The following is a 227,749-nucleotide window of genomic DNA, read 5'->3' as shown; positions in this document are numbered from 1 at the left end:
GGAGGTCAGCGAGCCCGAGAGCGCCAACTGCTTGGCACGCCGGTCATAACGGGACCGCTTCGCCGTCTCCTCGCCCGCCGAGGCGGCGATGGTCAGCGAGGTGGCCGCGGCGGGGCGGGAGTCCTTCTCGCCGTCATTCCGCTTGGGGTCCTGCTTCGGGTCCTGCTTGGGGGTCTGCTTCGGGTCCTGCTTGGGGGTCGTGGTGGCCACGGGTCGCGGGGCGCCCGGCTCACCGGTCGCCGCGAAGGCCGACGCCGTCGGGACGAGCACGCAGGCGCCGACGGTGGCGGTCAGCAGTCCGGCGGTCACTTTTGCACGCATTGCTTCCTCCTCGGGGAAAACCACCGGCGCGGAATTCAATGGACAGAGAGGGTGTCCGCACCGGATTTCGCCTTCACCGAAGAACGTATCGGCCTTTTCCGCGGCCGGGACGATCCTTAAATGTTCGCACGTCCACGGCGGCCCGCTTACGCGATTCTTATGACGCCAGCTCAGAGCGGGCGCGTGGACGATTATCACCCAATGCGGCAGAAGCGGCCCGGCCGATGAAGTCTCATCCAATGTTCAGCCCGCATGAGAATACGATGAGACGATTCCCCGGCCCGTTCATCGTCTTCTCAGACGCAGCGAGACGACCTCGGCATGGCCTCGCGAGCCCGCCGCCCCTCGCGCTGTTCGCCACACGAGGTTCAGCGGCCCCGCGCTGGTCGGCTCGGAGGCCGGTCGTCGTCCATCACGCCGTAGCCCGACGCGCGGAACAGGAAGGAGGCCCAGGATCGGTAGGGCCGCCACGCCTCGGCCACCTTCCGGTACGCGGCAGGCGGAGCGTCATCCGGCAGGCCGTACGCCTCACGCAGGATCGCGAACAGGCGTGGTTCGTCGCCCGGGAACGCGTCCGGCGCCCCCGCGCCGCGGATCAGGATCAGGCCGGCGGAGAACGGCCCCACACCGGGCAGGGCGCGGAGTTCGGCCAGCGCCTCCTGGGGGTCGATCGCGCGCAGATGCTCGGCGGTGAGCACGCCGTCGAGCGCCGCGCGGGCCAGCCCGCGCAGCCACTCCTCCTTCTGCGCGGGCAGGCCGAGGCCACCGGCCTGCAGCAGCGTCATGGGCGGAGGAAAGGCGGCGTACGTCTCTCCGTCCACGACGACCTTCGCTCCGTATCGCTCCGCGATGCGCTGTTTGAGCCGGGCGGCGATGAGCATCGACGAACGCTGCACGATCACCGCCCAGCAGGCCGCCTCCCAGGGGCTCCAGAAGCACAGCGGGCGCAGGCCGGGACTCTTCCGCTGCAGGTCGCCGAGAACCGGGTCGGCCTCGCCGGCCTCGGCGAAGCCGGAGCCGTCCACGTCGAGGGACAGGATGCGCGCCACCTCGCCCCGGATCCGCGGCCCGGCTGCCCGCGTCGTGGCGACGGCGACGCCGTCCGGCGCGGGGGTCACGGTCACGCCGATCGGCAGCCAGTCGGACTCCGCGCAGTAGGCGAAGCGCAGCGCCCGCCCGTCGGAGGGCAGCCCGCCGGTGGCCGGCCAGTCCTCGACGAAGCGCAACGTGGCGCCGAAGTCGAACGGGCCTTCTGCCGTGAGCGTGAAACCGTGGCTGGTCATGGGGGACATCGTACGAGGCCGGACAGACAAACGATCTTGCCGGGCGGCATGCCGTCGCCTCCGTCGGCCATACCGGATCCTCGGGAACGAGGACGCCCGGGAAGGACGGGAGGTACGGTCAGGATCATGGAGATGGTGGCGTGCGCGCTGATTCTTCTGGCCCTACTCGAACGCCTGTGGCGGTGGGCGGCCAAGGTTCGCAAGTCCGGCCGGTCCATCTCGGCCACCGGATTCGACGAGTTCACGGCGGCCTTCCTCTCCACCAAGCGGGTGCAGCTGGAGCAGCGGCAGAGCGAGATGATGCTCCGCGACGACGAGACCGACGGCGCGCCACCCGCCAACCGCATCGACACCGTCCGCAACAAGATCACGATCGTCGCGCCGGACAAGAGGTAACTCCGAGCCTCGACGTCCCCCTTTCGAAAGTTTCGGAGATAGACTTTCGATTTTTCACTGTTGCCCTTCCGTACCTGTTGCCTATTCTTCCCTTGCACGGGGACTTCCGGGGGGACCAAAACCGGACCGAGTGGCATTTCTATGCCGATCATGGAGTGGGCATCGTGTCGAAACTTTTCGGTTACGGCGTGGAGATCGGCCTCGGCGACGAGCCGGCCTCCCGAGGGACGACGGGCTCATGGTGACGGTGGCGTTCAGCGGCACGCGGGACGGCGAGGCGCCGCTGACCTGGGGACAGCGACTGATATGGCGGGCGGTCCACCTGATGGGCGACAGCCAGACGTTCCTGAGCTGCCCGTGGGTGCTCCCGGTGTACGGCAGACGTGACCTCGGCAGCGTCCTGGACGCACTGCGCGTGCTGCTCGAACGCCACGAGAGCCTGCGTACGACCTTCGCCCTCACGCCGGAAGGCCCGGTGCAGCGGGTCGGGCGCGGCGGCGAGCTGGCCGTGGACCTGGTGGAGGCGGGACAGGAACGGGCGCTGCGGGTCGCCGAGCGGCTCGCGGGCGAACTGGGCCGTACGGCCTTCGCCCACGACCGAGACCTGCCGCTGCGCTGCGCCGTCGTCGTCAAGAACGGCCGCCCGATGGCGCTGGCGTTGGCCTTCTCCCATCTGGCGGTGGACTTCCAGGCGCTGAACACGCTGTCGGAGGAGTGGAAGGCCCTGCTGCGCGGCGAGGAACTGCCGCCCGCCGAGTGGCAGCCGATGGACCAGGCGGCCGCGGAGCGCGAGGAGCCGTACCCCGCCCGCTCGGCCAAGTCCGTCCGATACTGGCACTCCGTGCTGGCGGAGGGACCGCTGGACGTGTTCGACCATCCGCCGCGCGAGGCGGAGGACCCGCGGTTCATCGAGGTCGGCATGGAGTCGGTGGCGCTCGCCACCGCGGCACAGCGGCTGGCGGAGCGCTGGAAGATGAGCACGACCAGTGTGCTGCTCGCCGCCTGCGCCACCGTGCTGGCCACCGTGAGCGGCCGTCCACGCGCGGTCATGCAGCTCGTGCACAGCAACCGCCGCGACGCGCGCACCCGCACGATGGTCGGCACCGTGGAACAGGACGGCCTGTTCGTGCTCGACCTGCCCGCCACGGACTTCGCCGCCGCCTGCCGGGCCGCGCACCGCGGGGCGCTCAGGGCGTACCGCAACGCGCACTACGACCCGTTCGAGATGCAGGCCATGCGCGAGGAGATCGGCCGCCGCCGCGGCCGGGAGCCGGACCTCGACGCGTTCTTCAATGACAGGCGGACCGTCGGCACCTGGCCGGGCCTGCCTCCCGCCGGCCCCGACGAGGACGTGGCCCGCCTCACCGAGAAGACCCGGACGTACGTCACGAACGCCTGGCCGGGTGTCCGTTTCAAGGCGTTCTTCACGGTCGTCTCGGCCCCCGACACCGGACGGCTCAGCCTCATCGTGGACACCGCCTACCTGCCCCCGGACATCGCCGAGGCGATGCTGCGCGGCGTCGAGGCCCTGCTGGTCCGCGCCCTCACCGAGGAGGTCCCGATCGCCGCAGTCCCCGAGGTGTGCGGAGTCGGCCCGTACGACGGGCGGCTCAGGACTGCTGGACCGCCAGGCGCAGACCGAAGCCGATGACGATGAGGCCGGTGAGCCGGTCCAGGGCGCGCTTGACCGACGGCCTGCGCAGCCAGCCGCGCACCATCCCGGTGAACCCGATGAGCACGGCGCTCCACACCAGCGCCTCGCAGACGTGAACGCCCGCCAGCAGTACGCCCATCACCGCGTGCGGCACGCCCTGGGGCATGAACTGCGGCAGCACCGCGACGTAGAAGGCGCCCACCTTCGGGTTGAGCAGGTTGGTCAGCAGGCCCCGCCGGAACGCCCGTCCCCATCCGGCCTCCGGCGGGTCCGGCGGCGCCGGGTCGTCCGCCTGGCTCGTGCGGCTGTGCCAGAGCATCCTGCCGCCCATCCAGATCAGGTACGCGACGCCCGCCCAGCGCAGCACCTCGTACGCCACGTGGGAGGCGGTGAGGAGAGCGGACAGTCCGGCGGCCGTGAGCAGACCCCACAGCAGGGTGCCCACCTGGATGCCGAGCACCACGGCCCAGGCCGACCTCCTGCCGGCGAGCAGCGACGTGCGCAGGATCAGAGCCGTGTCCAGGCCGGGGGTGAGCGTGAGCAGCGCCACGATGACGGCGAACGAGGCGATCGCACCATAGACGTCCACAGACGGCCACCGTAGCCCATACCCGGATACCCGGCTTGACCTTTCCCGCGTCCCCGCGCAACCTCAGGTGGTGATCACCGTCCGGATGAACGACGCCGCGGCCGAGGCCCTGGGGTTTCCGCAGCACGACCTCGGACTGGCGGGAGTCGACGCCGCCGATCTCCAGCGGCTCCTGCTCGGCGGCGGCCTCGTACGCGACGGCAGCGGCGCCTTGTTCGCACCGGGATACTCGCACGAGCTCTCGCCTCACGATCACATGGACCTGACGGGCGTCGAGTGCGACTCCAACAGCCGGCACCTCGACGACCATCCGGACGTCGTCGTGTCGATCGACGACCTCGGGCGCCCGCGTGTCGGCCGTGATCACCAAATCCACATGCTCAGGCAGGGCATCGTCCTGTCGGGCACCGTCCACGCCCTCGCGCGTCGCCTGCCCGATCGGCCCCCCGTCCGGTGCATCACCGCCGCCAATGAGACGAATGGCACTTTCCGCTTTCACCAGATTCGTGCCGGGGAGGAGTGGATACGGCTGGACGACCTCGACGGCTATGTGGACGAAATGATCGTCGTCATCGACGCGACCCCGCCCGCGCTCGAGCTGGGCCGCAGGAACAACGCCCTTTGAGCCGTTCGGCGCGTTTCCGGTCACGGCAGGTTTTCGCGGCCAGACCAAGAAGACGATTCACGACCTAGCATCGAAAGATGGACGAACCACAGCCGGTCACGCTCCCCAACGGCCGCAATCTGAAATGCGACACGTGCGAGAACGAATTGTTCGAGCACCGCCGGTGGAAACTCCAAACCACGGGCATGACGTTCATGAATCTCGACTGGGCCAACCGCGACGCCACCTGCTTCGTGTGCAGCAGTTGCCGTCGCATTCACTGGTTCCACTGGTGATCCGGGATCAGACGTAGCGCCAGGCGGCTGCGAACTCTCGCAGAGCTTCGGGCACCTCCTCGCGCGGGCGCGGCTCGTCTCGCGGCTGCGGATCAGGTACGGCCCGTGGCCTGGCTCGTGTGATGACGTACCCGGTCATCCCTTCGACGGCGGCGTCGACCCAGATCTTCCATCGCAGAAGCGCCGGTCACGCCGGGGACAGGACCAACACCGCGTGGTCGGGTGCCACGCTCGCGAGCCGGAAGCGGATGTCGCCGATCTTGCCGGGCCGTCCCACGGCCAGCGTCAGTCCGCCCTCCGTCCGGCAGCGGCCGTTGACGCAGTCCTGACTGACGTCGGTGTTCGTGCCCTCGACCTGGAAGGCGCCCGCGCCCGCTTGGAACCGCAGCCGCAACTCGCCCTGGTCGAGTGAGGCGATCGTGATCGCGTCGAGGCCGGTCTTCCGGTCGAGCCGCAGCCGGTCCCCCGAGCGGACCGCCACCTCGCAGTCGCCGTCCCGGCACGCCTCGGGATGGTCCGCGGCCGAGACGACCGACGGGCTGGGCGAAGGCGATGCGGGGACCGTGGCTGCGGGGATCGTGGTGGACGCCGGGCCGCCCGTGGCCACGGGCCGCGGCCGCACCTGAGGCTCCGTGGTCCCGCAGGCCGTGAGCAGCACGGTCACCGGTACGGCGACGAGGCCGGCCCGGCCGATCAAGCGGGACGCGTAGGGTCCTCGACGCATGACTCTCCTTGAGACCACCGACGGTCACGCCGGTCCGTGGCGCCGGCGGCCGGAGCGGCCCAGGCCCCGCCGCTCGACTCGGTCGAGCCTTCCCCGAACCCGGCGGCCCCAGCCCGCGAACAGGGGATCACAGGAGGAGAGCGCCGGTGATCTGGTGGGCGGTCCTGCGCACGGCCGCGCCCATTCGCGGCAGCGCCGCCGCCCCCACCGGCGCGGCGACCGCGACGGCCATGCACACCCCGCCGTCCGGGCCGAAGACCGGCGCGGCGGCGCAGCACACCCCCTCGGCGAACTCCTCCCGCGCGTATCCCACGCCCTCGCCGCGGATGGCCGCGAGTTCGCGTTCCAGCACGGCCGGCGCGGTCACCGTACGGCCGGTCATCCGCCGCATGGGCGGGGCGGCGAGGAACGTTGCGCGCAGACCGGCGTTGTAGGCGAGCAGCACCTTGCCCGTGGCCGTGCAGTGCAGCGGCGCCCGGTCGACGCCGTCCGACGGCGACTTGATCCGGTTGTGCCCGTACAACCGCTCGACGTACGCGACCTCGAACCCGTCCGCCACGGCCAGGTTGACCGTCTGCCGGGTGGCCTCGTACAGCTGGAGCAGGTGTGGCAGGACCGCCCTGCGGGAGCCGGGCAGGCGACGGCCCTGGACCGCCCAGCCGCGCGGCGCCACGAGGTCGGCGAGGCGTCCGCCCACCGTGTAGTCGCCGCCCGTGCGCGTGACCAGGCCCCGCCGCTGCAGGGTCCCGAGCAGGCGATGGGTGGTGGTCTTGGAGAACCCGGTGGACCGGTGCACCTGGGTCAGGTTCATCGGCCTCATGCCGGCGGCCAGGCACAGGAGGATTTCTATCCCGCGTTCCAGGCTGCCCAGGGCGGAGGCCGCCTCCGCCCGGCGGGCGCGATCCAACGGTACGAACAACCCCACCCCGCGACGCTCGTGAACCACATCCTCATCGGCCAGCGGTCACCTTAGCCGCGCCGCAGCGCGTATGAGGGGCGAACGCGGGGGCGAATGCGCGGCTCCTCTGCGGTTCTCCGGCTCCGCGGTTCCAAGGCTCCGCGGTTTCCCCCGGCCCTGCGGTTCCTGATCCCCGCGGACTCTCCCCTGCGACTCTTCAGCAGCCCTGCGGCGCGTGGCCCGAGGACGCCAGCGCGACCTGCCGGCCCACTCCGTCGCACTCCGCCGCGGCCAGCACGGGAGCGAGCAGGCCGGGGAACCGGGTCTCCAGATCGTCCCGGCGCAGCACGACGAAGCAGCGGGTGCCTTCCTGACGCGTGCGGGTGATCCCGGCGTCGCGCAGAACCCTGAGGTGATGGCTGAGCGTCGACTTGGCGACCGGGGCCCGCAGCTCCCCCCATCCGCGCTCCCGCCCGTCGGCCAGCAACCGGACCAGACCCACCCGGATCGGGTCACTGAGCGCCGCCATGACCGCGGTGAGGGAAATCTCGTCCAGTTCGGGGTGGTGCGCCTGCTTCATGGACCGATGGTAGCTTGTTCGATGTTTCGCGAACATCGAACAACGGGAGTCCTGTTGACCGGACAGTCAACCGGCCGCTTCGCCGGCCGGGTCGTCATCGTCACCGGTGCGGGCTCGGGCATCGGCCGCGCCGCCGCCCTCGCCTTTGCGCACGCCGGCGCCCAGGTCCTCGGGATCGGCCGCCGCGCACAGGCCCTCGAGGAGACCGCCCAGCTGCACCCGCGCATCACCGCACTCGCCGCCGATGTTCGCGTCGCGGGCGGGCCCGAGACGATCGTGCGTACGGCCGTCGACCGCTGGGGGCGGTTGGACGTGCTGGTCAACAACGCCGGCGCGACCACGGTCATGCCGCTGGCCGAGACGACGGCGGCGCGCGTCACCGACCTGTTCGACCTCAACGTCACAGCGCCCAGCCTGCTCGCCCGGGCGGCGCTGCCCCACGTGCGCGGAACACGCGGATCGATCGTCAACATCTCGAGCACCTACGGCCACCGGCCGCTGCCCGGCGGGGCGCACTACGCCGCTTCGAAAGCCGCGATCGAGCAGCTCACCCGTAGTTGGGCGCTGGAACTCGCCGGGGACGGGATCCGGGTCAACGCCCTGGCCCCCGGGCCGACCGAGAGTGAGGCACTCACCGCCGCCGGCCTTCCCGAGGCCGTCGTCGAGCAGATCAAGCAGGACGAGGCCCGCCGCATCCCCCTCGGCAGGCGTGGCGAGCCCGGCGAGGTGGCCGAGTGGATCCTCCACCTCGCCGACCCAGCCGCGACCTGGCTCACCGGCCAGGTCCTCACCCTCGACGGCGGTCTTGAGCTGACCTGACCCGAGGAACCGCCCCCGGCCGGGATGCTTCCCGAAGGCCCCGGCCGGAGGCGCGCCTCAGTTCACCTCGACGCTCTCCAGCACGCCGAGGGCGTCGGGCACCAGGACGGCCGCCGAGTAGTAGGTGGTCACCAGGTAGGAGATGATCGCCTTGTCGTCGACGCCCATGAAGCGCACCGACAGGCCGGGCTCGTACTCGTCCGTCAACCCGGTGCGGCGCAGGCCGACGACGCCCTGTTTCTCGGCCCCGGTGCGCATCACCACGATCGAGCTGAGCCCGCCCTCGGTGATCGGGATCTTGTCGCAGGGCAGGATCGGCACCCCCCGCCACGCCATGACCGTCGCCCCGTTCACCTCCGTGACGTCCGGATACACCCCGCGCCGGGTGCACTGCCGTCCGAAGGCGGCGATGGCCCGGGGATGGGCGAGGAAGTAGTGCGAGCTGCGCCGGCGGGCGAGCAGCTCGTCGAGGTCGTCGGGGGTGGGCGGGCCGGAACGGGTGTGGAGGCGCTGCTTGAGGTCGGCGTTGTGCAGCAGACCGAAGTCGCGATTGTTGACCAGCTCGTGCTCCTGACGCTCCCGCAACGCCTCGATCGTCAGCCGCAACTGCTGCTCGGTCTGGTTCATCGGCTCGTTGTACAGATCCGCCACCCGCGAGTGCACCCGCAAAATCGTCTGCGCCACACTCAGCTCGTACTCACGCGGCCCCAGCTCGTAGTCCACGAACGTCCCCGGCAGCGTCGCCTCACCCTCATGCCCCGCCGCCAGCGCGATCTCCGCCTCGCCATACCGGTTCACCGGCCGCGCCGCGGGAGGACGGCCGAGATGCTCGCGCAGGCCGCCGGCGAGCACGGTCAGGTTGTCCAGCGCCGACCGGTCGAGGACGAGGACGATGCAGGAGGTGAGGGCCTTGGCGGAAGCGGCGCCCGGACCGGTGAGGTCCCCCAGGTGGTCTCCGTCGGCCAGGACCTGGAGCAGGGCCTCGCCGCCGTACGCGCCGGCGCCGACGCGTGCGATCTTGCCGTGGGCGACGAGCACCACCTGTCCCGGCGGCACCTGGTCGCCCGGGCGCAGGTCGTGCTGGACGAACCGGTCCGCGAGCGCCCCGAGGGTGTCCAGGTCGCCGTAGCCGTGCAGGGACGGCAGTTCGCACAGCTCGGCCGGGATGACGCGGACCCGCGCCCCGGTGGAGGCGAAGCTCACCCGCCCGTCCCCCACCGTGCAGGTGAGCCGGCGGTTGACCCGGTAGACGCCGCCCTGGACCTCCGTCCACGGGAGCACGCGCAGGAGGTGCCGGGGAGTGATCTCCCGCATCTGCGGCGGCGTCTTGGTGGTGGTCGCCAGGTTCCGCGCGGCGGCCGTGCTCAGGGTCAGGCGCGACGCGGTCATGGCGCCCCCACCGGCAGCGAGTGAGCCGGCACTGCGAGATCGGACGCCGTGAGATCGGACGCCGTGAGATCAGACGGCGCGAGAGCGGGCGCCGTCACGGACGACGTCGTGAGCGCCGGCGACCGGTGAACCTGCGGCGCCAGGGAGAGGATGCGTGCGGTGGCCGTGCCGAGGCCCGTCGGGCCCTGCGACCACCTGGCCGCCTGACCCCTGCGCAGCTCCTCCTCGAAGTAGCGCCGGGACCGCTGGTGCCAGCGCAGGATCGCCGCCATCCAGTTGCGCAGGTCGGACACATATCCCTCGACCGACTCCCGTACGGTCTCCCCCGCCTCGATGCGGTCGAGCAGGGCGGGCAGGTCGACGGTGGTGATGTGCTCGAACTGCCTCATCCGGCTGGTCATGAGCGCGTCCACCACGGCCACTCCCTCGTCGGGCACGCAGTCGAGGAAGGTGCCCAGCACCACGACGGCGTTGTGCAGCTCACCCTCGAACTGGATCTCCTTCTGGTAGGAGAACAGGTCGTTCATCAGGCACGCGTAGTCCTGCGCGGCGTCGGTCATGCCGAGGAACTCGCGGGTGCGGTGGATCTCGGTGGGGATGACCCGGCCCGGCGCCAGCCTGGCCAGGCTCATCGTCATCTGCGAGCCGAACGTCCTGCGCCGCATCTCGATGTAATCGACCGGGTCGGGCACGCGGTGCTGGGCCTGGTTGGCCAGCTCCCACACCCAGCTGTCGATCATCTCCTCGACAGCGGTGCGGAAGGCCCGGCGGGAGCCCTCCGGCAGCGGCCCGGCGGTGCGCGGCCACAGGTCGGCCAGCCCGCGTTCCAACCCCGTCACCGGGGTCAGGCGCGGGACGAGGTCCAGTGGCATGAACTCCTTGAGCCGCCGGTTGCCGAGCTTCGCGCCGACCAGGTCGCGCGCCGCCCCGTAGACCCGGGGATAGTAGTCGTCGCCGTATGTTCCCCAGGCCAGCCAGTTGGTGGCCAGGATCAGCTCGTCGGCCGTGGCGTCCGGGTTGATGCCGGACGCGCACAGGGCGAGGTCGAAGCCGACGAGTTGCGGCTCGTTCCAGACGGCGGTCGCCGGGATGCCGGGAACCCCGTCGAAGAAGCCCATGGCGGCGCACCATTCGACGTCCGCCGCTCGCGCCGCGTCCAGGTGCGGGTTGTCGCGCACCTCGAACGGCATGTACGGCTGCGGCAGCCGCACCGAGGCCTCCGAGAAGGGCCGGTGGGTGTGGTTGCGCAGGCCGCCCGCGCCCGTGAGGTGGGCGCGGGCCACGTTCATGCCGAGGAAGCCGGTCTCTCCCGCCGTCTTGGTGTAGCGGCTGGAGGCGGTGTGCCAGGCGTGTCCGCCCGCCTGCCAGTCCTGCAGTCCCTTGACGTAGCTCAGGACCAGCGCCTGCTCGGGCGGCAGGACCCCCTCGTCGGCGAACAGCGCCGGAAGCTCGGTCAGCGCGGTGTGCTCGAACTGGTGCAACCGGGAGGTGAGCAGGTCGTTGGTGATTTCCACGGCCCGCTCGGTGTCGCAGCCGAAGAAGCGCTCGCAGACCAGGACGCAGTTGGACAGCTCGCCCTCCTTCAGCACCTCCCGCTCATAGGAGAACAGGTCGTTGCGCAGGTGCACGGCGTCGGCGAACGACTCGGTCAGCACCCGGATCGGCCGGCGATCCGCCAGCCGGGCCGGCAGCTCCGCGCCGGCCGCGTGCTCCACCAGCGCGGCCGACCACGGGGCGCCGCCGACCTTCCTGCGTTCCTCGATGTACTCGATGGGGTTGGAGACGGCCTCGCGCTCGATGTGGAACAGCTCCCACATCGACTCCTGCAGGAGGTCCCGGGTGACCCGGACGAACCGGCGCCGCCACGCCTCGGACATGGCGGGCACGGTGCGGGGCCACAGGTCGGCCAGGCCCCGCTCCACGGGGTTGGACGGCTCGGGCGGGTCGTCCGTCATGAACGCGTCGAGCCGGTCCAGGTAGTCCTGGGCGCCGTCCAGGTCCCTGCTGCGTTTGAACGTCTCCAGGAAGTGGTCGTCGAAGTAGAAGACCCACACGTACCAGTCCGTGACCAGGTCGAGTTCGGTGGCGGAGCAGTCGGGATGGGTGTAGGCGCACATCAGGCCGTAGTCCATCGCGTCGAGCGACTCCTCGGTCCAGATGTCCGGATCGTCGAGCATGCCCATCTCCGCCGCCCACCCCCGCGTGTGCGCCCGGGCGGTCTCCACATGAGGGTTCAGCCGGGGCGGATAAGGGAGGTAGAAGTCCGGCAGCCGGTAGGAGGACATCAGAGGACCTCGACGCTCTCCAGGATTCCGAGGGCGTCGGGGACCAGGACGGCCGCCGAGTAGTAGGTGGTCACCAGGTAGGAGATGATCGCCTTGTCGTCGATGCTCATGAAGCGCACCGACAGGCCGGGCTCGTACTCGTCCACCAGTCCCGTACGGCGCAGGCCGACGACGCCCTGGTCCTTCTCCCCCAGGCGCATGACCATGATCGAGCTGATGCCCTTGTCGTTCACCGGGATCTTGTTGCACGGCAGCAGCGGCACCCCGCGCCAGGCCGGCGCCTTCTGGCCGTTGAACTCCACGGTCTGCGGGTAGATGCCCCGGGCGTTGCACTGCCGGGCGAAGGCCGCGATCGCCTTGGGGTGGGCGAACATGACGCTCGGGTTCTTCCAGACCGTGGCGAGCAGCTCGTCGAGGTCGTCCGGGGTGGGCGGGCCGGAACGGGTGTGGAGGCGCTGCTTGAGGTCGGCGTTGTGCAGCAGACCGAAGTCGCGGTTGTTGACCAGCTCGTGCTCCTGACGCTCCCGCAACGCCTCGATCGTCAGCCGCAACTGCTGCTCGGTCTGGTTCATCGGCTCGTTGTACAGATCCGCCACCCGCGAGTGCACCCGCAAAATCGTCTGCGCCACACTCAGCTCGTACTCACGCGGCCCCAGCTCGTAGTCCACGAACGTCCCCGGCAGCGTCGCCTCACCCTCATGCCCCGCCGCCAGCGCGATCTCCGCCTCGCCATACCGGTTCACCGGCCGGTCCGGGTTCTCCCGGTAGGCCTGCACGTGCTCACGCAGGCTGTCCGACAGGGTGAGCAGCCGTTCGAACTCCTCCCTGCCGAGGGCGAGCACGGTGCACGACGTCACGGCCTTGACCGTCCACTCCCACCGCGCGTCCGCGTTCACCAGCATCTGCTCGCCGACGTACTCGCCGTCGGCCAGCACCCCGAGCCGCGTCTCGTTGCCGTACGCCCCCTCGCCGAGCCTGTCGACCTTGCCGTGGGCCAGGAGCAGGACCTCGTCCATCGGGGTGCCGGCCCGCGCGATGACCTGGCCGGCCTCGTACTCCCGCTGGGTGAACAGGTCGGCCATGGCGGCGAGCACGTCGGCGTCGCCGAAGCCGCGCAGGGCGGGAAGCTCGCACAACTCGGCGGAGATGACCCGCACGTCCGCCCCGGTCGAGACGAATGTCACCCGCCCGTCGGCCATCTGGTAGGTCAGCCGCCGGTTGACCCGGTAGACGCCGCCCACCGCCTCGATCCACGGCAGCACGCGCAGCAGATGACGGGAGGTGATCTCCTGCATCTGCGGCGGGGTCTTGGTCGTCGTCGCCAGGTTGCGCGCGGCCCTGGTGCTGAGGCTCAACCGGTTGTCGGTCGGCATGGTGTTTTCGGTCACGGCACATCACCCCATCTGTGATCGGCACGGCGGCCGGTTGTTCGGTGACTGGTCACGCTCGTCGCCGAGCGGCGGAGGGGGAAGGAAAGATCAGGGTCCTACCGGCCCGGACAGGGCCGCACCGGGTGCGCCGGGTGCCCGTGCGGCCGCACGCGGAGGCGGCCGGAGTATCCCGGCGGCGGGAGTCGTGAGAGAGGCGGGCGTACCGAACGCGCGCCTCACCGGACGCGGCGGGTGAGCCGCTCGGTGAGCACCGTGAGCGCCCGCGCCGCATCCGGGGCGATCGCGCAGCCACGCAGCGCGTCGAGCGCCTGCCCGGCCCGCAGGGCGATGAGGTCCTCGACCTCGCCGAGGGCGCCGGTGTCCACGATGATCTGCCGGAGCTCGGCCGCCCGCCGTTCGTCCAGGTCGGGGGCGCCGTGCCAGGTCCGCAGCCGGTCCCGTTCCGGCCCTCGCGCCCGCGCGTACGCGTACGCCATGAGCACGGTGCGCTTTCCCTCACGCAGGTCGTCGAGGACCGGCTTGCCGGTGACGGCGGGGTCGCCGAAGACGCCGAGGACGTCGTCGCGCAGCTGGAACGCCTCTCCGAGCGGCAGGCCGAACCGGGAGTACGCCTCGAGCAGGGCGGGCGGGGCCCCGGCGAGCGCCCCGCCGATCTGCAGCGGGCGCTCCACGGTGTATCGGGCCGTCTTGTAGCGGATCACCGTCAGGGCCTGTTCGACGTCCGCGTCCGCGCGGGCGTGCGCCAGGATGTCGAGGTACTGCCCGGTGACGACCTCCGTGCGCATCCGGTTGAACAGCTCGCGCGCCGCGCGCCCCCGCACGTCGCCGGCGGAGGCGTCCGCGAGCAGTTCGTCCGCCCACGCCTGCGCGAGCACTCCGAGCAGGATGGCGGCGGACCGGCCGAAGGTCTCCGCACCCGTCCACCGCGGGGTTCCGGCGAGCCCCCTGTGGATGGTCGGGCGTCCACGGCGCAGCTCGCTGCCGTCCATGACGTCGTCGTGGATCAGCAGACCGGCGTGATAGAGCTCAAGCGCCGCGCCGGTGAGGACGGCCCGGTCCTCGTGCGCCTCCTCGCCGCCGGCGCCCCGCCAGCCCCAGTAGCACAGCAGCGGCCGGATGCGCTTGCCGCCCTCGACCACGAACTCGCGCAGCAGCCGGTAGCCCTCGGCGACGTCCGGATCGCCGACCGGGGGACGCCGGGCGTCGAGGAAACCGGCCAGCAGCTCGTCGACCCGTCCCCGGACGGCGCTCGTGACGGCGGCGACGCCGCCGGTGTCACCGACGCCGGTGATCTCCTTGATGGACGTGTCCACGGTGTCCGCGGTCATGCACGGCCTCCTCGCTCGGCGAGCCGGTATCCCTTGCGGAAAGTTACTTAATGAACACGCAAAGTAGAACCGCTCGTTCCGATAGTCGGAACTTCTCGCCGAGCCGCACCCGGACCGCCCAGCTCAGTCCGCTCTGCCGAATTGTGCGATCGCGGTCGCGAGCAGGGCGAGCCCGAGGATCGCGAGGACGGCCACCTCGACGGAGATGGGCACGTGCCACCCGCCCCACGTCAGCCCCGGCGCGAGCCGGGCGCGTACGGCCGGCGCCAGGTTCAGATGCGCGAAGACCAGCCGCCTGATGGGATCCACGGCGTACGAGAGGGGGTCGATCCGGTTGAGCGCGGTCAGCCACGCGGGCAGGTTCGACGCGGGGAACATCGCGCCCGACATGAAGTACAGCGGCATGATCAGCAGCTGGTTGAGCGCCATGAACGACTGCATCTGCCTGACGCGCACGGACATCGCGACCCCGAAGGCCGTGATGGTGAAGGCCAGCAGCACCTGGATGCCGAACACGCCGAGCATCAGGCCCGGCGCGTACGGGACGCCCACAGGACCGGCGATGCAGATGACGACGAGGCCCTGGAAGGCCGCGACGGTGGCCCCGCCCAGGCACTTGCCGAGGACGACGGCCCCGCGGGACACCGGCGCGACCAGCATCTCCCGCAGGAAGCCGAACTCCCGGTCCCAGACGATCGAGGCGGCCGAGGACATGGCGGTGAACAGGACGGCCATGGCGAGGATGCCCGGGTAGAGGAAGGTCCGCAGACCGAGCCCCCCGGTGCCGCCCGAGGTGAGCTGCGACAGACCGGTGCCGAGGACGAACAGGAACAGGAACGGCTGCACGAGAGAGGTGAGGATGCGCAGCGGGCCGTTGAAGAACCGGATGATCTCGCGCTGCCAGACCACCTTGACGGCGCGCAGCTCACTCATCGCACTGCGCCCCGGCACCCGGACCGCCGTGACGGGCAACGTCATCGCCGGCCTCCTCGCGCCGCCGCGAGCGCGCCCGGGCCGCGTGCGCCGCCGGTCGCCTCCGCGTCGCGGATCGACCGGCCCGTGTACGACATGAACACGTCGTCGAGGCTGGGCCGGGCCACGCTGACGGACCGGATCGGCAGCCCCGACCGGGAGAACAGCTCCGGCACGAACCGCTCCCCCTCGTCCACGTGGAAGACGACCACGTCCCCGGACGCGACGGCCCGGATGCCGAACCGCTCGTCCAGTGCGGCGACGGCCGCCGCGCCGTCGTCGGTCTGGATCTGGACGCGGTCCTTGCCGACGCCGGCCTTCAGCGCGGCGGGGGTGTCGAGCGCGATGATCCGGCCGCCGTCCATGATGGCGATGCGGTCGCAGTGCTCGGCCTCGTCCATGTAGTGGGTGGTCAGGAAGACCGTGATGTCCTCGGCCTCCTTGAGCTCGCGGATGTAGGACCAGATGGAGCTCCTGGTTTGCGGGTCCAGGCCCACCGTGGGCTCGTCGAGGAACAGCACCCGCGGCGAGTGCAGCAGGCCGCGGGCGATCTCCAGTCTTCGTCTCATGCCACCCGAGAACGTCGCGACCTTGGCCGCGCGCCTGTCCCACAGCCCCACCATCTCGAGCACTCCCCGCAGCCGTGGACCGACGTCCGCGCGGGGCACGCCGTACAGCTCGGCGTGGAAGCGCAGGTTGCGCTCGGCCGTCAGATAGCCGTCCAGCGTCGGGTCCTGGAACACCAGCCCGATCGAGCGCCGCACGCTGTCGCGTTCGCGCACCACGTCGTAGCCGGCCACGCGCGCGTCGCCGGACGTGGGCGTGGTCAGGGTGCAGAGCATGCTGATCGTCGTGGACTTCCCGGCGCCGTTCGGGCCGAGGAAGCCGAAGATCTCTCCTTTGCGCACGGTCAGGTCGATGCCGCGCACGGCCTCGACGTCGCCGTAATGCTTGGCCAGGCCGATGGTTTCCACCGCCGGATGCGTCATCCCGCCTCCCAACTCATTACACTTGGTGTAACAGTACACCAGGTGTAACCAAGGAGGCCGATACGCTGTGCCCATGAGTGCGGGGGGACTGCGGGAGCTGAAGAAGAGCCGGACTCGGCAGCTCATCGCCGACACCGCGAACGCGCTCTTCCGGGCCCGGGGATTCGACGAGGTCACCGTGGACGAGATCGCGGCGGCCGCACAGGTATCGAAGAAGACGGTGTTCAACCACTTCCCGACCAAGGAGGACCTGGTCTTCTACCGGGCCGAGGACCGGGAGGCCATGTCGCTGGCGGCGGTCACCGACCGCCCGGCCGGGGTCTCCATCCTCGACTCCTTCCGCGCGCTGTGCCTGGCGCAGACCCGGTTCGTCGCGGGTATGCGACGCGACCTCGTCCACCCGCGCAGCTTCTTCGACCTCGTCAGCGGCAACCCGTCGCTGGAGCGGAAGATGCACGAGGTCAACGAGCGCATCACCCGGGTCCTCGCCGACGCGCTGGCGGCCGAGGCGGGCGCGGAGCCCGGCGACCCGCTGCCCCGCATCGTGGCCTCGACGCTGGTCGGCGCGCAGCGGGCGCTCTACCGGCGGTTGCGCCAGCGGGTCCGGGAGGGCGGGCCCGACGAGGAGATCGAGCGCGCCCACCGCGCGGACGTCGAACGGGTCTTCGACCTGCTCGGCAGGGGCCTGGGCGGCTACCCGCCGGCGTGATTCGTGAAGGCGGGCCTTATTCGGCCACCGCGACCCTGGCCTCCGGGCCGTCCACGGTCTCGGCGCGCTCACGCCGCCAGGGGCCGTGGAACAGGAAGACGGCGGGCGCGAACAGCGCCAGGCACACCAGGGAGACCACCAGCCAGGTCTGCCAGCTCGTGGCCTCGACCACGTGCGGGATGACGAGCAGGCCGACCACGGCGATCGCCTTGGTGAGGAAGCCGAACAGCCCCCAGGCCGTGCCCTGCAGCCGCGGGTCGACATCCTCGGCGTCCTCGGAGTAGTTGGCCATCCACGGTCCGTACGCCACGCCGAGCGAGCCGCCGAGCAGCGCGCCGACGATCATGAGCATGCCGCTGGAGACGCCCTGGCCGCCGAGGAGCGAGGCCAGGTAGGCGGTGACGAGCACGGCCGCCACGGTGCCGCCAAGCGTGAACGGCTTGCGCAGCTGGGTGCGGTCGGAGAGGCGGCCGGCGACGATCAGGGTGATCAGGTTGAGGCTCCAGAAGCACGCCATGATCGTGGACGCCTCGGCGGCCGTGATGCCCAGCGCGCCGACCAGCATGGTCTGGCCGAAGAGCGTGAGCGTGATGTAGAGCACCAGCCACAGCGAGATGCCGATCACGTGGGCCCAGATGTTGCGCCGGACGAACAGCGAGGTGGCCCTGGCCGGCCTGGTCAGGTCGACGACGTCGGCGGCCTGGCGCTCGGTGTGCTGGATCTGCGCGCGCAGCTCGGGCGACAGGTCGGCGATGTTGAACGCGATGACGATCGAGATGACCAGCGAGAAGCAGCCCATGATGACGAACTGCGACCGCCAGGAGTCGTCGAAGATCGGCAGCGTCCAGCCCGCGACGGCGGCGGCGAGGAAGTTGGCCCCCACCGGACCCCAGGTCCAGAAGCCGAACGCCTGGGCCCGGCCGAGGCGCGGTGAGAAATCGCGGACCAGCGGCGCCGTGCTCGCCATCGCCACCCCGTCGACGAAGGCCAGCACGATCCTGGCGATCAACAGGTCCCTCGAGCTGTGGACGAGCGTCATGGCGAAGCAGCACACGGCGGTCAGCAGCATCAGCGGGACCAGCAGGCGCACCCTGCCGAGCCGGTCGGTGAGCCTGCCGCCGACCGCCGACGCGACGGCCCCCGCGACCGCCGCGGCCCCGGACACCGCGCCGTACGTCGCGAGGGACATGTCGAGGTCCTTGAGGAGCAACGGGACCACGGGGGCGATCTGCGCCTCATAGGAGCCGATGAGGACGGCCAGCACGGCCATCGTGAGGATCTTCATGCGACGAGCCCCGGTGGGGTACTCGTCGAGCTCGCGTACGTAGGACAGGCCCATTGACACGCCTTTCTCGTCAGCCCCCGTCCCGGCAATGAGTTCTAGAAGTCAGCTCTAGAATTCATTTCCACGAATGCTCCGCCTCCTCACGGCTGGAGTCAAGGGTTGTGAGCATGGTGTTTCTTGGGAATCGGATGACTAGAATGAGATTCTAGGATTTCGATCGAAGGAGGACGGGTGGACATCGCCGAGGAACTGGCCGGGCTGGACGCGGCCTTCGACCACACGGCCGTCGCCGCGCCGCGCATCAGGGACCTGCTGCCGATCTACCGCGACCTGCTGGGAGGCGTCTATCTCGGCGGGGGCGACAACGTGGTGAACGGCTACCGGACGCTCCAGCTCAGGTACGCCAACGGGAGCAAGATCGAGCTGATGGAGCCGCTGGCCGGATCCTCGTTCTTCGACAGCTTCTTCGACCTCACCCGCGGCAGAGGCGGGGTGCACCACCTCAACTTCCACGTCACCGACATCGAGGCAGCCGTGGCCGCTCTGCGCGAGCGGGGCTACCGGCTGTTCGGCCTCAACCTCGCCGAGCCCCGCTGGCGCGAGGTCTTCCTCCACCCCAAGGAGGCCCACGGGGTCCTGGTGCAACTCGCCCAGCCGGGGCCGCGCAATCCCGAGCCGGCGCCGTCCCTCGACGACCTGCTGGCCGGTCGCGGCCGGCGCGGCAACGGCGTCCCGAGCCCCTGACAACGGACCCTCGCCAACTCTAGATTGGAGTTCTAGAATTCGGCTCTAATACTTCCTCCGCCTCGTAGGAGAACGATGACCGCATCGCACAAGCCCGTCCCGAAGCCGACGCCGGAGACCCAGCCGTTCTGGGACGGCACGGCGGAGGGACGGCTGCGGATCCAGCGCTGCCGCGCCTGCTCACGGCACTACTTCTATCCACGGCCCGCCTGCCCGCACTGCGGCTCGGACGACGTCACGTGGGTGACGGCCAGTGGCAGGGCCACCCTCTACTCGTACGTGATCAGCCATCGCCCGGCGCCCGGCTTCGAGCAGGACGGGCCGTACGCCATCGCGGTCGTGGAACTGGAGGAGGGCGTGCGGATGATGACGAACATCGTCGGCGTCGAGATCACGCCCGAGAACCTGCCCCTGGACATGGAGCTGCGCGTGGTGTTCGAACGGCGCGGCGACGTGCACGTCCCCCTGTTCACCCCCGCCTCGATTGGGGCCGCCGCATGAACATCGTGATCGCCGGCGCGGCCGAGACCGACGAGCTCGGCAAGCTGCCCCACATGTCCACCGCGCAGCTCCACCTCCAGGCCGCGCGCAACGCCCTCGCCGACGCCGGGATGACCAAGGACGACATCGACGGCGTCGCCACCGTCGGCATGCCCGGCCCGATCCAGATCGCCCACGCGCTCGGGATCACGCCGGCCTGGCTCGACGGCACCGGGGTGGGCGGCTCGTCTTTCCTCTTCCACGTACGGCACGCCGCGGCGGCCATCCGGGCCGGGCTGTGCACGACCGTGCTCATCACGCACGGCGAGTCCGGGCGGTCGCGGGTCGGCGCGCCCCGGCCGGCCCTCGGCCCCGACTCGTTGATCGGCCAGTTCGAGCTGCCGTACGGCGTGCTCGGCCCGCCCACCATGTTCACGCTGACGGCGCTGCGCTACATGAAGGAGACCGGGCTGACGCACGAGCAACTCGCGGAGGTCGCCGTCGCACAGCGCCGGTGGGCGCACCTCAACCCCCGGGCCATGTACCAGGACCTGATCAGTGTCCAGGACGTGCTCGCCTCCCGGATGGTCGCCTACCCCTTCCACCTGCTGGAGTGCTGCCTGGTCACCGACGGCGGCGGCGCGCTGATCGTGACGACCGAGGAGCGCGCCCGCAGGTCGCCGGTGCACCTGCTCGGCTCCGGCGAGTCCGCCGAGTCGCCGATCATCTCCCAGATGGAGGACTTCACCACCTCCGCCGCCTTCCGCCGCTCCGGCGAGGCCGCCTTCGCCGAGGCGGGCATCTCCCACGACGACGTGGACCACCTCATGATCTACGACGCCTTCGCGCACGTGCCGATCTACGGGCTGGAGGACCTCGGCTTCGTCAAGCGCGGCGAGGCGGGGCCGTTCATCGCCGAGGGCCACACCTCCCCCGGCGGCCGCCTGCCGCTCAACACCAACGGCGGCGGCCTCTCCTACACCCACACCGGCATGTACGGGATGTTCGCCATCCAGGAGTCCGTACGGCAACTGCGCGGTGAGGCGGCGGCCCAGGTGCCCGGCGTCGAAGTCAGCGTGGTCCTCGGCAACGGCGGCATGTTCGCCTCCGCCGCCACGCTCGTCCTGTCCAACCACCGCCCCTGACCCGGCACGGCCACCCTCCGGCGCCCCCGCAGGAGGGTGGCCGGCGACTCGTACAACCAGGCTCACCAGACTGGGATCATCAGCGGAAGCGGCACCGGGTGGGAGCAAGTTGTTCGGTTCGCTAATTTCGGCTCCGGCGAACAACCGCGGCGGAATTTGTTCGGTACAGTTAAATACGTCCAGCCGAACAAATCCGGGGAGCGTCGGTGCCAGGACCGGGCAGGCCCTCCAGGGCGACTGTGTACCAGCGCCTGGATGAGGCCGTTCAGGAACTCCGTGACCGCTTGGGCGGATTGCCTTCACCTGCGGAGGCGGAGGACATCTGGTCCGACATCTGGCATCAGGAGGCCCACAACAGCACTGCCATCGAGGGCAACACGCTCGTGCTGCAAGAGGTGGAGAAGCTTCTTGACGAGGGCCGCGCGGTCGGCGCGAAGCCGCTCAAGGACTACATGGAGGTGAGGGGGTACGGAGACGCGGCCAAGTGGGTGTACGGGCAGGCGCTGGAGCCGGGGGACTGGCAGAACGGCGAGCTCATCACGCTTCAGGAGGTCCGTCAGATACACCACACCGCGATGTCGCTCGTGTGGGCTGTGGACCCTCACCCGCATGCCACCCCAGCGGAGGGCCCGGGTGACTTTCGACAGCACGAGATCGCCAAATTCCCCGGCGGCATGAAACCGCCGCTGTGGCCGGAGGTCGATCACTACATGCGGGACTGGGTGAAGTCGGTCGAAGACCTTCGCGGCGAGTCCGGAGAACCCCTCCCGGAACGTTTGGCCCGTGTTCACAACCGATTCGAACAGATCCACCCGTTTCTCGACGGCAACGGACGGACGGGGCGTTTGGTCCTGAACTTGGTCCTGTGCCGACTCGGATATCCACCAGCGATCATTTACAAGCGCGATCGCGACAAGTACCTCCAGGCGTTGCGTCGAGCCGACAATGACGAGTTCGGCCCGTTGGGCGAGCTGATCGCACGCAGCGTGACGGCAAATCTGTACCGATTCGTCATGCCGGCGGTGGCCGGTCCGGTCAAGCTCGTCCCCCTACCCGCTCTCGCGACACGCGACGTGAGCGAGGATGCCCTCCGGGTCGCTGCCGCACGGGGACGGCTGCGTGCGATCAAGGGAGACGACGGCATGTGGCGCAGCAGCAAGAAGTGGGTGAGCGACTACCTCAAGTCGAGACATCGCCGGCCCTGACGCATTTGCACGCTTCTGCGCGTGGCCGCTGCGGCGGGGTCCGCCGAATCTCGAGGGCCACACCTCTCCCTGTTCAGTGAGAGGCAAGGGCAGCTCCCTCGTCGATTATGGTTGCGTACTTCATCGATTCCGGGGGACATTTCAGCGCCCCGCCCTGATTATTGGGCGATACGACCGGAAATCACCGCGATCGCACGGCTCGTCAATATCGGTGCGCTGAGCGCAGCCGCGATCGGATGCTCGGGCGGCGGCGTGGACGCACGCGGCCTCCCCGCCGGGTCGGTCCCGGTGGGATCTCCCGGACGATCGGGAGCGGCGCCCGATGCCCTCCGGGAAGGCCGCGGAACAGCATCGGAGCCAACCGAACCAGGGAGGCAAACGATGCGAAAGCTCATCGATCGGCTGGCCCATGTGCCGCTCCAGGTCGTCGGCGCCGCGCTCACGCTCGGCGCGGTGCTGCTCGCGGCTCATTACGCGCTCATCGACCACGTCCGGGCCACCGGCCAGGAGGAGCCGGCGCAGTGGGTCGGCGGTCTCACCGTCAAGTGGTACTGGGTCCTCATCCCCGTGTCGCTCATCGCCCTGTGGGCCCGCCGGAGGGACCGGCAGGGGCCGGTCGGCCGCGCCGGGGCGATCATGCTGACGTCCGGACCGCTCATGCACGTCGCGGTGACCGTCGGCGCGATAGTGTGGGGCGCCCTCATGGGCAGAGGCGACCTGCCGAGCGGGTTCATGATGGTCGAGATGCTGATGTACGTCTTCTACCTGGGGGTCCTGGTCGTCGGCCTGACCTTCCTGCTCGACGGCGGCGTGCGCTGGTGGGGGGCCGCCATCGTCGCGGGGCTGGTGCTCGAATTCCTCGTGCCGTACGGAGGGGCGGCCGCGTTCGCGGCGTTCGGGCTCTGCCTGGTGGCGTACGGCCTGCGCCGCCCGGTCCCCGCTGGACAGGTCTGAGGCCGGCGGCGGACGCTGATCTCGTGGAACGGGCGGCACAGACACTGGCGGCCGTGGTGCTCGCGAGCACCGTCGCCGGCTGCGCCTTCGTGATCCGCGCGACGGGGATGGAGTGGGCGCTCGCGCAGAACGCCTCGCAGGCCGTCGTGCACACGGTCGCGGGAGTGGCGCTGATCCGGTCGCGCGAGGGCAGCCGCATCGGCCTCGTGCTGCTGTCCATGGGCACGGCCGCGGCCCTGGGGGTGCTGCTGTGGGGCTACGCCGCCGGCCACTGGCCCGGCTGGAGCGCCGCCGAGTGGGTGACCGGCTGGATCTGGGCCTTCTTCTTCGTGCCGTTCTTCACCGTGCTGCCCGCGCTGTTCCCGGACGGACGCCCGGTCACGCCCCGATGGCGGCCGGTGGTCTGGGCCGGACTGCTGGTCACGGCCCTGGCCGCCGTCGGGCAACCCTGGGACCTCATCGCCGTCGCCATAATCGTCGTGGCGCTGGTCAGCATCGCGTCCCTGGTCGTCCGGTGGATCAGATCGGGGCCGGTCGCCCGGCGGCAGATCACCTACCTGCTGTACGCCGCCGGCTACGTGCTGCTGATCGAGATCGCCGGCGGCCTGCTGCCCCACCACGCGCGTCAGGCGGCGATCCTGCTCATTCCGATCGCGCCGACGGTCGCGATCGCGCTCGCCGTCCTGAGACACCGCCTGTACGGGATCGACCTCGTCATCCGGCGGACGTTCGTCTACCTGGCCGTCACCGGCCTCATGTTCTCCGGCTACCTCGCCGCGGTGGCGCTGGTCGGGACGGCCCTCAGCCGGGCCGTCTCTCCTCAGGTCGCGCTGGTCGCCGCGGCCGCCGTCGCGGCCCTGATCGAGTCCGGACGCAGAGTGCTCCAGCACAGGATGAGCCGCCTCCTGTACGGCTACCGCGACCGCCCGCTGGACGCGCTGGCGGAGCTGCGGCGCCAGCTCGGCGGAGCGGCGACCGCCGTGGACATCGCGCGCCGGGCGGCGCCTCTGGTCGCGGACGCTCTGCGCAGTCCGGGCGTGGCGGTCGCGCTGCTGACCGACGGCCTGTCGGAGGAGATCGCCAGGTCCGGTGAGCCGGGACCCGAACCCATCGAGGTGCCTCTGGTCGCCCAGGGGGAGCGCCTCGGCACACTGGTGGTCGGCCGGCGGGCCAGGCGGGAGCCGTACGGCGAGAAGGACCTGCGGCTCATCGCCGAGCTCGGCCACCACGTCGCGGCGGCCCTCGCGGCGGCGCGCCTGACGGCCGAGCTGGACCGGGCGCGGCAGCAGGCGATTCATTCCGCCGCCCAGGAGCGGCTACGGCTGCGGCAGGACCTGCACGACGGGCTCGGCCCCCTGCTGTCGGGAGCCGGGCTCGGTCTCGACGGGGTACGCCGCGGGCTGGGACCGGGGAGCCGGGAGGAGAGGGATCTGCGGCTCATCGGCGACCAGGTGCGGATGGCGGCGCGCGAGGTGCGCCGGATCATCGACGCCATGCAACCCGGTCCCGTCGCCGACCTCGGCCTGGTGGCCGCCGTCCGCGAGCACGTGGAACGGTGCGCCGCGCTCGACGTGGAGTGCACGCTGACGGTCTCCGGGGTCGTCGAGCCGCCGCCCGCCGTGGCGGAGGCCGCCTACCTGGTCGTCCTGGAGGCGGTGGCCAACGTGCTCCGTCACGCCGGGGCACGTGGCTGCGCCGTGAGCCTGCGCCAGGAGAAGGGATCGCTGCGGGTGGAGGTCCGTGACGACGGCCGGGGCATCGGTCCGGGCTATGTGGCCGGCGTGGGCATCTCGTCCATGCGGCGGCGCGTAACCTCGATCGGCGGCCGGTTCGCGATCAGGGCGGACCGCGGGACCACCGTCACGGCCGTCTTCCCGTTGGAGTTGCCATGAGAGTCGTGGTCGCCGACGACCATCCCGTGTTCCGCATGGGTCTGTGCCGGCTGCTCGAAAGCGTGCCCGACGTGGAGGTCGTGGGAGAGGCCTGGGACACGGCCTCCGCCGAGGAGACGACCGTGGACACGCGGCCCGACATCGTCGTGATGGACCTGCACATGCCGGGCGGCGGCGGGGTCGAGGCCATCGAGCGGATCCGCAGGCGGGCGCCGGACGTCCGCGTGCTCGTCCTCACCATGCACTCCGACGACGCGCTGGTAAGGAAGGCCCTGCGGGCCGGGGCCCGGGGATACGTCCTGAAGGACGCGTCCTCGGAGGAGATCCTGCGCGCTCTCGCGGCGGTCCACGCCAACCAGGCGATCCTCGACGCCGCCGTCGCCGAACGCGTCTTCGCCGCGACCCCGCGATCCGGGCCGTTCCCACAGCTCACCGAGCGGGAGACGGAGATCCTCGAGCGGATGGCCGCGGGTCTGACCAACGAGGCGATCGCGGTGCGGCTGGGGCTCAGCGTGAAGACCGTGCAGAACTACGTGTCGAACGTGCTGCTCAAGCTGGGCGCGCGGCACAGAGGTGAGGCGATCGCCCGCGCTCGCGACGCCGGCCTGGGCGGCTGACCCCCGCGGGCCGACCGCCACACCCGGCACGGCGCGCCCGGGGCCCGACTGGGTTTCCCGACGATGCCTGACTTCATCGATTTCGGAGGACATTTCACCGCCCCGCCTCCATCACTGGGGCCCCCGGCAACGTACGGATCTTCGACAAGGACGCGAACGCCTGGCAGTGGAACGGCCGGCGCCGTTCCGGTCAAGTGGCCGACGTATAGGTGACGAAGGTGCGCTGCTTCGTGAACGCGGTGCCGTTGAAACAGGCCACCTTGTTGACGTCCACGATCGCTCCGCTGACCGACCAGAGCCCGCCGAGCTGGCAGTATTCGGGGCCGGGACCGAAAGCCGTGACCTGGACGTCGTCCGGCAGGACCCCGACGCCCGGGAACCTCACCCAGCGGAACGGAAGAGCGTCCTGCACCGTGTTCGGCCCGCTACTGGAGTTGTAGCTCCACGCGGACGACGGCGGGTACGGCCCGGGTGTGGTCGGGGACTCGTCCATCGTGTACGCGAAGTACTTCGGCGGCTTCGCTCCCCCGGTGATGGCTCGCTGCCGGGTGTAGCTCAGGGTCCAGCCGGTCTTGAGAGGCTTGCTGGTGGCGTCGAAGCACCGCACCTCGACCACCTGCCCGGCCGCGCTCGGAGTCCAGTTGCCGACCTTGCACCGCGCGGGCTGCGCCGGGTCGACCGCCGTCACCTGGAGATTCCCGGTTGGCGTCGTGGGCAGCCCGGGCAGGGTGACCGTCCAGACCCCCACGGGCCCCGCCGCGACGCTGTTCACTCCCGCGGTCGAGTTGTACGAGGAGGCCACCGACGCGCCGTCGTAGTAGAGGTAGGCGACGGCCTCCGGCGGGGAGAGAGTGCCGCTGCTCTGCTCGTACACGATGGTGAACGGCACGAACACCGGGGCGCCGCCGTACTTGTAACACCGCACCTGCACCGACAGCCCCGGAGCGCCGGGACCCCATTTGGCGACCTGGCACCACTCGGGCTTGGGCGAGACGGCCGTGACGTGCACCACTCCGTCCGTGAGCGGGATCGTGGGGAACGTGACCTCGACCAGGTTCGGCAGCGTCCATGCGCTCGTGATGACGCCCGCGGGCGAGAGGCCCTGATGCGCGGCCGGTGGAGGCCCCGCGAGCGCGTCGACGTAGGCGAACCCCCACACGTTCGGGACGGCCGCCCGAGCGCCCGTGGCCGCCGGGACGAGCCCGGCCACCATCATGAGCGCCGCACAGTACCGGTGAATCGTCTTTCTGATCCGATGCATCTCGTCACCCGTTCGCCGTGGACGCCGAACCGCGCTGCCATCAGTAAGGCCCGTAGGTCACCGCGCAGGGGACGCCGTTGAGCGTGAAGCCGGTGGGGTGGTCGTCGGCCCCGTTGGCGTTGAAGCCGATATTGAAGCTCGTGCCAGGAGAGATGCTCGTGTACCAGCTACTGGCGGCCTGGACGCTCGGCGGGGTCTCGGAGAAGGTCGCGTTCCATCCTTGCATGATCGTCTGGCTTCCGGGGAAGACGAACTGCAGGATCCAGGGGCTGAACACCCGGGTCCCGGTGTTGGCGATCGTCACTCTGGCGGTGAAACCGGTGGTCCACCCGACGCTGGCGTAGGTCACCGCGCAGGCGTACCCGGCCGGCACGTCCGCGGGCGCCGCCTGGGCGGGAGTCGCGAACAGCGCGGCCAGGAGAATCCCGGCCATACCGATTCCCGATGAAGCCAGCGGAAGACGCATGGATCCCCCTTCGGAGTGGCGTTCGATGAAACCGATTTCAACGTGATCGTGAGCCACCCGGCATGCGCTGTCAAACAATTCCTCGGAGCATATTTCGCGATTACCCGGCCCTGTCGCGTGTCCATGCGCCACTTCAGGCAATCCGAGCTGGGAGTTTCACCGTCGGCCACATACCGGTCACTCAATAGAGGCCGGCGAAGCGACCCTGCCCGGCGTCGCGAATTGCGCTTTTCAGACGCGCCAGAATATGCCCGGATATGTTTGTCATCCGTCCGCGCGCGACGGCGGCGGGCGCCGGGCACGGACGGACGACCGGGCTTCACCCCCGCCAGGTGACGAGGGCGTCGAGCGCCTCCACGTGGGAGCCGCGGACGAGCAGGGGGTTGATCTCCAGCGACTCCAGGTCGTCGCCGAGGCTCTCGGCGAAGGCGGCGACGCGGGCCACGACCTCGGCGACCGCGTCGAGGTCGGCGGGCTCGGTGCCGCGTGCGCCCCGCAGCAGCGCGGTGCCGCGCAGCTCGTCCAGCGCCCGCCGCACCTCGGCCGCGTCCACCGGCAGGACGCGCAGCGCCGTGTCGCGCAGCGCCTCCACCCAGATCCCGCCCAGGCCGACGGCCAGGGTGAGCCCCCACGCCGGATCCCGTACGACGCCCACCAGCAGCTCCACGCCGCCGCCGCGCTGCGGCTGGACGAGCGCACCCACCCGGCCTGTGCCCGGGACCGCCGCGGCGGCGGCCACGACCTCGCGGTAGGCCCGCTCGACGTCCCGCGCGTCGGACAGCCCCAGCCGGACCCCGCCGACGTCGCTCTTGTGGCCGAGCCCCTCGGCGGCGACCTTGAGGACGACCGGGTAGCCGAACCCGACGGCCGCCGCGACCGCCGACTCCTCGTCGTACACCAGCTCGCCGGGCACGACCGGGATCCCGGCGGACGACAGCAGGGCGGCGGCCCGGTGCTCGGCCCACACGCCGGTCCCCGCCTCGATCGCCGGGGCGCTCGCCACGGCCTTCGCCGGGACGGCTGCGTCCGCCGCCTCGACGGCCGCTCGGTACGCCCGGGACCACCGGACCGCGGCGCCGATGGCGTGCATGCCGTGCTCGATGCCACCCGCGACGTACGGGAAACCCGCCTCCCGCTGGACGTCGCGGCCGAACTCGGTGACGTCGGTCAGCACGTTGCTCACGACGACGACCGGCATCGGGGCCTCGGCGATGCGCTTGGCGCTCGCGGAGAACATGGCGTACACGGGCGCGGGGTCGGGCGGCGCGACGCGCGGGAGGTCCGACAGCAGCATGACCGCGTCCACACCGGGGTCGGCGGTGACGGCCTCCAGCGCGCGGCCGAGCAGCGTACGGTCGATGAGCACATAGCCGGTGACGTCGAGGGGGTTCTGCACGGTCCCGAAGACGGGCACGATCTCCCGCAGCCGGGCGACGGTGTCCGGGGCGAACGCCGGCAGCTCCAGCCCCTCGTCCTCGGCCCGGTCGGCGATGATCTCCGACGCGCCGCCCGAGGGCGTGACGACGCCGATCCGCGGGCCCGGCAGCGGGCCCACCTCGGCCAGCAGGCCCGCGGTGATGATGAGGTCCTCAAGTGACCGCACCCGCACCACCCCGAGCTGCCGGAACGCCGCGTCGATCACGTTGTCGTCGCCGACGAGCGCGCCGGTGTGGGCCTGGGCGGTGCGGGAGGCGAGCCGGCTGCGCCCGATCTTCAGCGCGACGATCGGCTTGCCCGCGAGCAGCGCCCGCCGCGCCGCCCGGGAGAACGCGGCCGGGTCGCGGACCGACTCGAGGAACAGCGCGATGGCCTTGGTCGCCGGGTCGTCCACCAGGTAGTCGATGACGTCGGTGACGGTGACGAGCGACTCGTTGCCCATCGAGGTGAGCAGGCTGATCCCGACGTTGCGAGCCTGGGCGAAGCCGAGCACCGAGCTGGCCAGCGCGCCGCTCTGCAGCACCACGCCGACCGACCCGCGCAGCAGCGGGGACGGGATCGGCAGGCCGTACGGCGTGACGTCCGCGGCGGCGTTGATGAAGCCGTTGCCGTTGGGGCCGAGCACGGTGAGGTCGTTCTCGCGGGCGAAGTCGACGATCTCCGTCTCCAGGGCGGCGCCCTCCGGGCCGGTCTCGCCGAAGCCCGCGGTGAGGATCACGTAGTGACGGATGCCGAGCTTGGCTCCCTCGCGCAGCACGGGCAGCACGGCCGTGGTCGGCACCATCACGTACGCGAGGTCGACCTGGCCGGGGATGTCGGACAGGCTGCGGTGGGCCTGCTCGCCGTGCACCACGCCGCCGCGCGGGTTGACCAGGTGGACGGGCCCTCGGAAGCCGTGCGTACGGAGGTTGGTCAGCGTGCTGATCGACCAGCCGGACTTGTCCGTCGCCCCGACCAGGGCGATCGACCGGGGGTTGAACAGCTCTCCTACCGCCATCCTCATTCCCCGATCGTGCCGAGGCGGGCGTGGCCCTTGAGCAGGTTGCGGGCGATCGTCCGGCGCTGGATCTCGTCGGTGCCCTCGAAGATCCGCAACAGGCGCAGCTCGCGATACCACCGCTCGATGGGCAGTTCCTTGGTGTAGCCCATGCCTCCGTGGATCTGCAGCACGCGGTCGACGACCTGGTTGGCCATGACCGCGCCGTTCAGCTTGGCGATCGAGGAGGCGTGGCGGGCGTCCATGCCCTGCTGCACGCGCCAGGCGGCGTGCAGCGTGAGCCACTTCGCCGCCTCGATCTCCACCTGCGAGTCGGCGATCATCCACTGGATCGCCTGGTATTCGGCGATCGGCTTGCCCATCGACACGCGGATCTTGGCGTAGTCGATCGCCATCTGCAGCATGCGCTCGGCCGAGCCGACCGCCCGTGCGGGGATCATGTAGCGGCCCTGGCCGATCCACTGCATCGCCAGCTCGAAGCCCCTGCCGAGCTCGCCGAGGATGTTCTCCTCCGGCACCCTGACGTCCTCGAACACCAGCGAGGCCGGGCCCCACTGCCCCATCGTCGGGATCGGCTCGGACTTCCAGCCCATGTCGCGGTCGGCCAGGAAGCAGGTGACGCCGCCGTTCGCGCCCTTGTCGGGGTCGGTCACGGCGAACACCATCACGAAGTCGGCCTCGTTGCCGCCGGTGATGAAGGTCTTCTCGCCGTTGATGACCCAGTCTCCGCCGTCCTTGACGGCACGCGTACGGATGTTGCGGGCGTCGGAGCCCGCGCCCGGCTCGGTGATGGCGAAGCAGGAGCGGCGTTCGCCCTCGATGGTGGGGATGAGGTAGCGCCGCTTCTGCTCCTCGGTGCCGGCGTAGAGGATGTTGTCGGCCGACCCGCCGAAGCTGAACGGGACGAACGTCCGGCCCATCTCCATGGCGATGATCGCGGACATGACCGGGCCCAGGGCGGCCCCGCCGTACTCCTCGGGGGTGTTGATGCCCCAGAAGCCCATCTTCTTCGCCTTGAGCCGCAGGTCGCTCAGGACCTCGGGATCGAGCCCGGGGCCGCCGGCGCGCTCGCTGCGCAGCACCTCGGGTTCGAGCGGCATGATCTCCCGCTCCACGAACGCGCGGATGGTGTCACGGATCTGCAGTTCCTCTGGGCTCAGGGAGAAGTCCATCGACGCGACTCTTTTCTAGAATTGCTCTCTAGGAATCGGCTCCAGCCTGGTTCCCCGCCGAAGAGGTGTCAAGAGGTCTGGAATCACTTTCTAGAATTTGACCGGCTACGATGGCGTCGTACCTGGAAACGCGCCGTCCCTGGAAACAAGGAGCCCAGATGGCACGCAAGCCTGGCGGCAGGAGCGGCTCGTGGGAGTGGAGCCGCACCGCCCAGACGCGTAAGAGCATGCTTCAGGCCGCGCGCGAGGTCTTCTCCGAGCACGGCTTCGCCGACGCCAACGTCGCGGACGTCGTCGAGCGCGCGGGCTCCAGCGTCGGCAGCCTCTACCACCACTTCGGCGGCAAGACCGAGCTGTTCCTCGCACTGTGGGAGGAGCACCAGGCCGCCCACGAGGAGGCCGCCGCGTCCAGCGTCGCCGCGGCGAAGCAGGCGGGTGTGAAGGACCCCGTCGAGCTGTTCATCGCGGGGGCCAGGGCGTTCCTCGAAGGGTCCTGGCAGCGGCGCGACCTGGCGCGGCTGTTCATGGACGGCGACGGCCCGCCGGGGTTCGAGCTGATGCGGCGCACCCGCGGCCGGGAGTGGGTGCGGCAGAACGCCGTCCTGCTCGGCGCGGCGAACACGCCGACCGACCGCCTCACGGTCTCGGTCCTCACCAGCGTGATCGGCGAGGCCGGCCGCGAGGTCGCGACGAGCGAGACCGAGGAGGAGGCCAAGGAGGTCGTCGATGCGGCGATCGCGCTCATCCGCCGCTTCGGCGACCCCCTGGCCACCCACGACGACGCCGCCGCCACCACTGAAGCCACAGGTGCGGTGGACGACGCCGGGGCCGCGCTGAGCTGACTCCCGCGCTGACCCCGGCGACTCCCCGCGCGCCGCGTCTCCAGGTCAGGCGGGACGGAAGGCGGCCCTGCCCCGGTCGATCACCACGGTGCCGTCCTCCTTCGCCGTACGGAACAGGGCCGTCGCGCCGTCGCCGGACGTCCAGATCGACACGGTCAGCGTCTCGCCCGGGAAGACCGGCTTGCTGAACCGTCCCGACATGGCCGCGAAGCGGGCCGGGTCGGACCCCGCCACCGCGTGCAGCAGCGCCCGCCCGGTGATCCCGTACGTGCACAGCCCATGCAGGATCGGCCGGGGGAAGCCGGCGCGGGCGGCGAAGGCGGGGTCGGAGTGCAGCGGGTTGCGGTCGCCGGACAGGCGATACAGCAGCGCCTGGTCCGGGCGGGTCTCGTAGGTCACCGTGTGGTCCGGCGGTCTGCTCGGCTCGGCCCACTCGTCGCGGGGGCCGCGCTCGCCGCCGAAGCCGCCCTCGCCCCGGATGAACACCGAACTGCGGCTCGTGATCAGCAACTCGCCGCTCTCGGCGTCGGCCGCCCTGGCCTCGCTCGTCACCAGCGCTCCCGAACCCTTGTCGTAGACGCCGGTCACCGTCGAGGTCGTCCGTACGCGTCCGGCGGGCGGCAGCTCGCGGTGCAGTTCGAAGGCCTGCTCGGCGTGCACGAGCATGGCCGGGTCGAAGTCGCCGAGCCGCCGTCCTGTCGGGGCCTGGGCGGCCAGGACCGCGAACGTCGGCAGCACCCGCTGGGGGATCCCCGCCGAGTTCTCGGTGGTGAAGGCGAGCTCCTCGGTGCCCGCTCCGACGCCCAGCGCGTACAGCAGGGTGTCGGCGGACGTCCACGACCGCTCGTACGGCGCGCTCTCCACCCCGATCAGACCGTGGTCGAGCGGCATGTCACTCCTCTCCGTTCGGGATGCGCCCGCTGGTGAGGGCGTTCGGCGCGGCCTTGTCCACCAGGGCGGGGATCACCTCGCCCAGCTCGGCCGGATCCCACCGGGCGTCCTTGTCCACGCCCGGCCCGGCGTGCCAGCCCTCCGCGACGCTGATGTGCCCGCCGCGCACGTTGAAGACGCGGCCCGTGATCCCCCGTGACTGGGCGCTCGCCAGCCAGACCACCAGCGGCGCGATGTTGTCCGGCGCCGCCGGATCGAAGCCGCCCTCGACGGGCCGCCTCCCGCCCGGGATGAGGTTCTCGGTCATCCGGGTGAGCGCGGCGGGCGCGACGGCGTTGACCGTCACGCCGTACCGCGCCAGCTCCTTGGCCGCGATGATCGTCAGCGACGCGATCCCGGCCTTTGCCGCGCCGTAGTTGCCCTGGCCGGCGTTGCCGTAGATGCCGGACGACGACGTCGTGTTGATCACCCGGGCGTCCGGCGCCTCGCCCGCCTTCGCCTTGGACCGCCAGTAGGCGGCGGCGTGCCGCAGCGGGGCGAAGGTGCCGCGCAGGTGCACCCGGATGACCGCGTCCCACTCGTCGGCGGTCATGTTGACGAGCATCCGGTCGCGCAGGATGCCCGCGTTGTTGACCAGGACGTGCAGGTCGCCGAAGGTCTCCACGGCCCGCTCGACCATGCGCCGCGCGCCGTCGAAGTCGGAGACGTCCTCGCCGTCGACCACGGCCTCGCCGCCCATGGCCCTGATCTCCTCGACCACCTCGCCCGCGGCGCCGGTGGACGACCCGGTGCCGTCGACCTCGGCGCCCAGGTCGTTGACGACGACCTTGGCGCCCTGACGCGCGAACTCCAGCGCGTGTCCCCGTCCGATGCCCCGCGCGGCACCGGTGACGATCACGACACGGCCTTCCACGATTCCGCCCATGCGCAGCTCCCTTGACTCGACCTTGACCCAGCCTCGCTTGAACGGGATTCTAGTAATGGAATCTAGAATTCGGTAGGGAGGAGCCGGTCATGATCCAGCTCGCCGTACGATGACGGCCGTGCCGCAGACCATTGCGGCGGACCCCGGCGAGCGGGAGCGGCTGCGCCGCGCCTGGCGGACGCTGTCGGTCGTGAGCATGGCCAGCGTCCTGACCGCGCTCGGCGGCAGCGCGCTCAACGTGGCGCTCCCCCAGGTGGTACGGCAGACGCACGCGAGCGCGGACGCCGCGAGCTGGATCCTGCTCGCCTTCCAGCTCACCACGACCGTGCTCATGGTCGTGTTTGGCCGGCTCGCCGACCTGTTCGGGCGGCGGGCGATGTACCTCGGCGGCCTGGCCACCTACACCGTCGCCAGCCTGCTGGCCGGGCTCGCCCCGGACGCGTGGGTCATCGTGGCGCTGCGGGTGGTGCAGGCGGCGGGCGGGGCCATGCTGCTGACCAACAGCGCCGCCCTGGTGACCGACGCCTTCCCCAAGTCGCGGCTCGGCGAGGGGATGGGCGTCTACACCGCGTCGTTCTCCATCGCCCAGCTCGCCGGTCCTGCGCTCGGCGGCCTGTTCACCGAGCACCTGGGCTGGCGCTGGGTGTTCTGGTACAACGTGCCCCTCGGCATCGCGTGCCTGGTCTGGGGCGCGGTGGCCCTCCGTCCCGGACCGCCGCAGGGCCGCGACCGCGGGCTCGACCTGCCCGGCAACGCGCTCGTGCTCGCCTGCCTCGGCGGCCTGCTGCTCGCGCTGTCGGAGGTGACCAGGCTCGGCTGGGGGCATCCGATGGTGGTGTCCGGGCTCGTCGTGTTCGCGGTGACGCTGCCGCTGTTCGTCGTGCGGGAGCTGCGGGCCCGTCATCCGGTGGTGGACATCCGGATGTTCCGCGATCTCACGTTCGCCCTCGGGACGCTGGCGTCGTTCCTCAACTCGACCGCCCGGGTCGGGGTGGTGCTCCTCGTGTCGCTGTTCTTCCAGGCCGTACGCGGGGAGGACCCGGTGCGCGCGGCGGTGAAGGTGCTGCCGCTCTCGATCGCGGCGATGGCGGCGTCGGTCGCCTCGGGCTTCCTGCTGCGCCGCCTCGGCCCGCGCACGGTGGCGGTCGCCGCGACCTCGCTGACGACGGCGGGCCTGGCCGTCCTGCTGTGGCTGATCTCCCCGGACGTCTCGCTCGAGGCGCTCACGGCCGCCCTCGTGCTGATCGGCGTCGGCTCGGGCATGTTCCTGCCCTCCAACACCACCGCGATCCTGGACGGGGTGCCGTCGCAGCGGCTGGGGATCGTCAACGCCATGCGCCTGATGCTGCAGAACACCGGGGTGGTGGTCGGCACCGCGCTGGTCCTGTCGATCATCACGGTGCCGTTGCCTGCCGGGCTGCACGACGCCGTCTTCGCCGGGACGCTGTCCCACGTCTCACCCGCGGCGGTCGAGCGGCTCGTGACCGGCTACCGCTGGGCGCTGGCCTGCATGACCGCCGTCTCCGCGCTCGCCGTGTTCACCTGCTTCACCCGGAGACGCGCGGGCTCGCCCGTCAGCTGAGGACGCGGCCGTGCCGGTCGCGGGCCTTCAGCCGCACGGTGGGCATCTCGGGGGCCGGGAGCGGCCGCTCCCCACCCGGGACGACGCCGAAGCGGTCACCCCGCATCCACTCGTCGCGTGCCCGCGCGATCTCCTCGTGCGAACGGCCGACGAAGTTCCACCACATCACCAGGGGCTCCTCGAACGGCGTGCCGCCCAGCACGAACAGCCGGGCCGGACCGGCCGCCTCCATCGGCACCTCCGTACGGCCCTGGCCGAGATAGAGCAGCGAGCCCGGCGCCAGCGCGACCCCGGCCACGTCGGCCGCGCCCGACATGACCAGCACCGCCGTCTCGTACGCGGGATCGACCGGCAGCCGGTGCCGCCGGTGCTGTCCAAGTGGACCGGCGAAGAGCACCTCGGCCCCGAGCAGCGGGGTGTGCGCGCGGGCGGGCGAGCGCAGCGGCCCGGCCTCGCCCACCACGACGGTCACCGTGACGTCCCCGTCGCGCAGCACGGGCAGCGCGGCGTGGTGCTCGAACCGCGCCTCGCCGTGCCGGGCCTCCTCCGGCAGCGCGACCCACAACTGCAGCCCGTGCATGCCCGGCGGGTGCTCCGGAGGCGACTGCTCCGAGTGGGCGATGCCGTGGGCGGCGGTCATCAGGTTGAGCTGCCCGGGCACGATCGACTGGACGTTGCCGAGGCTGTCGCGGTGCGCGATCTCGCCCTCGGCCAGCCACGTGACCGTCTGCAGGCCGGTGTGCGGATGCGGCGGCACCTGCATGCCCGGCCGGCCGCTCACGTCGTCGGGCCCGAAGTGGTCGACGAAGCACCACGCTCCGACCATCCGGCGGGGGCGCTGCGGGAGCAGCCGGCGCACGGTCGTGTAGCGGCCGAGCGGCACGTCGTGGCCGGGCAGCAGCACGCTCTCCGCGGTCGTGCCGTCGGCGCCCGTGTAGCCGGACAGACTCGTGCAGCCGTACACCGCCGGCTCTCCCTGGTTGAGGGGCCCGCCGGTCACTCGGCCGTCTTTCCGCCGTCGAGGGAGAACCTGGCCCGCTGATCGGTGGGCACCAGGTCGAGGTAGTCGGGGTGCCGCTCGATGTACCGCTTCACGAACGGGCAGAACGGCAGGACCGACAGCCCGGCGTCCCGGGCGGCGTCGAGGGCCGCCCGGACAAGCGTCGAGCCGAGGCCCCGGCCTTCGAAGGCCGGGTCGATCTCGGTGTGGGTGAAGGAGATCCTCGGCCCGTTGAGCCGATAGTCGGCGAAGCCGGCGAGGGCGCCGTCCACGGTGATCTCGAAGCGGCTCGCCTCCGGGTTGTCGGCGACCTGCGGTTCTGTCTTGTCCATCGGGATTCCTTCCAGGATCGTCGTCAGGCGGCGATCGTCGCGTGCATCTCCCACACGAGGACCTCGGCGGCCTCCGTCGCGGTGACCTTCTGCCCGCCGGTGGCGGTGAAGCGTACGGCGTCGCCGGTCTCCAGAGTGCCCGCACCTTCCAGGGTGACGGTCCCCCGGGGTACGAACAGGTGCAGGAACGGCGCCTCGGGCAGCTCCACACTCTGGCCCGGCTGAAGCCGGGCGGCGTACAACGCGGCGTACCGGTTCTTGATGCGGATGGCGGCCTCGCCGGCGTGCTTGTCCATGCCGCTGGCGACCGGCACCAGACCGCCGGCCAGCAGGTCGTTCTCGATCTCCAGCTGCTCGTAGCCGGGGGTGATGCCCGGCTCGTCGGGGACCACCCACATCTGGACGAAGTGCACGGGCTTGTCGTGCGTGTCGCCGCCGGTGAGCCGCCAGGAGTCGTTCTTCTCCGAGTGCAGGATGCCGGTGCCGGCGCTCATGCGCTGGGCCAGGCCCGGGTAGATGACGCCGGAGTGGCCCTCGGAGTCCTGGTGGACCAGGGAGCCCTGGAGCACCCAGGTGACGATTTCCATGTCGCGGTGCGGGTGGGTCTCGAAGCCGGTGCCCGGGTGGACGACGTCGTCGTTGTTGACCAGCAGCAGCCCGTGGTGGGTGTTGTCGGGGTCGTAGTGGCCGCCGAACGAGAACGAGTGCTTGGAATCCAGCCAGGAGATGCGGGTGGCGAAACGCTCGGCCGCCCGGCGGACGTCCACACGAGGGGTCAGCCTGGTCGTGGTCATGAGTGCCCTTTCCTCGTCGCCATGTAGATGATGCGTCATCTACTGGTGCCCCTCAACATACATGACGAGTCATTCATTCCGGCTAGCCTGGGGACCATGAACAGCCCTCGGTGGCTCGACGCGGACGAGCAGCGCGCCTGGCGAGCGTACCTGCGCATGCAGGGCCGCCTGACGGCCCGGCTCAACCGGCAACTGCAGGCGGACTCGGGTCTGTCCCTGGCGGACTACGAGGTCCTCGTGCAGCTCACCGACAGGGAGGAAGGGCGGCTGCGGCCGTACGAGCTGCAGCGCGACCTCCAGTGGGAGCAGAGCCGGCTGTCCCACCACCTGACCCGGATGCAGCGCCGGGGGCTCGTCACGCGGGAGGAGTGCGCGGACGACGGCCGCGGCGCGTACGTCGTGATCAGCGAGGAGGGCCGCCGGGCCATCACCGCCGCGGCCCCCGGGCACGTGGAGACCGTGCGCCGCCTGTTCTTCGACGGTCTCACCCGCGAACAGGTCACCGCGCTCGAACGGCTCGCCGCGGACGTGCTCGAACGGCTCGATTAGGGAGCGTCCCGTGATCTTTTGCCGTAGCGAGGATCGGCCAGATGGATGCATCGCAAGGCCGAGGAGGAGCCCATAGCGGAGCTATGGGCGACGACGAGAACGCAGCGAGGCGCCATCTGGACGACCGCGGTAGGCGAGAAAGATCACGGGACGCGACCTAGCTCACGAGTCCCTCGGGGAAGACGACGTCGGACACTCCGGGGACGGTCCTGGCGACAAGCTCTGCGATGCGGGCCGACCGCTCGTCGCCGGTGCCGTACAGTTCGACGACGCCGTCCCGCACGGCCGCGCCGAACGACGCCGTGTCGGCGCAGTCGCGCAGCGCCGCGAGCACGTCCTCGCGGATCCGCTCGTCCCCCTGGGCCAGCAGGCCCATCAGGTCGCGGCGGCTGACGATCCCCACGAGTTCGTCGTCGTGCAGGACCGGGACGCTCTTCACCCCCGTCGTGATCATCAGTTCGACCAGGTCCATGGTGTCGGCACCGTCCCCGACGGTGGCGACGCGCGGCGTCATGACCTCCTCGACGAGCGCGGGCGGCCTGCCGGTCGGCAGGGCCTCGGGCCGCAGGAAGGCCCGGGGGTTGGCCCCGAACTCGCCGCGCAGCAGGTCCATCTCGCTGACGATGCCGATCATCCGCCCGGCCGCGTCGACCACCGGCGCGGCCGTGATGTCCTGCTCGTACAGCAGGCGGACGGCCTGCTTGATCGTCGCCGTGCGCCGGACCGTCACCACGGGCGTCGTCATGATCTCACGGACCAGCATCGTGACCACCTCCTACGCGGCCGGTGCGAGGGCGAGCGTGCCGCCTGGCGCCGGTGCGACCCGTGCGCCGAACTCCCGGCTGATGCGGTCGAGCGTCGCCCGCAGCCACTCGCGGTCCTCGCCGCAGGCGTGCCGCAGCCGCATGCGTACGGCCCGCATCGGCGCCATCCGCAGCTCCAGCAGCCGCCCCGACGCCGCCTCGGCCGTCGCGAAGAACAGCAGCCGCAGGTCGTCGCGGTACTCCTCGTAACCGGCGATTCCCTCGTAGTCGTCGATGAAGTCCCCGCAGCCGTAGAGGATCAGCCGGTCCCGGTACACCTCGACCGGACGGGGATGGTGGGAGGAGTGGCCGTGGACGAGATCGACACCGCCCTCGACCAGCGCGTGTGCGAACTCGACCTGGTCGTCCTCGACCTCGTAGCCCCAGTTGGACCCCCAATGGATGGAGACGACCGCGAGGTCCCCCGGCCGCTTGGCCTGCCGCACGCGGTGCACCGTCTCCGCCGCGGCGTCGCGGGACGGCTCGGGCAGGAAGGCCACCCCGGGCCGGTCGCGGACCGCCGCCCACTCGCCGGGGACGCCGCTGGACGGCATCGCGACCGCGAACACCAGGACCCGCCCGCCGCCCGGAAGAGCCACCACCGCGGGCCGCCGCGACTCGGCCTCGTCCCATCCCGCGCCCGCCTGGTCGAGTCCCGTCCCCGCCAGCGCGTCCAGCGTCTCCGTGAGCCCGCGTACGCCGAAGTCGAGCACGTGGTTGTTGGCCAGCACGCACACGTCGGGCCGGGCCACGGCCAGGGCGGGGAGGTTGGCCGGGTTCATCCGGTAGTGCACTTGCTTGCCCGGCGCGAAGTCGCGGCTGCGGGTGACGCTCGTCTCCAGGTTCAGCACGCGTACGTCGGGGGCGGCCTCGTCCAGCACCTCCAGGGCGTCGCCCCAGGGCCAGGAGTAGCCGACCGGCCGCGGGATCGGGCCGTTCGCCTCCTCCGCCAGCTCGACGTACGCGCGGGCGTCCCGGACGCACGACTCCTCAAGCGCCGGATCGCCGGGATGCGGAAGGATCTGGTCGACCCCACGGCCCAGCATGACGTCGCCGCACAGGAACAGCGTCACCGGATCCCCCGCCGCCGACCGCATCTCACCCCTCCTCGGTCAGCACCGCACAACGGGCGCCGCCCCGGCAGTGGGGGAAGTCCTTGTGGTGGGCCAGCCACAGGCGGACGAGGGCGGTTTCGAGGTCGCGCACGTCCAGCCCCGCCTCGCCGGCGATCTCCCGCAGCCGATCGAGAGGGTGGTGTCCCGCGCCGAGCAGCCCGGCGTGCCGTCCGGCCTCCACCGCCCGGTCGTCCGGCGGCGGGTCCACCCCGGGCCAGACGCCGCGCAGCTCGCGCAGGAACAGCGCGACCGTCACCGGGCCCCAGCCGGGCAGCGCGTCGAGCGCGGCGCGGGTCTCGTCCAGGCCACCCCGGCGCAGGCCGCCCACCTCACCGCCCACCGCCTCGGCCAGGCGGAGCAGCCGCGTCGCCGTCCGATAGTCGTAACGGGCATAGCCGCCGCGGTCGAGGATCTCGACCAGTTCCTCCCAGGTGCGGCCCTCGACGTCGGAGAGGCCTCGCACCCCCGCCTCGGCCATCGCCCGGTAGGTCCGTACGGCGATCGCGGCGGAGATCCGGGCGCCGAACAGCGTCGCCGCGAGCAGCCACCGCTCGATCTCGCGGTCCCCCCGGTCGACGTCGATGCCCATCTCACGGGAGAACCGGCCGCCCAGGGCCTCGACGAGACGGCACGCGCGGTCCGGCAGGCGGGTCAGGTCCCTGTCCGCCGCCGTACGGCTCCGCGTCCTGGGCGTCACACCTCCATCCTTCCCCCTGGGCGGCTCCGCCACCTGTCTCAGGTGCCGGCCAGCAGGTCGTCCATGCCCTCGTCCCGGTGGAGGCGGCCGATCGCGTCGGCCAGCAGCGGGGCGACCGGGCACACCTCCAGCGACGGCAGGGCCGCCTCGTCCTGCGGCAGGGTGTCGGTGACGACCAGGCTCCCGATCAGGCCCCGGATCTCCGTACGGCGCAGCCGCTCCCGAGCGTCCCCGGCGAACAGGCCGTGTGTCGCGGCGACGGCGAACGGCGGCGCCGCCCCCTGGGCGAGCAGGGCCTCGACGGCCGCCTCGATCGTCGCGCCCGTGCTGATCATGTCGTCCACGACCAGCGCGGCTCGGCCGGCCACGTCGCCGAAGACCTGCTCGGCCCGCACATCCGCCCCGGTCAGCCGCGTCTTGCGGACCAGCGCGACGGGCCGTTCCAGCAGGCGGGCGTAGTGCCGGGCGAGCGTGACCGCGCCGAGGTCGGGCGCGACCACCACCGCCTCCTCCGGCACGGCGCGCCCGGCGGCGCGGGCGAGGGCGGGCACGGCCGTCAGCGTCTCCACGGGCATCGGGCACACCGCCTCCAGCGCGGCCGTGTGCGGATCGACCGCGATCAGGCGCTCGACCCCGGCCGAGGCGAGCGCGGCCACCACCACCCGCAGCCCGATCGCCTCCCCCTCGCGGCGGCGCCGGTCCTGCCGGGCGTACCCCACGTACGGCACGACCGCCGTGAGCCGGGCGGCGCCGCCCCGCCGGCAGGCGTCGGCGAGCAGCAGCGCCTCCATGACGTGCTCGTTGACGGGCGGCCCGGTGGGCTGGATCAGGTAGACGTCCGCACCCCGGACACCGGTGACAACCGGTCGCGACTCGCCGTCCGGGAACCGCTCGACCACCGGAACGGACGGCTCCTGGTCCAGCGCGGCCACGACGGCGGCGGCGAGCGGGCGGTTGGCCGTCCCGGCCACGATCCGCAGCGTCATCGCCGTTCCCCCCTCGAATGCCCCACTGGCACCGTCCCCCGTAGGCACCGAAAGCAAGCGTGGCGGGGGTCCGGGGGTCGTCCCCCGGTGTACACAGGTCAGGTCACGCGGCAGAGGATCTCGCCGTGCAGGACGCTGAACCAGGCGTCCTCGCTCGCGGCCCACTCCCGCCAGCCGTCGGCGATCCGCCGCAGGTCGTCCCGCGTGGCGTGACCGGCCTCGACCACGCGGTCCGCGTAGGAGGACTGGACCGTACGGTCGGCCCACAGTCCGCCCCACCAATCCCGCTCCTCCGGGGTGGCGTAGCACCAGGTGGACGACGACGAGGTGACGTCGGTGAACCCGGCCTCCCGCGCCCAGGCGCGCAGGCAGCGCCCGGCGTCGGGCTCGCCGCCGTTGGCGCGGGCCACCCGCCGGTAGAGGTCCAGCCAGTCGTCCAGGGCGGGGACCTGCGGATACCACACGAAGCCGGCGTAGTCGGAGTCGCGCACCGCGACGATCCCGCCCGGCTTGGTCACGCGCCGCATCTCGCGCAACGCGCCCACCGGGTCGCCGACGTGCTGGAGCACCTGGTGGGCGTGCACCACGCAGAAGGAGGCGTCGGGGTAGTCGAGCGCGTGCACGTCACCGGTCGCGAAGCTCACGTTGCCCAGGCCGCGCCCCTCCGCCTCGCGGCGCGCCTGCTCCAGGATGCCGGGCCCGGTGTCGAGGCCGATCACCTCGCCCTGCGGCACCAGTTCGGCCAGGTCGGCGGTGATCGTGCCCGGACCGCAGCCGACGTCCAGGATCCGCATGTGCGGCTTCAGCGCGCCCAGCAGGTACGCCGCGGAGTTGGCGGCCGTACGCCAGCGGTGGGAGCGCAGGACGGACTCGTGAAAGCCGTGGGTGTACACGGCCGTTTCTTGTGCCATGTGGACACTCTTCCAATCGTCTCGTCATTTGAGCAATTGCGTTTCACTATTTGAGATATACGGACTCGACGCAAGCGGCGCAGCGGGCCAGGGGCGACTTCGACAATGGGCACGCGATCGCACACTCGGCGATCGACGAATGGTGGCCGCCGTCCAGGGCCGCGAACAGGACTGCCGCGAGCTCGCCGAGCGAACGATCACGCACGCCACGGCCCATCCGGTGGCGACGGTCGCCGGCTGGGCCGAATGGGCGCTCGGCCCGCTTGAACTCGGCCAAGGCCGCTTCGAGGCCGCGCTGGACCGCTTCGACACCGCCGCCCCGCACGATGCTCGTCGGGCAGACCCACACCGGCCGGGCCGGGTCGCCGCAGGACATCGCCGAGAGCGTGCACTGGCTCGCCTCGCCCGGCGGCGGGCACGTCACCGCGCAGATCATCCAGGTGAACGGCGGGGCCGAGCGTGGCCGTCTCCTCGCGACCCTGGGCGTGGACGTCGCGACCCTGGATCTGCTGTCCACGCTGCGGCGCTCCGGCCCGCCCTACCGGATGAGCCCGGGCGAGCCGGCCGAGGCGTGCATGGTGACGCGCGGCGCGATCACCCAGCGCGTGGAGCGGGCGGCCAGGGCCGGGCTGGTCGAACGGACCACCGCCGGGTCGGGCTACCACGCGCGCGCGGTCGCCCTCACCGACGCGGGCAACGCCCTGCTCGACCATGTCGTCGCCGACCTGCTCGTGGCCGAGGACCGCCTCGTCGGCCATCTCTCGCCCGAACGCCGCGAGCAGCTCGCCGGCCTGCTGCGCGGACTGCTCGCCGGACTCGGCGGCCCGAGCCTGACCGGGCAGGTCGGCGACTGAACCCCTCAAGGTCCGCGACTGGTGGAGCGGAGTCTGTTCCGATTTCCAGCTCAGTCGGCTGAGCTGTGCGTGGCCCAGAAGCGGCAGTGATGTCGTACTGCGACATTTCCGTTGCTTCCGATCGGGGCCAGGATGTGGACGTGGTTCGCGCTCTTGCTGGTCAGCGGTTTCCAGCGAGGCAGGCCCCCGCCGTTCGGGTTGCCCGTGGCGGCGAAGCGGGTCCAGTAGCCGATCTGTCGGCCAGCCGGCGCTGCCCGGATGAGGCTGGGGTTTCTGTGGCGGCGCCCGGTCCGTCGAAAAGGTAGGGCAGTTCCCCGCCATGGTAGGCGCCCAGGGGGAAGGCGCGGGGTACGGGGAAACCGGCTGGTCTGGGGGCGTCGCTGTCGGCGAACTCGTACTGATAGACGGGAGTCTTGCGGGCGAGCAGGCGGTTGCCCGCGAGGGGTCGGGCATGTCCAGGCGCGGTCGGTGGCGATGGCCGCCCATGCCAGGGATGGCAAGCCGTAGGAGCTGACCGGGTACCTTGCCGACACCCGCTCCGCGTCTCGGCCGAAGGCTTTGCGCAGGAACCGCGATAGGTCTCCTGGTTCAGCGGCCGGCCCGCACCGTCGAAGTACATGGCCACGAAATACCTGGCCTCGTGTGCGGTGCCGCCGACCATGAGCGGCACCGGATGGAAGCGTCCCTCAGCCACCGCCCGGCCCGGCTCCCATGGCAGTGTGTCCGTTCCATAGGATGGCGCCCAGATGGCGGGAACCTTCTGCTGTACGGCGAGCAGATCTGAGGTGGACACCCCGCAGCGCATACAGGTACTCGATGCGGGCCTTCTTGGCCGCGTAGTCCGGATCGCGGGAGCCCTTCCAGGTCTTCACGGCTTGATGTGGGCGGTGCTCATGCCCTGGGCCGACAGCGGCACCATCTGCGCCCGTCGCCAGGTCACCACCGATCCCGTGCCGCGCCGTACGATGCGCAGCAGCCGGTTCCCCTCGTCGTCATCGACCTCGCGTACGCGAACCCGCTCGGCTACGAGCCGAGTGTGAGACGATCACGCCGATCGTGGTGGGGCCTTGATCGTGTCATCAAAAAAGCGGGGCAAACCAAGCTGATGCGGCACGTAGGACAGGTTCTGGCCTGTGGCACTGCACCTTGGGGCCTGGACGGTTGGGGGCGGAGTCGTTCAGGTCTTCCTGCCGGCGAGAGGAAGACAACGTCCGGAATTTCTTGCGGTCGCGGCTCCGTCGTTGATGGCCTCTGGGGGCATCGAAAGGGTCGCGGTCGCCAGAGTTGCTGGTTGGACAGGCTCAGGAGGAAGGAGGAATCCGTGACGCAATCTGGTCGCGAGCATGCCGGCACTCGGCGAAGCTATGCGGGCAGGCAAGCGCATGCTCGATCAGCTCCTTGGCCGCCTGTGCCTGTGAGATGCGCTGCTCAAGCTCTTCGATGTGGCTGCGCAGTAGGTCCCGGTGGTCCATCGGGCTGGGAGTGGACAACAGTGCACGCAGCTCTCCTAGCGTGAAACCGGCCTCCTTGCCCATCAGGATCAACGCCACACGCTCCAGATCCGCCGACCCGTATGTGCGCTGACCATCAGCACGCCGCGCGGGCTCCAGCAGACCCATGCTCTCCCAGTGCCGCAGCACGTGCGTGGCCAAGCCGAACCGTCGTGCCAGCTCGCCGATGGCCAGCCCCTCGCTTGACTTCATGTGTACATTAACCGGCACGCTGACGGCATGATCAAGTCATCGATCGCGGTCACCCGCGTGGTCAACTCCTGCGTGCTGCTGGAGCTGGACGGCCGCGCTGTCCTCACCGATCCGTGGTTCACCGAACGCTGGTGGCTGCGCCGGGGAGAGCCTCTGGGCCTGGGGATCTGCGACCTGCCCCCGCTCGCTGCCATCGTTGTCACCAACCTGGCCACCAACCACTGGGACCTACGCGGGTTGCGCGCCCTGCCGGCCAAGGACACCACGCCCTTGTACGTGCCAACCGCCGGCATGGCGCGCCGCGCCCAGGCACTCGGCTTCCTGCGGGCAGAGCGCCTGAGCTGGGGACAGACCCGTGACGTCGTGGCCGGTGTCTCCATGCAGGTGGTGCCCGCGGGACGGACCTTGGTGTGGCCCAACAACGCCTATGCGTTCGACACCGCAGGTGGCCGGGTGTTCTTCGGCGGTGAGATCGCCGAGGTCGCGCTCCTGGAGCGGTACCGAGCCGAGCAGCCACCGGTAGACCTCGTTCTGCTGCCGGTCAACGGGTTGCGCCCGCTGTTCGGCCCGCGCCTGGTGATGGGTCCGGCGCAGGCGGTTGCCGGGTCGTCCATACTCGGCGCGCGGGTGCTGGTCCCGGTGCACGACGCCCACGGGCACGACCCGCTCTCGCGGCTGTTCGCACCGACGGCACCGCCTCGGACGCGGTGCGGCTGGCCGGCCCGGACCTGCTCGTGACGGACTTGCCGACCGGCGAACGATGGGAGTTGCCGTGCTGAACGTGTTCCGCCGCGGGACTGTGACGCAGATCGAACCGATCGCCGAGCGCATGCGTCGCATCCGCATCTCAGGGCCGCAACTGCGGGAGCTTGGCTGGGTGCCCGGCACGCACATCCGTCTGCGCGTCGGCGATCCTCGGCAGCCTCGCTCGTGGCTGCGGGGATTCCTGCGCACCTACTCAATCTGGGATTACTCGCCACACGGCCGTCTCGACGTGTGCGTGCTCGACCACCCCGCCGCCGGGCCGGGAGCGTTGTGGTCACGCCGGGTGCGTATCGGCGACACCGCCGCCTTCTTGGGCCCCGAGGGCAGGCTCCTGCTGCGCGGAGACGCCCCTTACCACCTGTTCGCCGGTGACGAGACCGCGGCCGTCGCGTTCGGCGCGATGCTGCGCGCGCTGCCGGCATCGGCCGCGGTCCATGGCGTGATCTTGGCCAGCGGGCCGGGCGATCGACTCCCTCTTGCTCAAAATGATCGGCTGACCTGGATCTACCGGCCGGACGAACTGCTGGCCGCGGTTCGGTCGCTGGATCTGCCCGGCCAGCCGGGCGTTGCCTACCTCGCCGGCGAGGCACGCACTTGCCAGGCTGTGCGGGCTCACCTGGTGGGCGAGCGTGGATGGTCGCGCAGGGACGTGGTGGTGAAGCCGTTCTGGGCGCCTGGACGGCGAGGCATGGACTAACGCCCACCCCGCGCTATCGAACCGAACCGACGGAGGCTCAACCCCCACTTTCTCGGCCTTGGCGTGGCCGCTATAGCCGTGAGCCTAACGTGCCGCTGAGTCTGCCGGGCGCGGGCAGCGCCTCTGCCAGGATGAGACCTTCAAGGGCATCCTCGTACCCTTCCTCGGCAAGATGATCGCTGGCATCGAGAGGAACTTTGCTCGTCTGAATGAGGCATTGAAGAGACACGTGGAATCGCTCCGGAATTGATGAGGGCCTTGTTTGCCCCGGGCCGGCGAGGAACTGGCGAGAAACCGACTGCGCGCGGGAAGTCATGCAATCATCCTCGTCTCAGTTTCATTCTTCGTATCGCTCCCAGGGTGTATGTGAGCGCCCGCAAACGAGATCAGCGGCGAGCGACACACAACCGGCACAAAGTGCCCATATACATAGACGCAGTCCAAATGTGGCGTTATTGTGCATCCATCGCAAACAATGGAGACGTTTGCCCCGCGGTGAGTCTCGCCGGAGCCGACATCCGGCCGGACAACCACGCAGGGCCGTACCGTAGCCGCCCGCGCGGCTACGGGCGTACTCGCGCTGAAGAGGAGCGGAAGTGCCGGCCAAGGACAGAAATCGTCAACGGCCGTTCTGCCAGGACCAGGTCGCACGGTTCGGACGGGGGCCCGGGGCCCACCAGTTGGCCGGACCGGCCAGCCTCATCAGCGCCGGCACGAGCACGCCGCGGATCAGCGTCGCGTCGACGGCGACCGTGAGCGCCATGCCGACGCCGAGCTGCTGCAGGAACACCACCCGTCCCGTGGCGTACGCCGCGAACGAGACGGCCAGGATGGCGGCGGCCGCGGTGACCAGCGGCGCGCTGCGGGCGATGCCCGCGGGCACGGACGCAAGGGCGTCGCCCGTCCGGTCGTACTCCTCCTTGATGCGCGCGAGCAGGAAGACCTCGTAGTCCATCGACAGCCCGTAGGCCACGCAGAACATCAGGATGGGGATGCTCGGCTCGATGGACCCGGTCGGCGTGAAGCCGAGCAGCCCGGACAGATGGCCGTCCTGGAAGACGAACACCAGTGCGCCCAACATCACCGACAGGCTCAGCAGGTTGAGCGCCGACGCCTTCAACGGCGCCACGACGCTGCCGGTCATGACGAAGAGCACCGCGAACGTCACCAGCACGATCAGCAGGCCGATCAGCGGCAGGCGCGCGGTCACGCCGTCCCGGTAGTCGGTCAGCTCGGCGGGGTAGCCGCCCACCTCCACCGCGAAGGGCGCCGGGACGGCCCGCACCTGGCGCACCAGCCCGGACGCGTCGGCGTCGAGACGATCGCTCGTCGCCACCACCGACAGCCACGTGCCGCGCCCGGCGGCGAAACGCGCATTCGCAGGCCCCGGAACCGGCCGGCCGTCCGCGTAGGACCCGGCGGCCGAGTCCACCCGCACCACGCCGTCGATCCGCGACAGCGCGGCGGCGTACGGCCCCGCCTGGGCGGCGCTCCCCTCCGGCGCGACCACGTGGACCGCGTCGGCCTCCTCCTGGGAGAAACCCGCCCTGATCTGGTCGTACATCTGCCGCACGGGCGCCGAGGACGGCAGCACCCGGTCGTCGGGCAGCCCGAAGCGGATGCCGAGGAAGGGCGACCCGAGCAGCAGCACGACCGCCAGCGCGGCCCCGCCGAACGCCAGCGGACGGTGCACCACGCGCAGGGCGAGACCGTGCCAGAACCCGGGGCGCTCGACCCGGGCGGAACCGGCACGCGCGACTCTGTGGCCCAGAAGGGCGAGCGCGGCCGGGAGCGCGACGGTCGCACCGGCCACCGCGGCGACCACGACCGCGACCCCCGCGTACGCGAAGGAGCGCAGGAACGGGAAGGGGAAGGCGAACAGCACCGACAGCGAGGCGGCGACGGTGACCCCGCTGAACAGCACTGTGCGCCCGGCGGTGCGGACGGTCCGCGTCACCGCCTCGGGCACCGGCAGGCCGCGCCGCAGCTCCTCACGGAACCGGAAGATCATGAACAGCCCGTAGTCGACCCCGAGCCCGACGCCCATGACCAGGGCGATGTTCGAGGCGAACGTCGAGACCTCGGTGAGAAGCACGACGCCGCGCAGCAGCGCCAGCGACCCGGCCACGGCGAAGATCCCGACACCGAGGGTGACCAGGGCCGCCGCGAGCCGCCGGTACACCAGCCACAGCAGCAGGAGGACCATCGGCAGCACGACCAGCTCGGCCCGGACGAAGTCCTGCCGGGCCTGTTCCATGACCGTGCGGAAGACCTCGTCGGAGCCTCCGGCCCGGACGTCGATCACGGCGTCGCTCCGGGTGAAGCGCGGGGTCAGGGCCGGCAGCACCTCACGGCGCACCCTGTCGGCGTCCCCGGGCACCCAGGCGAGCACCATCGCCTGCCGTCCGTCCCCGGAGCGCAGCGTGGCCACGCCTTGACGCGTCCAGTACGACCAGGCGTCGCCGACGCCGGGATAGGCCGCGAGCTCCCGGGTCAGCGCCTGTCCGGCCGCCTCGACGGGGCCGCTGTCGACCGTCCCTTGGCGGGCGGTGACCAGCAGCGCGACGTTGGGGCTGCCGGTGCGGAACAGCCGGGCGAGGTCGTCGCGCGCCCGCGCCGACTCGGAGCCCGGCGCCTCGAATCTGTTGAGGGACAGCGCGCCGATGGTCCCGGCGCCGACGACCCCGGCGATGAGCGCGATCAACACGCTCACCACGACGACCCATCCCGCTCTGCGTATGACGATTCCGTCCGGCACGAGCCCCCCTGCTAGTTTTACGAGCGATCATTCGTGTTTGAGACGAGAGAATACGAGCAATCACTCGTATTTTCAATGAGGGGTGCCATGGAAACCGAGGAGGCGCGGCCCCGGCGGCGGCAGGCGCGCGGCGAGCGGCGGATGAGCGAGATCCTCGACGCCGCGGCGGCGGTGTTCGCCGAGCAGGGTTACGAGAAGACCACGACGAACGCCATCGCGGCGGCGGCCGGGATCTCCCCCGGGTCGCTCTACCAGTTCTTCCGCAGCAAGGAGGCCGTCGCGCAGGCGCTCGCCGACCGGTTCACCGCCCAGATGCGCGACGCGCACGGGGAGGCGTTCGCCCCGGCCGACCTCGCCGCCATGGACCTGGACGACCTGATCGACCGGGTCGTCGATCCTTTGGTGGCGTTCAACGTCGCCAACCCGGGGTTCAAGGCGCTGTTCGCCCGCCCGGACATGCCGCCGGGCCTCGCGACGGCGGCCGGGCCGATCCAGTCGGCGCTGCTCGGCCGGGTCGAGGCCATCCTCGCCGTACGCGCTCCCCGCCTGTCCGCGTCGGAGCGGACCCGCAGCGCGCGCGTGCTCGTGCAGATCTTCCAGGCGATGACGCCGGTCGTGGTCGCGGCCTCCGAGGAGGAGCGGGAGGCCGAGGTGCGCGAACTGAAGAAGGTCCTGCGCGGCTATCTGGCCCCGCTGGGCGGTTGATTCCCGGGCCCGAGCGGGGGCATGTTGATCGGATGACCAGCGATGAGGTGCGCGACGGAGTCACGCTGACCAATCTCGACCAGCCCCTGTTCGACGGCGCGGGCGCGACCAAGCGCGACCTGGTCGACTACCTGGACGCGGTCCGCGACCGCGTCATCCCGGTATTGCGTGACCGGCCGCTGTCCGTCGTGCGGGTGCGGCAGGGCCAGGCGCCGTTCATGCAGAAGAACGTGCCCTCCTACGCCCCGGACTTCGTGCGGACGGTCACCCTATGGGCCGAGTCGTCCCAGCGGCGGGTGTCGTACGCGCTGTGCGACGACCGGCGCACGCTGCTGTGGCTCGCCAACCAGAGGGCGGTGGAGTATCACCCCGCCCTCGTCCACGCCGGCCACTGGGACCGTCCCACCCATCTCGTGCTCGACATCGACCCGCCGTCGGCCGAGGCGTTCCCCCAGGCCGTCGCCGCCGCCCGCCTGGTCGGCCGGGCGCTGGCCGACGCCGGCCTGGCGGGGGCGGTGAAGACCAGCGGCGCCAAGGGCCTGCACGTGTTCGTGCCGCTGGAGGCGCACACGACGGAGGACGTCGCCGCGGCGACCCGCGCGCTCGGCGTACGCGCCGAACGCCTCGACCCCGCCCTCGCCACGACGGCGTTCATCCGGGAGGACCGCGGGGACAGGGTGTTCATCGACTCGACCCGGTCCGGCGGGGCGACCGTGGTCGCGGCCTACAGCCCGCGCGTACGGCCCGGCGTCCCCGTGTCGTTCCCGGTGGCCTGGGAAGACCTGGACCGGATCGCCCCAGGCGACTTCACCGTGCACACGGCGGCGGGACTGCTGCGGGACGGTGACCCCTGGGCCGCGCTCATGCCGGAGCCCCAGGGGCTGCCCCGCGACCTGATCGAGGAAGGCCACACGATCCCGGTCGCCCGCGTCCAGGCCATGCACGAGGGCAAGCGCCGCGCCCGCGCCCGCCGCGCGACCTCGTGAGCAGGTTGGCGACAGCGTGTTGCTATAGTTCGCGACATGACGTCGCCAACATCGCGTCAAAGCTGGCTCCCCCTCGTCGTGCTCGCCACGGGCGTGTCGATGGTCGTCATCGACGCCACGATCGTGAACGTGGCGGTGCCCGCGATCATCGCCGACCTGGGCCTCGGCGCCACCGACGTGGAGTGGGTCAACTCGATCTACTCGCTGATGTTCGCGGCGCTGCTCATCCCGTTCGGCCGGGCCGGCGACCGGTACGGCAGGCGCCGCCTGTTCGCCCTGGGTGTCGCGGTCTTCCTGCTGGCGAGCGTGCTGGCGGCGATGTCGGTGAACGGGCCCATGCTCATCGGCGTCCGAGCCGTGCAGGGCGTGGGGGCGGCGATGGCCGTCCCGATGACCCTCGCGATCATCAACCGCGTCTATCTCGGCCGTCAGCGGGTGATCGCCTTCGCGGTGTGGGGCTCCATCATCGGCGGCATGGCCGCCGTCGGCCCGCTGGCGGGGGGCTGGCTCGTCACCGAGCACGGCTGGCGGGCCGCGTTCTGGGTCAACCTGCCCATCGGCGCGCTGCTCCTGCTCGGCTCGCTGCGGGTGCCCGAGTCGCGGGACGGCCACGCGGCGGGCGGCGACCTGGCCGGACTCGTCCTCGCCGTGCTCGGCACGACCGGCGTCGTCTTCGTGCTGATCGAGGGCCAGAAGTACGGCTGGTTGGAGCCGCGGCGGACCGCGGACCTGTTCGGCCTGCGGTTCGAGAGCGTCTCCCCCGTGCCGTTCGCCTTCGGCATCGGCATCCTCGCGCTGGTCGCCCTCGTCGTGCGCGAACGACGGCGCGAGCGCGCCGGCCGGCCCGTGCTCGTCGACCTGACGCTGTTCGAGCTGCCGAGCTTCCGCTACGGCGCGATGGCGGCGGTGATCGTGGCGCTCGGCGAGTTCGGCATGATCCTCGTGCTGCCGCTCTTCCTGCAGTCCGCGCTCGGCTACACCGCCTTCCGGGCCGGCCTCGTCATCGCCGCGCTGGCCCTCGGCACCTTCATCGCGGGCGGGCTGGTCCCCCCGCTGTCGAAGACGTTGTCCCCGCGGACCATCGTGCGGATCGGCCTGGGCATGGAGGCCGCCGGCGCGGCCGGCATCGGCCTGTCCCTCGCGCCGGACATGGGCCCCTGGCGGCCCGTCCCGTGGCTGCTCCTCTACGGCGCGGGCATCGGCTTCGCCACCGCGCAGCTCACCGGCGTCCTCATGGCCGACGTGCCGGAGCGTCTGTCCGGCGGCGCCTCCGCGCTCCAGAGCACGGTCCGCCAGCTCGGCGCGGCGCTGGGAGTCGCCATCCTGGGCGGGGTGCTGGTGGCCGGGCTCGGCTCGGCCGTCGAGCGCGGGCTCGCCGACCGGCCCGAACAGGTCCGCACGAGTGCGGCGCGCGCGGTCGAGGAGAGCGCCGGCGCCGCCATCCCCGCGCTCCGCGACCCGGTGGTCCACGCGGCGGCGGTCGAGGCCGCCGCCGAGGCGACCCGCAGGGTCACGTTCATCACGGCGCTGGCGCTGCTGGCCGGGGTCGGCGTCACCCTCCTGCTCCCCCGCACACCGGTCGTGAGGGACGAGTCGCCGGAGCCGGTCGCGGCGGGCGGGCCGGATACTGGAGGTCGCGACCCGGACATGTAGGAACCCTGGAGGGGAGATGCCGAGGATCAGCGCGGCGACCGTCGCGGATCACCGGGCCAACCAGCACGCCGCCCTGCTGGAGGCGGCGCGGGAGATCCTGGCCGCCGAGGGCGTGCACGCGCTCACCCCGGCGGCCGTCGGCGCCCGGATCGGCCTGGCCCGCTCCAGCGTCTACCGCTACTTCGCCTCCACCGCCGACATCCTGGCCCAGCTCGTGGAGGACGCCTTTCCCCGCTGGTCGGCCCGGCTGCGCACCGCCATCGCCCCCGCCGCCGGGCCGGACGGCTCGCTGCCCGTCAGGATCCGCGCGTACGGCAGGGCCGCGCTCGACTTCGTCGGCAGCCCCGACTACGCGCTGATCCCGGCGCTGCAGGCGATCGGGCTGCCGGGCGAGTGCCGGGTCCGGGTGGACGAGCTGCACGGCGACCTGATCGCACCGCTCGCCGACGCGCTGCGCGAGGCCGGGGCCGACCATCCGGCGCTGCGGGCCGAGCTGGCGTGGGGCGTGCTCCGGGCGGGGGCCCGCCGCCTCATGCCCGACGCGCCGGCGCATGACGCGGAGCCCGTGGGCGCGGACGAGATCATCGAGATCACCCTCGACGTGCTCACCCGCGCCCTGCGCTGATCCCTGCTGAGGCTGTTCGGGACGATGACCTCGGTGGGGCCGCTCACGGCTTGCGGCCGACGGCTCCCAGAATGCCGGAGTCGCCCGGGTCCGTCGGCACCTCCCAGGGGACGTCGGGCCGCCACGCCTGCACGGGGACCAGGCCGGGCTCCAGGACCTCCAGCCCGTCGAAGTACGACATGATCCGCGCCAGCGACCGGCCCGCCAGCCCGCCGGAGGAGGTGGCCGAGTAGACCTGCTTGCTCGCCTCGACGACCTCCTCCTGGATGTCCCCCTTGTAGATGTGCGACAGCACCAGGTGGCCGCCCGGGACCAGCCGTTCCCGTATCTCCGCCACGATGCGGGCGGCGGTCTCGTCCTCGGTCACGAAGTGCAGCACCGAGACCAGGAGCACGGCGAACGGCCGGGTGAAGTCGATGTGGGCCCGCACCGCCGGATCGTCGAAGATGGCGCCGGGGTCGCGCAGGTCACCGCTCATCACCATCGTGTCCGGGTTGTCGGCCAGCAGCGCCCGCGCGTGGACGAGGACGACCGGGTCGTTGTCCACGTACACGACCCGCGAGCCCGGGGCGTGCCGATGCGCGACCTGGTGGACGTTCTCCTGCGTCGGCAGCCCCGCGCCGATGTCGATGAACTGGGTGACGCCCGACTCGGCCAGGTGCCGTACGGCGCGGCCGAGGAAACCGCGGTTCTCCCGGGCGATCTCCCGCCCGTCGTTGCCCATCTGCCGGCCAATTGCGAGCATCTTCTCGGCGGCCTCCCGGTCGGCCGGGAAGTTGTCCTTGCCGCCCAGGTAGTAGTCGTACATCCGGGCGACGCTGGGGACGGTGGGATCGATGCCCGCCGGTGCCTGTTCGAGATCGTCCATGCGTCCGCTCCTCGCCGATGGGATCGCTCCCACGGATTCTATGGCCTTGATGATCTTCCCCTGAGATTCATCCGCGGGCAATGGGGCAGCGGCACGCCGACGATCTCAGGAGGACGCATGACGCCACACATGACCCTGACGGCGGCGGTGCTCAACGCACCCGACGCACGCGAACTGGCGGCCTTCTACCAGCGGCTGCTGGGCTGGCCGATCGACGACGACGAACCCGGATGGGTGACGGTGCGCCCGCCTGGCGGCGGGACGGGCCTGTCGTTCCAGACCGAGAAGCTGTACGAGCGGCCCGTATGGCCAGCGGAGCCCGGGGAGCAGCAGATGATGCTCCACCTGGACATCGAGGTGGACGACCTCGACACGGCCGGGGCCCACGCCGTCGAGGCGGGCGCGACCCTCGCCGACCACCAGCCGCAGGACGACGTGCGGGTCTACCTCGATCCGGCGGGGCACCCGTTCTGCCTCTGGGTCAAGACGGACCGACCGGCCCCCTGATGATCTGGCGGCGAGGACGACGGGCATGTGAAAGCGGATTAATGCGGGCGACACTCCACGGACCGTGACCGCGTAACAACGTCTGGTCAGACTTCCGGGGTATGAGCGAACCGAGAAATGCCGCCGACGGGGGCGGACACGCGTCTCCCGGACCGCATCCCCGGCACCCGCATCCCCGTAGTCATCACGGCGTCCGGTCCTGGCGGCGGGAGATCGCGGAGCTGGCCGCGCTCTTCCTCGCCGTCGGCCTCGCCCACGTGCTCACCACCCTGCTCGGCCACCGGGACCCCGGCCCGGTGGTCCTCGTCGGTCTCGGCCTGGCGCTGATCCTCGGCTCGGCCGCACACAAGCGACTGTCGGCCTCGGGCGGCGTACGGCTGCGCGCCCGGGTCAGGGCCGAGCAGCCCACGAGCCTGTGGCGGGTGCGGGCCAGGGTCGCCGAGCGCCCCGGCCGCCTCGCCGCGCTCGCCGGAGCGTTCGCCCGGCTGCGCTGCAACGTCCTCGCCCTGCAGATCGCGCCCGCCGGAAGCGCGTCGATGATGCCCGGAGGCTGCGACGCCCTGGACGAGTTCATCGTCGAGGCCCCGGCCTCGCTGACGCCCCTCGATCTGTGGCGCGCGGTCGACCGGGCCGGCGGGGCGGACGCCGTCATCGTCCCCGCCCAGGTCAGAGACCTCATCGACCCCGGCATCCAGGCGCTGCTGCTGGGCCGGCGCGTACGCGACGACCCGGGCGAGCTGGTCGCGGCCATGACCGAGCTGCTGCGCACGGCGGACATCCGGCCGCACGATCCCGGCGAGGCGGCTCCCGAGGGAGAACCGACCGTGATGGCCATTCCGGTGCCCGACGGCGGCGTGCTGGTGGCGCGGCGGCCGGACCTGCCGTTCACACCGACCGAGACGGCGCGGGCCGCCGCGCTGGCCGCGGCGGCCCGGCACCGTCAGTGGGCGGACGAGTGAGCCCGTCCCGGACGAGTGAGTCGGTCCTCAGCCCGCCGCGTCGAGCCGGCCGAGCTCCTCGGGCGACAGCTCCAGGTCCACCGCCTTCACCGAGTCGAGGATCGTCTCCGGCCGTGACGAGCCGGGGATCGGAATGACCACGGGCGCCTTGGCCAGCATCCAGGCCAGGCACACCTGCTGCGGGCTCACGTTGTGGGCCCGCGCCACCTCCGCGAACGGCGCGAAGCGCGAGCCCAGCTCGCCCGCCCTGGAGATGCCGCCGAGCGGGCTCCAGGGCAGGAACGCGATGCCCAGCTCCGCGCACAGCTCCAGCTCAGGCTCGCTGGAGCGGAAGGCCGGGGAGAACTGGTTCTGCACGCTGACCAGACGGCCGCCGAGGATGTCGTTGGACTGGCGGATCTGCTCGGGGTTCGCGTTCGAGATGCCCGCGTAGCGGATCTTGCCCGCGTCCAGCAGGTCGCGGATCGCCCCGACCGAGTCCTCGTACGGCACCCGCGGGTCGGGCCGATGGAACTGGTAGAGGCCGATCGCGTCGACGCCCAGCCTCTTGAGCGAGGCGTCGCAGGCCTGCTTCAGGTAGTCGGGCGAGCCGTTGAGCGTCCACGAGCCGTCACCCGGACGCAGGTGCCCGCCCTTGGTGGCGACCAGCACGTCCGAGGTGTCCCCGTCGTAGCTCGCCAGAGCCTTGGCGATCAACAGCTCGTTGTGGCCCACCTCGTCCGCGTGCAGGTGATAGGCGTCGGCCGTGTCGATCAGCGTCACCCCGGCGTCCAGTGCCGCATGGATGGTCGCGATGGAGCGCTGCTCGTCGGGCCGCCCCTCGATGGACATCGGCATGGCCCCGAGACCGATCGCGCCGACCTGCACGTCGCCGATACGGCGAGTCCGCATGGAAGATCCCCCTTCGAAGGACACAGATCTGAGTTCTGTGTCCTATCCTGCGAATCCGGCATTAAGCCGTCCAACAGAAGATTCCGATCGCATTGAGCAGCGTGGGTGATGAGCGGTGGAGCTGCGGCAGCTCAGATACTTCGTGGCGGTCGCCGAGGAGAGCCACTTCACCCGGGCGGCCGAGCGCCTGCACATCGCGCAGTCCGGGCTTTCGGCGTCCATCCGCGCGCTCGAACGGGAGCTTGGCGCCGACCTGTTCCGGCGCAACACCCGGCAGGTGCGGCTCACGCCCGAGGGCCGGGCACTGCTGGTGGAGGCCCGGCGGGCGCTCGCGGCGAGCGACGCGGCCCGTGACGCCGTGGCCGCCGTGCGCGGCCTGCTGCGCGGATCGCTGTCCATCGGCTCCCTGCAGTGCCTGCACGCGGTGGACCTGCCGGCGGTGCTCGCCGGGTTCGTGGCGGCCCATCCCGGCCTCGACATCCGGCTGCGCCACGGCGGCTCGGGCGAGCTGGTCGAGCAGGTGCGCGAGGGCCGCCTCGACCTCGCCCTGGTGTCGCGCCCGGCCCGCGAGCCCGACGACGTCGTGATGACCCCTCTCGCGGCCGAGCCGCTCGTGCTGGCCTGCGCGCCGGGACACCCGCTGGCCGTGCTCGGGAGGGTGGGACTGGAGGCGCTGCGGGGCGAGCGGTTCGTGGACTTCCCGCCCGACTGGGGCACCCGGACGCGGGCCGACGAGGCGCTCGCCGCCTCCGGGGTCGACCGGCACGTGGCGCTGGAGGTCACCGACGTCCACTCTCTGCTCGACCTCGTGGGGAACGGCCTCGGCGTCGCCCTGGTCCCGCGGTCGTTCTCGGCGAAGACCCGCCGCGTGCGCTTCCTGGAGCTCGCCGACCCGGCTCCGATGTGGGAGACCGTGGCGGTGAGCGGAGCCCCCGGCGGCGCCGCGGCGACGGCGCTGCTGGACGAGATCCATCGCGCCACTCGATAGCTTTCTAGTCAAAAATCGCCCAAGTTGGTATATAACACCTCATAAGGCTTTGGGGTTCGGCCCTGGGCCACCCGAACAGCCGACGACCACGAAGGCGGCTCTCATGAGCGTGCACGTCCACGTCCGCCTCAACGACGGTTACGCCGTCACCGAGGACGGACAACTGCTGGAGCTGAGCAGTTGCCACTGCGGCGCCTCGTGGGAGACGACCTACCGGGTGGACGAGGGCGAGCCCGAGAGCATCTGAGCCACCGGGATCCCGGCGTTGGTGAGGTCTTCACGAAACTTGGCCGAGCCGGTCACCACCACGAACCTCGGCCGGGCCGGTCACTGCGCCGGAAGGAACCTCCGGTCCTCGCGAAGCCCGCTCCGCTGGGCCTTCGCTGCGGTCCTCGCTCCCTTCCGCTCCGCTCCCTCGATCCCCGTGACGTCTGCAGAAAGCGGCACCGGCGGCCCCCGGGGCCATGGGCGCGGGCGGCTTCCTTCATCGGATCCTCATGCAGATCTCAGCGCAGGACGAGACGCGCTTCCTAGCGTCGTGAGACGACGACACGACGCGAAGGACGATCCCGGTGACCGTTGACACACTCCGCCCGCCCCGGCCGGCCGTGGGAGCCATATCCCGCCGGGCTCCCGCCCGGCTCGCCCCGGCCGTACTGCTCGCCGCCACGGCGGTGCTGTACGTCTGGGGGCTGAGCGCCTCCGGCTGGGCCAACTCCTTCTACTCGGCGGCCGTCCAGGCGGGCAGCGCGAGCTGGTCGGCCTTCTTCTTCGGCGCCTCCGACGCGGCGGGCGCCATCACCGTGGACAAGACGCCCGCCGCGCTGTGGCCGATGGCCCTCAGCGTGCGGCTGTTCGGGCTCAACTCCTGGAGCATCCTGGTCCCCCAGGCGCTGATGGGCACGGCCGCCGTGGGCGTGCTGTACGCCACCGTCCGCCGCCGCTTCCCCGTCTGGGCGGCGCTGCTGGCGGGCGCGGTCATGGCGCTGACCCCGGTGGCCGTGTTGATGTTCCGCTTCAACAACCCCGACGCGCTGCTGGTGCTGCTGCTCACGCTGGCGGCGTACTGCCTGGTGCGGGCGCAGGAGAAGGCGGACACCCGCTGGCTGGTCCTCGCCGGGCTCTGCGTCGGCAGCGGCTTCCTCGCCAAGATGCTCCAGGCGTTCCTCGTGCTGCCGGGCTTCGCGCTCGTCTACCTGGTCACGGCACCGGCGAGCCTGCGCCGGCGGCTCGGCCAGCTCGCCCTCGCGGGCCTGGCCGTCCTCGTGTCGGCCGGATGGTGGCCGGCGATCGTCGCGGCGATCCCCGCGGACTCCCGGCCGTACATCGGAGGGTCGCAGGACAACAGCGTGCTGGAGCTCGCGCTCGGCTACAACGGCCTGGGCCGGCTCAACGGCGACGAGGCCGGCGGGCTCGGCAACACCAACCAGCAGGCCGGGCTGCTGCGCCTGTTCGACACCGAGGTCGGCGGGCAGATCTCCTGGCTGCTGCCCGCCGCGCTCACCCTGCTGGTGGCCGGACTGTGGCTGCTGCGCCGAGCGCCGCGTACCGACCCGGCCCGCGCCGCGCTCGGCGTGTGGGGCGGCTGGCTGCTGGTGACCGGCCTGGTCTTCAGCCTGATGCAGGGGATCTTCCACGCGTACTACACGGTCGCGCTGGCCCCGCCCGTCGCCGCGCTCGTGGGCACGGGCGCGGCCCTGCTCTGGGAGCGCAGGCGCCGCCCCGCCGCCGTCGTCACGCTCGCGGCGACCGTGGTCGTGACCGCCTGGTGGGCTTCGGTGCTGCTGTCGCGCACGTCCGGCCGGCTTCCCTGGCTGGCGCTTGCGGTCCCGGCCGCCGGCGCGGTGGCCGCCGTGGCGATCCTCACCCTGCGGCGGGCGCGCGTGCGGCTGTTCGCCACGGCCGCCGTCGTGGGGCTCGTGGCCTGCCTGGCCGGCCCCGCGGCGTACGCGGTGGAGACGGCGGCCACCCCGCACACGGGCGCGATCCCGTCGGCGGGACCGAGCGGCTTCGGCGGACCCGGCGGCTTCGGCGCGCGCGGAGCCTTCGGACGGGGCGGCTTCAACGGCGGTCCGCGTGGCGCGTTCCCCGGCCGGCCCGGTCAGGGCGGACTCTCCGGCGGGCTCGGCGGCGGGCGCGGCATGGGCGGCCCGGGAGGTGGCCCAGCAGGTGGTGCTGGTGGCGGGCTGCTGAACGCGGCGACGCCCGGCGCCGCGCTCACCGCACTGCTGTCCGCCGGCGCGGGGCGCTACACCTGGGTCGCGGCGACCGTCGGCTCCAACAACGCCGCCGGATATCAACTGGCCACCGAGGAACCCGTCATGGCCGTCGGCGGCTTCAACGGCACCGACCCCGCGCCCACGCTGGCGCGGTTCCAGCAGTACGTCACGGAGGGACGGATCCACTACTTCATCGGCATGGGCATGGGCCGCGGCGGGACGAGCGGCAGCGAGGAGGCCAGCCGGATCGCCGCCTGGGTGCAGGAGACCTTCGAGCCGCGGACTGTGGACGGCGTCACGGTCTTCGACCTCACCACCGCGGCCACTCCGGCGACGGCCGCCTGACCGTGCTCACCGATCGGCGCGGGCGATGATCTCCACCAACGCGGTGTGCGTCTCCCGGTCGGCAGCCACGACGAGCCCGCCGGCGCCAGTGTGTAGCGGCTCGCCGTGGATGCCGGTCACCACGCATCCCGCGGCCTGACACACCGCGATTCCGCTCGCGAAGTGCACGCTGTCGCGCAGATGGCCGTCGGTGACGTACCCGGCGCGCCGGCCGGTGGCGACCCACGCCACCGCCAGGGTGGTGGAGACGACCCGCGGGTGGAAACGCTCGGCGAAGCCCGGATCGGCGAGGAGCCCGGCGGCCCGGAAGGCCGGTGCGTTCGGGAACGGCGGATCGAGGTTGACGTCCACCAGTCGCGACTCCGCCGACGGCGTGAGCGGCTCGTCCACGGCGTCGCGGCGGACGTAGGCGTGCACGCCGTCCGTCCAGAACACCTCGTCCGCGAACGGGTCGGCACAGGCCGCAGCCGTGATGGCCGAGCCCACGCGCAGGGCGACGTTCACCGCGACGAGCATGGTGCGCGCGGCGTAGTTCCGCGTGCCGCACAGGGGATCGACCAGCCACATGCGCTCCGCGCCGTCCCGCCCGGTGCGTCCGCTCTCCTCGCCCGTCACGGCGTCGTCCGGACGAGCCGTGCGGATGACGTCGAGTATGGCCTTCTCCGCTTCGATGTCCGCGACCGTGGCGAAGTCGTCCGCGGATTTCGCGAAGCGCGTCAGCGATGTCCCCCACATGGTGCGCACGACGGCGGCTCCGGCCTGCGCCGCCGTCAGGGCCAGTTCCTCGTCCGTGATCGACACGAAGAACAGGACTATCACGATGGTCGGCGCCGTCATGCTGCGCGGGTGCGGGGCTCTCCCCAAGGCGATCGGTTCTCACTAGGCTGATCCAGAAGTTTCCTCTGTTCAGGTGTTGGAGCCGCTCATGTCCCCCGCCTCGCCGGATGTCGCCCTCGCCCGCCGTCAGTCGCTCGCGGACCTGCTCCGGCGCTCCGCCCGGCGGCACCCCGGCCGCCTGGCCGTGGCGGACGCCGCACAGGTTCGTACGTACGCGGAGCTCGACGAGGACGTGACGCGGGTGGCGGGCGCGCTGGCCGCCCGGGGCGTGCGTCCCGGGGACCGGGTGGCGGTGCTGTCGCGCAACAGCGTGGACTACGTGCGGACGATCTTCGGCGTGGCCCGCGCCGGGGCCGTCCTCGTGCCGGTCAACTTCATGCTCGGCGCCGACGAGATCGCCTACGTCCTGTCCCACTCCGGCGCGGTCGCGCTGATCGCGCAGGACGCCCTGCTACCGGTGGCGCGCGACGCGGCCAAGCAGGCCGACGGGCTGCGGCTGCGCATGGTGTACGGCCCGGCGCCGGAGGAGGGCTGGGAGCCGTTCGACTCGCTGCTTCGGGAGGACGTGGCCGAGCCGGTCGTGCCGATCGGCCCCGACGACCCCGCGCAGATCCTCTACACCTCGGGCACGGAGTCACGCCCGAAGGGCGCCGTGCTGTCCCACGCCGCGCTGATCGCCCAGTACGCGAGCTGTGTCATCGACGGCGGCATGACCCGCGACGACGTCGAACTGCACGCGATGCCGCTGTTCCACTGCGCCCAGCAGCACTGCTTCCTGGTGCCGGACATCCAGCTCGGCGCCTCCAGCCACATCCTCCCCGGAGCCGACCCCGCCGCCGTGCTGGAGGCGATCGAGCGCCACGGGGTGACCAAGTTCTTCGCGCCGCCCACGGTGTGGATCTCGCTGCTGCGCCACCCGGACTTCGACCGGCGCGACCTGTCCTCGCTGCGCAAGGGCTACTACGGCGCCGCGATCATGCCGGTCGAGGTGCTGCGGGAGATCGCCGAGCGACTGCCGGACGTGCGCCTGTGGAACTTCTACGGCCAGACCGAGATGGCCCCGGTGGCGGTGATGCTCCAGCCGGAGGACCAGATCCGCAAGGCGGGCTCGGCCGGCCAGGCCGCCCTGAACGTCGAGACCCGGGTCGTGGACGCCGACGGGAACGACGTCCCTCCCGGGGAGATCGGCGAGATCGTGCACCGCAGCCCGCACGCGATCCTCGGCTACCTGGACGACCCCGAGAAGACCGCCGAGGCGTTCCGGGGCGGCTGGTTCCACTCGGGCGACCTCGGCGTGATGGACGAGGAGGGCTACCTCACGGTTGTCGACCGGATCAAAGACATGATCAAGACCGGCGGGGAGAACGTCGCCAGCCGCGAGGTCGAGGAGGTCGTCTACGAACACCCGGCGGTCGCGGAGGTGGCCGTCGTCGGGGTCCGCCACCCGAGCTGGATCGAGGCGGTCGTGGCGATCGTGGTGACCAAGCCCGGCGTGACCGTCACCGAGGAGGAGCTGCGGGCCCATGTCCGGGCCCGGCTCGCCGCGTTCAAGGTGCCCAAGGCCGTCGCGTTCGTCGACGCACTACCGAAGAACCCGAGCGGAAAGATCCTCAAGCGCGAACTCCGGGACCGCCACGCCGCCCTCGCCGACCGCATCCCCGGCACCCGCTGAGCTGGTCACGGCCGGTGGCCGGGGTGCGGCGACGGGCGTTCCCACGCCTCGTCATCGTCCCCGGCCCCGGGCGTACACTGTCGGCCCGTGCCGCCTAGTTGTAGACGCGCGGGCTGGTGTACGTCCCGTGCTGGACGTAGCCGCTGGTATAGACGTGGACGATGGTGACTGCGGACCCACTGGTCGGCGGGATCGTGTAGATGGGCTGGTAGATCGGCCCGAACCGGCCCATGCGGTCGAGCCGCAGATAGTCGGTCCACTTCGAGCCGTTGTTGGTGGTCTTGACCTCCAGCCTGTACCAGTACCGCGAGATGTCCGGAGCGGCGTTCATGTAGAAGTCGCCGACCGCGTTACTGCCGCTGATCGAGATGCAGGAGCTGATGGGATACGCGCCGGTACAACCGCCTCCGCTCGCGGCGTTAGCGGGCTGCACGCCCAGGAGAGCCGCGAACGCCAACGGGACGACGGCCGCGCGTCGCGCGATTTTCCTCAGCATGTTGCCTTCCTTCCTCCGCGCCGGCGCCTGCGGGACACCGGCGGAGAACTGCTCCAGGAAGCCGGGATCGGCTCGGCTCCTACCGTCGCGCAGGTCGGTATAGGCGAGGTATAGGCCCAGGCAGGCCCCGATTGGTCCATCTGGCGAGGCGGCCACGGGCATGGCCCTGGCAGGGGTGGCCCGTACGGTCAGGAGGGGTAGCCGTAGCGGCCGTGGAGACGGACGAAGCGGGCCAGAGTGAGGACCTGGCGCGGTTCGAGACCGATGACGGTGCGCTCGAACAGCACGACCTCCTCCCGGCCGCCCGTGCCGATGGGCTGCACCAGGCGTCCGCCGAGCCGCAACTGCTCGACCAGCGGCGCGGGAACCGTGGGAAAGGCGGCCGAGACGATGACGGCGTCGTAAGGGGCGTGCTCGGGCACCCCCTGGCCGCCGTCGCCGACGAGCACCTCCGCGTTGCGGATGCCCTGCCGGGCCAGGTTGCGGCGCGCCCCGCGTACGAGGTCGGGCCACAACTCGACGCTGACCACGTCGGCGGCCATGCGGGCGAGCAGCGCGGTCTGGTAGCCGAGGCCGCTGCCGACCTCCAGCACGTGCTCCCGGCCGGTGAGGCCCAGCCCCTCGATCATCGTCGCCGACAGCGACGGCTGGGTCGTCACCTGCCCGTGCGCGATGGGGATCGGGACGTCCTCGTACGCGTGGCCGATGTGCTCGGTGGGGACGAAACCGGCTCTCGGGGTCGAGCGCACGGCCTGGAGCAGGCGCTCGTCACGCACGCCCACCGCCCGGACGGCCCGGACGAGGTCTTCGGGACAGGCGGCTGCGGTCACGTCCACCACGCTCACGTTCAGACGGCGAGCGGCGCCGTCCCCCACCGCGGCCCGCTCCCCCTCGGTGATGCCCCCTCAGCCGCGCCGGAACCTCAGCCCGCCTCGGCGGCGAAGGTCACCTCCGCCGTGCCGACGGTCCCCGCGCGGCGGCCGGGGGCGCTCTGCCACTGCCAGTAGAGGTTCGTGTGCGCGATCACCTGCTCCGGAGCCGGCGCACCGTAGGCGGTGAGGTCCTCGGTGGTGTGCGCGTCGCCGACCAGCGTCACGTCGTAGCCGCGGACGAAGGCCCCGTGGAGGGTCGAGCGGATGCACGCGTCGGTCTGGGCTCCCGTGACGACGAGCCGCCCCACCCCGCGCTCGGCGAGCAGCGCCTCCAGGTCGGTGTCCTCGAACGAGTCGCCGTACCTCTTGTGGACGAGCGGCTCCGATTCCCGGCGGACCAGCTCGGGCACGTACCGCCAGTTCTCGCTGTCCCGCTGGAGACCGTGGTCGTCGGAGTGCTGCACCCAGATCACCGGCACGTCCTCCGCGCGGGCCTTGCCGACCAGGGTGTCGACGTTCGCGATCACGGCGTCACGGTTGGGGGCGCCTTCCATTACCCCGATCTGGACGTCGATGACCAGCAGCGCGGTGTTCGGGCGATCAGCCAGGGTCGTCATGGGTTTCCCGTTCTCGTCGCGGATCCTGTGCCGCCCCACCCTAGAACCGGCCACCGACAACTTCGGCCCCCGTACGAAGCACCCCAAATTGGAGTGCTACATACCGATTTGCTAGCGTCGAAGTGTGCGGTTGACGAAGTTCACGGACCTGGCCCTGCGCGTCACCATGCGCCTGGCGGTCCTGGAACCGGGGGCGTCGCTCACCACCCGCCAGGTGGCCGACGCGATGGTGATCCCCTACAACCACACCGCCAAGGCCATCGCCCGCCTGCAGCACCTCGGCGTCGTGGAGGCCCGCCGGGGACGCGGGGGCGGCCTGGAGCTGACCGAGTTCGGCCGTACGGCCTCGATCGGCTGGCTGGTCCGCGAACTGGAGGGAGAAGAGGAGGTCGTCACCTGCGAAGGGGAGATCCCTTGCCCGCTGCGAGCCGTCTGCAGCCTGCGCGGCGCGCTGCGCGCGGCACAGCAGGCCTTCTACGCCTCCCTCGATCCGATCACCGTGGATCAGCTGGCCTCCTCGTCGTCGAGGCCGGTGCTGCTCAGCCTCTCCTGACGTGCGCAAATGGGAAGAACCAGCAGGATCTTGGCGTTTAATTTGCGTATCAGATACCAATTTGGAGGATGCCCATGCTCTCCCCGGAGTCGGCCGCGACCGTCCGCGCCACCCTGCCCGTGATCGCGGGCGCGATCCAGGGCATCACCGCCCGCTTCTACGACACGTTGTTCGCCGACAACCCGGAGCTGCTGCGCGACCTGTTCAACCGCGGCAACCAGGCCAACGGTGAGCAGCGCGTCGCGCTGGCGGGCTCGATCGCGGCGTTCGCGACCGCGCTGGTGGAGCGCCCAGGCGAGCTTCCCGGCACGATGCTCTCCAGGATCGCCAACAAGCACGCCTCCCTCGGCGTCGCCGAGGAGCAGTACGCCGTGGTGCACAAGTACCTGTTCGGCGCGATCGCCGAGGTGCTGGGCGACGCCGTGACGCCCGAGGTCGCCCAGGCGTGGGACGAGGTCTACTGGCTCATGGCCGAGACGCTGATCGGCCTGGAGCGCGGCCTCTACCGCGAGGCGGGCCGGGGCTGGACGCGGGCCGCCGTGGTCGAGCGGCGCGACGAGACGGCGGACGTGGTCTCCTTCCTCCTGCGCCCGGACCTGCCGATGTCCTTCCTGCCGGGTCAGTACGTCAGCGTCCAGGTCACGCTGCCCGACGGGGCGCGGCAGATCCGGCAGTACAGCCTGTCGAACGCCCCGGAGCGCGGCGACTGGCGGATCACGGTCAAGCGGGTGCGCGGCGAGGGCGCCCCCGAGGGCGAGGTCTCCGCCTGGCTGCACGAACATGTCCGGGCCGGTGACGTGCTCGCGGTCTCCGCACCCTTCGGCGACCTGACCCTGCCCGAGGGCGACGGCCCGCTGCTGCTCGCCTCGGCGGGGATCGGGGTCACCCCCATCCTGTCGATGCTCGACCACCTGGTCGCCACCGGATCGGACCGGCGGGTGGTGGTCGTGCACGCCGACCGCTCCCCGGACGCCCACGTCCACCGCGAGGAGCTCGCGGACCTGGTCGCGGACCTGCCCGGCGCCACCCTGCACCGGTGGTACGAGGACCTGCCAGAAGAGCATGCCGCCGACCATGTCGCCGCCGTGGGCCGGGCCGACCTGTCGGCGCTCGACCTGCCCGGGGACGTCGTGGCCTGCCTGTGCGGGCCGCTGCCGTTCATGCGGACCGTGCGGGCGCAGCTGGTCGAGCTGGGCGTGCCCGCCTCCGGCATCCACTACGAGGTGTTCGGCCCCGACCTGTGGATCGCGGCCGCGTGATCCGGTGACCGGCCCGCCGCTCGCCCGCGGCGGGCCCTATCACCGGGCCCTCTCAGCAGGGTCCGATCAGCGCAGCAGGCCGACGCCGGCGTAGCCGTCCACGCCGGGGATCCTCGGCAGCTTCGGCTCGTCGGGCTCGGGCCGCCATTGCTCGGTCACGACCAGACCCGGCTCCACCAGGTCGAACCCGTCGAAGAACCGCAGCAGTTCGGCGTGGGTCCGCGGGGTGACCGCCCCGGCGGAGGTGTTCTTGTACAGCTCGCGTCCCTCGCGGATCTTCTCCTCGTCGAGATCGCCGTACGACAGGTGGCTGATGGCCATCGCACTGCCGGGGGCGAGCCTGTCGCGCAAGGTGGCGACGATGCGCTCGGCGTCCTCGGTGCCGGGGATGAAGTGCAGCACGGCCACCATGAGCAGGCCCACCGGCTTGCCGAAGTCGATGTGCTCGTTGATCCGGGGGTCGTCGAGGATGGCCTCGGGCTCGCGCAGGTCGCCGTCCACGACGATCGTCTGGCTGTTGTCGGCCAGCAGGGCCCGGCCGTGGGCGAGCACGATCGGGTCGTTGTCGACGTAGACCACCCGCGAGTCGGGGGCTTCGCCGAGCGCGACCTGGTGGACGTTCTCCTGCGTCGGCAGCCCGGCGCCGATGTCGAGGAACTGGCGGACGCCCTCCCGGGCCATGAGGGTCACGGCCCGGCGGATGAAGCGCCTGTTGGTCTGCACGCCCTCACGCGCGTTCGGGGTCAGCTCGATGAGCTTCTCGGCCGCCGCCCGGTCGACGGCGAAGTTGTCCTTGCCGCCGAGGAGGTAGTCGTAGATCCGGGCCACGCTGGGGACCGTCACGTCGATTCCCGGCGGGCCCTGCTCCTTGTTCATTGGTCCTGCCCTGATGCGCTGGTACGTTGATCAAAACGTAGCTGATTAATCAGGACTAGGCGCATCGAAGAGGGAATTGACCGGCACGCGCCAGGGGCGCGGCCGGCCAACCCGGAGCCCGGTGGGCTCCTCAGTCCCCCGCCGGGCGCTCACCCCCAGGTGTGCCGGCGACCAGGATGTCGACCGGACCCGTGGTCGCGGGTCCCACGACGACCGGGTCGGCGATGAAGTCGCGCATCCAGTGGAAGCTGGCCTTCGGCGTGCGCGCCTGGGTGTCGTAGTCCACGTGCACCAGGCCGAACCTGGCGGAGTAGCCCCGGGCCCACTCGAAGTTGTCCATCAGCGACCAGCAGAAGTAGCCCCGCACGTCCGCGCCCGCCGTCATCGCGTCGTGGGTCGCGGCCAGGTGGTCGCGCAGGTAGTCGATGCGGCCGCTGTCCTCCAGCACGCCGTCGTCGCCGTACCCGTTCTCCGTGATGTAGACGGGCGGCAGGTCCGGATAGCGGGAGGTCAGCCCGACGAGGGTCTCGTACAGCCCTTCGGGCTCCACCACCCAGCCCAGTCCGCTGGTGCGCGCGTCCTCCGGCGTGACGGTGCGCACGCCCAGGTCGAACGCCGAGCGCCGGGCGGGGTCGGCCTCCTCGTACGGCGCGGCCTCCACGTGCAGCCGGTAGTAGTAGTTCACCCCGAGGAAGTCCACCGGCGTGCCGATGACGTCCAGGTCGCCGTCACGGCGGAAGGAGAAGTCGGTGATCCGGCCGAACGTCTCGGCCATGTCGGAGGCGTAGGCCCCGCCGAAGAGCGGTTCGGTGAACTGCCGGTTGACCAGCAGGTCCATCCGCCGCGCGGCCTGGACGTCCCGCGGCGCGGAGGTCACCGGGACCGTCGGCGACATGTTGAGCGTCACCCCGACCTGCTGACCGGGTTTGGCCATCTCCCGCAGGCGCGCGACGGCCAGGCCGTGGCCGAGCAGCAGGTGGTGGGCCGCGGCCAGCGCGCCGTGCCCCTCCTTGGCGCCCGGCGCGTGCCGGCCCTCGCCGTAGCCGACGACGGCCGAGCAGTACGGCTCGTTCAGCGTGATCCAGTTCGAGACCGAGTCGCCGAGCGCGTCGTACATCACCTCGGCGTAATCGGCGAAACGCTCGGCCGTGTCGCGGACCCGCCAGCCCCCGCGGTCCTCCAGCGCCTGCGGCAGGTCCCAGTGGTAGAGGGTCGCGTACGGCTCGATGCCGCCCTCGCGCAGGGCGTCCACGAGCCGCCGGTAGAAGTCGAGCCCGCGCCGGTTCACCGGTCCTCGGCCGTCGGGCAGCACCCGCGGCCAGGCAACGGAGAATCGGTAGGCCCCCGCCCCCAGGTCTTTCATGAGATCGACATCCTCTTGCCAGCGGTGATAGTGGTCGCAGGCGAACTCACCCGACTCGCCCCGTGCCACCGCGCCGGGCATCCGGCAGAAGGTGTCCCATATCGAGGGCCCCCGGCCGTCGGCGCTAACGGCCCCCTCGATCTGGTAGGCCGCGGTGGCCGTGCCCCACACGAAGCCGGCGGGGAAGGTCCGCAGCATGGTGAGGCGTTCGTCGGTCGCCGTCATTCCCTGTTCGCTCCAGGTTCCGTGCCCGCTCGGGTGAACAGCCCGGACACGGCTGCCGGCCGTGCGGGCGATGAGACCGTTCCCCCGAAGGCCGCGGGACCCGCCGAGCCGTACGGCGGGCACACACGCGGGCAGACGGAGTTCCGCAGCGGACACCTGAACTCCCTCGCAGGAGAAAGGGAAGCGGCTGCGAGACACGACGGCGGCCGAGCCCGTGGCAACGAGAAAGCGCCGGCCGATGCCCGCCATCACACATAAGGGAACGGGAAGTTGTCAAGTCACAAAAACGTGACGAAAGGAAATTCCGATTACTGGTTGACGGGCTTCCCGGCGGTTGCCTATTTTGGGGAAACCGGTTGCATGAAACCGGTTACAGCGAGATGCGATAGCGTTTGGTCCGTGGCAACGATCAGAGAGCTGGCGCGCCTGTGCGGTGTGTCTCCCGCGACCGTCTCCCGCGTGTTCAACAACCCCGAGGTGGTGAACGCGAAGACCAGGGAGCAGGTGCTGCGGACGGCCCGCCAAGTCGGCTACCTGCCCAACGAGTCCGCCCGCACGCTGGCCACCAAGAAATCCTTCATGGTCGGCCTGGTGTGGGACACCGACCACCGCCGCCCCGGCTGGCGGCACCCGTTCTTCCAGGAAATCCTCATCGGCCTGAAGACGGCGCTCAGCGGGCGCGGATATCACCTCCTCATGCTCGCCACGAGCGGGGACACGAGCGGGGAGAGGACCGAGGACGCCTACGTACGCGCCGTGCGCAGGCACAACCTCGACGGCGTCGTGATGATCGACAGCGGCACCTGGGATCCCTCACTGCGGCGGCTGGCCGAATCGGGCGTGCCCTGTGTCAGCCTCGACCGTCCGGTCGAGGGTCCCCACGCCACGTACGTGACCTCGGACAACGCCGGCGGCGCCCGCCTGGCCGTACGGCATCTGCACGAGCGGGGACGGCGGGCCATCGCCACGATCACCGGCCCGGCGCACACGCGGCCCGGCGCCGAACGCCTGCGGGGCTACCAGGACGAACTGTCCCGGCTGGGGCTGCCGCGCCGGCCCGAGTTCGTGGTCGAGGGCGACTTCTACCTGTCGGGCGGCCACGCGGCGATGCGCCGACTGCTGGAGGCCGACGAGCGGCCCGACGCCGTGTTCGTCGCGGGCGACGAGATGGCCGTCGGCGCGCTGCGCGCGATCGGCGAGGCCGGGCTGAAGGTGCCCGAGGACATCGCCCTGGTCGGGTTCGACGACATCGAGGTGGCCGCGCTCGTGCCACCGGGTCTGACGACCGTCGCCCAGGACAAGGCCGGGTTCGGCACCGCCGCCGCGGAGGCGGTGGTCTCCATGATCAACGGTGCGGACGCCCCGCCGCCCCGGATCCTGCCGACGACACTCGTCGTGCGCGGCTCCAGCACGCACCCGCTCTGACCCTCCGCCCGCCTGTGGGCCGGAACACGCGCGCTGTCACGGCTCAGGACCCCACTCCACCCGTCCGCGCCGGCCTGGACGATCGGCACAGCCCGCGCGCCGGACGCGGACGGGCGCTCCCGCTTGGGGTTTCGCCCTCTCTGAGCGTTCTGGATCGTTGTGCTCCCGGAGGCGCTTATCGTGATGAGGCACCCATCACCCTTGACCCTCCGGGGGACTTCCGTGTCCGAGCAGTCGTGGCCTGTCCGCATCCGTGCCGAGTTCGCGCAGCGTGTGCTGGACCTGCGGCATCAGCATCCGGGGGTCCTCGCCTCGCTGGACCAGCACACGACCGCCGTCAAGCACGCCATCGCGGAGCTGGGCGAACGGGTCGGGCCGGCCTCCCTGCTCGCCTACCTGATCGGCTACTGGGACGGCGCGCGGGAGAAGGGCTGGCGGGCACCGGGGCCGGACCAGCCGCTCGACTTCGCCACCCTCCGCATGACCGCGGTCTGCCTGATGCTCGACGCCGCGGCCGAACCGGCCTGACTCCACACCGCTTCCGGAACAGCGGCGGGGCGTCCCTCCCGGTGAGGCCGGTGAGGGACGCCCCGCGCGGCTGAAGGGCTCACCGGCGCGGCGACGGCGGCCCCTCCGGGAGATTCGGCCGCGAGGAGGTGGGCCGCGCCACCTCACCCGGCGCATCCTGTGGCATCGGGGCGCCCGAGGTGCCCGCAGCCGGGGGGATGGGGGTCGTCGGAGCGCCCGGAGCGGCCGGCGGGGTGCTCTCGGGGTACGCGGGCCGGCTCGCCCGCACGTCCCCGGCGCCCTGCACGCCCGTCGTGGTCTCGTCGACGTTCTGCGGCTGCGCGGCGTTCTGCGGCTGCGCGGCGGTGTTCTGGGAGTACGCGGTGCCCTGCGGCTGCGCGGCGTTCTGCGGCTGCGCGGCGGTGTTCTGGGAGTACGCGGTGCCCTGCGGCTGCGCGGTGTTCTGCGGATAGGCGGCGGAGGCCGGCTGGGCGAAGGCCCCCACTCGCTGCCGCGGCTGCTCCGCGCGCGGCATGGCAGCGGTCTCCATCGCGTCGGCGCGGCCCCGGCTGTAGGCCGCGGCCTGGGCCCGGATGGTGTCGGTCTCGGCTTCCGCCCGGCTCAGCCAGTGCTCCCAGCGCTGCTGCATGGGCCGGACCAGCCCGCCGCCGACGCCGACGATGAGGATGCCGGCCATGGTGGCCAGGATGGCGATCAGCACGGGCGTCGTGACGGTGGTCGCGACCTCGATCTGGTTGAGCGCGGCGATGACGCCGAGGCCGATGATGAACACCGACGCGATCGTGGCCAGCGCCCGGCCGTACGACAGGGAGCCCAGAGCGGCGGTGACGATGTCCTTGACGGCCCTGGCGATGGCGGTGGCGACCACGATGATGACGATCGCCACGGCGGCCTTGGGCAGCCATGCCACCACTCCGGAGAGCAGATCGCTGACGGGGTTGGGCCCGAAGACGGAGAAGGCGACCTGCAGCGTGATCAGCAGGATCGCGTAGTAGACGAGTTTCGCGAGCAGGCCGGACGCGTCGTACTTGCTGCGCGCCAGCGCCCGCCCCACGGCCCCGCGCTCGATCCACCGGTCGAACCCGACGCGTTCGAGTACGGCGTCCACGGCCTTCCCCAGTGCCTTGGCGACCAGCCAACCCACCACGAGGACGACGACGAATGCGAGGAACTTGGGGACGAACGCGGCGATCGACGACCAGGCGTCGGCCACCCCTCTTCCCCAGTCGACCGGTGCGGCCATGGGTCCTCCTGTTGAGAGCCTTCACGACGTACGGGGCCCACGGCTACCCGGTGATCCGCGTCTCATACCCGCCCCGTGCCCGGCCCGGCACGCAAGGCGACGCCCGAATCGGCAGCAGTGCACGTCAGCCGCCGGTGACGCCGTATGAGACGCCATGAGGAATTTCACGACCGCTCCGTCACAGCGCATCGAAAGGCGACGCCCGGAGCTGCTCGACTAACCCGGCGGGTTGCGCCCCGCACCCCTCGGAGTCAGCAGGGAGCGCAGTGCTCTTCGCGTCGCTTCACCGAGAGTGGCTCCCCTCCGGCGCTTGACGTGAGAGAGTTCCAGCTCCTCTTTCGAGAAGTCCTGATAGAGGCGGATATCACGAGCGCGCGGGGTGCGGATCCACAAAGGAGCGCCGATCAGAATCCGGCTCGGGGGGGCCAGGTCCTTGTATCTGGTTTCGGACAGATCCACGTCATAGAATATCTCGGCCACCCATTCGGCATTGCTCTCTATATCCCCGTAAGTGAAGGCGCGCCGCCACGCCTGGAACGTGTCACGACCCCCCTGGTGTCGCGCCACCTGGCAGGCATGGAAGGCGAGTTCCTCCCGCGTGAGCCCCTCGAATCCCCGCGCGCACTTCTCTTCAAGGAATCGGCGAACCTCCGGCGCCGACGACGATGTCCATCCCCACCCAGAGGTCCACTCCGCACCTTGGACATGATCTGCGAAGTTCGTCATGCTGCCGAACAAGCAGACACCTATAGAACCGTCACCGTCCGCCTCCGTATAGATCATCGCTCGATTCTGGCTTCCCCCGTCGGATCCGACGAATTCGCCGAACACGACCGAGCCTTCTCCCCGTGCGTAGCGGACACCGGGCGGAGTGCTCTTGATGTCCGTGACGATCGTCTCGCCGAGCGCATTCTCGATCTGATCGGACAACCTCGCGCGGTCATGAACCGCTTCGGCGGCGGTTATCTCGACCTGCGGGAGCATTCCGCCGAAGTTGGGGGTAGTGGTCTTGGTCGTCCACTTACGCAGGTCGATGCCATTGTCCTCGAGCGTTTTCCGCACGCGGCGCTCCGACCAGTACAGGTATGTCACCGAACCGCCGAGCACTCCCATACCGACCCTCCAGGTCCACGGCCCGGCACCCCTAGCTCGCCAGGAGCAGCCCGTCGCCCTTGCGCCACCATTCGATCAACGTCTTCGGATTCGGGGCTTTGAAGTGGAACGCCTCGATGTTCAGTCGCTCGTCGGTCCAGACGAGGTAATACCAGGGGCCGTTCCTGTTGCACGTGAGCCGACCGGCGGGCTTGCCCTTGATGCTGTACGCGCCCTCTCCGACGAAGCCCCCCGGCGGCGTGCCGCAGGTCGTGTCGCTGTGCACGGCATTGAGCGCGTAGTTCCGCCGCATCGACGCTCTGTCGGGAAACTGGTAGTAGAAGACGAAGCCGACGCCCCGGAACGGGCCGCACACCACGCCGACGATCGACGTGTCGTGCACGTTGGTCGCTATCTGTTCCTTCGACGGGCGTACGCAGTCGACTCGTGACGCGGCCGGGATGTGCCGTAGCAGGGCCTGCTCGGCGGCCGTGGGGAACGCGGGCCGCGCCCGCGCGTTGATGGCCTGCGCGAGCTTCTCCAAGGAGGGAGTGCTGGACGCGTCCCACCAGCCGGCCAGCTTGCCGGGGTCCGCGCCGAACGCCCGCGCCAGAACGAGGAACGGCTCGATGCTCCACTCGACGGCGAACGCGCCATCCGCCTCCGGATGGCACAGCACGGCGCCGACCTCAGCGCTCTTGTGGTTGTACCGGTCGCTGCCGAGAAACCCCGCCGGATTGTCACGGCAGGAGATTCCGTACGGCGCCCGGATCCTGCGCGCACGCTCGTTGTAGGCGCGCTGCAGCGCGGGCAGGTCGGTGAAGCGATAGTAGGAGACCGTGGTGGCGCCCGCGCCCGGATCGCACTCGACTCCCGCCACCGCCTCCGGATATCTGTCCAGGTCGCCGGGCTCGACGCGCTTGCAGCCCTTCGCCTCCATGTCGTCGATCAACGACCTCTCGTCCGCGGTCGGGAACGGCGGCTCGCCGAGGAAGGCGGCCCATGCACGGGGCAGACCCGGCTCGGCGCCCTTCGGCATGCCGGCGCGCGCCACCGTCCTCGCCGAGGTGTCGGTCCAGACCAATGACCTGGTGTCGCCCGCCGTCCGGCACAGGACGCGCCCCTTCGGCGGTCCGACCCCGGGGTAGCGGTGCTCACCCGTGTCAGCCGCGGCGCAGTCCCCGCTTCCCCGTGCGATGCCGGCCTCGCGTACGGCGGCCTCGTACGCCTCGTCCATGTCCACGGTCGTGTCGAACAGGCCGAACACCACCTCGTCGCCGGAGGTGTCACGGCAGCGCAGCGAGACGTCCGCCCCGGGGAATCCGCCACCTGTGGCGGCGCGGGCGCAGGTCGTCTGCAGCGACTCCGGGACGCGTGCCAGCGCGGCCGAAGCGAGGTCGTCGCTGCTCACCACATACACGATCACACCGATGGCGATCACCAGCACCGTCGCCACCAGCATCGCCAGAATGCGCCGCCCGCGGCTCGCCGTCAGGCGCACGGACGGCTGGGGTGGCGCGGAGAGATCCGGCGCCGGCGGGACACCGCCGCCATCGGCACCGACGACCTCGGCGAGCCGGGCGGCCAGCTCGGCGCACCCTGGGTAGCGGTCGTCCGGCTCCTTCGCCAGGGCGGTGGCCACGATGTCGTCGATCCGGCCGTCCACATCGGGACACACATCCGTCACCCGCGGCGGCGGCGCGTGGAGGTGGGCCCACATCACCGAGACGGGGACGGGCTCAGGGTATGGCCTGCATCCGGTCAGGCACTGGTAGAGGACACAGCCGAGGGAGTAGACGTCGGTCCGCTTATCGACCTTGCCGCCTTTGATCTGCTCGGGCGAGGCGTAGTCGATCGTGCCGATGAACTGCCCGGCCGACGACGTCTCGTCCGCCACGTGCTTGGCGATGCCGAAGTCGCAGAGGTACACATGCCCGGAGTCGCGGTCGATCAATATGTTGTGCGGTTTGACGTCCCGGTGCACCAGGTCCTTGCCGTGCGCGGCGTCAAGAGCGGCGGCGACCTGGCGAATGATCCGCGCGGTCCTGGCCAGGCCGAGGCGGCCCTCGGCACGCAGGAGCCCGGCCAGGTCGGTGCCCTCGACGTACGGCATGACCAGGTAGAGCAGTGGACCCGCCTCACCCGCCTGATGGATCGGGATGACGTTGGGGTGGCCGAGCTGCGCCGCGCTGGTCACCTCACGGTGGAATCGCTCCCGGAAGCTCGGCTCGTCGCACACGCTCGGGTTGAGGACTTTCAGGGCGACCTTGCGGTTGGCGAGGCCCACCTCCTCCGCCAGGTGCACCTCGCTCATGGGCGTCTGGGAGAGCCGGCGGATCAGGCGATACCCGGGCAGTAGCCGCTGCAGCTCGGGCTGCGTGGGAAACGTGTCGGCCGTCGAGCCGTCCAACCCCACCTCCATGGCCATCTCCAGGAAAGCGCTCGGCTGACGGAGTTCCGAACCCCCAGGCCAGACCGAAACAACGGCGACGACCAAAGTTTTACCACGGATAGGAGTCATCTCGTTACCGTCCGCCACGACGTGCCGGATATCTCCCGCCCCAGTGCCGCGCGGGCCGCGCCGACGCGCCCGCCGCGTTTGTTCGCGCCCTGTCTCCGTATGGTGTACGGTACGGTGTACGAAAGAAAGGGGCGTATGTCGTGTACAAGCCGAGCGACGAGGAACTGAAGAGCGTCGAGGACTGGTTCGCGCAGTACGACGCGCTCGCCGAGCAGGGCGCGATCGAGCGGCTCGCCGACCTCGCGGTCTTCCCGATGAACCTCGCCACCGACGTGCCGGGCGGCTTCGCCGCGGTACGGCAGTGGACGCGAGCGGAGTACGTCGAGGCGATGCGGGAGGCCATGGGCGGCGGAACGGCGGGACTCGACATGGAGTCGGTGCGGACGCCGCACTTCCTCAGCCCCAACCTCGTGTTCGTGGAGACCACGGCGACGATGACGATCGAGGGCCGGCGGGAGAGCCTGCACTACGGCGACCTGCTGGTGCGCACCGAGGACGGGTGGGCGTTCCAGACGATGGCACAGGGCGGCTGGGGCCACGGCTGGCCGCCCGCCCGGCGCGGCTGACCGGGCAGACGGCCCGGAAAAACAAACTGCGAACGCGGCCGCGGCACGGTTAGCCTTTCACGTGGCGCGAAGGTCCCGGCGATTCGACGAGAAAAGCCGGTCTCCGAAGCGTGCGAAGCACTACGCACCTCCCGGTGCGAAGGCGACGGTTACTTCCTCTACCAAGGAAAACGCGGGTTCGAATCCCGCCGCCGGCCTGGTCCGGCGTCGTCCAGCGGCCCAGGACACACGTACACCGTCGCCGTTTCGACCTCGGGAGGACACAACTCGATATGCACCTCCCGGTGCGCCGACAGCGGTTACTTCGAGGTTCGAATCCTTACAGCTCCCCATTGGGGCTGCCGCCCATCAGGTGGGCGAACCGCCGTCATTCCGATCTCGGGAGGAGAACGACTTCGGGCGCCGCGCCCGGTGCGAAGGCGACGGTTACTTCGGTTTGGGATCGAGTGGTCGCGGGTTCGAGTCCCGCCCGGCCGGTGAATCCGGCCGGTAGCTCAGCCGGCAGAGCACTGTACCGTCACCGATTCCGATCTCGGGCGCGGCCCGAAGACGTGCTCCTCCCCTGACGCGTGAGGAGTCCGTTCCCATGGCGAAGTTCAACACCGGCGCGGCCGGGGTCGCGGCGGTCAGCCCGGTCACCGCCGAGGCCGTTCCGGGCGGGCGCACGCACGAGGGCGCGCCCGGCTACCTCCGCGACGCCAGGTCGGAGCTGTTCGTCCTCGCGGTGTCGAACATGGTCGGCGAGGACACCTTCTACGAGAGGGCCGGCGACCGCGACGACAGGTTCCGGGCCCTCGTCCACCGGGTCGCGGTGGAGGACGGCGACTGGATGGCCCGATTCCTGCCGTGGCTTCGCGGCGAGGCGAACATGCGCTCCGCCTCCCTGGTCGCCGCCCTGGAGGCCGTGCGCGCCCGCCTGTCCGCCGGGCTGCACGGGGGCAACCGCGAGCTCGTGGCCTCCGTGCTCCAGCGGGCGGACGAGCCGGGGGAGGCACTCGGCTACTGGACGTCCCGCTACGGCCGCGCCGTCCCCAAGCCGGTGAAGCGCGGCATCGCCGACGCCGTGCGGCGGCTCTACACCGAGCGCGCCCTGGTCAAGTACGACAGCGGCGCGCGCGGCTTCCGCTTCGGCGACGTCATCGAGCTCGTCCATCCCACCCCGGCGGACGACAGGCGTGCCTGGCAGGGCGACCTGTTCGCCCACGCGCTCGACCGGCGCCACAACCGCGACAAGCCGATCCCGGCGTCGCTGCGGACGCTGCGCGACCGGGCCGCGCTGCTCGCTCTCCCGGAGGGCGAGCGCCGGGCGGTGCTGGCCACGCCGCAGCGCCTCACCGCTGCCGGCATGACGTGGGAGGCCCTGGCGGGCTGGCTGCAGGGGCCCATGGACGCGCAGGCCTGGTCGGCGGTCATCCCATCGATGGGATACATGGCGCTTTTGCGAAACTTACGGAACTTCGACGAGGCGGGCGTCGGCGACGACGTGGCCGGGTGGATCACCGCCAAGCTGACCGATCCGGAGGAGGTGGCGCGGTCCCGGCAGCTGCCGTTCCGCTTCTACTCGGCGTACCGGAACGCGCCGTCGCTCCGGTGGGGCCACGCCCTGGAGACGGCGCTGGCGCTCGCCACCCGCAACGTGCCGTCGTTCCCAGGGCGGACGCTCGTGCTCGTGGACACGTCGGCGTCCATGACGTCCGGAGCGGTCTCCGCACGGTCGGCGGTCGCCCCCGTCCAAGCGGCGGCGCTGTTCGGCGTGACCCTCGCCGCGCGCGGCGACCGCGCCGACCTCGTCGGCTTCGCCGACGGCGTCTTCGGGCACGAGATCCGCCCGGGAGCGTCCGTGCTGCGCGAGGTCGAGCGGTTCTGCGCGCGGATCGGCGAGGTCGGCCACGGCACCCGGATCGCCGACGCGCTGGCCCGTTCCTGGCGCGGCCACGACCGGGTGGTGATCCTCTCGGACATGCAGACCATGACCGGCCACCACGCGACGGGGGTCACGACCGCGGTCCCGGCGAGCGTGCCCGTGTACGGCTTCAACCTCGTGGGCTACCGGGCCGCGGCGATGCCGACCGGCTCGGCGAACCGGCACGAGTTCGGCGGCTTCTCCGACGCCTGCTTCCGGCTGATCCCGTTGCTGGAGGCGGGCACCTCGGCCGGCTGGCCGTTCTGACCTCGGCGGGAATGGCTCCGCCCCGACAAGACCGTTGACGTTTGTTGGGGCGGTAGCCAAACTAAGGGCCGGAGATCGCGCTGCCGACGACCGGAAGGCCGCCCATGGTGCGCAAGGTCCTGACCGTGCTCGCCGCACTGCTCGTGCTCCTTCCCCTGCCGCTCCGCGATCCCGCCGTGGCCGCCGCGGCGCCCCGGGTGACGTACGACCACCACTCCCTGACGATCGACGGCCGGAGGGGTCGTGGTGCAGGCCGCCGAGGTCCACTACTTCCGGCTGCCGAGCCCCGGCCTGTGGCGGGACGTGCTGGAGAAGATCAGGGCCGGCGGGTTCAACGCGATCTCCGTGTACTTCGACTGGGCCTACCACTCCCCCAAGCCGGGCGTGTACGACTTCACCGGCGTGCGCGACGTCGACCGCTTCCTGCGCACGGCCGAGCGGGCCGGGGCACCGACGCGACCGCCGCGACGTTCTGGCGGGCGGGCACGGACGCGAGCCGGTCCTGGTGCGCGGCACGTCCCTCGTCCGGTCCGCCACCGAGGCGGGCGGCACCGTACGGCTCGCCGCCGACACCGCCGAAGCCGGGGAGGTGGAGGTGTTCGCCGACGCGTCCCGGCTGCGGATGGGCGACGCCGGCGTGGGCGATGTCGAGGTGCGCGTGACCCGCACGCCGAGCGGGTCGCTGCTCGGCCGCGTGCCCGGTCCCCACGAGGTGCGCCTGCCCGTGCTCGACGGCTGGCGGGTCCACGACGAGACGCCGGAGGCCGCGCCCGGCTTCGACGACTCGTCCTGGCGTGCCGCAGACAAGACGACGACCGAGAGCCCGATGAAGCCGAATTCGGGCCCGGTGCTGTACGCCGACGACTACGGCTTCCACTACGGCGACGTCTGGTATCGGGGCCGCTTCACCGCCACCGGCGCGGAGACGGCCGTCGCGCTCAACGCGATCACCGGCAGGCGCGGGCGCTACCTCGTCTGGCTCGACGGGCGCTACCTCGGCTCGGCCGCGGGCGGCACCGGGGCCGACGCGGACGCGGGCACCCCCGACCCCGGGCCGGGCCGCTTCGCGATCCCGGCGGGCCTGCTGAAGCCGGGACGGCAGGCCACGCTGGCCGTGCTCGTGCAGAACATGGGACACAACGACGACTGGACGGCCGACGACAACCGGTTCAAGCAGCCGCGCGGCCTGGTGGCGGCGGCCGTCGAGGGGTCCGCGGCGGCGATCGCCTGGAAGATCCAGGGCGCCCGCGGCGGCGAGGACCTCCCCGATCCCGTGCGGGGGCCGCTGAACACCGGCGGTCTGTACGGCGAGCGCTCCGGCCGGCACCTGCCCGGATACCCCGACCGCGCCTGGGACGAGGTCGGCTCCCCCGCCGACCGGCCGCTCACGCCCGGCGTGACCTGGTGTCGTACCGGCTTCCGGCTCGACCTGCCCGAGGGCCAGGACGTGTCCGTCGGCCTGCGCTTCGGCGGCGACATCCCGGCCGCCGCCCGGGTGGTGGTCTACCTCAACGGCTGGAACGTCGGCCAGTACGGCGGCGGCATCGGGCCGCAGAAGGAGTTCGTGCTGCCCGCAGGACTGCTGCGCGAGCACGGCCGCAACACCCTGGCCCTGGCCGTGACCGCCACCGAGCACGCCTCCGGCGGTCCCGGCCCGATCGGCCTGTTCGCGTACCGGAACGTCCGCGGCGGGGTGCCCGTCTCGGACGTCCCGGCGCCGTCCTATCCGCTCGCCCGCTAACCCTGGACGGGGGGCGATGTGGTGCACTCCGGAGAGTTGCATAAGCTTCCTATGTAAATTCGGTTCCCGTCCGGAGGAACACCTGTGTCCGTCACCCCGAGCGCCGATCCCCCTGAGGAGTCCCAGGCGGTCGCGGCCGTCCTGGACGACCTCGCGGTGCTCGCCGTACGGCGGCTGTCCGCGCAGAGCGACCTCAGCCTCACGGCCGCGACGACCCTGTCCTACCTGGACCGCAACGGCCCGGAGCGGCTGAGCGTCCTGGCCGCGAAGCAGTCCGTCACCCAGCCGTCGATGACCCAGCTCGTGCAGCGCCTGGAGCGCGAAGGCCTGGTATGCCGGGCGGTCGACGACCTCGACGGCCGCGCGGTGCGGGTCAGCGTCACCGACGCCGGCCGGGCGCTGCTGGCCGAGCGGCGCCGGCGGCGCAGAGAGCGGCTCACCGAGATGCTCGGCACGCTGTCCCCCGGCGAGTTGCGTGAGCTGACGCGGGTCGCCGGCGAGTTCCTCCCCCTGCTCCGGCGCCTGCTCGAGGGCACGGCGGACGAGTAGGGATCAGGGCGCTCCCCCTCGCTACTCCCAGGAGGTCCGGTGAGCTCTGCTCATGCCCCCGTCTCCAACCCGTTCAAGCAGCCGAAGGCGGTCTGGGCCGTCGCCTTCGCCTGCGTGATCTCGTTCATGGGGATCGGGCTGGTGGACCCGATCCTGCCCGCCCTCAGCGCGAAGCTGCACGCCACGCCCAGCCAGGTGTCGCTGCTGTTCACGAGCTACCTGGTCGTCACCGCCGTGGCGATGCTGGTCACCGGGTGGGTCTCCAGCCGGATCGGCGCCAAGCGCACCCTCATCGTGGGCCTCGCCCTGATCGTGGTGTTCGCCGCCCTCGCCGGGACGTCCGGCAGCATCGGCGGCATCGTCGGCTTCCGCGCCGGCTGGGGCCTCGGCAACGCCCTGTTCATCGCCACCTCGCTCGCCGTCATCGTCGCGTCGAGCAGCGGCGGCTTCGCCGGGGCGATCATCCTGTACGAGACCGCGCTCGGCGTCGGCATCGCGGTCGGGCCCCTGCTGGGCGGCGTGCTCGGCGGCATCAGCTGGCGCGGCCCGTTCTACGGCGTCGCGGTCCTGATGGCGATCGCGCTGATCGCCACCGTCACCCTGGTGCGGCCCACGCCCACACCGGCGGAGAAGACCGGCATCGCGGCTCCGATCAAGGCCCTGCGCCACCGCGGCCTGCTCATCCTGGGCCTCACCGCGCTCTGCTACAACTGGGGCTTCTTCACGGTGCTGGGCTACGCGCCGTACCCGATGGAGCTCGACGAGCACCGGCTCGGCCTCGTCTTCACCGGCTGGGGAATCCTCGTCGCGATCTTCTCGGTCTTCGGCGCCCCGCGGCTGCAGGCCCGCTTCGGCATCGCCCGCACGCTGTACGCCAACCTCGTGCTGTTCAGCCTCGACATCCTGGTGATCGCGCTGTTCACCGACAACCGGATCGTCGTGATCTGCGGCGTGATCGTGGCCGGCGTCTTCATCGGCGTCAACAACACGGTCACCACCCAGGCGGTCATGACCATCTCGCCGGTGGAGCGGCCCATCGCCTCCGCGTCGTACGGTTTCATCCGCTTCATCGGCGGCGGCCTCGCGCCCTTCGTCGCGGGCAAGCTCGCCGAGCACTTCGACAGCCGGCACGCGCCGTTCTACATGGGGGCCGCGGCCGTGCTGCTCGGCGCGGTCGTCCTCACCACCGCGCACCGGCAGCTCGGCGAGGCCGAGCGCGCCCAGGCGGCCGAGATGGCCGCCGCCGGCCCGGCCGCCGCGCGGCGGGAGGAACTGGAAGAGGAGGCCCTGGCCGAGGACCTCGGCTCGGCCACCTGATCGACGCGCCATCGGGGCCGCGGCACGGCGGCCCCGGCGCTGCCCACGCGGTTTTCCCATTGTTTTGCCGCCGGTCCGGGAATGGTTTGGCCTGCCCGGGTGTGGTTACTCATGTGTGGGCTGGTCGTGGCCTTCAGAAGTGAGGGGATGCGGCCGGCCGCGTCCACGGGAGTACCGAATGGGTCCCGAAGTCCCCTCCGCTCTTCCTCCCGCCCAGGAACCACCCGCCGCGCGCGTGTGGGCGGCGATGACGCGGATCGTCGCGTGCGGCGAGATCGACATGAGCACGTCCGGTCGGCTGTTCAGCGGCGTCCTCGAGGTCCTGCGGCGGCAGCGGCCGAGCCGCATAGAGGTCGACCTCGCGGGGGTCACCTTCCTCGACGCGTCCGGCGTACGCGCGTTGCTCATGAGCCAGACCGCCGCGGCCGAGGCCGGATGCCGCCTCACGCTGATCAAGCCGAGCCGCATGGCCTACAGGGTCCTGGAGATCGTCGGCCTGCTCGAGACCTTCGGTCTGGCCGCGCTCCCGCCGCCCTTGCCGCGTCCGCGGCGGCCGCACGACTGATCCCGCACCGCCGGCCCGGTCAACGGTCTCCACGGGTGCGCAGCTCCCCGGTGTCCACCAGATACCCGGCGACGTCGACCAGCTTGGTGTTGGTCTGCTGGCTGGCGCGTACGAGCAGCGAGAACGCCTGGTCCGCGGTCAGCTTGTGGCGCTCCATGAGGACGCCCTTCGCCTGACCGATGAGATCGCGGACGGCGATCGCGCGCCTCAGTTGCTCCTGTTGCCGCGCTCCCGACATCGCCACCGCCGCGTGGGCCGCGAACAGCAGGCCGACATGCTCGGACTCGTCGTCGAAGGCGTTTTTCTCTCGCGAGTACAGGTTCAGGGCGCCCAGGTTGCCCTTGTGGACGTACAGCTGGAAGGAGAGCATGCTCTTCACACCGAGATCGACGGCGCGCCGGGTGAACTCCGGCCATCTCTCCTCCCGGGTCATGTCCGACAGCCGTACCGTCCTGTGCTTGTAGGTGGCGTCGAGGCACGGCCCCTCGCCCGTCTCGTACTGTGCCCTGTCCACCTGGCGCACCAGGTCGCGGGTCGCAGCCGGGGTCTCGACCTCGCGGCGGCGGATGACGACCGTCAGGCCCGCGTCCTGCGCGCCGGGGACCGTGCCGACGGCCGCGCCGACGATGGCGTCCAGCGTCTCCTGGGCGGTGTCCTCGTCCTGCAGTGTCCGCGCGAGATCGCTCAGCTTTACCGCGAGCTCGTCGTCGGCGGCGTGTCCGGTGAAGGCCGACGACGGCCGGCCTCGCCCGTTGCCTCCACTCGCACCCTTGCCGGCCACACCGGTCACCACCTCTCGGCATCGAACGGCTCCGAGTGGCCACTCGGAGTCATGCCCGCACCATGACGCCGTCATGCTGGGCGGAGGCCACCGGGGCAGCGGATTTTCCGAGCAACCCGGGGATCGACCACGCGAGGGCCGGGTCAGATCCGGGTGAGCAGGTCCGGGGTGAGCGCGGCGACCCCGGCGCAGCCGGACAGGGCCAGGGTGAGATCGGTCTCCGCCAGCACGCAGCGGATCACGTGCTCCACCCCCGCCTGGCCGTCCAGGCCCAGTCCGTACGCGTACGGGCGGCCGAGCAGCACGGTCCTGGCGCCGAGCGCGAGCGCCTTGACCACGTCGTCCCCGGTGCGGATGCCGCCGTCGAACAGCACGGTGAGCCGGTCGGCCACGGCGTCGGCGACGGCCGGCAGGGCGTCGGCCGCCCCGATCGAGCCGTTGACCTGGCGTCCCCCGTGGTTGGAGACGACGACGCCGTCCATCCCGGCGTCGGCGGCCAGGCGGGCGTCGTCGGGGTGCAGGACGCCCTTCAGCACGATCGGGCCGTCCCAGTGCTCGCGCAGCAGCGCGAGGTCGGGCCACGTCTTGCCCGGGTCGCCGAACATCCCCACGAAGTGCAGGACGGCGGCGTTCGGGTCCTCGTGCACGGGCCGGGCGAGCCCGGCCTGGAACGCCGGGTCGGTGAAGTAGTTGGCGGTGCCGACGCCGCGCAGGAACGGCAGGTAGGCCTGGTCGAGGTCGCGGGGCCGCCAGGCCAGCAGCGGCGTGTCGAGAGTGACGACCAGCACGGTGAACCCCGCCGCCTTGGCCCGGGCGAGGAAGCTGAGGGTGACCTCGCGGTCCTTGCCCCAGTAGAGCTGAAACCACCGCTCGCCGTCGCCCATGGCCGCCGCGACGTCCTCCATCGGCGTGCTGGAGGCCGACGACAGGATGAAGGGCACGTCGGTCGCGGCGGCCGCGCGGGCGGCGGCACGCTCGGCCTCCGGATGCATGATCGACAGCACGCCGATCGGCGCCAGTGCCAGCGGCGCGGGCAGCCGCCTGCCCAGCACGGTCACCGACAGGTCGCGTTCACGCACGTCGCGGAGCATCCGCGGCACGATCCGCCAGCGGTCGAGCGCCTCGCGGTTGGCGCGCTCGGTGCGCCCGCTGCCCGCGTTGCCCGCGACGTAGCCGACCGGGCCCGGTCCCAGCCGCCGCTCGGCCATCTCCTCCAGCCGGGTCAGGTCGGTCGGCAGCCGGGGTACGGCCCCGGTCATGCCGTTGAGATAGATCTCGTACTGGAAGTCCGCCCAGCTCATCGCGCTCGTCCTCGCTCCGCTTCCACCCGGCCGTCGCCCCGGCGGCTCCTGCCGAACACATTATCGGGAACCGATCACCGGGCCCCGCGCGCCAGGTGGGGGTTCGGGGCGCGAAACGTGAGGCGTTCCCAGTTTCGGTGGGCGATGTCGGCCTTCTGCTCGTCGGTGAAGGGGGCGTTCTCCAGGAAGGAACGGGCGACGCCGGCGCTGGTGTCCACGAAGGGGAAGCCGCCGGGGCGGAACCCGTAGGTGAAGGGGTAGTCGGTGGAGTACAGCATCCGTTCCGTCCCCACGACTTCGGCTGTCCAGCGGAGGTAGCGGGGGCTGACGGTGCCGCTGCCGGCGACCCAGAAGTTGTGCGTGAAGTAGTCGGCGAGAGGGCGGGCCAGGCCACCGGCGTCGGCGAAGAATCCGGTGTGGTCGAGATAGAAGAGCACGACCTCTCCCCAGTGGCCGGCGATCACCTGGAGATCGGGGTACCGGTCGAAGACGCCGGAGAAGATCATCCGTAGGTACTGCACGCCCAGGTCGTAGTACCAGCCGATCGCAGGCCCCGCCAGCGCGGTCCCGATGGGACCGATGTTCGAGTAGTAGGCGTCCATCACCGCCTGCACAGGCATCTGCGGGTGGAAGTGGAGGGGAACTCGCAACCGCTCCGCGGCGGCGTACAACTCGTCGTACTCGGGGTCGTCCGCGAGCTTGGATCCCGTGCGCCCGTAGAGCATGGCGCCCGGGAAGCCCAGCTCGGTGACCGCCCGCTCCAGCTCCGCGGCCGCGGCCGACGGCGACTGGGTCGGGATCGCCGCGAACGCCTGGAACCGGTCGGGGTTGCCGGCCACGATCTCCGCAAGCTGGTCGTTGGTGTCGCGGGCCACGGCGACCGCATCCGTGTCAGGCAGGTTCTGCGCGCCCGGTGACGAGATCGACAGCACGGCCACGTCGATCCCCTGGTCGTCCATGTGCGCAAGCCTCGTCTCCGTGGTGTCGCGCAGTCGCCGGGCGACGGGACTGTCCCCGAACCCCAGGTTCGGCAGCTCCGGCACCCCGGACCGCGACCACGCCTCCATGATCGCGGGCAGGACGACGTGCTCTTCCACCGCGACGATCCGCAGTCGGTCGGACATGCGATGCTCCTCAGCGTTCTGTTTCCAATGGAATCAGAATAAGCGTATCAATGTTAATAACGGCGGAACTACATGCCCGTTATCACCGATACACTTCAACACGTCCGCTGAGTGGGAGAGCGCTGCCTACGCCGCGGCCATCGGCCGATCAGCGGGGGCCGGGGGCGCGGCGGAAGGCGAAGGGCTGGCTCTCACGGCCCGGCACGACGAACCAGCACTCCCCGGTGCCCTCGCTCGCCAGCAGCGAGAAGAACGCGTCGACGACCGTCTCGACGTCGAGGATCGGGAACTTCAGCTCGTCCAGCAGCGCCTTGGCCTCGGCGTCGAGGATCGCCGTGTCCGCGAACGACGGGCACAGCCCCTGCACCCGGATGCCGAGGGGCTCCAGTTGCGGGCCGAGCGAGCGGACGAGCCCGACGACCGCGTGCTTGTTGGCCGCGTAGACGGGATCGGAGGGGATGCCCACGATCCCCGCCATGCTCGCGGTGGCCACGATCACGCCCCCGGCCCGCATCGCCGGCAGCGCGGCGTGCACGCCGAAGACGACGCCGTCGAGGTTGACCCCCATCGCGCGGCGGTAGCGGGCCAGGTCGAAGTCCTCGCCGAGTCCGAACCCCGAGGCGACGCCCGCGTTGAGGAAGGCGAGGTCGAGCCGCCCGTACCGCTCGACGGCGAGCGCGACCGCGGCCTGGTTGTCCTCCAGTCGCGACACGTCGGTCCGCACGAACGCGGCGCCGATCTCCTCGGCGGCGCGCGCGCCGGCCTCCGCGTCGACGTCGGCGAGCACGACATGCGCGCCGTACGCGGCCAGGCGGCGGGCGACCCCCGCGCCGATGCCGCCCGCGCCCCCGGTGACGAGCGCGACCTTGCCGGAGATGTCGTCGGTGTTCACAGCGGGAGTCCTCCCGTCGCGGCCCTGGTCGAGCCGGTGGCCCGGTACGCCTCGATGGTGCGCTCGGCGATGCGCATCTGGTGGATCTCGTCGGCGCCGTCCGCGAAGCGCGCCCATCGCGCGTGCTGGAACATGCGCGCCAGCGGGGTGTCGGTCGAGTAGCCGAGCGCCCCGTGGATCTGGATGGCCCGGTCGACGATCCGGTTCAGGCTGTTCGCCACGAAGTGCTTGGCCATCGAGACCTCGGTGCGGAAGTCCTCACCCTTGTCGATCTTCGAGGCGGCGTGCAGGACCATGAGCTTGCACTGGTAGAGCTCCATGGCCGAGTCGGCGATCATCCACTGCACGCCCTGCTTGTCGGCGAGCAGCGATCCGTGGCTGAACCTGTCCAGCGCCCTGCCCACCATCATGTCAAGGGCCGTCTCCGCCTGCGATATCCACCGCATGCAGTGCGCCAGCCGGGCCGGGCCGAGGCGGTACTGGCCCAGCCGGTGGCCGTTGCCCCGCCCGCCGAGCACGGCGGAGTCCGGCAGGCGCAGGTCGGTGATGACGATCTCGCTGTGACCGGTCGAGCCGTGCATGGTCTCGATCTCGCGTACGTCGTTCCAGCCGTCCGCGGGCAGGTCCACGAGGAAGGCGGTGTTGGCGCCCCGTGCGCCCTCCGGCAGGTCGAACTCGGTCTTGGCGATCAGGATGGCGAAGCTCGCCCTGCGGGCGTTGGAGATGAACCACTTGTGCCCGTTGATCACCCACTCGTCGCCGTCCTTCACGGCGCTCGTACGGATGAGTGTGGGATCGGAGCCGGCCACCTCCGGCTCGGTCATCGCGAAGCACGACATCTTGACGCCGTCGAGCAGCGGGCGCAGGTAGCGCTCCTTCTGCTCGTCGGTGCCCCAGTGCAGCAGCGTGTGCATGTTGCCCTCGTCGGGGGCCGCGCAGTTGAGCACCCATGGGCCGAGCCTGGTCTTGGCCGCCTCGGCCTGCACCATGGCCAGTTCGACGTGGCCGAGGCCCATGCCTCCCCACTCCTTGGGCATGTGCGGCAGCCAGAGCCCCTCCTGCCTGGCCCTGCGGCGCAGGTCGAAGATCGTGCGCAGGTACTCCTCTCGGGTGAGGACCTTCTCCTCGGAGTCCTCGAACGGCTTGACCGCCGGGATCACCGTCTCCTGGACGAACGTCCGCACCCGCGCGCGTATCTCCTCGTGCTCGGGGGCGAGCGTGAAGTCGATGGCCATGATCCTCCCTCGGGCACGATAATGCGACTGACGTGTCGAATAATGCGATCGCCTGAAATACCGTATCCTTCGGCCCTACGAGCGACAAGGGAGGCGCGATGCCGGCGGAGACCACGGTCCGCAGGCTCGTGGACGCCGCGGAACGCCTGTTCGCCGAGCGCGGCATCGACGCGGTGTCGCTGCGCGAGATCAACGCCGCCGCCGGGCAGCGCAACTCCACCGCGCTGCAGTACCACTTCGGCGACCGCGCCGGGCTGCTGAAGGCGGTGCTCGCCAAGCACCGGCCGGAGATCGAGGCGCGACGCCACCAGCTTCTGGACGAGTACGAGGCACGGGGCCCGCTGCCTCAGGGCGACGCCCTGCGTTCGCTCGCCGCCGCGCTCGTCCGCCCGGCCGCCGCCAAGCTGGCCGACCCCGACGGCGGGCGGGACTACCTGCGCGTCATGGAGCAACTGGTCCACCGCATGCCGCCCAGCCTCCCCGAAGACGGCGGCGGCAGCATCGACCGCTGGCGCGAACTGGTCGCCCCCCTGCTCCCCGAGGCCGCCGTACGCCTGCACCAGCGCTTCATGGCGATCCGCATGACGTACGTCGAGCTGGCCCGCCGGGCGAGCGGCCCCCCGGCCCGGGACGACCGCCTGTTCACCAGCCACCTGATCGACGTGGTCTCGGCGGTCCTCGCCAGCGAGGTCTCCGATGAGACCGCCCGCCTCCTCGCCGAACGCGAGCAGCGCCCCTGAGACCGCCGCAAGAACCCGAGATCGGACGCCTCTCGGCAGCCCCCCGAAACCGCTTGACGGTGCATCACGTGGTGGCTTGTAACAGTCACCTGCCGGCGTTCATGACCCCGTCGGTTCGTGGAGACCCCTGGGCAGTCGGACGCCGCGCCTCTCCAAATTGCAACGCAACCGCAAGCCCTCCCAGACCTGAAATATTTCCCTATCACATGGAGTGCGATTGACCCGTGCAATAGGAAGCAGGCCGGCACCCGCCTTTCATTTTCGAGCCAGGGTGGCTTGCACGCCGGGGATCACGGTGGCGCGGAAGGCGGCGTCGAGTTCTGCGGGGGTGGCGGAGATGTCGCCGTCCACCCAGGCGCGCAGCAGTGTCAGGAAGGCACCGACCACGCAGATCACCAGGCGGTCGAGCTCGGGCGACGGCCGGGCGCCCGCGGCGACGAGTTCCTCGGCGACCATGCGGCCGAGCATCTGCTCGCCACGTGCCATCGGCAGGCCGCCGCCGCGCCGCCCGAGCAACGCCCTCACCAGGCGGTGCCGCTCCCCCACGTGCTCGAACATCGGCAGGCTGAAGGCGAAGAACTCCCCCGTACACGCGGGCGCCGCCGGACGCAGGAAGGCGAGTTGCTCGATGGTGCTGAAAAGGACGTCCTGCTTGTCGGAGAAGTGCGCGTAGAAGGTGGACCTTCCGACGTCGGCACGGTTGATGACGTCGGTCACGGTGACGGCGTCGTAGCCCTTCTCCAGAATCAGCGCCACGAGCGCCTCCTGGATGGCCTTCCTGGTGCGTCGCACCCGCCTGTCGTCGGACAATTCACGGCCCCTGTTCGGTTACGCACACCACGGCGCATCTGATCGTTGACGCGACCACCATAGTGAACAGAGCATTCGTTACCGAACACAATGTTCGCTAGCGAAAGGATCATCATGGGCCTGGGCAGGCTGCTGCACGACCACGCCGAGCACGCGGACGCGGGTGGCACCATCGACCACCCTCGCGCGTACGAGATCTTCGCCGCCATCGGCTACGCGGGCGGACGCCGTGCGGCCTTCACTCGCGTCGCCGCGCTCGCGAAGCCTCGCGCCGGCGACCGCATCCTCGACGTCGGGTGCGGCACCGGCTACCTCAGCCGGATCATCGCGCCGGTCGTCACCCCCAGCGGCCACGTCACCGGAATCGACCCCTCCTCCGCGATGGTCGAGTACGCCCGCCGCCGGGCGCCAGGCAACTGCACCTACGTCATAGGGGAGGGCCAGAGCCTGCCGTTTCCTGACGGCTCGTTCGACGCGGTGGTCTCCAGCCTCGCCGTCCACCACATTCCCGGCGACGCCCGGCCGCGGGCACTGCACGAGATGTTCCGGGTGTTGCGCCCGGGCGGCCGTCTGGTCATCGCCGAATTCCGGCCGCCGGCGAATCCCCTGGCCGCCCGCGTCGCCGCGATGCTCACCGGCCCGGCCATGCAGCACGACCCGCGCGACCTGCTCGGCTCGCTGGTCCCCGACGCCGGTTTCCGGGTCGAGGCGGAAGGCGACCTGCCCGCTCTGCTCTACTACGTCCGCGCGACCCGCCCCGGCTGCTAGCGTGATCATGCCCATATCTACACATAGGGGTGATCGATGATCCGGACAAAACCCACGAAGATCACTCGCTGGGTCGCGGGCGGCGTGACCGTCGCCACCGCCGCCGCCCTCACTCTGGTGTCCGCCGGACCGGCGCAGGCCTACCCCAAGGGCTCGTGCGGGCAGTCGTACCGCAAGGTGGCCAGCTATCAGCTGACGCAAGGGGCGAAGGACGGGAAGTCGTACGGCACCGTCACGCTTTACCAGAGCCCCACCGCGCACGCGAAATGCGCCATCGCCCGGGTGGCGCCCTCCTACATCGGCAAGACGAGCTACATGTACGTCGAGCTCTTCGTCGACAAGAACCGGAACAAGAAGTACGACGGCCCTGACAAGGGGGCCGCCAGCGGCAGCGAGAAGTACAAGTGGTTCGCGGGCCCGGTGCACATCTACGGCGTCGACCACCGGTGCGTCCAGTTCGCCGGGGCGGTCAGGATCGGTTCCAAGCCCCTCGTCCGCGGCGGCACCCCGGACGGCAAGTGGATGTACTGCGGCTGAACCCGCAGAGCACGGGTGAGGGCGGCGAAGGTGTCCGGCACGGGCACGACGGTGTCGAAGCCGTGGGAAGATCCCGGCCGCCCTCGGCTCCGGGTCGAGGTCGGGGTGCGTCGTCAGCCTTTCGGCTCGGCGTGGGCGTACTCCTCGATCCCGACGAGGAACGGGTGGTAGAAGTCGGCGCTCGCCGTCGGGAAAATCTCGCTGGGTGAGGCGGCGGCACGGCCGGACCATCGGAGCGGGTATCACGGTGCGTGATGCCTGCCCTCGCGCTCACAGCACGGGGGTTTGCCCTGTTGGCGGATGGGGAGGGGAGGACAGCACCGCCGACGGACTGGTTTCGGAGCGCCCGTTTCCGGCGCAGCCGTTGTCCGGTACGGCCCGCGGAGAGGAGAAACGATGACCGAGCCTCAGCAACCAGAGCTCCGCCGGTCAGGCGGGGGCGGCGCCAACGACGAGAACGTCGACGTCATCCCGGAGTCGGCGAGCGCCGCGAAGTCCGGCGGGCACCCGCACGGCACCGACAAGGGGAACAAGGGCGGCGGCGAGGGTGGCGGCGTTCCGCCGGACCAGCGTCCTCCGCACCCCGCGTGACCATCGGGAAGAGACGCGACGGGTGACCGTGGAGGGGTGAGGTGAGCGGGATACCGACGATCAAGAGCCTGGACGAGCTGACCGAGCTCGTCGAGCACCGGCCCGGGCTGTACCTGCGGTATTCGAAGGGCCCGGACGCCGACGCCGGCAAGCCGAGCGTCGACTACGAGAGCCGTCTGGAGCTGCCCGGCCTGTCGGTGACCGTGCTCGACGCCGAACGCTGGTGGACTCTCCCGCTGCGTGACTGGCTGGCCCGTCAGATCTGCAAGTACACACACCTGGCCGAGAAGGACGAGGAGCGGCACGCGTGGGTGCTCACCGGTCGTGTGGTGGCGCGCGGCCCCGACCACGAGCCGCTCATCGACCAGGTCGAGCCGGTCGCGTGGCTCGACGACTCCCTGGTCGAGCAGGCGCGCGAGCACTACGAGAAGGTGTTCGACGCCGGCCGCGACTCCACCGGATGAGACTCAGGCCCGGGCGTCGATCCGCGTCCGGGCCCGCAGCACCTCGCCGTAGACCGCGTGCACCCGGTGCACGAGTTTGTCCCAGTGCAGCTCGGCGACCCTGCGCCGGGCGTTGGCGGCCAGCTCCTTGGCCTCCGCCGGGTCGTCGAGCAGCCGGCGGATGGCGGCGGCCAGCGGCTCGGGCCGCTCGGGCGGGACGAGCAGCCCGGTGACGCCGTCCTCGACCAGGTCGGGGATGCCGCCGACCCGGGTGGCGACGATCGGGTTGCCCGCATGCATGGCCTCGATCAGCACCGTGCCGAGTTCCTCATACCGGGAGGGGAGCACGAGTGGGTCTCCTCCGCCGAGCACGCCGGGGATCTCCTCCTGCGGGACGAACCCGCGCAGGTGGACCCGGGCGGCAACGCCCAGCCGCTCCGCGAGCTCCCGCAGCCGCCTGGCGCGCGGCCCGTCCCCCACCACCAGAAGGTCGACCGGTGGGTTGCCGAGCAGCGCGAGCGCCCGCAGCAGGACGTCCACGCCCTTCTGCTCGTGCAGGCGGCCCACGTACAGCACGCGCGGCACGGGCACGCCGTCGAGCAGCGGGCCCGGACCGGCGGGCCGGGTGAACACCGGGGCTATCCCGGAGGGGATCACGTGGACGCGGCCCGCCGGGACGCCGCGGCCGACCAGCACGTCCCGCATCCGCGGGGTGAGCACGATCACCGCGTCGGCGCGGGCCGTGCCCCGCCGTTCGAGCGCGCCGCCGAGGTGCCGCAGCAACAGCGCCCGCGGCGTACGGCCGCTCAGCGTGTGGCCCGGGCTGCAGTGGACGGTGAGAACGAACGGCACGCGGGCGTGGCCTGCCGCCCGCAGGGCCAGCGGCACGACGGCCAGGTCCTCCCCCAGGTGGGCGTGGACCAGGTCGGCTCCCTCCGCGAGCCGGGACAGCAGCGGCCAGGCCGCCACCGCGTACATCTGCCGGCCCGCCGGGATCGGCAGCCCCAGCCGCACCAGGCGCCCGTGCCGTCCGAAGTCCTCCCTGGGCGGGGCGGTGGGCGGTCGGGTGGTGACGATCGTCTGCCGCACGCCGAGCCGGTCGAGCGCCTCGCTGAGCCGCGCGCAGTGGTTCTGCATGCCCCCGACGGGATCGAACCGCACGCCCCTGCCCCGCAGCGCGGTGACGGGCGCGGCGAAGACGGAGCACAGGCGCAGTACGTGCACGGTGCGGATGTACCCCGAAGTCCTGATCGACACTGACACGTCGCCAATGAGGGCGGTCCGCGGAGATCGTCGGCCCGGTAGCCTTGCAGGCCGGTGTGCCCGCTCCGTTCGCGGTCGCGGTCACAGGGGACAATGCGTTCCCGCAGCGCTTTATATGCTTTCTTTTTCCTGTTCAGACGGCGATCGCGAGGGTGGACATGGTCGAGAGGGCAGGCACCGCGAAGCGTGCACGATCCGCGCGCGCCGCCGGCGGCGACCCCGAACTGGATCTGCGGCAGCTCCTGGCCGGCCTCACCGCCGTACGGGACGGCGACTTCGGCACCCGGCTCCCGGAGGACGGCGACGGCCTGCTGACGGAGATCGCGACAGTCTTCAACGGGATGGTCGACCAGCTCTCCCTGTTCACCTCCGAGGTGACGCGCGTGGCGCGGGAGGTGGGCACCGAGGGCCAGCTCGGCGGCCAGGCCGAGGTGCCGGGGGTCTCGGGCACCTGGAAGGACCTCACCGACTCGGTGAACGCGATGGCGGGCAACCTCACCAGCCAGGTCCGCTCCATCGCCGAGGTCACCACCGCCGTCGCCAAGGGCGACCTCTCCCAGAAAATCACCGTCGACGCCCAGGGCGAGATCCTCGAACTCAAGAACACCGTCAACACCATGGTCGACCAGCTCTCGTCCTTCGCCGACGAGGTCACCCGCGTCGCCCGCGAGGTCGGCACCGAGGGCCAGCTCGGCGGGCAGGCACAGGTGCCCGGCGTCGCCGGAACCTGGCGCGACCTCACCGACTCCGTCAACTTCATGGCCGGCAACCTCACCAGCCAGGTCCGCTCCATCGCCGAGGTCACCACCGCCGTCGCCAAGGGCGACCTCTCCCAGAAGATCACCGTCGACGCCCGGGGCGAGATCCTCGAACTCAAGAACACCGTCAACACCATGGTCGACCAGCTGTCCTCCTTCGCCGACGAGGTCACCCGCGTCGCCCGCGAAGTGGGCACGGAGGGACGGCTGGGCGGGCAGGCACAGGTGCCGGGCGTCGCCGGAACCTGGCGCGACCTCACCGACTCCGTCAACTTCATGGCCGGCAACCTCACCAGCCAGGTCCGCTCCATCGCCCAGGTGACCACGGCCGTGGCCCGCGGCGACCTCTCCCAGAAGATCACCGTCGACGCCCGGGGCGAGATCCTCGAACTCAAGAACACCGTCAACACCATGGTCGACCAGCTCTCGTCCTTCGCCGACGAGGTCACCCGCGTCGCCCGCGAGGTCGGCACCGAGGGCCAGCTGGGCGGCCAGGCCGACGTCAAGGGCGTGTCGGGCACCTGGCGCGACCTCACCGACTCGGTGAACTTCATGGCGGGCAACCTCACCAGCCAGGTCCGCAACATCTCCCAGGTCGCCACGGCGGTCGCCAAGGGCGACCTGTCGCAGAAGATCACCGTCGAGGCCAAGGGCGAGGTCGCCGCCCTCGCCCAGACCATCAACACCATGGTCGACACGCTGAGCGCGTTCGCCGACGAGGTCACCCGCGTCGCCCGCGAGGTCGGCACCGAGGGGCGCCTGGGCGGCCAGGCCGACGTCAAGGGCGTCTCCGGCACCTGGAAGGCGCTGACCGAGTCCGTGAACGTCATGGCCGACAACCTCACCGACCAGGTCCGCAGCATCGCCGAGGTGACCACGGCGGTCGCCAAGGGCGACCTGTCGCAGAAGATCCGCGTCGACGCCCGCGGCGAGATCCTGGAGCTGAAGGAGACCATCAACACGATGGTCGACCAGCTCTCGTCGTTCGCCGACGAGGTCACCCGCGTCGCCCGCGAGGTCGGCACCGAGGGACGGCTGGGCGGCCAGGCCACCGTACGCGGCGTGTCGGGCACCTGGAAGGACCTGACCGACTCCGTCAACGTGATGGCGTCCAACCTCACCAGCCAGGTCCGTTCGATCGCCCAGGTCGCCACGGCGGTCGCCAAGGGCGACCTGTCGCAGAAGATCACCGTCGAGGCCAAGGGCGAGGTCGCCGCCCTCGCCCAGACCATCAACACCATGGTCGACACGCTGAGCGCGTTCGCCGACGAGGTCACCCGCGTCGCCCGCGAGGTGGGTACGGAGGGCCAGCTCGGCGGCCAGGCCCGGGTGCCCAACGTGGCGGGCACCTGGAAGGACCTCACCGACAACGTCAACTCGATGGCCGACAACCTGACCAATCAGGTGCGCTCCATCGCCCAGGTCACCACGGCCGTCGCGCGGGGCGACCTGACCAGGAAGATCGACGTCGTCGCCCGCGGCGAGATCCTGGAGCTGAAGACGACCATCAACACGATGGTCGAACAGCTGTCCTCCTTCGCCGCCGAGGTCACCCGCGTCGCGCGCGAGGTCAGCACCGAGGGACGGCTGGGCGGCCAGGCCGAGGTCGAGGGCGTGTCCGGCACCTGGAAGCGGCTGACCGAGAGCGTCAACGAGCTGGCCAGCAATCTCACCCGGCAGGTCCGCGCGATCGCCGAGGTGACCAGCGCGGTCACCTCCGGCGACCTCACCCGGTCGATCACGGTGGACGCCGAGGGCGAGCTGGCCGACCTCAAGGACAACGTCAACTCCATGGTGGAGTCCCTGCGCGAGTCGACCAGGGCCAACCAGGAGCAGGACTGGCTCAAGACCAACCTCGCCCGCATCTCCGGGCTCATGCAGGGCCACCGCGACCTGTCCGCGGTCGCCGAGCTGGTCATGAACGAGCTGGCCCCGCTGGTCAACGCGCAGCACGGCACGTTCCTGCTGGCCGAGGAGACCCCGGCGGGCGCGGAGCTGCGGGTGGTCGGCTGCTACGGCCACCGCGACACCTCGCGCCGCTACGCGTTCGGCGAATCGCTGGTCGGCCAGGCCGCGCAGGCCAGGCGGACGATCCTGGTGGAGGACATCCCGCCGGGCTACCTGACCGTGTCGTCCAGTCTCGGCGAGGCCGGGCCCGTCAACCTCATCGTGCTGCCGATCGTGGTCGAGGACCAGGTGCTCGGCGTGATCGAGCTGGCGAGCCTCGGGCGCTTCGCCGGCATCCACCGGAACTTCCTGGAGCAGCTCGTCGAGACGATCGGCGTCAACGTCAACACGATCGTGGCCAACGCCCGCACCGACGCGCTGCTGGCCGAGTCGCAGCGGCTCGCCACCGAGCTCCAGGTGCGGCAGGAGGAGCTGCAGCGGTCGAACGCCGAGCTGGAGGAGAAGGCGGAGCTGCTGGCCCAGCAGAACCGCGACATCGAGACCAAGAACAGCGAGATCGAGCAGGCCCGCCAGGAGCTGGAGGACCGGGCCCAGCAGCTCGCGCTGGCCTCCAAGTACAAGAGCGAGTTCCTCGCCAACATGAGCCACGAGCTGCGCACCCCGCTCAACTCGCTGCTCATCCTGGCGCAGCTCCTCGCCCAGAATCCCACCCGCAACCTCACGCCCAAGCAGGTGGAGTACGCCAACGTCATCCACTCGGCCGGCACCGACCTGCTCCAGCTCATCAACGACATCCTCGACCTGTCCAAGATCGAGGCCGGCAAGATGGACATCACGCCGGAGCCGGTCAGCCTGCGTCAGCTGCTCGACTACGTGGACGCCAACTTCCGCCCGCTGACCACCCAGAAGGGATTGCGGTTCGGGGTGACGGTGGCCTCCGACGTGCCGGCCCAGCTGCTGACCGACGAGCAGCGGCTGCGGCAGGTGCTGCGCAACCTGCTGTCGAACGCGGTCAAGTTCACCGAGGCGGGCTCGGTCGAGCTGCGCATCGAACGGGCGGCCGACGTGGACCTGCCGGACGCCGCCGGGCAGGAGATCCTGGCCTTCCACGTGATGGACACCGGCATCGGCATCGCCGCGGAGAACCTCTCGCAGATCTTCGACGCCTTCCAGCAGGCCGACGGCACGACCAGCCGCAAGTACGGCGGCACCGGCCTCGGCCTGTCGATCAGCCGGGAGATCGCGACCCTGCTCGGCGGCGAGATCCGCGCGACCAGCACGCTGGGCGAGGGCAGCACGTTCACGCTCTACCTCCCGCTGACCCACTTCGACGGCGTGGAGAGGGACGAACCCGAGACGCGGGCGGAGGAACCGCCGCTGATCTCCCCGCACCCGGCGCCCGCGGCGGCGCAGACCTCGGGCGGCAGGGACGACGGCAGGGCGGAGCGCCGCCTGCTGGTCGTCGAGGCCAGGCCCGGCGGCCTGCTGTCCATGCTGGCCCAGAGCGTCGCGGCCGACCTGCACGACACCCACGGGCCGGTCCGGGTGTCGACCGCGAGCGACGCCCACTCCGCGCTGTCGATGCTGCGGCAGGAGAGCGTCCACTGCGTCGTGCTCGACCTCGGCATGCCGCACGACGCCGCGGCGGACTTCCTCAAGGGGCTCGACTCCGATCCGGCGCTGCGGGCGCTGCCGGTGCTCGCGCACCACTCGCGCAAGCTGTCGCGCCCGCAGGAGGACCTGCTGCAGGTGCGCTCCCGCAACCAGCCGCTGGAGCGCCTGCCCAGCCTCGACGAGCTGCGCGAGCGGATCACCCTGCACCTGTCCGCCGAGGAGCCCGGCAACGTCCTGCCGCTCGTGCAGCCGGCGTCGGAGGAGGGGGCGCAGGAGCTCGGGAAGGTCGACAGCGCGCTCGTGGGCCGCAAGGTGCTGGTCGTGGACGACGACGTGCGCAACGTCTTCGCGCTCACCACGATCCTCGAACTGCACGGCATGCAGGTGCTGTACGCGGAGGACGGCCGCAAGGGCATCGACGTGCTGATGCGCAACGACGACGTGGACCTGGTGCTGATGGACATCATGATGCCGGAGATGGACGGCTACGCCGCCACCGCCGCCATCCGGTCCATGCCGCGCTTCGCCCGGCTGCCGATCATCGCGGTCACCGCCAAGGCCATGCACGGCGACCGGGAGAAGACACTGTCGTCGGGCGCGAGCGACTACGTCACCAAGCCGGTGGACGCCGAGGAGCTCATCGTCTGCATGCAGCGCTGGCTGGACCTGCCCGGCAACGGCGACAGGTAGACAGGGCCTACCTAGCTAGGGCTGACGGGTCGGGGCCGGGGCGGTGCGACGGCCCCGGACCCGTGCCGCCCGGCGCAGGTCTTCGAGCACCGCCCGGGCCGCCCGCCGTCCGGAGACCAGCGCGCCCTGGTGGGAGCCGGTGTCCCGGTGGTCGCCGCACACGTAGCGCCGGGCGCCCAGCCCCACCGCCTCGAGACGCACTGCTTCCAGACGCACAGGGCGGCGCAGCGGCATCGGCGGCGGCATGGCGGGCAGGGCCGCCTCGATCGCGTAGGTGGCGACGTGCTCCCACGACGAGGTGTCGCCGTAGATCTCAAGGAGCCGGGCCCGCACCCGGGGCTCGTCCCGGTCCGTGTGCACGCCGAGCACCGAGGTGGCGATCAGGGCGCGGCCGTCGGCGGAGTACTCGGGGGCCGCGTCGCTGATCACGATCGTGTCGGTGATCACCCCCTTCACGTCCACGACCAGCGTGGGCTCGCCGAGAGGCGAGGCCGGGGCGGCGTGGTAGAAGGTCGTGACCGGCCGCATCGCGGGCACCGGCAGGCCGGGCACCAGCCGCCCGGCCGTGGGCGGATCCACCGCCACCACCACGGCCGCGCCCGCGACCTCGCCCCCCTCCGCGAGGGCGACGCCTTCGGGGGTCAGCGCGCTCACCGGCGTCTCCAGCGAGATCGCGCCGTTCGGGAGGCGGGCGGCGAGCTGCGCGGGGATCCGCTCCATGCCGAGGGCCGGCACGCCGATCCTGCCGCGGGAGAACGACCGCCACAGGAGGTGGAAGATCCGGCCGGAGGTCTCCAGCTCCCGTTCGAGCACGACTCCCGCGAGAAGGGGGCGGAACAGGTTCTCGACGATCTCGGGGGACGCGCCCCAGCGCCGCAGTTCGGCCAGGGTGGTGCGCTCGGCGCCGCCGCGCCGCCGTACGAGGGAGTCGGGGAGCAGCAGGTCGCGGGCGGTCACCGCGGCGAGCACCGCCTTGTCGAACGGCGTGCCCACGTGGGCGAGCAGACCGCTGAGCGCGTGCCGAGGGTGCCGCCAGGGCAGCTCGACCCGCTCGCGCCGGCCGTCCCGGAAGATCATCGCTCCGTTGGTGAACCGCCGTAGGTCCAGCGCGCCGATGTCGAGGACCCGGGCGGCTTCCGGGTAGCTGGTGTTGAAGATCTGGTAGCCCCGGTCGAGCCGGAAGCCGTTCACCCGGTCGGTGCGGATCCGGCCGCCCACGCCGTCGGACGCCTCCAGGACGCGGACCGGCACCCCCTCCTGACGCAGGTGCCAGGCGCAGGCCAGACCGGCGAGCCCCGCGCCGACGACGATCACCGTGGCAGGCTGTGGCATGAGCGGATCTCCTCCCTGACCGGCCGCGCGCGGGACGGCTCCCTCCAGGGACTTCGAACCGCACCGGCGGGTCGGATGCAGCGGCGCGGTGAGCTCTGGAAGCCGAGGGTGACAGATCAGATCTGTGATCGTTCACAGGTCGGCGCGGCATGCGGGACTGAAAGTTTCAATGATCGACATTCGGCGTCGATATGCAGGTGACACGCCCGCAGCGGCTCCTACCAGCCGCAGATCGGCGGGCCGGACGCGTCGGATGATTGCGTTCACATTGGTGAACCGAGGCTGATTGACCACACCACCGGTTTCGCGTTGTGATGACGCACCCCGGCGCATCCCGTCGCACCGTACCCGCCGGGGCCCGGTCCGAACCCGGAGGTCCCGTCTCGGAGAACCACGATCGCGCCCGTGCTTCCGGCGCCCGCACGCCGGCTGATTACTGCGCCCCCATCGGCACCCCCTCATGGAGTTCCAGATGACCACACGACGAAGATCCGCTCTGGTCGCCGCCGTGGCCTCGGCCGCGCTCGCGGGGGCCGGGGTCCTGCCCGCCCTGCCCGCCTCGGCGGCGGCGGGCTGCCGGGTGGACTACCAGGTGACCAACCAGTGGCAGGGCGGATTCGGAGCCTCCGTCACGATCACCAATCTCGGCGACGCAGTCAACGGCTGGACGCTCACCTGGTCGTACACCGCCGGCCAGACCGTCACGCAGGCGTGGAACGCCACGGTCACCCAGAGCGGCGCACAGGTCAGCGCCAAGGACGCCGGTTACAACGCCTCGATCCCCACCGGCGGCACGGCGTCGTTCGGCTTCAACGGCTCGTGGAACGACTCGTCCAACCCCGTGCCCGCGAGCTTCGCGCTCAACGGCACCGCCTGCACCGGCGGGGTCACGAGCAGCCCCACCGCGAGTCCCACGGCGAGCCCGACCCGGTCGCCCTCCGCAAGCCCCACGCCGAGCCCCACGCCCAGCCCGACGCCCAGCCCCTCCGCGAGCCCCACGAGCATCCCCGCAGGCGCGCGGCAGATGGAGGACCTCGACCGCGGCCTGATCAGCGTGCGGTCCGGCAGCGGCAACCTGGTCTCCTGGCGCCTGCTCGGCACCGAGAGCATCGGCATCGGATTCAACGTCTACCGGGGCTCGACGAGGCTGAACTCCTCACCGATCACCAACTCCACGAACTACTTCGACTCGGGGGCCGCAGCCGACGCCACGTACACCGTGCGGGCCGTGGTGAACGGCGCCGAGCAGGCGGCGTCGGAGACGTCGCTGCGATTCACCGGCGGCGACCACCTCGACGTGCCCATCCAGCCGCCGTCCGGCGGCACCACGCCCGACGGGGTGTCCTACACCTACAGCGCCAACGACGCGAGCGTGGGCGACCTCGACGGCGACGGGCAGTACGAGTTCGTGCTGAAGTGGGACCCGTCCAACGCCAAGGACAACTCCCAGTCCGGCTACACCGGCGATGTCTTCGTCGACGCGTACAAGCTGAACGGCACCCGCATGTGGCGGATCGACCTCGGCCGCAACATCCGCGCCGGCGCGCACTACACGCAGTTCCAGGTGTACGACTACGACGGCGACGGCAGGGCCGAGGTGGCGATGAAGACCACCGACGGCACCAAGGACGGCACCGGGAAGGTCATCGGCAGTTCCTCGGCCGACTACCGCAACTCCTCCGGCTACGTCCTGTCCGGCCCGGAGTACCTGACCATGTTCAACGGCCAGACCGGCGCGGCCGTGTCCACGGTCAACTACGACCCGCCGCGCGGGACGGTCTCCTCGTGGGGCGACAGCTACGGCAACCGCGTGGACCGCTTCCTCGCCGCGACGGCCTACCTGGACGGCACCCGGCCGTCGCTGATCATGTCGCGTGGCTACTACACCCGTACGGTCATCGCGGCCTGGGACTTCCGCAACGGCTCGCTGGTCGAGCGGTGGAAGTTCGACTCCAACTCCGCCGGGAGCCAGTACGCCGGCCAGGGCAACCACAACCTTGCCGTCGCCGACGTGGACGCCGACGGCAAGGACGAGATCGTCTTCGGCGCGATGGCGATCAACGACAACGGCTCCGCGCTGTGGAACACCGGCAACGGGCACGGCGACGCGCTGCACGTCGGCGACCTCGACCCGTCGCGCGCCGGGCTCGAGGTGTTCAAGGTGGACGAGGACACCAGCAAACCCGCGGCGTGGATGGCCGACGCCCGCACCGGCTCGATCATCTGGAGCAACGCCTCCTGCGGCTGCGACAACGGGCGCGGCGTCTCCGACGACGTCTGGGCCGGCAGCCCGGGCGCCGAGTCGTGGTCGTCCGCCGTCAGCGGCATCTTCAACACGAAGGGGCAGAACGTCGGACGTAAGCCGGGCTCGGCGAACTTCCTCGCGTGGTGGGACGCCGACCCGGTCCGCGAACTGCTCGACGGCACCCACATCGACAAGTACGGCACCAGCGGCGACACGAGGCTGCTGACGGCGAGCGGGGTGCACTCCAACAACGGCACCAAGTCCACCCCGTCCCTTTCGGCCGACCTGTTCGGCGACTGGCGCGAGGAGGTCGTCTGGCCGACGAGTGACAACACCGCCCTGCGGATCTACAGCACGACCACGGCGGCGAGCCGGCAGATCTACACGCTGATGCACGACCCGACATACCGGGTGGCGGTCGCCTGGCAGAACACCGCCTACAACCAGCCGCCCCACACGGGCTTCTTCCTCGGGGACGGCATGGCGACGCCCGCCAGGCCGAACATCTATCTGAGGTGATCCCCCCGGCGGGGGGGGGGGGGGGGGGGGGGCCCCGGGCGCCCCGCGGCCCGCCCCCCGCCCCCCCCCCCTGCCCCAACACCCAGCTTGGGTGCCCCCCCCGGCGGCGGCCGCGGACATACCTGGCGAGGTCCGCGGCCGCCGCCACGCTGCCGGACTGGCCGATGCCCCCGCCGCGCCGAGCACGCCCGGAGCGCTCAGCCCGGGGCCTCGGTGAGGCACAGACCGAGCTGGGTGTACAGCTCCAACTGGTCGAAGTACTCCCGGTGGGTCTTGATCTTGGCGTCCTCGACGAAGGACGCGCAGGTGCCGCGGAAATTGACCGGGCGACCGGTCCCCTCCAGTTCGCGCCCGTTCGGCAGCAGGAGAGGCCCGAGGTGCGTTCCCGTGGCCGTCCACTCCACCATCAAGGGCGCGTCACAGGTGACGGCCTCATACCACACGATCAGCTGGAAGTCGGGAAAGCTCTTGAAGACCTGCTCGTACATCCACGCGATCTGCTCATGTCCCTCCGCCACGCCGAAGGGCGAGACGAGGACGGCGTCCGGACTGAAGGTCTCGAGCACGCCCTCCAGATCGTGTTCGTTGAGCGCGTCGGCCAGCTGGCGTTTCACAGCCCATGAATCGGACATGACGACAGTCCTTCGACGGTCGGTATGTAACGCAGGCCAACAACTTTAGCCAGAGGCCGGTCAGGCGCTGCCCACGACTACGCCGCCGGAGCACCACGGGCGGGTTCCGGTTCTCACACGGTCACGCGTTTTCCGCACGGCGGTTCCGGCGGCGTCCCGATGACTGCGCGTCGGGGTGTCCAGGTCCCCGGCCGCCGCGTGACCTGCGCCTTTGTGGGTAGGCCAGTCACAGCGGAGGGCCGAGGGGGTGGCAGGATGCGATCGTCGATCAGTCTCGGCCGCGTGGGCGGGGTCCCGGTCGGGCTCAACATCAGCGTCCTTGTGATCGTCGTGATCCTGGTGATCGGGCTGGCCTTCGGGCGCTTCCCCATCGCCTTTCCCGGCCTGCCGACGGCGGCGTACGTGCTGGCCGCGGTGGTGTCGGCCCTGCTTTTCCTCGCCTCGCTGCTCGCGCACGAACTGGCCCACGCGATCGTCGCCAGGCGGCACGGGCTGGAGGTCAACGGCATCACGCTCTGGCTGCTCGGCGGGGTGGCCGAACTGCGCGGGGAGCCCCGCTCCCCCGGCGCCGACCTCAAGATCGCCGGGGTGGGGCCGCTGACCAGCGTCGTGCTCGGCGGCGTCTTCGCCCTCGCGTCCTGGGGCGTTGCGGTCATCGGCGCGCCGCCGCTGGTCAGCGGGATGTTCGGCTACCTGGCCGCGGTGAACGTGCTGCTGGCCGTGTTCAACCTGGTGCCCGCCGCGCCGCTGGACGGCGGCCGGGTGCTGCGCGCCTTCCTGTGGGCCCGCTGGCACGACCGCCTCCGGGCCGCCGTGGCCGCCGCCCGGGCCGGCCGGGTCTTCGGCTACGTCCTGATCGCGATCGGCTTCCTCAACCTCGTGTCCGGCCTCGGGCTCCAGGGGTTCTGGCTGGCCCTGATCGGCCTGTTCCTGGTGAACGCGGCCACCGCGGAGGAGCAGCAGACGCAGATCGACGCCGCCCTGCACGGGATCACGGTGGGTGAGGTGATGTCGCGCGACCCGGTCGTCGCCCATCCCGACGAGACCGTGGCCGGACTGGTCGACCGGCTCGTGCTGCGCCACCACCTGTCCACCTATCCGCTGCTGGACGACGACGGCCGGTTCACGGGACTGGTGACGTTGGGCCGCGTCCGGCGCGTGCCATCCGAGGACCGCGCGATCACCAGGCTGCGGGACATCGCCTGCCCGCCGTCGGACGTGCCCGCCGCGCGCCCCGGCGACCAGCTCACGGAGTTGCTCCAGCGGATGAGCGGCGGCGCGGACGGCCGGGCGGTGGTGCTCGACGACGACGGCCGCCTCGTCGGCCTGGTCACCCCCACCGACATCAGCCGGACCATCCAGACGGTGGACCTGCGGGCGCGCGAGCCGTACCGGACGCCACGCGGCGCCGACCTCGCCCCGCCTCCTCCCGGAGACCGCACCCCCGGAGACCACACCCCCCGAGGTCCCGCCCCCGGCGGACCCTCTTCGGGCGGCCCTGCTCCCGGCGGACCCTCTTCGGGCGGCCCTGCTCCCGGCGGTACGGTCCCGCCGACGGGTCGCCGCGACGCCGCCTGAACGCCGCCGAGCCCTGCGTCATCCGGCCTGTGTCATGCCTGTGTCATTCGGCCCAGGTCATTCGTCGGCGGATCATTCGTCGGCGGGTTCCTCGACGTCGTCGGGCGAGTCGGCGCCGGGGGCATGCCAGTCGCCCGACGCGCCGCCGTCCAGGTCCGCACAGGGCTCCACGTCGGGTGACTGCGCCAGCGGCGGCAGCCGGTCAGGGATGACGTCCTCCGGCCCCGCGTTGTCCTTGGACATGGCCTCCTCCTCGGGCTGCTGGCTCTCCGTCTTCGCGTACCCTCGGGTGGCTCGGACATTCGGCCAGGTCGCGGGAACGGGCACGGTAGCCGAAAACAGACGCGCGAGCCGTGTTGAAAGGGAGACCAGGGGTAGGCGGACCCGTGCGACCGGGCCGGACAAAGCGGTCGTAACTGATAGAGGCAGGCTCTCAAGGAGGTGGGGATATGACGATCATCGACGACACGGCGGTCGAACGACGGCGGCTGCGGTTCGAGCGGGACGCGCTGCCGTACATCGACCAGATCTACGCCGGCGCCTTACGGCTCGCCCGCAACCCCACTGACGCCGAAGACCTGGTGCAGGACGTCTACATGCGGGCCTTCAGCAACTTCCACCAGTTCCGCGAGGGCACGAACCTGCGGGCCTGGCTGTACCGCATCCTGACCAACACCTACATCAACACCTACCGGAGGCAGCAGCGGCAGCCGCAGCGGTCCGCGACCGAGGACGTGGAGGACTGGCAGCTCGCCGAGGCGGCCTCGCACACCTCGTCCGGGCTCAAGTCGGCCGAGGTGGAGGCCCTGGAGGGGCTGCCCGACTCGCGGGTGAAGCAGGCGCTGCAGGAGCTGCCCGAGGACTTCCGGCTGGCGGTCTACCTCGCCGACGTGGAGGGCTTCGCCTACAAGGAGATCGCGCAGATCATGGACGTCCCCATCGGCACGGTCATGTCGCGGCTGCACCGGGGACGCCGGCAGTTGCGAGGCAAGCTGGAGGACTACGCCGCCGAACTCGGCCTGCTCCGGTCGGCGAGCGCCGCCGCACGGGACGGCGAGAGAACCCAGGACGGCGAGAAAGCCTAGGCGAAAGGGCTCAGGCGTCCTCGCGCTCGGGGTTCTCCAGCCGGAAGAAGTTGCTCGGGCTGCCGTCCTTGCGGTGCTCCTGGTAAATGAAGTTGAGCTTGCGTTCCTCGAACGTCGTGAACCACTCGTCCCAGGAGATCTCCTGCAGGTCGCCGCCGCCGTAGCCCGGGAAGTCGAACCGGAGGACCCCAGGACGGCCCTCGTGCTCGGTGCCGGGGACGGTGGCGGGCCTGGCGTCCCGCTCCTCGGCCCACCGCCTGATCACCTCGTGGTCGGTCGTGATCAGGCTGCGTCCCGGGCGCTCCTCGTGCTCCTCCGCGGAGGCGATCTCCTGCTCGTACTTGTGCTCGCCGGTGACCGGGTGGTGCTGCTCGGACATCTCGACACCTCCCCCTCGTCCTCCCTACCCCCCGCCACCGGCCTTACCCTGCGGCCTTCCCGGGCAGCCGTACCCAGGCGGGGGACTCCTCCCCCGGCGCGTACGCGGAGTCGAGGCGCTTGCCCACCACGCCGGGCAGGCCCTGCTCGGCCGCCGTTCGCCTCACCGCGTCGACCTCGCCGGGCCAGGACGGCGCCGTCTGCCAGCGCGGCCCGTTCACCGCCAGGTCCTCCAGGCCCGTACGGCGGCGCTCGAACGGCTCGTCCAGCAACGACCTGCCGTCGTCGTACAGCAGGTCGTAGGCGACGTAGACGGAGGTGCCCGCGAACGTGACGACCTCGCCGTCGAGCACGACCGCCCTGCTGCCGAACGACTCGGCCAGCGGGCGCAGCCAGCGGTGCTGCCCGGTGACGTCCGCGCCGCCCACGTCGCGCAGGGTGAGCCTGCCCCCCTCCACGTACGCGAACGCCCGCGTCCCGCTCCACCAGAACTCCCAGGCGTACGCCTCGGGGTCGCGCGGCACGCGGGCGCGGGTCACCGGTGTCATCGGCGCGAGCGAGGCGGGCGGAGGCTCCCACTGCCCGCTGGGCGGGTCCATCCGGTGGATCATCCAGTTGCGGCCGCGGGTCTGGAACAGCACGTAGCGGCCCGCGACCCGGGAGCCGCTCAGCACGATCTTGACCTCGCGGTCGCTCCACTTCTCGGTCGCGTAGTGGCCGCGGTCCCAGATCGTCATCGTGCCGCCGCCGTACTCGCCCTTGGGGATCTCGCCCTCGAACCGGGCGTACTCCATGGGGTGGTCCTCGGTGTGGACGGCGAGGTGGTTGGTCGCGGGGTCGGGCGGCAGGCCTTTGGGGATCGCCCAGGAGACCAGCACCCCGCCCCGCTCCAGGCGCAGGTCCCAGTGGAGGGACCTGGCGTGGTGCTCCTGGATGACGAACGTGTCGTCCTCGCCCCGCGGCAGCGGCTCTTCGTCGGGGATCGGCTCGCTGGTGCGCGTCGCGTCGCGCTTGGCCCGGTAGGTCTCGAGTTTGTCCGCCATCTGGATGGTCCTACCCACGGCGTGACTCCCCGTGGGTGACAAGCGTGTCACCTTGTAGCGACATGTCCGGTTAAGGACTTCGTGACCACTTGGTAATTGGGCATCACTATCGTCACGCAGCATGAGTTCAGCGATCAGGTTGACCGCGGGCGCCGGCGTCGTGGCCCTCGGTCTTCTCCTGCCCGGCACCCCCGCCACAGCGGCCCCGAGCCAAACGGTCAAGATCACCGTCATGGCCAGCTCCGACATCCACGGAAACGCGCTCAACTGGGACTACTACAAGAACGCGGAGTACGACGACAGCGCGCACAACGACGTGGGCCTGGCGAAGATCTCGACGATGGTGTCGAAGATCAGGGCCGACCGCGGCGCCGACCACACCCTGCTTTTCGACTCCGGTGACACCCTCCAGGGCACGCCGCTGGACTACTACTACGCCAAGGTCGAACCGATCACCTCGACCGGCGAGGTCCACCCCATGGCGAAGGCCATGAACGCCATCGGGTACGACGCCGTGACGCTGGGCAACCACGAGTTCAACTACGGCCTGCCGCTGCTCGGCGCGTGGGTCAAGCAGATGAAGGCGCCGGTCCTCGGCGCGAACGCCGTCTCGGCCAAGACCGGCCTGCCGGCCTACCGGCCGTTCGTCATCAAGACCATGAAGGTCAAGGGCGAAAAGCCGATCAAGGTGGGCGTGCTCGGCCTCACCAACCCCGGCGTCGCGATCTGGGACAAGGCGAACGTCGACGGCAAGCTGAAGTTCCTCGACCTCGTCGAGACCACCAAGAAGTGGGTGCCGGTCATCCGCGGCCTCGGCGCCGACGTGGTCCTGGTGACCGCCCACGCGGGTGACAACGGGCTGTCGTCCTATGGCTCCGACCTGCCGGTGGAGAACGCCGCCGCCATGGTCGCCGAGCAGGTGCCCGGCGTCGACGCCGTCCTGTTCGGCCACGCGCACAACGACGTGCCGCAGCGCTTCGTCACCAACAAGGTCACCGGGCAGCAGGTGCTGCTGACCGAGCCCAGCAAGTGGGGCCAGCGTCTCAGCGTCGTCGACTTCACGCTCGCCAAGGAGCGCGGGAAGTGGACGGTGACCGGCAAGTCGTCCACCACGCTCAACACCAACACGGTGGCGGAGGACCCGAAGATCGTCGCGCTCATGAAGGAGCAGCACGACAAGACCGTCGCCTACGTCAACAAGGTCATCGCGCAGTCCACCCAGGAGCTGTCGGCGGCCGAGTCGCCGTACAAGGACACGCCGATCCTCGACTACATCCAGAAGGTCCAGACCGACCTCGTCAGCAAGGCCATCGCCGGCACCGCCGACGCCTCGCTGCCCGTGCTGTCGATCGCCGCGCCGTTCAGCCGCACCGCCGTGTTCCCGGCCGGGCCGGTCAGCGTCCGCGACATGGCCGGGCTGTACGTCTACGACAACACGCTGCTCGGCATCAAGCTGAACGGCGCCCAGATCAAGGACTTCCTGGAGTATTCGGCGAAGTACTTCGCCCAGGTCGCCCCGGGCGCGCCGATCGACCTCGCCACGCTCACCAACGCCGGCGGCACGCCCGACTACAACTACGACCAGCTCTCCGGCGTGACGTACGACATCGACATCTCCAAGCCCGTAGGCCAGCGCATCGTCGGCCTGTCCTACCAGGGCAAGCCCGTCACCGCCGACCAGCAGTTCGTCGTGGCCATCAACAACTACCGTCAGTCGGGCGGCGGGGGCTTCCCGCACGTCTCGACCGCCCCGGTGGTCTACAACGCCCAGGTGGAGATCCGCCAGGCGCTGATCGAGTACGCCGCCGCGACCGGCACCATCGACCCGGCGACGTTCGCCGAGGCGAACTGGAAGCTCGTCCGCGACGGGGTTCCCGTCTTCAAGTAGTGAGCGGGGGGTGGTCCGCGTCCCGGGCCACCCCCTTCTTTCTGAGCGGTAGTACTCAGTCGATCCGGGTGATCCCGCTCATGCCCGCGCGCCGGTCCGGCGGCGACACTGACGTGTCCGAACAGCCGGCGGAAAGGATGGCCGTGAGCAGAAGCGGGATCGTCTTTCTCGCGATCGTGTCCACGATCGCGGGGATCGTCCTGGTCTACGTGGTGGACGTACCGCTGCCGGTGGTCGTCTCGCTGGGCTTCGGAGCGCTGTGCCTGCTCTGGCTGATCGTGCTCCTGACGGTGCCGTGGAACCTGTACTTCCAGGCTCACGCCCTGATCCACGAGATACGGATCAGTCGCGAGCGCGGGGTGGAGGTCTCGCCGGAGCGTGAGGCGGAGGCCCGCCGCATCGCGGTGCGCATGCGCAGGGCGGCCGTCGCCGCCCACCTGCTGTCGGCCGCCCTGCTCGCGGTCGTCACCGACTTCTCCGGCGAGACCGTCGGCTACTACTTCGCCGTCTTCTACCTGATCGCCACGTTCTTCAGGCCGGCCGGAGCCTGGTTCTCCCACCTGCGCAACCGCATGACCACCATGCTGGAGGAGGTCCGGTATCCGCGCGAGGACGTCGTCACGCTCATCGAGCGGGTCAAAGCCCTGGAGGGGCGGGCCGAGGAGTCCGAGGCCAAAGCCGCCGAACTGGCCGAGCGTCTCGACGCCCTCACCTCGGAGACGCGCGCCGGGTTCCACGCGGCCACGGCGCGTGCGGACGACCTCGACCGCCGGCTCGACGCGATGGGCAGGAAATTCGAGGACTCCCTCAGCCGTCTCACCGACAACCAGGAAGTCCTGTCGGGCATCAAGGCGTTCCTCCGGCTGATCAGATCCGAGACGGCGTAGTCCGCGAGATGCGGCTGCCCCGGGAGGTCGAGGGCCTGCGCCGCTGGCTCGAGGCCCACCGGCGCGACGAGCCGTACGCGGACTTCACGTTCCGGATGACACGATTGGTGCTCTCCTCCCCGACAACTCCGGCCACCCGGGCCGCGATGCTGCGGATCCTCGCCGACCAGCCGCGCCGGCGCCGCGGTCGTCTCCGCTGACGGCGCGAACCGGCTGATCGTCGACGAGTCGGGGGCGCGCCTGCTCGCGGAGGAGTACGACGACCCGGACAGAAAGGAAAAGCGCGCCGGGCGCACCGTCTACCCAGGCGCGCGCAAGGGCGAGAAGACCGTGTACGAAACCTCGGGCTGGACCGACGAGATCGGCGACCGGCCGTAGGCTACGAACCGGAAATTCCGGATTTCGTGCACGGTCCTGCCACTGCCCGATACCCTCTGCCGGGTCGAGATTGTTGGATCTTCAACGACAGGCGGGGACGGCGTGGCACGCTCGTGGCGGGAGCTTCCCACGGGCCGGGTCGTGCACCTGCACGCAAGTCTGGACGTGCACCTGGACGGCGACCCGGACGCCGTCGCGCTGGCGGTCGAGCCGCTGCCCGAGGACGCGCCCGCGCTGGTCACCTACGTCCCCCGCCCGGCCGGGACCCCCGCGGACGTGGTCGCCGACGTGCTGGGGGAACTGGAGTCCGCCGCGCTGGCGATGTTCCCCGCCTGGCTGCCCGGGGCGGAGGGCATCACCGGATCCGGCGGGGCGGCCGTCCCCGCCGTTCGCGCCCTCGCCCTGCGTGCGGGCTCCGCGACCAGGCACTTCGCGCCCTTCCTCGCGCATCTGGCGGAACGCGCCCTGCGGGGTGAGGCCCCGGGAAGCTTCCCGCCCGAGATCCGTGCCGCCGGGCTGGCCCGGGTGCTGCGCTCGGGCTACCGGCGGCCGGAGGCCGCGATCCTCGTGCGGATGCCGTACGAGCTCGGCCCGTCCGCGGAGGAGGTGCTGGTCGCGGCGTGCGAATGGCTGGCCCACCACGGCGGGTTCGGCGTCTGGCTCACCGGGCCGCCGCCGCGCTTCGTCGACCGGATCGAGACCGTGACCGCCCCGATCCCCGAGGAGGTCGCGGCGCTCGCCCGCGAGATCGAGCCCGGTGGCGCCGAGGAATCCCCGCTGCCGGCGCTCACCTTTCCGCCGCTCGCCGGGGTGCCGCACCCGGCCAGCGCCGCCGAGCGGCGGTTGGAGGCGGCACTGTCGCCGTGCGCCTGGGCGGCGGGCCGCGAGTGGAACCAGCTCCACGCCTCAGGACCGCTCAACAATCCGATCCGCGTCGACCTGCTCTGGCGTGCCGAGCGATGCGTGGTCGAGATCGACGGCCCCGAACATCTCAGGCCGCTCCGCCTCGCCGCGGACACACAGCGCGACCTGCGCCTCCGCCGGGACGGCTACGCCGTACGCCGCTTCACGAACGAGCAGGTGCTGGAACGGCTCGGCACCGTGCTCGCCGAGTTGGAGCGCTTCCTCCACCAGTGCCGCCATGGAACGCTCGAAGGGTCACTCCATGCCTGACAAACCCTTGTCCTTCTCCGCGACCTGCGCCCTCCTGATCCTGATGGCGGAGGACCGGGAGATGTCCAATCCCGAGCTCAAGGAAAAGTACGGCGTCACCATCACGGGCAAGGAGCGGACCACCCTCAACGAGGGCAGATTCGTCACCAGCCGGAGAACGGGGCGCTCCTTCAGCCACGTGCTGACCGACAAGGGCTGGCACCACGCGTCGGAGCTCGTCCGCGAGGGCATCAGCGCGCCGGGCACCGGTTTCGCCGCGGCGGCGGTCAAGGCCCTCGTCGGCAACCTCCAGCGGCACATCGCCCGGAGCGAGAACAGCCTCGCCGAGATCTTCGGGCGGGAGGAGGACCTTCCCCCGGCGACCACCGAGGCACCGGTTGACCGACCGTCCGTCTCCGAGACGGCGGCAGCACCGATCGCGATCGCGGAGACGCCGGCCGCGAAAGAGCCCGCGTCCGCGTCCGGGTCGGACGACATCGAGACGATGATCCGCAAGGCGTACGCGCAGCTCGCCGACAAGCCGAACGCCTGGGTCAGCCTGACCCTGCTGCGTCCACTGCTCGGCGACGCCCCCAGGGCCGAGGTCGACGCCACCCTCCGCCGGATGATCGCCCTGCCCGACGTCCGTCTCGTCCCCTGGGAGAACCAGAAGACCCTCACGCAAGCGGACCGTGACGCGGCGGTCGTCATCGGTGACCAGCCCAAGCACCGCATTTTGATCGGAGCATGATGAGCGGCAAGGAACTCGACGCTCTGGCGGCGCTGCGGTTCAACTACGCCAAAGTTCCCGACGATGTGTGGCGACCGCTGCCGTTCCACGTCGGGACTCTGCACCGTCAAACCGCGCAAGCTGTCCTCGACGGCTTTATCGAGGCCGAGGAGAGCGCCGACGCGAGCCCCATCGGCCTTGTGATCCAGGGGCAGCGAGGCGCGGGTAAGACGCACCTGCTCGGTTGGGTCCGTCAGAAGGTGCACGAGGAGGACGGCTACTTCTTCCTGGTCAGTCTGCTCGACGCCCGGAGCTTCTGGGAGAGTGTGCTGCTCTCCATGCTGGACAGCCTTTCCCGGCCGATCCCGGGATCGGGGACCCAGCTCAAGGAGCTTCTCTGGCGGCTCTGCCTGCTGGCCGAGGTCCCGGAGGACGCGCGCCGGTCGCTGACCGGTGAGGCGCCGATCTCCCGGCAGGACCTGGATGTCTTTGTGCACGCCCTCCGTCGATACGACCGGCACGTCGGTCGCGATGCCCAGGACGTCGCGAGGGCGCTCGTTCTGCGCGCGTCCAGCGACCTGTCCGCGCAGGACATCGGAGACGCCTACCTCGCGTGCGCGGCGGAAGGAGAACGGGGAGAGCGGGCCGACTGGGGTTTCACCACGATCGCGAAGACCCCGCAGGAGATCGTCAGGGATGTGTCCCGCCTTGTGGCGCTGACCGGGCCTTCCGTCATCGCCGTGGACCAGATCGACGTTTTGATCGCACAGTCGTCCATCTCCATGACGGACAACGCCAAGGATTCCTGGCAGCAGAGCTCGGTCGTTGAGCAGATCGCGGGGGGCCTGATGAACCTCCGTGAGGTGACCCGCCGTACCGTGACAGTGCTCTCATGCCTCCCCGCGACGTGGACCCTCATCGAGACGAAGGCCATCGACACAGTTCAGGACCGGTTCCGCGAGATCACGCCACTCGACACCATCCCGGATGCGGGAACCGCCATGGCTTTGATCGAGAAGCGGTTCAGTGCGCAGTACGGGACGGTTGGATTCACTCCGCCGTATCCGACGTGGCCGGTGAAGCCGGAGGCGTTCGAGGAGGCGTACCAGTACACCCCTCGCCAGTTGCTCATCCGGATCGACACGCACGTGCGGTCGTGCCTGGCGAGCGGGCAGGTCACGGAGCTGGAACGGCTGACCGGCTCCGAATCACGCAAGGTCGATCCCATCCGCCTGCCATCGAAGAAGGAACCCGACTTCGGCAAGCTCGACAGGCGGTTCGCGGAGTTGCGGCAGCGGGCGGACGTGGTGGAGGCGCTGGACCCGATCACGGAGGACGCCGTGATGCCGGGACTGCTGTCGGCCGGGCTGTCCGCCTGGATCGCCGAGCAGGGCGAGGACGGGCGCCTGTTCACCCAGGACCCGCCTCCGAGCACGAAGCCTCCCCTCCACGCCCGCCTGCGGCGGACCCTGGACGAGGCGACGGAGAACGAGGCCCACTGGTGCTTCCGGGCCATCTCCGCGTCCCATCACATCGCCGCGCTCAACCGGCTGAAGGCGGCATCCACGGCGGCCGGGCTCGACGAGCGGATACCCGCGCGCAAGCTGTTCGTGCTCAGGAACCAGAGCTGGGCCAAGGGACCGGTCACCCAAGAGACCCTGACCGCCTTCGAGCAGGCGGGGGGCCGCGTCCTCCAGGTCGAGGAGGACGACCTGCGGATCTTCTCGGCGCTTCGCACCCTGCTGACGGAAAATCCGGCGGATCTCCAGGCATGGCTCGTCTCCCGCAAGCCGACGAGCGGGGTGAAGCTGTTCGCCGAGGCGCTGAGCGACGCGGCCGTTCCACGCGTGTCCGATGCCGCAAGCGGGAGGTCCTCCCGGGCGACCCGGTCGCCGGACCGCCCCCGGCGCACCGCCAATCCTGACCGGCATCTGCTCCAGCGGGAGTCCGTGCCACGGCTCGCACCGCTGCCGGTGGCCGACTCGCCGTCCCCGGCCCCCGCCGATACGCCGTCACCGGCCTCCGACACTGCGCCGTCACCAGCCTTCGAGACGGCGCCTTCACCGGCCTCCGGCGGTGTGCCGGAACCGGCCGGTGCGAGCGTCGCGCTTCCCGGCGGCCTGGGTCTCGGTCCGGCCGTTCCCGATCTGCAGGTCTGGCCACCGCTGCCCTCCCCCGAGGCATCGCCCGTCGAGGCGCCGGCCGTGGAGATGCCGGTCGAGGCGCCGTTCGCGGAGGGGTCGACGACGGAGACGCCGGCCGTTCCTCAGCCGCGCAGGCCGCACCCGTCGGACGAGGCCCCTTCGGACGAGGCCCCGGCGGCTCCGTACCTGACGATCGGGGCGGCGACCTCGGACGACCGGCCGGTACGGATTCCACTGGAGACCCTGCGCAAGCACACCGCGATCTTCGCCGGCTCCGGCTCCGGCAAGACGGTGCTGATCCGCCGTCTCGTGGAGGAGTGCGCCCTTCAGGGGGTCTCGGCGATCGTCCTCGACGCGAACAACGACCTCGCGCGGCTCGGCGACCGGTGGCCGGAGCCACCCGCGGAGTGGGGCGAGGGCGACGCGGCCAGGGCCGACGACTACCTGGCGAACACCGACGTGGTCATCTGGACGCCGCGCAAGGAGTCGGGACGCCCGCTGAGCTTCCAGCCGCTGCCCGACTTCGCCGGTGTCGCCGACGACCCGGACGAGTTCGGCGAGGCGGTGGACGCCGCCCTCGCCGCGCTCGTACCCCGGGCGAAGCTGGAGGCCAAAACGGCCAGGGCCCACCTTGGCCAGGCGGTGCTCCGCGAGGCCGTCGCCCACTACGGACGGCGCGGCGGCACGGGCTTGGGCGGCCTGATCGCCATGCTCGACGACCTGCCGGACGGCGTGAGCAGTCTGGAAGGCGCGGCCAGGCTCGCGACCGAGATGGCCCAGCACCTGCGGGCGGAGACGATCAGCGATCCCCTGTTCGCGGGGACCGGGACGCCCGTCGATCCGGGCGTCCTGCTGACGCCGCCGGAAGGGAAGCGGGCCCGTGTGTCGGTGATCAGCCTGACCGGCATGGCCTCCGACGCTCAGCGGCAGGGCTTCGTCAACCAACTGCAGATGGCGCTGTTCTCCTGGATCAAGCGGCATCCCGCCGGAGACCGGCCGCTCGGCGGGCTGTTCGTGATGGACGAGGCCCAGACGTTCGCGCCGTCGGGGACGGCGACCGTGTGCACCCAGAGCACGCTCGCCCTCGCCGCCCAGGCCCGCAAGTACGGCCTTGGGCTGGTGTTCGCCACCCAGGCGCCGAAGGGCCTGCACAACCGGATCACGGGCAACGCCGCCACCCAGTTCTTCGGCCTGCTCAACGCGCCGGCTCAGATCACGGCGGCACGGGAGCTGGCCAGGGCCAAGGGCGGCGACGTCCCCGACGTGTCGCGGCTGCGGTCCGGCCAGTTCTACGCGGCGTTCGAGGGCGGGTCGTTCACGAAGGTCCGTACGCCGCTGTGCCTGAGCCACCACCCGAGCAGCCCCCTGACGAGCGAGGAGGTCGTGGCCCGGGCGAACGGGTCCTGAATTGAAGCGCGGAGCCGGTGCCGCCTTCGGGCGCCGCGCCGGCTCCGCCTCCCGCGTCAGCGCTTGCGGCGCTACCGGCGGAAGGCGGCGGCACCGGCGGCGGCGATCGCCACCGACAGGACCACGACGACCGTGAGCGTCCCCAGAGGGTTGCGGTGCCGTACGGGCGCGATCGCGCGCATGGCCGGCACGCGGGCAACTGGCGACCTCGAGGGCGACGGGGTTGGTCGTGGCGTCGCGCGAGGGCGGGGGGACGGCGCCGCCGCGGGCGGCCGGGGTGCGGCCACCACCCGATGCGGGGAGTGCCGGGGCGCCGGTGCGGGCTTCTCGGGAGCCGGTGCCGGAGGCTCCGGGGAGGGCGGGGGCGGCGGCACGAGTGTCGGCGCAGTGCAGCCGGGCCCTCCGATGCCGACCTCGGCGTGCAGATCGACGATCACGTCCACGTCGAGGCAGACGCCGACCCGCAGGCCCGGTCCATCCGGATCGTCGGCCGTGCGAGACGCGCCGGCGGCTGCCCGCACCGGCGCGGGAACCGCGGCGGCCGACGTGGCCCAGGTCGGCGCGGCCCAAGTCAGCGCGGCACAGCTCAGCGCGGCACACGCGCAGACGAGCGCGACGGCCACGCGCGGGCCCGCGGTCCTGCCCATGTCAGCGGCCCTCGGGGATCCGCTGGAACTCGTGCAGGGCGCTCACGAACGCGTCGGGCTTGACCGCCAGGCCGCCGCTGAAGGGGCGGGAGATGTTCCAGGCGAGATAGACGCCGACGCCGAGCAGGACCGCCATCGCCATCACCGGCACGAGCGTGAGCCCCCGGGGCCGCGCCCCGGCCAGGAACGGGAAGACGACGACGAGGACGCCCGTGAGGACCGTCAGCAGCATGACGCCGGGCGGCGGCACGGTGCCCGCGTCGGCGGCGCGCTGCCGGCGGGCGGCGAACAGGTCCGCCATCCGTTCGAGCACGGCGTCCCTGGCGTCGCGCGCCTCGTCGGTCGTGACCGGCAGTTCGGTCACGCGGGCGCGCAGCGCCTCCAGCCGCGCCGTCCCCTCGGTGCCGAGATGTCCGGCCGCCATCTGCGGCCACTCGTCCTCGACGACGTAATTCGCGTACTCGCGGAGTCCCTCGCGCACCTGGGCGGCGTCGGGTGCGGGCAGCGGCGCGGCGGCCCAGTAGGCCTCCACGAGAGCCTGGGTCTCCGAGTAGGTGTTCTGCCGCGCCGAGTCGGCCGAGGTCCACGGCACGACGATCGCGATGGCGAACACGAGCAGGAACAGCGAGGAGAGCATCGACCCGGCGTGGCCGGCGGACGCGCCGCCGGGATCGCGATCGTCGGCGCCCCGGCCCAGCGCGCGGAACAGAAGGGCCGCCACGGCCACCAGCCCGACGGCCGCCGCGACCGCGAGTACGCCCATGAGCATGACATCTCCACAGACACTTTGCCGATTACTTGTAGTGACATGACTATCACAAGAGGTAACCATTGACCAGCGAAGACGGGCAAGTGACGGCGCGGCCTGTCCCGGCCGCCGGGGTGGGTCGTGGCAGGATCGGCGCGGAGGTGGGCGCATGCGCGTGGTGATCGCGGGCGGACACGGGAAGGTCGCCCTTCGGCTGGCACGCCTGCTGAGCGGGCGGGGTGACGCGCCGGTGGGACTGATCCGCAACCCCGATCAGGTCGCGGACGTGGAGGCGGCCGGCGCCCAGGCGGTGCTGTGCGACCTGGAGCGGACCACGGCGGCGGAGGTGGCCGAGATCCTGCTGGGAGCAGGCGCCGTCGTCTTCGCGGCCGGGGCGGGACCCGGCAGCGGCGCCGCGCGCAAGTTCACGGTGGACCAGGGGGCGGCGGTGCTGCTCGCCGACGCGGCCGAACGGGCCGGCGTGTCCCGCTTCATCCAGATCTCCTCGATGGGCGCGGGATCGCCGCCCGCGCCGGGGCGCGACGAGGTCTGGGCGGCCTACATCACCGCGAAGACGGCGGCCGAGGAGGACCTGCGCGCCCGCCCGCTCGACTGGACGATCCTGCGGCCGGGGCGGCTCACCGACGGGCCGGGGACCGGCCTGGTGACGCTGGCCGACCCGCCGCTTCCCCCCGAGGCGGTGCCGCGCGACGACGTCGCCGCCATGATCGCACTGATCGACGCTCCGGACACGCGGCATCGCGTCCTCGAACTCATCGGCGGAGGCGTGCCCGTCGCCGAGGCCGTACGCCTCGTGCTGATGCGGTGACGAAGAAGGGCTCCCCGGGACCGCTACTCATATCGGTCCCACATGACAAGAGGCGCTAAATACCCAATTGAGCACCAAGTCATCTCATTGCGGAAAAATCCCATATTTGGGGGGTTCGTGCGCCTTGACGACTTTTTCGGGGTGGCAAAGACTTCCCTCGACCTCGCGTGATCCGCTCCGGGCTGACCCCCCTCCCCGGGCGGCACGCCAGATGGAGGAAACTCGATGAGGAGCTCTCCCCGCAGGGCGCGACGCTACGCCGCCGCACTCGCACTCCCCCTGGCGATCGCCCTGAACGCCCTCCCGGCGCTCGCCGATCCCTCCCCCGATCCGGTCCCGCCCGACCGGGCGTCCAGTACCGCCCAGAACGGCGTCGCGCTGATGCGCGTCGTCGTCGCCGACCAGGCGGCTGTGGACAGGCTGGCCGCCCTGGGCGTCGACCTGGCCGAGTACAGCAAGCCCGTCGACGGCGGCGTCGAGGTGCACGCCGTGCTCAGCCCCGACGAGGCGCAGAACCTGCGCGACCAGGGCTTCGACGTCCGCGACGCCATCTCCGACCAGAGCGACTACGCCGCGAACGTGGCCGAGCGGCGCCAGGCCCTGGCCGCCGCGTCCGCCGACGCGGCGGCGACCGACACGCTGACCCCGCTGCGCGCCGAGTGGTTCACCAGCCTCGACAACCAGCGTTTCCTGTCGGTGGAGGTGAAGACGAGCGCGACGGACGCCCAGACCGTCCTCACCGCCACCTGGGACAGCGGCCCCGGCACCGCCCCCGACTCCGGCGGCACGGCGACGATGTCCCGCTTCACCGACGCCGGGCAGTACATGTACCACCGGTTCAACTCGCCGCTGCCGATCACGGCGGCCCCCACCAAGGTCACCATCACCAGCAACCGGGGCGGCTCGATCACCGTGCCGGTGACGAAGTGGCTGGGCGAGCCGCGCAAGGCGCCGAGCAAGCACTACGTGCAGGACTTCGTCGACCACTACATGGACCCCACCGAGGTCACCAACCGGGTCGTGTCGCTGGCCAAGGAGTTCCCGAAGATCTCGGAGATCATCGACCTCCCGTACAAGACGAACGGCTACCGCCGCCAGGCGCAGGCGCAGTTCGGCACGGGCTCGGGGAGCGCGCTGGCGAGCACGTTCTACGTGACTTCCAAGGCGTACGGCAGCGAGGGCGGCAACGACGTCAGTGTCGCGCTGGTGAGCCCCGGGACCGCTTCCGCCCCGCTTTCCGTCGCCGTCAACGGCAAGGATGTCGTGGTCAACCTGGCCACGAACGCCTCCGGCGCGATCACCAGCACGGCCTCCCAGGTGGTCGCCGCGCTGAACGGCGACTCCGCCGCTTCGGCGCTGCTGACCGCCGCCCTGTACCGGACCAGCACGGGCACCGGTGTGGTGGCGGCGGCCGCGGCGACCAAGCTGACCGACAACCTGAAGGCGCCGGCGAGCGTCTCGCGGCAGCCGTTCCAGATGAAGGCGCTGCGCATCGGCAAGAGCCGGAACGGCTCGAAGACCGGCGTGTTCCTCTACTGCCAGGAGCACGCCCGCGAGTGGGTGACCCCGATCACCTGTGTGGAGACCGCCGAGCGGCTGCTGCGCAACTACGCGCAGGACCCGGACACCAAGAAGCTGGTGGACGATCTCGACATCTTCATCGTGCCGACGATCAACCCCGACGGCGCCCACTACTCGATGTACGACTACAACATGCAGCGCAGGAACATGGTCAACTACTGCGCCGCCGACGCCGCGGACCCGGGGCGGCGCAACTCCTGGGGCGTCGACCTCAACCGCAACTTCTCGGTGGGCAGCGTCTACGACGGATACAACGGCGGCTCGACCAGCTGCACCAGCGACACCTTCGCCGGGCCGTCGGAGCTGTCGGAGTCGGAGACGCGCAACGAGGTGTGGCTCGCGGAGAAGTTCCCGAACATCAAGTTCGCGATGAACACCCATTCCTACGGCGGCTACTTCATGTGGCCTCCGGGGGCGTACAAGACCGCCGGACGGGAGACGCTGCCGCGGACGGACCTCGGCACGGAGGAATACTTCTGGAACGCCTCCAACCACATCCTGTCCGCCGTCCAGGGCTGGCGCGGCACCGCCATCTGGCCGGGACGCACCGGCCCGGTGATCGACGTGCTGTACTCGGCGGCCGGTAACAGCGCCGACGAGTTCTGGTACAACAAGGGCATCATCGGCTGGGACTTCGAGGTCGGCGCGGACGTCTACGACCCGGCGACCAAGCAGTACCGCGCGGTCGGCTTCCAGCCTCCGTTCGAGGAGGGCCACGAGGAGGCGATGGAGTTCTCCAACGGCCAGATCGGCATCCTCGAGATCGCCCGCGCCTACGACAAGGACAAGCAGCGGCCCGACTCGACGCTCGTGGTGACCGACGCGACCGACACCTCGACCACGTTCACCTTCAAGGTGGACGAGCCGGCGAACGTCTACTACACCCTCGACGGCAGCCGGCCGACGCTGAGCTCGCCCAAGCTGACCTCTTCGGGCATGCGCGAGGGCGCCGCGAAGATCTCGATCGACAAGACCACCGAGGTGCACTGGTTCGCCATGGACCTCGCGGGCAACGTCGAGAAGAACTACAAGCCGGACGGCAACGGCAAGAACTACAACACGGAGACCGTCAAGGTCGGCGGCAAGCGCTGACCATCCGCTTCACGGTGGCCGCCGGTGCCGGGACTACCCCGGCGCCGGCGGCCACCGCCGTTCAGGGCCCGGGATATTCGCGCCATGTTCCGGACAAGGTGACTCAGGGTTAGGAAATCCTGACGTAGCGGATTGTTGACCGGCCGGTCAATCAGGCAGACCGTCAGGTAATAGGTCACCTCTCCCGTACGGAGGCACGGATGGATCTCACGAGATCGTTGTCCGACATCGTCGCCCTCGTCGCAGGGCTGGTCGCGGTGCTCGCGCCGTTCTTCTGGGCCGACGCCCAGGCGGCCACGCAGCCGCTGCTCGTTCTCGGCGCACTGCTCGTCGTCTCCGCCCTGTGGTCCATCCTGGGCGCGGGCGGCGCCAGTTCCTGGGTGACCGCGGCGTTCGGCGCCCTGCTGTTCGTCTCCCCCTGGGCGTTCGGCTTCGACGGCGACTCCGCCTCGGCGTGGACCGCCTGGATCACCGGCGCCGTCACCGTCGTCGTCGGTCTGCTGACCGTCCTGCAGGTGCGCGGCCGCACGACCGTCGCCGCCTGACCCCTCTCCCGCCCCACCTTCGCGTACGGCCCCGCCGCCCGTCGCCCCTCACGGCGACCGGCGGCGGGGCCGTACGCCTTTGCGGCCTTTCCGGTTCTCGCCGTGAACAGCAGCGAACAGCGGTGAACAGGGCGAATAGGAGCCTCACCTGCGCCGGGACCAAAGTCGCGCTTATCACCCTCTAAGCGACATGTCGCCCCTTGACTTTGGCGCGATCTCCACTCACCCTGTTGCGCATAGCGCTTCCTGTTCCACCTTACGAAACTGGGAACTTTCGCATGATTCCTGCGTGCCCCCTCGCCGCCCTGCCCAGAGGCGAGGCCCTCCGAATCGAGACAGATCCCCCGATCGCCGTCTTTCACACCGAGGACGGTGAACTGTACGCGGTGGACGACACCTGTACGCACCAGGACGCGTCGCTGGCGGACGGGTGGCTGGAAGGGTGCGAGGTGGAGTGCCCTCTGCACGCGTCGCGCTTCGACCTGCGCACGGGCCGGGTGGACGCTCCTCCCGCGAAGCTGCCGGTGCGCACCCACCAGGTGGTGGTCCAGGACGAGACCGTCTACGTCGTGCCGTCGGACCTGCCGCCGAACCTCCCGCCCGGCGTCCGCACCGGGTCGGCCTGAGACGCGGTGAGGGTGCCGTGAAATCCGTCGCCATCGTCGGCGCGTCGCTCGCCGGGCTGTCGGCGGCCCGCGCGCTGCGGGCCCAGGGCTTCGGCGGGCGCCTGACGATCGTCGGGGCCGAACCGCACCGCCCCTACGACCGGCCCCCGCTGTCCAAGGAGTTCCTCGCCGGCCGGATGACGACGGCGGACCTCGCTCTGGAAGGCGACGGCGAGGACCTCGACGCCGAGTGGCGCCTGGGCGTCGCGGCCACCGGGCTGGAACAGGGCCGGCCGCTGCGGATCACGCTCGCCGACGGCTCCGCGGTGGAGGCCGACGGCGTGGTGATCGCCACCGGCTCGGTCGCCCGCCCCCTCGGTGGCGATCTCGCCGGGGTGCACACGCTGCGCACGATCGAGCACGCGGCGGCCCTGCGGGCCGACCTCGACGCCGCCCGGCGGCTCGTGGTGATCGGGGCGGGCTTCATCGGCGCCGAGGTCGCCTGCGTCGCCCGCACGCTCGGGCTCGACGTGACGATCGTCGAGGCGGCGCCCGCGCCGTTCGCCCGCGCGCTCGGGCCCGAGATGGGCGCCGCGCTCGCCGGGCTGCACGAGGACCACGGGGTGCGCCTGATCTGCGGCGCCGCCGTACGGACCCTGACGGGCGAGGGACGCGTCGACGGGGTGCTGCTCGAGGACGGGCGCCGCCTGGACGCCGACGTGGTGCTCGTCGGCATCGGCGCGCGGCCGGCGGTGGACTGGCTCGACGGCAGCGGGGTCCAGGTGGGCGACGGCGTTGTCTGCGACACCGGCGGTGCGACGAGCGTGCCGGGAGTCGTCGCGGTCGGCGACTGCGCCGCCTGGTTCGACCCCGCTCTCGGCGCCCACCTGCGCGTGGAGCACTGGACCGGCGCGGCGCGGCGTCCCGCGACGGCCGCGCAGACGCTGCTGTCCGGCGGCGCCGCCGTGCCGGACGCCCTCGCGCCGCCCTACCTGTGGTCGGACCAGTACGGCATGCGCGTGCAGTTCGCCGGGCACACGCTGCCGGGAGACGAGGTGAGCGTCGAGGAGGGCGACCTCGCGTCCCGCCGCTTCCTGGCCGTCTACCGGCGGGAGGGCCGCACGGTCGCGGTGCTCGGCGTCGACCAGCCGCGCTCGTTCACCCGGTGGCGGCGCCGGCTGAACGAGCCCGCCGGAGCGCGATGAACGCCGTCGTGTCCCGCCGGGGACGTCCCTCCGGCGCCTGCCGGCGTGCGGCGACCCCGGTCACCCGGCGTGGCCGAGACGGTGGCTGATGTCGGCGGCGCCCGCGACGAGCACGGGCGCGAGCTCGCGCATGCGTTCCTCGCTGAACCGGTAGGCCGGGCCGGAGGCGCTGACCGCCGCCACCACCTCGCCCTCGTGGGAGCGGATGGGCGCGGCGATGGCGTTCAGCCCGATCTCGTACTCCTCCACGGTGACCGCGTAGCCCCGCCGCAGCGCCTCGTCGAGCTGCCGCCGCAGCTCGGCGGCGTCGGTCACCGTGGCCGGTGTGAAGCGCTCCAGCCCGGCGGCGGCGATGAGCCGCTCGCGGCGCCGTTCGTCGAGGTGGGCGAGCAGGATCTTGCCACTCGACGTGGCGTGCAGGGGGGTGGGCTGACCGACCCAGTTGTGCGCGGTCACGGCCGCCTGGCCGCGCACCTGGTCCAGGTTGATGGCGTAGTGGGACCGCGCGACGGCGATGTTGACGGTCTCGCCGATCTCCTCGGCGAGCCGCCGGCACACGGGGCGGCTCTGCTGGACGAGGTCGAGCCGCGCGGCCACTCCGGCGGCGAGCCGGACGATGCCGAAGCCGAGACGATACTTTCCGCGGTCCTCGGCCTGCTCCGCCAGGCCGCGCGCCTCGAGGGCGCCGAGGAGCCGGAACGCGGTGGACTTGTGGACGCCGATCTCCGCGGCGACCTCGCTCACGCCGGCCTCGCCGCGCCGGGAGAGGATCTCCAGGATCGTCACGGCCCGGTCCACCGACTGGACGCCGCCGCTGCCCTCGGACCGCGCGGCGGCCTCGTCGCGCCCCACGAGGCCGGGGTCCGACGCGTGACGTTGCGGACGCTGCACTCTATTGCGCATATCAATATCATCCTGCCCGGGAGGCGGACATGTATGACTTCGTCATCGTCGGTGGTGGATCAGCGGGGAGCGCTCTCGCGAACCGGCTGTCGGCCGACCCCTCCAACCGCGTCCTCGTGCTGGAGGCGGGCCGTCCCGACTATCTGTGGGACGTGTTCATCCACATGCCGGCCGCGCTGATGTTCCCCATCGGCAGCCGGTTCTACGACTGGAAGTACGAGTCCGAGCCCGAACCGCACATGCACGGCCGGCGGATCTACCACGCCCGGGGGAAGGTGCTCGGCGGGTCGAGCAGCATCAACGGCATGATCTTCCAGCGCGGCAACCCCATGGACTACGAGCGCTGGGGCGCCGACCCGGGCATGGAGACCTGGGACTTCGCGCACTGCCTGCCGTACTTCAAGCGCATGGAGAACTGCCTGGCCGCCGACGCGGCCGACCCGATGCGCGGGCACGAAGGGCCGCTGGCGCTGGAGCGCGGCCCAGCCAGGAATCCGCTGTTCAAGGCCTTCTTCGAGGCCGTGCAGCAGGCGGGTTACCCGCTGACCGACGACGTGAACGGCTACCGCCAGGAGGGCTTCGCGCCGTTCGACCGCAACGTACGGCGCGGGCGCCGCCTGTCGGCCGCCCGGGCGTACCTCCACCCGGTGATGAACCGCCCGAACCTGACGGTCAAGACCCGCGCGTTCGTCACGAAGATCCTGTTCGAGGGCAAGCGCGCGGTCGGCGTCGAGTTCGACGGCAAGCGGGTGCGGGCCGGCGAGGTCATCCTCTGCGGCGGCGCGATCAACTCCCCGCAGCTCCTGCAGCTGTCCGGCGTGGGCGACGCCGACCACCTGAAGGCGCACGGCGTCGACGTGGTCCACGACCTGCCCGGCGTCGGCGCGAACCTCCAGGACCACCTGGAGGTCTACATCCAGTACGCCTGCAAGCAGCCGGTGTCGATGCAGCCCGCGATGAAGTGGCGCAACCGGCCGTTGGTCGGCGCGCAGTGGCTGTTCCTGCGCTCGGGGCCGGGCGCGACGAACCACTTCGAGGCCGGCGGCTTCGTGCGCGGCAACGACGACGTCGACTACCCCAACCTGATGTTCCACTTCCTGCCCGTCGCCGTGCGGTACGACGGCTCGGCCCCGGCCGGCGGGCATGGCTACCAGGTGCACATCGGTCCGATGTACTCCGACGCCCGCGGCTCGGTGAAGATCAAGAGCGCCGACCCACGGGTGAAGCCCGCCCTGCGGTTCAACTACCTGTCCACCGACCAGGACCGCCGCGAGTGGGTCGAGGCCATCCGGGTGGCCCGCGGCATCCTCAACCAGCCCGCGATGGACGCGTTCAACGGCGGCGAGCTGTCCCCCGGCCGGCAGGTCGAGACCGACGAGCAGATCCTCGACTGGGTGGCCAAGGACGGCGAGACCGCCCTGCATCCCTCCTGCACCGCGAAGATGGGCGTGGACGAGATGTCCGTGGTCGACCCGCTGACCATGGGGGTGCACGGCCTGGAGGGCCTGCGGGTCGTGGACGCCTCGGTCATGCCGTACGTCACGAACGGCAACATCTACGCGCCGGTGATGATGGTCGCGGAGAAGGCGGCCGACCTGATCCTCGGTAACACTCCCCTGGCCCCCGAGCCGGTGGAGTTCTACCGGCACAGGAAGGACGCCTGACATGAAGGACCTGCACATCGGCGGGCAGTGGTGCGACGCCGCCGAGGGCGGCCGGCGCGAGATCCACTGCCCGGCCGACGGACAGCACGTGGCCACCGTGGCGGAGGCCACCCGCGCCGACACGGAGGCCGCGATCGCGGCGGCCCGGCAGGCGTTCGACGAGGGGCCGTGGCCGCGTACGCCGGAGCGGGAGCGCGGGGCGCTGCTGCTGCGGGTGGCCGGTCTGCTGGAGCGCGACAAGGCCGAGATCGCGCGGGCGGAGTCGCTGGACACCGGCAAACGCCTGGTGGAAAGCGAGTACGACGTCGACGACGTGGTCGCGTGTTTCCGCTACTTCGGCGGGATCGCCGGCACCGACGCCGGGCGGGTGGTCGACACCGGCCGCGCCGATGCGATCAGCCGGGTGGTGTACGAGCCGGTCGGGGTCTGCGGCCTGATCACGCCGTGGAACTACCCGTTGCTGCAGACCTCCTGGAAGGTGGCGCCCGCGCTGGCGGCCGGGAACACCTTCGTGCTCAAGCCGAGCGAGCTGACCCCGTCCACGGCGATCCTCCTGATGCGGCTGCTGGAGGAGGCGGGGCTGCCGCCGGGGGCGGGCAACCTGGTGCTCGGGGCCGGCGCTGAGGTGGGCGCGCCGCTGGCCGGGCACCCGGACGTCGACATGGTGTCGTTCACCGGCGGGCTGGCGACCGGGCGGCGCATCATGGCCTCGGCCGCGCAGACGGTCAAGCGCGTCGCGCTGGAGCTGGGCGGCAAGAACCCCAACATCGTGTTCGCCGACGCGGACTTCGACACGGCGGTCGATCTCGCCGTGACCGCGGTGTTCCTGCACTCGGGGCAGGTCTGCTCGGCCGGCGCCCGGCTGCTGGTGGAGGACTCGATCCACGAGGAGTTCGTGGAGGCGGTGGTGCGCCGGGCCGAGCGGATCAGGCTGGGCGGGCCGTTCGATCCCGAGGCCGAGACCGGACCGCTGATCTCCGCCGAGCATCTGGCCAAGGTCGAGGCGTACGTCGAGGCGGGGATCGCCGAGGGCGCGAAACTGCGCTGCGGCGGGCGGCGCCTTGAGGGGAACGGGTATTTCTTCCCCCCGACCGTGCTGGACGGCTGCCACCGTGAGATGCGGGTGGTCCGGGAGGAGTCGTTCGGGCCGGTGCTGACGGTGGAGCGATTCTCGGGTGAGGACGAGGCCGTCGCGTTGGGCAACGACACCGACTACGGGCTGGCCGGAGCCGTGTGGACGACGGACGCGGGCAAGGCGCAGCGGGTGGCCGGGCGGCTGCGGCACGGCACGGTGTGGATCAACGACTACCACCCGTACATGCCACAGGCGGAGTGGGGCGGGTTCAAGCAGTCCGGCATCGGCCGCGAGCTGGGCCCGACCGGCCTCAACGAATACCGCGAGATCAAGCACATCTGGCAGAACACCGATCCCCGCCCCCAGCACTGGTTCCGTCCCTGATCTCAGGCGTCCCGCCCGTGCGCGGCGAGGAACTTCTCGATGCGCGCGTCCATCTCGGGTGGCGGCGCGAGGGGAAGGGTGTGGTGGGTGGCTCCGGGCAGTACGGCCGTCTCCACGCGGGGCAGGAGCGCCGCTGCGGAGGCGGCCACCCGGCCGATGTCATGCGCCCTGCTGCGCTCGGCCAGGAGAAGCAGCACCGGGGACCGCAGCCCCCGCAACTCCTCCGGTCCGGGACGCGGACCGGTCAGGGGCCGGGCGGCGGGGAAGGCGGCGGCGCGGTCGTAGAGGCGGAGCCACGTCTCGTCCAGCGCCGCACGCCGGGTCTCCCATTCGAGGAACGCGCGACGTCGCCGTACGGTCGGGCGGAGCAGCATCGGCAGGGCGCGCAGCAGGTAGCGGCGGGAGAAGCCGGTGAAGCAGTTGGTCGGGTCGACCAGGACCAGCGCCCTCACCCTGCCGGGAGCGTGCGCCGCGTAGTGCAGGGCGCTCCACGCCCCGTAGGAGTGGCCGCACAGGGACACGCGTGAGGCGCCGAGCCCGTCGAGCACGGCGTCGAGCCAGACCATCTGATCGCCCAGCGTCCGGATCGCCCGCTCACCGGCGACGCTGCGCCCCGCCTCGCCGACGGTGTCGACCGCGTGCACCCGGTAGGCCGTGCCGAGCGCCCTCGCCGTACCGGACCAGACGGTCGAGGTGGTCCCGCCGCCGTGCAGCAGGACCACCGGCGGCGCGTCCGCCGGGCCGACGGAGTTGACGTGGGTCGTGCCGTAGGGCGTGCGGATCTCGACCGGCTCGGTGGAGGCGGGCCAGCGTGCCGCCAGGACGGCGTCGTAGGCCGCGAGAAACGCGTCGTCGATGCTCTTCAAGACGGCTCCAGAATGACTCGCTGAGCGATAATCTCGTTGAGCGAGATAATAGACCGAGGAGGGCTGCCATGACGCCAGGGGCGGCGCGCGAGCACGAGGGCCCGGAGATGGAGATCTTCCATCTGCTGCGGGCGGTGACGGTGGAGTACGGCCTGCGTCAGGCGGAGTTCGCGGCCGAGCACGGCATGCACGTCACCGACGTGCGGGCGCTCATCTGCCTACTGGACGCGGAGCGGGCCGGGATCGACGCCACCGCCGGCTTCCTCGGCGCCGGGCTGGGCCTGAACTCGGCGGGCACCACCGGGGTCGTCGACCGGCTCGAACGGCTCGGCCTGGTCAGCCGGGTCCGCGACGTCAAGGACCGGCGCCGGGTCCTGCTGAGAGTCGAGGACCGCGCCAAGGAACTGGGGTGGAGCTACTTCGGCCCGCTCATCGACAGGACGGTCGGGGTGCTGTCCGGATTCGACGAGCGGCACCTGGCCGCGGTGCGGCTCTTCCTCCGGACGGCACTGGACGCGTTGACGACGGAAGGCCCATGACCGGCGGCCGTGCCCGCGCCCCCCTGTGTCCGGCGGCGGGAGGCATGCTGGGGACATGGAGGTGTCCGTACGCTTCGCGCCCGAGCTGTGGATCTTCCTCGCGCCGCGCAACCGGCGGCCCGAGGTGCTCCTGCCGTACGACGGGGCGTCCTCGCTCGGCCACCTGATCGAGTCGGCAGGCGTTCCGCTGACCGAGATCGGCGAGCCGGTCGCCGGAGGCCGCCCGGTCGCTCGGTCGCACCGGCCGGGCCCGGACGAGGTGGTGGAGGTGCCGGCCGCGCCCAGGCCACAGGCCGTGCCGGGCTGCCGGTTCGTCCTCGACGTCCACCTGGGGACGCTGGCGCGGCGGCTGCGCCTGGTCGGCCTGGACACCGCCTACCGCAACGACATGGACGACGACGACCTGATCGAACAGGCCAACGCCGAGGACCGGGTGCTGCTCACGCAGGACCGAGGCATCCTGCGGCGCCGGTCGCTGCGGCTCGGCGCGTACGTGCGCGGCGCCCGGCCGGACGACCAGTTCCTCGACGTGCTCGACCGCTTCCGCCCGCCGCTGACCCCGTGGACCCGCTGCACGGCCTGCAACGGGCGGCTCGCCCCGGTCGGCAAGGCCGAGGTGGAGGAGTCGCTGGAGCCCGGAACCCGGCGCAACTACGACGAGTTCGCCCGCTGCCTCGCCTGCGGCCGGACTTACTGGCACGGCGCCCACGGCGGCGACCTGTCCGCCGTCGTCGACCGCGCCCTCCACGCGGTCAGTCCCGCGCGTCGTGAGCGAGCAGGGCGAGCTGGATCCGGTTGAGCAGGCCGAGCTTGGCCAGCGTGCTGGAGATGTGGGCCTTGACCGCTCCCACCGACATGTACAGCCGCTGGGCTATCTCCGCGTTGGACAACCCGTCCGCGACGGCGTACGCCACCTCGCGCTCTCGGTCCGACAGCGTGGAAAGCCGGTCGCGCGCCTGCTGCGCGCGGGTGGCCCCGCCCCCGGCCACTCGGGCGATGAGGTTGCGCGTCACCTCGGGAGACAGCACCGGCTCCCCCGCGGCGGCCCTGCGCACCGCCTCGACGATCCGCTCCGGCGGCGTGTGCTTGACCAGGAATCCGGCCGCGCCGGCGCGCAGCGCCTCGATCACCGTGGTGTCGCCGCCGAAGGTCGTCAGGACGATCACCTCCGGCCTGCGTCCCGACCGTGCCGTCAGCGAGCGGGTCGCCGCGATGCCGTCGAGATACGGCATGCGGACATCCATCAGGATCACGTCCGGGGCGAGGCGGGCCACGGCGCCGGGCACCTCCGCACCGTCGGCGGCCTCACCGACGATCTCCAGCTCAGGCGCGCCGCGCAGCATCAGCCGCAGGCCCGCGCGGACCAGCGGATCGTCGTCGACGAGCAGCACCCGGATCGGGCCGGTCATGTCTGCCACGGTAATCGGGCGATCAGCCGAAACGAACGGTCCAGCCGCCCGTGCTCCAGGGTGCCGCCGGTGAGGGCGACCCGCTCGGCCAGCCCGGCCAGGCCGTTCCCCCCGGTCCCGGCGGAGTCGCGGCCGCCCCGCAGCGGGTTCTCCACGCTCACCGTAAGCACGCCGCCCGGCTCCCCCTCGATCCGTACGGTCACCGGGACGCCCGGCGCGTGCTTGCGGGCGTTGGTCAGGCCCTCCTGCACCACCCGGTAGGCGACCTGCTCCACGTGCCGCGGAGGGGATGCGTCCGCCTCGACGCCCGCGCGCAGCAGGACCCGCTGTCCCGCCGCCTCGGCTTCGGCGAGCAGTGCGGGAATGTCGGCCAGCCGGTGGTGCGGCCCGCTCCCGGCGGTCGTCGCCTCGTCGGAGCGCAGCACCGCCAGCACCTCGGCGAGCTCGTCGACCGCCCGCCTGGCGTTGTCCTGGATGACCTCCGCGGCCTGGCCGACCTCGGCCGGGCCGAGCGGCGGCCCAGCGCCGGAGGCGGCCCGCGCCGTGCGGTAGGCGAGCGCCCCGGCGTGCACGCTGAGCAGCGAGATCCGGTGGGCCAGCACGTCGTGCATCTCCCGGGCCAGGCGCTCGCGCTCGGCTCTGCGTGCCTCCTTCACCCCGAGCAGGTGTTCGCGCCGCTGCACCTCGGCGTCGTGCCACAGGCTCACGACGAGCAGGCGGCGCGCCCGCACGGCCGTCCCGAGGCAGAACGGGACGACGAACAGCAGCAGCGTCGTCGCGACGATCACCGGCCGCTCCACGCCGGGAGGCCGGCCCAGCAACGCGTAGTGGCCGACGACCACCAGGTAGGCCGCGGTGACCGTCGCCGCGCGCGGCCACGGACGGTGGACGGCCACCGTGAGCGTGATCACCATGGCCGCGCCCAGCGCCGATCCCGAGACCAGCAGCGCGGGCACCATGGCGACGGCCAGGAGCACCGGCAGGCGGCGCCGCCACCACAACGCCAGGCAGGCGAGGGCGCCGACCCAAGGGTTGACCGTGACCATCCAGCCGGGCACGAAGGCCACGCCTTCCGGGGGGAAGTCCCGGTTCTCCACCCACAGGACCGCCGAGAACCCGAACAGCACGGCGTCCGCCGTCCAGTCGCGTACTGTGCGGCGAGCCGCGGGCCATCCGTCGAACGCGGCGAGCTCGGCCGGCACCAGGAGCCGGCGTGGCCTGGCGGTCATGGCCCGAGCCTACGTGCGCCTTCCCGCGCGCGGCTCTGGCCGGACGGCCACACGGTATGGCCGTCCGGCCACTGCGCCCGACCGGGCGCCAGGCGTGGGATGTCGGCATGGATGCCATCGCAGAGCCTCGCAGAGCACGGCCCGCGACATTGGTGTGCGGCGCCGTCAGCGGCCCGCTCTTCCTGGGCGTGATCCTCGTGGAGGGCGCGCTCCGCTCGGGCTACGACCCGTTCCGTCATCCCGGCAGCGCGCTGAGCCTCGGCGACCGGGGCTGGATCCAGATCGCCAATTTCCTGCTCACGGGGTTGTCGCTGCTCGGCTTCGCCGCCGCGGTGCGCACCGTGCTGCGATCAACGGCCGGTGCCCTGCTCGTCGGCGTGGCCGGGCTGGCCATGGTCGTCTCCGGCCTGTTCACGATGGATCCGATGCACGGCTATCCGCCGGGCAGCTCAGACCCGATCACGACGAGCTGGCACCATCAGGTGCACGACGTGGCCGGTGTGGTGTTATTCCTCGCCCTGCCGGCCGCCTGCCTCCCCATCTCCCGCCGTCTCGGAGGCGGCTGGCGCGCGTACCTGCTGCTGACGGCCGCGGCCGGGCTGGTCCTGATGGTCTGGTTCGGCACCGTCTGGGAGGCCGGCGCCGCGAACGCGGGCCTGATCCAGCGCGTTCTGATCGCGGTGGATCTCGGCTGGGTGAGCCTCCTCGCCGTCCATCTGCTTGCCTTCAGAGTTTCTCGGAAAGCAGGAGAGCGGGGTTGAGTCTCCGGTAGGGGGAGGCGCGAGGGTGGGGGCATGGACGGCGACACGCTCTACTCGATCGGTGAGCTGGCACGGCGGACCGGATTGACGGTCAAGGCCATCCGGTTCTACTCCGACCGCGGGATCGTGCCGCCCACCGGCCGCAGCCCGGCCGGCTACCGCCTGTACGACACCGACGCCGTCGCCCGGCTGCACCTCGTACGGACGCTGCGCGACCTGGGGATCGACCTTCCCACGATCCGCAAAGTCCTGGACCGGGAGACCACGCTGGCCCAGGTCGCGGCGGCGCACGCCGAGGCGCTGGCGACGCAGATCCGGGTGCTGCGCCTGCGGCGCGCGGTGGCGACGGCGGTGGCACGGCGCGGCTCCACCCCCGAGGAGATGGATCTCATGCACAGACTCGCCAGGCTTTCCGAGGACGAGCGCCGGCGGCTGGTCGACGGTTTCCTCGACACCGCCTTCGGCGGCCTGGACGCCGACCTGACGGGAATCAGGCGCACGATGACTCCCGAGCTTCCCGACGACCCCGAAGACGAGCAGGTCGAGGCGTGGATCGAGCTGGCCGAGCTGGCCGCCGACCCGGAGTTCGGGGCGCTCATGCGGCGCGTCGCCGAGCAGCACCTGGCCGACCGCGTCCGGACAGGTGGCCCGCACCCGGACGCGGTGGCGATGGTCCGCGACCACGTCGCCCCCGCGCTCGCCGCGGGCGTCGACAGCGCCTCACCCCAGGCCGACGCGATCGTCGCCGCCGTGACCGCACAGTATGCCGGCCTCGTCGGCCACCCGGACGACACCGCGCTTCGACACCGGCTGCTCACCCTGCTGGAGACCGCGAACGACCCGCGCAGGGAGTCCTACTTCCGGTTGCTCGCCGTGGTCAACGGCTGGCCGCCCCCGGACCCGCTGACCCCGGCCCTCACCTGGTTCGTCCACGCGCTGAGAGCCCGTTCTGACCAGTGAGGGAGCATTCTGTCGGCGTCCTCTGGCAAGATCACGCCAACAGATCTTCCGCCTGCTCCGGAGCGTCCCTTGAACGACGACCGCCCTGCCTTTGCTGAGATCTTTTCTCACTACCGGAAGCTGCTGCGAGAGGAACCGTGGCTGGAGGTGGCGATGTGCTGGACGGTCGTCGTCCCGCACGACCACCGGCCGTTCTCCGTCGCCGGCATCGGATCTCGGGTGAGCGGCGGGACCCGGCACGAAGTGCACGAGGCCACGCCGTTGGACGCGTTTCCCCCCGACGGGGTCCTGCCGATGGCGGTGGAACCGGCAGGATCGGCCGTGATGCTGTTCGAGAACAACGGATTCCTGGGCAGCCTGCCCGAAGTCCTGCGGCGGCTCAGCCGCGACGGCCGGGTGTGCGGCGTCTACTGGAACGTCGAGGGCGACAACAGGCTGAGCTACGCTGCCGACGGCAGGGTGCTTGTCGGCCTCGACGCGATGTTCTGGGACGAATGGGCCGGCGACGACTTCGCGGTGCTGGAGCCCGAGCTGCGTGCCATGACCGAACTGCTCGCCGGGGACGAGGACGACTGGCAGGCCGCCGCGATGACCGTGGTGGAGCTGGTGACCGGGATGCGACTCACCGGCGAATGGCTGTCCGCCGCGCATCCCAACCTCACCTTCCAGTGGCCCGTCGCGGCGGAGCCGCCCTCAGCGGAGGAACTCGCCGAATACCGGAACGACCCGGAGGTGAAGCTGAGGGTCACGGTGGAGGCGGCGTCCCAGTCGCGGCAGTTCGCCGCTCTCGCGCACGTGGCGGAACTGCTCGCCACGCGGTTCCGGCTCGGCGAGTTTCCCGTCGTACGGGACGTCCGGGCCGACCTCGCGGCCGGACGGCGGGCCGGGGAGCAGCGAATCGTGGAGTTGCGGGAACAGCTCGTGACGCCTTTGGCTCAGCGGTTCCACGAAACCGATGACGATGACGACGTGGACGGCGTGTCGTTCGAGGAGAACCCGGCGTGGCAGCGGATGCAGGCGGGGATCGCTCTGGACATCGCCGCCCGCGGTCCGGGAAGCGCTCCGATGGGGTTCGACGCCTACCATCACGCCGGTCTGGCCCTGGGCGACGACTGGCCCGCCCTCCGCGAGACCCTCCGCGAGAGCCTGTCGGGCACGGGTGCCTGAATCAGGGTGCATTGAGCTCTCTCACGGCGCGGTGGCACCGCCGTCCACTCGGCGCAGCGCCTCGGGCGTGAGGTCCTTCAGGGTGGGATACCCGTCGACGGCCATGATGAGGTCCGCTTCCGCCAGCATGGAGCGCAGCACGTGCACGACGGCGTCCACACCGCCGACCGCGAGCGCGTACGCGTACGGACGGCCGATTCCCACGGCGGTCGCGCCCAGGGCCAGCGCCTTGATGACGTCGGCGCCGCTGCGCACGCCCGAGTCGAACAGGACCGGCAGCCCGTCGGCGGCCTCGATCACGCCGGGCAGGCACTCCAGGGCGGGCAGTCCTCCGTTGGCCTGCCGTCCCCCGTGGTTGGAACAGTAGACGGCGTCCGCGCCATGGTCCCTGGCCCGGCGGACGTCCTCGGGATGACAGATCCCTTTGAGCATCAGCGGCAGCCTGGTCTGCGACCGCAACCAGTCCAGGTCGTCCCACCTGAACGGCCCACCGAAGATCGGCAACCTGCGCATGAAGGCCTCGGTGGCGTCCTCGCCGGGCCGCAGTCCCTCCCGGAACACGGGGTCGCTGGTGTAGTTGCTCAGGCATCCGCTGGGCACCTGGGGATAGTTCGAGCCGCGCAGGTCCCGGGGACGCCAGCCGGTGACCCAGGTGTCCAGGGTGACGGCGATGCCCTTGAAACCCACCGCTTCGGCGCGGTGCACCAGGCTCGCGGCCAGATCCCGGTCCGGCGGTGTGTAGAGCTGGAAGAAGCCGGGCGTGTCGCCGAGCGCCGCGGCCACGTCCTCCATCGGATCCGCGGACAGGGTCGCCGCGAAGAACGGAACGTGCGTACGCGCGGAGGCTCGCGCGCAGGCGAGGTCGCCGTGATCATCCTGGGCGCACACCCCGATCACCCCGATGGGCGCCATGAACACCGGCGAGGGCAGCCTCGTCCCGAACAACTCGATCGACATGTCGCGCTCAGCGGGGGCGACCAGCATGCGCGGATACAGGCCCCAGCGCTTGAACGCCTCGCAGTTGGCCCGCTGGGTGTGCTCGTCACCGGCGCCGCCGGCCACGTACCCCCAGACCTTCGGCCGCATCGCGGCCGAAGCCCGCTCTTCGAGCTCCGCGAAGGTCATGGGGTATGGCGGCTGATGGCCGCTCCGTCCCTGGGCGTACAGCTCGTCCTGGTACTTCGCGAAACTCATACGTGCGCGTTACCCGGGGCAGAGGGCACTACCCGAGTCGAGCGGCCAAGCGACGTCCAAGTATGCGGAAAAGAGCGAGGCCGCCGTGACCGAACATCGGCGGCCGGGCTTCAGGCGACGCGGACGACGCTCTTGCCGCGGGTCACTCCGCCGGCCAGGTCCGCTATCGCCCGCCCCACGTCGGCGAGGGGGTATTCGGCGGTGACGTCGAGACGGACCGACCCGTCGGCGATCAGGGCCATGGCGCGAGCGGCGCTGTCGGCCAGCTTCCGCGGGCTGGTCTGACTCGCCAGGTTGCTGTTGTAAGTCATCAGCGACTGGCCGTGCGTCAGCAGATCGTTGGCCGACACGGTGACCGGCTCGAATGAGGCGATGTTGCCGTAGACCACGATCCGGCCGTGCGGCGCCAGACGTGCCAGGTTCGCGACCCGCGTGACGCCGCCGATCGGATCGAGGATCACGTCGAACGTCCCGTCACCGAGGGCATCGGGAAACTGATCGCGTACCAGCACCTCGTGATAGCCGAACCGGCGTGCGTAATCGACCTGACCGGCGTTGCCGACCACCCCGACGATTCGGTCCGCGCCTGCGGCGGCGGCGAACTGCCCGGCCAGGGAGCCCACACCGCCGGCGGCGGCGTGGATCAGAACGCTGTCGCCGCGCGATACCCCGGCGACAGTGCTGATCAGGTCGTAGGCGGTCGGCGCGACCCATCCGAAAGCGGCGGCATCACGGGTCGCGATCCCGGCCGCGTTGATCGCGAGCACCGCAGGCGCGGTCACGACCTCGGCGTAACCGCCCCCGCCGATCAGCGCGGTCACCTGCTCGCCGATGCGGGCCTCGTCGACACCCTCCCCGACGGCGATGATCTCTCCCGCCGCCTCGAAGCCGGGCACGAACGGGCGCGGAATCGGGAAGTGCCCTGCACGCACCAGCACATCACCGTACTGCACCCCCGCGTAGGCGACCCTGATCGCGACCTCGCCCGGCCCGGCCACGGGCTCGGCCATCTCCGAGATCCGGAGCTGGTCGTCGGCGCCCAGAACAACAGCCTTCATGGAATACAACCTTCTGTGTCGACTCAGTATCCTGATACTGAACCGACCGTAGGGAGTATCAGTATCCTGTGTCAACCCAGGGAGTTGTGACATGCCTGAAGTGCCCATCGAGGAGTACGTGTGCACCCGCATCCGCCGTGCCGAGCAGGCGCTCATGGCCCACCACGAGGGGGTGCTGCGCGATTATGGGCTGACCATGACCCAGTACACGGTGCTGCTGACCCTGTCTCGCGACGACGGCATGTCAGGTGCTCAACTGGCCCGCGCGTGCGGGGTCACCCAGCAGAGCATGGCCACAGTCCTGACAGGGATGCAGAACAAAGGGCTCATCGACCGGCAGCCGTCCCCTGTGCACGCCAAAGTCCTGATCGCCACCCTCACCCCGGAAGGCCGTGACCTGCTCGACCGCGCCTACCAGGAGGTCATCGTGCTCGAACGCGCCCTGACCGGCCGATTCACCCCCGACGAGCACCGGCTGTTCTGTGAGTTCCTCGACCGCGCAACCGCCACCCTCGTCGAGCAGACATCCGCCCACACCGACTGAGAGCGGACGACGGGCCCGCTCACGGCGTGGGGGAAGCCGCGGGCGGGCCCGATGGACCGCGAGGGTCAGGAGGCGACCGAGTAGGAGGTGAGCTCCTTCTCGAACCAGTCCATGGTGCGGCGCAGGCCGGTGACGGGGTCGACGCGCGGACGCCAGCCGAGCCGCTCCTCGGCGAGCGAGGTGTCGGGACGGCGGACGGCGGGGTCGTCCACCGGCCGCTCGACGAACCGGATCGGGGAGGACGAGGCCGCCAGGTCGCGGATCGTCTCCGCCAGCTCCGCCATCGACATCTCTGCCGGGTTGCCGATGTTCACCGGCCCGGCGAAGTCGCTCTCGGCCAGCGCGAGCACGCCGTCGATCGTGTCGTCCACGTAGCAGATCGACCGCGTCTGGCTGCCGTCGCCGGTCACGGTGATCGGCTCGCCGAGCAGCGCCTGACGGATGAACGTGGGGATCGCCCGGTCATCGTGGAGCGACGGCGCCACCGCCACCCTCGTCGCCCAGAAACCCGCCGCCCACACCGGCTGGCAGTCCAGGCCCCTGCCCATCCGAGAGCTCGCAGCAGCGTCAGCACTCCAGGCCGCACCGCACACGCCGGCCACGTGCGGGGAGACAGCCCGCGCCCGGACGCGCGCCCACCGCGTCGACGTCCGGCTCCGCGTTCCCCCGTCCCCCTCCGGTCGCGGGCCCCGAAAGCCGCAGCGTCAGGAATGTCACCCTGCCCTCGTGACACTCGCGACCGTCATCATGTCCCTCATGACCCGTCGGGTATGCGGTAGAAGGTGCGGGTCGCCGTCCACCAACCCCGGTCGGTGAAGCGGCCCGTGATGCGACCCACCATGCTCGCCATGAAATGCATGTCCCGCTTGAGGTTCCTTGTCTCGCCAAGCTCCAGTCCAGGCGTGTACGGCAGGTACTCAGGGAGATCCATGTCGCCACCCTGGCTGTACGGCGGGGTGACGTCTCCGAGCTGTTCTCCGTCGTAGTAGAGGTTCAGGGGTTCGAGCTCGCCCAGTTCTCCCCGGCAGAAGATCTCAAAGACACGTCGCTTCCCAAGGTTCCGGATGGCGGGGTGGTACGGATGCAGGCCGAAGGCGAGGACGTGTGTCCAGCCGGGGGCGTGCGGGCCGATCCACACAGCGGCCCGCTCCCGTATGCGTCCGTACACTTCTATCGCGGTTTCGAGGTCGCACTCCAGGCAGGAGTCCGGATCCACCCGGAGCAGCCGGGACAGCTCTTCGGGATCATCGCCCTCGACCCAGAGGCCGTGAAATCCGTTCTGGAGACCGTGCCCGTGCTCGACCATCAGATCCCATTGGTTCTCCGCGGGGAGCGCCTGCTCGGGTTGCGTCATTCCATGTCCTCATATCCCGCGGCGGCCGGCGCGAGCGCACAGCAGAGCGGGACGAGGCAGAGTCCGCCGAGGTGGATCAAGTGACTCCCTCCGGGGCGCCAGGCCCGTGGGCACGGATGACTCGTGCTCGGTCGACGTCACGCGTGACACCCGGGAGCGTCATCATCTCTCCCACGACCTGTCGGGTATGCGATAGAAGGTGCGGGTCGCCGTCCACCAGTCCCGGTCGGCGAAGCGTCCTGTGATACGGCCCATCATGCAGAACATGAGGTGGATATCCCGCTCGTGGTCCCGTTTCGTGCCGAGCTCCAGCCCTGCCGCGTAGGGAAGATATTCTGGAATGTCCATCTCTCCACCCGCTTCGTCCGGCGGGGTGACGTCGCCGAGCTGTTCTCCGTCTAGTTGAGGTACAGCGGCTCAAGCCCTTCGCCCACTTCTCCCGCGAAGTACATCTCGAAAACCCGCCGCTTGCCCAGATTGCGAATCACCGGGTGGAAAGAGTACATGCCGAAGGCGAACATATGTGTCCAGCCGGGCGCGTGCGGGCCCATCCAGACAGCCTTGTCCGGCAAGCCCGCATAAATCGTGAACACGGTCTGCAGGTCGCACTCCAGGCGTGAGCCGGGATCCACCCCGAGCAGTTGCGCCAGTTCCTCCTGATCGTCGCTCTCCACCCAAAGGGAATGAAATTCGAACTCGAGCCAGTGCCCGTACTCCGCCAGCAGGCCCCACTGGTCCTCAGCGGGAAGCGCCTGCTCCCTGTTCATCATGCTCAGCGTCCTTACATCGGATGAGATGATGCGGGGCCGCCGTCGAGCGGCCCCGCGGCATGTCGTCGTCAGTCCACGATCTTCACCCAGAACGGGCTGTCACTGACCGTGGTGATTGTATTGACAGGGTCATAGGTGAGGAGCCGGTGATGGCCGTAGAACGCTTTGAGAAGCTTCCCGTGCAGCAGGTTATGGCTCTTCCGGACCCCCTGCAGGAATAGTTGATCTTGTCTTTCGCGGCCCCTTCTTGGGTGGAGGCGAATGGGTACTCGTCACACTGCACCTCTGTGTATCCGTACTGCACGTAGACATCCGAGGTGTAGTACTTGCAGTAATTCACGCCATAGTTGGCGGCGCCGGGCTTCCCCATCCCGCAAGGGCAGCCGGCCCTTGTTCTCCTTGTATTGGGTGATGGCGGGCATGATGGAACAGACTTCTCTGTCGTGTGCCGCCGGCTAGGGCGTGTTGACCAGGTGCTCGAGATACGGCGTCGAGCGCCAGCCCTCGATCGTCTTGAGCTGGGTCGGATCCCCCTGCTGGATCTGGCACCCTTGCGTGGCGAGGTCGAACACCAGCTCCTTTGTCGCCGCCCATTCGTCCTTCGGCAGCCTGGGCTTCGACGACTTGGCCGGCTCGCGGGCCACCTCCACCTCACGACCTTCGCCGGACGGCCCCGCGAATCCGACACCTACACGGTGAGCTCCGTGGCGCCGACAGCTCCCTCACCGCCGGACACCGCCAGTTTCGCGCGCCGATCCGCTGATCCACTCCGACCCCGGGGTCCAATACACCTCCTGGGCGTTCACGGAGCGGGCCAAGGCCTCGGGGCTGGCGCCGTCGAAGGGGTCGATCGGCGAGCTGGCATGACGGCCAACCCAGCCGACTCCACGGAACCCGAGGCACATCAGGGCCTCCGCGAAAGCCGGAGCGGTTCAACCCCCGTGGCAGAACCACGGGTCTCAGGCCGATATCACCGGCGTCCTGGCCGCACACCTCAGGCAACTGGCCGACAACGCCGAGGCCCTGACCCGGCAGAACGCGGAGGCGCCGGCCGTCGTCACCCTCGGCCTGATCGCGGCCGCCTGCGCTCATCAGTCCGAGGCCACCGCCAAAGACGCCTGTCGCCGCCCCCGGGTCCCGAGGCGGCGGGTCAGGAGGCGGCGGGTCAGGAGGCGACCGAGTAGGAGGTGAGCTCCTTCTCGAACCAGTCGATGGTGCGGCGCAGGCCGGTGACGGGGTCGACGCGCGGACGCCAGCCGAGCCGCTCCTCGGCGAGCGAGGTGTCGGGACGGCGGACGGCGGGGTCGTCCACCGGCCGCTCGACGAACCGGATCGGGGAGGACGAGGCCGCCAGGTCGCGGATCGTCTCCGCCAGCTCCGCCATCGACATCTCTGCCGGGTTGCCGATGTTCACCGGCCCGGCGAAGTCGCTCTCGGCCAGCGCGAGCACGCCGTCGATCGTGTCGTCCACGTAGCAGATCGACCGCGTCTGGCTGCCGTCGCCGGTCACGGTGATCGGCTCGCCGAGCAGCGCCTGACGGATGAACGTGGGGATCGCCCGGCCGTCGTGGGGCCGCATCCGCGGGCCGTACGTGTTGAAGATCCGCACGATCGCGGTGTCGGCCCCCCGCGAGTTGCGGTAGGCCGTGGTCAGCGACTCGGCGAATCGCTTGGCCTCGTCGTACACACTGCGTGGTCCGACCGGGTTGACGTTGCCCCAGTACGTCTCCTTCTGCGGATGTTCCAGCGGGTCGCCGTACACCTCACTAGTGGAGGCGAGGACGAACCGCGCGCCCTTCTCGGTGGCGAGCCCGAGGGCGTGCAGCGTCCCCATGCTGCCGACCTTCAGTGTCTCGATCGGATGACGCAGGTAGTCGGCGGGGGACGCGGCCGAGGCGAAGTGCAGCACCAGGTCGACCTGGCCCGGCACGTGGACGAACCCGGTGAGGTCGCATTCCACGAGCCGGAACGCCGGCCGCCCGATCAGGTGCTCCACGTTGCGCGGCGACCCGGTGAGGAAGTTGTCCAGGCAGACGACCGCCGCACCGCGCTCCACCAACCGCTCGCACAGGTAGGAGCCGAGGAACCCGGCTCCCCCGGTGACCACGACACGGGACCCCTTCACCGCACTCCCACTCCTCGCAACCTCCTGACCGCGTCGAGCACCTCGGGCACTCCGATCTCCAGCAGTCCCTCCGACGGCCGGTCGCCGTGCGGATCGCCTGTGCGCCCGGCCCACAGCGCGATGTGCGGGCGGCCCGGCGGCGGCCCCCACAGCGCGGGCGGCACCGGGCCGTACAGGATGACCGAGGGCGTGCCGACGGCGGTGGCCAGGTGCGACATGCCCGTGTCGCCGCAGACGACGAGCGCCGCGTGCGCCGTCAGCGCGGCGAGCTCGGGCAGGTTCGTACGGCCGGCCAGCACGGACTCCTCCGGCAGGCCGGCGAGCGCGGCGACGTGCCGGGCGAGCGCGATCTCGGTCACGCCGCCGGTGACGACGACCCGGTGGCCCTGCCCGGCCAGTTCGGCCGCCACCTGGGCGAAGCGGTCCGGCGGCCATTGCCGCGCCCGGAACGCCGCCCCCGGATGAATGATCACCTCGCCGCCGGCGAGCGGGCTCGGCCCCGGGTCGCCCAGCGCGAGGTCCTCCGGGTCGGCCGGGATGCCGTACCACTCCAGCAGCGAGCACCATCGCCGCCTCTCGTGCGTCTCCGGCTCCCAGGCCGGCCCGTCCGGGCCCGGCACCAGGTGATGGGCGTGCGTGAGCAGGCGGCCCGGCCGGGTGCGGCGCAGCGCCTGGATGCTCTCCGGGCCGCTGCCGTGCAGGTTGACCGCGACGTCCGGCGACTCCTCGTACGGCACCGGCCCCGGGCCTGACACGTCGAGCAGCTCGTCGACGCCGCCGATCAGCGGCAGCAGCCCGCCGAGGTAGGCCGGGGTGGCCAGCACGAAATGGTGCTCCGGGTGCGCCCGCCGCAGCGCCCGCAACGCGGGCACCGACGTCAGCAGGTCGCCGAGCCCGAGCCCGCGCAGGGCGAGCAGCACCGGTCTTTGCGGATCTTCTACGGCCATGACGTCTCCGTGGAGGCGCACACGACCAGTTCCCTGACCTCGCAGCCCTGCGGCTGGCCGAGCGCGAACAGGATCGCCGAGGCGACGTCCTCCGGCTGGTTCAGCCGGGCGTCGGGGCCGGGCTTGTACTGGTCGGGACGGTCGTTGAAGAAGTTCGTCTGCATGCCACCGGGGATCAGCAGGGTCACCCCCACCTGCCCCGCCAGTTCGGCCGCCAGGGCCCGGGTGAAGCCCACGACGCCGAACTTCGAGGCGCAGTAGGCCGTCGCGTCGCTGAGCGCCCGCACCCCGAGCGTGGAGGCGACGGTGACGACCTTGCCTCCCGACTGGCGCAGGTAGGGCAGGGCCGCCCGGACCACCGCGGCGGTCCCGAGCAGGTTGACCCCGATCACCCGTTCCCACTGCTCGGCGGCCACGTCCTCCATCCGGCCGCAGGCGTCGACGCCCGCCGCCGTCACGACGCCGTCGAGCCCGCCCGCCCGGTCGGCGAGCTCGCGCACGGCCCGCTCGGCCTGCTCACGGTCGGCCAGGTCTGCCCGCACGTGGTCGAACCCGCCGTCCGGCTCGTTGACGTCGACGACCAGCGGCCGTCCACCGGCCTTGGCGACCGCCATGGCGGTGGCCCGGCCCAGGCCGGACGCGCCACCGGTGATCAATACGTTTCCCACCATTGAGGTCAATCCCTTTCAGTAGGCGGCCGAAGTCACGAAGCGGCTCGGGCGGCGGCGATCAGGCCGGTGGTGGAGTAGCCGGGCACCGTCGGCAGGATGACGACCTCCCCGCCGGCCCGGCGTACGGCCTCGGCCTCCGGCATCGACCGCTCGTCGTAGTCGCCGCCCTTCACCCACACGTCCGGGCACAGGCGCTCGATGACCTGCGACGGCGTGTCCTCGTCGAACACCGTCACCGCGTCCACGCAACCGAGCGCGCGCAGCACCTCGACCCGGTCGCGCTCGCTCACCAGCGGTCTGCTCGGTCCCTTGAGGCGGCGGATCGAGTCGTCGGAGTTCACGCAGACCACCAGGGCGTCGCCTAACGCCCGGGCCCGCCGCAGCAGGCTCACATGCCCGGCGTGTAGCAGGTCGAAACACCCGCCGGTCGCGATCAGGCGACCTCCTGCGGCGCGTACGGCGGCGGCCACCTCGAAGGCGGACGCGCCGGGCGCGAACGGCACCGGCGACTCGGCGGCGGGGCGCGGCAGGCGCAGCGCGGCGGCCCCGCCCTCCTCCACGAACCTGGTGGCCTCGCCGACCGCGCGGGCGACGGCGTCCTCGGTGGACGCGCCGTCCGCCAGGGCGAGCGCCGCCGCCGCGGCGAACCGGTCACCCGCGCCGCAGGCGTCCGTTCCCGCCGCCACGTGCGGGACGGGGACCGGCCCGAACCTGCCGCCACGGCGGGCCAGCATCGCGCCGCGCTCGCCCAGCGTGATCGCGACGGCCTCGGCGTCGAGGTCGCGCACCAGCCTGCGGGCGGTGCGCTCCGGCGAGACGTACGGCTCCTCGCACATGCCACGGGCCTCGGCCTCGCTGGGCGTGACCAGCGCGCATCCCGGCACGGGCAGCGACCCCCGGGGATGGGGGTCCCAGACCAGCGGCACGTCGAGCCCGCGCAGCGGCTCACGCAGCAGGTCGGCCACGCCGCGCCCATAGTCGGCGACCAGGACCGCGCTCGCCGCGGCGAGGGCGTCGGCCGCGCGGGCGAACGCCGAGGCGGAGGCGACCTGGCCGGGCCGACCCATGGCCCGCCCGTCGCCGGTGTCGATCCTGACCAGCGTCTGCCCGCGGGCGCGGACCCGCGTCTTGCGCACGGTCGTGCCGCGCAGCGGCAGCCGCACGATCTCGACAGAAGGCGACAGCAGGCCCTCCAGACAGCGGCCGGAGGGGTCGTCGCCCATGGCGGTGATCAGGACGACCCGCGTGCCGTCGCGGGCGGCCAGCAGCGCCGCGAGCCCCGCGCCGCCCGGCCGGTGGTGCTCCGCCTGCCCCTCCACGACGGGAACGGGGGCGTCGGGGGCCAGCCGGTCGGCGGTGCCCTCGACGTCGACGTCGAGCAGGGAGTCTCCGACGATGACAAGCGGTCCGCTCACGCGACCGCCTTCTCGATCACGTCACAGAGCATGTGGATCACCGTGAGATGCACCTCCTGGATGGTCGCGGTGTCGTCCGCGGGCACGGTCAGGGCCTCGTCGCACAGCTCGGCGAGTGGGTTCGGCCCCGGGCCGGTCAGTGCCCAGGTCGTCAGGCCGCACTCGCGGCCGGCCTCGGCCGCCTCGGTCACGTTGCGGCTCGTCCCGCTGGTCGACAGGCACATCAGCACGTCGCCGGGGCGGCCGTGCGCCCGCACCTGCCGCGCGTACAGCTCGGCCATGCCGAAGTCGTTGCCGATGGCGGTCAGGGACGAGGTGTCGCCGTGCAGCGGGATCGCGGCGTACGGCCGCCGGTCGGCGCGGTAGCGCCCGACCAGTTCGGCGGTGAGGTGCTGCGCCTCGGCGGCGGAACCGCCGTTGCCGCAGGCGAGCAGCCGCCCGCCGCCGCTCAGCACGGCCGCGAGCTTGTAGCCCCAGGCGTGGATCTTGGGCGTCTCCGGGTCCACCGCCGTCAGCGCGGTGCTCAGCCGGGCCAGATGAGGATGCATCGCTCAGCCTCCCGCGGCGGCGAGGGTGCCCAGGCACCCGCCGGCCAGGTTTCGGTACACGGACTCGGTCTGCTCGGCGATCCTGGGCCAGCCGTAGCGGGCACGGGCCCGCCGGGCCCCGGCGGCCGACAGCGCCGCCCGCAGGCCGGGCCGGGCCAGCAGGTCGCCGAGCTCGCGGGACAGCGCACGCGGCCGCCGGGGCGGCACGAGCACGCCGCATCCCGCGACGGTGTCGAGGTGGCCGCCGACCGCCGAGGCGACCACCGGCACCCCGCAGGCCAGGGCCTCCAGGGGCACCATTCCGAACGGCTCATACCACGGCACGGTCACCAGGACGTCCGCGGAGCGCATGAGGGCCGGCACCTCGGCCCGGCTCACGCTGCCGATCAGCCGGACCCGGTCGCCGAGGCCGAGGCCGTCGGCGAGCGTGCGCAGCCGCGTGCTCTCCTCGTCGCCCGGGTCGCCGCCCGCGATGACGAGTTCGGCGCCGGGCACCTGCCGCATGGCGCGGACGACGGTGTCCACTCCCTTGCGCGGCACCATGCGCCCGATGCTCAGCACCCGGGGCCGGTCGCCGCGCGGGGCGGACGGGCCGTCCGGGCGGAACAGGCCGAGGTCGACGCCGCACGGCACGACCGTGATCCGGTCGCGCGGCACGCCCATCGCGACGAGTTCCCCCACCTCGTCGGAGCAGGTCGCGATGACCGCGACCGCCCGGCGGCCGATGTCGCGCTCGATCGCGATCCGGCCCGGCGGGCTGGTGTCGGCCTCGCCCTGCCAGCGCCGCTTCACGGTGCCGAGCGCGTGGTAGGTCTGCACGACCGGGATGTGAAGAGGCTCCGCGGCCGTCAGCGTGGCCAGCCCGCTCATCCAGAAGTGCGCGTGCGCCACGTCGGGCGGCTCGGCCTTCCATCCGCGGGCCAGGTGTGCCCCGAACTCCGGCATGTGCGGCAGCAGTTCGTCCTTGGGCAGCGGCTCCGCAGGCCCGGCCGGCACGTGCTCGACGGTGACGCCGGGCGCCATGGGCACGACGTCCGGCTGGTCGGGGGAGGTTCGCCGCGTGTGGACGACGACCTCGTTGCCCCGTTCCGCCAGGGCCAGGGCCAGCGCCGCGACGTGCACGTTCTGCCCGCCGGCGTCCACACCGCCGAGGGTCGCCAGCGGGCTGGCGTGCTCCGACACCAGGGCGATCCTCATGGCACCCTCTCCTTCACGGCCTCGTCGACCGCGGCGAGGCGGCGCACCGCGTCGACCACCTGCTCCCCGCCGACCGAGGTCAGGCACGGATGGCCGGGCACGGGGCAGATCCGCGCCCTGCTCCCCCGGCAGGGGGCGCCCTGGTCGCCGAGGACCACCGTGGGCACGCCGTACGGCGCCCAGCGAGCGGCGGGCACGACCGGCGCGAACAGGCTGACCACGGGCGTGCCGACGGCCGCCGCGAGGTGGGCGGGGCCGGTGTTGGCGGCGACCACCGCCGACGCCCCGGCCAGCACGGCGGCCAGCTCGGCGAACGTGGTCGCCCCGCCCAGATCGAGCGCGGGACCGGAGACGATCGCCGTCAGCGCCCGCTCGCCCGGGCTGCCGGTGACGACGACCCGCTCGCCCGCGGCCAGCAGCGCCTCGACCGCCTCCGCCCAGCGCTCCGCGGGCCAGGCCCTGGCCGGCGCGGTCGTGCCGGGGTGCACCACCACGTAGCCGGGCGGACCGGTGAGGTGCTCCACGTCCGGCAGCGGACCGCGCACGGCGAGCCGCCCGTCGTCGCCCGGCGGGAGGTCGAAGCCGGCGGCGCGGGCGAGGCCGAGCATCCGCTCCGGTTCGGGGACGTCCACGCTCTCGTCCACGACGTGACGCACGTCGAGCAGGGAGCCGGGGTAGTCCTCGCTGATCGCGGCGATCCTCGGCACTCCTGCCAGCCGCAGCAGCAGGGCCGTCGGCAGCGCCGACTGGTGGAAGGATGTGAAGACGACGGCCACGTCCGGGCCGACGGCGCGGACCTGCTCCACCAGGCGGGCCGCGTGCTCGGAGGTCATCGGCATCCGGTCGGGGTCGATCCACGGGGCGCGCCACTCCAGGACGCGGTCGACGCCGGGCAGGAGTTCGGCCGCGGCCCTGCCGTACGGGCCGGCGAGCATCACGACCTCCCGCGCCCCGGCGGCGACGGCGCGCACGGCGGGCCCCGCGAGCAGCACGTCGCCCGCGTTGTCGGGCCGCACCACCAGAGCGGTCCCGATCACGAGCGCCTCCCCGCCTTGCCCGTCCTTACCTTCACCTCGCCTCTGATCCGGTGCGCGCAGGCCACCGGAGGGATGACCACGCTGGTCACTGCCATGCGCGCCATCTCCTCCGGCGTACGCGGGCCAGGGGCGATGCGCGCCCAGGCGAACTCGGCGGTGAGGCCGAGCCAGGCCAGTCCCGCGGCGGCGGCCAGTCGCCTCCGGCGACCCTCGGTGGCGGCGAGCGTGAGCGCGAGCAGGCCCATGCCGGTGGTGAGTGCGTGCCGCTTGAGCCTGCCCGGATGACCGCCGATGGCCGCCCGCCAGTCGCGGCCGTGCAGGTGACGCATGAGCGCGTCGGACGCGTTGCCGCGCTGGAAGCGCACGCTGGACCAGAAGCCGTCGTCGCGCACCGGGTGGCGGGTCAGGCGCTCGCCCTTCACCAGGGCGAACCCGGCCCGCTCGACCCGCAGCGCGAGGTCGGCGTCCTCGCGGTAGGCACCGGGAAAGCGCTCGTCGAACCCGCCGGCCGCCTCCAGGGCGGTCCTGCGGTAGGCCATGTCGGCGGTGATCCAGTCGGCGCCGGCCAGCCCGGCGGTGTTGCGCTCGGCGTCGGTCGGGCGGCGGCCCGCCGGCAGCGGCACCTGCAGCCGTCCCTGGCTCCCGCCGACGTCCTCGGGCAGGTGGACGAGGTCCTCCGTCAGCACGCGGACCCAGTCCGGGCCCGGCACCACATCGTCGTCGAGGAACACCACCCACGGCGTCGTCGCGGCCCGCCATCCGGCGTTGCGCGCGGCGGCCGGGCCACGCCCGCCCGACCTGAGCACGCGTACGTGACCGGGCACCGGCAGCGGCTCCGGGCTCTCCCCCGGCCGGTCGTCCACCACGAGGATCTCGGGACCTGAGCCGACCGCGGCGAGCGTGGCGGCCAGGCTCGGCCGCCCGATCGTCGGGATCACCACCGTGACCGCCGGCCCCGTTTCTTGGTGCGGCTCCCCGGTGGGAGCCGGGTTCGTCTCCCGGATCATTTCAGTCGTCATCCGGCGAACACCGCCCCCCTGCGCACGACGTACGGACCGAGGACGAGCACGTCCACCGGGGCCGAGCCGAAGCACTCCAGCGCGTCGCGGGGGTCGTCCACCATCGGGCGGCCGGCCGTGTTGAGGCTCGTGTTGACCACCACCGGCAGCCCGGTGCGCGCCTCGAACTCCTCGAGCAGCCGGGCCAGCAGCGGGTCGCGTCCGCGCTCGACGGTCTGGATCCGGGCGGTGCCGTCGACGTGCACCACCGCGGGGATGCGGTCGCGCCACTCCGGCCGCACGTCGTGGACGAACAGCATGTACGGGCTCGACATCGGGCCCCTGCCGAAGATCACGGGGGCGCGTTCCGCCAGCACCATCGGGGCGATGGGGCGGAACTGCTCGCGGCCCTTCACGTCGTTGAGCCGCTCGGTGTTGCGGGGGTTGCCGGGGTGGGCGAGCAGAGAGCGGCGGCCGAGCGCCCGGGGGCCGTACTCGGCGCGTCCCTGGAACCAGGCGATCACGCGGTCGGCCGCGAGTTCGGCGGCGACGGTCGCGACGAGGTCGGCAGGGCGCTCGTACGGCACGCGCGCCACGTCGAGCCACGCGCCCAGCTCCTCGTCGGTCCAGCCCCGCCCGAGGTCGGCGCCGGGCATCGGCGTGACGGGGTCGCCGTTGGCCTGGGCGAGGTGCAGCGCTCCCCCGAGCGCGGTGCCGGAGTCGCCCGCCGCGGGCTGCACCCACACCTCCTCGAACGGGCCCTCGGCGAACAGGCGGGTGTTGGCCACGCAGTTGAGCGCCACTCCTCCGGCCATCGTGAGGTAGCGGGCCCCGGTGCGCTCGTGCAGCCACGTGGCGAGGTCGAGCAGCACCTCCTCCAGGCGGGCCTGCACGCTCGCGGCGAGGTCGGCGTGGTCGGCCGTCCACTTCTCGCCCTTGCCGAGCGCCTTGGCGTAGACGCTCCAGTCGATCGGCTCGACGCGGAAACCGCCGTCGCCCGTGGCGTAGATGAGCTCGCGCATCTCGCACAGGAAGCGCGGCTCGCCGTAGGAGGCGAGGGCCATCACCTTGTACTCGTCGCTCGACCGGAGGAAGCCGAGGTGCTGGGTGAGGTCCTCGTACATCAGCCCGAGGGAGTGCGGCAGCGCCTGGCTCGCCAGGACGGCCAGCTCGCCGTCACGGTAGTGCCCGGCGAGGTGCGAGACTGCCTCGCCGCGGCCGTCGCAGACCAGGACCGCCGACTCTCGGTAGGGCGCGGCCAGCCCGGCCGACGCGGCGTGCGCGATGTGGTGGGGGACGAACCGCACCTGGGCGGCGTCGAGCCCGGGCAGCGCGGTGGCCAGGAAGTTGGGGGCGCGGCGCGCGTAGGTGGTGCGCAGGTCCTCCCAGCGCTCGTCCTGCCCTGGCCCTCCGGGCACCACGAGCTCGGGGTCGTAGGAGTAGGCGACGCCGTCGAGGTCCTCGGGCCGCAGCCCGGCCTGTTCGAGGCACCACGCGGCGGCCAGTTCGGGCAGCTCCCAGGCGGAGAACGGCACCGGGCGCTTGCCGTGCTTGCGACGGCTGAAGCGCTCTTCTTCTGCTGCGGCGACCACCTCACCATCCACGACCAGCGCGGCGGCTGGATCATGAAAAATCGCGTTTATCCCCAAGAACCGCATCGGTTTCCCTCCGTTGCGCAGTGGAGGTCTGGTTACCGAGAGAAGCGCTTCTAAACACTCCTTTGTAGAGAAGTCGACGTGAGTGGGGGATGCACTCAATAACTGCTACTCTGCGTAACTACGGGCAGGTGTTTGCCGATCTGTCCCCCGGGTAGCCGGGCGGGCGATTCGTGCAGGAGGTCGCTCGTGCCACAGTCCGTCCGTCCACCCGCCGCGGTGCTTTTCGACCGTGACGGAACGCTCATTCACGACGTCCCCTACAACAGTGAGCCTGAGCGGGTGGAGCCCGTCGCCGGGGCCCGGGAGGCGCTCGACCGGCTGCGCGCGCAGGGCATCCCGGTCGGGATCGTGACCAACCAGTCCGGGGTCGCCAGGGGCCTGATCGCCCCGGAGGCCCTGCGCGCCGTGAACGACCGGGTGGACGCCCTGCTCGGCCCGTTCGACGTGTGGGAGATCTGCCCGCACGACGACGGCGACCGCTGCGACTGCCGCAAGCCCGCGCCCGGCCTCGTGCTGCGCGCGGCCCGGCGGCTCGGCGTGCGTGCGGAGGACTGCGTGGTGATCGGCGACATCGGCCGGGACGTGGAGGCGGCCCGCGCCGCCGGCGCCCGAGGCATCCTCGTGCCGACCCCGGTGACGCTGCCGGAGGAGGTGGCGGCCGCCCCCGAGGTGGCGCCCGACCTCGCCGCGGCGCTCGATCTGATGCTCGGGGGAATTCAGCTCACAGCTGAGGATGAAGAGGGCATGACCAGGGCAGGGGGGTGAGGCGCCCGCGGGCGGAGGGCACGGTGTTCCGAGGTCGGCAGAACGACGGACGGGGAGCGATGCGATGAAGATCATGGTCTGGCACGTCCACGGTTCGTGGACCACCTCTTTCGTGCACGGGCGACACGACTATCTCGTGCCGCTCACCCCCGACCGCGGTCCCGACGGGCGGGGCCGTGCCGACACCTATCCCTGGCCCGACGCCGTGCGCGAGGTCCCGTACGACCGGCTGGCCGGGGAGGACGTCGACCTGGTCGTCTACCAGAGGCCGCACGAGCTCGACCTGGCCCGCGAATGGCTGGGGCGCGACGTGCCGGGCGTCTATGTCGAGCACAACACGCCCGCGGGGGACGTGCCCAAGACCCGTCATCCGCTGGCCGACCGCGACGACATCCCGATCGTCCACGTCACCCACTTCAACGACCTGTTCTGGGACTCCGGCCGCGCCCCCACCCACGTGATCGAGCACGGCGTCGTCGACCCCGGCTACCTCTACACAGGCGAGCTCGCCCGGGCCGGCGTGGTCGTCAACGAGCCGATCAGGCGCTGGCGGGTGGCGGGCACCGATCTGCTGCCCACGTTCGCCGCGACGGCCCCGCTCGACGTGTTCGGCATGAAGGTGACGAACCTGCCGTCCAAGCTCGGCCTGGCCGGGGAGATGGAGGTGTTCGAGGATCTGCCGCAGGCCGCCATGCACGCCGAGCTGGCCCGGCGCCGGGTCTACCTGCACCCCTACCGCTGGACTTCGCTCGGCCTGTCGCTGATCGAGGCCATGATGATCGGCATGCCGGTCGTCGCGCTCGCCACCACCGAGGCCGTGGAGGCGGTGCCGCCGGAGGCCGGGGTCGTCTCCACCAAGCTGCCCACGCTGCTGCGCGCGCTCGACCGGTACGCCAACGAGCCCGAACTCGCCGTACAGGCGGGCAAGGCGGCTCGCTCTGCCGCGCTGGCCCGCTACAACCTCGACCGCTTCCTCGCCGACTGGGACAAGCTGCTCGACTCGATCGTCCCGAGATGACGTCCTTGGGCAAGGCCTTACCCCTCGGTGAGACCGGCCGGTCTCACTACCGGAGTACGCTTCCGTGAGGGCGAGGGGGAGCCATGCCCGATCCTCGGGAGATCCATGACGCTTTCGCGGAGGCGCTCTGCACACACGACAAGCGGCGCCTTCTGGACTGCTTCCACCCGGACGCCGTTCTCGTGACCCCTGTCGGCCTGGTCGAGGGGCACGAACAGATCGAGTGGTATTTCGGTCAGTTCTTCTCCACCGTGCCCGACCTGACGAGCAGGGTCACCACGACGCTGGTCCACGATGACACCGTCGCCGTCGAATGGGTCACGTCGGGAACCCAGGCGGGGGAAATGCTGCTCCCGGACGGCACCGTGATCCCCGGCACCGGCCGCCCCGTCTCTTGGAGGGGATGTGGAATGTGGTCGGTGGAGGACGGCAGGTTCGTCACCGGGCGCATCTACTACGACCAGTTGAGCGCTTACATCTCGCTGGGCTGCCGGCTCGTACAGAACAAGCCCGGCACCGCGGCCGGCGCCCCTGATCGGGAGGCCCGACCCGTGCCCGCCGCCCATCCGCGCGACCAGGAGACCCGGGCCGAGCCGCGCTCCGGCTCCATCCGCCGGCTTCTCCGCAGGATCTTCGGCATGTGACCGTCCCTGCCACACGTCCCCGCCTGCACGCGGCGCCCACCGGCGTCGGCGGGCACATCGCCAGGCGGGCGTCCCCATGAAGATCCGCAGGAGCGCGGCAGGCCCATGACCGCGAATTCCTGACCCGAGGCCGAGCCATACGCTCGCGGGGTGCTCGTCCGTCCGGAGTACGACGGTCCGGCAGTGCCCCGTAGAGCCCTGGCCTCGCGGCTCGACCTCGCTCTCGGGCTCGTGGCCGCCCACCAGCCCGGCGAGCGCCCGACGGGCGGCGATCAGGTGATCACGGTCACCCGGTCCTGGCGTGATGGGCTGATCTCCTCGTGCTCGCGCAGGTAGGCGATGAACTCCTCGTGATCGCGCCCGTTCCGGTATGGATCGGTGAAGGATGCGAGCGCGCCGTATCCGTCGGCCCCGATGAGGGTGTAGGCCAGCCCGGCGACGCGGTAGGACCTGGTCAGGTCGAGGGGCCGGCCGTCGATGAGGAAATTCGCGGGATCGACGCGCCGGCCGATCGGCTTGGTCGCATCGAAGGTGGCGCGCACGTTGGCGGAGAACGCGAGCGGGCCGTACACGACCGTCCCGTTGGAGCGCTTCTGCCACTGCTGCTCGAACGCCTGCCGGAGCTGCTCGCCGGTGAGCGTGACGGTGAGGATCGGGTTCTCGTAACCGAGCTGCGAGTACGCCTCCCCGTAAAGGATCACGCCATCCTGGTCGGCGGAGTTGGCGCCCTTGGCGAACAGCAGCCTTCCCGCCACCGCGTTGGAGCCGCTGACGGGCTTGGCCGCCACCATGCCGAAGTCGGCGCGGCCCTGGCGGTTCCGGTTCGCCGACCAGAGCATCAGGTCCGCGCCGAGGTCGCCCATGGTGGACTCGCCGCTCGCGTTCAGCGTGGGTGTGAAATCACCGGTGAGCCGGCCCGCGACGGTGGCATACCGCTGGTTGCCCAGGTCGGTCCAGTAGTCGACGATCCGCTGCATCTCCGGGTCCGGGGGCACGTCGAGGGTGACCGGGTGGTTGGTCGCCTTGGTCAGGTCCCGGACCACCTTGCCGGTGGCCGGGTCCAGCTTCAGGTTGATCTCGTTGATGATCTGTCCGGCGTGGCCCGCCTCGACGAAGGGCCGGAGGTTGCCCTCCGGGTCGGGCAGCATCGCGTTGAACCACCAGTGCCAGTGGCCGGTGATGATCGCGCAGATGTCCGGGTCGGCCTTGGCCGCCAGTTCGAGCGCCGGACCGCCGGCCGCCATGGTGGAGCCGTTGATCGGCGCGTGCCAGTTGTCCACCTGCTGCGCGCCGTCGTGCACGCACAGGACCAGGGCGTTGACCCCTCGGTCCTTGAGTATCCGCGCGTACCGGTTCGCCGTCTCGATCGGCTCCAGGCCGTCGAGGTCGGGATTGTAGGAACTGGAACCTGTCGGGCTGTGCGCGAGCGTGAGGTGGATGAAGCCTATGGGGTAGGTGCGCCCGCCCGGCCCCGTCACGTATTCGATGTTGTACGGCTGCAGCACGGGCTGCCCCGTCTCCCGCCACACCATGTTGGCGGAGTAGTAAGGAAAGCCCAGCCCCTTGTACCGTCGCCCGGTCGAGTCGCGGAAACTGGAGTCCCGGCCGGGCACGCCGATGGGGATGCCCTTGACCATGTGCCGCTGGAAATAGTCGATTCCGTAGTCCAGCTCGTGGTTGCCCAGAGTGGAGAACTGCAGGCCGAGCTTGTTCAGCACCTCGACCGGGCCCTCGTCGGAGAGCATCTTGTTGTCCAGGGGTTCTCCGCCGCAGTAGTTGTCCCCGATGGAGAAGAAGAACGAGTTCTGAGCGGCCCGCAACCGCCGCAGGTGTGTGGCGAGGTAGGCGGCGCCGCCGACGTGCAGGGTGAGGTTTCCCCCGGCGTCCGGCAGGTAGCCGTCTGCCGAGGAGGTGGGGGTGCGCAGGTTGCCGTGGAAGTCGGTGATGTTCAGCAGCTGGACGTCGATGAGATCGCCCGCCACGTGGTCGGCAGCCCGCTCCGACGCGTAGGCCGGCGTGCCCAGCGCGAACGCCGTGGCCGCTGCGCCGGCTCCGATCAGCAGCGAACGACGGGAGATGGGCGAACCGGACTCGCAACAACTGTTCACACGTTCCTCACAGGTCTCTCGGGGGAGCACCCGCATGAAATCGTGTAAACGTTTCCAGCAGTACCGCCGAAGAAGGCGATCATCCAAACATCCGGCGAATCAGACGGAACACAGCGACGGCCACAGGCGGGCGAGTCCTGTCCCTATCCCAGGCGGCCCAACGGATCGCACCACAGGGGCAGTTCGGCGTACGTCCGGGCGACCGCGGGAGGGCCGCGCCTGGGCGCGTCTGGGCGCCGCCCGGGAAACCCGCGATGCGCCGCTCCGGGTGGCGCGGCTCGTCGCGCCGCTGCCAGCCCGCACCTCGTGCCTTCCCACCACTGGCGGGCAACTGAGGTGATCAGAGCACTGGTCGCACGGCGGTCTCCACAAGCGACCGAGCTACACGAGGCATACCGCGAGCTCTGCGGCTCACCCGACGAGAAGCCGCTCCGGCGGTTCCAGCCCATCGTGATCAGGACTCGCTCGTGGGAGAAGTGGTCTGGGTGGTTCTCGGTGTTTCACGGCTGATCACCTGTCGGAACTCGCCGGTTCGTCTTGCCAGTCGGGAGGTGTGACCGTGCCGGAAAGCCAGTCGCGCCGGAGGATTCCGTAGCCGATCGCGTCGTGACACGTGCCATCCGGAGCCGGCCAGGCCTCCCGGTAGTGCGCCTCCTTCGCGTAGCCGCACTTGCGGAAGATCGCCCGCATCGCATGGTTGTCCTGGCGAGTCGTGCCCTCGATCCTCGAGATTCCGGGCAGCTCCGTGAACAGGTAGCCGGTCAGCCAGTGCACCGCCTTGGTGCCGACGCCGCGCCCCCGCCATGCCTGCCCTAGGCGCAGGTCGAAGATGGGCGTGTCATCGGTGAGATCCTGGAGCGTGACCAGCCCGAAGCGCTCACCGTTCACGAGCACCCAGAACGTTCTTGTCTCCTCGCCGTCGTAGAAGCCGTCGGCAACCCGTTGCCTGACCGTCGCCCGATCCTGCGTCCCCGCGTGGTACGGCCACTCTTCCTGTGTCAGGAAGTCGGCGAGCGCTTCTCCGTCAGCGGGTGAGAGTCGCAGAAACTCGATGTTCACCGCCTGATCGTGGTCGGCAGTGCGTGCGCCGGTCAAACGGATTTCGCGGCCGACCGGCAGGCCCTCCGTCCCGCCCGCACGGACGCGCCCCGTCGATGTTCCGAAGCCCAGGCGCCCGTCATCCCCGGGCCACGCCTCGCTGGTGGACGCCTTGATTGTTTACCGAAGACGGAGCACCGCGAGGGCAGGTGATCCGGTCCGGATGGGAAGAGGCTCCTCATGATGCGCAACCTGGTGAACGGCGCCGTCGGCGGCGCGCTCGCGACGGCCGTGTACAGCGCGATGCTGATGGCGGCGGACAGGGCCGGCCTGCTGGAGGAGCCGCCGCCGCGGCGGTTCGCACGAATGACCCTTTCCGGGCGCGACAAGCCCAGGAGGGGCGAGAACGTGCTGGGCACGATCGCGCACTTCGCGTTCGGCTCCTCCTGCGGTTCGGTGCTCGGCCTGCTGTCGGCCGGACAGCGGGTGCCGGTTCCGATCGGCACGGCGTACGGGTTGCTGGTGTGGTACTTCGGCTACCAGGGCCTGGCGCCGAGCATCGGCGCGTACCCGCCCGTCCCGAAGGACCGCGCGGGACGCCAGGCCGCGCTGCTGGCCGGACATCTGCTGTGGGGCACCGCCCTCGCCGTCGCGCTCAACCGGCTGCGGACCGAGAAGGCGCCCCTGACCGCCGAACTCGCGCCCCGCGTGCGCGAGCAGGTCCGGCGCGTCATGCCCACCCCCGAGCCCGTCTCGGCGCGGTGATCCCGGGGTCGCTGTTGCCCGCCGGTGACCGGCTGCTGCCGCGGGTTGCCGGTCATCATGAACGGCTTCGTGACGGGCTTGGCGGGGGTCGCGGGATTGTAGGAGCCGTCCAGGTTGACCGCGGCCTTGATGCGGTCGCTCACGGGCAGCAGGTGCGCCGCGCTCTGTCCGCCGACCGAGTGCCCGACCATCGCGATCCTGCTCTCGTCGATCAGCCGGTTCCAGCGCCGGCCCGCTCCAGCTGGTCCAGCACGAAGGTCGTGTCCGCCGCCCGCACCCGGGCGACCTTCTCCCCCAGCTCCGGGGTCTGGCCGCCCGCGCCGGCCCGGAACGTGACGGTCCTGCCGTCGGGGAACGTGGTGGCGACCGACTCGCAGGTGTGCTCGACGCCCGCGACCATGTAGCCCCGGCTCGCGAACTCCTCGGCCAGCGAGGTCAGCGTGGCCCGCGGCATGGTCATGCCGGGCGACATGACCACCAGCGGCCATCCACCCTTCTTGGCGAGCGCGGGCGCGGCGGCGCGGGCATGCGTCTTCGTCTTCGCGAGCGTGTCCGGCGGGAGGTTCTTCAGCTCGGGGAATCCCTTGAGGATCAGCGCCGACTCCCGCGGGGTCACGTACGGCGCGGCCGTGCCCTTCGCCTTCTTGGCCGGATACCAGAGGGAGACCATCAATTCACGCGGCCGGCCCTCCACCCAGGGGTCGGGCCGGCTGGAGTCGACCGGTGGACGTCCGACCGTCCGATCGCGTAGTGCCCGGTCGGAGCGGGCAGGGCCGGCTTGGGGGCAGGAGTGCCGTCTTGTTCGTCCATGCCCTCGCGTGCCGAGGTCGCGCGCAGGCGACTCGCCGCGCTCACGGCCAGGGAGGAGGACGTGATCAGGGCGCTGGCACGCGGCCTGTCGAACGCCGAGATCGGACGGGAGCCGAAGCTGTCCGAGCCGACGGTGAAGGCGCACGTGAGCCGGCTGCTCGCCAAGCTGGGCCTGGCCAACAGGGTGCAAGCGGCGATCCTCGTCCACGACGCCGACCTCGCGTGACGCGGGGGCTGGACCACGAAAGCAGGGAGGTGGCGCCTGCCGATCGTCCGCTGTGCCGTGACCTGCGGAGTGTCTGGCTTCACGGCGTGCCGGCCCTGACCCCCCTGTGAGGGATGGTCCCGCGTCCGATCCGGGATCTCCCGGATGTCCCCGGCGCTCCCCGGCCGACACGGTGTACGGGTGTCCAACGATCGGAGTCACGCTCATGTCGCACGCCATCCTCGACCTGGTCCAGCAGGTGATGTCATCGCCCTGGTTATACGTGGCGCTGTTCGCCCTGGCGCTGCTCGACGGGTTCTTCCCGATCGTGCCGGCCGAGACCTCGGTGATCACCGCCGCGGTGTTCGCCGCGTCGGGCGAGACCAACCTGGCCCTGGTCATCGTGGTCGCGGCTCTCGGCGCATGCGCGGGTGACCACGTCTCCTACCTGATCGGCAGCAGGTCGGCGGGCAGGCTGCGGGAGAAGAAGCCGTTCGTCTGGGCGCGGAACGCGCTGGCCGAGCGGGGCGGTCTCGTCCTGGTCGTGGCCAGATACATCCCCGGTGGACGCACTGCCACCACGCTCACCATGGGCGCCGTACGGCATCCGCTGCGCTCGTTCACGTTCTTCGACGCGATCGCGGCGGGCTCGTGGGCGGTGTACTCCGGGTTGATCGGCTTCTTCGGCGGCATGGCGTTCGAGAACGACCCGATCAAGGGCCTGTTCCTCGGCCTCGGCATCGCGCTGTCGATCGCCGCGATCGTCGAGCTGGTGAGATGGCTCAGGAAACGACGCGCCACCCGGCTCGCCCCGGAGCCTCTTCCCGCGCGCACCTCCGCCTGACCCTCTCCGGTGATCTGCCCTCGCGCCGGCTGGGAACATGGGAGCACGAGGCTCGGATCATGTCCCCGTTCTCGGCGTCAGCGTCAACGAATCAAGGAGGAGTCAGATGAGCAAGCTCGATGAGAACGCCGTAGCGCTGCTGAAGGAACCGGTCCACGCCTGGGTGACGACCATCCGGCCGGACGGATCGCTGCACAACACCGTGGTGTGGGTGGACGTCGACGGAGACGAAGTGATCTTCAACACCGCCGTGGGGCGGGCGAAGGAGCGGCATCTGCGTGACAACCCCCGGGTGTCGGTCAGCGTGCTCGACCCAGAGAACGCCTTCCGCTTCGTCAGCGTCTCGGGCACCGCCGAGCTGGAGCTCGAAGGCGCGGACGCGGTCATCGACGGCCTGGCGAAGAAGTACCTCGGAGTGGACACCTATCCCTACCGGCAGCCGGGAGAGCAGCGCATCACCGTGCGCGTCGTTCCCGAGAAGGTCATCTCCAGCGCCGGCCGCTGACGGGGCGTCCGCCGGGCGAGCACGCGCAGAGCCGCCCGGCACGCCTTCCCCCGCGCACCCACCCGCAGCGGCTCGGGGCCGCCGGGGCTGTCCGGCGCCTCGGGCTGGCTTATACGGCTGCGCGCAGGTAGGCGAGCACGGCGAGCACCCGGCGGTGGTCGTCGGCGTCCGGAGGCAGGTCGAGCTTGGCCAGGATGCTCGCGATGTGCTTGGCGACGGCCGCCTCGGAGACGAACAGCGCGCGGGCGATCGCGGCGTTCGACCGTCCCTCCGCGACGAGGGCGAGCACCTCGCGCTCGCGCGGCGTGAGCCGGGCCAGCGGATCGCGGCGCCCGCGCAGCAACTGCCGGACGACCTCGGCGTCGATCACCGTGCCGCCGCCCGCGACCGTCGTGACCGCGTCGGCGAACTGCGCGACGTCGCCGATCCGGTCCTTCAGCAGGTAGCCGACGCCGCCCCCGTCCGAGGAGCGGGTCTGGTCGAGCAGTTCGGCGGCGTAGGTCTGCTCGACGTACTGGCTGAGCACCAGCACCGCGAGGGCCGGCCGCGCCGCCCGCAGCTCCAGCACCGCCCGCAGCCCCTCGTCGCTGAAACCGGGCGGCATGCGCACGTCGGCGACGACGACGTCGGGGTCCTGCTCGGCGACCGCGGCGATCAGCGCGGGGGCGTCGCCGACGGCCGCGACCACGCTGTGCCCGAACCGTTCGAGCAGGCCGGCGAGGCCCTCCCGGAGCAGCACCGAGTCCTCCGCGATCACCACGCGCACGGGATCTCCGCCCTGACCGTGGTCGGGCCGCCGTACGGGCTCTCGACGGTCAGCGTGCCGCCGACGGCGGCCACCCGGTCGGCGAGCCCGGTCAGGCCGGTGCCGCGCGCCGGGTCCGCTCCCCCGCGCCCGTCGTCGCCGATCTCCAGCACGAGCCGTCCCCTGCGCAGCCGGCCGCGCACCGCGCAGGAGCCGGCCCCGCTGTGCTTGGCCACGTTCGCCAGCGCCTCGCAGGCGACGTAGTAGGCCGCCGCCTCCACCCGCTCGGGCAGCCGCCGGTCCAGCGCCACGTCCACCCGTGCGGGCACCGGAGACCTCCCGGCCACGTCGCGTACGGCGGCGGGCAGTCCCCGGTCGGTGAGCACCTGCGGATGGACGCCGTGGATCAGCTCACGCAGCTCCGCGAGCGCCTGCCCGGCCAGCTCGCGCGCCTCGTCGAGCCGCAGGGCGGCGGGCGAGCCCGGCGGCAGGTCGAGCCCGGCCAGGCCGAGCTTCATCGACAGCGCGACGAGCCGCTGCTGCGCGCCGTCGTGCAGGTCGCGCTCGATTCGGCGGCGCTCGGCCTCGAAGGCGTCCACCAGCCGCGCCCGGGACCGCGCGATCTCCCGCATCTCGGCCTCCTGCGGGACGAGCATCGCCCGCGCCATCGCCGCCCGCGCGCCCGCCCATGCGCTGACCGTGTACGCCGCGACGGGCACCAGCAGAAGCCCGACGGCCGAGCCGACGAAGGTCTCCCCCAGTGTGGCCTCGCCCTCGGGAGCGGTCGGCTGCACGACCGGGGAGAGGATCAGCACCGCCGGCCCGCCGATCGCGGCCGCCGCCACGAGCAGGTCGACCCACCAGAGCGCGACCAGCGCCACGAGGGCGTGCCCCGCCTCCCGCCACCCCGGCCACCAGCCGTCCGGCAGTCCGCGTACGGGCTGCCGGTCCGTGAGGCGCAGCCGCCACCGCTCGAACCGGGCCACGGGCGTCAGCAGCACGGCGGCCGCCACGAGGGACAGCGGCACGGCGAGCAGTCCGTCCACCGCACGGACGGGCACCAGCGCCGCGGCGAACGCGAGGCCGGGGACGACCCCGGCCAGCAGGTACGCCAGAGACCTCCACGGCCAGGCCGAGGCCAGGAAGCGCTGGGGCGGCCCGCTGAGCGCGTCCAGCGCGGTCCGGGGCACAAGGGTTACGGGGGCGGGGGCGAGGAGTGGGGCGGCCACGGCACCGACGTTAACCGCTGGGCGCGCCGATGTCGGTAGTGCTGGGGATACCCCTGGTTCTCGCCCCAGTGCCAGTGCCTCGCGGGCCCGCCGCCGGTTGGCTCGGCGCATGACACAAACCGGCATGACCCAGGCAACCGGGCAGGCGGTCCTGCTCGACTCGGTCCGCGTGGTGTACGGCGCCGGGCCGGGCGCGGTGACCGCCCTCGACGGCGTGACCCTCGGCTTCGGCCCGGGGACCTTCACCGCCGTGATGGGGCCCTCGGGCTCCGGCAAGTCCACGCTGCTGCACTGCGCCGCCGGGCTCGACCGGCCGACGGCAGGGACCGTGCTGATCGGCGGCACCGACCTCGGCCCGCTGAACGAGAAGGCGCTCACCTTGCTGCGCAGGGAACGGGTCGGCTTCGTCTTCCAGGAGTACAACCTGGTCGACGCGCTCACCGCCGAGGAGAACGTGGCGCTCCCCCTCCGCCTGGGCGGGCGCCGCCCCGCCCCCGACGAGGTGCGCGACGCGCTCGCCGAGGTCGGCCTGGACCGGCGGGCCGGGCATCGGCCCGCCGAACTCTCCGGCGGCGAGCGGCAGCGGGTGGCGATCGCCCGCACACTCATCACCCGGCCCGCCGTGCTCTTCGCGGACGAGCCGACCGGCGCGCTCGACCGCGCCGCGTCCCGCGTGGTCATGGACCTCCTGCGCGCGCTCGTCGACGCCCACGGGCAGACCGTCGTCATGGTCACGCACGACCCCGCCGCCGCGGCGTACGCGGACCGGGTCGTGCTGCTGGCCGACGGCCGGCTCGCCGGGGAGCTGGACCGGTCGAGCGCCGCCGAGATCGCCGCCCGCATGGCCCTGCTGGAGGAGGCGTGCTGAGCCTCTCTCTGCTCCGTAACCGGTGGACCGGCCTCGCGGGCACCTTCGTCGCGCTCTGCCTCGGCGCCGCGGTCCTCACCGCGAGCGCGCTGCTGCTGACGTCCGCGGGCCCGCGGGTGCCCGCGCGGTACGCCGCCGCGCCCCTGCTCGTACGCACCCCCGGCGTGCCCGGGGACGACAACGCCTTCGCCGAGAACCGGCCCTGGTCTCCGGAGACGGCAGAGGCGCTGGTCCGGGCGCTGACGCCGGTGCCCGGCGTCGCGGCGGCCGTCCCCGACCGCGCCTTCTACGCCCAGGCCGTCGTCCGGGGCAGGCCGGTCGGCGGGCACGAGGCACGGGGCTGGAGTGCCGCGGCGCTTGCGCCGCACCGGCTGGTGGCGGGCAGGCCGCCGGTCCGCGCCGGTGAGGTGGTGCTCGACCGCGCGCTCGGGCTCGCGCCGGGCTCGCCCGTCACGTTGCTGACCGCCAGGGGACCCGCGGCGTACACGGTCAGCGGGCTCACCGACGGCCCCGGGCCGTACGTCTCGGACGGCGAGGCCGGGCGCCTCGGGGGCGGCGTACGCGTCATCGGATTGCTCACCCGGCCGGGTGCCGATCTTGCCGCTGTGCGGGCTGCCGTGCGGCGTGCCGTGTTCGGCGTCGCCGGCGGGTCCGGGGAGGTGCTCGCCGGGGCGGACCGGGCGGCGGCCGAGTCCGCCGCCGACGCGCGGACCCGCTGGATCGGCATGCAGGTGCTGACCGCGATGGCGCTGCTCGGCGGGTTCGTGTCGGTGTTCGTGGTGGCCTCCACGTTCGCGTTCCGGGTCACCCAGCGGCGCCGGGAGTTCGGCCTGCTGCGGGCGGTCGGCGCGACCCCGCGCCAGGTGCGGCTGATCGTGTACGGCGAGGCGCTCACCGTGGGAGCCGTCGCCGCCGTGGCGGGGGCGCTGCTGGGCGCGGCCGTCGCGCCGGCCGTGGGCGGGGTGCTCGTCACGGCGGGCTTCGAGCCCGAGTCGTTCGGCGTGCGGTTCGCCCCGCTGCCCGTGGCCGGAGCGGTCGCGGCCGGGATCGCGGCGGGCCTGCTCGGCGCGTGGTCCGCCTCCGGCAGGGCCGCCCGGGTCCGCCCGCTGGAGGCCCTTCGCGACCACGCGGCGGGCGGCGCGCCGATGACCCGCGTGCGGTGGATCGCGGGCGCGGTGTCGGTCGCGGGCGGCCTGGCCCTGGCGGCGGCGAGCGGGTCCGCCCGGGAAGACGCCCTGGTGAACGACGTCCTGCTCGCCGCGATGGCGCTGATCGCCGGGCTCACCCTGCTCGCGCCGGCCGTCCTCCCGCCGCTCGTGCGTGCCCTCTCGTGGCCGGTCTCCCGGTCGGCCGTGGGCATGCTGGCCGGGCGGAGCGCGATGACGGCCGTGCGGCGCACCGCCGCCACGGCGGCCCCGGTGCTGCTGACGGTGGGCTTCGCCGTGCTCGTCACCGGCATGGTCCGCACGACCGCCGCCGCGTACACGGCGGGGCGGGCGGCGGACACGCCCGCGGCGGCGGTGCTGGTGCCCGACGGCGCCCCCGGCCTGTCGGACGCGGCGCTCGCGGCGGCGTCGGCCCCCTCGGCGATCACGGCCCCGCTGCCCACCACCGTGTACGGCGACCGGCCGCTCGCCGCGCTCGGCGGCGATCACCTCACGACCGACGAGACGGCGATCGCGGAATGGGTCGCCCGGGACCGCGGGTGGCGGAAGGGAGACGTCGTGCCGCTCACCTTCGAGGACGGCAGGACCGTGCGCCTGCGGATCGCGGCGGTGCTGTCCGACGCGCCGGCGGAGGTGCTGGTCTCCAGGGACACGGTCCGGGCGCACGACCCGTCGGCGCTGACCCCCGAGGCGTACGTGTCCCGGCCGGCCGGGATGGTCTTCCCGGGGGCGAAGACGGTGAGCGTCGCCGACCGCGCGGCCGGCGACCAGGCGGAGGAGGACCGGCTCGTCTGGCTGTTCACGCTCCTGCTGGTCGGGGTCTCGGCCGGTTACTCGGGCCTGGCGATCGTCAACACGCAGGTCATGGCGGCGTCGGCACGCGCACGCGAGTTCGCGGTCCTGCGCCTGTCCGGCGCGACGCGGCGGCAGGTGACCGTGGCGGCCGCGGCCGAGGCGGCGCTCGTCACCGGGATCGGCACCGTGCTCGGTCTCGCCGTGGCCGTTCCCGCGCTGCTCGGAATGCGCGCCGGGCTGGCGCAGAAGTCCGGCGCGGCCGTTCCCCTGGTCGTCCCCTGGCCCGCGGTCGCGGCCGTCGTCGCCGCCTGTCTCGTTCTCGCGGCGGGAGCGAGCACGATTTTCACAGGAAAAACATCTTCCACTTCTCAAAAAAGATCGTCCAGGCCTCTTACCAGCGCAGATGCTTGATCAGGCAAAGGAATCGTCGATCCTTCCCCTTGTTTTCGCAAGGGTTGCGATCCGGCGTGTTCAGGCGGCCCTGTTTCCGGATAGCCCTTATTAACATTTTTTTCCTGAGCATTGCATTACGGACACGGATGGAGGGGTCATGGCGGGCTGGCGCATGCCTTCCCTTTTACGCCCGCGCTCGATCCAGGCGCGGACCGCCCTGATGAGCGCGGTCCTCTCCCTCCTCGTCCTCACGGTGATCGGGCTCGGCCTGGACATCGCCGTACGCAACCGCATCCACAGCCATCTCTTCATGGACACCCAGCGGGTGGCCACCGACTGGATCGCCTCGATGGGTCCCAACGGCATCCCCGAGCCGCCCGCGGCGCGCGACGACCTCGTGCAGCTCGTCGACTCCCGCAACCGGGTGATCACCGCCAGCCGGGCGGCGAGCGGCCGGGCTCCGCTGACCTCCCCCTTCCCCACGGGCCAGGACCGCCTGCAGTACCGGATCGAGTGCCCGGAGCGGGGCCGGTGCGTCGTGCTCACCGCCGTACGGGTCCTGCCGGTGCAGTCCCGGCTGTTCTGGGACGGCGAGCCGCACGCCGTGTACGCGGGGAGGACCGAGCCCGCTCTCCTGGCCACGCGGCGGCTGGAACTGTTCATCGCGATCGGAGTGCTGCTGATGACCGCCGGATGGACCTGGGCGAGCTGGCGCGCCGCGGGCCGCACGCTGCGCCCGGTCAGGGAGATTCGCGAGAGGGTGACCGAGATCAGCGTGCGCGACCTGAGCCTGCGCGTTCCCCAGCCGCCCGGCCGCGACGAGATCGCCGAGCTCGCCCGGGCCTCCAACAACTTCCTCGAACGCCTCGACTCCTCGGTGCGCCAGCAGCGGCACTTCGCCTCGATGGTCTCCCACGAGCTGCGGACCCCGCTCGCCGGGCTGCGCACACAACTGGAGGAGGCCCTGCTCTACCGCGAGGAGACCGATCCGTACGAGACCATCCGTACGGCGGTGCGCACCACCGAGCGGTGCCAGGCGATCATCGACGAGATGCTGACGGTCGCCCGCGTCCGCACGGCCTCGACGGCCGAACCCGAGCCGGTCGACCTCGGGACGCTCGTGCGGGAGGAGGCCGCCGCCCGCACGGACGGCGTGCCCGTGCACGTCGAGGTCGAGGACGAGGTGACCGTGCTCGGCAACCGGGTCCAGCTGTGCGGCGTGCTGACCAACCTGCTGGTCAACGCCCAGCGCCACGCATGCAGCAGGGTCGATGTCACGGTCGCGCGGGCCGGGGACGAGGCGGTCGTCACCGTGCTCGACGACGGCGACGGCATCGCGCCGGAGGACCGCGAGCGGGTCTTCGAGCCGTTCGTCCGCCTGAAGGACGGGCGGCGCCGCGACCCCAAGGGCACCGGGCTGGGCCTCGCCCTGTGCCGCGTCACGGCGGACGCGCACCACGGGACGCTGCGGGTCGAGGACTCCCCGCGCGGCGCCCGCTTCGTCCTGCGCCTGCCGCTGCCCGCGGGCGCCTCGGCCGCGGGCAGCGCGCCGCAGCTCAGCCGGTGACGCTCGGCCGGCCGTTCTCGATGTGGCCCATCAGGCGGCGGTTGAAGGACGGGTCGTCCGCGCAGGAGATCTGGATGTCGTACCAGCCCCTGGCCCGCCGGGCGGGCCACGGCAGGCGCCGCCGCGCACCGGGCCGCAGCACGACCTCCGTCTCCTTGTCGTCGTAGGCCAGCGCGCGGACGTGCAGGCGCACCTCCCGGCGGCCGTTGTTGGCGATCTCGATGTCCAGCCGCAGCGCCTCACCGTGGACGGTGCTGGACACCTCGACCCCGGCCGCGCCGCCGGTGAGTGACCCGCCGAACTCCCGGCGGAAGCCATTCGGACCGGTGAGCACCAGGTCGTAGTGGTCGCCCGGCACCGGGACGAGCCTGGTGGCCGAGCCGCGCACGTCCAGGTGGAGCGGCGCGGGCAGCTCCCCGGCGTAGGGATGGAGCGCCAGGTGCACGCTCTGTGCGCCGTCGTTGGCGACCGCCAGCCGCAGCGTGTCGCCCCTGAGCGCGACCGAGGCGTCCGGCTGGTACGGCAGGGGCCGCGCCGGCCGCACACCCTCCTCCTGGACGGGCATGCGCTGGTCGGCCGGCGGGGAGGGCCGCCAGCGGCCGGTGAACGCCGGCACCGGACCGGGGTGCGCGGGGGTGGGCCGCGGGCCGGCCGAGGTGAAGTCGAAGGCCGAGGTGAGGTCGCCGGAGACGGTGCGCCGCCAGGCGGAGATGTCGGGGAAGCGCACCCCCAGCCAGGTCTCCAGGAAGCGGACCGTGGAGGAGTGGTCGAAGATCTGCGAGCAGACGTGCCCGCCGATCGTCCACGGCGAGATCACGATCATCGGCACCCGGATGCCGAGGCCGATCGGCTTGCCGTCGTAGAACTCGTCGGCCTGTTCGGCCGGGGGCCGCGGCGGCGGCACGTGGTCGAAGAAGCCGTCGTTCTCGTCGTAGGTGATGAACAGCGCCGTCGAGCGCCACACCTCGGGGTTCGACGCGATCGCGTCGAGGATGTCGTAGGTGATCTGCGCGCTCTGGATCGGCGAGGACGCACTGGGGTGTTCGGAGTCGGCCGCCGAAGGGACGAGGTAGCTGACCTCGGGCAGCCGCCCGGCCTCGACGTCGGCGCGGAACTCGGCGGCGAGCGTGTCGGGCCGCAGGCGGCGCAGCGCCCGGTCGTACAGTGAGCGCTCCTTGGGCGTCAGCGCCGCCACGCCCTCCTCCAGCCGCGCCAGCATCTGCTCCCGCTGTGCCTCCGGCGCCCGGAACAGCGCGGAGTAGAAGGAGTCCATGCTCAGGTGGTCGCCGCGCAGCGCCTTGCGCGCGATCCGGCGGAACTCGGCGAAGAACTCGAGGTTGTTGTCCTCGTAGTTGTCCCACTCCTGGTAGACCTTCCAGGAGTGCCCGGCGGCCTCCAGGATCTCCCCGGCGTTCGCCCACGTGTACCCCGCGTGGGAGTCCTCGCTGTAGGCGGAGTTGTCGATCGCCCGCTTCGTCGTCCCCGGCTCGTAGCCGGTGTGCCCGCTCACGTGGTAGTTACGGTTCGGGCTCGTGGACGACAGCACCGAGCAGAAGTAGTGGTCGCAGATCGTGAAGGTGTCGGCCAGCTCGTACTGCAGCGGGATGTCCTCACGCCGGTAGTACGTCATGGTGGCCGGGCTCTTGGCCGCGATCCAGCCGTTGTGCCAGCCGTCCGCCGCGGCCGCCTGCCCGTCGTTCCAGCCGTGCGCGAGCGCCGAGATCCACTGCAGGTCTCTGCCCACCAGGTCGGCGGCCTCGCGCACCGGGAACGGCAGCACCCGGCCCGCGCCGTCGGGCTGCTCGAACACCGGCCTGCCGTCCGGCAGCCTGACGGCGTTGCGGTCCCCATAGCCGCGCACGCCCCGCAGGGTGCCGAAGTAGTGGTCGAACGACCGGTTCTCCTGCATGAGGAAGACGACGTGCTTGATCGCGGACAGGCCGCCGCGCGGCACCGGCATGGCCATCGCCCGGTGCACCGAGGCAGGCAGCAGCGACGCGGCGGCGGCGCCTGCGCCTGCGGCGAGGAACCCGCGGCGGGACAGACCCTGGGACATCGTGGTCCTTTCACTTCGGCCGCCCGCTTACGGCGGCCCGGCGAGGTGATCACAGCCCCTCGCGGTGGCAGGACGACGACATCCTCCGGCACTGCCGGTTAAGGGTTGGCGAACCTCCCCGGGGACGCGGGCACCGCGGCCAGGGTCAGCGCGAAGTCGCCGGCGCTGTCGGTGTACCAGCGGCAGACCGCGAACCCGGCCCGGGACAGCTCGCCGAGCACGCCCTCCCTGCGGAACTTGGCGCTGATCTCCGTGCGCATCTCCTCGCCCTCGGCGAAGGCGACCGTGAGGCCGAGCGCCCGGATCGGAACCTCCATGGGCCGGGTGGCCCGCAGGCGCATCTCGATCCAGTCGTTGTCCTCGTCCCACTGCGCGACGTGCTCGAACGCCTCCGGCTCGAACCCGGCGTCCAGCTCCCGGTTGAGCACGTGCAGCACGTTGCGGTTGAAGGCGGCCGTCACGCCCCCCGGGTCGTCGTACGCCGCGACCAGCCGTCCCCTGTCCTTCACCAGGTCGGTGCCGAGCAGCAGGGTGTCGCCCGGCCTCAGCGTGGCCCGCAGTTCCTTGAGAAACACCTCCCGCGCGGCGGGCGGGAGGTTGCCGATCGTGCCGCCGAGGAACGCCACCAGCCGCCTGCCGGTCCTCGGCAGCAGCGCCAGGTGCTGCTCGAAGTCGGCGCGCACCGGCCGTACGTCCAGGCCGGGATAGCGTACGGCGAGCCGCTCCGCCGCGGCCTCCAGCGTGACGTCGTCCACGTCGACCGGCGTGTAGCCCCTCAGCGTGCCCGCGTTGGCCAGCGCGTCGAGCAGCAGCACGGTCTTCTCGCTGGTGCCCGAGCCCAGCTCGACGAGCGTGTCGGCGCGGCTGAGCCCCGCGACGTCGACGGCGCGGCGGCGCAGGATCTCCAGCTCACGCCGGGTGGGGTAGTACTCCGCCAGCCGGGTGATCCGCGAGAACAGCTCACTGCCCGCGGCGTCGTAGAACCATTTGGGCGGCAGCCACTTGGGCGACGAGGTGAGCCCGGCGCGTACGTCGTTCTCCAGAGCCTGGCGCAGGTAGTCACCGCCGAGATGGTCGGTCACGCTCATGGTCACCTCTCAATCGATGGGTGTCACCGAAACGCCGTCGGGAGACGCGAGCAGCAGGCTCCGGTCGGGCACGGCCCGCCAGCCCGGCCGGCCGTCCAGCGGCTCGCTCGCGACGAGCACCCCCTCCGCCAGGTGCGTGAACAACGTGTCGCCCCACGCGACGGCGGCCAGGTGGGAACCTCCCGTGACGAGCAGGTTGAGCCGGGCCTCCCGGTCGCCCTCGGCGGCCGCGCGGACGACGGCGGGCAGGACGTCGGCGAGCGGCAGACCGTCCCGCAACCGGGTGAACACGGCCGCGGCGAGCCACGCCGAGTCGCACACGCTCTCCGCGTCGGCCGCGAGGGGCCGGACGGCCTCGCGCCTGACCCGCCCGTTGTGGCTGAGCAGCCAGGGTCCGTCGGCGAACGGCGCGGTGGCCGTCTCCTCGATCGGCATGCCCACCGTGGCCGACCGCACCGCCGCGATCAGGCAGGACGAGCGGGCCGCCGCGGCGAGGCCGGGCATGTTGGCGTCCGCCCAGATGGGCACCGTACGGCGGTAGCGCACGGGCCGGGCCCCGTCGTACCAGCCGAAGCCGAACCCGTCGGCGTTCACCGTGCCGTACTTCTGCAGGCGCGGCGCGTACGACTGGCGCAGCAGGCCGTGTTCGGGGTCGCTGATGAGCGTGGTCAGGGACCTCGCCGGGCCCAGCCACGCCGCGTGACGGCACATCCCCTCACTCCTCCGAGCGGGCGCAGCGGAACCCGGCGAAGATCTGCCGCCGGATCGGGTAGTCCCAGTTGCGGAAGGTCGTGCGGACGGCGGAGGGATGGGTGGCCCACGATCCGCCGCGCAGCACCCGGTAGGTCTCCCCGAAGAAGACCTTGCTGTACTCCTCGTAGGGGAAGCACCGGTAGCCGGGATAGGGCTGGAACCAGGAGTCGGTCCACTCCCACACGTCCCCGATGAGCTGCTCGACCCCGTAGGGACTCGCGCCGTCCGGGTACGCCCCCGCGGGCGCGGGCCGGGCCGCGCGGTGGCCGAGGTTGGCCCAGCGCGCGAGGTGGCCGGGATCGGCCTCGCCCCAGGGGTACGTGCGGCCTCCGCACGCCTTCTCCCACTCGGCCTCGGTCGGCAGGCGTTTGCCCGCCCACCGGGCGTACGCGTCGGCCTCGTACCACGAGACGTGCTGCACCGGCTCGTCCGGCGGCACGGGCTCCTCCCGGCCGAACCGGACCCGCCACCAGGTGTCGCCGTCGCGCGTCCAGAACAGCGGGGCCTCCACGCCGTCGCGCTCGACCCACTCCCAGCCCTGCGGCAGCCACCAGCGCGGGTCGCGGTAGCCGCCGCCCTCGACGAACTCCAGGTAGGCCCCGTTGGTGACGGGATGGCGGTCGATCCAGTAGCCCGGCAGGTACAGCCGGTGGGCCGGCCGCTCGTTGTCGTACGCCCAGGGCGTGGTGTCGGTGCCCATCGTGAAGACCCCGGCGGGGATGTGCACCTCGAGCTCGGCGGCGGGCCTGCCGGGCGGCAGTTCCCCGTCGCGGACCAGGCCGGGCCGCCGGGACAGCTGGAGCGTGGCGAGCATGGTCTCGTCGTGCTGGTGCTCGTGCTGCAGCACCAGCCCGAAGACGTAGCCGCCCGCCCGCAGCGGATCGGGGTCGGTCAGGTCCACCTGGTCGAGGACGTCGAGCACCCGGCCGCGCACGCCGGAGATGTACTTCCTCGCCTCGGCCGGGCCGAGCAGCGGGAGCGACGGCCGGTCCTTGCGCGGATACTTGAACGCGTCGTAGAGGTGGTCGATCTCCGGGCGCAGCGGTTCGATGCCGCCCACCTCGCGCAGCACCCACAGCTCCTCGTAGTTGCCGACGTGCGCCAGGTCCCAGACCAGCGGCGACATCAGGGGCGAGTGCTGGCGCACGAGCATCTCGTCGTCGGCGTCCGTGTAGGCGAGCGACCGCTCGCGTACGGCGGCGAGCTCGGCCGCGATCCGCTCCTTCAGGCCGGTCGGGCCGGCGTTGCCCAGGACGGCGTCGAGATCGGTCACGCGAACATCTCCTCCATCTGGTCGGCGGCCGGCGATCGGCCGGATTCGATGTGCCGAGAGGAAAACGCGCGGACCCGGGCGACCAGCGAGGGCTCGGCCCCGAGGCGGGGCAGGGCCTCGGCGGCGGCGGCGAAGCAGGCCGAGGCGGAGCGGCGCAGATCGGGGTCGGCGAGACCGAGGCGGGCGGCGTCCGCCCACCGGTGGGCGACCGGCCGGGCCGCCTCCATGGCGGCCCCGGCGGCCCGGTCGTCGGTGACGAGCGCGTGGACGACGGCCACGCACACGGGCCATTCGGCGGCACCCTGCGCGTCGAGGTAGCGCACCTCCAGCCAGCCCCGTGGCCGTACGGGCGGGAAGAGCGTGGTGGCGTGGTAGGCGAGGTCGGCCTCGCCGGGGGGCCGCCCGGCCACACGGGCGAAGTCGCGGAACGGCGAGCCGTCGAGGACCGGCAGGAGACCGCCGTCCCCCCGGACCAGCATGAGACGGGCGTCGAGAAGGTAGCGCGCCCAGTCGTCCACCGGGTCGCCGTTCCGTGCGACCGGCGCCGTCCTGCTCGGGTCGAGCCTGCTCCACACGGCCTGGCGGCCGGAGGCCCACCCGCCGGCGGGCGAGTTGGCGAAGGCCGCGACCAGCACAGGGCCGAGAATGTGGGACCGTTCCCAGCGGGTTCGGGAGTCCTCGCCGAAGTCCAGATTGACCTGGACCGACGCCGTCGAGCACATCATCGTCAGGCCGTCCGGCCAGTCCAGGAACGCGGCCATCGCCTCATACCTGGGCTCTCGTAACTGCCGCAGGGGCGGGCGCAGGGCGTCCAGGCCGCGGCCGCCCAGCCGCAGCCCGGCCCGGGCGAGTGCGAGCCGTACGGCGTCGACGTCGGCGGTGAGCTTCGCGATCGCGGCGGGCAGGACGTCCGGCGGGGCGGACAGTTCGAGCTGCCCGCCCGGCTCGAACGTCACCCGGCTGCCACCCGGGAGCGCGGGGAGCGCGCCCGCGATCCGGGCGATGGGGACGGGAAGCGCGGGGTTGTCCGCGTCGAAGACCAGGAACTCCAGCTCGACGCCCAACCGGTCGGAGGTGACCCCGCGGAAGCAGTCCCGGGCGTACCTGTGCACGTCGGTCATTCGCCCCCCATCGGGCCGATGTTTACGCGACTCGGTCGTGCCGAGTCAACTTTCCCCGTTATCCCCCTTTTCAACCTGAAACCCAGTGAAACAGTGCGTTAACGCAGGTCACGCGGCGGCGGAGGTCGCCCACTCCTCGTCGCGCATGCGGATCATCGAGACGCCGGCGATTCCGAAGACGACCAGCAGGATGACCGGGCCGCCGAGGCCCAGCACGAGGTTCCACGCGCTCGCGCCGAACAGCCAGGCGAGGATGCCGACGAGCACGCCGGCCGGGAACCACCACCCGGCCCGGCCTCCCCAGGCGTACGCGACGGCGACGAGCACGAGGCCGAGGAACGACCCGATCATGCCGGGCATCTGCCAGGCGACGATCATCGCGGGCTGCGCCGCGTCCTGCATGAGCTTCTCCGCCTGGTCCACCGGCAGCATCTGGAACGCCACGATGTCGAAGAAGTCCGAGATCATCAGCGCCGAGAAGTTGATGAGGCCGAGAACCGTGATCACGCCCGCGATGTTGGCGAGCACCACGCCCTTCTCGCGTACGAGGTGGACGAGGCCGATCACGCCGGGCACCCACAGGACCCACGCGTAGTGGAGGAGCGTCGCGCTGACGCCCACGGCTCCCGGGTTGTGCGCGTACGCGAGGGGGTCGTCGACCCCGGGCTCGGACGGATCGGCGGCCATGCCGAGGAGCAGGCAGAGCGGGGCGAGGATGAGGCTTGTGCCCGCCGCGACGCGGCGGAAGGTGTTCGCGTTGGTAAGCATGCGGAGGACCGTACGGATCGGTCCCCCACCCCGTCGTCAAAGCACACGTTGACCCTCTGTCCCCCTACAGGCGGATTTGTGGAACGGTGCATTCGGGACGACCGTTACTCTCTGCACCATTACTCTCTCCACCATGCTCCACCGCCGTCCCCCCACTCTCGTCGACTGGCTCGTCGCGGTGGTCGTGGGCCTGTTCGCGATCGCCGAGGAGGTCGGCGGGCGCTCGACGGGCCCGGCCCGCGACCATCTCCCCGTGTGGATCGCCGGGGGGATCGCCGCCGCCGTCGCGGTGCTGTTCCGGCGCCGCGCTCCGTTCGCGATCCTGTTCGTCTACTGCGCCGTCACCGTCCCGCTGCTCCTCCTGGAGTCCCAGACCGCGGCGGCCTGGCAGTTCTACACCGAGCTCGTGCTGCTGTTCACCCTCCTGTCCGAGGTGCGGCCGCGCAGCGTGCGGGCCGCCGTCGGCCTGGCGGCGAGCGGCGCGTACGTCGCCGCGATGATGTCCACCTCGTCCCCCCAGGCGGGGTGGGGGGACGTCGCCGTGGCCGTGGTGATGTCCGCGATCGCGGCCGGAGCCGGCCTGGCCGTGCGCCGCCACCGCGTGCTCGCCGTCCAGGCCGCCGAACGTGGCGAGCTGCTGGCCCGCGAGGCCGTGGCGGAGGAACGCGCCCGCATCGCCCGCGAACTGCACGACATCGTCGCCCACAGTGTCAGCGTGATGACCATGCAGACCGGTGGCGTACGGCTCATGCTGCGCGAGGACCAGGAACGTGAGCGGCAGGTGCTCGCGTCGATCGAGGAGACGGGCCGGGGCGCCGTGGACGAGCTGCGCCGCATGCTCGGCCTGCTGCGCGGGCCTGCCGACTCGGGTCCGCAGGCCGGCCTCGACCGGCTGGACGACCTGCTGGACCAGGTCAGGGCCGCGGGGCTCGACGCGACCCTGGAGGTGCGCGGAGACCCGGCGCCGCTGCCCGCCGGGCTCGACATGTCGGCCTACCGCATCGTGCAGGAGGCGCTGACCAACGCGCTCAAGCACGCGGGCCCGACCCGGGCGACGGTCACCGTGGACTACCGCCCCGGAGAGCTCCACCTGGAGATCGTCGACCTGGGCCCCCGCGAGGGCCGGGCGCAGGCGCGGGCACGCGGCGCCGGGCAGGAAGGCGGGCACGGGCTGATCGGCATGCGGGAGCGGGCCGCCCTGTTCCACGGCACGCTGACCGCGGGACCGCTCGCCTCGGGCGGGTTCGGCGTCCGGGCGGTGCTGCCCCGGTGAAAGACACTGTGAGAGACGCTGTGAACGAGCGCCTGATCGGGATTCTGATCGCCGACGACCAGGCGATGGTCCGGGCCGGGCTGCGGCTGGTGATCGGCACTCAGCCGGACCTCGCCGTGCTGGGCGAGGCGTCCGACGGAGAACGCGCCGTCGAGCTGGCCCGGAGCCTGCGGCCCGACGTCGTGCTGCTCGACATCGCGATGCCGCGGCTCGACGGCCTGGAGGCGGCCCGGCGGATCCTGTCCGCGCCCGTGCCGCCACGCGTGATCATGCTGACGACCTACGACACCGACGAGAACCTCGACCAGGCCCTGCACACCGGAGTCAGCGGCTTCCTGCTCAAGGTCTCGCCCCCCGAGCACCTGTTCGCCGCGATCCGCAGCGCCGCCCGTGGGGAGGTGCTGCTCGACCCCGCCGTCACGGGCCGGGTCGTCGACGCCTACCGCCGCGCGCAGCCCGCCGCGCCGCCGCCCGAGACGGGACTCACCGCGCGGGAGGAACAGGTGCTACGCCTGGTGGCGCGGGGGCTGTCGAACGGCGAGATCGCGGACACGCTGTCGATCAGCGAGGCCACGGTGAGCACGCACATGAACCGCCTGCTGGCCAAGCTCGGCCTGCGCGACCGCGCCCAGGCCGTCCGGTACGCCTACGAGTCGGGCCTCGTCCGCCCAGGTGATGCCTCGTCTTGAGCCGGTAGCGTAGGTGCACATGACAGCTATCGACTCCACCACCTCGGGTGCGTACGGCATCGGCCTCGCCACGATCGCCGCGGACGGCACCGTGCTGGACACCTGGTTCCCCTTCCCGGCGCTGGGCGAGCCCCCGGCCGTGGGCACCGAGCCGATCGCCGGCGAGGACCTCGGCGAGGGCATGGCGGAACTGGTCGGCCCCGACCCCGCCCGGGGCGTCGAGGTCGTGGCCGTGCGCACCGGCATCACCGACCTGTCGGCCCCGCCGGTCGACGCGTACGACGTGTACCTGCGCCTGCACCTGCTGTCCCACCGTCTGGTCCGGCCGCGCACGGTCAACCTCGACGGGATCTTCGGGCTGCTGGCCAACGTCGTGTGGACCAGCCACGGCCCGTGCAAGGTGGAGGGCTTCGAGGAGGTGCGGCTGCGCCTGCGGGCCAGGGGCCCGGTGACCGTCTACGGCGTGGACAAGTTCCCCCGCATGGTCGACTACGTGCTGCCCTCCGGGGTGCGGGTCGCCGACGCCGACCGCGTACGGCTCGGCGCCCACCTGGCGAGCGGCACCACGGTCATGCACGAGGGCTTCGTCAACTACAACGCCGGCACGCTCGGCGCCTCCATGGTGGAGGGCCGCATCTCGGCGGGGGTCGTCGTGGGCGACGGATCCGACGTGGGCGGCGGCGCCTCGATCATGGGCACGCTGTCCGGCGGCGGCAAGGAGGTCATCTCGATCGGCGAGCGCTGCCTGCTCGGGGCCAACTCCGGCATCGGCATCTCGCTCGGCGACGACTGCGTGGTGGAGGCCGGGCTGTACGTCACGGCGGGCACCAAGGTCACGCTGCCCGACGGAGCGGTCGTGAAGGCCAGGGAGCTGTCGGGCAAGTCGGGCCTGCTGCTGCGCCGCAACTCGACGACCGGGGCGGTCGAGGCCGTGTCCCGCGACAGCAGGGGCATCGAGCTCAACGCGGCGCTGCACGCCAACGACTGACGGCCGAGCGGGCCCCCTCCCCCACCCTGAGATGACCCTGAGTCTGCCCTGAACTTGGCCTTCGGCCCTGTGATCGGCGGGAGGGCGGCCCGTACGGTGAAGGCATGGGACGCATTCTCCTCATCGCCGCAGCCGTAATCGTCGGGTTCTTCCTTCTCGGCTCCGTCATCGGGCTCATCTTCGGGGCGCTGAAGTGGGTTCTGATCATCGGCGCGATCGCGCTGATCGTGTCGGTCGTGCTCAAGCTCACCCGGAGCAGCCGGTCGAACCACTACACCTGACCGGCTCCATGGCCGGAAACAGGGCCGGAAACAGGGCCGGAAACAGGGCCGGGAAAAAGGAGCGGGCCCCGCCGCAGTGCGACGGGGCCCGTTTTCTTGTGCGCCTGGCGCGCCTCGGCTTACGAGAGCGGCGGGTAGGCGTTCTGCATCAGCTGCTGGAACTGCGCGGAGAACCAGTGGCCCGAGACCGGGGCGTTCGGCAGAGCACCGGACGGGTTGTTGCCGTTCAGGCTGTTACCGGTGTAGGTCGGGTCGCACATGCGGTCGAAGCCCTTGCCCTCGTCGTTCGCGATCGCCGAGCTGGAACCGTCGGACTCACCCGGCGGCTTGATCCAGACGTAGGCGTCGAAACCGGGGGCGGGGTTCGCCTTCGGCCGCTCACCCATACCGGCGCCGGACTGGTTGCACCAGTTGCCGGCGTGGATCCGGCGGTCGACGCGCGACTCGTTCACGAAGGTGTTGACGTCGGTGGACGTGCTCGCCTTGGTCGGACGGGCCGCGCCACCCCAGCCGTTGCGGGAGGTGTCGACCAGCATGCCGATGGTGTTCGGGAAGCCCTTCGCCACCAGGGCGTTGCGGAGAGCGGTCGCGAAGGACGACTCGTCCACGTACCAGTTCCAGTCGACCCACCTGGACTGGCGCACCGACTGGCCGTTCACCGTGGTGTTGATGTTGAAGTACGGCTCGGTCAGCGCGGCGAAGTTGGCGGTGTTCACGATGAAGCCGTCAATGCTGTTCACGCCGGCGGTGGTGCCGGTGGCGACCTGGTGGAAGAGGTTCACCATCGGCTGGAAGTTGTTGTCCCAGCCGAGCCAGGCGTGGTGTGCCGCGTCCACGTAGGTGTACACGTTCTTGATCGCGTGCAGCTTGTTCAGCGCGTACTGCACGCCCTGGACGTAGGCGCCCGAGGACTGCGCCTCCTGGCACGCCTGGAAGTTGTTGACGTTCGTGATCAGGTTCGGCAGCGAGTCGGGCTCGATGATCGTCACGATGCGGAGGTTCGAGTACTTGGGGTCCGCCATGATCCCGGCGATCACGTCGATGTACTCGCTCTTGTACCGCGCGAGGCCGTTCTGCGCGATCTTCAGCTCACCGTTGGAGGCGAGCGCCGAGCAGTCGCGGTTCGGCAGGTCGTAGATGACGACCTGGATCGTGAGAGGCGCGCTCCCGTTGGCCGCGTCCTGCTTGACCGCCTCGTCGAGGTGGTCACGCAGGCCCATGCTGTTGTTGCCGGCCGAGCCGGAGCTGATCGCGGCGATGCGGTCCAGCCAGACCGCCGTGGAGATATTGGCCACCCGCGAGCCGCCCGGCTCGGACTTCGCGCTGGCCGACCAGTCCGGGTTCACGTAGCCCGTCGCATCGGCGTACGGGTTGTCCACGTGGGTCCCGGGCGGCGGCGGCGAGGTCGACGGGGAGGGCGACGCCGACGGCGAGGCCGACGGAGAAACGGACGGGGAGGCCGAAGGAGAGGCCGAGGGGGAGGCCGAGGGAGACGGCGAGGGGGACTTCGACGGCGAGGCCGACGGCGACGGCGACGGCGACGGCGACGGCGACGGCGACTGCGGGGTGCCGTTGCAGGACACACCGTTGATCTTGAAGTCGGTCGGCGCCGGGTTGCTGCCGCTCCAGGTGCCGTTGAAGCCGATGCTCGTGGACGCGCCGGTGGCCAGGGACTTGTTCCAGTCCATGGCGGTCACGGACACGTTGCTGCCCGACTGGCTCCAGTTGCCGGACCAGCCCTGGGTGACCTTCTGGCTGCTGTTGGGGAAGGTGAAGGTGAGCGTCCAGTTGCTCAGGGCGTCGCCCAGGTTCTGGATGCTCAGGTTGGCGGACATGCCGCCCTGCCACTCGCTGGCCGTGTAGGTGACTTTGCACGAGACCGCGGCACTCGCCGAAGTGGCGGTGGCGACGGCCGCCGTGGAACCGAGCGCGAGCACGGCCGCCGCGACCAGGCCGCGGCGCACCGTGGAGCTCACGGCTCCCGGTCGGGGGGTGGATCTCATTGGGAAGGTCCTCCTGGCGATGAATTCTGCGCTTGGGAGCGCTCCCACGAACCATAGGCACCACCCCCGGCGCCGTACAGGGACCCGTCAAGGGCGGGAGCGCGGCGAAGTCGCGGCCCGGCGTTCACCCCGCGTCCGAGCAGGGATTCCGTCGCCCCGTTACGCCTGAAGTCACCTGCGTGTTTCGTGAAAGTTTCACCCTTTCGCAGGCGAAACGCGTGGCCAGGGGCCGGATGTCCCGTCCAGACCGCTCCCGACGCGCGGAAGTCGGAAGCGCTACCTGCTCACGAGGGGATACGGGCCGACGGGTAGCATCCGTGAGTCACACATATCGCGAATGGGGATCGTCATGACCGTCAAAGTGACCGTCACCGGCGCGGCCGGCCAGATCGGTTACGCGCTGCTCTTCCGCGTCGCCTCGGGCCAGCTCCTGGGGGCAGACACCCCGGTGAAGCTCAGCCTTCTGGAGATCCCACAGGCCGTCAAGGCGGCCGAGGGCACCGCGATGGAGCTCGACGACTGCGCGTTCCCGCTGCTGCGGGGCATCGAAATCTCCGACGACCCGGCCAAGGCCTTCGACGGCGCCAACGTCGCGCTGCTCGTCGGCGCCCGCCCGCGTACGAAGGGCATGGAGCGCGGCGACCTCCTCGAGGCCAACGGCGGCATCTTCGGCCCGCAGGGCAAGGCCATCAACGACCACGCGGCCGACGACATCCGCGTGCTCGTCGTGGGCAACCCTGCCAACACCAACGCGCTCATCGCGCAGTCCGCGGCTCCCGACGTTCCGGCCGAGCGGTTCACCGCGATGACCCGTCTCGACCACAACCGCGCGCTCTCGCAGCTCGCGGGCAAGCTGAACGTGCCGGTGACCGAGATCAAGAAGATGACGATCTGGGGCAACCACTCCGCCACGCAGTACCCGGACCTCTTCCACGCCGAGGTCGGCGGCAAGATCGCGGCCGAGCAGGTCGAGCAGGAGTGGCTGCGCGACACCTTCATCCCGACCGTCGCCAAGCGCGGCGCCGCCATCATCGAGGCGCGCGGCGCGTCCTCGGCGGCGTCCGCGGCCAACGCGGCGATCGACCACGTGTACGACTGGGTGAACGGCACGCCCGAGGGCGACTGGACCTCGGCCGCCATCCCGTCCGACGGCTCCTACGGTGTGCCGGAGGGCCTCATCTCCTCCTTCCCTGTGGTGTCCAGGAACGGCCGCTGGGAGATCGTCCAGGGCCTGGAGATCGACGCGTTCTCCCGGGAGCGGATCGACGCCTCGGTCAACGAGCTGGTCGAGGAGCGGGACGCCGTACGGGCTCTCGGTCTCATCTGACCGACCACGCACGGTAAGGGGCGGGCCCGGGTGGGCCCGCCCCTCGTGTCATCCCGGGTTTTCCGCACGGTACGGCTCCGCCTGCCTGGGCAGTTGACCGGCATGGACGGCATGTACGACGTGGTGGTGCTCGGCCTGGGACCCGGCGGGGAGGACGTCGCGGGACGGCTTGCGGAGGCCGGCCTCAGCGTCGCCGGCGTGGAGGCCGGCCTGATCGGGGGCGAGTGCGCCTACTGGGGCTGCGTCCCCTCCAAGATGATGGTGCGTGCCGCGGGACTGCTGGCCGAGGCGCGGCGGGTGCCCGGCATGGCCGGCTCGGTCCGGGTCTCCCCCAAATGGGCCCCGGTGATCGACCGGATCAGCGGCGAGGCCACCGACGGCTTCAGCGACGACGCCAGGGCGGAGCACTTCGAGAGCGCGGGCGTCCACCTCGTACGCGGCCGCGGCCGGATCACCGGGCCACGGGAGGTGACCGTGGACGGCCGGGTGCTGCGGGCACGGCGCGGGATCGTCCTCGCCACCGGGACCGATCCCGCCGTCCCTCCGATCGACGGCCTGGAGGACACGCCGTACTGGACGAACCGGGACGCCGTCGTGGCGCGGCACATGCCCGAGTCGCTGATCGTGCTCGGCGGCGGGGCGATCGGCTGCGAACTCGCCCAGGTGTTCGCCCGGTTCGGCACGCGGGTGACGGTCGTGGAGGCCGCCGACCGCCTGCTGGCGCGGGAGGAGCCCGAAGCGGGCGTGCTGCTGGCCCGGGTGTTCGCCGGCGAGGGCCTCGAGACGCACACCGGAGTCGCGGCCGAGCGGGTGCGGCACGACGAGGGCGGCTTCACCCTCACGCTGGAGGACGGCCGGACTCTCCGCGCCGTACGTCTGCTGGTCGCCACCGGGCGCAGGACCGACCTGGCCGCGATCGGCGCCGGCGACGCCGGCCTCGACGAGAGCGCCCGGTTCGTCACCGTGGACGGGCGGATGCGGGCCGCCGACGGCGTGTGGGCGGTCGGCGACGTGACCGGCCGGGGAGCGTACACACACGTCGCCGTCTACCAGGGCAGGATCGCGGCCCGCGACATCCTCGGCGAAGGCGGCCCGCCGGCCGACTACCGGGCGGTGCCCAGGGTCACGTTCACCGACCCCGAGGTGGCCTCGGTCGGCCTGACGGAGCGGAAGGCCCGGGAGGCCGGGCTCGACGTGCGGGTGGGCTTCGCCTCCGTCGGCGAGTCGGCCCGGGGCTGGATCCACGGGGCCGGGCACGAGGGCTTCGTCAAGCTGGTGGAGGACGCGCGGCGCGGCGTGCTGGTCGGCGCCACGAGCGCCGGGCCGGCCGGCGGGGAGGTGCTCGGCGCGCTGGTGGTGGCGGTGCAGAACGAGATCCCCACGACGCGGCTGCGGCACATGATGTACGCCTATCCGACCTTCCACCGGGCCATCGAGGACGCGCTCGAGACGCTCGACGGCCAGACGTAAGCAATCGACTTGTGACGAACCGGCGACGGCCGGGGCGGGTCCAATGCATGACCTCCCAGAAAGGAGACAGTCATGCGGCACCCCATCCTGCCGATCACATTGGGTCTGACCGGCCTCGCCCTGTCCACACTCACGATCTCCGCGGCGGCCGCGCCCGCCATGGCGACCGCGCACCACTCGATTCGCTACGCCTCGGTGGACGCCTGCACCGCCAAGGACGGCGCCACGACGCCGTGCCACACCTGGCGGCTGGACCTGCTCGACGGCACGCGGGTGGCGCTGAAGGACGCGATGGTGTGGCCGCTGAACGCCAAGGGCAAGCCGAACAAGGAGATGCAGGCCCCGCTCTCGGTGAGCGGCGACGGCGAGTCGGTGGCCTACTTCCGCAAGACCGACCACCGCCTGGTGGTGCGCGAGTTCCACGGCCCGGTGCACGTCATGCCGAAGAAGCTGCTCCCTCGCGGCGTCGGCATGGACGACGCCTGGGTGCGTCTCTCCCAGGACGGCGCCCGCCTGATCCTCGGCTACAGCGTGAAGGACGGCAGCAGCCGGGCCCGGATCTTCGACGTCTCGGGGGCGAGCGAGACCGGCACGGTCCCGGCGTTCGGCACGTTCAGGGGCTTCAGCGGCGACGGCTCAGCCGTCCTCGTGGAGCAGAGCACCGACGAGAACACCACCGGGCTGGGCGTCTACGACACCAAGGGCGGCGAGCTGGCCCACGTCGTCCCGCCCCAGATCGTGGCCGCCAACGTGCCGTGGGCGCTGTCCTCCGACGACCGCACGGTCGCGTTCGTCACCGGGAGCGGCAAGAAAGCCCGGCTGCGCTTCTACGACGCCACGACCGACCAGACGGGGGGCTCCGTCCGCTTCTCCCTGCCGTCCGACGCCTCGGTCGAGATGATCGACTGGACCGGAGAGCACGAGGTCACGCTCCACCTCATCCGCTCGGCGAGCGTCGACCACGTGACCATCCTCAGGATCGACACCCGGACGGGTAAGACCCGGGTGCGCGACTCCTACAAGGTCAGGGCAGGCACCTTCACCTACCAGAGCTGCGGCGGCTGACCTTGCCGCCGACACCGACATGCTCACCAGCGCCGCCACCTCGGAGACGACGGTGAGGCGCTGGGTGAGCCCGGCCGGCACCGTGCCGGGGTCGAGGTGCAGCATCCGGAAGGCGTAGGGCAGGACCACGAGGAGCAGCGAGCCGAGCGCGACGGCGCACAGCACGCGCACCAGACGCGAGCGGGTGGTCCGGGCGACGAGCAGCCCGGCCACCGGCAGGCTGACGAAGGCGGCGAAGGCGGCATAGCGGTGGATGCCGCCGGAGAGCGACAGCGACAGCCCCGGCCGGTCGGTCGGGAAGCCGGCCACCAGCAGCAGGCAGGCGCTCCACACGCCCACCAGCAGCGCCGCGCGCCGGTCCAGCCGCGCCAGCCGTACGGCGAGCACGGCCGAGCCCGCGGCGATCGACGTCAGCGAGACCGGCAGCAGCCATCCGTGCGGCGCGAAGACGTACTCGCTGATCATGGCCGTCAGCGGGTCGAGCCCCGCCACCAGGTGTAACGCGAACATCGCGACGGCGCCGGTCGCCACCAGCACGTATCCCAAGACCATCCCCATGGCTCTTCACTCTGGCCGTGGGGAGGGCGGCGGCCCATCGGAGATCCACCCGAGCCGCCCCTGAGGGATCCCTTAGGAGACGTCGGCGGAATCGGCCGGGGCCGTCTCGGGGGTGGAGGCGCGGAACCAGCGGCAGCCGTACCTGCCCATGGGGAAGCGGGCCCGGCCGTCGTCGGAGATCTCGACCGTGCCGTCCACCAGCAGGTCGGTCAGCACCTTGGACGAGTCGAGCCCGTCCAGCCCGATCTCCACCTCGACCTCGGTGTCGCCGAGGTTGTGCACGGCCACGACCGTCTCGCCGTCGCAGTCGGCACGGTGGGCGAACACGGCGTCCACGCCGGTGTCGAGCACCGTGTACGCGCCCCACGCGAACTCCGGGCAGTCGCGGTAGTGCCGGATCAGCCGGGTGATCCACGACAGCAGCGAGTCGGGGTCGCGCTCCTGCGCGCTGACGTTGACCTTCTCGGGGCCGTAGTCCCCGGTGGGCATGGGGATCCGCACCTTCGAGGGGTCGGCGTCGCTGAAGCCGCCGTTGCGGTGCGGGGTCCACTGCATGGGCGTCCGGACGGCCTGGCGGCCTTCCAGCTCCAGGTTCTCCCCCATGCCGATCTCCTCGCCGTAGAAGAGCACCGGGGTGCCCGGCAGGGAGAACAGCAGGCTGTAGACCATCTTGATCCGGTCGAGGTCGCCGCCCAGCATCGTGGGCAGGCGCCGGCGCAGGCCCCGGCCGAACAACTGCATGTCCTTGTCGGGTCCGAAGGCCGCGAAGACCTCCTCGCGCTCGGCGTCGTTCAGCTTGTCGAGCGTGAGCTCGTCGTGGTTGCGGACGAACGTCGCCCACTGGGAGTCCTTGGGTGCCTTGGGACGCTCCCGCAGGGCGGCGGCCAGCGGACTGGAGTCCTGGCGGGCCAGCGACAGGTACGTCCGCTGCATGGTGATGAAGTCGAAGCACATGGTGATCTCGTCGCCGAGATCGTTGCCGAAGTACCGCACCAGGTCGTCGTACGGCAGGTTCACCTCGCCGAGGAGGATGGCGCTGCCGTCGCGGCGGCTGAGGAAGGCCCGCAGGCAGGCGAAGAACTCGTGCGGGTCGGGCAGGTCGCCGCTGTCGGTGACCTGCTCGACGAGGAACGGCACGGCGTCCACCCGGAAGCCGGAAAGGCCCAGCTCCATCCAGAACCCGAGGATCCGGGAGATCTCGTCCTGCACCTCGGGGTTGGCGGTGTTCAGGTCGGGCTGGAACCGGTAGAACCGGTGGAAGTAGTACTGCTCGGTCTTCTCGTCGTACTCCCAGAGGCTGTCCTCCTTGTCGGGGAACACGATGCCCTTGGGATCGTCGGGCTCCGGCTTGTCGGACCAGATGTACCAGTCCCGATAGCGGGAGTCCCGGCTGGAGCGCGCCTCCTTGAACCAGGGATGCTTGTCGGAGGTGTGGTTGACCACGAGATCGGCGATGACCCTGATGCCGCGGTCCCTGGCCACCCGCATGAACTCGACGAAGTCGCCGAGCGTGCCCAGGCGCGGATCGACGTTGTAGAAGTCGGTGATGTCGTAGCCGTCGTCCTTGTCGGGCGTCGGGAAGAACGGCATCAGCCAGATACACGTCACGCCCATCCGGTCCAGATGGTCGATGCGCTGGATCGCCCCCCTGAAGTCACCGATCCCGTCGCCGTTGCCGTCGGCGAAGGTCTCGATGTCGAGGCAGTACACGACCGCGTTCTTCCACCACAGATCGGAGGTCATGCTCAGTCTCATGACCGTTCCCGATGCCCGGCAAAGGAACGGCAAAACATCGGGCCCGCGCCGCCGGAGCGGCGCGGGCCGACGTGGTACCGCCGGCGCGGCCGGTCACGGCCGCGATGTCACCGTGAGTCACGTCCTAGAGCGGCGTGACCTGTTCGGCCTGCGGTCCCTTGTTGCCCTGAACGGTCACGTAGCTGACTCTCTGGTTCTGGTCCAGCGTCCGGTAACCGTTCGAGTTGATCGCCGAATAATGAACGAACACGTCAGCGGTGCCGTCGTCCGGAGCGATGAAACCGAAGCCCTTTTCGGCGTTGAACCACTTGACAGTGCCTTCAGACAACTGCTTCTCCTTCTTGGAAGCTACACCATGTTCCCAGGTCGGGAGCATGAGGCTGCGTAGCGGATTCGTTGCGCGACCGCGTGAGACGCTGGAAATGCGCGCACGTCCGCCGCCGGGATGACCCGGGTGCGCTTTTTACAAACCATGTTTTCAGGAATTGTCCACTGCGACACTCGCAGCCTGTACGGAGAGTACCCGCGATTACCCGAGGCTATGCCGGTGCCGTCATATACCAGCGGGCGTGCCCGTCACCGCGCGTGAGCGAGTCGAGCCGCCGGGGCAGCTCCTGCCGGGAGAACGGGTCGCCGGAGGCGTTGCGGATATGGATGCCCACGGCGTACATGTCCCGCACCTCCATCAGCGTGCTGTAGCCGGGCCACAGCCGCAGGTCCGAGCCGTACGCGCGGGCGAACTCGTCCACGTCGGCCGCCGAAAGGCCGAAGCGGCGCTGCCCGTGGTAGGTGTGCACCAGGTCCCACTCGCGCGGGCCGACGGCCACGCCGTCCCAGTCGCACAGCACCACGTGCCCGTCCTGGCAGCGCAGCAGGTTGTCGATCCAGGCGTCGCCGTGCAGCAGCACCGGCGAGCCGGTGTCCAGGTCGCGCCAGCGCCCGGTGAGCTCCTCGATGCGGTCGCTCAGCCAGGACCGCTGGCCGGCGGTGAGCACCTCGGACCGGTGCTCCACCGCGTGCCGCACCTCGGCGAGCGGGTCGGTGAGCGTCCGCAGCCCCACCGGCGGCACCGGCTCGCGGTGCAGGCTGCGCAGCACCCGGCCGAGCTGCCGGGTCGTCGGGCGGCCGCGGGAGGGGACGTACCGCCAGAAAGTGACCGCCCGGCCGTCGTGCACGATCGGCTGGTCGGCGATCTCGTCGGCGGGCCGCACGGTCGGGAAGCCCCGGTCGGCGAGCCAGCGGGCGACCGCCACGACCACCGGCAGCCGGGTCAGCGCGTCCGGCGCGGTCGCGATGCGTACCACCATCTCCCCGCGCGCCGTGTCCCCTCGCAGTTTGAAGACGGCGTTGCTGCGCAGCCGCAGGAGCCGCGCGCCCCGCGCGTCCACCCCGATCTTCGCGCAGACCTCGCGCAGGACCCCGAACGCCTCTTCGGCCAGCGGTGCCGGCTCCATCGTCCTCATGGCGGTTTCAGGCGTTCTCGGCGTTCTCGGCGACGGGGAAGTCCGCGGCGGGGAACAGCCCGCTGAGGGCGAGCGTGGGCGACGACTCCGACAGCACCCTCCGCAGGCGCCGTACGGCGGGAAGGGCGGGGTCGGCGTCCGCCAGCAGGGCCCTGGCCCGGGTGACGACGATCGAGGTGCGGTGCTCGGCGGGCACCTGCCGCAGCGCGTCCGCGGCGATCCTGCAGGCCTCCTCGTGGTCGCCGTTCCTGGCCAGGTGGCTCGCCTGGTCGAGCAGGATCAGCGCCGGGTCGATGGTCTGGAAGCCCGGCGGGAACCCGTCGATGCCCTGCACCTGCTGGGCGTCCCCCAGCTCGATCAGCGTGCCGGTGCGGTAGAACTTCAACCGCTTCTCGGTGAAGACGAAGGCCAGGTCGTCCTGGCTGATGCCGCGCATGCGGGCGAAGATCTGCTCCGCCTCGGCGAGCGCGATCCTGGCGGCCTTGCCGTCCCCCATCCTGGCCAGCGCGCGGGCCTCGGCCGCCGCCGCCAGCGCCGCCGGCGAGCTGGGGGCCGAGCCGGCCAGCGTCCGCGCCTCGCGGGCCAGCCGCACGGTCTCGTTCAGATCGCCGTAGTAGTAGAGGAGCATGGTCTGCTGGGCTCGCACGAGCGCCCGCAGCCGCAGGTCGCCCACGTCGTCGGAGGCGGCGCGGGCGGTGCCGTACCAGGCGTGGGCCTGGCGGGTGTCGCCCAGCTTCATCAGCGCGTCGGCGGCGAGCAGGGTCAGCATCGTGGTCGCGGTGAGCAGGCGGCGCTGCACCGACGACGGCTGGCGGACGGCGCTCAGCCGGCGCACGTCGGAGATCTCCAGCATGACCCGGCAGAGCATCGGCGTCGGCGGGGTCGTCATGTACTCCCTGCGGTAGCGCAACACCTGCTCGTCCAGCCGGTCGAGCTGGTCCTCGCTCACCGTGCCCGCGGCCAGCGTGCGGTCCAGGTCGTGGCGCAGTCCCTCGATCTCCGCGAAGAACCGGCCGCTCGGCGTGCCCATCAGCATCGCCTGGTGGAACAACGCCCGGCGCTCCGCGTCGTCGGCGACCGGGTCCTCGGCCCGGGCCTGCTCACCGGTCTGGCCCGGCCCCACCACGACGATCTTCTGCCCGCCCGGGTCCTCGCAGTAGTCGGCGGCCAGGCCGAGCCGTACGGCGTTGGCCCGGTAGAGCCGGGCCAGCAGGTCGATGGTCTGGGGACGCGGGCGGGCCCGGTTGTTCTCCCAGGCGTTCAGCAGGTCGATGCTCGCCCGCGGATGGCCGAGGCTCTGCTGCTCGCACAGGTGCTCCAGCTCCTCGATCGCCTGCCGGGCCGACCACCCGCGGCCGAGCCGGTGGGCCTTCAGCAGGCTGACGCCACAGCACCCGTGGATCGCCTGGACGGTCTGCCAAAGCGTCCACTGCCTTACCTGTGCCTGTTCGCGCCAGCGACGCGCGCAAGCGGGTGAGTGCTCTCCGCGGGCCATGTGCACGCCCTCCACTGGTGAAGCGGTCCCCGTTTACGGTTGTTTCCCCACGGTAAACGCGCAGGCACACAACCCCCCGGGACTGTTATGCCTTCGTGTTCGCGAACCCGCGTGTGTTCCACGGAATCCGGGTGAGTTCCCTGGTTATTGCACGGTTTCGGGGAATCCACGCGATTGCCGGTGGGTCGTTGCGGGTTCACCCTTTCCGGTGATAGGTCCTGACGTTCCCCGGAGGCTGACCATGACGACGGTAGACCGCAGCGAGGCGATGGACCACCTGGAGAGGCTCGCCGCGCAGCTCGAGGCCCACTCCTTCCAGGTACGCCTGACGGCGCCGGCCGGCCTCTATCCGCGTCTGCGCGTCATCAACCCCATGGAGCCCACGATGGCCGAGGACGTGCTCGCGTCCAACGCCAGCGACGGCGAGTGGTGGTACTGGCTGTCCTGGGCCGGCCGGATCGGGCACGCCTCCGACGTGGTCACCGCCGCCGAGCGCATCGCCAGCGTCCTCCACGTCATCCGCCGCTGAGCAAACCCGCTGAGTCACCCGCGGCACGGCTCCGGGCCGGCCCGGCCCGCGATTCCTCCTCGGTCAGGCGAACTTGGACTTCGGTCGGTCCTGGAGGACGCCGTCGACGTACACGTCCACCTTCTCGTCGTAGAAGGCGACCAGCCCGGCGATCTTCTGGGACTCCGCGAGCGGCGTGGGATACGACCAGACGAGGTCCTTGCCGGACTCGTCCTCGCCGACCGACCAGTACACCGCGCGGCCCTTGTAGGGGCAGTGCGTCACGGTCTCGGACGGGCGCAGCAGGTCCAGCCGCACGTCGGTCTTGGGCAGGTAGTAGCGCGGCGGCAGGCCGGTCTCGAACAGGATGCGCGGGCTGCGCGAGTCCGCGACGGTCACGCCGCCCACCTCCACCCGGACGTGGCGCGAACTGGCCAGGATGTCCACCCGGGTGTACGGGTCGCGGGCGTGGACGAAGACCTCCTCGTCCTCCTCGAACCAGTTGTCCATCGCGTTCCAGTCGAAGCGGACGTGGCCCCGGATCTGCTCCAGCGGCGCGTCGTCCCCGTACACGAGGGCGGCGCCCGGCCGGCCGGCCACGTCGTGGACCTCCGCGTCGCCCCTGCTGGGCGAGTGCCGCGTCTCTCCGGTCGCCTTCAGCTCCTCCACGCGGACGTCGTCCGCCGGGAAGTAGTACGTCGGGTAGTAGGGGACCTCCCAGACCAGCAGGGCCCGGGTGGTGTCGGCCACCGTCCGGCCCTCGACGTAGACACGCACGCGCTTGGCCGTCGTCTCCACCCGGACGCGGCCCCGTTTCGTCGGCTCCATGTCTGGGCCAACCAGCGGGCGGATCGTCCTTATTCCCCGGCCTCACAATCGCCATTTCCCGGTGTGCGGGTCCCGGGTCGGCCCGCGCTATCGACAGCGAGCGGATAAGTCGCTTACCCTCGGCTAGGTGGGTCTTCGCCTTTACGATACGCATCGCCGCGCCGTCCGCGATTTCGTCCCCCGAATTCCCGGAATGGTGTCGATTTATCTCTGCGGTCCCACCGTCGTCGTTCCGCCGCATGTGGGGCAGCTCCGATCGCAGGTGACTTTCGACATCCTGCACCGCTGGCTGAAAATCAGCGGATACGAGGTCCTGCTCTGCCGGAACGTCACCGACATCGAGGACAAGATAATTCACCGGGCCATTTCCGAGGGGGTTCCCTGGTGGCGGATCACCGATCCCGTCCACCGCGCCTTCGTCCGCACGTACACCGCCCTGGGATGCCTTCCGCCCAGCGTGGAGCCGCGGGCGACGGGACACATCCCGGAGATGATCGAGATGGTCGAGCAGCTCGTCGCGTCCGGGCACGCCTACGAGTCCGACGGCAACGTCTATTTCTCGGTCGGCTCCTACCCCCATTACGGGTCGCTCTCCCGGCAGCAGGCAAGGCATCTGAGGGCAGCCGAGGAAAACGAGCACGGAAAACGCGATCCGCGCGATTTCGCGCTGTGGAAGAGCGCCAAACCCGGCGAGCCGGTGTGGAACTCACCCTGGGGCGAGGGGCGCCCGGGGTGGCACCTGGAATGTTCCGCGATGGCCCGCAGATATCTGGGCGCGGAATTCGACATCCACGGCGGCGGGGCCAATCTGATATTCCCGCACCACGAGAACGAGATGGCCCAGTCGCGAGCCGCCGGGGATTCGTTCGCGCGATTCTGGCTGCACAACGGGCCGGTGACGCACCGGGGTGAGAAGATACGCAAACACCTCCGCAATCCGCTGGCCGTCCCGGCCCTGCTCGACCGCGTACGGCCGGCCGAACTCCGCTATTACCTGGCGGCGGCCCATTACCGGTCACCGGTGGAATTCAGCCCCGACGCCCTGGACGAGGCGGCGGCGGCCTACCGGCGCGTCGAGAGGTTCGTGCTGCGGGTGGCCGCCGACTCCGCCGCGTCCCTTCCCCCGCAGTTCAGCGAGGCCATGGACAACGACCTGAACGTGCCGCAGGCCCTCGCGGCCGTGCACGGCGCGGTGGCCGAGGGCAACGCGGCGCTGGCGTCCGGGGACCGCGAGCGGGCGGCCGGGAAATGCCGGTCGGTCCGGGCCATGCTGAATGTCCTCGGCCTCGATCCGCTCAGCGAGACCTGGCATCGGGAAACGCATCTGCAGGAAGTCGCGGGGGCCGTACTCCGCGTGGTCCGCAATCTCGCCGCCGCCAGCTCCCGGCAGGGAGATCACGAACGCGCGCGGATCATGGAGCAGCACATCGAGAGAGCGCTCGCAAAACGGCGCCAAATCGAGCACGCCGCGCTTATCAGATAGATCTTGATCGCCCGGCCGGCGGGTGAGCGCTCACATCCCGGCCGGGCCCGGCCTCGCCACGTGGACCGTTCCCTTTCCCGCCGTGCCGTCTATTGACCCCGTCCCACGATGCGTACAACCCTGGGGTTCACTTTGCCCCGGTTCGTGTGAAGGGACTCCCCCATGACCAGCCATCTGTCCGCACGCCGACGGCTGCTCGTAGCGCCGGCGGCGGTGCTGGCGCTCGCCTTTCCCCCCGCCGGCGCCGCGGCGGCCGAGCCCGCCTACGCCGGCACGTGCACGGTCTCCCAGACGACGCTCATCTATACGGCGACGCCGGGGGTGGCCAACGAGGTGACCGTCCAGGCGCCCGGGCTCGCCGGCTACTCCCTGGCGGTCCAGGACGAGGCGGGCCCGATCAAGGGCTGCAGCCCCGATCCCCGCAACGGGGAGGCCGTCCTGGTGGGCAACGTGATCAAGAAGATCAAGGTCGTGGCCGGCGACGGGGACGACGTCGTGGTCATCGCGGCGGACATCAACGTCCCCCTGCCCACGGTGGTGTACGGCGGCGACGGCGACGACGAGCTCAGGGGCGGGCGCGGCAGGGACGACCTGCGCGGCGGCGCGGGCGACGACGACCTGCGCGGCGGGGACGGCGACGACCGCCTGCGCGGCGAGGCCGGCGACGACGTGTTGCGCGCCGGAAACAACGACGACACCCTCGACGGCGGCAAGGGCGCCGACGACGTACGCGGCGACGCCGGAAACGACGAGGTCAACGGCGGCCCCGGAGACGACGAACTACGCGGGGGCGCGGGCGACGACGAGCTCAACGGCGGCGCGGGCGACGACGACCTGAGCGGCAACGCCGGAAACGACGAGCTGAACGGGGGCAGCGGCGGCGACGGCCTCAACGGCGGGGCCGGCACCGACGACTGCAACGGCGGCCCCGGCGCGGACAGGACCACGGCCTGCGAGTAGCTCCGACGGCCGTCCGCGACGCGCGGGTGACCGAGAAGCGCACGTTACAAGAACAAGAACTGACGCGCGGAGGATAATTTCGACCAATTCATGGGAATCATGACGGCACCAGCTGACGGACACCGCCGAAAGGAGGGCCCCGATGAAGAAGGTGCAGATCGTGCCGCGACCGCGGCCACCGAGAACTCCCGCCCCGGTCGACCTGCGCACCCCCTCGGGAAGGGTCCTCCCCTACTAGACCCCGGTGGCCCGGATCGGGAGTGTCTGACAAATGCTGCCCGTCGCGAGCGTGGATCCAGGTGGATGCGTCGCAAGGCGGAGGAGGAGCCCATAGCGGAGCTATGGGCGTCTTTCCCGGGCCCCGCGGGAATCCCGAGCCTGCGAGGGATTTTCATGGGTGGGGCGACAACGCAGCGAGGCGCCGCCTGGGCCACGCGCAGCAGGGCTTGATTTGTCAGGCACGACCTAGTTCCTGGCCAGCTCGTAGCAGTGGGCGAAGCCCTCAAGCACGGCGGGCCAGGAGCACCGGACCGGCTCCGTCTCCCGGTTGTGCTCGGCGATCGACTGACGCAGAGCGGAGTCGCGAGCCAGCCGTACGACCGAGGCGACGAGGTCGTCGAACGTGCGGCCCAGCAGGCCCTCCTTGCCCGGCCTGACGAAGTCGGCCACGCCGCTCTGCGCCCGCGCGACCACCGGCACGCCGGCCGCGCGTGCCTCCAGCGCGGCCAGGCCGAACGACTCGCGCGGGGCCGGGGCCACGAACACGTCGGCCACGGCCAGCAGGTCCTTGATCTGGTCCCGGCTGTACCTGCCCGGCAGGGACACCCACCCCATCCGGCGCGCCCGCAGGTAGCGCTCCATGCGCCCGCGAGCGGGGCCGTCGCCCACGATCGTCGCGCGCATCGCGATGTCCCTCGGCACCCGGTTGCGCGCCGTCTCCAGCAGCTTGAGCAGCCGCAACGGCTGCTTGCGCGGCGCCAGCCTGCCGACCGCCACCACGTGAACGGCGTCGTCCACCCGCCCGTCCCCGATGATGTCCCGTACGGAATCGGGCTCGGGCCGCCACGAGGTCACGTCCAGGCCGTTCGACACCACCTGCACCGGCACACGGGGCCCGGCGACGGCGCGGATGGGGCGCGCGGCGGCCTCGCTCACGGCGGTGAGAACCAGGCCCCAGCGCCGCCACTCGAAGGCCGCCTGCAGCGCCCGGTAGACGCCCCGGGTGACCGGGTCCCACATGCTGTGGACGGTCGCGATCACCGGCAGCCCGGCCCGGACCGCCGCGTGCACTCCCATCCACGCGAACGGCGAGACCGCCCCCGTGTGGACGTGCACCACGTCGAACCGTCCGCTCGCCATGATCCGGAGCAGGTGGGCCGTGCCGCGCGGATGGACCGGCAGGTCGAACGGGAGGTTCGCGACCACCCGGTGCACTCCGGGCAGCCGCTCCCCCGGGGTCGCCGTCACCACCTCGACCGTGTGGCCCGCCTCGCGCTGAGCCCTGACGAGGTCGGCGACCTGCACCTCGATCCCTCCGAGCCGCGGCAGGTAGCAGTCGCTGACGTGAAGAATCCTCACCGGGTCAGCGTGGCAGAGCACGCCACGCCCATCAAACCGCACGCCTATTCGGACTGCTCACAGGGAGGGCGGCGTCACTCGGCCCGGGCCACGTGGGATCATGGGCGGAACCGGCAGCGCAGACGAGTGGAGCACGCATGACGACGTTCCGTGGGGCGCGATGAGGACGGCGGTGTTCTTCCACGCCCATCCCGACGACGAGGCGCTGCTGACCGCCGGGACCATGGCCATGCTGGCCAACGAGGGGCACCGCGTGGTGCTCGTCGTCGCGACGGCCGGCGAGCGCGGCCTCGCCGACCTCCCCCACGGCGAGGAGCTGGGCAGAGCCCGCATGGACGAGTTGCACCGCTCGGCCGCGGCCCTGGGCTGCGCCCGGGTCGTGCTGCTCGGCTACGGCGACTCCGGCCTGGCGATCGACGGCGGCGTGGCCGACGACCGGCCGGACAACGCGTTCATCGACGCCGACATCGAGGAGGCGGCGCAGCGGCTGGCCACGGTGCTCAAGGAGGAGACGGCCGACCTGCTCACGATCTACGATCCGGCCGGCGGCTACGGACACCCCGACCACGTGCAGGTCTACCGGGTCGGAAGCCGGGCCGCCGAGATCGCCGGGACGCCCATCGTGCTGGAGGCGACGGTCGACCGCGACCTGCTGCTCAAGGGCGTACGGCTGGCCTCCCGGTTCTACCCGGCGATCGACGTGCGGAGCTTCGAGCGGGCCTACTCGCCCCGGGACGCGATCACCCACCGGGTCAACGTGCGCAAGTACGCCAAGGCCAAGCGGGCGGCGATGGCGGCCCACGCCAGCCAGGCCACCGGCGGCGACGGCGACCGGACGCTGGGCGCGATGCTGAAGATCCCCGGATTCGCCTACCGCTTCGTCTTCGGCACCGAGTGGTACGTACGCCGCGGCCTGCCCCGCGGCACCCGCCTGCGGCATCCGTTCGACGGCAGCCCGCAGGCCACCCCCTAAGGGTCGTGATCCTCCGGCAGGAGGATACGGCCGCCCCCGCGGCCCGGCAGACTGGAGAGGACCGACACCGGACTGGGGGCGTACGCGGGTGAACAGGAAGTGGCTGCAGATCGCGCTGTCTGTGGTGTCGCTCGGGCTGGCCGCGGCACTGGTGCTCTATCTCCCGGAGATCGTGCACACGTTGACAGGCGCCACCGTGAGCTGGACGGAGATCGGCCACCAGTTCGGCGGTCTCGGGTGGCAGACGATCGCGCTGATGACCCTCCTGTGGCTGGCGAGCCTGTGGGCGTACACGTTCGTGATGACCTCTGCCCTGCCCGGTCTCACGCACATGCAGGCGCTCACGCTCAACGCGGCGGGAAGCGCGGTCAGCAACCTGCTGCCGTTCGGCGGGGCGGCGGGCGTGGCCCTGACGTTCGGCATGACCCGCGGCTGGGGCTTCGCCAACCGGCCGATCGTCGTCTACACGCTGGTCACCGGCATCTGGAACTCGCTATTTCGGTTCATCCTGCCCGCCGTGGGGATCCTGTGCCTGCTGATCGCGGGCAAGGCCACCAATCCCACGGTCGCCAACGCGGGCTGGGTCGGGGCCGTCTCGATCCTCGTCCTCGTCGCCGTCGTCGCCACGGCGCTGTACTGGGACCGCGCCGCCGCCGTCCTCGGCCGCGTCCTGGACGGGATCGTACGGCTCGCGCCCCGGCGGTTCCGCCCGGCGGAGCACGCGGCGTCGGCGGCGATCGAACGGCTGCGCAGGGACACGGCCGGCATCATCCACAGCCGGTGGGCGGGCCTGTCGCTCGGGATGGTCGCCTTCCTCGTCCTGCAGTGCCTGATCATGGCCGCCTGCCTGGTCGCCACCGACTCCTACCCGGGACCGGCCGAGACCGTCGCCGTCTTCGCGCTGAGCCGCGTCCTCACCACCGCCCTCGTCACGCCCAGCGGGGCGGGGATCATGGAGGGGGGCGTCGCCACGCTGCTGATCGGGGCGTTCGGCCAGCCCGCCGGCGGGGCCACCGCGGCCGCCGTGCTCTTCGGCTTCTGGACCTACACCATCGAGATCCCGTGGGGCGGGCTCGCGCTCGGCGGATGGGCGCTGCTGCGCAGGCGGGAGACCCGCGCCGCGGCCGCCGGGGCGGGATCGGCCGCCTCCCCGCACCGCACCCGCGTCCGCTGATCAACTGCGGGTCACCCTGCCGATCTCCTACACTCGCGGGACGAGAAGGTGAGGGTGTCCGGGTTGGTGAATGCCTTGTGCCCCTTCGCGGGCGCGCATACGGTGACGCCTGAGATAGGACGACCAGCGGCGGCCGGCAGGCACGACGCACGACAGCGGAGGAGCGCTGGATGAGCCCCCCGACGAGCCCGGTGTCGTTCCGGGTCCTGGGGCCCGTGGGGGCGCACGACGGCACCGACGAGCTCGACCTCGGCGGGCTGCGGCAGCGCGCGGTGCTGGCCCGTCTGCTGGTGGCGCGCGGCCAGGTCGTGCCCGTGGACACCCTGCTGTTCGACCTGTGGGACGACGACACCGCCAAGGGCGCCCAGTCGGGGTTACAGGTCTACATCTCCCGGCTGCGCCGCGTGCTTGAGCCGAACCGCCCACGCGGCGGGCCCAACCGGCTGCTCGTGACCGTCGCGTCGGGGTACGCCCTGCGCGCCGCCCCGGAACAGGTGGACGCGCTGCGCTTCGAGGCCGTGGTCCGCTCGGCCGGGGAACGGCTGGAGGAGAGCCCACAGGCCGCCCGGGGCCGGCTGGACTCGGCGCTCGCGCTCTGGCAGGGCACGCCGTACTCGGACTTCGCCGACCAGTCCTGGGCGGAGGCGGAGGTGGCGCGGCTGAGCGAGCTGCGCCTGGTGGCCAGGGAGCGGCACGCCGACGCCGGGCTGCGGATGGGCCTGCACGCCGAGACCGTGCCCGACCTGGAGGCGCTGACCACCGAGCACGCCCTGCGCGAGGAGGGCTGGCGGCTGCTCGCGCTCGGCCTGTACCGGTGCGGGCGGCAGGGCGACGCGCTCGCCGCGCTGCGCCGGGCCCGCACGATCCTGTCCGACGAACTGGGCATCGACCCCGGGCCGGCGCTGCGGAAGCTGGAGTCGGACATCCTGTCCCAGGACCCCGGGCTCGACCTCGTGCTCCCCGCGCCCCGGCGGCCCGCCGAGATCACCGCGACCTGGCCGCCCCGGCCGCTCGCCACCGGCGACGCCCCGCCGCTGGAACCCGAGCCGTTCGTCGGCCGCGACGCCGAACTGGCCGCGCTCGCCGCCGCCGCGCCCCGCGCCCAGGCGGGCCGGTTCACCGTCACCGTGGTCAGTGGAGATCCCGGCGCGGGGAAGACGACGCTGGTGCGGCGGCTGTTCGAGCGGCTGGAGGGTGACGGCTGGATAGGGGCGACCGGAGGCTGCCCCGACAGCACGGCGACCCCGCCCGGCTGGGCCTGGGTCGAGGTGCTGCGCGCCCTGGTCGCCCGCAGGGGCGCGGGCGAGTACGCCGCGCTGCTCGCGCCGCTGCTCGACGACGCCGCCGCCGGAAGCCGATCGACGACCGCCGACGACGAGGCGTCGGGCGGTTTCCGGCTGCACCGGGCCGTCGGCGGCTACCTGTCGGCCGTGGCGCGCGAGGCCCCGCTGCTGATCCTCCTGGAGGACCTCCACTGGGCCGACGACCAGACGCTGGCGCTGCTGCGCGCGCTGCCCAGCCTGCTCGCGGCCAGCCGCGTGCTCGTCGTGGTGACCTGCCGCGACGGCGAGCTGAACGACCAGCAGCAGGACGTGCTGGCCGCGCTGGCCAGGCTCGACCCCGTACGCGTGGGGCTCGGCGGCCTCGACGACGCCGCCGTGGCGGAGCTCGTCCGGGCGACCTGCGTGCGCGAGGTGGACGACGAGGTCGTCAGCACGATCGTCGAGCGGGCCGGGGGCAACCCGTTCTTCGTCAAGGAGACGGCCCGGCTGTTCGAGGCCGAGGCCGACATCTCCGAGGTGCCCTCGGGCGTGCGCGACGTGCTGCGGCGGCGGATCGCCCGGTTGCCCGAGCGGGCCCAGCAGGTGTTGCTGCAGGCCGCCGTGATCGGCCGCGACGTGGACGTGGACGTCCTGGTCGACGTGTCCGGCGACGAGGACGCCGTGGTGGACGCGGTCGAGGCGGCCCTGCTCGCCGGGCTGGTGACCGAGCCGGGCCCCGGCCTGCTCAGGTTCGATCACGACCTGGTCAGGGACACGATCTACTCGGACGCCTCCCGGTTGCGCCGCTCGCGCCTGCACGCCGCGGTCGCCTCGGTGATCGAGCAGCGCAGCCCGAACGACGTGGCCGCGCTGGCCCACCACTACGACGCGGCGGGCACGGTGGAGACCGCCGCGAAGGCCGTACGGTACGCCGGGCTGGCGGCCGAGCAGGCCGAGCGCAGGTTCGCCCACCGGGAGGCCGCGACGCTCTGGCAGCAGGCCATCGCCGCCTTCGACCGTGCTCACACGGGCCGGGCCCGCGAGGGCCGTGGATCGGTACGCGACCGGCTCGAGCTTCAGCTGCGGATGATCAGGGCGCTGGCGCTGTGCGGGGACATGACCGCCGCCCGCGCGCACCGGGGGGAGGCGATGTCGGTCGCGCTGCCCCTGGGCGATCTGGAGCTGACCGCCCGGGTCGCGGCGGCGCTCGCGGTGCCGCACAAGGGGATCGCCCGCGACTTCACGCGCACGGCCTGGGAGATCGTCGACGTCACCGAGAAGGCGCTGGTCGAGCTGCCGGAGGGCGAGCAGTCGCTGCGGGCCAGCCTGCTCGCGACGCTGGCCCTGGAGCTGGAGGGATCGGCCACCGAGCGTGGCTACCAGGCGTCGCTGGAGGCCGAGGAGCTGGCCAGGTCGAGCGGCGACCCCGCGCTGCTGGCGATGGCGCTGAGCGGCCGGCTGCGGCAGTCGTACACGCTGACGCAGGTCGACGAGCGCGAGACCATCGGCCGTGAGCTGCTGCGGGTCGGGGCGGAGTCGGGCCAGATCGCGGTGCAGACGCTGGCGCACCTCGTGCTGCTGGAGTGCGCGGCGGCCCGCGGCGACTTCGCCGAGGCCGACGAGCACCTCGCGCAGGCCGAACGCCTCGGACGGCAGTACGCCCTGCCCGCCCCGGCGGCCGTCGGCGCGTGGTACGCCGGGCAGCGGCTGATGATCACCGGCGACTACGCGGGGGCCGAGCGGGCCTACCGGAACGCGGCGCGGCTGACCGCGCGGGCCGGCATGCTCGAAGGCCGCCAGGACCTGCCGCTGATCGCCACGTTCTGCCTGCACCTGGTGGACGGGCGGGCCGCCGAGATGGCCGAGCCGCTGGGCGAGGCCCACCAGCGCGGCGCGAAGTGGACGCTGGACGCCTACGCCGTGGCGCTCGCCTCGGCCGGGCACGTCAGGGACGCGCGGGTGGTGGCCGCGAGCCGGGAACCGGTCCGCACCGACTTCCTCTACGAGCTCACCCTCATCTGGCGGGCGCTCGCCGGGATGCTGCTGGACGACGAGGGCCGGATGCGGGAGGCGTACGAGAAGCTGGCGCCGTTCCGCGACCGCATCGCCGGGGCCGGCACCGGCGTGGTCGCCCTGTGGCCGGTGGCGAAGACGCTCGGCGACCTCGCCGTACGGCTCGGCCTGCCGGCCCGCGACCACTACGACAAGGCGCTGGCCGTGGCCGAGCGGGTGGGCGTGCCCCGCTGGGTCGCCGAGGCCCGCGAGGCGCTGACGGGCAGGTGAGCGGACAGGTGTGAGCGGGGGAGGCAACGTTTGGCGGAGGCGAAGGGGAGGCAACGTTTGCCGGAGGCGAAGGGGAGGCAACGTTTGCCGGAGGCGAAGGGGAGGCAACGTTTGCCGGAGGCGAAGGGGAGGCAACGTTTGCCGGAGGCGAAGGGAAGGGAGAGTTCGCGAAGGCCCCTGTCTCAACGCGAACCCGTCGCCTCTCGTCTCCTCAGGTGTACAAAGGACGGATTGATCACCGGTTGACATCCGCTTGCAATCGGCGCGATCCGGGGCGCTAAGGTGAGGCTTGCCTTAATGACTGCCTCCATGACCGGCGGTGAGAGCACGTGCGGATCCCTGACCCTACGGCCGCCTCCGTGTTCGGCCTCCCTCTGTGGCTGGTCGTCGCGGTCGGTGCGGTCGCCCTGTTCGGCGCGTTCCAGGTGTACTACTGGGTCGGCCGCAGGCTCGGCGAGGCGCTCTACCGCTCGCGCATGGGCCGCAGGATCGGCCGGGAGCGCATCGAGCGCGTGGAGAACGTGGTGCGCCGGTGGGGCGCGCTCGCCGTGTACGGCTGCTTCTGGGTGCCCGGCCTGCGGCACACGCTGCCGTGGGTCGCGGGGGCGCTGCGGGTGGACTACCGCTGGTACGTGGTGGCCAGCGCGCTCGGCTGCCTGACCTGGGTGCCGGTGGCCTCCTTCGGCCTCTACTCGCTGCTGTGGGCCTGGCTGTCGCTGGCGGCCCGGTCCCCCGGGCTGGCCGCCGCCGCGGTCGCGGTCGTGGCCCTGGCCGTCGCCCTCCTCGTACGGCGCCGCCGGAAGAGGGGCCGGAACGGGGACGCACCCGCCGTGTCCGAAGCCGTGCGATCATGTCGGGATGCGTAACGGGGTAATCATCGCGCTGGCCGCCGCCCTCGTCACGGCAGGGGCCGCCGCCGCGCCCGCCCAGGCCGCGCCCACCCACGCCGCGCCCGCCACGACCACACCCACCCAAGCCGCGCCCACCAAGACCAGGCAGGCTCCGTCGGTCACGGCCAGGGAGGCCTACCTGGTGGACACCATGGACGGAACGGTCCAGTTCGCCAAGCGCGAGTCACGCCGGGTGCCGGTCGCGAGCCTGACCAAGGTCATGACCGCCTACGTGGTCCGGCGGGAGGCCCGGCTGGACGACGTGGTGACCATCACGAAGGCCGACGTACGGTACGCGACGGCCGGCGGGGCCGCGACGGCGGGCCTGCGGGCGGGTGAGCGGCTCACGGTGCGCGACCTGCTCTACGGGCTCATGCTCCCCTCGGGCGCGGACGCCGCCCACGCCCTGGCCGAGCGGTACGGCCCGGGGACGGCGAAGTTCGTCGCCAAGATGAACGACGCGGCACAAGCTCTCGGCCTGCGCGACACCCGCTACGCCAACGCCGACGGGATGCCGTCGAAGGCGTACTCCACCGCCCGCGACCAGGCGACGCTGGCCCTGGCGGCGCTGCGCGACCCCGTGATCGCGTCCGTCGTCAAGACGCCCAAGCGGGTGGTCGGGAAGTCGGCCCTCCACCGGGGGCACGTGTGGCGCAACACCAACGACCTGCTGGACGACGGCGCGGTGGGGCTGAAGACCGGCTTCACCAACCAGGCCGGCTACTGCCTGTCGTTCGCCGCCGTCCGGGGCGGGCGCACGTACGTGGGGGTCGTGCTGGGCGAGCGCAGCGACAAGGCGAGGTTCGCCACGGCACGCAAGCTGCTCGACTGGGTTTCCGAGGGGGCCGCTTCCGAGGGGGCCACCGGAGGAGTCGCCGAAGGGGCCGGGGTCACGCTCCCCTGAGCAGGCCGTGGCAGGCGATGGCCGCGGCGGCCACCACGTTCAGGGAGTCGACGCCGAGGTCCATCGCCCGCGAGCTCATCGGGATGCAGACGGGCTGGTCGGCCTCGTGCAGCCAGTGGGACGACAGCCCGTCGCCCTCCGAGCCGAGCATCAGCGCGACCCGGCCGGACAGCGGGGCCTTGTCCAGCGGCACGGCCGACTGATCGGGCGTGAGCGCCAGCAGGCGGAACCCGGCCGCCCTGATCTCCGCCAGGCCGCCGTGCCAGTCGGTCATCCGGGCGTACGGGATCGCGAACACCGCCCCCATCGACACCTTGACGGCCCTGCGGTAGAGGGGATCGGCGCAGCGCGGCGACAGCACGATCGCGCCGACGCCGAGCGCCGCCGCGCAGCGGAAGATCGCCCCCACGTTGCCGTGGTCGACCAGGTCCTCCAGGACGAGGATCCGCGACCCCGCGCCCGCGAGGAGTTCGCCGACGGAGGGAAGCGGAGTGCGCTCCATCGCGGCGAGCGCGCCCCGGTGCACCTGGAAGCCGGTGATCCCCTCCATCACCCGGTCGGAGACCACGTAGACGGTGGCGTCCCCCACGACGTCGGTCAGCGCGTCGAGCCACTTGGCCGTCGTCAGCACCGAGCGCACGGGATGGCCCGCTCCGATCGCCCGCCTGATGACCTTCTCGCCCTCGGCGACGAACAGCCCGCGCTCGCTCTCGACGCTCTTGCGCAGATCGACGTCGCGCAGCCGCACGTAGTCCGACAGGCGCGGATCGGCGGCGTCCTCGACCGGGATGACCACGGGCCTCAGCGTACGGCCAGGTAGAACACTCCCGCACACTCGGCGCAAGATGTGGCTTTTGCCAGTATCGTTCCGTAAACCTGTTACGGCCAGTCGACACCGGAGAGAGCACCGTGGGCGGACGACACCGCACAGACGAACTCGATGGCGGCTTCGACCCCCAGTACGAGCCCCCGCCGCCGCCGCGGCGGCGGGCCGGCCGGGGGACGGTGTTCGTCCCGCTGGCCGGAGCGGTCGCCCTGGCCGTGCTCCTCGGCGTCGCCGCGTACGTGGTGGTGAACAAGAGCCCGGGGTGCGCCGGCGAGAAGGTCAAGCTCTCGGTCGTCGCCTCGCCCGACATCCAGCCGGCCGTCCAGAAGATCGCCACCAGGTTCGGCAAGTCGGGCAGGGCCGTCGACGGCAAGTGCGTCGCCGTCACGGTCAAGGCCGCCGAGTCGGCCGACGTCGCCAACGCGATGGCGGGCACCGGTCCCACCAGCGGCAAGCTGGACCCCGACCTGTGGATCCCCGACTCCAGCCTGTGGCTGAGCGGCGTCAAGGACGCGCCCGAGCCCGCCGGGAACGCCGCCAGCACCCCCGTCGTGCTGGCCGCCTCCAAGACCGGCGCGGACAAGCTCCAGTCGGCCTTCAGCCCGAGCTGGACCGGCCTGATGAGCGCGGCGAACGCCGCCAACCCCGACGGCCTGGCGCGGAAGGTGCGCGTGCTCGCGCTCGACCCCACGCAGAACGCCGCCGGCCTCGGCGCGCTGCTGGCCGGGTCCGCCGTGCTCACGCAGGGAGGCGGCAGCGAGGAGACGCTCGTGGGCGTGCTCCGCCAGTTGTCGGAGTCCACCGTGTCGACCCCCGACAGCATGTTCGCCACATTGACCAAGGCCGCGGCCCGCATCCCGGTGGGCGTGACGTCCGAGCAGGCCGTGTGGTCGTACAACACGACGACGACCCCCTCGAACCCGGCGGTCGCGCTGTACCCGGCCGAGGGCACGGTCAGTCTCGACTACCCGATCTTCGTCACGGCGAAGGACGCCACGACGCGCAAGGCGGCCCAGGCCCTGGCGACCGAGGTGACCTCGCCCAACGGCAGGAAGACCGTCCAGGACTACGGCTTTCGCACGCCCGACGGCAAGGGCGGCAGCCTGCTGAAGCCCGACAACGGCGTGAACGCCAAGAAGCCGGCCGCGATCCCGCTGCCGGACGCCGCGACCGTCACCCGCCTCTCGCAGGCGTGGCACCAGATCAAGCTCGGCACCAGGCTGCTCTCCCTCATCGACATCTCCGGGACCATGGCGCTGCCCGCCGACAAGACCGGCGTCACCCGGATGCGTGCGATCACCGGCCTCACCGTCGAGGGCCTGAAGCTCTTCCCGGACAAGGCCGAGGTGGGCATCTGGGCCTTCTCCGACAACCTGCGCGGCGAGGGCGTCGACTGGAAGCCCGTCGTGCAGATCGGGCCGCTGGCCCAGCAGATCAACGGGGTGACCCGCCGCGAGGTGATCATTCAGGCGATGCGCCAGGCGAAGGCCATCCCCACGGGCAACACGGGCCTGAACGACACCCTGTGGGCCGCCTACCAGAAGATGACCAAGGAGTACGAGCCCGACAAGGTCAACACGATCCTGCTGTTCACCGACGGCGTCGGCAACGACGACCCGAACGGCGGCATCTCCAACGCCGAGATCCTGCGGAAGCTGAAGGACGCCTACGACCCCAAGCGGCCGGTGAGCATCCTGATCATCTCGTTCAACACGCAGAAGGACGAGGACCGGGCGCAGATGACCTCCATCGCCAAGGCGACCGGCGGCGCCGCCTACTTCCCCCAGACGGTCCTGGAGATCCGCAACATCTTCCTCAAGGGCATCGCCCGCCGCCTGAAGTAACAGCAGTATCTTTTTTCGCAGGTCATGCCGGTTGGGCATGGCTGCCGGGCATGACCGTGTGATCCGTAAACGACGCCGGAGGGGACGGCGTCCCACTCGTGTGGGGACCGGCGAGACCAGGTTCCGTCACACGGGGAGGAATGTTCGTTGCCCGAATGGCCCGGCGTCGGGCGAGCCGACGACCACCGACTGCTGGAGGCGCTGCGGCGCGGGGGCGGCACCGACGCCCAGGCCCCGGCCGCGCTGTACGACGCCTATGCCGACCGGCTGAGCGACTACGCGTACGCGCTGGTGCGCGACCTCGACGCGGCGGCGCGGGCGGTGCACGACGCGCTCGTCGCCGCGTCCTGCTGCGCGGACCGGCTGAAGGAGCCGGCCCGGCTGCGGGCGTGGCTGTACGCGCTGACCCGGTTCCACAGCGCCGCCAGAAGAGAGGCCGGGCCCGTCACCGGGCCCGTCATAGAGTCGGAGGAGTCCGCGGACCCGCCGCTCGCCGCGCTGGTACGGGAGGCGCTTGGGGAGCTCGGCGACCACGAGCGCGAGGTGCTCGAACTCGCCGTACGCCACGGCCTGACGGCGGCCGAGATCGGATCGGTCCTCGGGCTCGCCTCCCGGCAGGTGTCCGCGCGGCTCACCCGGGCACGCGACCACCTGGAGAACGCCGCCGCGGCCCTCGTGCTGGCCAGGGTCGGCCGGGCCCACTGCCCGGAGCTGTCCGCCCTGGTCGACCACGGCGTGGGCGCCGCCTGGCAGGACGGCCCCCTCGGTCCTTCCGTACGCAAGCGGTTGAGCAGGCACATCGCGGCGTGTGAGATCTGCCGCGAGGGCCGGGCCAGGCACGTGTCCGCCGAGCGGCTGCTCGACATGATCCCCGTCGCCTTCCCCCCGCTCTCGCTGCGCAGCCGGGTGGTCGAGTCCGCGCTTCGGGCCGACCGGCGCGACGGCGCCGCCACCGCCGTCGTCACCGCCGAGTTCGACCGGCGCGGTTTCCCGGCGACCACCGGCAGGCGGGCAGGGCGTGGGCGGACAGGGCGCGGGCGGACAGGGCGCGGGCGGGCTCGCTCCCGCCCGCTGCGGATCGCCCCGGTCATGCTCGCCGCCGTCTGCGTGTTCGGCGCGGCCGGCGGGCTCGCGCTGGTCTCCGGTCAGGCTCCCGCCGAGCGGCTCGAGGCGATACGCGTACCTCCGACGGCGGCGCCCGGAGACCCGGCCCCTGAAGACCCTGCCCCCGGAGATTCCGAAGACCTGGCGCTGGGCCCGGAGGAAGGCGACCCACCCACGGCGACACCCGCCGCCTCCGGCGACGAGACACCCCCACCGGACAGTTCCCCCCAATCGGCCGCGACCGCCCCGCCCCACACCACCGCACCCTCGGGGCGGTCGCGGCCGTCTCCCACCCGTACGCCACGCGCACCCAGGCCGGCGCTGACGGCGCTGTGCCCCGGAGACCTGGGCGGGGCCGCGGGCGCGTCGATCACGCTGGCCGCGCGCGACGCCGTGATCGAGTGGACGGCCGTCACCACGGGCGGGATCGCGGTCTCGCCCCGGCACGGCAGGCTCCGCGCGGGCGCGAGCGGCCGGGTCACGCTCGCCGTCGTCGATCCCGGCGTCGCGGGCAGGGGCGTGGTGACCTTCCAGTCCTCGGCCGGCCGGCCCTCGTGCCGGGTGGCCTGGGACGGCCAGGAGGGGAACGGCGACGCCGACCCGGTGCCCGACCCGACCTCCGACACCACCACCGGTCCCACGTCCCGTCCCACGACCGAGTCCCCGGGCGAGTCGGGCGGCGGCCCGTCTCCGGCCGGCGACGCCGCGGCCACCCCCTCTTCCTGACGCATCCGTCACAAAATCACCAGTTGTTACACCAAAGTTGGAAGATTGGCACCCGCCAGTAACAATCAGGATTCGCGAGGTGTCAGCGGAAGTTTGAAAGGGGAAAAACGACGCGACCGAGGATTTGAGGGGGCATTGTGGCCCAAGCATGGCTGCCCGGCGCAAGCCGACTTCCCTCCCCCGGGGACTCCGGAGCGATGCTCGGAGGAGCCCCGAGGACCGTCTGGTTCATCTGGCCCGCCGATCCCCAAGGGGTCTCGGCCAGATCCGTCGCCCAGCGGCTGATCCAGCTCCGCCGGCCCTCCCACCTGGTGTGGAACCCGGTGACCGGGGAGATCGTCCAGTTGCTCCCGCCCACCAGGGCGGGCGGCGGGCTCGCCGCGGACCGCGGCAGGAACGGACGGATCTGCGTGCAGATCCAAGTCATCGGCTCGGCGAGGGAACCGTTCACCGACACCAAGCTCGACGGCCTGGACGACATCCTGGCCTGGCTCGACTCCTGGGAGGTACCGCGCCGCTGGCCGGCCGGCCCTCCGCTGCCCTATCCGCACTCTCTGGCCGCCGAGCGCAGCAAACGGCTGTGGGCGCGGGGCGGCCACTTCGGCCACTCCCAGGTGCCCGGCACCAGGGAGGGCGACCCGGGATCGATCGACATCGCCCGCATCATCGGCGAGGAGGCGCTCAACCTGGAGGTCCCCCTGCCCAGGAGCGAGCTCAGGCTCCTTCAGGAGGTATGAGCTCCCGGATCACCGCGCACCCGCGCCGCACGTCGGCCCGGGAGGCCGAGCCGTAGCCCAGCACGAGGCCGTGCACCCGAGGCGGGCCGTGGTGGTGGGCTTCGGTGGTGTCCAGGAGCACGCCGCGTTCCCCGGCCCGCCGTACGAGGCCGGGGACCACGCCGGCGGGCAGCGCGACCATCACATGGAGCCCGGCCGTGTCGCCCCGCACGTACGGCCCGAGCACCTCGACGATGGCCGCCCTCCGGCGGGCGTACTCCAGCCGCATCCTGCGCAGGTGCCGGTCGAGGTCGCCGCGTTCCAGCAGGGTCGCCACGGCCCGCTGGACCGGCCCCGGCGTGCGGTCGGCGAGGTGCATCCGGCGCTCGGCGACGGCGTCGAGCAGGTCGGCGGGGGCGACCAGCCAGCCGAGCCCGACGTCGGGACCGAGCGACTTCGACAGCGTGCCGAGCAGCACCACCCGCCCCGGGTCGAGCCCGTAGAGCGCGGGCAGCGGCGCGACGTCGTAGCGGAACTCGGCGTCGTAGTCGTCCTCGACGACGATCGCGCCGGTCCTGCGCGCCCAGGCGAGCAGCTTCTCCCTGCGCGGGATCGGCAGCCTGCCGCCGACCGGGAACTGGTGCGCGGGCGTGGTGTAGAGCACCCGCAGGTCGTCGGGGAGCGCCTCGACGATCACGCCCTGCTCGTCCACCGGGCAGGGCACGACCTCCGCCCCCCGGGAGGCGAAGATCCGCCGGGCGGCCCGCCAGCCCGGCTCCTCCACCCCGGCCCGGCTCCCCGGCCCGAGCAGCGTGGCGGCGATCAGGTCGAGGCCGTTGCCGGTGCCCCTGGTGACCATGACGTTCCCCGCGCCCACCGGCACGGCCCTGGCCCTGCGCAGGTGCTCGGCCAGCAGTTCGCGCAGCTCCGGATGGCCGTAGGGGTCGGGGAACGCGTTCAGCGCGAGCTCGCCGGCCGAGCGCCAGGCCCGCCGCCAGGCCGCCTCGTCGTACCCGAGCACCCACGGGCGACCCGGCCGCAGGTCCACCACTCCCGGGGGCGCCGGCGCGCGATGGACGGCCCCGCGAGCCTCGGCCGCCTGCGCGGCGGGCTTCTCGTACGGCAGCGCGTCGTCGGCCACGTAGGTGCCCGAGCCGTGCCGCCCGTCCAGCCACCCCTCGGCGTACAACTGCTGGTACGCGTCGGTCGCGACGGTCCTGCTGACCCCCAGCAGGGCGGCGAGGCCCCGCGTGGACGGCAGCCGCTCCCCCGCCCTGAGCCGGCCGGTGCGCATGGCCTCCCGCAGTTGGCCGGCCACCTGGACGGCGAGCGGCACCGGGGACTCGCGGTCCACCGCCAGCGGCACATCGATGGTCAGACGCAAAGTGGTCTCTCCGTATCGGCACAGAGTGGACGTGTTCCACCGGTCCACTTCGACCTAACGTAACGGACATGCTCTCCACAACCGCCCGTACCACCCTTAACCGCTCGAAGGACCGCGCCCGTACCGACCGCGCCGACCTGTACGCGATCCTGGACGCCGGCCTGATCTGTCACCTCGGAGTGCTGGCCGGCGAGTCCCCCATGGTGATCCCCACGGGCTACGGGCGGATCGGCGACACCCTCTACCTGCACGGCTCCACGGGTGCGACCTCGCTGCGGGCCGCGCTCGGCAACCCGGTCTGCGTCACCGTGACCCACCTCGACGGCGTCGTGCTGGCGCGCTCCGCGTTCCACCACTCCGTGAACTACCGGTCCGCCATGGTCTACGGCCTCGCCCGGATGGTGGACGACCCCGAGGAACGGCTCGCCGGCCTGCGGGCCATCACCGAGCAGCTCGCCCCCGGGCAGTGGGACGTCGTACGCCTGCCGGACCGCAAGGAGACGGCCGCCACCGCCGTGGTCGCCCTGTCCCTGGAGGAGGCGTCCGTGAAGGTACGGCAGGGGCCGCCGAAGGACGACGAGGAGGACTACGACCTGCCCGTCTGGGCGGGCGTGCTGCCGCTCACCGTGTCGTGGGGCGCTCCCGAGCCCGACCCGCGCCTCGCGCCAGGCATCCCGGTTCCCCCGCACATCAGGAACCGTCAGCCGCGGCTGTAAGCGGATTGCAAGCGGTTTCACCGACACTGCGGCCGACCTTTCATCAGCCAGGGAGGCCGCATGAGTTCCGCCGAGCACTGGAATGTGCCCGGTTACACGGTGACGCGTGAGCTGGGCGCGGGAGGCGGCGGCCGCGTCGTCCTCGCCGTCCACGAGTGGTCCGGCGCCCCGGTGGCGATCAAGTACCTGTCGGAGGACCTGCGCCGGGACGAGGGATTCGTCGCCCGTTTCCGGCAGGAGGCCCGCCTGCTCGTCGAGCTGGACGACCCGCACGTGGTGCGGCTCTATGAGTACCTGGAGACCGGGCGGGGCGCCGCGATCGTCATGGAACTGGTCGACGGCCCCACCCTGCGGGCGCTGCTGCGCGAGCAGGGCCCGACGGGCGCCGAGGCCGCGCTCGCCGTCCTCAAGGGCTCCCTGCTCGGCTTGGCCTGGGCACACGCGACCGGCGTCGTCCACCGTGACTACAAGCCCGAGAACGTGCTGGTCACCGCCGACGGAACGAGCAAGCTCGCCGACTTCGGCATCGCCGTGCGGGCCGGAGGAGCCCTCGGCTCCCCGGCCGGCACCCCGCCGTACATGGCCCCCGAGCAGTGGACGGGCACGGCCGCCTCACCGGCGTCCGACGTGTACGCCGCGACCGCGGTCTTCTTCGAGTGCCTGACCGGGCACCGGCCGTACCAGGCGACCGAGCACTCCGTCCTCCGGCACATGCACAGGACGGCGCCCGTGCCGGTCGAGGAGGTCCCCGAGCCGCTGCGGCACCTGGTCGCGCGCGGCATGGCGAAGGACCCCGCGCTACGGCCGGCGAGCGCGGCCGCGTTCGTCTCCGAGTTGGAGCGGGCCGCGGTGGCGGCGTACGGCCCGGCGTGGGAGGAGCGGGGCCGCCGCAGGCTGGCCGCGCTCGCCGCCACCCTGGCCGCGACGTTCCCGCTGAACCGGACGCGTCCCCCCGAGGCCGGCACCTCGCTGTTCACCACGACGCTGCGGTCGCTGAGGAGCAGGGGTGTCCTGCTCACCGCCGGGGCCGTGCTGGTGGTGGTCGCGGGCGGCGGCATCGGCGCGTACGCCCTCGGCTCGGCCGGGACGCGCACCGTCGCGGCGTCGCAGGAAACGAGCGCGGGGAACACGGGCGCGGGGAACACGGGTGTGCCTGCCACGGCGTCCGCGTCACCGGTCGTCCCTGAGGAGACGCCGAACGAGACGCCGCACGAGACCTTCTCGGAATCTCCCTCGCCGGCGTCCGCGGAGACGCCCGTGCGGAGCCCGTCCCCGGCGCCCACCCCGGCGCCCACCCCGGCACCCACGGTCAAGCCCTCTCCCAAGCCCTCTCCCAAACCTTCGCCGAGGCCCTCCGCGACACCCTCTGCGACACCCTCGGTGAAGCCGTCGCCCTCTCCCTCGCTCGTCAAGGTCGCCGACCTGGATGTGGGCGGGCTGTCGTACAAGGCCGGAGCCGGCGAGGACGGCGCGATCGGCGCCGGAACGGTCACCGTCAGGACGAACGGGCCGGGCAAGGTGACCCTGACCGTGCGCTTCACCGCCAACGGCACGGTGACCGCCACCCGCACGCTCACCCTCAGCGGCGCGACGTCCTACACCCGCACCGTCTCCGGCGACCTCGGCCACGTCTGCTCGGGCACCTGGGGCATGAGCGTGACCACCGGCCCCGCCGCGCCGGGCGGCGCCCGCGGGGCCACGGCGAAGGCGCCGCCGTGCCCGACCTCCGTCACCGGGCTGAAGGCCGGCACACCGGTCGTGTCCTCGGCCGGGGTCGCGACGGCGACCGTGACGGTGACCACCGACGGCACCGGCCCGGTGGACCTCACCGGACGGTTCTCCGCGCCCTCCGCCGGCGGCGGCACGAAGACGGTTCGTCTGTCCGGAGCGAGGACCTACACGCGGACGTTGTCGTACACCTTCTCGCGCCGCCCCTGCGGCGAGAGCGTCACGTTCGGCGCCTCGACCGATCCCGCGGCGCCGGGAGGCGCCGCGTCGCGTTCGGCCGCGGTGACCTGCCCCGCCTCCGTCAGCCAGGTGCGCGTGCAGAGCCTGGCCATAAGCGGGACGACGGCCACGGCCACCATCGCCGTCACCGCCGGCAACACCTCAGCGGTGCGGTTGGACCTCGCCTGGATGACCGGTGGCTCCACGGTGGCCACCCGCACCTTCAGCCTGTCGGGCAAGACCGGCTATACCGTCACGGCCTCGTACACCTACTCCCGCTGGCCCTGCGACTCCTACGGCGTCACCGCGTCGACCTCCCCGGCCGCGGCGGGCGGCGCCTCCACGATCACCCGGCAGACGGATTCGTGCATCAAATAACCCGGACGATCGTTGACAACTCAGACTGACTAAATCGTGACTTCTCGGCGCATGAGGCGGTCCGTCACTAAGCTACGGTCTCGTCATTTGGCGGGGGCCCCAGGCGATGAGGAGACAGACCGTTATGCACGGCCAGACGGGCGCCTGGCGCGTCCCCGGCTATACGGAGATTCGTGAACTCGGCACGGGGGGCGCCGGGCGGGTGGTGCTCGCACGGCACGACGCCGACGACATCCCCGTGGCGATCAAATACCTGTCCGACGAGATGATGGCGGACCTCCACTTCGTCGCCCGGTTCCGGCACGAGGCCCGCCTGCTCGCCGCCATGGACCCCAATCCTCACGCGGCCCGCTTCTACGAGTACGTCGAGACCGCGCGCGGCGCCGCCATCGTCATGGAACTCATCGACGGCGTCTCGCTGCGCGCGATGCTCCGCTCCGAGGGCCCGACCGGTCCCGAGGCCGCCCTCACCGTGCTGAAGGGCTCGCTGCTCGGCCTGGCCGCGGCGCACTCCATCGGCGTCGTCCACCGGGACTACAAGCCCGAGAACGTCATGGTCGAGGCCGACGGCACCAGCAAGCTCGTCGACTTCGGCATCGCGGCGCAGTCCGGCGAGGGGGTCAGGGCGGCCGGGACGCCGCCGTACATGGCCCCGGAACAGTGGTCGGGCGGCAAGGCCGGACCGTCGAGCGACGTCTACGCCGCCACCGTCGTCTTCTTCGAGTGCCTCACCGGCGGCCGGCCGTTCCGGGCGCAGAACATGGCCGCGCTGGCCCGCCAGCACCAGGCCACCCCTCCTCCGGTCGACGAGGTGCCGCCCCCGCTGCGCGACCTGGTGGAGCGCGGCATGGCCAAGCGGCCGCAGGACCGGTTCGCGTCGGCCGAGGAGTTCCTGCGGGAGCTCGAGGCCGTCGCCGCCGGCGCGTACGGCCCGGCCTGGGAGGAGCGCGGACGGCGCCGGCTCGCGGCGCTCGCCGGGCTGCTCGTGCCGTTCTTCCCGCTGAAGGAGAAGGCCCCCGAGACCGGCACCGCGCTGGCCGAGACGAGGCTCGGCGGGCTGCTGAGCCAGACCCGCATGAAGATCGGCCTGACCCTCGCCGGGATGGTCGTGATCGCGGGCGGAACGGTGGCGCTGGTCCAGACCGTGAGCGGCGGCACGACCCTGCAGGCCGGGACGACGATCGAGACGTCGAGCCCGCCCGCGGTCGATCCCTCGTCCATCGAGGTCGAGGACGACTCCGGCGACGACCCCACCGAGGAGCCGGAGGAGACCACCCCCACCCCGGCGGCCACCAAGCCCAAGCCCAGCGCGTCGCCGACGCCGGCCGTGCGGCCCACCGTGACCCAGCGGCCGACCCGCAGGCCCACCCCCTCGCCGAAGCCGAAGCCGACCGCCAAGCCCACGACCAAACCCACGGCCAAGCCCACGCCGAAGCCGTCGCCCAAGCCGGTTCCCTCGGACGAACCCACGGTCACAGTGGACCCGCCCGGCAACCCGCAGACGACCAGGCAGCCCAAGCCCACGGCGACCTCCAATCCCCCCACGACGCAGCCCTCCACCCAGCCCTCCACCCAACCTTCGCCCCAGCCCTCGACTGAGCCCTCGACCGACAACCCGCCCACGCTGACGCTCTCGCCCGGCTCTCCGTCAGGGGCTCCGACGGGTGTGCTCGCCGCCGGCCTGGTGACGACCGGCCTCGTTCCCGCCACACTGGCCATGGGACGCATGCGGGGACGGCACCGAAGGCGGCGGTAGATGCGAGAAGGCGTGACGGTCGCGGGGCACCGGCTCACCGGCCGCACCCGGCCCAGCGAGGTCGGCACCTGGGCGGACGCCGTCTCTCCGGACGGGCGGCCGTCCGGCGTGCTGCGCTTCGATCCCCGGGCCGCCGCGCCGGCCCAGGCCCGCGAACGACTCGTCGCGGCCGTCGGCGCCGACGTGCGTCTCCAGGGAGGCGGCCCGATCGGGCTGCTGCCCGTGATCGACCTGGTGGCCGCGCGTGACGAGGTCTGGCTGATCACCGCGCGGGCGACGCCGGCGGTCGCCGACCTGATGGCCGCCGGCCGCCTGGACCCGGGCGGCGCGGCGACCGTGCTCCTGGAGACCGCGCAGACGCTGCTCGCCGTGCACGCCGCAGGCTCGGCCCACGGCGCGCTGCATGCCGGGACCGTCGTGATCGGGGAGGACGGCTCGGTGCTGCTGGCCGAGCGCGGCCTGCTGCGGGCCCTGCGGGGCGAGCACGCGTCCGCGGAGCAGGACGTCACGGCCTGGGCCGCGCTCGCCGGCGCGCTGGCCGAGAACTGCGGTCAGGGGCACGCCTCGGCGGCGCTGCGGCGCGCGTCCGCCGCCGCGGCCCACGGGCTGGCCGCCGCGCGAGACACCCTGCTCGCCGAGCGCGACGCGTTCCCCGGCCTGGGCAGGGAACGCCTGGCCCACGCGGCACACGGCTTCGCCGCGCCCGCGGCCCCCGAACCTCCCGCGGGAGCTGCGACCGGCTCTTCCGGCGGGGAGGCGGTGACCCTGCTCGACCTGCCGGATGCGGCGGACGGCCCCGGCGACGTGATGATGCGGTTCGGGCCCGGGGTCCCGACCGAGACCACGGCGGCGCAGATCTGGCGGGCCGGGCAGACCTCCGCCGCCATCACGGCCACCCAGACCGGCGAGCCGGCTCCCCGGCGGCGCCGGAGGCGTACGACGGCGTGGGCCGGGACGTTGCTGCTGGCGATCCTGATCGCGGCGGTGATCCTGTGGCTGCGCCAGACGCCGGGCGCGCCGCTCGCGGTGAGCGACGTCGACGTCAAGGCACCCAAGAAGACGGTGCGCTGCGACGGCAGAGCCGATTTCGTGGGCGTCGTCACGACCAACGGCGAGGCCGGGACGATCCGCTACCTCTGGATCCGCAGCGACGATCGCAAGCCGCTGGAGCAGGAGCAGCGGGTCTCCTCGGGAGACATGTCGGTGGACCTCCCCCTGCACTGGAAGGTGACCGGATCGGGATCGTTCAAGGGCACGGCCACGCTCCGGGTCCTGTCCCCCACGACGACGGGGAAGCCGATCCAGGACAGGGCAAGTTTCACCTACAAATGCTGATTTCATTAGTGTGGCGCGCATGACGACGACCCCCGCCGGCTGGTATCCGGACCCGTACGGCTCCCCTCTCCTCCGTTGGTGGGACGGCACCCAATGGACCGACGCCACCCACGCTCCCGGGCAGGAGGCCGGGGCGCCGCCCCAGGCCCCGCAGCAGGCCCCCCAGCAGCAAGCCCCCCAGCAGCCTTCTCAGTGGACGCAGCCCATGTGGGGACCTCCGAACCACACGGCGCAGCTTCCGATGCCCGAGTTCGGCGCGCCGCGGCGTACGGCGCCGGTCTGGCCGTGGATCGTGGGCGGCATCGCGGCGGTGGTCGTGCTCGCGCTGGTCATCGGCGGCGCGGTCATCATCCTGCGCGATCGCGCAGGCTCGGCCCTCGCCCGGCCGGACACCACCGCGACGGCCCCGCAGCTCGACCAGACCGTGCCGCCCGAGCAGGAACCGCAGCAGTCCGCCCCGCCGCTGCCCCAGCTCCCCCAGCCGTCCGGTGGCCGCATCCAGGACCCGGCGACCGGCCTGTCGTACGCGTACCCGGGCGACAAGTGGCAGGTGCCGGAGTCGAAGGACGTCAACAACCCCGCCGACCAGAGGATGCCGCTGTGGACGAGCGGCTGTCAGGCGACGTCCCAGGCGAACTACGACGGCAGGGGCAACGACTGGGTCGGCAGCGTCTACACGGCCGAGGTGCCCCAGATCTTCCCCTACAGCGGCGCGCAGAGCTTCGGGCAGCTGTCCCAGACGCTGCTGCTCGCCTACGACCCGATCTTCTACGGCATCCAGCACGAGCGCAAGATCCTGCGCAACGAGGCGCTGACCGTGAGCGGCAAGCAGGGCTGGGTCATCGAGTTCGAGATGGACTTCACCAAGGTCGCCGAGGCCAACAACCTGAAGTGGAAGAAGGAGAAGGGCGCGATCATCCTCGTGGACCGCGGTCAGAACGCCCGTCCCGCGATGCTGTACGTCTCGGTGCCGGACAACCTGGACCAGTCCGTCATCAAGCGTGTGGAGGACTCGCTCCAATCTCAGTGACGTCCGCATTACCCTTCAGCATTACTCTTGAGCCATGACTGACCCGCTGGTCTGGATCGACTGTGAGATGACCGGGCTCGACCTCGGCCGTGACGCGCTGATCGAGGTGGCCTGTATCGTCACCGACAGCGAGCTGAACCAGCTGGATGAGGGCGTGGACGTCGTCATCAAGCCCCCCGCCGAGACGCTGGAACAGATGTCCGAGGTCGTGCGCGAGATGCACACGGCCTCGGGACTGCTGCGGGCGCTCGCGACGGGGGTGACCCTTGCGGAGGCCGAGGCCGTCGTGCTCGACTACATCCGCTCGCATGTGCCCGAGGCCAAGAAGGCGCCGCTGTGCGGCAACTCCATCGCGACCGACCGCGCGTTCATCGCCCGGGACATGCCGCTGGTGGACGCGTTCCTCCACTACCGGATGGTCGACGTCTCGTCGATCAAGGAACTGGCCCGCCGCTGGTATCCCCGGGTCTACTTCGCCTCCCCGGAGAAGCAGGGCGGGCACCGCGCCCTGGCCGACATCACCGAGAGCATCCGGGAGCTGCGCTACTACCGGGCCGCGGTCTTCGTGCCACAGCCCGGCCCCGACTCCGCCACCGCCCGCGAGGTCGCGGAGGCCGTCTCCGGGTCCTGACGCCCTGACGCGGAGGGCGAGCGGTATTGAGGGCGCGGAGGACTCCGAAATACCGCTACACTTTCTTCGTACGCCTCGAACGGCGGACATGGTGGGTGTAGCTCAGCTGGCAGAGCGCCAGGTTGTGGTCCTGGATGTCGTGGGTTCAAGTCCCATCACTCACCCCAACGGCGAACGGCCGGTCCCGGCGGACCGGCCGTTCGCTTTTTCATCGGCAACTATCACCCGCGTATATACCCTCGGTGTATAGACTGCGGGCATGACCGTTCCCCTCGCGTTGCTCGGCCTGCTCGAACGGGAGCCGAGCCACGGATACGACCTGAAACGCGACTACGACACCTTCTTCGGCCGGGGCAGGCCGCTGCCGTTCGGGCAGGTGTACTCCACGCTCGGCCGCCTCGCCAGGGACGGCAAGGTCACCGGGCAGAGCGAACCGGGCGACGGGCCGGACCGCAAGCGCTACGCCATCACCCCCCTGGGCAGGCAGGAGGTCGCCACGTGGCTGGCCGAGCCGGTCGCGGCCGAGCCGTACCTGCAGACGGTGCTGTTCACCAAGGTCGTGCTGGCGCTGATGCTGGGCCGCGACGCGGCCGGCTACCTGGACACGCAGCGCGCCACGCACATGCGGCGCATGCGGGAGCTGACGGAGGTCAAGCGCGGCGGCTCCCTGACCGACGCCCTGCTGGCCGACCACGCGATGTTCCACCTGGAGGCGGACCTGCGATGGATCGACGTCACCCAGGCCCGGCTGGGGGCCCTGGCCGAGATGGTGCGCGCGTCGTGATCCTCGAGGCTCGGAAGGTCAGCCGCTCCTACGGCAGCACGCCCGCGTTGCGGGAGGCGGACCTGTCGGTGGCCGCGGGCGAGGTCGTGGCGGTCATGGGTCCCAGCGGCTCCGGCAAGTCGACGCTGCTGCACTGCCTGGCCGGCATCTTCACGCCGGACAGCGGCGAGGTGTGGTTCGACGGACGCCGCCTGGACACGCTGGACGACGGCCGCCGCAGCGAGCTGCGGCGCACCGCCTTCGGCTTCGTCTTCCAGTTCGGCCAGCTCGTGCCTGAGCTGACCGTCACCGACAACGTGATGCTGCCGCTGCTGCTGGGCCGCACCAGGAGAAAGCACGCCGAGCGGCGGGCGTCCGAATGGCTGGAGCGGCTGGAGCTGGCCGACCTGGGCGGCCGGCGCACCGGGGAGCTGTCCGGCGGGCAGGCGCAGCGCGTGGCGATCGCCAGAGCGCTGGTCACCCGGCCTCGGGTGGTCTTCGCCGACGAGCCGACCGGCGCGCTGGACACGCTCACCGGTGAGCACGTGATGGACCTGCTGGTGGGCCTGGCCCGTGAGGAGGGCGCCACCGTGATCGTGGTGACCCACGACGCCCGGGTGGCCGCCTGCGCCGACCGGGAGGTCGTGGTGCGCGACGGCCGTGTCTCCGACCCGTACACGACCGGGGCCGTCCGATGATCCGGCTGGGCCTGCGGCTGTCGCTGAGCAGCGGCAGGGAGGCGGCGGCCAGGCTTGCGCTGATCGTCGCCGGGGTGGCGGCCGGCGTCGCGGTGCTGCTGGCCACGCTGTCGCTGTTCAACGCCTTCCAGGCCACCGCCGGCCGTGCCTGCTGGGAGTGCACGAGCGGCTCGGCGCCCAGCGGCTGGGCCCTCGACGCGACGGCCGACGGCGCGCTGTGGAACTACCACGAGGACTTCTACGGGGGCCGGACGATCAAAAGGCTGGACGCCGCCGCGCTCGGCACGCGGGCGCCGGTCATCCCCGGCCTGTCCCGCATGCCCGTCCCGGGGCAGTATTACGCCTCGCCCGCGTTGGCCGCGCTGCTCGACTCGGCGCCGCGTGAGGAACTGGCCGCCCGCTTCCCCGGCACGCGCGCCGGGCTGATCGGCGACGCGGCGCTGTCCGGGCCCGACGAGCTGGTCGTCGTCGTGGGACAGACGCCGGATCAGGTCGCCGCCATGCCCGGTGCCAGGCAGGTCGACACGGTCTCCTCCATGCCCGCGGTCGACGACAGCACGGACGTCTACCGGTTCGGCTTCGGCGTCGCCGCCGTCGGGCTGATCGTCCCGCTGCTGGTGCTCGTGGGCACCGCCACCCGGCTGGCCGCGGCTCGCCGCGAGACCCGCTTCGCCGCGATCCGCCTGGTCGGCGCCACCACGCGGCAGGTCAACGTGCTCGCGGCGGTGGACGCCGCGCTGGGCGCGCTGATCGGCACGCTGGCCGGCTTCGCGGTCTTCCAGCTCGTACGGCCGGCCGTGACCGGGGTGCGGATCACCGGTGCCCGGTTCTTCCCCGACCTGGTCGCCCCGCACCTCTGGCAGTACGCGGCCGTGCTCGGCGGCGTGCCGGTGGTGGCCGCCTGCGCCGCCCTGTGGTCGCTGCGCCGGGTGCGGATCTCGCCGCTCGGCGTGGCGCGGAAGACCGCCACGTCCCCGCCGCGGGCGTGGCGGGTGATCCCGCTGCTCGCGGGGCTGGGGATGTTCGCGGGCCCGGTGTACCGGGACGGCAAGCCCGACGACCTGCTGTCCATCGTCGCGCTCGCGCTGATCATGGCCGGGCTGATGCTGGCCGGACCCTGGCTGACCATGGTCGCCGCACGCCTGGCCGCCCGGCTGACCCGGGGCGGGGCGACGCTGCTGGCGGCGCGGCGCCTGGCCGCCGATCCGAAGACCGCCTTCAGGTCGGTGAGCGGGCTGGTACTGGCGGTGTTCATCGGGACGACGATCGCTGCCCTCGTGCCGACGGTGGTCGCCGGCCAGCAGAAGGTGGCCGGGGGCACGCTCAACGACGTCCTTGGCGCCAGGTTTTCCCGGCCGGGCGTCTCCGGCCTGTCACCGCGGGCGGGGACCGAGCTGCTCGACCGGCTGCGCGCCCGCCCGGGCGTGGACGTGCTGCCGATCTACGCCAGAGCGGACCTGGAAGACGTCCCCCCGCGGCCCGACGGCCCGCCGCCCGCGCCGTACGTCGTCGAGTGCGCCGCCTTGGCCCGCTTCCCCGTGCTCGGCCGCTGCCCTGTGAACATCGACGGCAGGGGCGCCAGGGCCGTGGCGGGCAATTTCGCCCGCATCGTCGGCGCCGACAACCCCCTCACCGTCGACAGACTCCTTCCGCTGGCAACCCCGGCCAGCCCGCCCGCCTCCGCCGACGGGCTCGACCTGGCGGCCGTCATGATCACCACACGCGATCCCGCGACGCTGGAGCGGTTACGCACCCTGCTGGCCGGCTACACGGTCGAAGCGCCGATGACCTTCGCCGAGATCGCCCAGGTCAGGGCGGACCTGTACACCCGGGCGGAGAACGTCGCGCTGGCCATGGTCGGGCTCACCCTGGTCGCCGGCGCCTGCGGCCTCGTGGTGGCGGCCGGCGGCGGGCTGGTGGAGCGCAGGCAGCCGTTCACCCTGCTGCGGCTGGCCGGCACGCCCACGCGCACCCTGGCCGCGGTGGTGCTGCTGGAGTCGGCGCTGCCGCTCGTGCTGGCCGCCGCGCTCGCCGCCGGCGCCGGCTTCGGTGTGGCCGAGCCGCTCATCGACGCCCTCGCGATGAAAAGCGCGTCGTTCGCGATGCCGGGACCCGTCTACTTCGCCTCCCTCGGCGGCGGCCTGGCCGCCTCCCTCCTGGTGATCCTCACGACGCTGCCGCTGCTGCGGCGCATGACCACGCCCGACAACGCGCGTTTCGAATAGGAGCCCCCCATGAAGCTCATGCCTACAGCGGCGATCATGCTGGCGTTACTCGCCCCCGCCGTGCCCGCGACGGCGGCCGACGGAGACTACTCGGCCACGATCCGGCGCACCGAGTACGGCATCCCGCACATCACGGCCAAGGACTACGGCGGCCTCGGATTCGGGTACGGCTATGCCTTCGCCCAGGACAACCTGTGCACGCTGGCTTCCTGGGTGGTGACGCTGCGCGGCGAACGCTCCCGCTACTTCGGCCCGAAGGCCCAGTCCGACGACCCGGCCAAGCCGGTCGCCAACCTCGCCAGCGACGTCTACTACAAGAGCGTCGCCGAATCCGGCGTCGTACGGCGGCTGCTGGCCCGGCCCGCGCCGGTCGGCCCGAGCGACGAGCTGCGCCGCCTGGTCGACGGCTACGTCGCCGGATACAACCGCTACCTCGCGGACACCGGCGTGGCGAACCTGCCCGACCCCACGTGCCGGGGCAAGGCGTGGGTCGGCCCGATCACCGCCGGCGACATGTGGAACAACCTGCTCGACCTCGACCGCATGTCCAGCAGCGCCCGATTCAAGGAGGCCATCACCGGGATCGCCGAACGCGAGGCCGAGGGACCGGAGCCCAAGCCCGCCGCGGGCAGCAACGCCTGGGCGCTGGGCCGTCAGGCCACGCGCGGTAACGGCGGCATGGTGCTGGCCGACCCGCACTTCCCCTGGCAGGGGATACGCCGCTTCTACCAGGTCCAGCTCACCATCCCCGGCGTGCTCGACGTCTCCGGCGGCAGCCTGTACGGCACCCCGGTCGTCCAGATCGGCCACAACGCCAGGGTCGCCTGGACCCACACCGTCTCCCACGCCCAGCGCTTCACCGTCTACCGGCTGAAGCTCGCGGACGACCACAGCTACCTGGTGGACGGCCGGGCGGAGCCCATGGGCGAGCAGGAGGTGGAGGTCACCCTGCCGGACGGCACCGTCTCCGGCCACACGCTCCGCACCTCCCGCTACGGCCCGGTGCTCGCCGTCGGTCACACCGACGAGGCCGCGTACGCGCTGGCCGACGCGAACGCCGCCAACCTGCGGGCGGCCGACGAGTGGCTGGCGATGGCCAGGGCGGGCAGCCTCGACGAGCTGCGGGCGGCCCAGCGGACCCATCAGGGGATGCCGTTCGTCCACACCCTCGCCACCGACGCGAGCGGAACCGCCTACTTCGCCGACACCTCGGTCGTCCCCCACGTCACCGACGCCGAGGCGAAGCGCTGCGCCGAGCCCTCGCCCGTTCCGGGCCTCGACGCGTACGTCCTGGACGGCTCGACATCCGCGTGCCTGTGGGGCAGGGACGGCGACGCCGTCGTGCCGGGCATCTTCGGGCCGGGCAACCAGCCGAGGCTGATCCGTGCCGACTACGTGGCCAACTCCAACAACACCTACTGGATGACGAACCCGGCGAAGCCGCTCACCGGCTATCCGAAGGCGTACGGCGAGACGGGCACCGACCTGGAGCCGCGCCCCCGGGTCGGCCTCGACATGATCGCCCAGCGGCTGTCCGGGGCCGACGGGCTCGGTGCGCCCGGCTTCACCCTCGAGACGCTGCAGGCCACGGTGCGCGGCAAGCGCAACCTCACCTTCGAGCTCATGCGCGACGACCTGCTGAAGCTGTGCCGCGCCCACCGCTCTTCTTCGGGCCCGGGGGCGGACGTGCGCGAGGCCTGCAAGACGCTGGAGAAGTGGGACGGGCGGGCCACCCTGGACGGCGAGGGCGCGATCCTGTGGCGCGAGTTCTTCACCCGGCTGGGCCGTCCCACCAAGCCGGGAGAGCCGGTCTTCAGCCCCTGGCGGGTGCCGTTCGATCCCGCGCGTCCGCTGACCACCCCGAGCGGGCTCAAGAGCGACGACCCGGCCGTGCGGCAGGCCCTCGCCGACGCGGTGCTCTACTTCACGTCCAACCGGATCCCCCTGACGCTCACCCCCGGACAGGCGCAGAGCTACTCCTCGATCCCGATTCCCGGCTGCACGGAAGGGGAGGGCTGCTTCGACCGGGTGCGCACGGGCGGACCGCTGGGCACGGACGGACGCTACCCGGAGGTGAACACCGGATCCAGCTTCATGATGGCCGTCGCACTCACTCCCGACGGCCCACGCACGCGGACAGTCCTCACCTACTCCCTGTCCGCCAACCCCGCTTCGCCCCACCACACCGACCAGACGGCCCTGTTCTCGCGCGGCGGGTGGGTCACCGAGCGCTTCACCGAGGCGGAGATCGCCGCCGATCCGCGCCTCGAGACCGTCACGATCCATGGGGGGCGTTGACCCGGGCAAGTCAGTGCATTTTTCCCCAAAGGTGGACGTTGCGGGTTATGCTGCCTCACAACCGCCGTGCGGGGGCCTCGGCGATCTCTGATCGTCTTCTACGGAGGCCGGATGAGAATCGACGACCGCACCGCAATGGGGCTGAGCAAGCGGGAGACCGAGGTCATGGAGCTGATCGCGACCGGTCGCTCCAACGGCGAGATCGCCCGGCTGCTGTTCCTGAGCGAGAAGACCGTGAAGAACCACGTCAACCGCATCTACGCCAAGCTGGGCGTGGACTCGAGAATGACGGCCATCTGCCGCTGGCGCGGCGAACCCGCGCCCGCGGCGCCGTCAGCCCCCGGCCAGATCCCCGGTGAGGACGGCGCGCAGACCGTCCAGCCCGTACTCAAGCTCGTCGGGCTGGACGGACAGGGCAGGGCGTAGCCGTACGGACCGCTCGCCGCAGCGCAGGACCAGGATCGCGCGTTCCTCCCGGAGCCGGGTGACCAGAGCGCCGGGGTCGGGGACGTCGAAGGCGCACATCAGCCCGCGTCCGCGCGCGTTGGCGACCAGACCCTCGGCCTCCAGGCCCTGGAGGGCGCCCAGCAGCTTCTCGCCCAGGATGGCCGCCCTCGGGATGAGGCCGTCCCGTTCGACGATCTCCAGCATCCGGCGGGAGCGCACCATGTCGACCAGGCCGCCGCCCCAGGTGGAGTTGATCCTGCCGCTGACCCGGAACACGTTGTCGGGCACGAGGTCCACCCTGCGGCCCGCCATGATGCCGCCGACCTGAACCTTCTTCGCGAAGGCCACGATGTCGGGGGCCAGGCCGAGTTGCTGGTACGCCCAGGGGGTGCCGGTCAGGCCGACGCCGGTCTGCACCTCGTCAACGACGAACAGGGCCTCGTACTCGTGGCAGAGCGCCTGCATCGCCTGGAGGAACTCGGGGCGCATGTGGTTGTCGCCGCCCTCGCCCTGGATCGGCTCGGCGATGAAGCAGGCGATGTCGTGGCGGAACCGCTCGAACGCCTCCCTGGCCTGCGCCAGCGCCCGTTCCTCCGCCCGCTCGACGTCCCCGAAGTGGATGGCGGGGACGTCGACGCGCGGCCAGCAGAACCGGGGGAACCTGTCGGTCTTGACGGGGTCGGTGTTGGTGAGCGAGAGCGTGTAGCCGCCGCGGCCGTGGAAGGCCCGGGTGAGGTGGAGGACGCGGGTGCCGAGGCCGGGGTGGCGGCCGTGGGCCTCATTCCAGCGGCTCTTCCAGTCGAAGGCGCACTTGAGCGCGTTCTCCACGGCCGCCGACCCGCCCTCGACGAAGAACAGGTGCGGCAGTTCGGGGTCGCCGAGCACCCGCCGGAACGTCTCCACGAACTCGGCGAGGTGGACGGTGTACATGTCGGAGTTGGCCGGCTTGTTGGCGGCCACCCGGCCGAGCAGTGCGACGAACTCCGGGTCGCCGGCGAACGGGTTCACCCCGAGCGGCGACGACGCGAAGAACGTGTAGAAGTCGAGATACCTCCGGCCGTCCCGGGCGTCGACCAGCCAGGAGCCGGCGCTCCTGTCCAGGTCGAGCACGAGACGGTAGCCGTCGACGAGCAGGTGCCGTGCGAGGGCGTCGTGCACGGTGGTGGGGTCCATTTCGCCTCCGCGTCATACTGGGAAACGAGATGATTCCCCCACATCTGGCCGTCTATGTGAAGGGTTTCCGCTCAGATAGCACCTGAAGAGGACATTTTTCAGGCCGCAAGGGTAGGTTCCGCGTCCGAGAAGCTCATCACGGGCGGCCTGCGGGTGAACATCCTCGTCAGCGCGAGGAGATAGACGAAGCCCACCGCCATCCAGATCAGGCCGACCGTGAACGTGACACCCGAGAGGCTGGTCCACAGCCAGATCGTCAGCGCGAAGCCCACCAGCGGGACCAGGCCGTACCTGACCAGGTCGGCGGCCGAGCGGCGCCCCTCGTCGAGCAGGTAGTGCTTGACGACCGTGAGATTGACCATGGAGAAGGCGATGAGCGCGCCGAAGTTGACCATGACCACGGCGTTGTCCAGGCTGATGAACAGCGCGACGAGCGAGACCGCCGACACCACGGCCGTGGCGACGATCGGGGTGCGGAAGCGCGGGTGCAGCCGGGCGAAGGCCGCGCGGGGCAGCACGCCGTCACGCCCCATCGAGTAGAGGATGCGCGAGACGCTCGCCTGGGTGGTCATGGCCGACCCGAAGGCGCCGACCACGTAGATCCCGACGAAGATGGTCTCGAACGCGGCGCCGCCGAGCGCGGACATGATGTCCACACCCGCCGTGTCCGCGTTGGCGAAGTCGTCGTATCCGGGGTGGACGAGGCTGCCCATCCACGCGACCAGGACGAACAGCAGGCCGCCGATGAGCGTGGTGAGCACGATGGCGCGGGGGATCGTCCGGCGGGGCTCCCTCGCCTCCTCCGACAGGGTCGAGACGGCGTCGAACCCGAGAAAGCTCAGCGCCAGGATCGCCGCGCCCGCGAACACGCCCGAGCCCGGAGTGAAGGGGGCGAAGGGCGACGGCGCGGGGTGACCGGCCAGGTGCTTCAGCGACAGCGCGGCGAACACCACGATCAGCACCACCGACAGCCCGACGACCAGGACGTTGACCCTGTTCATCACCGTGATGCCCACGACGTTGAGCACGAGCACCAGCAGCAGCGCCGCCAGCGTGAAGATCCACTGGGGCACCTCGGGGAACTGGCTGTTGAGGTAGATCCCGATGAGCAGGAAGTTGATCATCGGAAGGAACAGGTAATCCAGCATCAGCGTCCACCCGGTCATGAAGCCGATGTGGCCGCCGAAGGTCTGCTGGGTGTAGGTGTAGGCGGACCCGGCGGTGGGGTACGCCCTGGCCATCCTGCCGTAGCTGAACGCCGTGAACAGCATGACCACGAGGGCGACCACGTAGGCCGCCGGCAGGTGGCCCTCGGTGACCTGGGTGACGGCGCCATAGGTGGTGAAGACGGCGACCGGGGCGAGGTAGGTCAGCCCGAACAAGGTCAGTCCGGGGACGCCGAGGACGCGCTTCAGTCCGGCGGGTTCGGTCATACGCCACTCCTGTTGGCTGGGAGGAAGGTTCTCACGCCGGCCGCCCATGTGCCGAGGACGGTCGTCGTCTCCGCGATGTCATGAGGGTCCAGCCGCCGGACGTCGCCGTCCAGCCAGACCAGGTCGGCCACCTTTCCGGGGGCCAGGGTGCCGCGCTCCTCCTCGGCGAACGCCTGGTGGGCGACCCCCGCGGTGTACGCCGACAGCGCCTCCTCGATGCCGATGCGCTCCTCGGGCAGCCAGCCGCCGGACGGCTCACGCTCGGCGTTCTCCCGCGTCACCGCGACCGGCAGCCCGGCCAGGGGGCGGTGGTCGCTCACCGGCCAGTCGCTGCCGAAGGATACGTGCACCCCGGAGCGCAGCAGCGAGCCGATGAGGTACTGCCGCCGGGCCCGATCCGGCCCGATCCTGGGGAAGGTCAGCTTCGTCATCGGGGGATCGGTGCGCGCCCACAGGGGCTGGAGGTTGGCGATCACGCCGAGCCGGGCGAACCGGGGCAGGTCCTCCTCCGCGAGCACTTGCACGTGGGCGATCACCGGCCTGCGGTCGCGCGGGCCGTTCACCCGCGTCACGTGCTCGATCGCGTCCAGCGCGGTGCGGATGCCCGCGTCGCCGATCGCGTGCAGGTGCGCCTGCAGGCCCATCGCGTCCACCGCCGTCAGGGCCTCCAGCAGCTCGCCGTACGGCCAGACGGGCATGCCGCGGGTGCAGGGATCGTCGCTGTACGGCGCGAGCAGCGACGCCGTGCGGTTCTCCAGGATGCCGTCCACGAAGAACTTCACCGTGTTGGCCGTCAGCCTGTCGTCCCCGAGCGTTCGCACCCGCTCGCGGTCGGCGGCGAACTCGGCGAGCTGCTCGCGCCATCGCACCGGATCGGCACGGAAGGCGAGGTTGACCCGGGTGGCCAGCAGCCCGCGGCGGGCCGCCTCCAGGTAGGCGTCGACCGTGCCGTGCTCCACCCACGCGTCCTGGATCCAGGTGACCCCGGCCGCCGCGTACGCCTGGGTGGCGGCGGCGAGCGCGGTGACGAGGCCCTCGGTGGTGCGGGCGGGAGCGGCGGCGAGGACGGCGTCCACCGCGTCCCACTCGATCATGGTTCCGAGCAGCTCGCCGTCCGGGCGGCGGGCGAACCGGCCGCGGGGCGTGTCGGACGTCGAGGCGTCCAGGCCGGCCCGGCGCATGGCCTCGGAGTTGCACCACAACGTGTGGTAGTCCCAGGCCCGCAGCGCGACCGGCCGGTCGGGCACCGCCTCGTCCAGCCATCGGGCGTCGAACAGGCCGTCGGGGACGATCGTGGCGTCATAACCGCCCCCGACGATCCACCCGTCGCCGGGATGCGCGTCGGCGTGGCGGCGGACCTCCTCGACGATCTCCTCGACCGTGCTCAACCCTCTGACCTGCGGGCCCAACGCCTCGAACCCGGCGTGGTCGGGATGACAGTGGCCGTCGCCGAAGGCCGGTAAGAGCATTCCGCCGCGTAGGTCGACACGCTCGTCATGGGTTCCCGCCAGGGCGGCGGCTCCGAGTGCTTCGATCCGGCCGTCCCGTACGGACAGAGCGTCGGTGATCGTGCCGGTGCCCGTCCAGACAGCGCCGTTGTGAAACAGGATGCACGACATGGGCGTCCCGATAAATCGAATGGCGTTCGTTTAGTGGGATGAGGATAGGTTGTCGGCGGGCAAAGCGGAAGGGGGCTGCGGGCCGAATGCGGCGGCGAGTGGGACGGCCGGTGAAGCCGGTGTTGAGCAGGGAGGCCATCGCGCGGGCCGCGCTGGCCCTCATCGACGACGCCGGAGCCGAGGGTTTCTCCATGGCCGCCCTCGCCGAACGGCTGGGCGTGCGGCCGTCCTCGCTCTACAACCACGTGAGCGGCAAGGACGACATCCTGGCGGCGGTCCGCGAGATCGTCTCCGACGCCATCGACGCCTCGATGTTCGCCGAGTTGCCCTGGGACGAGGCGCTGGTGCGGTGGGCCCACGGCTACCGCGACGCGTTCGCCGCGCACCCGCCCGCGATCTCGCTGCTGGCCACGCTGCCGATCACCGGAGCCCTGCGCACGCTGCGGATGTACGAGGAGGTCGTCACCGGCCTGCGGCGCGGCGGCTGGCCCGAGGCGACGGTCATCCCCGTGATGGTGGCCGTGGAGTCGTTCATCCTCGGTTCGGCGCTCGACCTGGTGGCGCCGCCCGACATGTTCGACGCCGGGCCGCTGGCCGCGCAGGTCCCCGTCTTCGCGGCCACGGTGCGCGCCCGCGACGACGCCGCGACCACCAGCGGACGCCCGCCGGCGGACCTGTCCTTCGAGGTCGGACTGGCCGCGATCGTGGAGGGACTGCGGCGGACACTCGCGGCCATGGGATGACGATTCGGAAGCACTTGTGTACCTTTGCTTCAGATTCCGTAGTTCTGCACGGATTCCAGCGATCTTTTCTGAGGCAGGGATGATGATCGACCGTACTCGCCTGGCCCGGCTGCTCGACCGCGAGCGCGACGCGTTCCGGGGGCGCAACCCGCGCTCGGCCGCCGCGTACGAGCAGGCGAGAGGCCACCTGTTCGGCGGCGTGCCGATGACGTGGATGAACAAGACGGCCGCGGGCTTCCCGCTCTACCTGGCCGAGGCCCGCGGCGCCCGCGTCACCGACCTGGACGGCCACGAGTACGTCGACCTCTGCCTCGGCGACACCGGCGCGATGGCCGGGCACTCCCCTCAGGCGACCGTGGACGCCGTGGCCGACAGGTTCGGCCGCCGGGGCGGCGCCACGGTGATGATGCCGACCGAGGACGCCGCCTGGGTCGGCGCCGAGCTCGGCCGCCGGTTCGGCGTGCCTTACTGGAGCTTCTCGCTCACGGCCACGGACGCCAACCGGTGGGCGATCCGGCTGGCCAGGGCGATCACCGGCAGGCCCAAGATCCTCGTGAACAGCTACTGCTACCACGGCAGCGTGGACGAGGTGCTGATCGTGGTCGGCCCGGACGGCCGGCAGGTGTCCCGCGAAGGCAACGTCGGCGCGCCGGTCGACCCCACCGTCACCTCGCGCGTCGTGGAGTTCAACGACCTGCCCTCGCTGGAGCGCGAACTGGCGTACGGCGACGTCGCGGCGGTCCTCATGGAGCCCGCCCTCACCAACATCGGGATCGTGCTGCCCGAACCGGGCTATCTGGAGGGCGTCAGGGAGCTGACCCGCCAGTACGGCAGCCTGCTGATCAACGACGAGACGCACACCTTCTCGGCGGGCCCGGGCGGCTGCACGAAGGCGTGGGACCTGCAGCCCGACATCGTGACGATCGGCAAGGCGATCGGCGGCGGCATCCCGAGCGGCGGTTACGGCCTGTCCGCCGAGGTCGCCGCGCGCATCGAGGCGATGGACGGGCTCGACCTGGTCGACATGGGCGGTGTCGGCGGCACGCTGGCCGGCAACGCCCTGTCGGTCGCCGCGATGCGCGCCACGCTGGAGCACGTGCTCACCGACGACGCGTTCACCGCCATGACCGAACTGGCGACCCGCTTCACCAAGGGCGTCCAGGAAGTGATCGACACGCACGGCCTGCCGTGGTCGGTCACGCAGCTCGGGGCGCGCGCCGAGTATCGCTTCACCAGCCCGGCCCCCCGCAACGGCGGCGAGTCGAACGCGGCCGGCGACGCCGACCTGGACGACTACCTGCACGTCTACCTGGCCAACCGGGGCGTGCTGCTCACGCCGTTCCACAACATGGCGCTGATGTCCCCCGCCACCACCGAGGGCGACGTGGACCTGCACCACGAGGTGTTCGCCGCGGCCGTGGCGGAACTGGTCTCATGACCCCCGACGAGGTCGACCGGGTCCTGCTGCGCGAGCTACAACGGGACGGCCGGGCCTCCTACACCGCGCTCGCCGAGGCCACCGGCCTGTCGGCTCCCGCCGTACGGCAACGGGTGCAGCGGCTGCGCGACGAGGGCGTCGTGCAGATCGTCGGGGTCACCGACCCGATGGCGCTGGGCCTGCCGGTCATGGCGCTGATCGGCGTCCGCGTCGACAGCGACGTGCACGAGGTCGCCGACCGGATCAGCGAGCTGTCCGGTGTGATCTACGTGGTGCTCACGGCGGGCTCGTTCGACCTGTTCGCCGAGGTGGTGTGCCGGGAGCCGGCCGAGCTGCTCAGCGTGCTCAACGACCACGTCAAGCGGGTGCCGGGCGTCACCAGGGCCGAGGCGTTCACCTACTTCGGGATCCACACGCACCGGTTCGCCTGGCCCGGCGTCTGAGGGTCCTAAAGGGCTTTCAGGAAGCGGGCGGCGACGGGGACGGCGGCGCCGCGGCCGGTGCCGCCGTGCTCGACGAACACGGCGAAGGCGAGGTCGCCCCGGTAGCCGATGAACCAGGCGTGGTCCTGACCGCCCTGCCAGTCCTCGGCGGTGCCGGTCTTTCCCGCGACCCCCTGGGGCAGCTCCGAACCGGCGGCGGTCCCGTCGACCGTGACCGCGCTCATCAGCGAGCGAAGTCCCTCCGCCACGTTGGACGGCAGTGGCACGCTCTGCGGCAACTCCCCCTGCGGCGCCTCGTCCGCCAGCGGGCGGGCCGGCCGCCACTCGCCGCTCTCCACGGCGGCGGCGACCAGCGCCATGCACAGCGGAGTCGCCTCGACCGTGCCCTGCCCGAAGGAGTCCTCGGCGAGCGCGTCCGGGTTCTCCGGCCGCCGCAGGCTGCCGCACGTGCTCGTGCCGGCGCTCTCCCCCTGTACGCCGAAGCCGAACGCCCTGGCCTGGTCGACCAGCGTGTCACCGTTCAGCCGCTCGATCGTCAGCCGGGCGAACGTGGTGTTGCAAGACAGGGCGAACGCCTGACGCAGTGTGACCGACCCGTGGTCCTCGTTGTGGTAGTTGGGGATCGACCGGTGGAAGGGGATCTGGTAGGCCGCCGGGCACTCCACCGCACTGTCGGGGGACAGCCCGTTGTTGAGCAGGGCCGCCGCCGTGACCGTCTTGAACGTCGAGCCGGGGGCGTACTTGCGCTCGAACGCCGCCCGGCCGCCCAGCCGGTCGGCGACTGCGAGGATCTCCCCAGTGGACGGCCGTACGGCCACGATGGCGGCCCGCTGCACGCCGTCGAGCGCCCGGGCCGCCGCGGTCTGCACCGCATAGTCGATGGTGGTCCGTACGCCGACCGGCTGCTTCTCGGGCTTGTAAGACAGGACGGTCTTCGCCGGCATGCCCGGATTGTCGATCTGCAGCGCCCATCCCACGGCCACGCCGGCCGTGGGCGCCACCCCCTGGTTGATCAGGTTGTCGAGGTACGCCTCGGCGCCCGAGTTCTGCGGGAACTCCCGCCCTCCCCTCGTCACCGGCCGCAGCGGCCCGGCCTCCGGCTCGGTCCTGACGAGACTGCCGCCGGGCTGGATCTCCGGATGCAGGACGGACGGCGTCCAGACGACCTTCCACGTGAGGTCCCGTACGGCCAGGTGCAGGCTGGAGTCGAAGCGCCAGGTGCCGGCGTCCTGCTCGTCGCGCTCCTGCGTGAAGGGGACCTCTGCCGTATCGTCCCCGGTGCGTACGAGGTTGCCGACCGTGATCCGCAGCGACTTGGAGAGGGCGGCGTCCTCGAACTCGCGATGCTGGTCCGCGAAGTCGTCCGGAGCATCGTCGACCAGCTCGCGCATGGCGTCGTAGTCGCTCTTGACCCAGGCCTGGAAATAGGCGGCGGCCGTCTCGTC

The 227,749-nt window shown here is 71.6% G+C and carries 207 protein-coding genes, 2 tRNA genes and 3 pseudogenes (2 of these 212 only partly in view); 111 read left to right on the top strand and 101 right to left on the bottom strand.

Annotation, left to right across the window (positions count from 1 at the left end; translation table 11 throughout):
* Positions 1-321, bottom strand: the 5' portion of a protein-coding gene (locus IL992_RS03110; RefSeq protein ID WP_193201740.1) for a dihydrolipoyllysine-residue succinyltransferase component of 2-oxoglutarate dehydrogenase complex. It extends 207 nt beyond the left edge of the window; 321 of the gene's 528 nt are visible here — the first part of the coding sequence; it begins with the start codon at positions 319-321; its stop codon lies beyond the left edge, outside the window.
* Positions 322-689: 368 nt separating this feature from the next.
* On the bottom strand, positions 690-1,604 hold the full coding sequence (locus tag IL992_RS03105) for a DNA-3-methyladenine glycosylase family protein (protein ID WP_193201739.1): 915 nt from the start codon (positions 1,602-1,604) through the stop codon (positions 690-692).
* A gap of 126 nt (positions 1,605-1,730) precedes the next feature.
* Here IL992_RS03105 and IL992_RS03100 point away from each other — a divergent pair, with 126 nt between their 5' ends.
* Positions 1,731-2,000, top strand: coding sequence for a DUF6191 domain-containing protein (locus IL992_RS03100; RefSeq protein ID WP_193201738.1), 270 nt, complete (start codon positions 1,731-1,733; stop codon positions 1,998-2,000).
* Between the two features lie 238 nt (positions 2,001-2,238).
* Positions 2,239-3,651, top strand: a complete 1,413-nt coding sequence (locus tag IL992_RS03095; protein ID WP_193201737.1) for a condensation domain-containing protein — start codon at positions 2,239-2,241, stop codon at positions 3,649-3,651.
* Here the strand turns inward: IL992_RS03095 and IL992_RS03090 are convergent.
* On the bottom strand, positions 3,611-4,243 hold the full coding sequence (locus tag IL992_RS03090; protein ID WP_193201736.1) for a LysE family translocator: 633 nt from the start codon (positions 4,241-4,243) through the stop codon (positions 3,611-3,613). The genes IL992_RS03095 and IL992_RS03090 overlap by 41 nt on opposite strands.
* Positions 4,244-4,313: 70 nt before the next feature.
* Between IL992_RS03090 and IL992_RS03085 the strand changes: the two genes are divergently transcribed.
* The gene (locus IL992_RS03085; protein ID WP_193201735.1) at positions 4,314-4,868 is read left to right on the top strand and encodes a hypothetical protein; all 555 of its coding nucleotides are present in this window, start codon (positions 4,314-4,316) and stop codon (positions 4,866-4,868) included.
* 77 nt (positions 4,869-4,945) lie between these two features.
* Complete coding sequence (locus IL992_RS03080; protein ID WP_193201734.1) at positions 4,946-5,143, top strand: hypothetical protein; 198 nt, start codon at positions 4,946-4,948, stop codon at positions 5,141-5,143.
* Between the two features lie 187 nt (positions 5,144-5,330).
* On the opposite strand, the gene IL992_RS03075 is transcribed toward IL992_RS03080, so the two are convergent.
* The 3 genes from IL992_RS03075 to IL992_RS03065 all read right to left on the bottom strand — a co-directional run bounded on the left by IL992_RS03075 (position 5,331) and on the right by IL992_RS03065 (position 7,345).
* Entirely contained in the window at positions 5,331-5,867 is a 537-nt protein-coding gene (locus IL992_RS03075; protein WP_193201733.1) for a hypothetical protein, read from the bottom strand.
* A gap of 127 nt (positions 5,868-5,994) precedes the next feature.
* Complete coding sequence (locus IL992_RS03070) at positions 5,995-6,792, bottom strand: IclR family transcriptional regulator (protein ID WP_193201732.1); 798 nt, start codon at positions 6,790-6,792, stop codon at positions 5,995-5,997.
* A gap of 190 nt (positions 6,793-6,982) precedes the next feature.
* Entirely contained in the window at positions 6,983-7,345 is a 363-nt protein-coding gene (locus tag IL992_RS03065) for an ArsR/SmtB family transcription factor (protein WP_193201731.1), read from the bottom strand.
* A gap of 54 nt (positions 7,346-7,399) precedes the next feature.
* Here IL992_RS03065 and IL992_RS03060 point away from each other — a divergent pair, with 54 nt between their 5' ends.
* Positions 7,400-8,164: an SDR family NAD(P)-dependent oxidoreductase gene (locus IL992_RS03060; RefSeq protein WP_226872098.1), complete on the top strand. Its 765-nt coding sequence runs from the start codon at positions 7,400-7,402 to the stop codon at positions 8,162-8,164.
* A gap of 57 nt (positions 8,165-8,221) precedes the next feature.
* Here IL992_RS03060 and IL992_RS03055 read toward each other — a convergent pair whose 3' ends face one another.
* The 6 genes from IL992_RS03055 to IL992_RS03030 form a co-directional block, all read right to left on the bottom strand.
* Complete coding sequence (locus tag IL992_RS03055) at positions 8,222-9,553, bottom strand: family 2B encapsulin nanocompartment shell protein (protein ID WP_193201729.1); 1,332 nt, start codon at positions 9,551-9,553, stop codon at positions 8,222-8,224.
* A complete protein-coding gene (locus IL992_RS03050) occupies positions 9,550-11,838 on the bottom strand; it encodes a terpene synthase family protein (protein WP_226872097.1) in 2,289 nt (762 codons plus the stop codon). The genes IL992_RS03055 and IL992_RS03050 overlap by 4 nt, the downstream gene beginning before the upstream one ends.
* Complete coding sequence (locus tag IL992_RS03045) at positions 11,838-13,211, bottom strand: family 2B encapsulin nanocompartment shell protein (RefSeq protein ID WP_193201805.1); 1,374 nt, start codon at positions 13,209-13,211, stop codon at positions 11,838-11,840. Before IL992_RS03045 ends, IL992_RS03050 begins: the two co-directional genes overlap by 1 nt.
* 233 nt (positions 13,212-13,444) lie before the next feature.
* The gene (locus IL992_RS03040) at positions 13,445-14,557 is read right to left on the bottom strand and encodes a polyprenyl synthetase family protein (RefSeq protein WP_193201728.1); all 1,113 of its coding nucleotides are present in this window, start codon (positions 14,555-14,557) and stop codon (positions 13,445-13,447) included.
* A gap of 123 nt (positions 14,558-14,680) precedes the next feature.
* Positions 14,681-15,535, bottom strand: coding sequence for an ABC transporter permease (locus IL992_RS03035; protein WP_193201727.1), 855 nt, complete (start codon positions 15,533-15,535; stop codon positions 14,681-14,683).
* The gene (locus IL992_RS03030; protein WP_193201726.1) at positions 15,532-16,518 is read right to left on the bottom strand and encodes an ATP-binding cassette domain-containing protein; all 987 of its coding nucleotides are present in this window, start codon (positions 16,516-16,518) and stop codon (positions 15,532-15,534) included. The genes IL992_RS03035 and IL992_RS03030 overlap by 4 nt, the downstream gene beginning before the upstream one ends.
* A gap of 73 nt (positions 16,519-16,591) precedes the next feature.
* On the opposite strand from IL992_RS03030, the gene IL992_RS03025 reads away from it, so the two are divergent.
* Positions 16,592-17,227, top strand: coding sequence for a TetR/AcrR family transcriptional regulator (locus IL992_RS03025; protein WP_193201725.1), 636 nt, complete (start codon positions 16,592-16,594; stop codon positions 17,225-17,227).
* A 16-nt stretch (positions 17,228-17,243) separates the two neighbouring features.
* On the opposite strand, the gene IL992_RS03020 is transcribed toward IL992_RS03025, so the two are convergent.
* Entirely contained in the window at positions 17,244-18,566 is a 1,323-nt protein-coding gene (locus IL992_RS03020; protein ID WP_193201724.1) for an MFS transporter, read from the bottom strand.
* 177 nt (positions 18,567-18,743) lie between these two features.
* On the opposite strand from IL992_RS03020, the gene IL992_RS03015 reads away from it, so the two are divergent.
* From IL992_RS03015 to IL992_RS02985, 7 genes are all read left to right on the top strand, one after another.
* Positions 18,744-19,256 (top strand): VOC family protein, encoded by a 513-nt coding sequence (locus IL992_RS03015; protein WP_193201723.1) that lies wholly within the window; start codon positions 18,744-18,746, stop codon positions 19,254-19,256.
* Between the two features lie 75 nt (positions 19,257-19,331).
* Positions 19,332-19,757, top strand: a complete 426-nt coding sequence (locus IL992_RS03010) for a Zn-ribbon domain-containing OB-fold protein (protein WP_193201722.1) — start codon at positions 19,332-19,334, stop codon at positions 19,755-19,757.
* On the top strand, positions 19,754-20,881 hold the full coding sequence (locus IL992_RS03005; RefSeq protein ID WP_193201721.1) for a thiolase C-terminal domain-containing protein: 1,128 nt from the start codon (positions 19,754-19,756) through the stop codon (positions 20,879-20,881). The genes IL992_RS03010 and IL992_RS03005 overlap by 4 nt, the downstream gene beginning before the upstream one ends.
* Positions 20,882-21,120: 239 nt before the next feature.
* Positions 21,121-22,086: a Fic family protein gene (locus tag IL992_RS03000; RefSeq protein ID WP_193201720.1), complete on the top strand. Its 966-nt coding sequence runs from the start codon at positions 21,121-21,123 to the stop codon at positions 22,084-22,086.
* A gap of 381 nt (positions 22,087-22,467) precedes the next feature.
* Positions 22,468-23,040 carry a hypothetical protein gene (locus tag IL992_RS02995; RefSeq protein WP_193201719.1) on the top strand — a complete coding sequence of 191 codons (573 nt, stop codon included), beginning with the start codon at positions 22,468-22,470 and terminating at the stop codon, positions 23,038-23,040.
* A gap of 23 nt (positions 23,041-23,063) precedes the next feature.
* Positions 23,064-24,932, top strand: a complete 1,869-nt coding sequence (locus IL992_RS48185; protein WP_193201718.1) for an ATP-binding protein — start codon at positions 23,064-23,066, stop codon at positions 24,930-24,932.
* On the top strand, positions 24,929-25,549 hold the full coding sequence (locus IL992_RS02985) for a response regulator transcription factor (protein ID WP_193201717.1): 621 nt from the start codon (positions 24,929-24,931) through the stop codon (positions 25,547-25,549). Before IL992_RS48185 ends, IL992_RS02985 begins: the two co-directional genes overlap by 4 nt.
* A 190-nt stretch (positions 25,550-25,739) precedes the next feature.
* Here IL992_RS02985 and IL992_RS02980 read toward each other — a convergent pair whose 3' ends face one another.
* From IL992_RS02980 to IL992_RS02965, 4 genes are all read right to left on the bottom strand, one after another.
* Positions 25,740-26,810, bottom strand: a complete 1,071-nt coding sequence (locus tag IL992_RS02980) for a hypothetical protein (protein ID WP_193201716.1) — start codon at positions 26,808-26,810, stop codon at positions 25,740-25,742.
* A gap of 40 nt (positions 26,811-26,850) precedes the next feature.
* The gene (locus IL992_RS02975; RefSeq protein WP_193201715.1) at positions 26,851-27,243 is read right to left on the bottom strand and encodes a cellulose binding domain-containing protein; all 393 of its coding nucleotides are present in this window, start codon (positions 27,241-27,243) and stop codon (positions 26,851-26,853) included.
* 352 nt (positions 27,244-27,595) lie between these two features.
* A complete protein-coding gene (locus tag IL992_RS02970) occupies positions 27,596-29,716 on the bottom strand; it encodes an acetate--CoA ligase family protein (RefSeq protein WP_226872096.1) in 2,121 nt (706 codons plus the stop codon).
* The gene (locus IL992_RS02965; RefSeq protein WP_193201714.1) at positions 29,713-30,882 is read right to left on the bottom strand and encodes an acyl-CoA dehydrogenase family protein; all 1,170 of its coding nucleotides are present in this window, start codon (positions 30,880-30,882) and stop codon (positions 29,713-29,715) included. Before IL992_RS02965 ends, IL992_RS02970 begins: the two co-directional genes overlap by 4 nt.
* 158 nt (positions 30,883-31,040) lie before the next feature.
* Between IL992_RS02965 and IL992_RS02960 the strand changes: the two genes are divergently transcribed.
* Positions 31,041-31,724 (top strand): TetR/AcrR family transcriptional regulator, encoded by a 684-nt coding sequence (locus tag IL992_RS02960; protein WP_193201713.1) that lies wholly within the window; start codon positions 31,041-31,043, stop codon positions 31,722-31,724.
* 45 nt (positions 31,725-31,769) lie between these two features.
* Here IL992_RS02960 and IL992_RS02955 read toward each other — a convergent pair whose 3' ends face one another.
* Complete coding sequence (locus IL992_RS02955; RefSeq protein WP_193201712.1) at positions 31,770-32,615, bottom strand: MaoC family dehydratase; 846 nt, start codon at positions 32,613-32,615, stop codon at positions 31,770-31,772.
* A gap of 1 nt (position 32,616) precedes the next feature.
* Complete coding sequence (locus IL992_RS02950; protein WP_193201711.1) at positions 32,617-33,540, bottom strand: SDR family oxidoreductase; 924 nt, start codon at positions 33,538-33,540, stop codon at positions 32,617-32,619.
* 118 nt (positions 33,541-33,658) lie between these two features.
* On the opposite strand from IL992_RS02950, the gene IL992_RS02945 reads away from it, so the two are divergent.
* Positions 33,659-35,122, top strand: a complete 1,464-nt coding sequence (locus IL992_RS02945) for an MFS transporter (RefSeq protein WP_319018292.1) — start codon at positions 33,659-33,661, stop codon at positions 35,120-35,122.
* Here the strand turns inward: IL992_RS02945 and IL992_RS02940 are convergent.
* From IL992_RS02940 to IL992_RS02930, 3 genes are read right to left on the bottom strand one after another with little or no spacing between them, the layout of a single operon-like run.
* Positions 35,115-36,122 (bottom strand): pirin family protein, encoded by a 1,008-nt coding sequence (locus tag IL992_RS02940; protein ID WP_319018291.1) that lies wholly within the window; start codon positions 36,120-36,122, stop codon positions 35,115-35,117. The genes IL992_RS02945 and IL992_RS02940 overlap by 8 nt on opposite strands.
* On the bottom strand, positions 36,119-36,454 hold the full coding sequence (locus IL992_RS02935; protein WP_193201709.1) for a GNAT family N-acetyltransferase: 336 nt from the start codon (positions 36,452-36,454) through the stop codon (positions 36,119-36,121). The genes IL992_RS02940 and IL992_RS02935 overlap by 4 nt, the downstream gene beginning before the upstream one ends.
* Positions 36,455-36,477: 23 nt before the next feature.
* On the bottom strand, positions 36,478-37,248 hold the full coding sequence (locus tag IL992_RS02930; RefSeq protein ID WP_193201708.1) for a pirin family protein: 771 nt from the start codon (positions 37,246-37,248) through the stop codon (positions 36,478-36,480).
* A 96-nt stretch (positions 37,249-37,344) separates the two neighbouring features.
* Here IL992_RS02930 and IL992_RS02925 point away from each other — a divergent pair, with 96 nt between their 5' ends.
* Positions 37,345-37,797, top strand: coding sequence for a MarR family winged helix-turn-helix transcriptional regulator (locus IL992_RS02925; protein ID WP_193201707.1), 453 nt, complete (start codon positions 37,345-37,347; stop codon positions 37,795-37,797).
* A 157-nt stretch (positions 37,798-37,954) separates the two neighbouring features.
* Here the strand turns inward: IL992_RS02925 and IL992_RS02920 are convergent, their stop codons facing one another.
* The 5 genes from IL992_RS02920 to IL992_RS02900 form a co-directional block, all read right to left on the bottom strand.
* Entirely contained in the window at positions 37,955-38,560 is a 606-nt protein-coding gene (locus IL992_RS02920; protein ID WP_193201706.1) for a CBS domain-containing protein, read from the bottom strand.
* Between the two features lie 12 nt (positions 38,561-38,572).
* Positions 38,573-39,697 carry a CapA family protein gene (locus IL992_RS02915; protein WP_193201705.1) on the bottom strand — a complete coding sequence of 375 codons (1,125 nt, stop codon included), beginning with the start codon at positions 39,695-39,697 and terminating at the stop codon, positions 38,573-38,575.
* 1 nt (position 39,698) lies between these two features.
* On the bottom strand, positions 39,699-40,412 hold the full coding sequence (locus tag IL992_RS02910) for an HhH-GDP family DNA glycosylase (protein ID WP_193201704.1): 714 nt from the start codon (positions 40,410-40,412) through the stop codon (positions 39,699-39,701).
* Positions 40,413-40,450: 38 nt separating this feature from the next.
* Positions 40,451-41,398 (bottom strand): ribose-phosphate diphosphokinase, encoded by a 948-nt coding sequence (locus tag IL992_RS02905; protein WP_193201703.1) that lies wholly within the window; start codon positions 41,396-41,398, stop codon positions 40,451-40,453.
* 98 nt (positions 41,399-41,496) lie between these two features.
* The gene (locus tag IL992_RS02900; RefSeq protein ID WP_193201702.1) at positions 41,497-42,309 is read right to left on the bottom strand and encodes a methyltransferase domain-containing protein; all 813 of its coding nucleotides are present in this window, start codon (positions 42,307-42,309) and stop codon (positions 41,497-41,499) included.
* 326 nt (positions 42,310-42,635) lie between these two features.
* On the opposite strand from IL992_RS02900, the gene IL992_RS02895 reads away from it, so the two are divergent.
* The gene (locus tag IL992_RS02895) at positions 42,636-43,163 is read left to right on the top strand and encodes a MarR family winged helix-turn-helix transcriptional regulator (RefSeq protein WP_193201701.1); all 528 of its coding nucleotides are present in this window, start codon (positions 42,636-42,638) and stop codon (positions 43,161-43,163) included.
* Between the two features lie 1,301 nt (positions 43,164-44,464).
* Here IL992_RS02895 and IL992_RS02885 read toward each other — a convergent pair.
* Positions 44,465-44,866: a MerR family transcriptional regulator gene (locus IL992_RS02885; RefSeq protein WP_193201699.1), complete on the bottom strand. Its 402-nt coding sequence runs from the start codon at positions 44,864-44,866 to the stop codon at positions 44,465-44,467.
* 27 nt (positions 44,867-44,893) lie between these two features.
* Here IL992_RS02885 and IL992_RS02880 point away from each other — a divergent pair, with 27 nt between their 5' ends.
* Both IL992_RS02880 and IL992_RS02875 read left to right on the top strand, forming a co-directional pair.
* A complete protein-coding gene (locus IL992_RS02880; protein ID WP_193201698.1) occupies positions 44,894-45,604 on the top strand; it encodes an MBL fold metallo-hydrolase in 711 nt (236 codons plus the stop codon).
* A gap of 34 nt (positions 45,605-45,638) precedes the next feature.
* On the top strand, positions 45,639-46,328 hold the full coding sequence (locus IL992_RS02875; RefSeq protein ID WP_319018289.1) for a siderophore-interacting protein: 690 nt from the start codon (positions 45,639-45,641) through the stop codon (positions 46,326-46,328).
* 619 nt (positions 46,329-46,947) lie between these two features.
* On the opposite strand, the gene IL992_RS02870 is transcribed toward IL992_RS02875, so the two are convergent.
* Positions 46,948-49,086, bottom strand: a complete 2,139-nt coding sequence (locus IL992_RS02870; RefSeq protein ID WP_193201696.1) for an MMPL family transporter — start codon at positions 49,084-49,086, stop codon at positions 46,948-46,950.
* Positions 49,087-49,173: 87 nt separating this feature from the next.
* On the opposite strand from IL992_RS02870, the gene IL992_RS02865 reads away from it, so the two are divergent.
* The 4 genes from IL992_RS02865 to IL992_RS02850 are packed head-to-tail and all read left to right on the top strand — an operon-like array spanning position 49,174 to position 53,055.
* Positions 49,174-49,791, top strand: a complete 618-nt coding sequence (locus tag IL992_RS02865; protein ID WP_226872092.1) for a TetR/AcrR family transcriptional regulator — start codon at positions 49,174-49,176, stop codon at positions 49,789-49,791.
* Positions 49,792-49,823: 32 nt separating this feature from the next.
* Positions 49,824-50,777, top strand: coding sequence for a DNA polymerase domain-containing protein (locus IL992_RS02860; protein ID WP_193201695.1), 954 nt, complete (start codon positions 49,824-49,826; stop codon positions 50,775-50,777).
* A gap of 36 nt (positions 50,778-50,813) precedes the next feature.
* On the top strand, positions 50,814-52,430 hold the full coding sequence (locus IL992_RS02855; RefSeq protein WP_193201694.1) for an MFS transporter: 1,617 nt from the start codon (positions 50,814-50,816) through the stop codon (positions 52,428-52,430).
* A gap of 16 nt (positions 52,431-52,446) precedes the next feature.
* On the top strand, positions 52,447-53,055 hold the full coding sequence (locus IL992_RS02850; RefSeq protein WP_193201693.1) for a TetR/AcrR family transcriptional regulator: 609 nt from the start codon (positions 52,447-52,449) through the stop codon (positions 53,053-53,055).
* A 43-nt stretch (positions 53,056-53,098) separates the two neighbouring features.
* On the opposite strand, the gene IL992_RS02845 is transcribed toward IL992_RS02850, so the two are convergent.
* Complete coding sequence (locus tag IL992_RS02845) at positions 53,099-53,923, bottom strand: SAM-dependent methyltransferase (RefSeq protein ID WP_193201692.1); 825 nt, start codon at positions 53,921-53,923, stop codon at positions 53,099-53,101.
* 117 nt (positions 53,924-54,040) lie between these two features.
* On the opposite strand from IL992_RS02845, the gene IL992_RS02840 reads away from it, so the two are divergent.
* Together IL992_RS02840 and IL992_RS02835 are read left to right on the top strand one after the other, a co-directional pair.
* On the top strand, positions 54,041-54,430 hold the full coding sequence (locus tag IL992_RS02840) for a VOC family protein (protein ID WP_226872090.1): 390 nt from the start codon (positions 54,041-54,043) through the stop codon (positions 54,428-54,430).
* A 101-nt stretch (positions 54,431-54,531) separates the two neighbouring features.
* Positions 54,532-55,389: a hypothetical protein gene (locus IL992_RS02835; protein WP_193201691.1), complete on the top strand. Its 858-nt coding sequence runs from the start codon at positions 54,532-54,534 to the stop codon at positions 55,387-55,389.
* A gap of 27 nt (positions 55,390-55,416) precedes the next feature.
* Here the strand turns inward: IL992_RS02835 and IL992_RS02830 are convergent, their stop codons facing one another.
* Positions 55,417-56,280 (bottom strand): aldo/keto reductase, encoded by an 864-nt coding sequence (locus tag IL992_RS02830; protein WP_193201690.1) that lies wholly within the window; start codon positions 56,278-56,280, stop codon positions 55,417-55,419.
* Positions 56,281-56,395: 115 nt separating this feature from the next.
* On the opposite strand from IL992_RS02830, the gene IL992_RS02825 reads away from it, so the two are divergent.
* The 3 genes from IL992_RS02825 to IL992_RS02815 all read left to right on the top strand — a co-directional run bounded on the left by IL992_RS02825 (position 56,396) and on the right by IL992_RS02815 (position 59,832).
* A complete protein-coding gene (locus IL992_RS02825; protein ID WP_193201689.1) occupies positions 56,396-57,268 on the top strand; it encodes a LysR family transcriptional regulator in 873 nt (290 codons plus the stop codon).
* 103 nt (positions 57,269-57,371) lie between these two features.
* Complete coding sequence (locus tag IL992_RS02820; RefSeq protein WP_179155563.1) at positions 57,372-57,515, top strand: hypothetical protein; 144 nt, start codon at positions 57,372-57,374, stop codon at positions 57,513-57,515.
* 325 nt (positions 57,516-57,840) lie between these two features.
* Complete coding sequence (locus IL992_RS02815) at positions 57,841-59,832, top strand: ArnT family glycosyltransferase (protein WP_193201688.1); 1,992 nt, start codon at positions 57,841-57,843, stop codon at positions 59,830-59,832.
* A 6-nt stretch (positions 59,833-59,838) separates the two neighbouring features.
* Here the strand turns inward: IL992_RS02815 and IL992_RS02810 are convergent, their stop codons facing one another.
* The gene (locus IL992_RS02810) at positions 59,839-60,669 is read right to left on the bottom strand and encodes an inositol monophosphatase family protein (protein WP_226872088.1); all 831 of its coding nucleotides are present in this window, start codon (positions 60,667-60,669) and stop codon (positions 59,839-59,841) included.
* A gap of 88 nt (positions 60,670-60,757) precedes the next feature.
* Here IL992_RS02810 and IL992_RS02805 point away from each other — a divergent pair, with 88 nt between their 5' ends.
* Positions 60,758-62,341, top strand: a complete 1,584-nt coding sequence (locus IL992_RS02805; protein ID WP_193201687.1) for an acyl-CoA synthetase — start codon at positions 60,758-60,760, stop codon at positions 62,339-62,341.
* Positions 62,342-62,435: 94 nt separating this feature from the next.
* Here the strand turns inward: IL992_RS02805 and IL992_RS02800 are convergent, their stop codons facing one another.
* From IL992_RS02800 to IL992_RS02790, 3 genes are all read right to left on the bottom strand, one after another.
* Complete coding sequence (locus IL992_RS02800) at positions 62,436-62,837, bottom strand: hypothetical protein (RefSeq protein WP_193201686.1); 402 nt, start codon at positions 62,835-62,837, stop codon at positions 62,436-62,438.
* 188 nt (positions 62,838-63,025) lie between these two features.
* Positions 63,026-63,673: a protein-L-isoaspartate O-methyltransferase family protein gene (locus IL992_RS02795; protein ID WP_319018287.1), complete on the bottom strand. Its 648-nt coding sequence runs from the start codon at positions 63,671-63,673 to the stop codon at positions 63,026-63,028.
* 86 nt (positions 63,674-63,759) lie between these two features.
* Entirely contained in the window at positions 63,760-64,326 is a 567-nt protein-coding gene (locus IL992_RS02790; protein WP_193201685.1) for a cysteine hydrolase family protein, read from the bottom strand.
* Between the two features lie 124 nt (positions 64,327-64,450).
* Between IL992_RS02790 and IL992_RS02785 the strand changes: the two genes are divergently transcribed.
* Positions 64,451-64,879, top strand: a complete 429-nt coding sequence (locus tag IL992_RS02785; protein WP_139576739.1) for an RrF2 family transcriptional regulator — start codon at positions 64,451-64,453, stop codon at positions 64,877-64,879.
* Positions 64,880-64,953: 74 nt separating this feature from the next.
* Entirely contained in the window at positions 64,954-66,138 is a 1,185-nt protein-coding gene (locus tag IL992_RS02780) for a globin domain-containing protein (protein WP_193201684.1), read from the top strand.
* Positions 66,139-66,204: 66 nt separating this feature from the next.
* Here IL992_RS02780 and IL992_RS02775 read toward each other — a convergent pair whose 3' ends face one another.
* A complete protein-coding gene (locus IL992_RS02775; protein WP_193201683.1) occupies positions 66,205-67,014 on the bottom strand; it encodes an SAM-dependent methyltransferase in 810 nt (269 codons plus the stop codon).
* Positions 67,015-67,144: 130 nt separating this feature from the next.
* Complete coding sequence (locus IL992_RS02770; RefSeq protein WP_226872086.1) at positions 67,145-68,602, bottom strand: GH1 family beta-glucosidase; 1,458 nt, start codon at positions 68,600-68,602, stop codon at positions 67,145-67,147.
* Positions 68,603-69,001: 399 nt separating this feature from the next.
* On the opposite strand from IL992_RS02770, the gene IL992_RS02765 reads away from it, so the two are divergent.
* Both IL992_RS02765 and IL992_RS02760 read left to right on the top strand, forming a co-directional pair.
* A complete protein-coding gene (locus IL992_RS02765; RefSeq protein ID WP_319018283.1) occupies positions 69,002-70,027 on the top strand; it encodes a LacI family DNA-binding transcriptional regulator in 1,026 nt (341 codons plus the stop codon).
* A 222-nt stretch (positions 70,028-70,249) separates the two neighbouring features.
* Positions 70,250-70,555 (top strand): DUF6401 family natural product biosynthesis protein, encoded by a 306-nt coding sequence (locus IL992_RS02760; protein ID WP_193201681.1) that lies wholly within the window; start codon positions 70,250-70,252, stop codon positions 70,553-70,555.
* Between the two features lie 79 nt (positions 70,556-70,634).
* On the opposite strand, the gene IL992_RS02755 is transcribed toward IL992_RS02760, so the two are convergent.
* The 3 genes from IL992_RS02755 to IL992_RS02745 form a co-directional block, all read right to left on the bottom strand.
* Complete coding sequence (locus IL992_RS02755; RefSeq protein WP_193201680.1) at positions 70,635-71,798, bottom strand: mechanosensitive ion channel family protein; 1,164 nt, start codon at positions 71,796-71,798, stop codon at positions 70,635-70,637.
* Between the two features lie 216 nt (positions 71,799-72,014).
* Positions 72,015-72,911 (bottom strand): hypothetical protein, encoded by an 897-nt coding sequence (locus IL992_RS02750; protein WP_193201679.1) that lies wholly within the window; start codon positions 72,909-72,911, stop codon positions 72,015-72,017.
* A gap of 31 nt (positions 72,912-72,942) precedes the next feature.
* On the bottom strand, positions 72,943-75,312 hold the full coding sequence (locus IL992_RS02745; RefSeq protein ID WP_193201678.1) for a serine/threonine protein kinase: 2,370 nt from the start codon (positions 75,310-75,312) through the stop codon (positions 72,943-72,945).
* A gap of 239 nt (positions 75,313-75,551) precedes the next feature.
* On the opposite strand from IL992_RS02745, the gene IL992_RS02740 reads away from it, so the two are divergent.
* From IL992_RS02740 to IL992_RS02705, 8 genes and pseudogenes are all read left to right on the top strand, one after another.
* Entirely contained in the window at positions 75,552-75,977 is a 426-nt protein-coding gene (locus IL992_RS02740) for a nuclear transport factor 2 family protein (protein ID WP_193201677.1), read from the top strand.
* A gap of 131 nt (positions 75,978-76,108) precedes the next feature.
* Positions 76,109-76,174: transfer RNA gene (locus IL992_RS02735), tRNA-OTHER, on the top strand.
* Positions 76,175-76,563: 389 nt separating this feature from the next.
* The gene (locus tag IL992_RS02730; RefSeq protein WP_193201676.1) at positions 76,564-78,147 is read left to right on the top strand and encodes a TROVE domain-containing protein; all 1,584 of its coding nucleotides are present in this window, start codon (positions 76,564-76,566) and stop codon (positions 78,145-78,147) included.
* A gap of 243 nt (positions 78,148-78,390) precedes the next feature.
* Positions 78,391-78,582: pseudogene (locus tag IL992_RS48870) on the top strand (beta-galactosidase); the annotation flags it as partial.
* 70 nt (positions 78,583-78,652) lie between these two features.
* The gene (locus IL992_RS02720; protein ID WP_319018282.1) at positions 78,653-79,888 is read left to right on the top strand and encodes a beta galactosidase jelly roll domain-containing protein; all 1,236 of its coding nucleotides are present in this window, start codon (positions 78,653-78,655) and stop codon (positions 79,886-79,888) included.
* Positions 79,889-79,972: 84 nt separating this feature from the next.
* On the top strand, positions 79,973-80,437 hold the full coding sequence (locus IL992_RS02715) for a MarR family winged helix-turn-helix transcriptional regulator (protein WP_079318927.1): 465 nt from the start codon (positions 79,973-79,975) through the stop codon (positions 80,435-80,437).
* 39 nt (positions 80,438-80,476) lie between these two features.
* On the top strand, positions 80,477-81,754 hold the full coding sequence (locus IL992_RS02710) for an MFS transporter (RefSeq protein ID WP_193201675.1): 1,278 nt from the start codon (positions 80,477-80,479) through the stop codon (positions 81,752-81,754).
* A gap of 178 nt (positions 81,755-81,932) precedes the next feature.
* A complete protein-coding gene (locus IL992_RS02705) occupies positions 81,933-82,319 on the top strand; it encodes an STAS domain-containing protein (protein ID WP_193201674.1) in 387 nt (128 codons plus the stop codon).
* A 19-nt stretch (positions 82,320-82,338) separates the two neighbouring features.
* Here IL992_RS02705 and IL992_RS02700 read toward each other — a convergent pair whose 3' ends face one another.
* The 5 genes from IL992_RS02700 to IL992_RS02680 all read right to left on the bottom strand — a co-directional run bounded on the left by IL992_RS02700 (position 82,339) and on the right by IL992_RS02680 (position 87,652).
* Positions 82,339-83,109: a GAF and ANTAR domain-containing protein gene (locus tag IL992_RS02700; protein WP_319018281.1), complete on the bottom strand. Its 771-nt coding sequence runs from the start codon at positions 83,107-83,109 to the stop codon at positions 82,339-82,341.
* 134 nt (positions 83,110-83,243) lie between these two features.
* Complete coding sequence (locus IL992_RS02695; protein ID WP_193201672.1) at positions 83,244-84,401, bottom strand: lactate 2-monooxygenase; 1,158 nt, start codon at positions 84,399-84,401, stop codon at positions 83,244-83,246.
* Between the two features lie 74 nt (positions 84,402-84,475).
* Positions 84,476-85,525: an amidohydrolase family protein gene (locus IL992_RS02690; RefSeq protein ID WP_193201671.1), complete on the bottom strand. Its 1,050-nt coding sequence runs from the start codon at positions 85,523-85,525 to the stop codon at positions 84,476-84,478.
* A 148-nt stretch (positions 85,526-85,673) separates the two neighbouring features.
* The gene (locus tag IL992_RS02685) at positions 85,674-86,417 is read right to left on the bottom strand and encodes an SDR family NAD(P)-dependent oxidoreductase (protein ID WP_193201807.1); all 744 of its coding nucleotides are present in this window, start codon (positions 86,415-86,417) and stop codon (positions 85,674-85,676) included.
* Positions 86,414-87,652: an acyl-CoA dehydrogenase family protein gene (locus IL992_RS02680; RefSeq protein WP_193201670.1), complete on the bottom strand. Its 1,239-nt coding sequence runs from the start codon at positions 87,650-87,652 to the stop codon at positions 86,414-86,416. The genes IL992_RS02685 and IL992_RS02680 overlap by 4 nt, the downstream gene beginning before the upstream one ends.
* Before the next feature lie 98 nt (positions 87,653-87,750).
* On the opposite strand from IL992_RS02680, the gene IL992_RS02675 reads away from it, so the two are divergent.
* Positions 87,751-88,392, top strand: coding sequence for a helix-turn-helix domain-containing protein (locus tag IL992_RS02675; protein ID WP_193201669.1), 642 nt, complete (start codon positions 87,751-87,753; stop codon positions 88,390-88,392).
* A gap of 255 nt (positions 88,393-88,647) precedes the next feature.
* Here the strand turns inward: IL992_RS02675 and IL992_RS02670 are convergent, their stop codons facing one another.
* Entirely contained in the window at positions 88,648-89,184 is a 537-nt protein-coding gene (locus IL992_RS02670; RefSeq protein ID WP_193201668.1) for a TetR/AcrR family transcriptional regulator, read from the bottom strand.
* Positions 89,185-89,316: 132 nt separating this feature from the next.
* Between IL992_RS02670 and IL992_RS02665 the strand changes: the two genes are divergently transcribed.
* From IL992_RS02665 to IL992_RS02650, 4 genes are all read left to right on the top strand, one after another.
* Positions 89,317-89,970 carry a class I SAM-dependent methyltransferase gene (locus IL992_RS02665; protein WP_193201667.1) on the top strand — a complete coding sequence of 218 codons (654 nt, stop codon included), beginning with the start codon at positions 89,317-89,319 and terminating at the stop codon, positions 89,968-89,970.
* 36 nt (positions 89,971-90,006) lie between these two features.
* Positions 90,007-90,507 carry a hypothetical protein gene (locus IL992_RS02660; RefSeq protein WP_193201666.1) on the top strand — a complete coding sequence of 167 codons (501 nt, stop codon included), beginning with the start codon at positions 90,007-90,009 and terminating at the stop codon, positions 90,505-90,507.
* Positions 90,508-90,903: 396 nt separating this feature from the next.
* Positions 90,904-91,098, top strand: coding sequence for a hypothetical protein (locus IL992_RS02655; RefSeq protein ID WP_193201665.1), 195 nt, complete (start codon positions 90,904-90,906; stop codon positions 91,096-91,098).
* 41 nt (positions 91,099-91,139) lie between these two features.
* Positions 91,140-91,562 (top strand): DUF6098 family protein, encoded by a 423-nt coding sequence (locus tag IL992_RS02650; RefSeq protein WP_193201664.1) that lies wholly within the window; start codon positions 91,140-91,142, stop codon positions 91,560-91,562.
* Between the two features lie 3 nt (positions 91,563-91,565).
* Here the strand turns inward: IL992_RS02650 and IL992_RS02645 are convergent, their stop codons facing one another.
* Entirely contained in the window at positions 91,566-92,804 is a 1,239-nt protein-coding gene (locus IL992_RS02645; RefSeq protein ID WP_319018280.1) for a glycosyltransferase family 4 protein, read from the bottom strand.
* 158 nt (positions 92,805-92,962) lie between these two features.
* Between IL992_RS02645 and IL992_RS02640 the strand changes: the two genes are divergently transcribed.
* On the top strand, positions 92,963-97,774 hold the full coding sequence (locus IL992_RS02640) for a HAMP domain-containing protein (protein WP_193201663.1): 4,812 nt from the start codon (positions 92,963-92,965) through the stop codon (positions 97,772-97,774).
* A 15-nt stretch (positions 97,775-97,789) separates the two neighbouring features.
* Here IL992_RS02640 and IL992_RS02635 read toward each other — a convergent pair whose 3' ends face one another.
* A complete protein-coding gene (locus IL992_RS02635; protein ID WP_193201662.1) occupies positions 97,790-99,106 on the bottom strand; it encodes an FAD-dependent oxidoreductase in 1,317 nt (438 codons plus the stop codon).
* A gap of 472 nt (positions 99,107-99,578) precedes the next feature.
* Between IL992_RS02635 and IL992_RS02630 the strand changes: the two genes are divergently transcribed.
* Positions 99,579-101,870, top strand: a complete 2,292-nt coding sequence (locus tag IL992_RS02630) for a rhamnogalacturonan lyase family protein (RefSeq protein ID WP_193201661.1) — start codon at positions 99,579-99,581, stop codon at positions 101,868-101,870.
* Between the two features lie 197 nt (positions 101,871-102,067).
* On the opposite strand, the gene IL992_RS02625 is transcribed toward IL992_RS02630, so the two are convergent.
* Positions 102,068-102,502, bottom strand: a complete 435-nt coding sequence (locus IL992_RS02625) for an ester cyclase (RefSeq protein WP_193201660.1) — start codon at positions 102,500-102,502, stop codon at positions 102,068-102,070.
* A 255-nt stretch (positions 102,503-102,757) separates the two neighbouring features.
* Here IL992_RS02625 and IL992_RS02620 point away from each other — a divergent pair, with 255 nt between their 5' ends.
* Positions 102,758-104,080 carry a site-2 protease family protein gene (locus IL992_RS02620; protein WP_193201659.1) on the top strand — a complete coding sequence of 441 codons (1,323 nt, stop codon included), beginning with the start codon at positions 102,758-102,760 and terminating at the stop codon, positions 104,078-104,080.
* A 72-nt stretch (positions 104,081-104,152) separates the two neighbouring features.
* On the opposite strand, the gene IL992_RS02615 is transcribed toward IL992_RS02620, so the two are convergent.
* Positions 104,153-104,323, bottom strand: a complete 171-nt coding sequence (locus tag IL992_RS02615) for a hypothetical protein (protein ID WP_193201658.1) — start codon at positions 104,321-104,323, stop codon at positions 104,153-104,155.
* 206 nt (positions 104,324-104,529) lie between these two features.
* Between IL992_RS02615 and IL992_RS02610 the strand changes: the two genes are divergently transcribed.
* Positions 104,530-105,165, top strand: a complete 636-nt coding sequence (locus IL992_RS02610) for a sigma-70 family RNA polymerase sigma factor (RefSeq protein WP_193201657.1) — start codon at positions 104,530-104,532, stop codon at positions 105,163-105,165.
* Positions 105,166-105,175: 10 nt separating this feature from the next.
* Here IL992_RS02610 and IL992_RS02605 read toward each other — a convergent pair whose 3' ends face one another.
* Positions 105,176-105,544 carry a hypothetical protein gene (locus IL992_RS02605; RefSeq protein WP_193201656.1) on the bottom strand — a complete coding sequence of 123 codons (369 nt, stop codon included), beginning with the start codon at positions 105,542-105,544 and terminating at the stop codon, positions 105,176-105,178.
* A gap of 43 nt (positions 105,545-105,587) precedes the next feature.
* Positions 105,588-106,604: a DNA polymerase ligase N-terminal domain-containing protein gene (locus tag IL992_RS02600; RefSeq protein ID WP_319018279.1), complete on the bottom strand. Its 1,017-nt coding sequence runs from the start codon at positions 106,602-106,604 to the stop codon at positions 105,588-105,590.
* Positions 106,605-106,707: 103 nt separating this feature from the next.
* On the opposite strand from IL992_RS02600, the gene IL992_RS02595 reads away from it, so the two are divergent.
* From IL992_RS02595 to IL992_RS02570, 6 genes are all read left to right on the top strand, one after another.
* Positions 106,708-108,474, top strand: a complete 1,767-nt coding sequence (locus IL992_RS02595) for a 5'-nucleotidase C-terminal domain-containing protein (protein ID WP_193201655.1) — start codon at positions 106,708-106,710, stop codon at positions 108,472-108,474.
* Positions 108,475-108,617: 143 nt separating this feature from the next.
* Positions 108,618-109,361, top strand: coding sequence for a hypothetical protein (locus IL992_RS02590; RefSeq protein WP_226872081.1), 744 nt, complete (start codon positions 108,618-108,620; stop codon positions 109,359-109,361).
* A gap of 8 nt (positions 109,362-109,369) precedes the next feature.
* Complete coding sequence (locus tag IL992_RS02585) at positions 109,370-109,561, top strand: hypothetical protein (RefSeq protein ID WP_193201653.1); 192 nt, start codon at positions 109,370-109,372, stop codon at positions 109,559-109,561.
* 280 nt (positions 109,562-109,841) lie between these two features.
* Entirely contained in the window at positions 109,842-110,912 is a 1,071-nt protein-coding gene (locus tag IL992_RS48180) for a DUF559 domain-containing protein (protein ID WP_193201652.1), read from the top strand.
* A complete protein-coding gene (locus tag IL992_RS02575; protein WP_193201651.1) occupies positions 110,905-111,642 on the top strand; it encodes a hypothetical protein in 738 nt (245 codons plus the stop codon). The genes IL992_RS48180 and IL992_RS02575 overlap by 8 nt, the downstream gene beginning before the upstream one ends.
* Positions 111,639-115,172, top strand: a complete 3,534-nt coding sequence (locus tag IL992_RS02570) for an ATP-binding protein (RefSeq protein WP_226872079.1) — start codon at positions 111,639-111,641, stop codon at positions 115,170-115,172. The genes IL992_RS02575 and IL992_RS02570 overlap by 4 nt, the downstream gene beginning before the upstream one ends.
* Positions 115,173-115,243: 71 nt before the next feature.
* Here IL992_RS02570 and IL992_RS02565 read toward each other — a convergent pair whose 3' ends face one another.
* Positions 115,244-115,819: a hypothetical protein gene (locus IL992_RS02565; protein ID WP_193201650.1), complete on the bottom strand. Its 576-nt coding sequence runs from the start codon at positions 115,817-115,819 to the stop codon at positions 115,244-115,246.
* A 1-nt stretch (position 115,820) separates the two neighbouring features.
* Positions 115,821-116,588 (bottom strand): bestrophin-like domain, encoded by a 768-nt coding sequence (locus IL992_RS02560; protein ID WP_193201649.1) that lies wholly within the window; start codon positions 116,586-116,588, stop codon positions 115,821-115,823.
* A 148-nt stretch (positions 116,589-116,736) separates the two neighbouring features.
* Between IL992_RS02560 and IL992_RS02555 the strand changes: the two genes are divergently transcribed.
* The 5 genes from IL992_RS02555 to IL992_RS02535 all read left to right on the top strand — a co-directional run bounded on the left by IL992_RS02555 (position 116,737) and on the right by IL992_RS02535 (position 122,424).
* Entirely contained in the window at positions 116,737-117,396 is a 660-nt protein-coding gene (locus tag IL992_RS02555) for an NAD(P)H-binding protein (RefSeq protein WP_193201648.1), read from the top strand.
* A gap of 225 nt (positions 117,397-117,621) precedes the next feature.
* Positions 117,622-120,069 carry a M14 family zinc carboxypeptidase gene (locus tag IL992_RS02550; protein ID WP_193201647.1) on the top strand — a complete coding sequence of 816 codons (2,448 nt, stop codon included), beginning with the start codon at positions 117,622-117,624 and terminating at the stop codon, positions 120,067-120,069.
* A gap of 200 nt (positions 120,070-120,269) precedes the next feature.
* Positions 120,270-120,614: an SPW repeat domain-containing protein gene (locus IL992_RS02545; RefSeq protein ID WP_079315940.1), complete on the top strand. Its 345-nt coding sequence runs from the start codon at positions 120,270-120,272 to the stop codon at positions 120,612-120,614.
* Between the two features lie 278 nt (positions 120,615-120,892).
* The gene (locus tag IL992_RS02540) at positions 120,893-121,240 is read left to right on the top strand and encodes a bifunctional 3-phenylpropionate/cinnamic acid dioxygenase ferredoxin subunit (protein ID WP_142621266.1); all 348 of its coding nucleotides are present in this window, start codon (positions 120,893-120,895) and stop codon (positions 121,238-121,240) included.
* Positions 121,241-121,257: 17 nt separating this feature from the next.
* Positions 121,258-122,424 (top strand): NAD(P)/FAD-dependent oxidoreductase, encoded by a 1,167-nt coding sequence (locus tag IL992_RS02535; protein WP_193201646.1) that lies wholly within the window; start codon positions 121,258-121,260, stop codon positions 122,422-122,424.
* 60 nt (positions 122,425-122,484) lie between these two features.
* Here IL992_RS02535 and IL992_RS02530 read toward each other — a convergent pair whose 3' ends face one another.
* Complete coding sequence (locus IL992_RS02530; protein ID WP_193201645.1) at positions 122,485-123,327, bottom strand: IclR family transcriptional regulator; 843 nt, start codon at positions 123,325-123,327, stop codon at positions 122,485-122,487.
* Positions 123,328-123,356: 29 nt separating this feature from the next.
* Here IL992_RS02530 and betA point away from each other — a divergent pair, with 29 nt between their 5' ends.
* Both betA and IL992_RS02520 read left to right on the top strand, forming a co-directional pair.
* Positions 123,357-124,991, top strand: a complete 1,635-nt coding sequence (betA, locus tag IL992_RS02525) for a choline dehydrogenase (RefSeq protein WP_193201644.1) — start codon at positions 123,357-123,359, stop codon at positions 124,989-124,991.
* Between the two features lies 1 nt (position 124,992).
* Positions 124,993-126,450: an aldehyde dehydrogenase family protein gene (locus tag IL992_RS02520; protein ID WP_193201643.1), complete on the top strand. Its 1,458-nt coding sequence runs from the start codon at positions 124,993-124,995 to the stop codon at positions 126,448-126,450.
* A gap of 2 nt (positions 126,451-126,452) precedes the next feature.
* Here IL992_RS02520 and IL992_RS02515 read toward each other — a convergent pair whose 3' ends face one another.
* Complete coding sequence (locus IL992_RS02515; RefSeq protein ID WP_193201642.1) at positions 126,453-127,316, bottom strand: alpha/beta fold hydrolase; 864 nt, start codon at positions 127,314-127,316, stop codon at positions 126,453-126,455.
* A gap of 68 nt (positions 127,317-127,384) precedes the next feature.
* Between IL992_RS02515 and IL992_RS02510 the strand changes: the two genes are divergently transcribed.
* Together IL992_RS02510 and IL992_RS02505 are read left to right on the top strand one after the other, a co-directional pair.
* Positions 127,385-127,855: a MarR family transcriptional regulator gene (locus tag IL992_RS02510; RefSeq protein ID WP_193201641.1), complete on the top strand. Its 471-nt coding sequence runs from the start codon at positions 127,385-127,387 to the stop codon at positions 127,853-127,855.
* Between the two features lie 55 nt (positions 127,856-127,910).
* Complete coding sequence (locus IL992_RS02505; RefSeq protein ID WP_193201640.1) at positions 127,911-128,654, top strand: Mut7-C RNAse domain-containing protein; 744 nt, start codon at positions 127,911-127,913, stop codon at positions 128,652-128,654.
* Here the strand turns inward: IL992_RS02505 and IL992_RS02500 are convergent.
* Positions 128,608-129,264: a response regulator gene (locus IL992_RS02500; RefSeq protein ID WP_193201639.1), complete on the bottom strand. Its 657-nt coding sequence runs from the start codon at positions 129,262-129,264 to the stop codon at positions 128,608-128,610. The genes IL992_RS02505 and IL992_RS02500 overlap by 47 nt on opposite strands.
* Positions 129,261-130,493, bottom strand: coding sequence for a sensor histidine kinase (locus IL992_RS02495; RefSeq protein ID WP_193201638.1), 1,233 nt, complete (start codon positions 130,491-130,493; stop codon positions 129,261-129,263). Before IL992_RS02495 ends, IL992_RS02500 begins: the two co-directional genes overlap by 4 nt.
* Before the next feature lie 107 nt (positions 130,494-130,600).
* Here IL992_RS02495 and IL992_RS02490 point away from each other — a divergent pair, with 107 nt between their 5' ends.
* The 3 genes from IL992_RS02490 to IL992_RS02480 all read left to right on the top strand — a co-directional run bounded on the left by IL992_RS02490 (position 130,601) and on the right by IL992_RS02480 (position 133,381).
* A complete protein-coding gene (locus tag IL992_RS02490) occupies positions 130,601-131,254 on the top strand; it encodes a DUF998 domain-containing protein (protein ID WP_193201637.1) in 654 nt (217 codons plus the stop codon).
* Positions 131,255-131,287: 33 nt separating this feature from the next.
* On the top strand, positions 131,288-132,214 hold the full coding sequence (locus IL992_RS02485) for a MerR family transcriptional regulator (RefSeq protein ID WP_193201636.1): 927 nt from the start codon (positions 131,288-131,290) through the stop codon (positions 132,212-132,214).
* A gap of 69 nt (positions 132,215-132,283) precedes the next feature.
* Positions 132,284-133,381, top strand: a complete 1,098-nt coding sequence (locus IL992_RS02480; protein ID WP_193201635.1) for a DUF6461 domain-containing protein — start codon at positions 132,284-132,286, stop codon at positions 133,379-133,381.
* A gap of 21 nt (positions 133,382-133,402) precedes the next feature.
* On the opposite strand, the gene IL992_RS02475 is transcribed toward IL992_RS02480, so the two are convergent.
* Positions 133,403-134,575 (bottom strand): alpha-hydroxy-acid oxidizing protein, encoded by a 1,173-nt coding sequence (locus tag IL992_RS02475; protein WP_193201634.1) that lies wholly within the window; start codon positions 134,573-134,575, stop codon positions 133,403-133,405.
* Positions 134,576-134,685: 110 nt separating this feature from the next.
* The gene (locus IL992_RS02470; RefSeq protein ID WP_193201633.1) at positions 134,686-135,633 is read right to left on the bottom strand and encodes a quinone oxidoreductase family protein; all 948 of its coding nucleotides are present in this window, start codon (positions 135,631-135,633) and stop codon (positions 134,686-134,688) included.
* Between the two features lie 91 nt (positions 135,634-135,724).
* Between IL992_RS02470 and IL992_RS02465 the strand changes: the two genes are divergently transcribed.
* A complete protein-coding gene (locus IL992_RS02465) occupies positions 135,725-136,177 on the top strand; it encodes a MarR family winged helix-turn-helix transcriptional regulator (RefSeq protein ID WP_193201632.1) in 453 nt (150 codons plus the stop codon).
* A gap of 65 nt (positions 136,178-136,242) precedes the next feature.
* Here IL992_RS02465 and IL992_RS02460 read toward each other — a convergent pair whose 3' ends face one another.
* From IL992_RS02460 to IL992_RS02395, 14 genes are all read right to left on the bottom strand, one after another.
* Positions 136,243-136,725: an NAD-dependent epimerase/dehydratase family protein gene (locus IL992_RS02460; RefSeq protein ID WP_404804725.1), complete on the bottom strand. Its 483-nt coding sequence runs from the start codon at positions 136,723-136,725 to the stop codon at positions 136,243-136,245.
* A gap of 206 nt (positions 136,726-136,931) precedes the next feature.
* A complete protein-coding gene (locus IL992_RS02455; RefSeq protein WP_193201631.1) occupies positions 136,932-137,531 on the bottom strand; it encodes a hypothetical protein in 600 nt (199 codons plus the stop codon).
* Between the two features lie 162 nt (positions 137,532-137,693).
* Positions 137,694-137,879: a hypothetical protein gene (locus IL992_RS02450; RefSeq protein WP_193201630.1), complete on the bottom strand. Its 186-nt coding sequence runs from the start codon at positions 137,877-137,879 to the stop codon at positions 137,694-137,696.
* A gap of 50 nt (positions 137,880-137,929) precedes the next feature.
* Positions 137,930-138,301 (bottom strand): hypothetical protein, encoded by a 372-nt coding sequence (locus IL992_RS02445; protein WP_193201629.1) that lies wholly within the window; start codon positions 138,299-138,301, stop codon positions 137,930-137,932.
* A gap of 455 nt (positions 138,302-138,756) precedes the next feature.
* Complete coding sequence (locus IL992_RS02440) at positions 138,757-138,951, bottom strand: hypothetical protein (RefSeq protein ID WP_193201628.1); 195 nt, start codon at positions 138,949-138,951, stop codon at positions 138,757-138,759.
* A gap of 515 nt (positions 138,952-139,466) precedes the next feature.
* Positions 139,467-140,426: a UDP-glucuronic acid decarboxylase family protein gene (locus IL992_RS02435; protein WP_193201627.1), complete on the bottom strand. Its 960-nt coding sequence runs from the start codon at positions 140,424-140,426 to the stop codon at positions 139,467-139,469.
* Complete coding sequence (locus IL992_RS02430) at positions 140,423-141,373, bottom strand: glycosyltransferase family 9 protein (RefSeq protein WP_193201626.1); 951 nt, start codon at positions 141,371-141,373, stop codon at positions 140,423-140,425. The genes IL992_RS02435 and IL992_RS02430 overlap by 4 nt, the downstream gene beginning before the upstream one ends.
* Positions 141,364-142,044 (bottom strand): SDR family oxidoreductase, encoded by a 681-nt coding sequence (locus IL992_RS02425; RefSeq protein ID WP_193201625.1) that lies wholly within the window; start codon positions 142,042-142,044, stop codon positions 141,364-141,366. The genes IL992_RS02430 and IL992_RS02425 overlap by 10 nt, the downstream gene beginning before the upstream one ends.
* Before the next feature lie 32 nt (positions 142,045-142,076).
* Complete coding sequence (rfaE2, locus tag IL992_RS02420) at positions 142,077-143,459, bottom strand: D-glycero-beta-D-manno-heptose 1-phosphate adenylyltransferase (protein ID WP_193201624.1); 1,383 nt, start codon at positions 143,457-143,459, stop codon at positions 142,077-142,079.
* Positions 143,456-144,007: a D-sedoheptulose-7-phosphate isomerase gene (locus IL992_RS02415; RefSeq protein ID WP_030512289.1), complete on the bottom strand. Its 552-nt coding sequence runs from the start codon at positions 144,005-144,007 to the stop codon at positions 143,456-143,458. The genes rfaE2 and IL992_RS02415 overlap by 4 nt, the downstream gene beginning before the upstream one ends.
* 3 nt (positions 144,008-144,010) lie before the next feature.
* Positions 144,011-145,204 (bottom strand): glycosyltransferase, encoded by a 1,194-nt coding sequence (locus tag IL992_RS02410; protein ID WP_193201623.1) that lies wholly within the window; start codon positions 145,202-145,204, stop codon positions 144,011-144,013.
* Positions 145,201-146,241 (bottom strand): glycosyltransferase family 9 protein, encoded by a 1,041-nt coding sequence (locus IL992_RS02405; RefSeq protein WP_193201622.1) that lies wholly within the window; start codon positions 146,239-146,241, stop codon positions 145,201-145,203. Before IL992_RS02405 ends, IL992_RS02410 begins: the two co-directional genes overlap by 4 nt.
* The gene (locus tag IL992_RS02400) at positions 146,238-147,260 is read right to left on the bottom strand and encodes a glycosyltransferase family 2 protein (RefSeq protein ID WP_226872077.1); all 1,023 of its coding nucleotides are present in this window, start codon (positions 147,258-147,260) and stop codon (positions 146,238-146,240) included. The genes IL992_RS02405 and IL992_RS02400 overlap by 4 nt, the downstream gene beginning before the upstream one ends.
* Complete coding sequence (locus tag IL992_RS02395; RefSeq protein ID WP_193201621.1) at positions 147,257-148,897, bottom strand: carbamoyltransferase family protein; 1,641 nt, start codon at positions 148,895-148,897, stop codon at positions 147,257-147,259. Before IL992_RS02395 ends, IL992_RS02400 begins: the two co-directional genes overlap by 4 nt.
* Before the next feature lie 186 nt (positions 148,898-149,083).
* Here IL992_RS02395 and IL992_RS02390 point away from each other — a divergent pair, with 186 nt between their 5' ends.
* The 3 genes from IL992_RS02390 to IL992_RS45760 all read left to right on the top strand — a co-directional run bounded on the left by IL992_RS02390 (position 149,084) and on the right by IL992_RS45760 (position 151,324).
* Positions 149,084-149,662 carry a D-glycero-alpha-D-manno-heptose-1,7-bisphosphate 7-phosphatase gene (locus tag IL992_RS02390; RefSeq protein WP_319018277.1) on the top strand — a complete coding sequence of 193 codons (579 nt, stop codon included), beginning with the start codon at positions 149,084-149,086 and terminating at the stop codon, positions 149,660-149,662.
* 64 nt (positions 149,663-149,726) lie between these two features.
* Complete coding sequence (locus IL992_RS02385; RefSeq protein WP_193201620.1) at positions 149,727-150,680, top strand: glycosyltransferase; 954 nt, start codon at positions 149,727-149,729, stop codon at positions 150,678-150,680.
* A gap of 83 nt (positions 150,681-150,763) precedes the next feature.
* A complete protein-coding gene (locus tag IL992_RS45760; protein ID WP_226872073.1) occupies positions 150,764-151,324 on the top strand; it encodes an ester cyclase in 561 nt (186 codons plus the stop codon).
* A 272-nt stretch (positions 151,325-151,596) separates the two neighbouring features.
* Here IL992_RS45760 and IL992_RS02380 read toward each other — a convergent pair whose 3' ends face one another.
* Complete coding sequence (locus tag IL992_RS02380; protein ID WP_226872072.1) at positions 151,597-153,468, bottom strand: bifunctional metallophosphatase/5'-nucleotidase; 1,872 nt, start codon at positions 153,466-153,468, stop codon at positions 151,597-151,599.
* 474 nt (positions 153,469-153,942) lie between these two features.
* Entirely contained in the window at positions 153,943-154,491 is a 549-nt protein-coding gene (locus IL992_RS02375; protein WP_193201792.1) for a GNAT family N-acetyltransferase, read from the bottom strand.
* A 219-nt stretch (positions 154,492-154,710) separates the two neighbouring features.
* On the opposite strand from IL992_RS02375, the gene IL992_RS02370 reads away from it, so the two are divergent.
* A complete protein-coding gene (locus tag IL992_RS02370) occupies positions 154,711-155,235 on the top strand; it encodes a DUF6789 family protein (RefSeq protein WP_193201619.1) in 525 nt (174 codons plus the stop codon).
* 211 nt (positions 155,236-155,446) lie between these two features.
* Here the strand turns inward: IL992_RS02370 and IL992_RS02365 are convergent, their stop codons facing one another.
* On the bottom strand, positions 155,447-155,905 hold the full coding sequence (locus tag IL992_RS02365) for an alpha/beta hydrolase (protein ID WP_193201618.1): 459 nt from the start codon (positions 155,903-155,905) through the stop codon (positions 155,447-155,449).
* 159 nt (positions 155,906-156,064) lie between these two features.
* Between IL992_RS02365 and IL992_RS02360 the strand changes: the two are divergent.
* The 3 genes and pseudogenes from IL992_RS02360 to IL992_RS02350 all read left to right on the top strand — a co-directional run.
* Positions 156,065-156,271, top strand: a pseudogene (locus IL992_RS02360) (response regulator transcription factor); the annotation flags it as partial.
* 205 nt (positions 156,272-156,476) lie between these two features.
* The gene (locus IL992_RS02355; RefSeq protein WP_193201617.1) at positions 156,477-157,094 is read left to right on the top strand and encodes a DedA family protein; all 618 of its coding nucleotides are present in this window, start codon (positions 156,477-156,479) and stop codon (positions 157,092-157,094) included.
* A 106-nt stretch (positions 157,095-157,200) separates the two neighbouring features.
* Complete coding sequence (locus IL992_RS02350; protein ID WP_193201616.1) at positions 157,201-157,599, top strand: PPOX class F420-dependent oxidoreductase; 399 nt, start codon at positions 157,201-157,203, stop codon at positions 157,597-157,599.
* A 109-nt stretch (positions 157,600-157,708) separates the two neighbouring features.
* Here the strand turns inward: IL992_RS02350 and IL992_RS02345 are convergent, their stop codons facing one another.
* Positions 157,709-158,365: a response regulator transcription factor gene (locus tag IL992_RS02345; RefSeq protein ID WP_319018276.1), complete on the bottom strand. Its 657-nt coding sequence runs from the start codon at positions 158,363-158,365 to the stop codon at positions 157,709-157,711.
* Complete coding sequence (locus tag IL992_RS02340; protein ID WP_319018275.1) at positions 158,353-159,573, bottom strand: sensor histidine kinase; 1,221 nt, start codon at positions 159,571-159,573, stop codon at positions 158,353-158,355. Before IL992_RS02340 ends, IL992_RS02345 begins: the two co-directional genes overlap by 13 nt.
* Before the next feature lie 124 nt (positions 159,574-159,697).
* On the opposite strand from IL992_RS02340, the gene IL992_RS02335 reads away from it, so the two are divergent.
* The 3 genes from IL992_RS02335 to IL992_RS02325 all read left to right on the top strand — a co-directional run bounded on the left by IL992_RS02335 (position 159,698) and on the right by IL992_RS02325 (position 164,362).
* The gene (locus tag IL992_RS02335; protein WP_193201614.1) at positions 159,698-160,441 is read left to right on the top strand and encodes an ABC transporter ATP-binding protein; all 744 of its coding nucleotides are present in this window, start codon (positions 159,698-159,700) and stop codon (positions 160,439-160,441) included.
* Positions 160,435-162,813 carry an ABC transporter permease gene (locus IL992_RS02330; RefSeq protein WP_193201613.1) on the top strand — a complete coding sequence of 793 codons (2,379 nt, stop codon included), beginning with the start codon at positions 160,435-160,437 and terminating at the stop codon, positions 162,811-162,813. Before IL992_RS02335 ends, IL992_RS02330 begins: the two co-directional genes overlap by 7 nt.
* Positions 162,814-163,015: 202 nt before the next feature.
* Positions 163,016-164,362: a sensor histidine kinase gene (locus IL992_RS02325; RefSeq protein WP_193201612.1), complete on the top strand. Its 1,347-nt coding sequence runs from the start codon at positions 163,016-163,018 to the stop codon at positions 164,360-164,362.
* Here the strand turns inward: IL992_RS02325 and IL992_RS02320 are convergent.
* The 6 genes from IL992_RS02320 to IL992_RS02295 form a co-directional block, all read right to left on the bottom strand.
* Positions 164,352-166,418: a phosphocholine-specific phospholipase C gene (locus IL992_RS02320; protein ID WP_193201611.1), complete on the bottom strand. Its 2,067-nt coding sequence runs from the start codon at positions 166,416-166,418 to the stop codon at positions 164,352-164,354. The two genes, IL992_RS02325 and IL992_RS02320, sit on opposite strands and share 11 nt — an antisense overlap.
* Positions 166,419-166,516: 98 nt before the next feature.
* Positions 166,517-167,506, bottom strand: coding sequence for an L-histidine N(alpha)-methyltransferase (gene egtD, locus IL992_RS02315; RefSeq protein WP_193201610.1), 990 nt, complete (start codon positions 167,504-167,506; stop codon positions 166,517-166,519).
* A 9-nt stretch (positions 167,507-167,515) separates the two neighbouring features.
* Positions 167,516-168,217, bottom strand: a complete 702-nt coding sequence (gene egtC / locus IL992_RS02310) for an ergothioneine biosynthesis protein EgtC (protein WP_193201609.1) — start codon at positions 168,215-168,217, stop codon at positions 167,516-167,518.
* Between the two features lie 4 nt (positions 168,218-168,221).
* A complete protein-coding gene (gene egtB / locus IL992_RS02305) occupies positions 168,222-169,532 on the bottom strand; it encodes an ergothioneine biosynthesis protein EgtB (RefSeq protein WP_319018274.1) in 1,311 nt (436 codons plus the stop codon).
* A complete protein-coding gene (gene egtA, locus IL992_RS02300; protein ID WP_193201608.1) occupies positions 169,529-170,653 on the bottom strand; it encodes an ergothioneine biosynthesis glutamate--cysteine ligase EgtA in 1,125 nt (374 codons plus the stop codon). The genes egtB and egtA overlap by 4 nt, the downstream gene beginning before the upstream one ends.
* A gap of 108 nt (positions 170,654-170,761) precedes the next feature.
* Positions 170,762-171,421 carry a hypothetical protein gene (locus IL992_RS02295; RefSeq protein ID WP_193201607.1) on the bottom strand — a complete coding sequence of 220 codons (660 nt, stop codon included), beginning with the start codon at positions 171,419-171,421 and terminating at the stop codon, positions 170,762-170,764.
* Positions 171,422-171,554: 133 nt separating this feature from the next.
* Between IL992_RS02295 and IL992_RS02290 the strand changes: the two genes are divergently transcribed.
* The 4 genes from IL992_RS02290 (at position 171,555) to IL992_RS02275 (ending at position 174,652) form a co-directional block, all read left to right on the top strand.
* Complete coding sequence (locus IL992_RS02290) at positions 171,555-172,694, top strand: sensor histidine kinase (protein ID WP_193201606.1); 1,140 nt, start codon at positions 171,555-171,557, stop codon at positions 172,692-172,694.
* Positions 172,695-172,714: 20 nt separating this feature from the next.
* Positions 172,715-173,383: a response regulator transcription factor gene (locus IL992_RS02285; RefSeq protein WP_319018273.1), complete on the top strand. Its 669-nt coding sequence runs from the start codon at positions 172,715-172,717 to the stop codon at positions 173,381-173,383.
* Positions 173,384-173,402: 19 nt separating this feature from the next.
* Entirely contained in the window at positions 173,403-174,371 is a 969-nt protein-coding gene (dapD, locus tag IL992_RS02280; protein ID WP_193201605.1) for a 2,3,4,5-tetrahydropyridine-2,6-dicarboxylate N-succinyltransferase, read from the top strand.
* Positions 174,372-174,475: 104 nt separating this feature from the next.
* Positions 174,476-174,652 carry a hypothetical protein gene (locus IL992_RS02275; RefSeq protein ID WP_179155236.1) on the top strand — a complete coding sequence of 59 codons (177 nt, stop codon included), beginning with the start codon at positions 174,476-174,478 and terminating at the stop codon, positions 174,650-174,652.
* A 119-nt stretch (positions 174,653-174,771) separates the two neighbouring features.
* Here the strand turns inward: IL992_RS02275 and IL992_RS02270 are convergent, their stop codons facing one another.
* Positions 174,772-176,655, bottom strand: a complete 1,884-nt coding sequence (locus IL992_RS02270) for a glycoside hydrolase family 6 protein (RefSeq protein ID WP_193201604.1) — start codon at positions 176,653-176,655, stop codon at positions 174,772-174,774.
* A 349-nt stretch (positions 176,656-177,004) separates the two neighbouring features.
* On the opposite strand from IL992_RS02270, the gene IL992_RS02265 reads away from it, so the two are divergent.
* Both IL992_RS02265 and IL992_RS02260 read left to right on the top strand, forming a co-directional pair.
* The gene (locus IL992_RS02265) at positions 177,005-177,982 is read left to right on the top strand and encodes a malate dehydrogenase (RefSeq protein WP_079315954.1); all 978 of its coding nucleotides are present in this window, start codon (positions 177,005-177,007) and stop codon (positions 177,980-177,982) included.
* A gap of 45 nt (positions 177,983-178,027) precedes the next feature.
* Positions 178,028-179,452 carry a dihydrolipoyl dehydrogenase family protein gene (locus tag IL992_RS02260; RefSeq protein WP_319018272.1) on the top strand — a complete coding sequence of 475 codons (1,425 nt, stop codon included), beginning with the start codon at positions 178,028-178,030 and terminating at the stop codon, positions 179,450-179,452.
* A 185-nt stretch (positions 179,453-179,637) separates the two neighbouring features.
* On the opposite strand, the gene IL992_RS48865 is transcribed toward IL992_RS02260, so the two are convergent.
* The 7 genes and pseudogenes from IL992_RS48865 to IL992_RS02230 form a co-directional block, all read right to left on the bottom strand.
* A complete protein-coding gene (locus IL992_RS48865) occupies positions 179,638-179,772 on the bottom strand; it encodes a hypothetical protein (RefSeq protein WP_404804722.1) in 135 nt (44 codons plus the stop codon).
* 204 nt (positions 179,773-179,976) lie between these two features.
* Positions 179,977-180,114, bottom strand: coding sequence for a hypothetical protein (locus IL992_RS48860; RefSeq protein ID WP_193201603.1), 138 nt, complete (start codon positions 180,112-180,114; stop codon positions 179,977-179,979).
* A gap of 475 nt (positions 180,115-180,589) precedes the next feature.
* A pseudogene (locus IL992_RS48855) lies at positions 180,590-180,982 on the bottom strand (DUF998 domain-containing protein); the annotation flags it as partial.
* Positions 180,983-181,147: 165 nt separating this feature from the next.
* Positions 181,148-182,818 (bottom strand): alpha-amylase family protein, encoded by a 1,671-nt coding sequence (locus IL992_RS02245; protein WP_226872070.1) that lies wholly within the window; start codon positions 182,816-182,818, stop codon positions 181,148-181,150.
* Positions 182,819-182,954: 136 nt separating this feature from the next.
* Positions 182,955-183,158, bottom strand: a complete 204-nt coding sequence (locus tag IL992_RS02240) for a cold-shock protein (protein ID WP_079315906.1) — start codon at positions 183,156-183,158, stop codon at positions 182,955-182,957.
* A gap of 211 nt (positions 183,159-183,369) precedes the next feature.
* Positions 183,370-184,284, bottom strand: a complete 915-nt coding sequence (locus IL992_RS02235) for a phosphotransferase enzyme family protein (RefSeq protein WP_226872068.1) — start codon at positions 184,282-184,284, stop codon at positions 183,370-183,372.
* Between the two features lie 16 nt (positions 184,285-184,300).
* Positions 184,301-185,788, bottom strand: a complete 1,488-nt coding sequence (locus IL992_RS02230; protein ID WP_226872066.1) for an XRE family transcriptional regulator — start codon at positions 185,786-185,788, stop codon at positions 184,301-184,303.
* A gap of 241 nt (positions 185,789-186,029) precedes the next feature.
* On the opposite strand from IL992_RS02230, the gene IL992_RS02225 reads away from it, so the two are divergent.
* Positions 186,030-186,317 (top strand): hypothetical protein, encoded by a 288-nt coding sequence (locus tag IL992_RS02225; RefSeq protein ID WP_079315904.1) that lies wholly within the window; start codon positions 186,030-186,032, stop codon positions 186,315-186,317.
* Between the two features lie 63 nt (positions 186,318-186,380).
* Here IL992_RS02225 and IL992_RS02220 read toward each other — a convergent pair whose 3' ends face one another.
* Positions 186,381-187,124: a DUF427 domain-containing protein gene (locus IL992_RS02220; RefSeq protein ID WP_193201599.1), complete on the bottom strand. Its 744-nt coding sequence runs from the start codon at positions 187,122-187,124 to the stop codon at positions 186,381-186,383.
* A gap of 127 nt (positions 187,125-187,251) precedes the next feature.
* Here IL992_RS02220 and cysS point away from each other — a divergent pair, with 127 nt between their 5' ends.
* Together cysS and IL992_RS02210 are read left to right on the top strand one after the other, a co-directional pair.
* On the top strand, positions 187,252-188,607 hold the full coding sequence (gene cysS / locus IL992_RS02215; protein WP_193201598.1) for a cysteine--tRNA ligase: 1,356 nt from the start codon (positions 187,252-187,254) through the stop codon (positions 188,605-188,607).
* A 162-nt stretch (positions 188,608-188,769) separates the two neighbouring features.
* A complete protein-coding gene (locus IL992_RS02210) occupies positions 188,770-189,567 on the top strand; it encodes a calcium-binding protein (protein WP_193201597.1) in 798 nt (265 codons plus the stop codon).
* Positions 189,568-190,032: 465 nt separating this feature from the next.
* On the opposite strand, the gene IL992_RS02205 is transcribed toward IL992_RS02210, so the two are convergent.
* Positions 190,033-191,145 (bottom strand): glycosyltransferase family 4 protein, encoded by a 1,113-nt coding sequence (locus IL992_RS02205; RefSeq protein WP_193201596.1) that lies wholly within the window; start codon positions 191,143-191,145, stop codon positions 190,033-190,035.
* Positions 191,146-191,305: 160 nt separating this feature from the next.
* On the opposite strand from IL992_RS02205, the gene IL992_RS02200 reads away from it, so the two are divergent.
* The 5 genes from IL992_RS02200 to IL992_RS02180 all read left to right on the top strand — a co-directional run bounded on the left by IL992_RS02200 (position 191,306) and on the right by IL992_RS02180 (position 198,631).
* A complete protein-coding gene (locus IL992_RS02200) occupies positions 191,306-192,118 on the top strand; it encodes a PIG-L deacetylase family protein (RefSeq protein ID WP_193201595.1) in 813 nt (270 codons plus the stop codon).
* An 88-nt stretch (positions 192,119-192,206) separates the two neighbouring features.
* The gene (locus tag IL992_RS02195) at positions 192,207-193,292 is read left to right on the top strand and encodes a lysylphosphatidylglycerol synthase domain-containing protein (protein WP_193201594.1); all 1,086 of its coding nucleotides are present in this window, start codon (positions 192,207-192,209) and stop codon (positions 193,290-193,292) included.
* Positions 193,293-193,462: 170 nt separating this feature from the next.
* Positions 193,463-196,837, top strand: a complete 3,375-nt coding sequence (locus IL992_RS02190; protein WP_193201593.1) for an AfsR/SARP family transcriptional regulator — start codon at positions 193,463-193,465, stop codon at positions 196,835-196,837.
* Between the two features lie 329 nt (positions 196,838-197,166).
* Positions 197,167-197,703, top strand: a complete 537-nt coding sequence (locus IL992_RS02185) for a DedA family protein (RefSeq protein ID WP_193201592.1) — start codon at positions 197,167-197,169, stop codon at positions 197,701-197,703.
* Entirely contained in the window at positions 197,696-198,631 is a 936-nt protein-coding gene (locus IL992_RS02180) for a D-alanyl-D-alanine carboxypeptidase family protein (RefSeq protein ID WP_193201591.1), read from the top strand. The genes IL992_RS02185 and IL992_RS02180 overlap by 8 nt, the downstream gene beginning before the upstream one ends.
* Here IL992_RS02180 and IL992_RS02175 read toward each other — a convergent pair.
* Complete coding sequence (locus tag IL992_RS02175) at positions 198,618-199,427, bottom strand: TrmH family RNA methyltransferase (protein ID WP_193201590.1); 810 nt, start codon at positions 199,425-199,427, stop codon at positions 198,618-198,620. The two genes, IL992_RS02180 and IL992_RS02175, sit on opposite strands and share 14 nt — an antisense overlap.
* 113 nt (positions 199,428-199,540) lie before the next feature.
* Between IL992_RS02175 and IL992_RS02170 the strand changes: the two genes are divergently transcribed.
* The 3 genes from IL992_RS02170 to IL992_RS02160 all read left to right on the top strand — a co-directional run bounded on the left by IL992_RS02170 (position 199,541) and on the right by IL992_RS02160 (position 203,868).
* Entirely contained in the window at positions 199,541-201,301 is a 1,761-nt protein-coding gene (locus IL992_RS02170) for a substrate-binding and VWA domain-containing protein (protein ID WP_193201589.1), read from the top strand.
* A gap of 147 nt (positions 201,302-201,448) precedes the next feature.
* Positions 201,449-203,131 carry a sigma factor-like helix-turn-helix DNA-binding protein gene (locus IL992_RS02165; RefSeq protein ID WP_193201588.1) on the top strand — a complete coding sequence of 561 codons (1,683 nt, stop codon included), beginning with the start codon at positions 201,449-201,451 and terminating at the stop codon, positions 203,129-203,131.
* Positions 203,132-203,328: 197 nt separating this feature from the next.
* Positions 203,329-203,868 carry a hypothetical protein gene (locus IL992_RS02160; protein WP_193201587.1) on the top strand — a complete coding sequence of 180 codons (540 nt, stop codon included), beginning with the start codon at positions 203,329-203,331 and terminating at the stop codon, positions 203,866-203,868.
* Here IL992_RS02160 and pdxR read toward each other — a convergent pair.
* Positions 203,846-205,231, bottom strand: a complete 1,386-nt coding sequence (gene pdxR / locus IL992_RS02155; RefSeq protein WP_193201586.1) for a MocR-like pyridoxine biosynthesis transcription factor PdxR — start codon at positions 205,229-205,231, stop codon at positions 203,846-203,848. The two genes, IL992_RS02160 and pdxR, sit on opposite strands and share 23 nt — an antisense overlap.
* A gap of 68 nt (positions 205,232-205,299) precedes the next feature.
* Here pdxR and IL992_RS02150 point away from each other — a divergent pair, with 68 nt between their 5' ends.
* The 12 genes from IL992_RS02150 to IL992_RS48175 all read left to right on the top strand — a co-directional run bounded on the left by IL992_RS02150 (position 205,300) and on the right by IL992_RS48175 (position 219,434).
* Positions 205,300-205,947 carry a pyridoxamine 5'-phosphate oxidase family protein gene (locus tag IL992_RS02150; protein WP_193201585.1) on the top strand — a complete coding sequence of 216 codons (648 nt, stop codon included), beginning with the start codon at positions 205,300-205,302 and terminating at the stop codon, positions 205,945-205,947.
* 60 nt (positions 205,948-206,007) lie between these two features.
* On the top strand, positions 206,008-208,272 hold the full coding sequence (locus IL992_RS47470; protein WP_193201584.1) for a serine/threonine-protein kinase: 2,265 nt from the start codon (positions 206,008-206,010) through the stop codon (positions 208,270-208,272).
* A gap of 124 nt (positions 208,273-208,396) precedes the next feature.
* The gene (locus IL992_RS02140; protein ID WP_193201583.1) at positions 208,397-210,028 is read left to right on the top strand and encodes a serine/threonine-protein kinase; all 1,632 of its coding nucleotides are present in this window, start codon (positions 208,397-208,399) and stop codon (positions 210,026-210,028) included.
* Positions 210,029-211,363 (top strand): protein kinase family protein, encoded by a 1,335-nt coding sequence (locus IL992_RS02135; protein WP_193201582.1) that lies wholly within the window; start codon positions 210,029-210,031, stop codon positions 211,361-211,363.
* Positions 211,364-211,382: 19 nt separating this feature from the next.
* Positions 211,383-212,393, top strand: a complete 1,011-nt coding sequence (locus tag IL992_RS02130; RefSeq protein WP_193201581.1) for a DUF2510 domain-containing protein — start codon at positions 211,383-211,385, stop codon at positions 212,391-212,393.
* Between the two features lie 34 nt (positions 212,394-212,427).
* Entirely contained in the window at positions 212,428-213,024 is a 597-nt protein-coding gene (orn, locus tag IL992_RS02125) for an oligoribonuclease (protein ID WP_193201580.1), read from the top strand.
* 91 nt (positions 213,025-213,115) lie between these two features.
* Positions 213,116-213,191: transfer RNA gene (locus tag IL992_RS02120), tRNA-His, on the top strand.
* 92 nt (positions 213,192-213,283) lie between these two features.
* Positions 213,284-213,808 (top strand): PadR family transcriptional regulator, encoded by a 525-nt coding sequence (locus IL992_RS02115; RefSeq protein ID WP_193201579.1) that lies wholly within the window; start codon positions 213,284-213,286, stop codon positions 213,806-213,808.
* A complete protein-coding gene (locus IL992_RS02110) occupies positions 213,805-214,485 on the top strand; it encodes an ABC transporter ATP-binding protein (RefSeq protein ID WP_193201578.1) in 681 nt (226 codons plus the stop codon). Before IL992_RS02115 ends, IL992_RS02110 begins: the two co-directional genes overlap by 4 nt.
* The gene (locus tag IL992_RS02105) at positions 214,482-216,710 is read left to right on the top strand and encodes an FtsX-like permease family protein (protein WP_193201577.1); all 2,229 of its coding nucleotides are present in this window, start codon (positions 214,482-214,484) and stop codon (positions 216,708-216,710) included. Before IL992_RS02110 ends, IL992_RS02105 begins: the two co-directional genes overlap by 4 nt.
* Before the next feature lie 9 nt (positions 216,711-216,719).
* Positions 216,720-219,008: a penicillin acylase family protein gene (locus IL992_RS02100; RefSeq protein ID WP_226872062.1), complete on the top strand. Its 2,289-nt coding sequence runs from the start codon at positions 216,720-216,722 to the stop codon at positions 219,006-219,008.
* A gap of 111 nt (positions 219,009-219,119) precedes the next feature.
* Positions 219,120-219,434 (top strand): helix-turn-helix domain-containing protein, encoded by a 315-nt coding sequence (locus IL992_RS48175; RefSeq protein WP_193201576.1) that lies wholly within the window; start codon positions 219,120-219,122, stop codon positions 219,432-219,434.
* Here IL992_RS48175 and lat read toward each other — a convergent pair.
* The 3 genes from lat to IL992_RS02080 form a co-directional block, all read right to left on the bottom strand.
* Positions 219,342-220,628, bottom strand: coding sequence for an L-lysine 6-transaminase (gene lat / locus IL992_RS02090; RefSeq protein ID WP_193201575.1), 1,287 nt, complete (start codon positions 220,626-220,628; stop codon positions 219,342-219,344). The genes IL992_RS48175 and lat overlap by 93 nt on opposite strands.
* 98 nt (positions 220,629-220,726) lie before the next feature.
* A complete protein-coding gene (locus IL992_RS02085; RefSeq protein ID WP_193201574.1) occupies positions 220,727-222,061 on the bottom strand; it encodes an APC family permease in 1,335 nt (444 codons plus the stop codon).
* Positions 222,058-223,680 (bottom strand): amidohydrolase, encoded by a 1,623-nt coding sequence (locus IL992_RS02080; protein WP_193201573.1) that lies wholly within the window; start codon positions 223,678-223,680, stop codon positions 222,058-222,060. The genes IL992_RS02085 and IL992_RS02080 overlap by 4 nt, the downstream gene beginning before the upstream one ends.
* Before the next feature lie 110 nt (positions 223,681-223,790).
* Here IL992_RS02080 and IL992_RS02075 point away from each other — a divergent pair, with 110 nt between their 5' ends.
* The 3 genes from IL992_RS02075 (at position 223,791) to IL992_RS02065 (ending at position 226,304) form a co-directional block, all read left to right on the top strand.
* On the top strand, positions 223,791-224,423 hold the full coding sequence (locus tag IL992_RS02075) for a TetR/AcrR family transcriptional regulator (RefSeq protein ID WP_319018271.1): 633 nt from the start codon (positions 223,791-223,793) through the stop codon (positions 224,421-224,423).
* An 82-nt stretch (positions 224,424-224,505) separates the two neighbouring features.
* Positions 224,506-225,861 (top strand): transaminase, encoded by a 1,356-nt coding sequence (locus tag IL992_RS02070; protein WP_193201571.1) that lies wholly within the window; start codon positions 224,506-224,508, stop codon positions 225,859-225,861.
* The gene (locus IL992_RS02065) at positions 225,858-226,304 is read left to right on the top strand and encodes an Lrp/AsnC family transcriptional regulator (RefSeq protein ID WP_193201570.1); all 447 of its coding nucleotides are present in this window, start codon (positions 225,858-225,860) and stop codon (positions 226,302-226,304) included. Before IL992_RS02070 ends, IL992_RS02065 begins: the two co-directional genes overlap by 4 nt.
* Before the next feature lie 5 nt (positions 226,305-226,309).
* On the opposite strand, the gene IL992_RS02060 is transcribed toward IL992_RS02065, so the two are convergent.
* Positions 226,310-227,749 carry the 3' portion of a penicillin-binding transpeptidase domain-containing protein gene (locus IL992_RS02060; RefSeq protein ID WP_193201569.1) on the bottom strand. The gene runs 216 nt beyond the window's last position, so the window shows 1,440 of its 1,656 coding nt (coding positions 217-1,656); its start codon lies off the right edge, out of view — the gene reads right to left on this strand; it ends in the stop codon at positions 226,310-226,312.

Origin of the sequence: Microbispora sitophila (assembly GCF_014892245.1) — a bacterium.
Classification (GTDB): domain Bacteria; phylum Actinomycetota; class Actinomycetes; order Streptosporangiales; family Streptosporangiaceae; genus Microbispora; species Microbispora siamensis.
Note: the sequence above shows the minus strand (reverse complement) of the source record. Positions and strands in the feature narration are given on the sequence as shown.

Bases quoted from the DNA above. Each gene is read 5' to 3' on its own strand.
- IL992_RS02115 (WP_193201579.1), top strand. From the start codon at position 213,284: ATGACCGTTCCCCTCGCGTTGCTCGGCCTGCTCGAACGGGAGCCGAGC.
- IL992_RS02245 (WP_226872070.1), bottom strand. From the start codon at position 182,818: ATGACCTCCGATCTGTGGTGGAAGAACGCGGTCGTGTACTGCCTCGAC.
- IL992_RS02290 (WP_193201606.1), top strand. From the start codon at position 171,555: ATGCTCCACCGCCGTCCCCCCACTCTCGTCGACTGGCTCGTCGCGGTG.
- IL992_RS02160 (WP_193201587.1), top strand. From the start codon at position 203,329: ATGCTCGGAGGAGCCCCGAGGACCGTCTGGTTCATCTGGCCCGCCGAT.
- IL992_RS03010 (WP_193201722.1), top strand. From the start codon at position 19,332: ATGACCGCATCGCACAAGCCCGTCCCGAAGCCGACGCCGGAGACCCAG.
- IL992_RS03025 (WP_193201725.1), top strand. From the start codon at position 16,592: ATGAGTGCGGGGGGACTGCGGGAGCTGAAGAAGAGCCGGACTCGGCAG.
- IL992_RS02895 (WP_193201701.1), top strand. From the start codon at position 42,636: ATGCTCGTCGGGCAGACCCACACCGGCCGGGCCGGGTCGCCGCAGGAC.
- IL992_RS03005 (WP_193201721.1), top strand. From the start codon at position 19,754: ATGAACATCGTGATCGCCGGCGCGGCCGAGACCGACGAGCTCGGCAAG.
- IL992_RS02565 (WP_193201650.1), bottom strand. From the start codon at position 115,819: ATGGGCAGGACCGCGGGCCCGCGCGTGGCCGTCGCGCTCGTCTGCGCG.
- IL992_RS02270 (WP_193201604.1), bottom strand. From the start codon at position 176,655: ATGAGATCCACCCCCCGACCGGGAGCCGTGAGCTCCACGGTGCGCCGC.
- IL992_RS02655 (WP_193201665.1), top strand. From the start codon at position 90,904: ATGACCGAGCCTCAGCAACCAGAGCTCCGCCGGTCAGGCGGGGGCGGC.
- IL992_RS02380 (WP_226872072.1), bottom strand. From the start codon at position 153,468: ATGCGGGTGCTCCCCCGAGAGACCTGTGAGGAACGTGTGAACAGTTGT.
- IL992_RS02500 (WP_193201639.1), bottom strand. From the start codon at position 129,264: ATGACCGGCCCGATCCGGGTGCTGCTCGTCGACGACGATCCGCTGGTC.
- IL992_RS02860 (WP_193201695.1), top strand. From the start codon at position 49,824: ATGACCAGCGATGAGGTGCGCGACGGAGTCACGCTGACCAATCTCGAC.
- egtA (WP_193201608.1), bottom strand. From the start codon at position 170,653: ATGACCGACGTGCACAGGTACGCCCGGGACTGCTTCCGCGGGGTCACC.
- IL992_RS02905 (WP_193201703.1), bottom strand. From the start codon at position 41,398: ATGACGCTGCGGATCGTGGCCGGGACGGCCAACCGCCCGCTCGCCGCC.
- IL992_RS02350 (WP_193201616.1), top strand. From the start codon at position 157,201: ATGAGCAAGCTCGATGAGAACGCCGTAGCGCTGCTGAAGGAACCGGTC.
- IL992_RS02070 (WP_193201571.1), top strand. From the start codon at position 224,506: ATGATCGACCGTACTCGCCTGGCCCGGCTGCTCGACCGCGAGCGCGAC.
- IL992_RS02445 (WP_193201629.1), bottom strand. From the start codon at position 138,301: ATGATGAACAGGGAGCAGGCGCTTCCCGCTGAGGACCAGTGGGGCCTG.
- IL992_RS02150 (WP_193201585.1), top strand. From the start codon at position 205,300: ATGCTCTCCACAACCGCCCGTACCACCCTTAACCGCTCGAAGGACCGC.
- IL992_RS02585 (WP_193201653.1), top strand. From the start codon at position 109,370: ATGCGGCTGCCCCGGGAGGTCGAGGGCCTGCGCCGCTGGCTCGAGGCC.
- IL992_RS02830 (WP_193201690.1), bottom strand. From the start codon at position 56,280: ATGCGGACTCGCCGTATCGGCGACGTGCAGGTCGGCGCGATCGGTCTC.
- IL992_RS02730 (WP_193201676.1), top strand. From the start codon at position 76,564: ATGGCGAAGTTCAACACCGGCGCGGCCGGGGTCGCGGCGGTCAGCCCG.
- IL992_RS02450 (WP_193201630.1), bottom strand. From the start codon at position 137,879: ATGGACATTCCAGAATATCTTCCCTACGCGGCAGGGCTGGAGCTCGGC.
- IL992_RS03065 (WP_193201731.1), bottom strand. From the start codon at position 7,345: ATGAAGCAGGCGCACCACCCCGAACTGGACGAGATTTCCCTCACCGCG.
- IL992_RS02555 (WP_193201648.1), top strand. From the start codon at position 116,737: ATGCGCGTGGTGATCGCGGGCGGACACGGGAAGGTCGCCCTTCGGCTG.
- IL992_RS02970 (WP_226872096.1), bottom strand. From the start codon at position 29,716: ATGAGGATGGCGGTAGGAGAGCTGTTCAACCCCCGGTCGATCGCCCTG.
- IL992_RS02570 (WP_226872079.1), top strand. From the start codon at position 111,639: ATGATGAGCGGCAAGGAACTCGACGCTCTGGCGGCGCTGCGGTTCAAC.
- IL992_RS02790 (WP_193201685.1), bottom strand. From the start codon at position 64,326: ATGACGACCCTGGCTGATCGCCCGAACACCGCGCTGCTGGTCATCGAC.
- IL992_RS02080 (WP_193201573.1), bottom strand. From the start codon at position 223,680: ATGTCGTGCATCCTGTTTCACAACGGCGCTGTCTGGACGGGCACCGGC.
- IL992_RS02750 (WP_193201679.1), bottom strand. From the start codon at position 72,911: ATGGGAGTGCTCGGCGGTTCGGTGACATACCTGTACTGGTCGGAGCGC.
- IL992_RS02505 (WP_193201640.1), top strand. From the start codon at position 127,911: ATGGAGGTGTCCGTACGCTTCGCGCCCGAGCTGTGGATCTTCCTCGCG.
- IL992_RS02230 (WP_226872066.1), bottom strand. From the start codon at position 185,788: ATGGCCCGCGGAGAGCACTCACCCGCTTGCGCGCGTCGCTGGCGCGAA.
- IL992_RS02140 (WP_193201583.1), top strand. From the start codon at position 208,397: ATGCACGGCCAGACGGGCGCCTGGCGCGTCCCCGGCTATACGGAGATT.
- IL992_RS02210 (WP_193201597.1), top strand. From the start codon at position 188,770: ATGACCAGCCATCTGTCCGCACGCCGACGGCTGCTCGTAGCGCCGGCG.
- IL992_RS02220 (WP_193201599.1), bottom strand. From the start codon at position 187,124: ATGGAGCCGACGAAACGGGGCCGCGTCCGGGTGGAGACGACGGCCAAG.
- IL992_RS02615 (WP_193201658.1), bottom strand. From the start codon at position 104,323: ATGTCCAAGGACAACGCGGGGCCGGAGGACGTCATCCCTGACCGGCTG.
- IL992_RS02490 (WP_193201637.1), top strand. From the start codon at position 130,601: ATGGATGCCATCGCAGAGCCTCGCAGAGCACGGCCCGCGACATTGGTG.
- IL992_RS48175 (WP_193201576.1), top strand. From the start codon at position 219,120: ATGAGAATCGACGACCGCACCGCAATGGGGCTGAGCAAGCGGGAGACC.
- IL992_RS02800 (WP_193201686.1), bottom strand. From the start codon at position 62,837: ATGCTGAGGAAAATCGCGCGACGCGCGGCCGTCGTCCCGTTGGCGTTC.
- IL992_RS02295 (WP_193201607.1), bottom strand. From the start codon at position 171,421: ATGCTTACCAACGCGAACACCTTCCGCCGCGTCGCGGCGGGCACAAGC.
- IL992_RS02690 (WP_193201671.1), bottom strand. From the start codon at position 85,525: ATGTCCGACCGACTGCGGATCGTCGCGGTGGAAGAGCACGTCGTCCTG.
- IL992_RS02820 (WP_179155563.1), top strand. From the start codon at position 57,372: ATGAGCGTGCACGTCCACGTCCGCCTCAACGACGGTTACGCCGTCACC.
- IL992_RS03050 (WP_226872097.1), bottom strand. From the start codon at position 11,838: ATGTCCTCCTACCGGCTGCCGGACTTCTACCTCCCTTATCCGCCCCGG.
- IL992_RS02460 (WP_404804725.1), bottom strand. From the start codon at position 136,725: ATGGGCAGGGGCCTGGACTGCCAGCCGGTGTGGGCGGCGGGTTTCTGG.
- IL992_RS02915 (WP_193201705.1), bottom strand. From the start codon at position 39,697: ATGCGGTCGGCGGCGGGGGATCCGGTGACGCTGTTCCTGTGCGGCGAC.
- IL992_RS02605 (WP_193201656.1), bottom strand. From the start codon at position 105,544: ATGTCCGAGCAGCACCACCCGGTCACCGGCGAGCACAAGTACGAGCAG.
- IL992_RS02085 (WP_193201574.1), bottom strand. From the start codon at position 222,061: ATGACCGAACCCGCCGGACTGAAGCGCGTCCTCGGCGTCCCCGGACTG.
- IL992_RS02510 (WP_193201641.1), top strand. From the start codon at position 127,385: ATGACGCCAGGGGCGGCGCGCGAGCACGAGGGCCCGGAGATGGAGATC.
- dapD (WP_193201605.1), top strand. From the start codon at position 173,403: ATGACAGCTATCGACTCCACCACCTCGGGTGCGTACGGCATCGGCCTC.
- IL992_RS02925 (WP_193201707.1), top strand. From the start codon at position 37,345: ATGAACAGCCCTCGGTGGCTCGACGCGGACGAGCAGCGCGCCTGGCGA.
- IL992_RS03100 (WP_193201738.1), top strand. From the start codon at position 1,731: ATGGAGATGGTGGCGTGCGCGCTGATTCTTCTGGCCCTACTCGAACGC.
- IL992_RS02950 (WP_193201711.1), bottom strand. From the start codon at position 33,540: ATGGGCGGAATCGTGGAAGGCCGTGTCGTGATCGTCACCGGTGCCGCG.
- IL992_RS02275 (WP_179155236.1), top strand. From the start codon at position 174,476: ATGGGACGCATTCTCCTCATCGCCGCAGCCGTAATCGTCGGGTTCTTC.
- IL992_RS02705 (WP_193201674.1), top strand. From the start codon at position 81,933: ATGGGTCCCGAAGTCCCCTCCGCTCTTCCTCCCGCCCAGGAACCACCC.
- IL992_RS02265 (WP_079315954.1), top strand. From the start codon at position 177,005: ATGACCGTCAAAGTGACCGTCACCGGCGCGGCCGGCCAGATCGGTTAC.
- IL992_RS03095 (WP_193201737.1), top strand. From the start codon at position 2,239: ATGGTGACGGTGGCGTTCAGCGGCACGCGGGACGGCGAGGCGCCGCTG.
- IL992_RS02470 (WP_193201633.1), bottom strand. From the start codon at position 135,633: ATGAAGGCTGTTGTTCTGGGCGCCGACGACCAGCTCCGGATCTCGGAG.
- IL992_RS02980 (WP_193201716.1), bottom strand. From the start codon at position 26,810: ATGCATCGGATCAGAAAGACGATTCACCGGTACTGTGCGGCGCTCATG.
- betA (WP_193201644.1), top strand. From the start codon at position 123,357: ATGTATGACTTCGTCATCGTCGGTGGTGGATCAGCGGGGAGCGCTCTC.
- IL992_RS02995 (WP_193201719.1), top strand. From the start codon at position 22,468: ATGCGAAAGCTCATCGATCGGCTGGCCCATGTGCCGCTCCAGGTCGTC.
- IL992_RS02770 (WP_226872086.1), bottom strand. From the start codon at position 68,602: ATGACGGCGACCGACGAACGCCTCACCATGCTGCGGACCTTCCCCGCC.
- IL992_RS02200 (WP_193201595.1), top strand. From the start codon at position 191,306: ATGAGGACGGCGGTGTTCTTCCACGCCCATCCCGACGACGAGGCGCTG.
- IL992_RS02810 (WP_226872088.1), bottom strand. From the start codon at position 60,669: ATGACGGCGCCGACCATCGTGATAGTCCTGTTCTTCGTGTCGATCACG.
- IL992_RS02855 (WP_193201694.1), top strand. From the start codon at position 50,814: ATGACGTCGCCAACATCGCGTCAAAGCTGGCTCCCCCTCGTCGTGCTC.
- IL992_RS02975 (WP_193201715.1), bottom strand. From the start codon at position 27,243: ATGGCCGGGATTCTCCTGGCCGCGCTGTTCGCGACTCCCGCCCAGGCG.
- IL992_RS02225 (WP_079315904.1), top strand. From the start codon at position 186,030: ATGACGACGGTAGACCGCAGCGAGGCGATGGACCACCTGGAGAGGCTC.
- IL992_RS03075 (WP_193201733.1), bottom strand. From the start codon at position 5,867: ATGCGTCGAGGACCCTACGCGTCCCGCTTGATCGGCCGGGCCGGCCTC.
- IL992_RS03030 (WP_193201726.1), bottom strand. From the start codon at position 16,518: ATGACGCATCCGGCGGTGGAAACCATCGGCCTGGCCAAGCATTACGGC.
- IL992_RS02755 (WP_193201680.1), bottom strand. From the start codon at position 71,798: ATGGCCGCACCGGTCGACTGGGGAAGAGGGGTGGCCGACGCCTGGTCG.
- IL992_RS02865 (WP_226872092.1), top strand. From the start codon at position 49,174: ATGGAAACCGAGGAGGCGCGGCCCCGGCGGCGGCAGGCGCGCGGCGAG.
- IL992_RS02960 (WP_193201713.1), top strand. From the start codon at position 31,041: ATGGCACGCAAGCCTGGCGGCAGGAGCGGCTCGTGGGAGTGGAGCCGC.
- IL992_RS02485 (WP_193201636.1), top strand. From the start codon at position 131,288: ATGGACGGCGACACGCTCTACTCGATCGGTGAGCTGGCACGGCGGACC.
- IL992_RS02745 (WP_193201678.1), bottom strand. From the start codon at position 75,312: ATGGAGGTGGGGTTGGACGGCTCGACGGCCGACACGTTTCCCACGCAG.
- IL992_RS02560 (WP_193201649.1), bottom strand. From the start codon at position 116,588: ATGCTCATGGGCGTACTCGCGGTCGCGGCGGCCGTCGGGCTGGTGGCC.
- IL992_RS02845 (WP_193201692.1), bottom strand. From the start codon at position 53,923: ATGGACGATCTCGAACAGGCACCGGCGGGCATCGATCCCACCGTCCCC.
- IL992_RS03105 (WP_193201739.1), bottom strand. From the start codon at position 1,604: ATGACCAGCCACGGTTTCACGCTCACGGCAGAAGGCCCGTTCGACTTC.
- IL992_RS02495 (WP_193201638.1), bottom strand. From the start codon at position 130,493: ATGACCGCCAGGCCACGCCGGCTCCTGGTGCCGGCCGAGCTCGCCGCG.
- IL992_RS02620 (WP_193201659.1), top strand. From the start codon at position 102,758: ATGCGATCGTCGATCAGTCTCGGCCGCGTGGGCGGGGTCCCGGTCGGG.
- IL992_RS02885 (WP_193201699.1), bottom strand. From the start codon at position 44,866: ATGAAGTCAAGCGAGGGGCTGGCCATCGGCGAGCTGGCACGACGGTTC.
- IL992_RS02880 (WP_193201698.1), top strand. From the start codon at position 44,894: ATGATCAAGTCATCGATCGCGGTCACCCGCGTGGTCAACTCCTGCGTG.
- IL992_RS02610 (WP_193201657.1), top strand. From the start codon at position 104,530: ATGACGATCATCGACGACACGGCGGTCGAACGACGGCGGCTGCGGTTC.
- IL992_RS02595 (WP_193201655.1), top strand. From the start codon at position 106,708: ATGAGTTCAGCGATCAGGTTGACCGCGGGCGCCGGCGTCGTGGCCCTC.
- IL992_RS02135 (WP_193201582.1), top strand. From the start codon at position 210,029: ATGCGAGAAGGCGTGACGGTCGCGGGGCACCGGCTCACCGGCCGCACC.
- IL992_RS02105 (WP_193201577.1), top strand. From the start codon at position 214,482: ATGATCCGGCTGGGCCTGCGGCTGTCGCTGAGCAGCGGCAGGGAGGCG.
- IL992_RS02675 (WP_193201669.1), top strand. From the start codon at position 87,751: ATGCCGGCGGAGACCACGGTCCGCAGGCTCGTGGACGCCGCGGAACGC.
- IL992_RS02235 (WP_226872068.1), bottom strand. From the start codon at position 184,284: ATGGAGCCGGCACCGCTGGCCGAAGAGGCGTTCGGGGTCCTGCGCGAG.
- IL992_RS02365 (WP_193201618.1), bottom strand. From the start codon at position 155,905: ATGGTCTCCCTCTGGTATCCGGCCAAGAAGGCGAAGGGCACGGCCGCG.
- IL992_RS02335 (WP_193201614.1), top strand. From the start codon at position 159,698: ATGACCCAGGCAACCGGGCAGGCGGTCCTGCTCGACTCGGTCCGCGTG.
- IL992_RS02545 (WP_079315940.1), top strand. From the start codon at position 120,270: ATGGATCTCACGAGATCGTTGTCCGACATCGTCGCCCTCGTCGCAGGG.
- IL992_RS02325 (WP_193201612.1), top strand. From the start codon at position 163,016: ATGAGCGCGGTCCTCTCCCTCCTCGTCCTCACGGTGATCGGGCTCGGC.
- IL992_RS02530 (WP_193201645.1), bottom strand. From the start codon at position 123,327: ATGCGCAATAGAGTGCAGCGTCCGCAACGTCACGCGTCGGACCCCGGC.
- IL992_RS02190 (WP_193201593.1), top strand. From the start codon at position 193,463: ATGAGCCCCCCGACGAGCCCGGTGTCGTTCCGGGTCCTGGGGCCCGTG.
- IL992_RS02775 (WP_193201683.1), bottom strand. From the start codon at position 67,014: ATGAACAAGGAGCAGGGCCCGCCGGGAATCGACGTGACGGTCCCCAGC.
- IL992_RS02840 (WP_226872090.1), top strand. From the start codon at position 54,041: ATGACGCCACACATGACCCTGACGGCGGCGGTGCTCAACGCACCCGAC.
- IL992_RS02805 (WP_193201687.1), top strand. From the start codon at position 60,758: ATGTCCCCCGCCTCGCCGGATGTCGCCCTCGCCCGCCGTCAGTCGCTC.
- IL992_RS02455 (WP_193201631.1), bottom strand. From the start codon at position 137,531: ATGACGCAACCCGAGCAGGCGCTCCCCGCGGAGAACCAATGGGATCTG.
- IL992_RS03020 (WP_193201724.1), bottom strand. From the start codon at position 18,566: ATGGGCCTGTCCTACGTACGCGAGCTCGACGAGTACCCCACCGGGGCT.
- IL992_RS02635 (WP_193201662.1), bottom strand. From the start codon at position 99,106: ATGCCACAGCCTGCCACGGTGATCGTCGTCGGCGCGGGGCTCGCCGGT.
- IL992_RS02835 (WP_193201691.1), top strand. From the start codon at position 54,532: ATGAGCGAACCGAGAAATGCCGCCGACGGGGGCGGACACGCGTCTCCC.
- IL992_RS03035 (WP_193201727.1), bottom strand. From the start codon at position 15,535: ATGACGTTGCCCGTCACGGCGGTCCGGGTGCCGGGGCGCAGTGCGATG.
- IL992_RS02985 (WP_193201717.1), top strand. From the start codon at position 24,929: ATGAGAGTCGTGGTCGCCGACGACCATCCCGTGTTCCGCATGGGTCTG.
- IL992_RS02695 (WP_193201672.1), bottom strand. From the start codon at position 84,401: ATGAGCTGGGCGGACTTCCAGTACGAGATCTATCTCAACGGCATGACC.
- IL992_RS02355 (WP_193201617.1), top strand. From the start codon at position 156,477: ATGTCGCACGCCATCCTCGACCTGGTCCAGCAGGTGATGTCATCGCCC.
- IL992_RS02680 (WP_193201670.1), bottom strand. From the start codon at position 87,652: ATGGCCATCGACTTCACGCTCGCCCCCGAGCACGAGGAGATACGCGCG.
- IL992_RS02385 (WP_193201620.1), top strand. From the start codon at position 149,727: ATGAAGATCATGGTCTGGCACGTCCACGGTTCGTGGACCACCTCTTTC.
- IL992_RS03045 (WP_193201805.1), bottom strand. From the start codon at position 13,211: ATGCCGACCGACAACCGGTTGAGCCTCAGCACCAGGGCCGCGCGCAAC.
- IL992_RS02930 (WP_193201708.1), bottom strand. From the start codon at position 37,248: ATGACCACGACCAGGCTGACCCCTCGTGTGGACGTCCGCCGGGCGGCC.
- IL992_RS02370 (WP_193201619.1), top strand. From the start codon at position 154,711: ATGATGCGCAACCTGGTGAACGGCGCCGTCGGCGGCGCGCTCGCGACG.
- IL992_RS02400 (WP_226872077.1), bottom strand. From the start codon at position 147,260: ATGACGACTGAAATGATCCGGGAGACGAACCCGGCTCCCACCGGGGAG.
- IL992_RS02780 (WP_193201684.1), top strand. From the start codon at position 64,954: ATGCTCTCCCCGGAGTCGGCCGCGACCGTCCGCGCCACCCTGCCCGTG.
- IL992_RS02425 (WP_193201625.1), bottom strand. From the start codon at position 142,044: ATGGTGGGAAACGTATTGATCACCGGTGGCGCGTCCGGCCTGGGCCGG.
- IL992_RS02920 (WP_193201706.1), bottom strand. From the start codon at position 38,560: ATGCTGGTCCGTGAGATCATGACGACGCCCGTGGTGACGGTCCGGCGC.
- IL992_RS02640 (WP_193201663.1), top strand. From the start codon at position 92,963: ATGGTCGAGAGGGCAGGCACCGCGAAGCGTGCACGATCCGCGCGCGCC.
- IL992_RS02520 (WP_193201643.1), top strand. From the start codon at position 124,993: ATGAAGGACCTGCACATCGGCGGGCAGTGGTGCGACGCCGCCGAGGGC.
- egtC (WP_193201609.1), bottom strand. From the start codon at position 168,217: ATGTGCCGTCACGCGGCGTGGCTGGGCCCGGCGAGGTCCCTGACCACG.
- IL992_RS03055 (WP_193201729.1), bottom strand. From the start codon at position 9,553: ATGACCGCGTCGCGCCTGACCCTGAGCACGGCCGCCGCGCGGAACCTG.
- lat (WP_193201575.1), bottom strand. From the start codon at position 220,628: ATGGACCCCACCACCGTGCACGACGCCCTCGCACGGCACCTGCTCGTC.
- IL992_RS02475 (WP_193201634.1), bottom strand. From the start codon at position 134,575: ATGAGTTTCGCGAAGTACCAGGACGAGCTGTACGCCCAGGGACGGAGC.
- IL992_RS02415 (WP_030512289.1), bottom strand. From the start codon at position 144,007: ATGCATCCTCATCTGGCCCGGCTGAGCACCGCGCTGACGGCGGTGGAC.
- orn (WP_193201580.1), top strand. From the start codon at position 212,428: ATGACTGACCCGCTGGTCTGGATCGACTGTGAGATGACCGGGCTCGAC.
- IL992_RS03040 (WP_193201728.1), bottom strand. From the start codon at position 14,557: ATGACCGCGGACACCGTGGACACGTCCATCAAGGAGATCACCGGCGTC.
- IL992_RS02465 (WP_193201632.1), top strand. From the start codon at position 135,725: ATGCCTGAAGTGCCCATCGAGGAGTACGTGTGCACCCGCATCCGCCGT.
- IL992_RS02665 (WP_193201667.1), top strand. From the start codon at position 89,317: ATGGGCCTGGGCAGGCTGCTGCACGACCACGCCGAGCACGCGGACGCG.
- IL992_RS02540 (WP_142621266.1), top strand. From the start codon at position 120,893: ATGATTCCTGCGTGCCCCCTCGCCGCCCTGCCCAGAGGCGAGGCCCTC.
- IL992_RS02575 (WP_193201651.1), top strand. From the start codon at position 110,905: ATGCCTGACAAACCCTTGTCCTTCTCCGCGACCTGCGCCCTCCTGATC.
- IL992_RS02100 (WP_226872062.1), top strand. From the start codon at position 216,720: ATGAAGCTCATGCCTACAGCGGCGATCATGCTGGCGTTACTCGCCCCC.
- IL992_RS02625 (WP_193201660.1), bottom strand. From the start codon at position 102,502: ATGTCCGATTCATGGGCTGTGAAACGCCAGCTGGCCGACGCGCTCAAC.
- egtD (WP_193201610.1), bottom strand. From the start codon at position 167,506: ATGAGCGTGACCGACCATCTCGGCGGTGACTACCTGCGCCAGGCTCTG.
- IL992_RS02955 (WP_193201712.1), bottom strand. From the start codon at position 32,615: ATGCCGCTCGACCACGGTCTGATCGGGGTGGAGAGCGCGCCGTACGAG.
- IL992_RS02850 (WP_193201693.1), top strand. From the start codon at position 52,447: ATGCCGAGGATCAGCGCGGCGACCGTCGCGGATCACCGGGCCAACCAG.
- IL992_RS02630 (WP_193201661.1), top strand. From the start codon at position 99,579: ATGACCACACGACGAAGATCCGCTCTGGTCGCCGCCGTGGCCTCGGCC.
- IL992_RS02130 (WP_193201581.1), top strand. From the start codon at position 211,383: ATGACGACGACCCCCGCCGGCTGGTATCCGGACCCGTACGGCTCCCCT.
- IL992_RS02320 (WP_193201611.1), bottom strand. From the start codon at position 166,418: ATGTCCCAGGGTCTGTCCCGCCGCGGGTTCCTCGCCGCAGGCGCAGGC.
- IL992_RS02065 (WP_193201570.1), top strand. From the start codon at position 225,858: ATGACCCCCGACGAGGTCGACCGGGTCCTGCTGCGCGAGCTACAACGG.
- IL992_RS02410 (WP_193201623.1), bottom strand. From the start codon at position 145,204: ATGAGGATCGCCCTGGTGTCGGAGCACGCCAGCCCGCTGGCGACCCTC.
- IL992_RS47470 (WP_193201584.1), top strand. From the start codon at position 206,008: ATGAGTTCCGCCGAGCACTGGAATGTGCCCGGTTACACGGTGACGCGT.
- IL992_RS03080 (WP_193201734.1), top strand. From the start codon at position 4,946: ATGGACGAACCACAGCCGGTCACGCTCCCCAACGGCCGCAATCTGAAA.
- IL992_RS02900 (WP_193201702.1), bottom strand. From the start codon at position 42,309: ATGGCACAAGAAACGGCCGTGTACACCCACGGCTTTCACGAGTCCGTC.
- IL992_RS02965 (WP_193201714.1), bottom strand. From the start codon at position 30,882: ATGGACTTCTCCCTGAGCCCAGAGGAACTGCAGATCCGTGACACCATC.
- IL992_RS45760 (WP_226872073.1), top strand. From the start codon at position 150,764: ATGCCCGATCCTCGGGAGATCCATGACGCTTTCGCGGAGGCGCTCTGC.
- IL992_RS02935 (WP_193201709.1), bottom strand. From the start codon at position 36,454: ATGGACAAGACAGAACCGCAGGTCGCCGACAACCCGGAGGCGAGCCGC.
- IL992_RS02430 (WP_193201626.1), bottom strand. From the start codon at position 141,373: ATGGCCGTAGAAGATCCGCAAAGACCGGTGCTGCTCGCCCTGCGCGGG.
- IL992_RS02395 (WP_193201621.1), bottom strand. From the start codon at position 148,897: ATGCGGTTCTTGGGGATAAACGCGATTTTTCATGATCCAGCCGCCGCG.
- IL992_RS02180 (WP_193201591.1), top strand. From the start codon at position 197,696: ATGCGTAACGGGGTAATCATCGCGCTGGCCGCCGCCCTCGTCACGGCA.
- IL992_RS02660 (WP_193201666.1), top strand. From the start codon at position 90,007: ATGATCCGGACAAAACCCACGAAGATCACTCGCTGGGTCGCGGGCGGC.
- IL992_RS02550 (WP_193201647.1), top strand. From the start codon at position 117,622: ATGAGGAGCTCTCCCCGCAGGGCGCGACGCTACGCCGCCGCACTCGCA.